We start from the raw sequence: 230686 nt of genomic DNA, 5'->3' as shown, positions 1-230686 counted from the left end.
CCGTACGGGCGGTGGAAAAGCTGCTGGCCTGTGTCAGCAACGCGTCGAGCTGAGCGCCCGTCTGTGCTGGTAGCCGGTCGCGTTCCACCAGTTCGGCGATGTGTTCGCGCAGGTCGGCGACGCGCTTGGCCCGGTCTCTGGTGCGGCGGCTCAGGTCAGCGAGGTCATCGCGCAGATCTTCGGCGGTCTTGCGCTCGACGTCCCCGCGGGCGACCGCCGCGGCGAGGACGGCGCCGAACTCGCTGGTCACCTCCCGGAGGCTGACGGGAATCTGCTGCCCGACGGTCGGAGGCGCGGTGCTGCTTGCGGGTGGCGGCGACGACGGTGCCGCCGGCGTCGGCGATTGTGTCGTGGGCGCGGGCGCCGGGGTGGTGGTCGACGGCGGACCGGCGACCTCGGCCCGGTTGGGTGCGGCGGGGTCGTTGAACGGACCCTCGGCCAGCAGTGCGCCCAGGCCGACCAGCACGGCGAGACCGGCCGCGACCAGCACGGCGAGGGTTCGGCGCGATCGGCGGCGGGCCGGCACAGCGGCAACCGGGACGGGGCGCGCCGCCGAGCGGTCGATCAAGGTGGGAGGGTGCGCCGCCGGCAGGATGCGCAACAGCTCGGTGGGCGGCTCGACCGGTTGTCCGGCGCCGAAGCGGCGAGCCAACTGCGCGGCGCTCGGCCGGTGGGCCGGGTCGGCGGCCAGGCAGGCGACGGTCAGCTCGGCGATGTCGGAGGGCAGGCCGGGCACCCGCAGCGGCGACACCGGAGTGCCGCGCCGGTGCACCTCCAGCGCGTCCTCCCAGCTCTGCACGGGCAGGGGTGCCTGCCCGGTGAGGGTGCGGTAGAGCAGCACGCCGAGGGCGTACACGTCGCTGGCCGGGTCGGGTGGGCCGGCGGTGAGCCGCTCCGGGGCGAAGTAGGCGGGTGTGCCCATCAGCGGCTCGCCGGACTGACCATCGAGCCCGCCAAGCGCGGCGATGCCGAAGTCGAGCACTTTGGCACCGGTGTCGGTGAGCATGACGTTGCCCGGCTTGACGTCGCGGTGCACGACGCCGATGCGGTGCGCGGCGGCGAGCGCGGCGGCGATCTGTCCGGCCACTCGGACCGCCTCCGGCCAGGGCAGCGGCCCGGACCGCAGCCGGTCGGCCAGGTTGTGGCCCTCGACGAGCTCCATCACCAGGTAGGGGACGACTACACCGCTGGCCAGGGTCGCCTCGGCGTAGTCGTACACCTGGGTCACGTGGGGGTGGGTCAGCCGGGCGGCTGCGCGGGCCTCGCGTTGGATGGTGGCCCGCAGTTGCGGGTCGGCGGCGAGCTGCCCGGCGAGCACCTTGATCGCGACCGGCCGGCCGAGCACGTCGTCGTCGGCCCGCCACACCTCGGACATGCCACCGAGCCCGATCCGCTCGTGCAGCACGTAGCGGTCGTGGAGACGGAGGGTAGGCATGAAGGGCGACATGGCTTCACCAGTCTGCCTGGCCGCGCCCTACTCGACCACCCTCCGTGTCCGGAGCCACACTGTTTGTCCCGCACGTACCAAAATGGGTTTCGAGCGGGTCAGGAGCAGCGGGGGGCGACGGGCAGCGGTCGCGGCTGGATGCGGTCGGCGAGCCGGCGCAGGGCGACGGCGGCGGCCTGCCGGGTCGGGGTGAGCAGGGCACGGCGGTCGCGTTCGGCCTGGACCGGGGCGTCCGGTCGGGCCGAGTTGATGTGCCGGTTCATCGCGTCGAGCGCGGTGACGTAGCCGGTGGGAAGTTCCATGGTCAACTCCTCGGGACAGGTCCGGTGGAGTCCCGGACGACGAGTGCGGTGGGTAGCAACACATGACCGGCCGCGGCGTCCGCGGGCGGGTCGAGCAGGAGTTCGGCGGCGATCCGGCCCTTCTCTTCGGCCGGCTGCCGGACGGTGGTGAGGCCGGCCGCAGCGGCCTCGGGGACGTCGTCGAAACCGGTCACCGAGACCGGTGGACGATCACCGGCCGGCCGCGCGGCCAGGGCGTCCAGTACGCCGAGCGCGAGCACGTCGGAGCCGGCCAGCACGGCGGTCGGCGGTGCGGGCTGATCGAACAGCCCGGCGACGGCGGCGATGGCTGCCTGCCGACTGTTTCCGGTGGCGTTGACCAGGGTCAGCTCGGACCAGTCGACACCGACTTCGGCGAAGGCGTCGGCGAAGCCGGTGAGCCTGCCTCGGGTGGTGGGATGCACCGCCTGGTCGACCCCGGCCAGAGTGAGGCGGCCGGCCGGCGCGTCCGGCAGCACGGAGTCGGCGAGCAGCGCCACCCGGCGGTGTCCGAGCCCGGCGACGTGCGCCGCGGCGCTGTGGGCGGCGGCCCGCTCGTCGATGCCGACGAACCGCTCGTCGGGGCCGGCGTCGTCGCGGGAGGCCGTGCTGACGTACGGCAGCCCGCGGTCCCGGATAACGTCCAACGCCCACTCCTCGTCGGCGACGCAGTAGACGCAGAAGCCGTCGACCGCGGCGTTCTCCACCGCCCTGCGGGCGTCGGTCTGCGCCGGTGGCAGCGGCACCAGCAACATGCTCGTGCCGTGCCGCTCGGCGGCCGCGCCGACCCCGGCGAGGAACCGGACCGCGAACGGGTCGGTGAAGGCGTACGAGAGTTGCGAGGTGAACAGCACCCCGATCGAACCGACGTAGCCGCGGCGCAGGGAGCGGGCGGTGGGGTTGGGGCCGGGGTACCCGAGTTGCCGGGCGGCGTCCAGGATTCGCTCGCGCAGGGTGGCGGAGAGCTGGTCGGGGCGGCTGTAGGCGTTGGACACGGTGCTGCGGGAGACGCCGACGGCGTCAGCTACGGCTTGCAGTGTTGGTTTCACCGGCGCCTCTCTGTATCGATCCAGTCTGTATCGATACAGAGACTAGCTCGACCAGTCGGCGTTGGTCAATACGGTGGCTCGACTCGCACAGAGTTGATCGGCCCGATCAGGGCAGGCGGGCGACCCCGCCGTACATGCTCACCTCGACCACCGAGGGACGCGGCTGCGGCTCGCTCTCGGCCCGCCACTCGGCGACCGAGGTGATGCCCGGCTCGACCACGTCGAGGTCGGTGAAGAAGCGTGTGAACTCGTCCCGGGTACGCAGGTTGATCAGACCGTGCGGGCCGCCGCCCTTGGCCGCCGCCTTGGCCTCCGCGGCCACCTCCGGCGGAAGGTATTCGTGGGTGGCGTGCGACGCGGCCAGATAGCTGCCCGCCGGCAGCGCGTCGAGCAACTGGCGTACCAGCGCGTACGGATCGTCGCCGTCGGGCACGAAATGCAGGACCGCCACCAGCATGAGGGCGACCGGCTGCGACAGGTCGATGGTGCGTCTCAGCTCCGGGTGCGCGAGGATCCGCTCCGGGTCACGCAGATCGGCGTCGATGTAGGCGGTGGCGCCCGCCGACGAACTGGTCAGCAACGCGCGGGCGTGGGCCAGCACGATCGGGTCGTTGTCCACGTAGACCACCCGGGTCTCCGGCGCGACGGCCTGGGCGACCTCGTGGGTGTTGTTGGCGGTCGGGATGCCGGTGCCGATGTCGAGGAACTGCCGGATGCCCGCCTCGCCGGCCAGATACCCCACCGCCCGCTGCAGGAAGCGGCGGTTCTCCAGAGCGGACGTGCGGATGGTCGGGAAGGCCGCCGCCATCACGTCGCCGGACTCACGATCGGCCTGGAAGTTGTCCTTACCACCCAGCCAGTAGTTGTAGCGGCGCGCCGGGTGCGCCACCGAGGTGTCGATCCGGTCGCTCGGCGAGCCGGCTCTCGTGCCCGAAGCATCGGTGGTCAAGGCAGCCTCCGCGATGACGTCTGTCCACTGTCGCCGGTCGACCGCCATGCTAATCGCACCGCGACCGTGGCCGTGGCCCTCGGGCGCAGGTCACGCCGGATAGAGGTCGTCCAGCAGTCGGCCGAGAATCTCCGGCGTACGCTCCGGCGGCTCGGCCTCGACACAGAGCCGCTCCATGGCCACCGCGTAGTAGTCCAGGTCGTCGCGCTTGTCGAGGTAGATGGCGCTGGTGAGCTGTTCGATGTAGACGATGTCGGGCAACTCCTGGTCACCGAAGCGCAGGATGGTGAAGGCGCCACCGGCGGCGGCGTGGCCACCGGCGGCGAACGGGATGACCTGGAGCCGGATGTTGGGCGACTTGGTCGCCTCGATGAGTGCGGTGAGCTGGCCGCGCATGACCGTGGGACCGCCGATCGGGCGGCGCAACGCCGCCTCGTCCACCACGGCCCAGAGCTGCGGAGGGCTTTCCCGGCGGAGCAACTGCTGACGCTGCATCCGCAGGGCGACGCGTCGGTCGATCTCGGCCGGACCGGCCGCGCCGTGCCCGAGCAGCACGACCGCCCGGGCGTACTCCCGGGTCTGCAACAGGCCCGGCACGAACTGCACCTCGTAGCTGCGGATCAGCGCGGCCGCGGCTTCCAGCCCCAGGTACGACTGGAACCAGGTCGGCAACACGTCGCCGTAACGGTGCCACCAGCCGGGACTGTTGGCGTCGCGCGCGAGCTTGAGCAGCGCCTCGCGCTCGTGGTCCTCGGTGACGCCGTAGAGGGTCAACAGGTCGGAGACATCGCGCTCCTTGAAGCCGACCCGACCCAACTCCATCCGACTGATCTTGGATTCGGAGGAGCGGATCTCCCAGCCGGCGCCCTCCCGGGTCACCCCGCTGGACTCCCGCAGGCGGCGCAACTGGGCGCCAAGCAGTATGCGCAGCACGGTCGGCCCCGTTGTCGGGCCACCCTCGGCGGGGACCATCGTCACGTGCGGACCTCCGGATACCGACCCACGGTGCCCGGGCACCCGGCCCGGCCGACGTGTAAGCATGCCATGGACCGACAGTGAGGTGAACTCCTCCGGACCGGCGATTCGGTCTCGTCGGCGGGACGATCCCCGCCGCCGAACGCCTAGTTGATCAGATGGTCGAAGTCGCCGTCGCGGGCACCGAGCACGAAGGCCGCGATCTCGTCCACTGTGTAGATCAGTGCCGGCCCCTCCGGATGTCGTGAGTTGCGGACCGCGATGCCCGCTCCCCCGGGCAGTTCGGCGAGTTCGACGCAGTTGCCGCTGGGGTTGCTTCGGCGGCTCTTCTGCCAGCTCAGCGGAGGCAACTGATGGATCGGTACGCCATTGGGTGGCTGTTGCATGAGGGCGTCTTTCTGCTCACGAGCCCGCCGGTGGCCGTGGGAGGAGCGGTGACGGCGAGGGGGTGCGGTATCGACATTGGACTTTCCTGCACGTGCATCTGCTATTGCATCTGCATCGGACGGCGAGCATGATAACGCACATGATCGGTGGCCATCCGTTCACGTTGAGTTACCCCGACAGGGGCAACCATCAGGCAAAACGTGGCCCGACGCGGCGCGCCGCGTTGACCGGAGGCTGGAGGCGGTCGAGGCGATGGGAGGGTTCGTGCCGGATCCGATGAGTGTCGCCTCCGGCATCTGTGCCGCCGGCGCACTGCTCTCCTCCTGGCAACTGCGCAGACGCGCGGTGCGCGCCGAGGCCGAGATCGGGCACCTCCAAGCCGAACTGGCCGCCGAGCGGCACGCCGCGAGTCACGACCCCCTCACCGGTCTGCCCAACCGACGCGCCTTCTACCGCCTGGCGGCCACCCTGCTCACCGACGCGGCCGGCGAGCCGTTGATCGCCGTCGTGCTCGACCTGGACGACTTCAAGCAGATCAACGACCGGTACGGGCACGCCGCCGGCGACCAGGTGCTGATCAGCGTGGCCGATCGCCTCGCCGGCTTCGCCGGGGACAATCTCGTCGCCCGACTCGGCGGCGACGAGTTCGCCGGGCTGCTCTCCACCCCCACCGTCGACCGGCGCTGGATCGAGCACGCCACTCGCCGCCTCAGTGAGACCGTTGCCGCCCCGATTCGGCTCAACGGGTGCAGCGTCCGGGTCACCGCCTCCGTCGGGCTCGCCCCGGTGACCGGCCCGGCCCAGCTCACCGACGCGCTCAGCCGTGCCGACGCCGCCATGTACCAGGCGAAGAGCCTCGGCGGCGCACGATCGCCCCGGCAACTGATCGACAGCGTCCGCCTGGTGGAGCGCTGACCCCTGCCACGACGTGGTCGCCGGTCAGTGCCGCCGGTCGAGGTCGCGCAGCGCCGCGTCGGCGAGGGTGACCAGTCCGACCGGTGACACCAGCCCCCGCACGATCCGTGCCGCGCGACCCCGGTCGGCCGGTTCGGCGTCGGGGTCCAACGCCTGGCGGGTCCAGTCGCTGAGGTCGTCGAGCGCGCGGACCGCGAGGAACCAGGCCAGGCGTGCCGGGTCGAGGTCCGCCGGGCCGTAGCCGGCGAGGGCAGCGCGCTGCTGACCGGCGGTGATCGGCGCGAAGGCCAGCACTCCGCCGACGACGAACATCAGGTCGCACTCGGGCGGGGCGAGCACCGCGTCGTCCCAGTCGATCAGCCACACCTGCCCGTCGGCGCCGAGCAGCAGGTTGCCCAGGTGCGGATCGCCGTGGCAGACGACGACCGGTCCGGTTCGGTCGCGCTGGTCGACGGCGAGACGCTCCACCTCACGGATCAGCGTGCTCACCCGGCCGGCCTCCGCGGACCACACCGCGGCAAGCTCCGCGACCAGCGGACCGGTGGGGTCGACCAGGGCCGGGTCGCGCAGCCGCTCGGCCATCGCGCGGGTCGTGGCCACGATCGAGGGGTACGCCGCCCCGCCCGTCGGCAGCATCCGCCTCAACTCCTCGGCCACCGGCACCGCGTGCACGGCGGCCAGCACTTCGCCGTACGCGCGCCAGTGCGCGTCGGTCATCGGGCCGTCGAGCGCCCGCTGGTCGGAGACCCACGGCACCACCGAGAGGCGGTGGCCGTCGTGGTCGACGCAGAGCCGTCCGTCGTGGGTCCGCAGCGGCGCGGCAATGCCGGGCACTCGCTGTCCGGCCAGGTACGCCGTCACGACCAGGCCGGCCGCGGTGCCGCCACCGCTCAGCTTGACCGCGTACCGGGCACCGTCGGTGTCCTGGGCCAGCCACAGTCGTGCGTGCTCGTCCGCACCGTGGGTCACTCGGTCCATCGTGGACAGGTTCAGCCCGAACTCGACGCGGACCCGGTTGACCACCCGCCGCGACACGTCCTCGATCATGCGGACACCTTGCCACCGGCCGGGCTGCCGACGCACCCGAGAAACCGGCCGCGCCGGTCAGCGCAGCGCCGCGAGGCGCCGGTCAGGTCAGCGTGGCCAGGTGCCGGTCCAGCGCGGCGTACGACTCGGCGGCGCCCTGTGCCATGCCGGAGTCGACCAGGCCGTCGCGTTCCTCGGTGGTGTCGAAGCGGGTGGTGCCGGTGACGGTGGTGCGCCCGTCCCGCTCGGTGAAGACCAGCGTCTCCACCGCCACGTGGCCGGGCATGCCCTCGAACTCGAAGGTCTGCACGATCCGCTCCGGCACGACGATCTCCCGGAACTCACCGCGAAAGGCGTAGTCGTTGCCGTCGTCGGCGTGCTCGACGTAGCGGTAGTGGCCGCCCTCCCGGAAGTCGATCTCGACGTCCAGCGGGTTGCCCCGCCCCCACCAGTGCCTGAGGTGCTCAGCCTGGGTGTGTGCGGCGTAGACCAACTCGCGTGGGGCGTCGAAGGACCGGGTGAGGGTGATCTCCCGGTCGGTCGGCAGGTCGATCGTCAGGTCAGGGAGCTTGCTCATGGTGGGTCTCCTTCAGGTCGCGTAGGTAGTCGTCCAAGGTGTCGTAACGGTCGTCCCAGAGCCGGCGGTACTGGTCGACCCACTCGGCGAGCGTCCGCAGCGGTGCCGAATCCAGCCGGCAGCGACGCCACTGCGCCTCGCGGGTCCGCACGATCAGCCCGGCACGCTCCAACACGGCGAGGTGCTTGGAGATCGCCTGGACACTTATCGGGAACGGTGCCGCCAGTTCGCTGACCGTCGCCTCGCCGGTCGCCAGCCGGGCCAGGATGGCCCGGCGGGTCGGATCGGCGAGCGCGGCGAACACGGCGTCGGCGGGGTCTGTCGTCATCTGTCGCTTTCAACTAATCGGTTTATCAACCTGTGAGTTGAATATACAGGTCAACGCGGTCCCGTCAACGGTTTGAGCCGTATCGGCCGGTCCGCTTCCGAGGTGTTCGGGGACGCTGCCCGGGTAAGTCCACGCGGGTCACCCGTACGACGGCCGGAAGGAACCGACGTGGCGAGCATTCGTGCCCTCGTGCTCAACTGCACCCTCAAGCCGTCGCCGGCGCCATCGAGCTCCGAGCAGCTCGGTCGGGAGGTGCTCGCCGAGTTGGCCGCACAGGGCGTGGACGGCGATCTGGTCCGGGTGGTCGACCACGACGTGCGCTTCGGGGTGTCCACGGATGAGGGCCACGGTGACGGCTGGCCGGCGATCCGCGCCAAGCTGCTGGCGGCCCAGGTGCTCATCATCGCCACGCCGATCTGGCTCGGTCAACCGGCCAGCGTCTGCAAGATGGTCCTCGAACGCCTCGACGCCGAACTCTCCGAGACCGACACCGACGGTCGGCTCCTCACCTACGGCAAGGTGGCCGGCGTCGCCGTCGTCGGCAACGAGGACGGCGCGCACCACACCATCGGCGAGGTGCAGCAGGCACTCAACGAGGTCGGGTTCACCCTCGCCGCCGCCGCGGCGACCTACTGGGTCGGCGAGGCACTGCACAAGGTGGACTACCGCGACGCCGGCCCCAAGCCCGAGACGACCGGCCGCACCACGAAGGCCCTGGCGCTCAACACCGCACACCTGGCCCGGCTGCTCGCCGACCGGCCGTACCCGCCGCCGGACGCGAAGGGTGCCGCGGTCGGCGCGAGCCACGAGCCGGCCTGACCACGTCGATCAGGCCCGCGCCGGTTCCTGACCCAGGACGCCTGCCTGCCTGCCTTGCTGTAGAGCTGCCCCAGCAATGGGGCAACACGCGAACCCTTCGACAGGGCGGCCTGAGAGACCTCGAACAGGGGCAGCCGCAGCGGCGCGCGGTCAGCGCCAGCCGTAGCCGGCGCGCAGCGCCTGCCCGACCCGGTCGAACCGGGGCCGGTCCAGCACGGCGCCCTCACGACGGATGCTGTCCTCGCGCATGGTGAGCACCCGGTCCAGCCGGACCCAGCTCGGCCGGTTGTCCCGGTCCCACTCACCCGGCCCGAGCGCGAACCAGTGCCGCTGCCCGTCCCGCTCGCTCTGACTGGACAGCATCAGCCCGAACAGCGTCCGGCTGTGCCGCCCGACGACCAGGACCGGCCGATCCTTGCCCTGCCGGGGGTCGTCCTCGTACGGCACCCACGTCCAGACGATCTCACCGGGGTCTGCCTGACCGTCGCGCTCCGGTGCGTAGGTCAGCTCCCGACGCTGCAAGGCGCTCACCTGACGACGGCGTGCCACCTGAGCGGGAGCCGGCCCGGTCCGTCGGGGTGACGGGATCACCGCGCCTACCCGGGAGATGCGAGCCGCGACATTCCTCAACAGACCAGCCACGGCGGGCAGCCTACCCGCCGCCGCGCGAGCCGTCGGCGGGGGCGTTGCTGCGGCAGACTGACCCCATGATTGACCTACCCAACGACCTGCCGGTCGTGAATCGGCGCGCGGTGCGGGTGGTGGTCACCGACGGCACCGACCGCGTGTTGCTGTTCCACACCCGCGACCCGGACCATCCCCGGCTGGGCACCTGGTGGGAGCTGCCTGGCGGCGGCATGGACCCCGGGGAGACCTACCTCGACACGGCGGTGCGAGAGCTACGCGAGGAGACCGGCATCGTGGTCACCGCGGACCAGGTGGGCGCGCCGACCTGGCGTCGGCGGGCGAGCTTCGTGCACCGCCAGTTGCGGCACGTCCAGGACGAGGTGGTTGTCGCCGTACGGCTGGAGGGCCCCGGCCCCGACGTGGACGAGACGGACCGGCTCGACTACGAGCGGGAGGACTACTTCGCCTTCCGCTGGTGGCCGCTGCCGGAGGTGGCGGCCAGCCGGGACCGGTTCTACCCGGGGCCACTCCCCCGGCTGATCACCCCCTTCCTCGCCGGCGAGGAGATCGACGAGCCCTTCGAGCTGTGGTCGTGAGCCGGGCTGGCGGGCAGAGTGGGGGCATGACGACCGATCTGCACGGGCCGCTCTCCGCGTACGCCGCACGGCTGCACGCCACGATCGGCGACCGGCACCACGTCGCTTCCCCGCTCGGCGCCTGGCTGCTGCTCGCCGTCTGCGCCACCGCGGCCGACTCCGACCCAACCGCCGAGGATCTGGCTCGCGCTCTGGGCACCGACCTGACCCGCGCGGCCGAAGTCGCCCGCGCGCTACTGGACGCGCCGCATCCGCTGGTCGCGTCCGCCACGGCGCTCTGGCACCGGCCGGGCCAGGGCAGCGCCGGGTCGCCCGAGTGGCGAGCCACGCTGCCCACGACGACCGACGTCGGCGTGCTCCCCGATCAGGCCGGGTTGGACGCGTGGGCGCGCGAGCACACCCACGGCCTGATCGACACCTTCCCCCTGAAGGTCAGCCCGGACGTGGTCTTCGCCCTGGCCAGCGCGCTAGCCACTCAGATCTCCTGGGCGACCCCGTTCGACCTCACCGACGCTCGCGCACTCGGCGCCGGCAGCGGCTGGGCGCGCGGTCTGCGCCGGGCGCTACGCACCCCGAGCCATGGCCACCGGTGCGCCATCGTGTCCGACACGCGGGTCGGTGACGTGATCATGCACGCCGCGCCGGCCCAGGCCGACAACGGCGCGGGCCTGGTGGTGCTCTCGGTGGCGGCCGCACCGCAGGTGCCGCCGGCCGAGGTGCTGGCCGTCGCGTACGACCTCAGCGCCGGCGCGGCCGACGGCGCGCAACCGACCGGCAGCCGCTCACTGTTCGACCTGCCGCTCGGCGAAACTCCGCTCTGGACACTGAGCGAGGAGCGGGTCCGGACCCGGGCCCGCGACGGCCGCGAGGAGCGACACAACGCGACACTCCCCTGCTGGTCGGCCCAGAGCGAGCACGACCTTGCCGCTGCGGCGCTCGGTTTCCCGGCGGCCACGGCCGCGCTGGCGAAGGCGCTGGCCCAGCCGGTGCGGGGCTTCGAGGCGCGACAGACGGCGATGGCCCGCTACGGCCGCTACGGCTTCGAGGCGGCGGCGGTCACCGGAATGTTCGGGGTGGTCAGCCTGCCGCCCGAGGGCGTGGCACGCACCGCCGAGCTGCGCTTCGGCCACCCGTACGCCGTGGTGGCCGTCGCCACCGACACCCGGGCCGAGGGCACCACCGGGCCGTGGCACGGGGTGCCGGTCTTCTCCGCCTGGGTCACCGAGCCCGAGGACCTGCCCGAGGCCGACGCTTCCGACCGGTGATCAGCGCGGCGCGCACCAGCTCGTTCGGGCCTACCCGACGCCGTGGACGGAGTCCTCGCCGCCCTGCACCGCCTTGCGTACCTCGTCATTGGCCGACGTGGGGTCGTAGCCGGCCGCGCGGAGCAGGTCGCTGGCGGCGGTACGCAGCTGGGTCACCACCGCGTCGCCGAATTCGTCGACGCCCTGGGCGCGAGCACGGCCAGCCTTGTGGGCGGCGCCGCGCACGGCCTGACTGGTCCTCTCGGTCGGTCGACCGGAGCGGTGCTCACGGCGCAGCAGGTCGACCGCGTCGGCGAGCTGTCCGACGCTGGCGGGCAGGTCAGGGGGGATCGGCTCGTTGTACTGCAACGCCATCGCCGATCGGCGGGCAACTCCCCGGCTGTGTTCCATCACGCGTTCCACGTACTGGCTCGCGCGGGCGAACCGCTCCACGTCCTGCCGACGCAGCCAGCGGGCGGGGGCGAGGCTGACCACCTCCTCGGCACCGCTCAGTGCCTGGTGCATCCGGTCCAGGGCCGGGCCCATGTCGCGAAGTGAGTCCAGCGCGCGAACCGCCCGCTGCTGATCGCCGGTGGAGAGCGCTGCGGACACCTCCCGCAGCTGACCGGAGAGGCGCTGGTAGATGGGAGCCGCGTCACGATCGAGAATCCGCATCGGGTTCAACGGCACCAGCAACGCGACCACCACCAGGCCCACCGCACCGCCGACCATCGCCTCGACGATCCGAGGCCATTCGAGGTTGTTCTGCGCTGGAGCGAGGGTCGCGAGCAGCACCGCCGTACCGCCAGCCTGGCCGACGGCGGCTCCGCTTCGGCCGAACAGCACGAGCGTGGCGAGGACGGCACACCCGACGACGAATCCGGTCTGCCAGAAGCCGGTGCCCAGAAAGCCCAGCAGGAGGTCGGTGGTGGCGATGCCGAGACCAACTCCGAGCAGCAGTTCGATGGTCCGGTGGGCACGTTGGCCGAGCGCGGCGACGATCGTGCCGACAGCGGCGGAGGGTGCGAAGATCGGCGAGGGGTTCCCCAGCACGTCGTGTCCGATCGACCAGGCCAGGGCTGCGGCGAGTCCCGCCTGCACCGAGATCACCGCGGCGGCTTCCAGTTGACTCAGCCGCAGTCGCCCCGCCCGGCCACCACGACCACGGATCCGGCCGGTGACAGCCTTCACCCGTTCCGCGACACGGCCACGCCGTGGGCGGACGTTGTGCCGGTGACCATCATCGGAATCCACCGAGCACTCGTACCACGCCAGTAACCGGCGAGTCCGGCCAATCCCGACACTCCGGATCCGCGGTGGGCCGCCGAGTCAGAACAGGTACGGATCCGGCGGAACGGGCGCAGGCCCACCGCCGTCGTCGTCGCGCGGCAGTCGCGCCACCATCTCCCGGAACTCTCGGACGGTCATCGCCTCCCGCAGGGTGGCGAACACGGCGCCGGTACCGGCCCGAGCGGTGGCCGGGTCCACCCCGGCGCGCTGTCCCACCCGACGAAGGAAGTCCGCCGGACCGGCATCCGCCGGTGGTGGAGGCGCCGCGGCGCCACCGACCTCCAGATCCACGCCGGTGTCCAGCCCACCCACGCCGGGTTCCGGGCCACCGCCCACATACGGCCCCACGCCGAGGTCCGGGCCAACGGCCCCGGCCGGATCCGGGGTCGGGCCGGTCAGGTAACCGCCCACGTTGTTCGGAAGGTGCCAGGCCAGCGCATCCGGCGGGCCGCCGGTCACGCGCTCGGCCATCGTCTGCAGGACGGCGCGGGCGAGGGCGGCGGCCTGCTCGGTCGGTAGGCCGGACCGCCGGGACACCGCGTCGATGAAGTGCGGGAACCCGTCGCCGCCCGCGCTGTCGGTCACGCCCGGGCGGTTACCCGCGACCGGCTCCGACAAACTGCGCCGCCAGCGCGGAGGACCACCGCCAGCGCCACGGCCGCCACCGGTGCGGCGGTCAGCGCAGCAGGTCCGCCGACCGCAGGTGGTCGAAGATGAGCTGGTCGACCGGGGAGGTGCGGTGCCGGTCGGCGTACCCGAGCCAGGCCATCTCGGCGATCTCGCTGGCCGGGCGCAACTGCCCCCGATATCCGGCCCGGTAGCAGGTCATGCGGACGGTGACGTCGGACGCGTGCCCGTGCGCCTGCGCGGTGAACGTGCCCAGGTGCTCCGCGCCGCGTACGTCCACCTCGACGCTCAACTCCTCGTCGATCTCCCGGTGCAGGGTCTCCAGGTCGGTCTCGCCCGGCTCGCGCTTGCCCCCCGGCAGGTACCAGACGTCCTTGCCCGAGGATCGGGTGCTCAGCACCCGCCCGTCCTCGAGGAGGATCCAGGCCACCTTGTCGATCTCGCGCACGATGCTCCTTCTGGCCGCTGGGACCGGGCACGCTACCACCGGACGCCCGCCGAACGCGGACTCACTCCGCCAGCAGGTCGAGCAGCAGCGCGGCGGTCCAGCTGAACGCCGGCGAGCCCAGCCCGGCGCCGGTGTCCGGGTGGAAGTACTCGTGGCAGCCCGCTCCGGCGACCAGGCCGACCATCGAGCGGCGTAGTCCGGCGGCCAGCTCCGGGTGCCCGTGCGCGAGCAGCCCGCGCCGGACCAGCCAGCCGATGTTCAGCCAACTCGGCCCGCGCCAGTAGCGCAGCGGCTCGAAATCGGGCGCGGTGCGGTCGTGGGTGGGCAACGGCCGGTCCATCCGCCGGGCCACCCCGAACCGGGCCGACCGGGCCTCGACGACCAGCGCGTCGGCGTGCCGCGCCGGCAGGTCGGGCAGGATCAACGGCGTCAGCCCCAGCACGGTACGGGCGCCGACCAGCCGGTCGGTGCGCAGGTCGCGGGGCTGGAACGTGCCGGTGCTCGGGTCGAACAGCCGTCGTAGGAGTGCCTCGGTGACCCGGGCCGCGCGGACCCGGTGCGGCCCGGGGTCGGCGCCGATGAGCGCGGCGATCTCGGCCAGGGCGTGTTCGGCAGCCCCGAACGCCGCGTTGAACAGCGGGCACTCCACCAGGAACGGGTGACCGCCGGCGAGGTCGCGGTCGGAGTAGCCGTGGTCCCGGTAGGCGGTGACGATCGCCAGGTAGCGCGCGTAGTCCAGGTCCGTGGGGCGGTGCGCGGCGTCGGCGTGGGTGGTGTCATGCCGACGGTACGCCCGCATGACGGCCGCCTCGGCTTCGACCGCGGCCATCGGCTCGTCCCAGGCGGGGCTGTTGTCCAACCCGGACTCCCACGGATGCACGATGCAGACCAACCCGTCGCCGGCGACGTCGCGCCGGTCGGCCAGGTAGCGCTGCTGGGCGACCAGGGCGGGATAGAGCCCGCCCAGCGCGGCCAGGCCGGCCGGGCCGGGCGCCCGCCGGTACGCCAGCCACGCGGCGAGCGCGTGCACCGGCGGCTGGACCAGCCCGGAGGTGGCCACCGTCGGTGCGCCCTGGGCGTCCGCCGAACGCCACATCTCCGGCCCCGGGAAGTACGCGCCGACGCGCATCGCCGGGTTGAACACGATGTGCGGCACCCGTCCGTCAGCCCACTGCGCTCGGAAGAGGCTCGCCAGCTCCCGCCAGGCTCGTTCGGGGCGGATCTGGGCCAGGCCGATCGCGATGAACGCGGAGTCCCAGCTCCACTGGTGCGGGTAGAGCGTGCGCGACGGCACGGTGTGGTCGTGTTCCCAGTTGGCGTCGAGCGTGTCGACCGCGAGTCGGCGCAGCCCGGCGACGTCGCCCGGCCCACCGGTGCGGGCCGGGTCGGCGTCGGCGGTCACCCCACCGGCGGTCACGCGGCGGCCTTGCGGGGCAGCGCGTGTCGCAGCACCGTGGCGGCCTGCTGCAGCGCGCGCACCGGGTCGCCGCGCAGCCGGCACTCCAGGGCCAGCCAGCCCTGGTAGTCCAGCTCCAGCAGGGTACGCACCAGTGCGGGCCAGTCCAGGTGCCCGGCGCCGGGTTGGAGCCGGTTGGAGTCGCTGACCTGCACGTGCCCGAGGTACGGCGCGGCGGCGCGCAGCGCGCGGTGCATGTCGTCCTCCTCGATGTTCATGTGGAAGGTGTCAGCGACCACCCGGACCGAGGGCAGCCCGAGCGCGGCGCAGAGCGCGACCGCCTCGTCGAGACGGTTGACCATGTGGTCCTCGTACCGGTTGAGGGGTTCGAGGAAGAGGGTGACCCCCTCGGCCCTGGCGTGCTCGGCCAGCTCGCCGAGGGCGTCGAGGAGGACCTGCCGGTCGCCGGCTGGCGGGCGCGGTGGCTCGAACGGCGGTAGCCGCCGGGAGAACATTCCCCAGGCTGCCGGGGTCATCACGCCGACGCCGCCCAGCTCGGCGATCACCGAGAGCTGCGAGCGCAGGTTGCGGACGGCGTCGGCGGACCGGGCGGGGTCGAAGTCGCCGATGAAATGGTCCATCTCGACGCAGACGGTGGGCATCACCACCCCGGCCGCCCGGGCGCGGCGCAGCTCGGGCAGGCGGCGGGCGAACGCCAGGTCGCCACGGCCGCGCAGCTCGATGCCCTGGTAGCCGAGGGCGGCCGCGAGGGCGTACTTCTGGATCAGGTCGGTGCCCGGCAGGAGTTGTTCCTGGCAGGCCAGCGCGATGGTGGTCATTCAGAACCTCAACACCACTTGGAGGACGTCACCGGCGCCGCTGTCGAGCAGCGCGAGGGCGTCGGCGACCGCGCTGGCGTCGACGATGTGGCTGACCAGCGGCAGCGGGTCGAGGCTGTGCTCAGCCACCAGATCCATGAAGGTCTGCGCCACCCGGTCTCCGGTCCACCGGCCGGCCATGCTCGGCGCGGGGGTGGGCCCGGAGACCTGGGCGGCCACCATCTGGATGCGGTTGTGGTGGAACTCCTCGCCAAGGCCGAGCGCGTCGGCCTGACCTTGGTAGAAACCGGCGGCCACGACCCTGCCGGCATGTGCGGTGGATCGGATCGCCTCGTGCAGTGCCGGGTACGCGCCGGACAGCTCCAGGCAGACGTCCGCGCCCCGGCCTCCGGTGGCCCGGCGCAGCACGGCGGCCGCGGACTCGACACCGACGTCCACGGTGGCGCGGGCGCCGTAGCGGGCGGCGTGCGCCAACCGGTCGGGCATCCGGTCGACGGCCACCACCCGGGCCCCGGAGAGAACGGCGAGTCGGGTGGCGAGCAGCCCGATGACGCCCTGCCCGAAGACACCGACCCAGTCGCCGAGGTGCAGGTCACCGGCGAGCACGGCGGTCAGGGCGATGGCGCCGGGTCGGGCGAACACCGCGGCGAGCGGGTCCAGCCCGGTGGGGAGTGGACGGACCGCGTCGGCGGCCAGCACCGCCTCGGCCCGGTGCCCCCAGATGCCCCAGACGAGCTGCCCCGGGTGCCGGTCGGTGACCTCCGGCGCCACCTCGACGATCTCGCCGACCTCCTCGTAGCCGAAGCCGATCAGCGGGTAGGGCACCGGGGTCTGCCGCGGGACGAACATCCGGGCGACGTCGTCCCAGTCCTTGCTGAGCCGGGGATTGCTGCCCCGGTAGAGGGTCAGCTCGGTGCCGGCGGAGATTCCCGAGTAGCAGGTGCGGACCCGGACCTGGCCGGGGCCGAGCGGATCCGGCGGGCAGGGCTCGAGGCTGATCCGTCGAGGCCCGGCGAGTGAGACAACCCAGTTGCCCATGTGTCACATCCCGGTAGCACTGGGCTCCAGGATAGACACAAAATCGCGATATGTCTTGTTATTGATCAATCGAAGGTGTTGAATCCGGCATGTACCCTTCGAGAGGAGTGCCACCGATGTCAGCACCTCCGAGGCGGATACTCGCCACCACCCTGATCCTGGCACTAGCAGCGTCCACCCTGCTCGCCTGCGGAGACGACGAACCGGACAGCAACAGCAAAAAGATCACCGTCTGGAGCCTGGAGGACGTCGCCGACCGGGTCACCGCCACCAAGGCGATCATCGCCGACTTCACCGCCCAGACCGGGATCCAGGTCGACCTCGTCACCGTCAACGAGGACCAGTTCCCCTCCCTGATCGCCGCCAACGCCGCCGCCGGCGACCTGCCCGACGTGGTCGGGTCGGTCTCCCTGGCCGGCATCCGCACGCTCGCCGGCAACGAGCTGCTGCACGCCTCGGCGAACGCGGAGGTCGTCGACAAGCTGGGCAAGCAGACGTTCTCCCCCCGAGCGCTGGAGCTCACCGCCGACGACGGCAGACAACTCTCCGTGCCCAGCGACGGGTGGGGGCAGCTGCTGGTCTACCGCAAGGACCTGTTCGCCGCCGCCGGACTGGCCGCCCCCGACACGTACGAGCGGATCACCGCCGCCGCCGCGAGACTGAACACCGGCGGCGTCGCCGGGATCACCGCGGCGACCGCCCCCAGCGACGTTTTCACCCAGCAGACCTTCGAGCACCTGGCACTGGCCAACGGCTGCCAGCTCACCGACGACTCCGGAAAGGTGACCCTGGATTCGCCCCAGTGCGTCGAGGCGTTCCGCTTCTACGGCGACCTGATCCGCACCAGCTCGGTGAAGGGCGCACAGGACGTGGACACCACCCGGGCCACCTACTTCGCCGGCAAGGCGGCCATGGTGATCTGGTCGCCGTTCATCCTCGACGAGCTGGCCGGGCTGCGTAACGACGCCAAACCGACCTGCCCACAGTGCCAGGCCGACCCGGGGTTCCTGGCGAAGAACAGCGGGTTCGTCACCGCGATCAAGGGCCCGAACGGCACCGAACCCGCGCAGTACGGCGAGATCAGCTCCTGGGCCGTACTGGACGGCGCGGCGGCCGACCCGGCGAAGTCCTTCGTGGAGTTCATGCTCGGCGACGGCTACCCCCGCTGGTTCGGGATGTCGCCGGAGGGCCGCTTCCCGGTCCGCAAGGGCACCGTCGCCGAGCCGGAGAAGTTCCTCACCGCCTGGAACACCAGCCAGGCCGGGGTGGACGTGAAGAAGCCCCTGGCCGAGGTGTACGGCGACGAGGTGCTCGCGAACCTGCGCCGCAGCCCGGACACCTTCCAACGCTGGGGGCTCACCCAGGGACAGGGCAAGCTGGTCGGCGCCATGCTCGGTGAGCTACCGGTGCCCAAGGCGTTGAACGACGTCTACTCCGGCAAGTCCGACGCCGCAGCCGCCGCCGACCGGGCCAAGAAGGACGTCGAGGCCATCAAGGCGGGCGTCAATTGACCACCACCGCACCCGAGACCGGCCGCTCCCCCACCCGGGAGCGGCCGGCGCGATCCCGCCGACGCGGGCCACTCACCCTGCGCCGCCGTGAGTCCCGCGCCGGGCTCGCACTGGTCGCACCGACCCTGCTCGTCACCATCGCCGTCATCGGCATTCCGATCGTGTGGACCGTGGTGCTGGCCTTCCAGCGGGTCCGGCTCGCCACGCTGCGAAAGACCGGCCTGTTCGGCGAGTTCACGATGGACAACATCGACCGGGTGCTGCACACCCCCGGCTTCGCCGACACACTGTGGGTCACCCTGGTCTACAGCGTCGGTGGCACCGTCGGGTCGATCCTGCTCGGTCTGGTGGCCGCCCTGGTGGTGCGCCGGCCGTTCCGGGGCCGCACCCTGGTCCGGGCCTCCATGCTGCTGCCGTACGTGGCGCCGGTGGTCGCGGTGACGTTCGTCTGGCAGGTGATGCTCGACCCCCAGCTCGGCATCGTCAACGCGTGGGGTCAACGGCTGCTCGGCTGGGACGCCCCGGTGCCGTTCCTGTCCCAGGAGTCGACCGCCCTGACCACGGTGATCGTGTTCGAGGCGTGGCGGTACTTCCCGTTCGCGTTCCTGTTTCTGCTGGCCCGGCTCCAGGCGGTGCCCGCGGAGCTGGAGGAGGCCGCCCGGGTCGACGGCGCCACCCCCACCCAACGCTTCCGGCACATCCTGCTGCCGCAACTGCTGCCGGTGATCGCGCTGCTGGGCGTGCTGCGCTTCATCATGACGTTCAACAAGTTCGACGACGTCTACCTGCTCACCGGCGGAGCCGCCGGCACCGAGGTGGTGAGCGTGCGGGTCTACGAGTTCCTCACCGCCCGTACCGACATCGGCGCGGCCTCCGCCCAGGCAGTCGTGCTGGCCGTGGTGCTCATCGTGTTCGTGCTGATCTACCTGCGCTTCTTCGGACGGAGGGTGGGTTGATGGAGCGGGACCTCGTCGAGACGGTGAGCCTGCGTTGGCTGCGCCGCTTGGTGATCGCCGCGTTCCTGGTGGTCACCGTCTTCCCCTTCTACTACATGCTGGTGCTCTCGGTACGCCCCATCGAGCGGCTACTGCTCGACCCCGGCTCGCTGGTGGTCGGCTTCGGTGAGCTGACCGTGGCCACGTACGCCGAGGTCCTCAAGGCCACCGACGACGGCGGGCAGGGATTCCTCACCTTCATCCGCAACAGTGGCGTGGTCGCGGTCGCGGCGACCGTGCTCACCCTGGTGGTGGCGATCCCCGGCGCGTACGCGGTGGCCCGCCTGCGGTTCTTCGGGCGGCGGCAGGTCGACTTCCTCTTCCTGGCGGTCTATCTGTTCCCGTCGATCGTCATCGCGATCCCGCTGTTCGTGGTGTTCAGCCTCGCCGAACTGCGCGGTTCGTTGTTCGGCCTGGTGCTGGTCTACATCTCGCAGACCCTGCCGGTGTCGGTCTACATGCTGAGGAACTACTTCGAGACCATCCCGGTCAGCCTGGAAGAGTCCGCCGCCATCGACGGCGCTGGTCGACTCGGCATCATCCGGCGGGTCAGCCTGCCCCTCGCCATGCCGTCGATCATGGCGGTCGCGCTCTACGACTTCATGATCGCCTGGAACGAGTTCCTCTTCGCCCTGCTGTTCCTGGTCGACAAACCCAACCGGTGGACGGTGTCGTTGGGGCTGTCCCTGCTCGCCGACGGGGTGGAGGTGCCCAAGACGGTGTTGATGGCCGGGTCGGTCGTCCTCACCCTGCCCATCGTGATCCTCTTCTTCGCCAGCGAGCGGCTGCTCACCGAGGGGCTGACCAGCGGCGCGGAGAAGGGATGAGCGTCTCCCCCAGGTCTCCGGCCGCGCCCTCGGCAGCCCGGTTACGGTGGCCACATGGCCAACCCGACCCGCTGGGCGACCGACACCGGCCCCGAGCACTCACAGTGGTATATCGACCGGTTTCGGAAGCTCGCGGCCGAGGGCGCGGACCTGGCCGGCGAGGCCCGACTGGTGGACGCTCTCGTCGCGCCCGGCTCCCGGATTCTCGACGCCGGCAGCGGCACCGGCCGCGTTGGTGCCGCGCTGGCCCAGCGTGGGCACACCGTGGTCGGGGTGGACGCCGATCCCGCGCTGGTGGCCGCGGCCCGCGCCGACTACCCCGGCCCGACGTGGCTGGTCGCCGACCTCGCCGAGCTGGACCTACCGGCGATGGGTGAGGCCGAGCCGTTCGACGCGGCGGTGCTGGCCGGCAACGTCCTCGCCTTCGTCGCCGTCGGCACCGAACCGGAGGTGCTGCGCCGGGTCGCCGCGCACCTGCGGCCCGACGGCGTGCTGACCGTGGGCTTCGGCACCGAGCGTGGCTACCCGCTGACGGCGTTCGACGCCGACGCGGTGGCCGCCGGGCTGCGGGTGGAGCAGCGCTTCGCCACCTGGGACCTGCGCCCGTGGCGCGACGACGCGCCGTTCGCGGTCAGCGTCCTGCGCCGCCCGGCCGACTGACACCCCTCGGGCGGCGTCACCCTCAGCCCGGGGCGGCAACGGCCCGGGCGGCAGCCGGGTCCAGGGTCGCGCCGGCCGGCACCAGGCTGACCAGGCCGGCCGGCAGTCGCAACGGGCGCACGTCGCGGTAGCCGAGCATCGCGAGGACCTCCCGGTCGGCCAGCACGTACCGTCGGCCCAGGTCGGTGACCACGGAGACCGCGCCGCCGGTCGCGCCGGGCGCCGCGGCGGCCTCGACCACCGCGCCGCGACCCGGCTCCACCACCACATGATCGGCCAGCACCGCGCCGCCGGTCGGCGCGGTCCGCGGCGCGGCCGCCAGGTCCCGCAGCGGTACGCCCCAGCGCACCTCACCAACCCCACCGTCGTCGGCGACCCGGGTGCAGAGCGCCCCCTCGCCGCCGGCCGCGAGCCGGGGCGGGGTCGGCGGCGGGGCGTTCGGGCCGGTCGGAGCGAGGTCGGGCACCGTGGGCAGCGCGGCGAACTGGCCCAAGGTCATCGGCACCGGCTCACCCTGCCCGGTGCGGGCCAGCAACAACCCCGCCTGCAGCTCGGTGATGCCCGCCAGCCCGGCGTCGAGAGCAACCGCGTACTGTCGGCCGCCGCCGGAGTTGCTCACCAGGTAGACCGTGCCGATCGTGGCTCCCGGCACCTGGGTGGCGGACTGACCCAGCTGGGGTAGGTCGAGCGGGGCGAGGTCGGTGCCGGTGGGCAGCGAGTTGAGCAGGGCGGGCGCCACCGGCACCGCCTGCGCCCGCGTGGTGGCGAGCGCCGCCAACACCCTGCTGGGATCGCGGACGAGGTAGCGCCGTTGGTGCCAGACCAGGTGCAGCCCACCGTCGGGGTGACTCAGCAGCAACGCCTCGTCGCCCAGCAGCCGGCCGCCGTCGGGCTCGGTGCCGATCAGCAGCGCGGAGCGGGGTGCCTCTCCGGCGGAAGCCGTTGAGCAGACGGTCCAGGCAGCGGTGGCCAGCCGCCCGGCGGCGGGCAGCGAATCAGGCGCGTCGGCGATGCCCAGCGGCAGCCCGCGCGGCACGCCGTCGATCGTGCGTCGGGACACCAGCACGGTCTTCGACCTGTCCGCGCCCACGATGAGCAGCGCCGAGGCGTAGTTGAGCACCGGGTGCAGCTTCTGCTCGCGATAGACGAACCGGGCGCCGGACTCCTTCTCCACGATCACCGCACCCTGGTCGCGCCACCCTTTGCCGCCACCGGCGAACAGGCCGTAGAGCGCCGAGCCACCGAGCCCGATCGCCGCGACCAGGACGCTGGCCAGACCTGCGCCGGCCAACCGCCGAAACGGCGACTGTGCGGGGTCGGTCTCCCGCATGACCAGGGCGGCAACCGCCCGCTGGACGCTGAACTGGTAGGAGTGCAGCTGGTCCTGCCGCGACGGCATGGTGTCCCTTCCGATGGATCGGCCGCGCACAGGATATGCGTTGCGTCGATGTCCCGTAGCCCTGCGTTGCCGGCACGGGGCAACCGGTACCATCCGGGGACGAATCCGGCGGCGAGAGGGCACCCGTGGGCGCGCGTTTTGAAGAGCTGGCCTGGCGGGAGACCCCGATCGGCGCGATCAGCCTGCGCCGGCGGCGGGACCCGGCGCTCCAGGTCGAGGTGTACGAGGTCAAGCTCGACGACGAGTTCCTGATGTCCAGCCTGTTCCCGGTCGCGGAGATCGAGCTGGCCCGGCTCGGTCTCGCCGAGGTGGCCGGTGACTCGCTGGACGTGGTGGTCGGCGGTCTGGGGCTGGGATACACGGCGTGCGCGGCACTGGGCGACCCCCGGGTGCGTTCGCTGCTGGTGGTGGAGGCGATCGAGGACGTGATCGACTGGCACCGGCAGGGGCTGCTGCCGTTCGCGGCGGGGCTCGCCGAGGATCCGCGGACCCGGTTCGTGCAGGCCGACTTCTTCGCGGCGGTGGCCGGTGACGTCGGCTTCGACGTCGAGGCGCCCGGGCGGCGGTTCGACGCTGTGCTGCTCGACGTCGACCATTCCCCGCGCAACGTCCTGCACCCCAGCCACGCGGCGTTCTACCCGCCGGCCGGGCTGCGCCGGCTGGCCGCCCTGCTACGCCCGGAGGGGGTCTTCGCGCTCTGGTCGGACGACCCGCCGGACACCGAGTTCACCGCGGCGCTCACCGAGGTGTTCGCGAGCGTACGGGCGCACGTCGTGCCGTTCGCCAATCCGCTGACCGGCGGTGAGTCGGCGAACACCGTCTACGTGGCGCGTACCGGCCCCTGATCGACTCCGGCATGCCGCCCGCGCATGGTGTCGGCCGGACGGGGAACGTGTAGCCGGGCCGGCCGTACCAGGCGCGGCCGGTCACGGGAGGTCGACATGCGTGCACTGCTCTGGGTCGTCGGCGTGGTCGCTGGCGTGCTGATTCTGCTGGGGCTGATCCTCGAGGCGGTCCGCTGGCTGATCATCATCGGCCTGATCGCACTGGTGATCGTGATCATCCTGGGCGTGATCAAGGGACGGCAGGCCATGAACCACCAGGCCCGCCGACGGTGAGACCGGCCCCGCTCAGAACCAGTCGGTCCGCATGTCGAGGGTGGTCCGGTCCCGGCTGTGCAGCAGGTCGAACTGCGGACCGGTCCGGGGCAACTCGACGGTGAAGAAGTAGCGCGCGGCCTGCCGCTTGCCGGCGTGGAACGTGTCGCCGGTCCCCTCCGGCGGCAGCGCCAGCACCTGCTCCAGCCACATCCACGCGATCACCACGTGCCCGACCGCTTCCAGGTAGGCACTGGCGTTGGCCAGCGCGAGCACCGGATCACCGTCGGCCCAGAGCCGACCGGTGACCGCGGTGACGCGGTCCACAGCGCCGGCCAGGAGGTCCGCCAGACCAGCCTCGTCTCCCCCGGCCTGCCGAGCCCGCTCGATCGTGTCCCCGATCGTTCGGGTCAGCAGGGCAAGACCCGCACCGCCCTGCATGGTCATCTTGCGCCCCAGCAGATCCAGTGCCTGGATGCCGTGGGTGCCCTCGTGGATCGGGTTGAGCCGGTTGTCCCGGTAGTGCTGCTCCACGTCGTGATCACGGGTGTAGCCGGCACCTCCGAGCACCTGGATCGCCAGGTCGTTGGCGGCGAGGCACCACTGCGACGGCCAACTCTTGGTGATCGGCGTGAGCACGTCCAGCAGCAGGTGCGCGCGCTCGCGGTCGGCGTCGGCAGGGGCGGTCCGCTGTTCGTCGAGCAGCCGCGCGCAGTAGAGCACCAGTGCCAGCGCCCCCTCCACGTAGCTCTTCTGTGCCAGCAGCATCCGTCGTACGTCGGGGTGGTCGATGATCGGCACCTGCCCGGCCGCCGGGTCCTTCGCACCGACTGGACGGCCCTGCGGCCTCTCCCTGGCGTACGCCAGGCTCTTGAGGTAGCCGGTGTAACCCAGCGCGGTGGCGCCGGCCCCGACCCCGATCCGGGCTTCGTTCATCATGTGGAACATCTGCGCCAGACCCTGATGCGGTGCGCCGACGAGGTGGCCGACCGCACCGGCGCGGCCGTCCGGGGTGTGCCCGCCGTCGCCGAAGCTGAGCAGGGTGTTGGTGGTGCCCCGGAAACCCATCTTGTGGTTGAGCCCGGCCAAGACCACGTCGTTGCGATCACCGAGCGACCCGTCCGCGCCGACCAGCACCTTGGGCACGATGAACAACGAGATGCCCTTCACCCCGAGCGGCGCGCCGGGGATCCGTGCCAGTACGAGGTGGACGATGTTCTCGGCCAGCTCGTGGTCGCCGCCGGAGATCCACATTTTGGTGCCGAAGAGCCGGTACGTGCCGTCCGCCTGGGGCTCGGCGCGGGTGGTGATGTCGGCCAGTGAGCTGCCGGCGTGCGGCTCGGACAGGCACATGGTGCCGAAGAAGCGGCCCTCCAGCATGGGCCGGACGTAGGTGTCGACCTGCTCGGCGCTGCCGTGTGCCAGCAGCAGGTTGGCGTTGCCCAGGGTGAGGAACGGGTACGCCGAGGTGGCCACGTTGGCTGCCTGGAACCAGGTGAAGCACGCCGCCGCGACGGCGTGTGGCAGTTGCAGGCCACCGACCGAGGCGTCCAGCCCGGCGGTGAGCAGCCCCGTCTCGGCGAAGCTGTCCAGCGCCGCGCGGACCTGCGGGATCAGCCGCACCCGCTGCCCGTCGAAGGTGGGCTCGGCGAGGTCGGCGGCGCGGTTGTGCGGGGCGAACTGCTCGGTTGCCACCCGTTCGGCGAGGTCCAGGGCGTCGTCGAAGGTCTCCCTGGAGTGCTCGGCGTAGCGGGGACGCTCGACGAGTTGGCACACCTGCAGCCAGTCGTGCAGCAGGAAGTCGAGGTCGCGGCGGGAGAGCAGGGTGGACGGCACGGCACTCCTCAGCGGGCACGGGGGTGGGTCGGGCCAGGACGACGGCCCGGGGTCGCCACGGCCCATCCTGGCGGATCGACACGGCGCGCACCACCGGCCCGGGCCGCGTTCGCCGAGCGGAACTTGTCACACCGGCCGACTATGGTCGCTGCCCGTGACCGAACCCGGAGATGTTCCACCCGAACTCCTCGACCGGCTGCGGCCGATCTGCCTCGGGTTGCCGGAGACCTACGAGGAGCCCGCCTGGGTGGGCACCCGCTGGCGGATCCGCAAGCGGACCGTCGCCCACGTCTACACCGTCGACCCCGACCGTCAGGCAGTCCAGGCGCGAGCCGCCGCACTCGACCAGCCCGCCTGCCTGCTGACCTTCCGGTCTCCACTCGACGAGATCGCCGGGCTCCTCGCTGGCGGGCACCCCTTTTACAAACCGGATTGGGGGCTGAACGTGATGGGCATGGTCCTGGACGGGGACACCGACTGGGAGGAGGTGGGCGAGCTGCTCACCGAGAGCTACTGCGTGCAGGCCCCGAAGCGGCTCGCCGCCCTGGTCGGCCCCCCGGCACCGCCGGACCGCTGAGCGCTGACGTTGCGCGCGACCGGCGGTTTCGCCCGGCACGCTCCGGGGATACCGCGCCGGATCGCCGGAGTCGTCGACCACCGGCTGGAGCCGAGGACGCCGCCGGGCGGGTGAGGAGCGGGTCGATGTCGTCGCTGCCCACCGAGGAGGATCACCGGGTCACACAGGTGCTTCGCGAGGACCGGGTGTGCACGGGCGTGACCTCCCTGCGCGGGCGGGTGTTCCTGAGCTATCCGTCGGCGGACGGTCCCGGCGTGCAGGTGGTCGAGGCGCTGCCGGACGGCGGCCGTGACCCGTACCCCGATGCCGCGTGGAATCAGCCTGACCAGCCACCGGACCGGGCGTTCGTCCACGTCAACGGGTTGCGCGCCGGCCCGGACGGCCGGTTGTGGATCATTGACTCGGGTACGCCGCAGATCGGCGGCCGGCAGGTGCCGGGGGGTGCCAGGCTGATCGCGATCAACCCGGACGGCGGCCACGTGGAGCGGGTCTACCACCTCGACGAGGCGGTGCACCCGAACAGCTACGTCGACGACGCCCGTTTCAACGGCCCCGTGGCGTACCTCAGCGACGCGGGGGCACCCGGCCTCATCGTGCTCGACCTCGATTCGGGTCGGTCCCGACGGGTGCTGGACGGGCATCCGAGCACGGTGGGCGGGCCGTTGGTCGCCGACGGTCGCGCGCTGCGTGACCCGGACGGCGCCGAGGTACGCCTGCACGTCGACCAACTCGAGGTGTCGCCGGACGGTCGCTGGCTCTACTACCAACCGGCCTCCGGCGGGATGTCCCGGATCGCCACCCGTTGGTTGGACGATCCATCGGTCTCCGTTGACGAGATGTCCCGGCGGGTCGAGCGGTGGTGCGACACTCCGAGCACCGGCGGCACGGCCATCGACGCCACCGGCACCATCTACCTCAGCGACGTGGAACGACGGCGCGTGCTCGCCATCGCGCCCGACCGCAGCGTACGAACGCTCGTCGCCGACCCCCGGCTGGCCTGGGTGGACGCGATGTGGCTCGACGCCGATGCCCGGCTCTGGATGCCGGCGGCCCAGCTGCACCTGACCGCCGGGCTCAACGGTGGACATCCGGCCGTCGACTATCCGGTGCGGATCTACCGGATGCCGGTCGAGGCCGGGCCACCTCCACTAGACCACGGCTGAGCATCCGGTCAGTCAGCGCTGGTGTGGACGCGGCCGGCGAGCGGCACTCCCGCATCCTCGATACCCTGCCGTGCATGCACAGAAGCCGGGTGTACGCGCTGCTGATCGACGCTCCCGAGGCGGAGGCCGCCCGGGCGGCGGAGTTCTGGTCGGCGGCGCTCGGCGTCAGCACCCGGCCCGTTCCGGCGGAGCCGCAGTTCGTCGGTCTGCACGAGGCGTTGCCGGGGCTGGTCACCGCGGTTCAGGCGGTCGACGACGCGCCACGCTTCCACCTGGACATCGAGACCGACGACGTGCCAGCCGAGACCGCGCGGTTGCTGGCCCTGGGCGCCACCGAGGTGTCGCAGTGGCTCGAGTGCCGGGTCCTGCGGGCACCCGGTGGTCACCTGCTCTGTGTGCTACCGGTGGAGAGTCCGCCGGAGGTGTTCGCCGCCGAGGCCCGCACCTGGTCGTGACCCACCGGTCTGTCGCAGGTCGGCGCTAGGGTCCTGGCCATGGCTGATTTCGTGCTGGTGGCGGGGGCGTGGCTGGGGTCGTGGGCATGGGACGAGGTGGTGCCGCCCCTGCGGGCGGCCGGCCATGGCACCCACCCACTGACGCTCTCCGGGCTGGCCGAGAAGCGGGGCGTGCCCGCTGGGCAGCAGACCCACGTGCAGGACATTGTCGACGAGATCGAGAGCTGCGACCTGCGTGACGTGGTGCTGGTGGGGCACAGCTACTCGGGCATTCCGGTGGGTCAGGCCGCCGAGCGGATCGGGGAACGATTGACCAGGGTGGTCTTCGTCGACTCGGAGGTGCCGGTCGACGGCGAGTCGTTCGCGTCCGGCTGGTGGCAGGGCCGGGCGGCATTCGAGGCGCTGCTTGCCGACGACGGCTACTGGCCGCCGCTCGGTGCGGCCGAGTTCGACGGTCAGGGTCTCACCGACGAGCAGGTGACACGGCTCGTCGAGGGCGCCACCCCGCACCCGGGCGCCACGCTGACCGAGCCGGCCGTGGTGACCCGTCCACTGGGTGATCTTCCGGCGACGTACGTCAAGTGCCTGCTCGACGGGCCTGAGCCCAACGACACCGTGGCCAAGCTGCTGACCAGCGACCGCTGGCGACTGGTCACGATGGCCACCGGCCACTGGCCGATGTTCTCTCAGCCCACCGAGCTGGCCCGGCTGCTGTTGGCGGAGGCCAGCTGACCGGCGGATCAGGCGACCGGTTCGTCGAGGGTCCTGATGTGGCGCACCGGTGACATGAGCAACCAGAGCACGGCGAGCACGCCACCCAGGCCGGCGATGACGAGGGTGGGCCGCAACCCGATGGTGGTGCCCAACGCGCCACCGACCAGCGCGCCGAGCGGTCGGATGCCGTAGTTGACGGCGCTGTAGGCACCTGCCCGGCGTCCTCGCGCGTCGTCGGGTGTCACGGCGGTGAGGAGGGCGTTCAGGTTCACGTCCATCAGCATCACCCCGACGCTGGAGACCAGCTCGATGGCCGCCAGCATGGCCACCTTCGTCCACGTGGATCCGGACACCAGAGCGGTCAGCGCCAGCGGCGCGGGAAAGAGCACCACGCCGATCATCGCGGTTCGGCCCAGCCCGATGGCGCGCGAGATCCGTGGAGCGAGCGCCGCGCCCGCCAATCCGCCGAGCGCCCCGAACGCGAAGGCGACGCCGATCGCGCCGGCCGACAGGTCGAGTTCGCGGCTGGCGTAGAGCACCAGCAGCGCGCTCGCGATGAAGGTGAAGAAGTTGACCGTGCTGGTGCAGCCGAGGGCGGCACGCAGCACCGGGTGCCGCAGCACCAGCACGAGCCCTTCGCGGACGAGGCCGAGAGTGGACGTCCGACGCGGCGGTGGAGGCGATTCGGTCACCGGGATGCGGCGGAGCATCAGCGCGGAGCCGAGGAAGGACACCGCGTCGACGACGATCGCGACCGGCGCGCTGAGCGCCTGGACCAGCCCACCGCCGACGGCCGGGCCGGCGATGAAGGACAGCGACCGGCTCATGCTCAGCTTGCTGGTCGCGTCCACGTACGCCGATCGCGGCACGAGGGCGACGAAGAACGCCTGACGCGCCATGGCGAACAGCACCGCCCCGAGGCCGGTGAGCAGTGCCACCAGGTAGAGCTGGGTGAGGGTGATCGCGTCGAACAGGTAGGCCACCGGCAGGCTGAGCAGCACCGCGGCGCGGACCAGGTCGGCGATGATGAGGAGTCGCCGCTTGTGGGTGCGCTGGTCCACCCAGGCACCCAGGAAGAGGCCCAGCAGGTTGGGCAGCCAGATCAACGCGGTGAGGACGCTGACCTGCACGGGCGTCGCGGCGAGCAGGGTGACGGCGATCAGCGGTAGGGCCAGCTCGCTGATCCGGTCACCGAACTGGGAGATCGTCTCGCTGAGCCAGAAGGTGCGGAACCGCTGGTCGCGGTGCAGGGCCGGCGGGGGCGCGGTGTCGGTGGTGGTCACGACGCGGCCGGGTCGTCGCCGGGCTCGGGCAGGAGGTAGCGCAGCATCCGGACGAGTTGGGCGCCGGCCGGTGCGGCGTCGTCCTCCTTGCGCCGTACGTAGGGGACGAGCAACTCCTCGATCGCGGTCTCCAGCTGCCGCAGTTCCTCGGGGGTGGCCACGAAGCGGGTGTCGGCCACCCCGGCCAGCCCGCGCCACTCGTCGTCCAGCCGGGGCTCGTCGTGCAGGAGCCACTGCTGTGGCGCCTCGGCGGTCCGGGCGAACATCTCGCCGCGTAGCTGACGGCCTGCGGCCTGCCCCTCGGCGTCGTCGGGCAGCGTGAAGCGGAACCCCCGGGCGGCCGCCTGCCACCAGCGTTCGCGCTTGCTGGTGGTGCCCTGCGCGTCTTCGACCAGACCGAACGTCGCGAGGTGCCGCAGGTGCCAGCTGACCACCGAGGGCGTGGCGTCGACGTGCGGCGAGAGCCCGGTGGCGGTGGCCGGGCCGTGCTGCTGGAGGCGGTCGAGGATGGCCAGCCGCACCGGGTGGGCCAGCGCCCGCAGCGCCTGCGGTTCGGTGATCTCGAAATCCCCGTACGGATTCTTGAGAGACATGTTTCGAAAGTAGTCTCTCACGTCTCGGTCGGCAACCCCCGACCGCGCCGCGGCACCGTGCTGATCAGGCGATGCCGAGCCGGGCCAGCGGCTCGACCAGCTCACGCTCCTCATAGCTGAGGTGCGACAGCAGCGCGTCGGTCAGCAGGTCCACCGCCGCCCGCAGCTCGGCGAGGCCGTCCGGGGATCCGACGTAGGCGACCAGGGCCCGGTCGACACCCTCCAGCACGTCGTGGATGACGTGGTGTTCCTGCTCGAGCCGGTCGACGACCGGACCGAGTCGGGGGTCACGCGCCCGCAGCCGGGGGAAGAACGACTGGTCCTCGATCGTGTGGTGGGTAGTGACGATGCGGCAGTACGACTCGCAGTAGACGCCGAGCGTCCACCGGTTCTGTCGCATCGTCATCGTGTTGATGTGGGACCGGGCCGCACCGGCGTCGATCTCGCCGGCCGCCACCTGCTCGATCAGATCGTGGATCTGGGCCAGCTCGGCGCGCAGTCCGTCGTGAATCTGCACCAGGTGCGCACCGGTGGCCTGCTCGTGCGGGGTGTAGGTGCGGTTCGGATCGGGGACCGGCCCGGTGGGCCGGGTCGACTCGTCCCAGACCTGCTGGTCGCTGCGCCGCACGCCATCGTCGGGGGTGGGCACCACAGCGAAGGCGCCGCCAGTCACGGTTGCGCGGCTCGGCCGCACCGGCGGGGCGGCCTTCGGCTCCGGTGCCCGCTCCGGCTCCGGTGCCCGCTCCGGCGTACGCGCCGGCTCCGCGCCGCGGTCGCGCTCGGCCGTGACCAGCTCACGCACTGCGGGGGCGACCTCGCCGGCGAACCGGCGCAGGTCGTCGGGGTCGTCGCTGGCGAGGATGAAGGCGCTGACGCCCTCGCCCAACGCCAGCTCGGCCAGCTCCTGCACCCACTGCTCGGCCGGCCCGTTGAGTGTGCCCCGCCCACCGGCCGAGAACGTGCCGTTGATGTTGAGGAGCCGACGCACGTCCTGCGGGGCTCGGCCGGCCTGCTGCGCGGCATCGTCGATGATCGCGTTGCCCTTGGCCAGGTCACCCGGCTGGAGGTAACCCAGCGAGGGCAGCCAGCCGTCGGCCCGGCGACCGGTGAGCTGGAGCATCCGAGGCTTGTACGCGCCCAGCCAGATCGGCACCGCGTGTGCCGGAGCCGGCCCGCGCTTGGCGCCCAGCACCCGGTAGAACTCGCCGTCGACCCGCACTCCGCCGCGCGCCTCGGCGTCCCAGAGCTGACGGATGACCTCGATGGCCTCCTCCAGCGCTCGTACGCCCTGCCCGGGGGTCAACCGCCGGCCGCCCATCGCCTCGATGGCCTCCCAGAACGCTCCCGCGCCGAGGCCGAGGCTGACTCGGCCGCCGCTGAGCAGGTCCAGGCTGGCCACGCTGCGGGCGAGCACCGCCGGCGGACGCAGGGGCAGGTTCGTCACGTTCGCCGCCACGTGCACGCGGCTGGTCCGGGCTGCGACGAAGCTCAGCAGCGTCCAGGTGTCGAGGAATGCCGGCTGGTACGGGTGGTCCTGGAAGGTGACCAGGTCCAGGCCGACCTGCTCGGCGAGGACGGCGACGCCGACCGTGCGGTCCGGATCGCCACCGCTGGGGGTGACGAACGATCCGAAGACCAGGTCGTGGCCGTAGTCGCTCATGTGCGAGCCTCCCGTTTCACGCGACGCCTCGGACGATGCGTCATGACCTCAACCTTATGCCATACAGAACATCTTCTGCCAACAAGGTCTGCGTCACTGCGCTATTGTCGGGGCATGACGGATGCCACTCAACGGCCGGACCGGCCCGATCCGCTCGACGACGACCTGGGCTGGATGCTCGGGATCGTCTTTCGTGGCTACGTCCGGGCGGCCGAGCACGCGCTCACCGACTTCCCCGGCGGTCCACGCGGCTACCAGGTGCTCACCGCGGCGGTCAACGGGCCAGCCCGAAACCAGGGTGCGATCGCCGAGGAGCTCGGCATCGACCGCACCGTCCTCACGTACCTGATCGACGACCTGGAGCGGCCCGGGTTCGTCGCCCGTCGGGCGGACCCGGCCGACCGGCGCAACCGGCTGGTCGACGTCACCGACGTCGGCCGCGCCGCCTGGGAGCAACGGCGCCTGGCGCTGCGGCAGGTCGAGTCACACCTGCTGGGGGCGCTCACGTCAACCGAGTCGGCGACGCTGCGGGCACTGCTCCAGCGGGTCGCCTGCTCGGCCCAGGCGGCAGACCCGCTGCGTGACCTCTGCGAGGTGGTGGCGCAGGTGCAGCCGAACCCGGCACCGACGGCGCCCGCTGCGAGCCGGACCGGTGCCGCGGCCGTACGGGGCAGGCGCACCGCCACCCCCCGAGCCGGCCGCCGCCGCAGCACCGACTGACCTCCGGGAGCGGTCGCGACGCGGGAGAAACGCGACGCGGGCCCGCCCGGCTCCGCCCGACATGCGTCGAGTGGTGCCGGACGGACCCGCTGTGCCGCTGTCGCGTCGGATCAGCGCACGTGCACGAACACCGGGTTCGAGTAGAACCACAGGTCGTCCCACGGGCTCTCCAGCCCGTCCGCGAGGGGCTCCGCCTCGTCGGTGCTGGTGCCCCGCACCCGCGCGTAGGTGTCGGCCTCGACGTTGCGCAGGGTGTGCCGGATGACGTAGTCCTCGCCCTGCCGACGCCAGTCACGCGGGCCGAACCGGGCCACCACCTTGGTGGTGGGGTTGGTGTCGGCGTCCAGGTTGGCGCTCGGGCCGGTGATCTGGCCGACGATCAGGTCGACCCGGCGGACCTCGGGGCGGTCGCCGTTGCCGTTCACGCCGCCCAACGGCCGGAACTTGATCTCGATCTCGACATCGGTACGGCTGCGGCGGCTGACCGTGACGGTCTCGCCCACGTTGGCGGTCTTGCCCTGGGACTTGGCGGTGACGTCGAGGTTGCGGATCAGGTCACCGGTGGTGACGAAGATCCGACCGTTGCGCAGACCGTCCATGATGTCGCCGTAGTCCTGGCGGGCGTGCACGTACGTCTTGCTGTACTCACCCGGCCAGAAGTCGGAGCCACCGCGGGTCCAGTGCACGTGCGAGTCCGAGGTCGCGGTGATCCACCAGCGCCGGCCCTCGCCGAGCAGCGAATCCCACAACCCGCCGACCCGCGCGGTCATCTGGTCGAAGCCGCCGTAGGTGGGGTGGTTGCCGTACCCACCCCGCGCGCCACCGTTGAGCGGGCCGGCCTGGTGGCCCGGGGCACCCTCGAAGCCGATGTAGACGTCCGGCGCCGCGTTGTTGCCGTTGCGGAACTCGCGCGGAGTGTCCTGGCCGTAGACGCCGAGGCCGGGCGCCGAGCGCGACGCGTGGTGAGCGATCACCAGCGGCTTGTGCGGCATGTTGCGGGCGACCTTGAGGAACTCCACCATCTTCGCCTCGGTGTCCCGGGCCGGGTCGGTGGGGAACGCGTCGTACTTGGCGAACCGGCTCTCCAGCTCGAAGAGCTGCTTCGCCTCGTCGTCGTGACGCGGAATCATCAGAGTGTGGTGGTCCAGCGACGGCGCGTCGAACTCCATACCCCAGAACTGCAGCACCTCGGGGACCAGCTTGCGCGACCGCAGCAGGTCGGGGTAGGCCTGCTCGATGTTCACCTTCGAGTGGGTCGGTCCACCGTGGTCGGTGCACATGGCCCAGGTCAGACCGAAGTTCTTTGCCATGATGGCGTTGGTGACGATCGGGTAGACCGCGTCCGCGCCCTTGTGGAAGACAATCGGGGACTTCGTGGTGTCGAACTCACCGCTGTACTCGGAGTGGACGTGGTGGTCACCAGCGCGCCACACGCGGTTCTTGGAGCTGCCCCGGTCGCTCGTGTCGTCACCCGGCCGACGGTCCTCGTCGGCCCAGGCCGCGCCGGCGCCGACCAGCGGGCTGGCCGCGGCCAGCGTCGCGCCGACGCCCGCGTACTTGACCAGCTTGCGCCGTGACAGCTGCGCGCGCTCGGTCTCTTCGGGTTGCTTGTCGCTCACGTGAGAGCCTCTCCTCGATCAAGCGAATGCTCTTTCGATCGAGAAGCCTTGGAGAAGGTGGTGAACAGCCGTCGTACGAGGTTCGTGCCCGCGATGAACACCCTGCCCCGCCCGGCCGAAAGACCTGGACGGGGCAGCAGCGGGTCACACCTCGACCGCGCGGAGTGTCCGATCGGGACCGAGCTCGGCCGGTCAGGGCACCGGCCGGATGTCGCGGGCCGTCCGGGCGGCCGACGGGTCGGCGGGCGCGGTGACCACCGGCGGTGCGACATCGACCGCTGGCAGGCCGGCGCGGCCGGTGACCGGAAGGATCAGCTCACTGCGGCCCAGGTCGACCCGGACCGTGGCGTCCTGGTCGTCGGTCTCGGTGAACTCCGGGTCACTTTGACCGAGCACCAGGCCGAGCACGTGCCCGGCGGGCAGCACCGCGTCGTAGGCGTTCAGCGGCACCGTCACGGAGTACCACCGATCCGGTAGCAACGGGGTGCTGAAGCGCAGCGAGCGGTGGTGTGCGGCGTCGCGCCAACCCCGGGTCAGCACCGCGTGGTCGGAGACCTCGGTGATCTCCTCGGTGTCCCGGTAGCAGGCATCGTCGACGTCGGTGGAGGCTCCCCAGCAGGACTCGGTGTCCAGCGTCCGCACCCCTTCCGAGCTGCCGTACCGGAGTCGCTCGGCGGTGCCGTAGTCGACCAGCCGGGCGGTCAGCTCGGTGGTGGGCCGATCCACCCGGATCCGCAGCCGCACCGAAGGGCTGCCGGAAATCCGCAGCGCGGTGGTCAGCGCGCCGGACAGGAAGACCAACCGGCCGCCGGTCGCCGTGCTCGGCTCGGCGACCAACTCGGCCTCGGTCAGTGACTCGTCGACGTACGCACGCTCCTGGCCCGGCCGCGCGCCGCGACCGCCGAGGGTGCCGGTCACGCCGTCGCCGTCGCCGAGGGCGATCCGGACGTCCCGGGTGCCGGGGGCCGGCCAGTCCCGCTGCGTCGTCCAGGTACCCGGAGCGGTCTCCAGGTCGACCCGCGGCTCGTCCATCACCCCGTTGCGCAGACCCTGCAACCAGTAGTCGAACCAGCGGTGCAGGGCGGCGACCCACTCGGCGCGCCGAACGTCGAACGGGTCCTCGTGGCCGGCCTGGTAGAGCCAGAGCTTGCGGGGCACGCCCTCGTCGGCCAGCTCCTGCCACCAGCCGGCGAACTGGTTGGTGGTGACGTTCAGGTCGTTGAGGCCGTGCGCCACGAACACGCTGGCCCGGACCCGGTCGGCCGAGGGCCGGTAGTCGCGCTGCGCCCAGAACCTGTTGTAGTCGCCGGTCTCCTCGGCGCTGTCCGCGCGGAGCCGGGCCAGCACGTCCGCGCAGGCCTCGTCGCCGCGGCCATTGACGTACGAGTGCAGGTAGCCGGGATAGTCGGTGGAACGAAGGACACCCTGGTAACGCATGTAGTCGTACCAGCTGGAGATTGCCGAGATCGGCACGATCGTGGCCAACCCCGGCACACCGGTGGCGGCGACCCCGTTGGCGACCGAGCCATCCCACGACTTGCCGATCATGCCGACCCGCCCGGTGCTCCAGGCAGCGCTCACCGGCCGGCCGTCGGCGGTGAAGGCGCGAGCCCGCCCGTTGAGCCAGTCGATAACCGCCTTGGCGCTGCCCACCTCGGCCGGGCCGCCGACGTCCTCGCAGCCGGTCGAGCGGGCGGTGCCGGCGAGGTCCACGGCGGCGAAGGCGTACCCGCGGGGGACGAAGTAGTTGTCGTAGAAGAGCGGCGCCTTGGCGATCACGCCGGCCGCGTCGTACGTCTTGAGCTCGCTCTCGTTGCCCCGACCACAGCAGAGGTAGTAGGGCGAGGCGTCCATGATGACCGGCACACGGACCCCCGCGGCGGCGGCCTCCCGGGGCCGGACGAGGTCCACGGCCACCCGGTCTCGTACGCCGTCGCCATCGCTGTCGGCGCGGGTCTCGACCCAGACGCTCTCCCTGATCGCGTCGGCGTAGGAGTAGGCAGGGACCGTGTGGTCGCCCACGACGTGCGGCGGAACGGGGCGGTGGCGTGTCGCCGACTCGGCCTGGGCCACGGACACGGGAGAGGCGGCGACCGGGGCTGCGGGTAGCGCCGCCACCAGGATGCCGACCAGGACGCTGGCGACTCGTGCGCGGATGCCGACGGACGACGGAGCAGACGTCATGGGTGTCCTCCCAGGGCGCGACGTGTGGATCACATTCCATCGCATCGATGTCCCTCTTGCCTAGTGCCGATCCCGATGCCGGCCAACGAGCCTACGGCGGGGCGGCCCGGCGGCCTGGTCAGATCCGGGCGCGGGGCAGCCAACCCAGGAATCGGTTCCGGGCCCGGGGCAGCGGCAGCGTGGGCAGGTCCTGGGCGGCGGCGACGAGGCAGGACCCCAGATAGACCGCGAGAGCGGCGCGCGCACCGCCGAACTCGGCGAGCAGTTGACTCTGCTTGGTGGCGCAGGGCCACTCGCGCCCACATCCGGTGCAGGTCCAACTTGGCGCGTTGGGAAGGTGCTCGGGTAGCTTCGCGCGGCGGTAGCGGCCGACGACGCTGTTGTCCGCGCGCACGTCGCGCCGCTGCGGCACGGGGCGTCCGTTGCGATGCGGGACCGGGCGGGCACAGGGCAGGTAACGTCCGACGGTGCCGAGGAGCACGCCCACGCGAATCAGAGCGTCCGGCCCGACGTGGTGGGCCAGCAACGCGGTCATCAGGTAGTGCCCCAGCAGGTCGAACGCCTCCCGGTTCAGGCCGAGGTCACGGCACTGGTCGACGAAGTCCGGTGTGGTCAGAGGCACCCGGTCGTCGAGTGCGCGCCGCAGCACCTCACGCAGACCGGCCCCGAGCCTCTCCAACGCGTCGCCCTCGCCCAGCCCCAGGCTGTCCTCGTCCGCCACCCGGGCCAGCGCCTCTGCCACGGCCAGTCGAACGATGCGGTCAGGATCGCTACTGTCCAAGGTTCACCCCTCCCTAGGCCAGTCACCCGGCGGCGGCCCGGTCGCCCTCCGGCCCCGGGAGATCGTGAATAAGATTTCGCTGTCGACCGCGAGGGTGGCTAGGACAGCAGGCGCAGAACCAGCCGACTCGCTAGTCGGAAAGCGAAGTCGACCTACCGACACATCACTGCGATTCGCAGGACGCCCCACCGATGGTTGTCGTATGGTGACATTCCCATCGACAGATATTGCGTACGTGGCCCCTTGAACGATCAGGCCAGATACGACGCCACTTCGACCGGTCGCTGCCGTCCCGCTCGCGACGTTCCACCGCACCACACCGCCGGCGAGCAATCTGCCGGGTCACCGCCGAGCACCCCGGCACGTCCCGATCTCGCCACCGGTCCCGTTCCACCCACCCGGCGGCACCTTCACCGGACGGAGACAGCGGATGACGTCATCAACAGTGCAGACCAGACACTTCGACAGTTGGGACCCGGTAGCCATCCACGGGTTCCTGTCCACAGCGTATGACCCGAAACTGCGCATCCACAGCAGGAACAAATACCGGTTCACCCATCACAGCGTGGAAACGGGGCCCTTCGCCATGGCGACCGTCCGCCACACCGGGCAACTCGACATGGGAGCGAGCCAACTCGGCGGGCTGGTCATCACACACACCCGCACCGCCCGAATCGAGCGCACCTGCGGCGCATCGGTCAGCCGGTTCGGCCCCGGCGATGTCTACCTCGTCACGAAGCCCGGTGAGCCGTGCAGCGCACGATGGCTGCCCGGCGAGGTGGAGATCTCCGTGCTGGACCTGTCGGTGCTGGAGCAGGTGGCAACCACCGCGCCGACCCGGCGGCCCGGTCGGATCGAATTCACCGACCTGGGTCCGGCCGACGCGCGCCTCGCCCGGCAGTGGCGCCACACCACCAACTTCGTCAGCGACGTCGTGCTGAACAGCCCGGCCGCCAGCGCGCAACCGCTGGTGATCGGCAACGCGGCGCGGATGCTCGCGGCGGCGGCGCTCGCGGTCTTTCCCAACACCGCGTTCACCGAGCCGACCGCCGCGGACCGACACGACGCCAGCACCGCCACCTTGCGACGAGCGATCACCTTCATGGAGGAACACGCCGACCGGGACATCAGCGCGGCCGACATCGCCGGTGCCGCCGGCGTCTCCCTGCGGGCGGTGCAACTCGCGTTCCGCCGTCATCGCGGCACCACCCCGATGGCGTACCTGCGTCGGATCCGGCTCGCTCGGGCACACCACGACCTGGTGCGGGCCGACCCCCGCCAGGAGACTGTCTCGGCGATCGCCAGCCGGTGGGGGTTCGCCAGCCACAGCAGGTTCACCGCCCGGTACCACGCCAGCTACGGCGTGCCGCCGCGCGAGACGCTGCACGCCTGAGGGCCTCGCGCGTGGCGCACGCCTCGGATTTCCCCAACCGGCAATGGAAGCTGGACCTCGCCGAGTGGAACATCGCCAAAGCACTCGCCCCGCTCTGACGCCGCAGCTCGCGCCGGAGGCGCTAGGCCCGGTCGCGCTCGTGGCTGTCGCGGGCGGTCTGCAACTCGGGCACTGAGGCCTCCAGCAGGTCGGCGAGGCCGCGCAACTGCTCGGCGACCCGGGCGCCGAGGGGGGTCAGCGAGTATTCGACGCGCGGTGGGATCGCGGTGAGCACCTCTCGGGTGAGCATCCCGTCGCGTTCGAGGGTCTGCAGGGTCTGGGAGAGCATTCGCTCGCTGACCCCGTCGATGCGGCGACGCAGCGCGTTGAACCGGTAGCGGCCCTCACCGAGCGCCAGCAGGGCGAGCGAGGCCCACTTCGAGGTGACGTCCTCGAAGGCGGCGCGGGAGGTGCAGCCCCGTGCGAAGACATCGCTGACGAGTTCCTGGGTAGGCCCCGCCGGGTGCTGGGACGGCATGTCGCTCACCTCACCAGCCTACCCCACAGTTACCTGCCAGCCGGTGCTGTAGATTCGTAAGTGCCTGCAGATATGCCACTGCACTATCGGAGGTTCCATGCCCACCTATGCCGTTACCGGCGCCACCGGCCGGCTCGGTCGCCTGGTGATCGAGCAACTGCTCGACACCGGCGTACCCGCCGCCGACATCGCCGCCATCGTCCGCAGCCCGGAGAAGGCCGCCGCCCTGGCCGCGCGCGGGGTCGAGATCCGCAAGGCCACCTACGACGACCCTTCGACGCTGCCCGGCGCCGTGGCCGGCGTACGCCGGCTGCTGCTCATCTCCGGCGACACTCCCGGTCAGCGCGTCGCGCAGCACACCGCGGTCATCGACGCGGCCAAGCTCGCCGGGGTCGAGCGCCTGATCTACACCAGCATCCTGAACGCCGACACCACCACGAACCCGCTCGCTCCGGAGCACAAGGCCACCGAGGAAGTCCTCGCCACGTCGGGGTTGGCCTACACCGTGCTGCGCAACAGCTGGTACACCGAGAACTACACCGACCAGCTGCCGCAGTACCTGACGTCCGGCACGATCCTCGGTGCCACCGGGGGCAGCAAGGTCTCCGCGGCGACCCGGGCCGACTACGCTCGGGCCGCCGCGGTGGCGCTGACCCGCGAGGAGGACGGCAACTCCGTCTACGAACTGGGCGGCACCGCGTTCACCTTCGACGAGTTGGCCGATGCGGTCACGGAGGTGACCGGCACCACGGTCGTCCACCAGGACCTGTCCGCCGCGGAGCTGGCCTCGGCGTTGCAGGGCGTCGGGCTCGACGCGGGCACCGCCGGGTTCGTCGCCGCGCTCGACCACTCGATCGCCATCGGTGAGCTGGAGACCGACAGCGACGACCTGAGCCGGCTGATCGGCCGGCCGAGCACCCCGCTACGCGATGCCATCCGGGCCGCGCAGGCCTGACCCGGCCATCGACCACGCTGACACCGGGTGGGCAGCGGGATCCACGTCCCGTCGCCCGCCCGGCGGTCGGCCGTGGCACGCGACTACTCCCCCTCGTCGTCCTCTTCGGTGAGCTCGGCCAACACGTCGGCCGCGTCCCGGTTGCCCCCGTCGGCGAGCCGTCGAAGCTCGCCCACGTCGGCCCGTTCCGCCGCCAACTCGACGAGCTGATCGGCCGCGTCCCGGTCACCCCGGTCGGCGAGACGCCGCAGCTCGTTCATGTCGCCAAGCTCGGTGGCGAGCTCGACCAGCTGGGCCGCCGCGTCGGCGTTGCCGTCCTCCGCGAGCTGGCGTAGCTCCGCCAGGTCACCCCGTTCGCCGGCGAGCTCGACGAGTTGGTCGACCGCGTCCCGGTCACCGTCAGCGGCCCGTTCCCGCAGGCCGGCAAGATCAGAATCTGACATCGCGCACCTCTCACCAGCTCACCCGCGACCATCTCGTCGCTCATCGACGCCCACCGGCCGGTCCCGCTCACCATCGAAAACCTAGACCAGCCGGGGCCGCGCCAGAGGACGGAACAGCCGACACCACCTGGGCGCCGGTCCCGTCAGCCCGCTTCGGACGGCTCGGCGAGCAGCAGACCGGCCAACAGACTGCGCATGGTCCGCCCGAAGAGGTCCGTTCGGGGCGCTGGCGCGGGGGGCTGGCTGAACGCCGCGACCAGGTGCGGGTACGCCGCGAGGTCGGCGCCGGCGAAGCTGAACGCCCCGGAGGCGGCCTCGCTGCGGGCGAAGAGGGTCACCACGCCGTTCATCATCGCGATCGCCTCGAACTTGGCGGTGACAGCGGCGGGCACAGGTTCCAGGATCCGAATGCAGTTGTCGAACCAGGCCAGGCTCTCGGGGCCGATGCCGGACGTCCGGTGAATCACCTCGATCAGCCACGGGTGCGCACGGTGCAGCGCCAACTGCCGGCGGCCCAGCAGCAGCATCGAGTCCAGCCAGCCTCCCTCGGCCTCGGGATACGGCCGCAACTCCCCCACGACCCGATCGGTCATCAGGTCCAGAAGATCGTCGCGCGACGAAAGGTAGCGGTAGAGGGATCCGGCGCCGGTGCCGAGCGCGCCGGCGACAGCGCGCATCGACACCGCGGCAAGCCCTTCGCTGTCCGCCAGGGCGATGGCGGCCACGACTATGGCGTCCCGACTGTGCGTCGGAGCAGGGCCACGGCTGCCGCGTTCGGGCCTGCTCCAGATCGGCTGCCGAGCGGAGTCGCCGTCGCCGGCCCTCGTGGGTGCGTCGCTCACTGATCTACTGTAAACTGCAAACGTCGTTCGCGGTTGTTGTCGTCGCGGAAGGGTGGACGATCATGGAGCGGATCAGCGCACGGGACGGCGCGAGCATCGTGCTGCACTCCACGGGGCACGGGCCCGGCATCGTCGTGGTGCACGGTGGCGGGGTCACCATCGACGTCTACCGCCGACTGGCGACGGCGCTCGCCGACCGGTTCACCGTGCACCTCTACAACCGGCGGGGACGGGCCGACGCACCACCCAGGTCGTTGCCCTACACCTTCGAGCAGGACATCGACGACCTCGCCGTGGTGCTGGAACACACCGGATCCGACAACGTCATCGGCCACAGCTCCGGCGGGTTCATCGCGCTCAAGGCCGCGCTCCGGCTGCCGATCGACCGGCTCGCCCTCTACGACGCCGCGGTCTGCGTCGACGGCGGATTTCCGTCGGCGTGGCTCGCACCCGCCCAAGCAGCACTGCGGGCCGGTGACATCGCCCGGGCCCTCGCCATCACGTCCGCCGGGATCAACCCGCAGATGGCGGCGGGGAAGCTTCCGCTCGGCGTACAGATCGCGATCATCCGCGCGTTCATGCGCACCCGGATCGGCCGGACGATGGGCGAACTGCTGCCGATGACGCTGGACGAGTCGGCGCTGATCCAGGCGCACGACGGCCCAGCCAGCCAGTGGGCCGGGGTGACCGCCGAGGTGCTGCTGACCTGTGGTGCCGACGGCCCGCCCTACTACCTCGATCTGAACGCGGCGTTGGCCCGCGCGCTGCCGCGAGCCCGGACCTTGACGATTCCGCGCAGTGGCCATGACGCCATCAACCGGGCGTACCCCAGAATGGTCGAGCCGCTCGCCGACTTCTTCGCCGCCCCGGTGACGCCGGAGCGGACCAGCCACGCCTGAGCGTTCCCGCCACGCCTGAACGATTCAGCCACGCCTGAGCGGATCGCGCGGGCGCCCACGATCATTGATCTTGGCTAGGCTGGCGGACATGCCCGCCGCCCCCGTGCCCGCCCAGCGAGGTGGGCCGGCGCCGCCCGCGCGGCACCGATCCGGTTGGGCTGACCGCTGCGCCCGGTTCGCCGGGTCGCGCCCGTTCGAGGTCGTCATCGTCGTGGTGATCCTCGCCAACGGCGTCGTCCTCGGCCTGGAGACGTACGACGGCCTGATCCGGGCGGGCACGGCACTGCACTGGCTGGAGCTGTTCTTCCGGGCCGTCTTCGTCGTCGAGATCGGCGTCCGGCTGGCGGCCTACGGCAAGCGTCCGCAGGACTTCTTCCGGCACGGCTGGAACGTCTTCGACTTCGTGGTGATCGCGGCGATCTTCATACCGGGCCTGCACGGCGACCCAGCGCTACTCCGCGTCGTACGGGTCGCCCGCATGGTGCGGTTGGTGCGGTTCTCGCCGGGCCTGCGGACCATCGTCTCCGCGCTGTGGCGCAGCCTGCCGGGCGTCACCGGTTTCCTCGCCCTGGCGGTGGTGACGCTCTACGTGTACGGCATGGCCGGCTGGCTGATCTTCGGCAGCCGGTATCCGGAACAGTACGGCGACATCGGCCGATCCCTGCTGACGTTGTTCGTGCTGCTGTCGCTGGAGACGCTGCCGGACCTCATCGAGCAGGGCATGGAGATCTCGCCGTGGACGCTGCTCTACTACGTCAGCTACGTGATCGTCACCGTCAACCTGCTGCTCAACATCCTCATCGCGGTCATCGTCAACTCGATGGAGGAGGCACGTCGGTTGGAGATGACCGAGAGACTGGCTCCCGACTACGACGAGGACGGCGACGGCGTACCGGACGAGGTGGACCGCATCGCGCTCACCCAGCGGCTGGACGACCTGCGCGCGGTCATCGCCGAGTTGGAGCGGGAGCTGCGGATCGACCGGGACGACGGGCACGGACGGCCCCACCGGGACGGCGCCCGTACCAGACGGTTATCCGACGCTCGCGTGGCGTCCTCCAATTCGGATAGTGTCGACGGCGGTCCCACCCAGTCTGGCTGAAGGGACACCGGCATGACGACCAGTGTCGACACTGCCCAATCCGACACCGATCCCGCCGACAGGCTCGGCACGGTCATCGACGATGTGATCCGCCCGCAGGCCGCGATCGTCGACCGGGAGGGTGCCTTCCCTCGCCAGGGTGTCGACGCCCTCGCCGCGGCTGGCCTGCTCGGCCTGGCCTCCTCGACCGAGGTCGGCGGCGGCGGCCAGGGCATGCGGGCGGTCGCCGAGGTCATCGAGCGGCTGGCCGCCGAGTGTGGGTCCACGGCGATGGTGGTGCTCATGCACTACGCGGCGACCGCCGTCATCGAGGCCCACGGCCCGCGCGAGGTCCGCACGGCCATCGCCACCGGCGGTCATCTCACCACGCTGGCCTTCTCCGAGTACGGCTCGCGCAGCCACTTCTGGTCGCCGACCGGCACCGCGAGCGCCGCCGACGACGGCAGCGTCCGCCTCGACGCCCGCAAGAGCTGGGTCACCTCGGCCGGCGAGGCCGACAGCTACGTCTGGTCGAGCCTCCCGCTGTCCGGCGACGCCGGTCCGATGACGCTGTGGCACGTGCCGGCCGGCAGCGCCGGTCTGAGCGTGACCGGTGACTTCGACGGGCTCGGCCTGCGTGGCAACGGCTCCCGGCCGATGACCGGCGAGGGGATCCGGGTCCCGTCGGCGGCAATGCTCGCGGACGACGGCGCCGGGCTCGACACCGCGCTCGGCGCGGTCCTCCCCTGGTTCCTGGTGCTCAACGGCGCGTTCTGTCTCGGTCTCGCCGACAGCGCGGTCGCCGAGGCCAACCGGCACCTCACCGGGACGACGCTCACGCACACCGGGGCCGCCCTTCGCGACGCGCCGGTCACCCGACGCGACCTCGCCCGCCTGATGATCCGCACCGACGCGCTGCGCGCCTTCCTGGGCGACACCCTCACCGCGCTGGAGACGGGCCGCGACGACGCGATGTTGCGGGTGCTGCAGGTCAAGGCGCTCGCCGGCGAGACGGCCGCCGACGTCACCGATGGCGCGATGCAGCTCTGCGGTGGCAGCGCGTTCCGCAAGGAGCTGGGCCTTGAGCGCCGTTTCCGCGACTCGCGCGCCGCTCGGGTGATGGCGCCGACCACCGACGCCCTGCACGACTTCGTCGGCCGGGTCGCCACCGGGCTGCCGCTGCTCGACGAGGCCAATCGCTGATGTCGGCGCCAACCGTCCTGATGGGCGCAGTCGCGTACGACCCCAAGGTGGTGACCATCTGGGAGGGCTTCCGCGCCTGGCTGCGCGGGCGAGGCCTGGACTTCGACTTCGTCCTCTACTCGCACTACGAGCGACAGGTCGAGGATCTTGTCGCCGGGCGGATCGACGCCGCGTGGAACTCGCCCCTGGCCTGGCTACGGGCCGAGCGGCTGGCGGCTGCCAACGGCACGGCCGTCCGCGCGCTCACGATGCGCGACACCGACCAGGACCTCACCTCGATCGTGGTGGTCCGCGCCGACTCGCCGGTGCGGCAGGTCGCGGACCTCGCGGGGATGGTGGTCGCCGTCGGCGCGGTCGACAGTCCACAGGCGACGCTGATTCCGCTGGGTCACCTCGACGCCGCCGGAGTCGAGGTCGACGTGCGGCGGTTCGACGTCGGTGTCGGCCTGCACGGCGACCACATCGGCGGCGAGCGGGACGCGGCCCGCGCCCTGGTGGCCGGTGAGGTGGACGCCGCCTGCATGATCGATGCCAACCACCTGGCGTTCGTCCAGGAGGGCACGCTGCCACCCGAGGGCACCCGGATCATCGCGCAGACCGCCCGGTACGACCACTGCAACATGACGGTCCGGGAGCCGGAGTCCGCCGGGGTCCAGCTCTTCGGGACGCTGCTGCTCGGCATGTCGTACGCCGATCCGCAGGTGCGCCCGCTGCTCGACCTGGAGGGGCTGACGGCCTGGAAGGACGGCCGCACCTCGGGGTACGACCTTCTCGCCAGGGCGGTCGACGCCGCCGGGTTCTTCTCGCCTGACGGGCGGGTGACGGCCACGGACTATCGGCCGTGAGCACGGCCCCGGCCGCCGACGTCGAGGTCCACCTCGGCGACCTGGGCTTCGGCCGGGGAGCGCATCTACTCGTACAGCGCGCTCTGGCCGGGCTGCCGCCCGGAGGCCGGGTGGCGGTCTCCGGGCGTGACCCGGCGCTGCCCGTGCACCTGCCCGCCTGGTGTCGTGGCCGGGGGCATCGGGTCGAATGGCCGGACCTGGGCGACCGGAGCGACCTGGTGGCCGTCGTCGTCCGGGGTACGGCGGATGACGACCGCTGGTTCGGCGCGGAGCGGGCCGGGCCCGCCCTTCCGTCGGCACTCAGCAGCCGCCCACCGGCGCGGTGGGGGCTCGGCGCCCGGGGGGCGCTGCTCGAAGCCGGTGGTCCCGAGGCCCGGTTCGACCTGGACGACCGCGACCTGGTGTGGGCCGACGTCGCCCCGCACCTGTACGCCCAGGCGGCCGCACGACAGTGGGATCCGCAGACCGCGGTGCCGTGGGACGATCCGTTCGCGCTGCCGGCCGATGTCGAGGCCGCGGTGGTGCAGGTGATGACCTACCTGGTCGAGAACGAGCAGGCCGCGCTCGTCGTACCGGCCCGGTTCGTGGGGCGCATCCACCCGCACTTCCGTGAGGTGGTGCAGCTTCTCGCCGTGCAGATGGCCGACGAGGCGCGGCACATGGAGGTGTTCAACCGGCGTGCGCTGCTGCGGGGCGCCGAGCTGGGCACGTCGTCGGCCGGCGGCCGGCAGTCGCTCTTCACGCTCGTCGCGGAGTCCGACTTCGCGCTGGCCTCGTTCCTGCTCTCCGTGCTCGGCGAGGGCAGCTTCGTCGATCTGCTGTCGTTCCTGCACCAGAATGCCCCGGACCCGGTGACCCGCCGAGTCTGTTGGCTCGCCATGCAGGACGAGCGCCGGCACGTGGTGTTCGGCATGGCGCACCTGGAGCATCAGGCGCAGCTCGACCCGCGGCTGCGGGATCGGCTGCGGGCGGCGATCCACCGCCGCCACGACGCGCTCGCCGACACCGCGGGCCTCAACGCGGACGTCTTCGACGCGCTGGTGGTGCTCGCGGCGGGTGGCTGGCATCCCGACGACGTGTCCACCGGCTTCGACCGGGTGCAGGCTCTGCAACACGCGATGGATCAGGGCCGCCAACGCCGACTGGTACGGCTGGGTTTCCGCCCCGACGAGGCCGCCGCGCTCTCCGCCCTGCACACCCGCAACTTCATGTAGGGAGCTGTACGGTGGAACGGCCATGAACCGGGATTCCAGCGCGATCCGCCAGGAGCTGCTGCGGCTGCGCGAGCAGACCGAGACTCAGGCCACCGCCCTCGACGGCGACCTACGGAGCCTCTTCGAGGCATCCCGGTCGTCCAACGCCGATGACGAACACGACCCCGAGGGCAGCACGATCGCCTTCGAACGCGCACAGCTCACCGCCGTCCTGGACGCGGCCCGCCAACGCCTGGCCGAGCTGGACGTCGCGTTGCGACGGGTCGACGACGGCAGCTACGGCGTGTGCGAGCGGTGCTCCCGTCCGATTCCCACCGAGCGACTCGTCGCCCGCCCGTCGGCGCGTACGTGCGTCGCCTGCGCCAGCCGACGGTGACGGCGCCCGCCGACCGGGCCGGGGACGGGGACCGTCGTCGTGGTCGGTGATCAGCTGGTGCAACAGCCGCCAAGCTGATCGCCGGCCGGGTTGCTGTTGCAGACGCCGGTCGCGGGCAGGTCGAGTTGGACGTCACGAGCGGCCACCCATTCCCCGGCGAGGGCGGCGACGACGGAGCGGACCTGCTCGTAGCCGGTGGCCATGAGGAACGTCGGCGCCCGACCATAGGCCTTCATGCCGACGGCGTAGTAGCCGGTCTCCGGGTGGGCGAGTTCGTCCACGCCGTGCGGCGCAACGGTGCCACAGGAGTGCTCGTTGGGGTCGATCAGCGGGGCCAGAGCGCGGGTGGCGCCCAGGACCGGGTCCAGGTCCAGACGCAGCTCGGCGGCGATGGAATGGTCGGGGCGGAAGCCGGTGGCAGCGACGATCCGGTCGACGGTGATCGACTCGTCGGTGCCGTTGGCGTGCCGCACGACGACGCGTACCCGGCCGTCGACCGGGGCGAGGGTATGCACGGCGAACCCGGTGAGCAGCCGGATCCGTCCGGCGTCGACGTGCGCACGCAGCCGCGCGCCCAGGGCGCCGCGGGCGGGCAGAGTGTCGGCGTCCGCGCCGCCGTAGGTACGCGCCGGCGAGGCTGTCCGGATCGCCCAGGTCACCTCGGTACCCGGTGTGGATCCAGCCAGTTCCGCCAGGGACAGCAGCGTGTTCGCGGCCGAGTGGCCGGCGCCCACGACCAGGGTGTGCCGGCCGTCGAACCGGTCCCGGTCGACACCGAGCACGTCCGGCAGCGCGTGCTCCAGGTACGCCGTCGCGTCCGCCTCACCCCGCGCGGGCAGGCCGGAGGCACCGAGGACGTTCGGCGTACGCCAGGTGCCGGAGGCGTCGATGACGGCTCGGGCGAACAGTTCGTCGCCGTCGGCGAGGCGGAGCAGGAAGGGTGCGGTGTCGCGTCCGGCGGTGCGCAGCCGGTCGAGGCCGAGGCGGCTGATCGCCTCGACGCGCGCCCCGTACCGCACGTGCGGCTTGAGCTGCGGCAGCTCCGCGAGGGGTTGGAGGTAGTCGCCAACCAGCTCCGCGCCGGTCGGCAGGCCCTCCGGGTCGGGGGCCACCCAGCCGGCGTCGTCGAGGAGCCGACGGGCGGCCGGGTCGATGTTGAAACGCCACGGTGAGAAGACGCGCACGTGCCCCCACTGGCGGACAGCGGCGCCCGGGGTGTCGCCGGCTTCGAGGACGGTGAAGGTCAGGCCGCGCTCGTGCAGGTGCGCGGCCGCGGCGAGACCGGTCGGGCCGGCGCCGATGATCACGACGGGAAGGGTGTCCAGGGCGTTCATCCGGTGACTCCTCGATGTGGTGGTCCGCCTGCCGGGCGGGCCTCGTCAGGTGAGGTTGGGGCTGCGGCGTTCCAGCAGGACTACGTCGCGCCACCGGTCGTGGTGGCGACCGACCCGCTCGCGTACGCCGATGACGCGGAACCCGGCCCGTTGGTGCAGCGTCAGGCTGGCGGTGTTCTCCGGGAAGATCCCGGACTGGATCGTCCAGATGCCGGCCGCCTCGGTCGAGGCGATCAGCGCGTCGAGCAGCAACCGGGCGACGCCACGACCCTGGGCGGCCGGGTCCACGTAGACGGAGTGTTCGACCACACCGGCGTACACCGCGCGGGTCGAGGTCGGCGAGACGGCGATCCAGCCGAGGACGCTGCCGTCGCGGTCGGCAGCCACGAAGCGGTGCGCGCTCAGCCGCGCCGCGTCGAACGCCGCCCAGGTTGGCGCGGTGATCTCGAAGCTGGCATTGCCGGCGTCCAGACCGGCCTGGTAGATCTCCAGGACCCGCTCGGCGTCGGCGGCGCCCATCGGGCGCACGGTGTGGTCGGCCATCAGCAGGCTCCGTTTCCGCAGGACGCAGGTACGCGACGCCGCCTGTCTTGACGTCTGTCGAATCAGACAGTTGCACACTGATTAGATAGGTGTCAACCTAGAGAAATGTCTAATCAATCGCCGCCGGACGTGTCCTGCTGCCCCTCGCTGACCGAGCGGCGCATGCCGGCCGAGGCCGCCACGGTGCTCGCGCCCGCGTTCAAGGCCCTCGGCGACCCGGTGCGGCTGCAACTGATGTCGATGATCGCCTCCGCCGAGAGCGGGGAGATCTGCGTCTGCGATCTGACCCCCGCGTTCGACCTGACCGGCCCGACCATCTCGCACCACCTCAGGACGCTGCGTGAAGCGGGGCTCGTCGACGCCGAGCGCCGAGGCACCTGGGTCTACTACCGCGCCCGGCCGGCCATCCTGCGCCAGCTCGCCGCACTGCTCACGGCCGCACCGGCACCCGACGCCTGAGCTTCACCCCCACGCACCCCGTACCCGCCTGCCCCGGAAAGGCGACCGCGTCATGATCGACAAGCCCAGCGTCCTGTTCGTCTGCGTCCACAACGCCGGCCGTTCCCAGATGGCCGCCGGCTGGCTACGCCACCTCGCCGGCAACGCCGTCGAGGTCCGCTCGGCCGGCTCCGCGCCGGCCGAGACGGTCAACCCCGCGGCCGTGCAAGCCATGCGGGAGGTCGGCATCGACATCACCGACCAGACCCCCAAGCTCCTGGAGTACGCGACCACGGAGTCCTCCGACGTCATCGTGACGATGGGCTGCGGTGACGCCTGCCCGGTCTTTCCCGGGAAGCGCTACGAGGACTGGAAGCTGGACGACCCCGCCGGCAAGGGCGTCGAGTCCGTCCGCCCGATCCGCGACGAGATCCGGGGCCGGGTGGAGAAGCTCCTCGCCGAGCTGAACCTCGCCACCTGACCAGGGGGACAGAACACTCGGGTGCGCTCAACGGCTCCCGGCGTAGAGCGCGCGGGCGCCGAGTTCCTCCTCGATGCGGATGAGCTGGTTGTACTTGGCGGTGCGGTCGGAGCGCGACAGCGAGCCGGTCTTGATCTGTCCGCAGCCGACGCCGACGGCCAGGTCAGCGATGGTGGTGTCCTCGGTCTCCCCGGACCGGTGCGACATCACCACCCGGTAGCCCGCCTTGTGGGCGGCGTCCACCGTCGCGAGGGTCTCGGTGAGCGTGCCGATCTGGTTGACCTTGACCAGGATCGCGTTGGCGTAACCGCCGTCGATCCCGTCACGCAGCCGGTCGACATCGGTGCAGAAGACGTCGTCGCCGACCAACTGCACGCGCTCCCCCGCCAGCGCTGTCAGCCGCCGCCAACCGTCGAAGTCATCCTCCGCCATCGGGTCCTCGATCGAGCTGATCGGGTATCGGGCCACCAGGTCGAGCAGGTAGTCGATGTGCTCCTCGACCGTGCGCTTGCGTCCCTCGCCGACGTAGTCGTAGACGCCCGCGCGGAAGAACTCCGAGCTGGCCGGGTCGAGGCAGACCAGCACGTCGGTCCCGGGCTCGTAGCCGGTGTCCTCGATGGCGCGCACCACGAACCGCAGCGCCTCGTCGGCGCCCGTGAAGTTCGGCGCGAAGCCACCCTCGTCACCGACGCTGGTGCTGTGGCCGGCGGCGGCCAGGGACGCCTTGAGGGTGTGGAAGACCTCCGAGCCCATCCGCACCGCCTCGGCGAAGGTCGGCGCTCCGACCGGGGCGATCATGAATTCCTGGAAGTCGAGCGGATTGTCGGCGTGCGCGCCACCATTGATGATGTTCATCATCGGCACCGGCAGCAGGCGGGCGCCGACGCCACCGACGTAGCGGTAGAGCGGCTGCCGGTGGGCCAGGGCCGCCGCCTTCGCGGTCGCCAGGGACACCGCCAGGATCGCGTTGGCGCCCAGCCGACCCTTGTCCTTCGAACCGTCCAGAGCGATCATCGTCTCGTCGATCAGCGCCTGGTCCTCCGCGTCGAGCCCGAGCACCGCGTCGGCGATCTCGCCGTTGACCGCGGCGACGGCCGTACTGACGCCCTTGCCGTGAAAGCGCGTCCGATCTCCGTCGCGCAACTCGACCGCCTCGTTCGCCCCCGTCGAGGCGCCGGACGGAACGGCGGCCCGGCCGACCGACCCGTCGGCGAGAACCACATCCGCCTCCACGGTCGGGTTCCCCCTGCTGTCGAGGATCTGCCGACCACGCACCCGACTGATTGCCGTCATCACACACTCCCTGCTCAGGATGCCTTTTCGCAGCCAGACTGGCAGGAAACGGCGGCCGTGACACCGCGACGATGAACACGTTGACCCGTACCCCAGGGTGCGGGTTTAGGGTCGCAGGATGCGGGTGGGTGAGCTGGCACGACGGACCGGGACCACGGTCCGGGCGCTGCGGTACTACGAATCGGCCGGGCTCGTCGTGCCGCGGCGGCTGGGCAACGGTTACCGGGAGTACGACCCGATCGCCGTGCGGCTGGTGGCACAGATCCGCGAGCTGATGGCGCTCGGCCTCACCGTCGAGGAGACCCGCCCGTTCGTGGAGTCGATCGCCGGTGGCTCCGACGACTCCGACGTGTGCGCGGCGGCGGTGGCCACGTACCGCAGCACCATCACCAACCTGCAGGAACGGATCGGCAAGTTGACCGCCCAGCGGGACGCGCTGGACGCTCGCCTGGACGCGGCCGCGACGCAGGTCGTACCCGGCGGTCCCCCGGTCGACGCCGACCCCGCCGCGCTGATCGGCAGCAGGTTGCCGCCTTTGTCCTTCTACGGCACCGATGGCCGTCCGGTCGACCTCGGCGCGCTCGGCGCCGGGCGGAGCGTCATCTTCGTCTACCCCCTGACCGGACGGCCGGGCGTCGACCTGCCCAACGGGCTGCTGGAGATCCACGGAGCCCGCGGCAGCACCGAGCAGGCCACCTGGTTCCGTGACCACCACGCGGAACTCCGCGCGGCCGGCGCCGCCCGGGTCTACGGCCTGTCCGCGCAGTCGACCGGCTACCAGCGTGAACTCGTGCACCGCCTGCGGCTGCCCTACCCGCTGATCCCCGACCCGAGGCTGACCCTGGCCGACGCACTGCGTCTGCCGACCCGCGCCGCGGGTGACATGACGCTCTACGAGCGGCTGACCCTGATCATCGCCGACGGCGAGGTCGAGCACGTCTTCCACCCGATTCCGGACCCGGCGTCGCACCCCCTGCACGTGATGCGGTGGCTCACCAAGCGACGCCAGGCCCCGGGATCGGTCGCCGCCTAGAAGTCGTCGTCGAACTCGCCGCACTGCTCAGCGTCCATCGCTACTTCTGCAACATGATCGATGCAACGTCCGCCACAACACCCAACGACCAATCGAGCTGACCACATTCGCTCTGACTCGAGCACTCGAGGCAGCCGCCTGAACGCCACGGCTGGTCAGGTGCCCGAGTCCAGTGAGCATCAAGTGTCCGCATCGCGGCGAACAGTTCGTCTGCCCGACTTACCGGTTCATCGATCGGCACGGCGGCACCCTCCCGCGTTCACGACGTTGGCCCCACCTGGGAGCAGCGACCATCTGCCGTGCTCCCCCAGGTGGGGGTGCGGCCGGAACCCAGGAGTTTGCCGAAACCAGGGAACCCTACGGAGATCGACCGATGCCGACCGAGCGAGTGGACTACCGGCGGATCGCCAACGAGATTGCGGGAAAAATCAAATCTGGTGAGCTTGCTCCAGGCGAGAAACTGCCGTCCACCCGTGAGTTGGCCGAGCAGTACGGCGTGCATATCTCCACCATCAACCGGGTCATGACGATCCTCAAAGACCGCGAGTTGGTCGAGGGCCATCCAGGCAAAGGTGTCTACGTCGCAGAAGCCCAGAGCTGAGCGCGCCGCTTCCTTGATCGATTGATAAGAAGTAGCTGAGCACCATCGCGTTTAGACGGAGTGGCTGTTCGTCAACCCCGCACCGCCTCGTCGATCATGGAGTTGTGGTGGGTGACAAGTGCCTGCGCAACACCAAGTCAGGCACCACAACTCCATGATCAGAGAGACCGGACGCCCCTTCCCCGCGATCTTGCACTTCCTGTCGCGACATAAGGAGCATTACGCGCATATCGGCGACCGAAACTGCAAGATCGGCGCGGACGGGGCGTTCCTCATGGGCAACGCGTGGACCGAGGTCGCCGCCTAGAAGTCGTCGTCGAAGGCGACGGTGCCGGTCACCCCCACCTGGTACGCCGACACCCGCCGCTCGAAGAAGTTGGACAGCTCCTGCACGTCCTGCAACTCCATGAAGGCGAACGGATTGCTCGACCCGTAGTGCGGCGCGATGCCGAGCTGGGCGAGGCGGCGGTCGGCGACATGCTGGAGGTACTCCCGCATGTCGGTCAACGTCAGGCCGGGCACGCCGTGGCCCAACAGGTCCTCGGCGAACTGCACCTCACACTCGACAGCCTCGGTGAGCATCTGCCGAACCTGGTCGGCGAGATCGTCGTCGAACAGGTCCGGCTCCTCGCCGCGGACGGTGTCGACGACGTCGAACGCGAACGCCATGTGCATGGACTCGTCCCGGAACACCCAGTTGGTGCCGGAGGCCAACCCGTGCAGCAGGCCACGGGAGCGCAGGAAGTAGACGTACGCGAACGCGCCGTAGAAGAACAGTCCCTCGATGCAGGCGGCGAAGCAGATCAGGTTGAGCAGGAACGTGCGCCGGTCCTCCCGGGACCGCAGCTCCCGCAGGTCGTTCAACGAGTCGATCCAGCGGAAGCAGAATTCGGCCTTGCGCCGGATCGAGGGGATGTTCTCGATCGCGGCGAAGGCGGCGAACCGCTCGCTCTCGTCGGGCACGTACGTGTCGAGCAGGTTGAGATAGAACTGGACGTGCACGGCCTCCTCGAACAGCTGCCGGGACAGGTAGAGGCGACCCTCGGGGCTGTTGACGTGCTGGTAGAGGTTGAGCACCAGATTGTTCGCGACGATCGTGTCGCCGGTGGCGAAGAACGCCACCAGCCGGCTGACCAGGTGCCGCTCGGCCGGCGACAGCTTGTCGAGGTCGGCGAGGTCGGCGTGCAGGTCGACCTCCTCGACCGTCCAGGTGTTGCGGATGGCGTCGCGGAAGCGGTCGAAGAAGTGCGGGTAGCGCATGGGGCGGAGGGTGAGGTCCATCCCGGGGTCGAGCAGCATGTGCGTGGTCCTCGTGTCGGCGGTGTCGGCGGTGTCGGCGGTGGTCACTGGCAGGCCTCGCACGACTCGGGGTTCTCCAGCGAGCAGGCCAGCGCCTCCGCGTCGACGACGACGGGTGCGACAGCGCTGACAGTGGCCTGCTGAATCCGCGTGGCCGGGCGCGAGCGCAGGTAGTAGGTGGACTTCAGCCCGGCCTTCCAGGCGTACAGGTACATCGAGGAGAGCTTGCCGATGGTGGGCGCGGCCAGGAACAGGTTCAGCGACTGAGACTGGTCGATGAACGGGGCGCGGGCGGCGGCCAGGTCGATCAGCGCCCGCTGCGGCAGCTCCCATGCGGTGCGGAACAGCTCCCGGACGCCGGCCGGCAACTCAGCGATGTCCTGCACCGACCCCTCGGCGCGCTTGATCGCCGAGCGGATCCGGTCGGTCCACAGACCGCGGGCCTTCAGCTCGCGTACCAGAGCGGTGTTGACCTGGAGGAACTCCCCCGACAGGGTCTCGCGCTTGAACAGGTTGGACACCTGCGGCTCGATGCACTCGTAGCACCCGGCGATCGAGGCGATGGTCGCGGTCGGCGCGACCGCCACCAGCAGCGAGTTGCGCAGCCCGTACGCCTCGACCCGCTGCCGCAACGCGGCCCAGCGCGCGGTCTGCGTACCCTCGACACCCCACAGGTCCGGCTGCAGCTGGCCCCGCGCGGCCCGGGTCTCCCCGTACGCCGGATGCGCGCCGAAACGGCGGGCCAGGTCGGCGGAGGTCTCCAGCGCGGTCAGGTACAGCTCCTCGCTGATCCGCGTGGACAACTCCCGCGCGACCGGGGAGTCGAACGGCAGCCGCAGTGCGAAGAACACGTCCTGCAGGCCCATCAGGCCGAGCCCGACCGGCCGCCAGCGGGGGTTGCTCGCCGCCGCCTGCGGGGTCGGGTAGTAGTTGATGTCGATGACCCGGTCGAGGAAGGTCACCGCGGTACGGACCGTGGCGCGTAGTCGCTCCCAGTCGATGCCGTCGTCGGTGAGGTGGGCGGCGAGGTTGACCGAACCGAGGTTGCAGACGGCGGTCTCGGCGTCGCTGGACACCTCGACGATTTCGGTGCAGAGGTTGGACAGGTGCACCACGTTGCCCGGTTCGGCGGTCTGGTTGCACAGCCGGTTGGCGGCGTCCTTGAAGGTCATCCACCCGTTGCCGGTCTGGGCGAGGGTCCGCATCATCTTCCCGTACAGCTCCCGTGCCGGGACCTGCCGCACGTAGCGACCCTGCGCCTCGGCCTCCCGGTAGACGGCGTCGAACCGCTCCCCCCACAGGTCGGGTAGCTCGGGCACCTCGTGCGGGTCGAACAGCGACCACATCTCGTCGGCCTCGACCCGGCGCATGAACTCGTCCGGCACCCAGTTGGCCAGGTTCAGGTTGTGGGTGCGCCGGGCGTCCTCGCCGGTGTTGTCCCGCAGTTGCAGGAACTCCTCGATGTCCGGGTGCCACGGCTCCAGGTAGACGCACGCCGCGCCCTTGCGCCGCCCGCCCTGGTTGACCGCGGCGACGCTGGCGTCGAGCGTGCGCAGCCACGGCACGATCCCGTTGGACTGCCCGTTGGTGCCGCGGATCAACGCGCCCCGGGACCGGACCCGGGAGTACGCGATGCCGATGCCGCCGGCGAACTTGGACAGGTTGGCGACCTGGGCGTACCGCTGGTAGATCGAGTCCAACTCGTCGAGCGGCGAGTCAACCAGGTAGCAGGAGGACATCTGGGTGTGTCGGGTCCCGGAGTTGAACAACGTCGGTGAGCTGGGCAGATAAGCCAGGCTGGCCATCAGCCGGTAGAAGCCGATCGCCTCGTCCGGCGTCTGGGACAGCCCACAGGCCACCCGCAACAGCCAGTACTGCGGGGTCTCCAGCACCAGCCGGCTGGTGGGGTGGCGCAGCAGGTACCTGTCGTACACCGTGCGCAGGCCGAAGTACTCGAACCGCCGGTCACCGTCCGGATCGATGGCGTCGTCGAGCATCGCGGCGTGCGCGGCGACGAACGCCGCGGTGTCGTCACCGATGAGCCCCTCGGCGTGGCCGATCCGGATCGCCGCGCTGAACGAGGTGACGCCCTGCCGACGCACCTCCTTGTCGACGTAGCCGGACAGGAGCCGGGCGGCGAGACGCGAGTACTGCGGTTCCTCACCGATCATCTCGGCCGCGGTCTGGATGGACAGCCGGTCCAACTCGGCCGTCGTCGCGCCGTCGTACAGGCCGCTGATCGTGCGGGTGGCGACGCGCATCGGGTCGACGTCGGTCAGGTCGTCGGACCACCGCTCGATCGCCCGGACGATCTTGTTCAACTCCACCGACTCGGTGGTGCCGTTGCGCTTGCGGACCTGCATCGGCGTCCGTCGCAGGGCCGCGTCGCCGCTGGCCGGGACTACCTCGGTGACTGTCACCACTCACTCCTCGCGAGTTCGAGACCTGATGGCCCTCGGACGCGTGGAGACAGACACCGGCGGACGCCACGCCATGCGGACGTGGGTCGGGTGGCGTCAGCCGTCCCACGCGGCCTCGGACCGCCGCCCACCCGGGTGCGGGTGCGCGGCGCGCTGGCAGGTCTTCGGACTCGCGGGCACGACCGGGTTCGCCGGTCTCCTACTGGCCGTCGCTTCCCAGACCGATTGGTGGTCCAGTGCTGATGACGGCGGTCGTTCCCACTCACCGCTGCGGGACAGTCCCGGATTTTCACCGGGTTCCCTGTTGCCTCGACCGCTCCGGATGAGCGGCCGAACCAGCTGCGCTCGACACCATATATAGGGACGCTGCCGTTGTCACACCCCACATGTCGGTCCCGGGCGTGTCGGCGGCCGGGCTGGTGACGACCGTCACCAGCCCCGACGGTCACGCCCGGCCCGGCCGGCGCGAGGCAGCGAACGCCCCCGCCGACGGGGCTCTGCAGCAGGAATGGGACGGCAGAAAGATGCGATGTATCGAGTCAATGGATGTAAGGAATCCTGCTCACACTTCGCCGCGAGTGCATCAGTCCCGAGTGAACATCTTATCTTCCAGTGTCCCAATTGGACCCCGTTGCCGGGGACGCCGGCGGGGCGAGTCAACCCTCGAACCACTGGAAGATTTACCACCGGAACGGCACCTACCAGCACGAGCAAGGCCCCCTTAACCTGCGGGCAACCGATACGGTCATCGAAGGACGGCAAGGTTCCCAATTTCGGATCACGCCCGAAACATTGGATGTCTGGGGTCCAGAGGTGATCGACATCGTTGACGCGTCGAAGCCGCTCTCCGTATACTCCCAGTGATCATCTGATCTTTGGCCACGTCGGGCGAGGAGCGCATGCCGCAGATCACTGCCGTCACCGTCGAGGACGTCCGCTTCCCCACCTCCCTGACCGCTGACGGCTCCGACGCCATGAACAAGGACGGCGACTACTCGGCGGCCTACGTCGTTCTGCACACCGACGGCGTCGACAGCGTGGGCGCGCCACTCGCGGGCCACGGTCTGACCTTCACCATCGGTCGGGGCAACGACATCGTCGCCGCGGCGGCGGTCCATCAGGCGCAGCGCCTCGTGGGCCTGGACGTCGCGACGATGGCAGCGGACATGGGCGCGGTCTACCGCTTCCTCACCTCCGACTCCCAACTGCGTTGGCTCGGGCCGGAGAAGGGCGTCGTCCACCTGTCGCTGGCCGCCGTGCTGAACGCGTCGTGGGACCTGGTCGCCCGGGTCGCCGACAAGCCGCTGTGGCGGCTGCTCGTCGACATGTCCCCCGAGCAGCTCGTCGACATCGCGGACCTGCGCTACCTGTCCGACGCGCTGACCCGGGACGAGGCACTGGCCATCCTGCGCGCCAAAGAGAGCACGAAGGCCGATCGCCTCGCCGAGCTCGACCGCACCGGCTACCCCGCCTACACCACCTCGGCCGGCTGGCTCGGCTACGGCGACGACAAGCTGCGCCGGCTGTGTCAGGAGGCGGTGGACACCGGCTACGGCTACGTCAAGCTCAAGGTGGGCGCCAACCTCGACGACGACATCCGCCGGTGTGGGATCGCCCGGGAGATCCTCGGCCCGCACCGCAACCTGATGATCGACGCCAACCAGGTGTGGGACGTCGGACAGGCCATCGAGTGGGTCAAGGCCCTCGCCCAGTTCGAGCCACTGTGGATCGAGGAGCCGACCAGCCCCGACGACATCCTGGGCCATGCGGCCGTCCGCCGCGCCGTCGCTCCCATCGGAGTCGCCACCGGCGAACACTGCCACAACCGGGTGATGTTCAAGCAGCTGTTCCAGGCCGGCGCCATCGACTTCTGCCAGTTGGACACCGGCAGGCTGGCCAGCATCAACGAGATCGTCGCCGTGCTGCTCCTCGCCGCGAAGTTCGACGTCCCCGTGTGCCCACACGCCGGCGGTGTCGGGCTGTGCGAGATGGTCCAACACGTCTCGGTGCTCGACTACGTCTCGATCTCGGGGGATCTCACCGACCGTGTCACCGAGTTCGTCGACCACCTGCACGAGCACTTCACCGACCCGTGCATCGTCCGCGACGCCGGCTCGGGCAGCGGTTACGTCCTGCCCAGCCAGCCCGGCTACTCCACCCGGATGCGTCCCGAGTCGGTCGCGCTCTACCGCTTCCCCGACGGCCCCTACTGGGCTGCGACGCACCCGACTACCGTGTCATCTCCGGAGCCGTACGTGATCGCGGGTGGGACAGCCGCCCCCGCCGGCCGCTAGGAGGTGTCATGTCGCGCACCGACGAGGTGGTGAACGGCATCAAGCGGATGATCCTCGAAGGACGGTTCAAGCCCGGGGACCGGCTGCCCATCGAGAAGGACCTCGCCGAGTCGCTCGGCGTCTCGCGGGGCTCGCTGCGCGAGGGGATGTCGGCCCTGTCGATCCTCGGCATCGTCAACATTCGCCAGGGTGACGGCACCTACGTCACCAACCTCGACGCGCCGCAACTGCTGGCCCCGATGGGCTTCGTGGTGGACTTCCAGGGCCAGGGCGACCCACGGCACATCCACACCGTCCGGCGGCTGCTGGAGTGCGAGGCCGCCCGGTTAGCGGCGACCAGGATCACCGACGAGGCGCTCGCTCAGGCGGGGGACCTGCTCGACGAGGCGGCCCGGATCGCCGGTCAGTCGCCGCAGGACCACGAGCGGATCATGGAGATCGACATCGCCTTCCACCGGATCATCGCCGTGCACGCCGAGAATCCGGTGCTCGTCGGCCTGATCGAGGCCTTCGCCGGACGCACCCTACGCGGGCGGCTCTGGCGGAGCCTGCACGAGGAGGGCGCGGACCGGCGTACCCATGACGAACATGTCGCGATTCTGCGGGCCCTGCGGGCGCGCGACCCGGAGCGGGCCCGCGTCCGGATGGCCAACCACCTGATCGGGGTGGAGGAGTCGTTGCACGGGCTACCCGACGACGGTGACACGAACGCCGAGCCCGCACGGTTCTAAGCCGCCGTCAGCGCTCGTCCCGTTCCGCGCCGCTGATGCTTCCGGTCATCGCCGCGACCAGGTCGTCGGTGGTGACCTCGTCCGCGCGGAGCCGGGCGGCCCGCCGGCCGAGACGCAGCACCTCGACCCGGTCGGCGATCTCGAGCACCTGAGGCATGTTGTGGCTCACCAGCACCACCGACATGCCAGCGTCGCGGGCACGGCGGACGACGTCGAGCACGCGCTGCGTCTGAACCACGCCGAGCGCTGCGGTGGGCTCGTCCAGGATGACCACGCTGGTGGCCCAGATGATGGCGCGGGCCACCGCGACGCACTGCCGCTGCCCACCGGACAACATCGCGATCGGGGTGGTGACCCGGGGGATCCGGACACCCAGTTCGTCGAGGGCCGCGGCGGCGCCCTGCCGCATGGCCCGCTTGTCGAGCAGCCCCAGCCGACCGAGCGGCCCGGAGCGCAGGAGCTCCCGCCCGAGGTACAGGTTGGCGGCCACGCTGAGGTCGTCGGCGACGGCGAGATCCTGGTAGACGGTCTCCACCCCTGCGCGCCGGGCGTCCAGCGGGGTGGAGAACTGGACGGGACGGCCATCCACCCGGATCTCGCCCTCGTCGGGCGGGTGCACACCGGACAACGTCTTGATCAGAGTGCTCTTTCCGGCGCCGTTGTCGCCGATCAGCGCGACGACCTCACCCCGGTGGACCGTGAAGTCGGCGCCGCGCAGCGCCTCGACGTGCCCGAACCGCTTGACGATGCCACGGGCTTCGAGGACCGGTGGTTCGTCGGTGGTCGGCTGCCGGTCGCTGTCGGCGGTGGCCGTCGGGGTGGTGCCCATCACTGCACCGGGGGGTTGGCGCAACTCGGTTCGAGCACCGCCTTGATCTCCGCGGAGTCGATGTTCTCCTTCGTGACGAACGTGACGCCGGTGTCCGCTGACGCCAGCGGCGCCTTGTCGCGGAGGTGCTTGACCATCTTGTCGACGCCGAAGTAGCCCATCTTGAACGGGTTCTGCACGACCAGCGCCGAGATCTGGCCGCTGCGCACGCCGGCGATCTCGTCCGGGGCGGCGTCCCAACCGATGATGACCACCTTGCCGGACTTGTTCGCCGCCTGGATGGCCTGCGCGGCGCCCAGCACACTCGGCTCGTTGGCCGCGAAGATGCCGGCGAGGTTGGGGTTGGCCGTCAGGATGTTCTCGGTGACGCGTCGCGCCTCGTTGACGTCACTGCGGCTGGGCTGCTGGCCGACCAGCTTCAGGTTGGGGAACTGTGCGAGGCCGGCCTTGAAGCCGTCGACCCGCTCGGTGTTGGTCTGCGATCCGGGCTGGAACTCGACAAGTGCCACCTCGTGGTTGCCGGGGCCGAGTTCGGTGGCGAGCATCTTCGCCGCCTCGGTGGCCGACGCACGGTTGTCGGTGGCGAAGAGCGGCACGCTCGACGGTTGCGGGCTGGTGCCAGAGTCGATCATCGCGACCGGGATGTTGGCGCCCAGCGCCTGGTCGGTCGCCGGCGCCAACGCGCTGGAGTCGGTCGCCGCGTACACGATGCCGTCGACCTTCTTGGTGACGAAGTTCTGGATCAGGTTGACCTGGCCCTCGACGTCGGTTTCGGTGGTCACCCCGTCCCACTGGACGGTGACGTCACCGGCGCGCTGCGCGGCACACTCCGCGCCCGCCTTCACGGTGTTCCAGTAGTCGGCCCCGACGGCCTTCGGGACGACGGCGAGCTTCAACGGACCGCTCGCGTCCTTGGTCGCGCCGTCGCCTCCGTCGCGGACCTCGACTCCGCCGCAGGCGCTGAGAAGAGCGGTCGCCGCGGCTACGGCCAGAATGGCCTGTGCGCGCAGGATGGGCCGTCGCGCCCGTCGGCTGGTGGTGGTGTGCGCCATGGTGCGTGTCCTTCCTCGTTCGGACTCTCGGAATGGCATGTCAACCCCGTGCTTCCAGCCGCCGTCGGCGGTACTGGTCGAAGTACACGGCGGCCCAGATGATCAGGCCGACGATCACCTGCTGGTAGTGGATGCTGATGTCGAGCAGGACGGCGCCGTTGCGGACCAGGGCGATGAGGAAGGCGCCGATGATCGTCCCGACGATCCGGCCCTGGCCTCCGAAGAGGCTGGCTCCACCGATGACCGCGGCGGCGATGACATCGAGCTCCAGCGAGATGCCGTAGTTCGGCTGGCCGGAGTTGACCCGGGACGCGGCGATCATGCCGCCCAGCCCGACCAGCACACCCGCCAGCACGTACACCCCGGTCAGGTGACGCCGCACCCTTATTCCGGAGCGGCGGGCCGCCTCCAGGTTGGAGCCCATCGCGTAGGTGTACTGGCCGAAGCGCGTCTGGGAGAGCAGGAAGGCAACCCCGACGGCGACGAGAACGGTGATCACCACGGCGAACGGGATGCCGAGGATCTCCCCGTTGCCGAGCAGTTGGAAGGATCGGGGCAGGCCGTAGACGCCGACCGCGCCGCTGACGATGAAGACGAGACCGCGGCCCACGGACATCGTTCCGAGCGTCGCGATGAACGGCGGGATCCGGGCCACGGTCACCAGCAGCCCGTTCAGCAGCCCGGCCAGCGCGCCGACACCGATCGCGACGACCGTCGCCGCCCAGAGCGAGAAGCCGAGGTCGCGGACGACCATCGCGCCCACGACGCCGGCGAGCGCGGCGACCGACCCCACGGACAGGTCGATGCCCTTCGTGATGATGACCATCGTCTGCGCCGTGGCGATGATGGCGATCACCGCGGTCTGCGCCCCGATGTTGAAGAGGTTGTCCGCGGTCAGGAAATAGGGACTGGCGACGGTCAACGCGATGAACAGGACGACGAGCGCGGTCGCGGCGGTCAGCTCGGAGACGGCGTGGGAGACCCGTTCCCGGACCCAGTCGCTGAGTTCGCCGCGCTGCGAGCCGGCGGTTGCCTCGACCGTACTCATCGTCGGACCTCGCATGCCCGCACCGCCCGTAGAGATAGGTCGGATGTTTCCCTCGATCAGGCGTTACCTTGCCACGCATCGACATATGTTGCCAAGGTCTTGCGGGCATGTTTTGTCATCGATACGCAGGCCACTGCGGGCATACGTCTGATCAAACTGGCACAACCTGCGACCGATCGATCAGCAGGCGCAGGCGGCGAGGGTTTTCGGCCCGTCAGGCCGCGGGGTTTTCGGCCCGTCAGGCCGCGAGACGCCGCGGGGTCACGACGTCTCCAGCCGGTACGCCCGCCGGGCGGTCCGTCGCCAGATCGCCGCACGCTCGTCGTCGGCGAGCGGGTCCAGCAGGTCGGTGAGGGCCTCGACCCAGCGGGTGTACGAGGTGGCGAGCAGACACACCGGCCAGTCCGAGCCGAACATCAGCCGGTTCGGGCCGAACACGTCGAGCGCATGCTCGATGGCGGGCCGCAGGTCCGCCGTCGTCCAGGACGGGCCGTCCACTTCGGTCACCAGGCCGGAGAGCTTCGCCGTCGTGTTGGGCTCGGCGGCGAGCGCACGCAGGTCACGGGGCCAGTCGCCGAGGCCGTCGTGCCCGAGCGACGGCTTGCCGAGGTGGTCCAGGACGAACCGCATCTGGGGCAGATCGCGGACGAGTCGGGTGGCCGCCGGCAGTTGGTGGTCACGCACCAGCAGGTCGAAGGCGAGGCCGGCGGCGCCGACCGCGGCGATGCCCCGCCGGACGTCCGGACGGTCGAGGTACGCCGGGTCAGATTCGGATTGGACGACATGTCTGATCCCGACCAGCCAGTCTCCGCCGCGTGCGGCCCGGAGCCGGTCGAGGCGATCGCCGACGCTGTCGGCGGTGAGGTCGACCCAGCCGACGACTCCGGCGATGAGGGGATCGTCGGCCGCGATGCCCAGCAGCTCGGGCGTCTCCGTCCGGGCGGCGACGGACTGAACGACGACGGTCTGGGTGACACCGACGGCCCGGGCCACCGGGGCCAGATCGACCGGGGTGAAGTCGTCGTCGATCGCGGCCATGGTGTGCGGATCGATCCAGGGCTGCGGGTGCCGCGCCCGGACCCAGAGGTGATGGTGCGCGTCCACGATGCCCGATCCCGGTGGGGCCTCATTGGTCGTCATCGGACACGTCCCGGCGCGCTCACGTACACCCACACCCCGCCCAGTCATTGGTCAGATGTCCGGGTCGGCCCGGCACTTCGGCCCAATCCGGCAGTTCGACCAGGTTAGCGGTAACAGAACGCCCGTGGGTCCCAGGAAATGCGACTCGGCGTGGTCAAGCATCATATCTTTGGCATCCAGAGATGTCGATTATTGTTTCCTCACCCGTCCGGCTGGTGGGGCCGGGTTGACCGCCTGCGGCGGCACCGATACCGTCGACCCACTATCTGCGGCGACGCGAGGGAAGCCGGTGTGAATCCGGCGCGGTCGCGCCACTGTAAGCGGTTCCTCAGCCTCACGGGGATCCGCGAGCCAGGACGCTCGGTCGTCCGCAGCCTTGCGATGGGGACGCGTCATCCCCGGGGAGGTTCGTGCTCGTATGTCTACTTCCACGTCCAGCCAGCCGTTGGTGCACTCCGCTGGCAGCACGCGTCTCCTGTGGACGGTCCTGGCGACCGTTGCTGTGCTCAGCCTGTTGACCTACCTCGTCGCCTTCGATCAGGGGGCAGTCTCGCGCAGCGGCATGTACCTGCACGAGCTGATGCACGACGGTCGGCACCTGCTGGGTGTCCCGTGCCACTGAAAGCCACCACCGCTCCCCCGTTTCTCACCGTCCTCGTCCGTGGGCTGCTCGCCGGCCTGATCGCCGGCCTGCTCGCCGGGGCGTTCGCCTACGTCGCCGGTGAGCCGCACGTCGAGGCGGCCATCGCCATCGAGGAGGCGGCGGCGACGCACGTCGAGCCCGCTGCCGGTGGGCACAATCACGAGGATGCCCTGGTCAGCCGGACTGGTCAGCGCGGCGGCCTGTTCCTGGCCACCGGCCTGTTCGGCGCCGCGATGGGTGGCCTGCTGGCCACGGCGTACGTGCTGCTGTCCCGTCGGCGGCGGACCCACGACGACGGCCGGGTGGGCCTGCTGCTGGCCGGCGCGGCCCTGCTCGGCGCGGTGATCGTGCCGTTCCTGAAGTATCCGGCGAACCCGCCGGCCGTCGGCGACCCGGCCACCATCAACCAACGCACCGTCACCTACCTGCTGATGGTGGTGCTCGGCCTGGTGGCGGTGTGGGCGGGCTCGCTGGGCTACCGGGCGGTCGGCAGCGAGGCGCCCACGTGGCAACGTGCTGCTGCGGCCGCCGGCGGATTCCTGCTGGTCACCGTGGTGTCCTACGTGGTGATGCCCTCCTTCCAGGAGGTCCCGGACGACTTCCCGGCGACTCTGCTGTGGGACTTCCGGCTGGCCTCGCTCGGCACCCAGGTGGTGCTCTGGACCGGGATCGGCCTGCTGTTCGCGGCGCTGATGCACCACGACCGGCGTCGCCGGGCCGCCGCCGCGCTTCCGAGCACGTGACCCCCACCAGCCTCCGGCTGGTCGCCCACGGTCACACCACCGCGCTGCGCCGGGTCCGGTTCGGCGGCACCAACGACGGCTTGGACGAGGGCGGCCTGCGTGCCGCCCTCGCCCAGGCCCGCACCGAATCGGGCCGGCGAGGGCACCTGCGCGTCGACGATGCCTGCCTGTCCAGTCCGGCGGCAGCCGCCCGACAGACCGCCGAGGCCTTCGGTCTGCGGCCCACCATCGAAGCCGCGTTGGCCGACTGTGACTACGGCGACTGGACCGGACGGTCGTTCGAGGAGATCGCCGCCGAGCAACCGCAGGCGTTGCACGAGTGGTTGTCCGCACCGGACTCCGCCCCCCACGGCGGCGAATCCGTGGCGACGTTACGAGACCGGGTCGGTCGCTGGCTGGACGGGCAACGCGCACCTGGCCGGCGGATCATCGCCGTCGCCCACCCGCTGGTGATCCGGGTCGCGGTGGTCCACGCCCTCGACCTGCCGATCGCGACGTACCGGCAGTTGGACGTGGAGCCGCTGGCGATCATCCGGCTCACCAGCCAGGGTGGGCGATGGCAGTTACGGCTGACCCCACCGCGAGCAGGGTGAGGACACGGCCACTCAGTGGTGCCGGTGCGGCAGGTGCAGCTCGACGGGCTCGGGCGGGAGGTCGTCGACACCGGCGGCGACGGCCTGCTGGTGGCGGCGGCGTGCCGAGGGCAGGGCCAGCGAGGCGAAGACAGCCAGGACGGCGACGCCGGCGCAGACCCAGAAGCCGGCGGTGAAGGCCTCGTCGGTGGGCAGGCCCTGCGGCGTGCTGTGCGAGGTGATGACGGCCGCGACGACCGCCGCGCCGATGCTGCTGCCGATGGTCCGCGCGATGGTGTTGACACCGCTCGCCTCACCGGTCTGCCCGGCCGGCACGCTCTCGATGATGGCGTTGGACATCGCCGCGAACGCCAGTCCGATTCCGGCGCCGGTGAGCACTCCGGAGAGCAGAACCTGCCAGGCCGCGCCGTGGGCGAGGGCGGGCAGCACGAACGCGACGACGACGGCGACCGCGCCGAGGAACATCGGAACCTTGGGGCCGAAGCGACGGTCCAGCAGACCCGCGAGGGGTCCGAAGACCACCATCATCAGGACGGTGGGCAGCAGGAACAGGCCCGCCTGGGACACCGTCTTGCCGAACCCGTAGCCGGTGGCCGCCGGAAGTTGGAGCAGGGTCGGCACGAGCACGAACGTCCCGAACATCGCGAAGCCGAGGATCAGGGCGACGAGGTCCGTGGCCCAGACACCGCGAATGCGCATCAGACGCATGTCGATGAGCGGCTCGCGTACCCGCAGTTCGACCAGGACGAACACGATCAGCGCGACCACACCGAGCACGAACAGGCCGATGGTCTTCGTCTCACCCCAACCCCAGGCTTGTCCCTTGCTCACCGCCAGCAGCAGTGCGACCAGCGCCACCGACAGGATGCCGGCGCCGAGCATGTCGAGCCGTCCGGGCGTGCGGACCCGTGACTCGGGCATCCCGAAGATGGCCCCGAGCAACGCGACGACGACGAGGACCAGCGGCAGCCAGAACAGCCAGTGCCACGACAGGTTCTCCACGATCGGGCCCGCGGCCACGATTCCGACGCCGGCGCCGACACCGAAGATCGCCGACAGCAGGCCGACGGTGACGCCGACCTTTTCCCGGGGAAGTTCGTCGCGGACGATGCCGATCGACAGGGGCAGGATCGCTCCGGCGGCTCCCTGCAGCGCCCGCGCGACGATCAGCACGGTCAGGTTGGGAGCCAGGGCGGCGAGCAGGGTGCCGGCGGCGAGCGCGGCGAGGACGCCGATGAGGACCCTGCGCTTGCCGACCATGTCACCGAGACGGCCGAGAATGGGAGTCAGGACCGAGGCTGCCAACAGGTAGGCGGTGAGCACCCAGCTGATGTCCCCGGTCGAGACTCTCAGGTCCCCTCCGATGGTCGACAGGGCGGGCGCCACCAGCGACTGCAGCACCGCGAACGCCAGGCCGCCCAGCGACAGGTACAGCACCAGGAGGGTGCTGTTGGCCCGCGGGACGGTGCCGGCCGTGGAGTCGACGTGGGTCGGCTCCTGGATGGTGTGGGTCATGAGATCCCCGAAACTAGATGTAAACGTTTGCTGACTTACCAGTATCCGCAGCACCGGGGTCATGTCAACAGTCGTTTACGTCACGTCGGGGCGCAGCGGCTTGCACTTCAGCCACAAGTCAACATATGTTTACTTTAGGAGGGGCGGCCGAACGCCACGGGAGAATCACCCGCCGCCCGAGCCAGAGAGGACGCGTCGTGACAGCAGAACCGCCCGTCCCCGCGAGCAGTGACACTGCCCCACCATCGGGCGAACCGGCCCGCCGTCGGCGCCGCGACGCGAGCGAAACCCGGCAGCTCCTGCTCGACGCCGCCCGCCGGCGCTTCGCCCAGGATGGCTATGCGGCCACCACGGTCCGGGACATCGCCGACGACGCGGGCGTCAACGTCGCGCTCATCAGCCGCTACTTCGCCTCCAAGGAGGGCCTGTTCGAGGAGTGCCTGCGGGCCGCAGGCGACGAGCTGCGCCGAACGACCGGCCAGACGCCCGCCGACCGCGTCCCCGAGGCCATCGCCCGGCACATCGCCGACCTCGGCGCGGCGGGATTGTCCAGCCAGCTCGCGCTGCTGTTGCGGTCGTCCGGGGACGCGCGGGCCGACGAGATCCGGCGCGCCGTCCTGGCCCGTTCCAGCGAACAGTTGGCGGCGGCCCGCGGGTGGCGCCGCGAGGAGCCGGGCAGTGACCAGATCCTGCTCCGCGCCCAGATGGCGCTCGCCGCCGGCATCGGAGTCGCGGTGCTGCGCTCGTCGATCCGGCTGGAGCCGCTGAGCTCCGCCACCGAACAGGACCTGGTCGGCCCCCTGCGGGACCTGGTGGACGCACTGCTGCCACCGCGCTGACCGGGCCCCGGAAGCCCGGGCCAACCAAGCCAGCACGATCGGGTACGGCTGCCACCGACGGCAACAGCCGATCTCGCCCGTGTTGGGCGGGCCGTGAACACGGCCCGCCCAACACTGCTGCACCAGCGCCGGCTCAGTGCTAGCCGGTGACGGTGAACGGTCGGGCCACCGTCGTCGCGGAGGTGGCACCGGTCAGCGTGACGCTGGTCGCGCCCGCCTTCGCCGCACCCGGGACGCTGATCGTCGCGCCCGAGACGACGCCGTCACCATTCGCGCGCACGGTGCTGACCGCGAGGCCGTTGCCGAAGGTGATCGTGACCGCCTCGTTCGGTGCGAACCCGGAACCGTCGATCGTGATCGACGTGGCGCGCGGCCCGGAGAGGGTCGTCAACGCCACCCGCGGCTGGTACGTCCGCGCGACCTGCTGCTCGGTCACCTGGACGGTTGCCGTGGCCGGCGTACGGGAGGACGTTCCCGTCGCGGTGACCGCGTACCGGCCGGGCTGCGCGTCACCCGACGTCGCGACCGAGGCGCGAACCGTTCCCGCCTTGGACGCCGTGACCTTCGTGGTCCGTGCCGGGTTGGTGCCGACGGTGACGGTCACCTGCTCGCCGGCCGCGAACCCGCTGCCGTCGACGGTGATCGCCGCACCGGTGGTGACGGTGCTGGCGGCCGACAGCGCGATCGCCGGCTGGGACCTGCCACCCGCCACGGTCACGGTGAAGGACCCGGTGCTGCTCGACAGCGTGTCCCACGCGGTGACGCGCACCGTGTAGGTGCCCTCCCGCGCGTAGGTGTGCTGCCCGCTCATCGCACCGGACGCACCGATCGTCACGTCGTCCGGTGCCGTGCCGTCACCCCACTGGACGCGGGCGTGGTAGCCCGTCGAACCGGGAACGCCGCCAGTCACCGAGCCGAGGTTCGCCGCGAGATCCTGACCGGCGCTCGCCGTCTGGTCCTTCGGGGCGACGGTGGTGAGTGCCGGGGCCGGCGTGCCGTCGTTGGCGACGGCGAACACGTGGATCCGGCCCGCCGAGCGGGGGTCGCCGGTCTGCGTCGGCAGGGTCACCGACACCAGCGTCTTGCCCGCCGGGATCTGGTACGGCGCGGTGGCGAACAGGAACGGCTGGGCGCCGTCCCGGCTCGTGCCGTACAGCCGGTACGCCGTCTTCGCGACGACGATGTTGCCGTACGACGGGGTGCCGTTGGGGTTGCCGCCCAGCGTCCAGTCACTCAGCTGGATCGGGATGCTGGCCGTGGTGCCGTCGCTGAACGTCGCCGTGCCGGTGGTGCTCTGGTTGCCCTGCGTTCCGGCGCCGACGAAGGAGATGCTCCTGGCGTCGTCCGGAAGGTCGAGCACGATCGTCGCACCGTTACCGGTGGCGTTGTCCGGCTGCCCGGCCGGGATCACCGGCAGCGTGAACTGCAGCGCCGTTCCGGGGACCTGCTGCCGCTGACCCTGGGTCGCGCCGCCCGCCGCCAGGGCCGCCCGCGAGTACGCCCACGACTTGGCGTCGCAGTCCGCCGCGAGAACCCCTTCGTCACCGACGCAGACGGTGTCGAACGCGGCGGTGAGACCGGAGTTCGGGGCGTACCCCACCTCGACGCCGACCGTCGCGGAGCTCTGGCTCTCCCCGTCGGTCACCGTGACGCTCGCCTGGTGGTAGCCCGGCGTGGCGTAGGTGTGCGACCCACCGATGCTGTACACGGCCCGCGAGCTCAGCGTCACGGTGCCCTCGGTGACCGGCGTGCCGTCACCCCAGTCGATCGTGGCCTGGTAACCGCTGGCGGTGCCGCCGGTGACGGTGGCCAGCGGCCCCGAGACCGGTACGCCGGACATCGCGTGCACGCTGCCCGCGGCGGTCACCGTGATGTCGCCTCCCCCGAGGTCGAGGTCGCCCCCGGCGAGCAGCTCGATCTCGGCCACGTTGGTCTGCGCGGCGCCGACGGTCTTCGTCACCGCGAGACGGAACTGCGTGAACCGGCCCGGCTTGTCGATCGTGTAGGGCCGGGTCTGGTTACGCCACGGGAACACCTGGTCCTTGCGCGAGTCCACAGTGGTCCAGGTGATGCCGTCGTTGGAACCCTGCAGCCGCCAGTCGGCCGGATCGCCCGCACTCGCCCCGGACGTGACGGTGTAGTAGGTCGGCTTCTGCTTGCCGCCCCGGAAGGCCCAGTTGATCTGCGGCGTCGCCGAGGTGAAGGTGAGCTGCGTGGTCGACGAGTCGTCGAACAGCTTCGACGCGTCCTGACCGTCGGTCGCGGTCGCGGTGCCGAGACCGGGGCCGGTGGTGTCCTGCAACGGCTCCGGCGCCTTGTCACCCTTGGTCAGCGACGGCGGCGCGTCGTTCTTGCCGCTGCCCCACGACGACGGGTTGGGGCCCATCTGGAAGTCGATGGTGCCGCCCTTGGCGAGCGCGGCCACATCCAGGGACAGGCTGCGCTGCTTCTTGCCGTTGACCTTCACGTCCTGCACGTAGACGTTGCGGTTGCTGTTGTTCGGCGCGTTGACGACGATGTCGCCGCTGCGCCGGTGCACGGTCATCTTGGTGAACTGCGGCGAGCCGATGGCCCACTGGGACGACCCGGCCTGCAGGGGGTAGATGCCCAACGAGCTGAGGATGTACCACGACGACATCTCGCCGTTGTCCTCGTCGCCCAGGTAGCCCTGGCCGATCTCGCTGCCGACGTAGAGGCGGCGCAGGATCTCCCGTACCGCCGCCTGGGTCTTGGCCGGCGCGCCGGCGAAGTTGTACATGTACGGGATGTGGTGCGACGGCTGGTTGCTCATGCCGAGCTGGCCCATCCGCACCGCGCGCGCCTCGATCATCTCGTGGATGATGCCGCCGTACCCGCCGGGGCGGTCGGCGTTCTCCGGGGTGGAGAAGAAGGCGTCGAGCTTGTCCCGCAGCGCCTTCTGCCCGCCGTACAGGTTGGCGAGGCCCTGACCGTCCTGCTGTGCGGTGAACGCGAAGTTCCACCCGTTGGTCTCGGTGTAGACGCCACCCCAGTCCAGCGGGTCACCGGCGAGGAAGTTGCCGGCGGCGTCGCGACCCTGGAAGAGCTTCGTCTTCGGGTCGAAGAGGTGGACGTAGTTCTGGGCCCGCTCCAGGAAGTACCGCGACTCCTCCTTGAGCCGGGCACGCTCCGACTTCGGCGTGGCCGGGTCCTTGGCGAGGGCCGCACCCATGTTGCCGATGCCGTAGTCGTTGATGAAGCCCTCCAGCGCCCACGACACCGACTCCCCGGTGGAGGTCGGTGTGTAGCCGAGGAACAGTGAGGTCTCGATGCCCTTGCGTCCGACCGCACCGCGCCCGGACGCGACGGTCGCGTCCTTGACGGCCGCGTTGTACGCCGCGAGCGGGTCGGGCAGTTTGACCCCGGTGAGGTACGCCTGGGCCAGGGCCACGTTGGCGCTGGTGCCGGTCATCAGGTCGGCGTAGCCGGGGGAAGACCAACGGGCGATCCAGCCGCCGTCGCGGTAGTGCTGGACGAACCCGTCGGAGATCTTGGCGGCGATGTCCGGGTACAGCAGGGCGTAGGCGGGCCACACGGTGCGGTAGGTGTCCCAGAAACCGTTGTTGACGTAGATCTGCCCGTCGACGATCTTCGCGCCGGTCTGCGTGGGGGTCGATGCGCCGGTCGGCGCCGAGACCGGGCTGGCGTACTGCCAGCGGGGTGCGGCGGCGGTGCCGGTGTTCTCCGACTGCGAGTTCGGGTAGAGGTTCAGCCGGTACAGGTTCGAGTACATCGTGACCAGCTGCGCCTCGGTGGCGCCCCGCACCTCGACCCGGCCGAGCCGGTCCTTCCACGCGGCCGTAGCGGCGGCGTGGATCTGGTCGAAGCTCCTACCGGTGACCTCCAGGTCCAGGTTCCGGCGCGCCTGCTCGACGGAGAGGAACGACGTCGCCAGGCGCATCGTCACCTCCCGGCTCGCGGAGACGTCGAAGGTGGCCGACGTCGCGGCGGATGCCGTCGGGGCACGGTCGAAGGCACCGGACACGAACATCCGGCTCCGACCGGCCGACAGGCCGCTGCCGTTGTCGACCCAGCCGGTGAAGGTGCCGTCCGCGCCGATGGTGAACGTGCCGTTGTGGAAGACGAGGCTTCCGGTCGCCTGCCCGGACGGGAAGGTGAATCGCATGATCCCGGCGTGATCGGTGGGCGACATCTCCGCGATCAGGCCGTTCTGCAGCGCGACCCGGTAGAGGTCCGGCTGTGCCGTCTCGTCGTCGTGGCTGAAGGCGAGCGCACGGCTGGCGGGCTCGCCGGTGAAGGATCCGCCGCCGACGACCGGCATGACCGACATCTGGTTGCGGTCACCCATCCACGGGCTGGGCTCGTGGGAGATCGCGAGGCCCTGCAGCATGGGCAGGTTCGCCTCGTTGTTGATCCGGTGGTACTCGTACTCCCACGAGTCGGAGGTCGCGTCGGTCACCGGCGTGAAGAAGTTGAAGCCGTTCGGCACCGAGGTGATCGGCAGGTTGTTGCCGCGCGAGAATCCGGACGTCGAGTTGGTGCCGCGCCGGGTGTCGACGTAGTTGGTCAGCTTCGAGCCGTCGATCGGCACCGGTGCGGCGGTCAGCTCGATGTCGTCGAGCCAGCCCTGGAACCGGGTCTCCCCGGTGGCCTGCGGGTTGTCGTACGCGAGCAGGATGCGGTCGATCGTCTTGCCGCGTGCGACGGTGCCGAGGTCGGCCTGCACCAGGTTCCACTGGTCGGCGTAGAGCACCTTCGAGGCGCCCTGGCCGGGGCCCGTCAGCGGGTAGCCGTGCTGGTCGACGGGCGAGCGCCCACTCAGGTAGCTGCCGTCGGTGAAGTGCAGGTCGACGGCGGCGTAGGTGGACGGGTACCGGGCGTCCCCACTGGTGAACTCGGGGAAGAGCTTGTACGACAGCCGGGTCTTCGGGCCGACCGGGACGTTGACGTCGAACAGCTTGTTGGTCGCGTACGAGCGGCCGTTGCCCTCGGCACCGCCTGCGTAGCGCAGCGCCGACAGTCCGGTGAATCCGACGTCCGGCTTCGTGGTGTAGCCGCCGTTCGGGCCGGCGGTGGCTTCGCTGACCATCGGCGTGGCCGGCGGGCGGACGTTCGAGCCGTCGCTGATGTTCCAGTCGGCGAGCTGCACGATCGAGTCACCGGAGTTCGCCGTGACGTTCAGCCGGTAGTAGCCGTAGGCGTTCGTGTTGGTGAAGCTGTAGGTCTTGGTGGCGAAGCGGCCGCTGAACTTCTCGCCGGCTCGCTTGTCCAGGTCGGTCCACGTGCTGCCGTCGTTGGACCCCTGCACGACGAAGTCCTTGGGGTCCCGGGTCGGTGCGTCGTTGGCCGCCGTCAGCGAGTAGCGCACCACCTTCGCGGGCGTGGCGAGCTGGTAGGTCACCCACCCGCTCGACTCGAACATGAGCCACTTGGTCGACGGGTCGTCGTCCTTGAGGTTCGCGGCGATCTCGTTCGGCGGGTACTCGGCGCTCGCGGTCACGGTGCTGACCTGGCCGAGCAGACTGCCGGGCAGCGTGGTGACCTTACCGCTGAGGTTCGCCTGGACCGGCTTTCCGTTCGCGCCAAGCTCCACAGTGCTGGTGGCGGGTTGCGGGTCGGCCGACTCGAACGAGGAGCTGAAGTTGCCGGGCGTTGCCGAATTGGGAGCGGCCTGGGCCAGGGGCGCGGCGACGAGCAGTCCCAGCGGTAGCAGGGCGGCTGTTGTCGCGGCGATCAGTCGGGGTGACAGGGAACGCGCATGGGGGGAATGCGACATGAAAGACGGAGCCTTTCGACTCGAACCGGTCGAGTACGTCGAAGGTCTGGGTAGGGAAGACCGTGACTGTGGTGGTGATGCTGTCGAACGGGTTGGGGTTCGGGCCCTGACATCGTTGTCATGAGGTTCGTGAACAACGCGAGTCGGGGCAGTGGACTGTCGCTGATAGTTCCGGGCGGACGGCGGCCGTGTCAACGGGTTGATCGCAGCGAAACACGCCCGCCTCCGCCAGCACGGGCTACCGCCTACCGGGCCTCGGCATACGCCGATCAGCGACGTATGCCGAGGCCAGGCCGGGTATCAACAGGAGAGATTGCCTCCGGCGGGCACGCCGAGGATGCCGACGAACTGCTGGTACCTGGCGATGCGGCTCTGCACCTGGGCGGGGTTTCCGCCGTTGCACTCGATCGAGCCGTTGATGCTGCGGATCGTCTGGCCGAACCCGGCACCGTTGACCATCGCATTGTGGGCGGTCATGGTGCCCGGCCCGTTCTGGGTCATCCAGTACCAGATGCCGGTCTTCCAGGCCACCGCGGCGTCGTTCTGCACCAGCCACGGGTTGGTCAGCAGTGGCAGGTTGAGGGCGATACCGGCGGCGTTGTAGTTGAAGTTCCAACTGAGCTGGATCGGCCCCCGCCCGTAGTAGGCGGCCTGCCCCGCGGGGCAGCCGTAGGGCTGACCGGGATCGCAGTAGTGCGGGTAGTTCGCGGTGTTCTGCTCGACGACGTGCACGAGACCACCGGTCTCGTGGTGCACGTTCGCCAGGAAGGCCGCGGCCTCCTGGCGCTGGACGGTGGCGCTGCCGGTCCTCGCGAACGCCGAGTAGGCGCTGAGGGCGGCGACGAGCCCGGAGTAGGTGTAGAAGGAGTTGCGGCCCGGGAACATCTGGTTGAACTGGGCTTCGGTGACCACGAAACCGCCCGGATTGGTGGGCGGCGTGGTGGTGGGCGGCTGGCCGCCACAGGTGTAGGGCTCCCAGTACCAGGTGCTGACGACGGGGTCATAGCCCGGATTGTCATGCTCAGCGATGTAATACAGACCGTTGGTGTATCGCACGATCGCCCCGGTGGCGTACCAGGTCCCGGCGGCCCAGTTCGGGTAGCTGCAGGTTCCCCCGGTGGGCGGCGTGGTCCCTCCCCCGCATGCGCCCAGATCCTCCCAGACACCTGTCGTACCCGGCGGCGCCTCGTTCTGGGTCCACCACTTCGCCCGGTAGTTGCGGCCGTTGTGCGACACCTGGGCGTCTCCCCAGTAGACGGCCGAGGCCTGCCAAGCCGCCGAGCAGGCCGCCGCCGACGCGGCGGTCGACGGGATGACCGCGACCAGTCCGCCGGCGACGATCAGTGCCGCCAGCGCGACCAGCGCGCGCAGTCTCACCATGTGATCACTCCCCTTCTGGGACATCTCTGGCCAACAGGCTGGCCAGCCATAGATGGGAATGACTGTAACATCTTCTGTTCACAATCCTTACTATTGCGGCGCGCAGCGGGCAGGCCAACGTCATCAGCTTCCGTTAGTTTTTCGGATCAGGCGACCATGACCCTCCCCGCTCAAGATGATCGATTGGACACCCGGCGGCCGGTCACCCGCAGCCGGCCATGGCAGACGGCCTCGGCCACCTTCCGGGTTCTTCCGAAGGATTCCGGAAGTTGTTGACGTGCTCGAATTCTCGCTGTAATACTTCGATCCATTACGATCGATGCGTTGGTTTCGTGACGGTTTCGGTCTGACCTCCCCACTCACCCACACCTGTCCGGACTGTGCTGCCCCATGCCGGGGCGCGTCCGGGCCCGCGAGAAGGGGCACCAGATGAGCAGGTTCTCTCCCAGCACGGCTCGGTGGTTGGGGCGGTGGCGCGCGGTACTGGCCATCCTCGCCACCACCGTCGCGACCGGCGGCGTCGTACTCGCCGCCACCTCGACCCCATCGAGCGCCGCCGCCTGCAACGGCTACGTCGGCCTCACCTTCGACGACGGCCCGACCGGCAGCACCAGCGCGCTACTCAACGTCCTGCGCTCCAACGGTGTACGGGCCACGATGTTCAACGTCGGGCAGAACGTCCAGAACAACCGGTCGGCGGCACAGGCGCAGGTGTCCGCCGGCATGTGGGTCGCCAACCACAGCTGGAACCACGCCCACATGACCTCGATGAGCCAGGCGCAGATGCAGTCCGACCTGTCCCAGACCAGCTCGGCGATCCAGTCGGCCACCGGCAGCCGGCCGCAGTTGTTCCGACCGCCGTACGGGGAGACCAACTCCACCCTTCAGTCCGTCGCGTCCTCGCTCGGGATGCGCCAGGTGATCTGGGACGTGGACTCACAGGACTGGAACGGCGCGAGCGTCAGCCAGATCGTGTCCAACGCGAGCCGCCTCCAGGCGGGTCAGGTCATCCTCATGCACGACGGGATCCAGAACACCCGCGACGCCATCGGGCAGATCATGGCCAACCTCACGAGTCGCAACCTCTGCCCCGGCATGATCTCGCCGTCCACCGGCCGCGCGGTCGCGCCCGACGGTTCGACCCCGCCGCCCAGCACCGGCACCCCGCCGCCCGCCACCGGCACCCCGCCGCCCGGCGGAGGCAACTGCACCGCGACGGCGACGACCCCGAACGTCTGGGGCGACCGGTACAACACGTCGGTGACGGTCAGCGGCGCCAGCACGTGGACCGTGGTGGTGGCCATCACCGCACCGCAGCGCGTCACCACCATCTGGAACGGCACCGCCACCTGGGACAGCAGCGGCACCGTCATGACGATGAGGTCCAACGGCAGCGGCAACACCTTCGGCTTCACCACGATGACCAACGGCAACAGCAGCGCTCGTCCGCAGATCCGCTCCTGCACCGCAGGCTGACCCACTCGGACCGACTCGGTGTGCGGCGGGTGCCCGGCTTCCCGGGCGCCCGCCGCGCCTGCCGTGCGGATCAGGTGGCACTAGCCTGCGTTGATGCGACACACCCTCACACCGGGCGACGGCACCCTGCACGGCCACTTCTCCCCCGATTTCGCGCCCGTGCTCACCGTCGAACCCGGCGACACCGTCACCTACCGCACCCTGGACTGCTGGTGGTCGGCCGGCCCGTATCCCGGCGGAACGCACCGGGACCGGCCCCGGGTCCCGCAGCACCAACCCGACCACGGGCACGCCCTGATCGGTCCGGTCGCGGTCCGCGGTGCTCGCGCTGGCCAGACCCTCGCGGTACGCATCGACGCGGTCATCCCCGCCACCTGGGGCACCACCGTGGCCGGCGGCTGGCCCAGCAGCTTCAACCAGCGGTACGGCGTCGAGCAGGACGGCGTGGTGCATTCCTGGGAGTTGGACCCGGTCACGATGACCGGCCGCAACCAGCACGGCCACACGGTCGCGCTGCGGCCCTTCATGGGTGTGCTCGGCATGCCGCCCGCCGAGCCGGGGCGTCACTCGACGATCCCGCCGCGCGCCTGCGGTGGCAACCTGGACTGCAAGGACCTCACCGCCGGCAGCACCCTGCTGCTGCCGATCACGGTCGACGGCGCGCTGTTCTCGGTCGGGGACGGGCATGCCGCACAGGGCGACGGCGAGGTGGGCGGCACCGCCATCGAATGTCCGATGGACGAGGTGACGTTGACCTTCGACGTCCGCGACGACTTCCCGGTCACCGGGCCGGTGGCGCGCATCGCGGACGCCTGGCTGACCCAGGGTGTCGGCGCGTCCCTCGACGACGCCACCTTCATGGCCCTGGACTCGATGCTGACCCTGATGCAGCGGTTGCACGGCCTCAGCCGCCCGGACGCCGTGGCACTGGCCAGCGTCACGGTCGACGTACGGGTGACGCAGATCGTCAACCAGACCGTCGGCGCGCACGCGGTGCTCCGTGACGACGCGCTGCGCTGGCCGGGCCACTGACCTGCCCAGGTTTCGAGGAGCCGATTGTGTCGGGGGTCGCCGTTAGCGTGTGGTCACTGTCGCCGCGCCGGCCACCTCGGGCCGGTTGCTGACCCCTCGGAGGCCCCCCATGTCCCAGGAGACGACCTACCTCGAACTGTCCGAAGTGGACGGTGCGCACAAGTTCTACGAGGTCATCGTCGACAACGCCACACTGACCGTGCGCTTCGGTCGGATCGGCGACCAGGGGCAGGTCAAGGCGAGCGCCTACCCGGACAACGCACGGGCCCGGGCCGCCGCGGCGAAGAAGATCGGGGAGAAGGTCCGCAAGGGCTACTCTCCGGCGGTTCCCGGCGTCCGACAGAAGCGCACCGTCTCCCGGCGGCAGATCGTCAGCACCCGCTCCACCGCCCACACCGCACCGGTGCTCTGGCGCTACGACTCCGGCGCCCCCGCCTTCGGCATCTTCGTCGACGGGCGGCACTGCATGGTCGGCAACGAACACGGTGTGATCACCACCCTCGACCACGACGCCCAGGTGCGCAGCCAGGTCCGTCTGCCCGACGGCGTGAAGTGCATCGTCGCCGACGACGCCTGGATCTACGCCGGCTGCGACGACGGCAACGTCTACGACCTCTCCGGGAAGGTCCCCCGAGTGGCGTACGCGATCGCCCCGGAGATCGACATCTACTGGCTGGACATCCACGACGGCGTCCTGGGTGTGTCGGACGCCGACGGCGGGATCACCGCGGTCGACCATGAGGACGAGTTCCTGTGGCGCAGGCCCGGGCGGGGGCGCTCGGCCTGGATGGTGCGGTGCGACACCGACGCGATCTACCACGGCCACTCGCAGGGGGTGACCGGCTACGAGTGGCGTACCGGCCGCGAACTGTGGCACACCAGGACCGGTTCGGTGCTCTTCGGCTGGCAGGAGCACGGCAGCGTGTTCGCCGGAACTGGCACCCGCGAGGTGGTGCGGCTGTCCAAGGCCGGTCGGCTCGAACGCAGCTACCTGTGCGACGCCCCGGTGTTCTCCTGCGCCACGGCGGAGGGCGGCCGATACGTCTTCGCCGGTGACAGCCAGTCCTCGATCTACTGCTTCGACGCGGCGGGCACCCGGCTGTGGAAACTCGGCACCGGCTGCGGGTCGGCGTACTCCATGCAGTATCACGACGACCGGCTCTACGTCGTCACCACCGGCGGCCATCTCGCCTGCATCGACGCGAGCGAGCCGGCCATCCGTGCGGCCCAGGCCGGGGACGTGCCCGAGGTGCGTGACATCAAGGCCCCTCGTCAGGCACCACGGCCCGTCGAGCCGACGATCGTCGAGGTGACCAGCGACGCGGGCGCAGGCGTGGTCGTGCAGTGCCTCGACGATCGGGGTCGGTTGCGGGTTCAGGTGCTGTCCGACGGCTACCGGCGCGACTGGTCGGTGCAGTTCCCCAAGGGGATCCGCGAGCCGGGCGCCCGCTATCTGGTGACCGAGGTCCGCGAGTCCAGCCGTGGCGGGTTCTACCGGGCGTTCGGCGACATCCGCCGCCTGCGCTGAGCTGCCGCTCGCCGACAAGGCGTACACCACACGCCCGTGCCGTGGTGGGCCGATCCGCCGACGCGGCGGGTCGGCCTGGTTGACATCCTCGCCGCCGTCAGGACGTAGCCTGGGCCCATGATCTTCATTACCGCCAAGTTCCGGATCCTGCCCGAGCACGCCGACCGCTGGCCGCAGATCGCCGACGAGTTCACCCGGGCGACCCGGGCCGAGCCGGGCTGTCTGTGGTTCGACTGGTCCCGCAGCCTGGACGACCCGACCGAGTACGTGCTCGTCGAGGCCTTCCGGGACGACCAGGCTGGTGCGGCTCACGTGCAGTCCGCCCACTTCCGCGCGGCGCAGGAGACCCTGCCTCCGCACCTGGCCGAGACGCCGCGCATCGTAAATGCCACCGTGCCGCAGGAGGACTGGTCGCTGCTGGGCGAGATGGCCGTTCCCGAGAGCCGCTGACCGTTGCCGCGTGGCGCCGCCCCCGCTGGCGGGCGTTGCCGACCCGCCAGCGCGTGGCTTCGACCCGCGGTCAGCGAAGCCGGCGGGCGGTGAACCGGGCCGGCGGGTCGGCGATCACGTCCTGTGCCGCGATCAGCTGGATCTCCCGGGTGCCGGCCGCGAGGGTCGCCTCGAGGACGGCGAAGACCGAGGCGATGGTGCGTTCCAGCGCCGTCGCGGGTGAGCCGGTCGTCCACAGGTGCGCGAGGTACAACGCAGCGGTGACGTCGCCCCCGCCGTTCGGGTTGATCGGCAGCAGCGGGGTGGTCACCGCCCACGCGCCCTCGTCCGAGACGGCCACCACCTCCAGCGACTCCGGCGGCAGGTCGCCGTGCAGCACGCTGGTCACCAGGACGTGCCGCGGCCCGGTCGCGCGCACGACGTCGACCGCGTCGAGCACCTCGGCCAGCGAGTTCGTCGTACGGCCGGCGAGGAAGTCGAGCTCGAAGTGGTTCGGCGTGATGATGTCCGCGCGCGGCACGACGGTGTCCCGCAGGTACTCCGGGATGCCCGGCCGGACGAACATTCCGCGACCGGTGTCGCCCATCACGGGGTCGCAGCAGTACACCGCGGCCGGGTTGGTCGCCTTGACCTTCTCCACCGCGTCGAGGATCACCGCACCCATGGCCGGGTCGCCCTGGTAGCCGGAGAGCACCGCGTCGGCGCTGCCGAGGACCCCACGGTCGGCGATGCCTTCGATCACCTCGGCCACGTCGGTCGCCGCCAGCATCGGCCCACGCCACGCGCCGTACCCGGTGTGGTTGGAGAAGTGCACCGTGAGCACCGGCCAGACCTCGTGGCCGAGCCGCTGCAGGGGGAAGGCTGCCGCCGAGTTGCCAACGTGACCGTAGGCGACCGACGACTGGATGGACAGGATCTTCACCGGCTCATCATGGCCGTTGCGGCAGACGCGGCACACACGGCCCGCCGAATCTGTCGGGTGGCCCACTCGACGCTCACCCGTCGGTGGCGGCACGAGCGGGCGGCCCGGACATCGTCGTCCGGGCCGCCCGAGTGGTCGTACGGTCAGCCGCCGAGGCTCGCCGCTGCCGAGGCGATCGACGAGGCGAAGTAGCTCACCTGGGTGTAGACGCCCGGGTAGTTGGGCCGGGCGCAGCCGTTGCCCCAGCTGACGATGCCGACCTGGATCCAGGCGTTGGCGGCGTCGCGGCGGAACATCGGGCCACCTGAGTCGCCCTGGCAGGTGTCCGTGCCGCCGCTGGCGTAACCGGCGCAGATCTCCTGGGCGGGGATGATGTCGCCGCCGTAGTTGGAGTTGCAGGTGGAGTCGCTGACGAACGGGACGGTCGCCTTGAGCAGGTACCGCTGCTGGCCTCCGCCCTCCCGCGCCGCGCCCCAGCCGGCGATGGTGAAGGTGCCGCTGTCGTACGCGGTGGTGGTGGCGATCTTCAGTGTGCTCAGCCCGGTGACGGGGGTGGCCAGCCGGATCAGCGCCCAGTCGCGGCCGTTTCCGTTGTAGCCGGGTGCCCGGTAGACGTAGTTCGACCGGACGGTGATCCGGCTGGACGACTGGAGGTCGACGGTTCCGAGCGTCGCGGTGATGCTGGTGTTGGTGCCGGTGGCGCCCACGCAGTGCGCGGCGGTGAGCACCAGCCGAGCGCTGTACAGGGCGCCGCCGCAGCCCATCGAGAGCCGCACCATGAACGGGAACTCGCCCTGGGCGGCGCGGGTGCCGCCGACGACGTTCGGCGTCACGGGGTTGTCGGCCGCAGCGGCCGGCGGGGCGAGAGTGAGGCTGGCTGCGGTCACCGCGGCCAACGCGGTGGCCAGGAGGCCAGTGAGGGTACGCCAGCGAACCATGCATTCCTCCGCATCAGGATGGCACGCCTCGTGAGCGCACCTCATTCGAGATAGCGGTCATCATATTGAGAGCCGTGGATGTTGCGGGTCATCCTCTCTGGGTCGTACCACCGGCGCTATGGATCTCGAACGGTTGACAGGATGTCCGGCGCGGCTCTATAACGTTGTACATCTGGTGATGGGTGTCTATACGTCCGCCACTGTTGGCGCGCGAGATCCCACCGACATCCGCCGATGACGCCCACCCCTCGTCACCTGACCACCCGATGCCCACCGCCAACGCGCTTCGGGCCCGGCTGCACCGCCCGCGGCGACTCGTCCCCCGGAGACGGCATGACACGACAGGTCCGCATCCGCCCCGCCCTGCCCCTGCTGCTCATCCTCACCCTGGTCGCCAGCCTGTTCGCCGCACCCAGCGCACCGGCACAGGCGGCCCCGCCCAAGACGCCGCCACTGACCACCCCGTGGACCAGTCAGGCGCTGCTCGGCACACCACTGCCGGAGTATCCGAGGCCGCAGATGACCCGGCCGGACTGGCTCAATCTCAACGGCGAGTGGCAGCTCCGCCAGTCGGTCAGCGACGACGCACCGCAGTTCGGCACCGACCTGCCCGAGCGGGTCAACGTGCCGTTCCCGGTGGAGAGCGCACTGTCCGGCATCCAACGGGCCGCCAACGACAACCGCAACTACCTGTTCTACCGGCGTACCGTCACCGTCCCGCCGAACTGGGCGGGTCGGCGGACCCTGCTGCACTTCGGCGCCGTCGACTGGCAGAGCACCGTCTGGGTCAACGGCGTCCGGGTCGGCGCGCACACCGGTGGCTACGACGCCTTCACCTTCGACGTGACCCCGCAACTCACCGCCGGCGTCAACGAGATCGTGGTGAAGGTCTGGGACCCCACCGACAGCCGGCAGAACGGCAGCCTGCCTGCCATCGGCAAGCAGACCAAGCAACCCGGCGGAATCTTCTACACCCCCAGCTCGGGCATCTGGCAGACGGTGTGGATGGAGCCGGTTCCCACGGCCTCCATCAGCAGCGTCGACGTCTACCCGAACCTGAGCAACAACACCCTGCGGGTGCGGGTCTTCACCCGCGGGGACGTGAGCGGCCACAGCGTGCTCGCCGAGGCGCTGAACGGAGCAACCATCGTCAGCTCGGCCACCGGCGGTTTCACCGACTTCAGCCTGCCCGTCCCCAACGCCCGCCGCTGGTCACCCGACGATCCGTTCCTGTACAACCTGCGGGTGACCCTCCGCAACGCCGGGGGTGCCACCGTCGACCGGACCACGCACTACTTCGGAATGCGTGAGATCACCACCGGCCTGGTGAACGGGGTGCTGCGCCCCAAGCTCAACGGGCAGTTCGTGTTCCAGGTCGGCACCCTCGACCAGGGCTACTGGCCGGACGGGCTGTACACCGCGCCGACCGACGCCGCCCTCGCCTACGACCTGCAGAAGCACAAGGACCTGGGCTTCAACATGGTGCGCAAGCACATCAAGGTCGAACCGCAGCGCTGGTTCTACCACGCGGATCGACTCGGCCTACTTGTCTGGCAGGACATCCCGTCGCTGACCGCGCAGGACATCAACCCGACGGACGCCCAGCAGGCGCAGTTCGAGACCGAGGCACGCGAGATCGTCGACGAGCACCGCAGTTCCCCCGCGGTCGTCGCGTACACCCCCTACAACGAGGGTTGGGGTGAGCGCGCCCTGGCCGACACCCGCAGGGTCGCGCAGAACATCAAGAACCAGGACCCGACCCGTCTGGTCAACCCACACAGCGGCCACAACTGTTGCCAGTCCCTCGGCAATCCCGGCAACGGTGACATCGACGACTGGCACGTCTACCTCGGGCCGGACTCCCCCGTACCGTCGAGCAGCCGGATCGCGGTGCTCGGCGAGTTCGGCGGCCTGGGCCTGCACACCCCGGGTCATGAGCACAGCCCGAACGGCCAGTTCTTCGCCTACGAATGGCAGGCCAGCGCGACGGCGCTCACGGACCGCTACGTGGGGCTGGTGCAGGGCAGCCAGAACCTGATGCTCGGCAAGGGACTCAGCGCCTCGGTCTACACCGAGATCACCGACCTGGAGGGTGAGCTGAACGGCTTTCTCACCTACGACCGGCAGGTGGTCAAGATGGATCAGGCGCGGGTACGCGCCGCCAACACCGCCCTCATCAACGCCTCGAAGAGCATCGGCAGCGCGGCGCCCGTCGCCCTGCCGGTCAACACCCGACGATCCCTGCAGGTGACCACGCCCGGCTACACGAACCGGTACCTGCGCCATCAGGACAGCCTGGCCTTCACGGAGGTGGTCGACGCCGCCAGTTCCAGCCTGCTCAAAGCCGACGCCACGTACACCATCCGGGCCGGCCTGGCCGCCTCCGGCTGCTACTCGTTCGAGTCGGTCAACTTTCCCGGGCAGTACCTACGCCACCAGAACTCCCGGGTCCGCAACTCGCCGGACGACGGCTCGGCGCTCATGCGTGCCGACGCCACCTGGTGCGCACGTGTCGGGCTGACCGGCGCGGGCGTGTCGCTGGAGTCGTACAACTTCCGGGGTAAGTACCTGAGGCACTACAACTCGGAGGTCTGGCTCAGCAACGGCACCGGCGGCGACGGGTACAACACGCCGACGTTGTGGGCCGCCGACAGCACCTGGAACGTCGCCGCACCGTGGGCGCCCTGACCCCTCGGGTGGCAGGGTCGTCCCGGTAGGACGACGCGGGGGTTCCGGCCTGGACCGGAACCCCCGCGCGGCGCCTGGGGGTTGTCGCGCGGGCGGCTCCTGCCCTCAGCGGCAGCCGGCGTTACCCGCCGTCCCGGAGATCGTTTCTCCGGTCATGAGGAAAAGTGGTGAGTTGTTGCGACCGTCCGTGATGGTCGGTTGTTCGGCCCAGCCGCCCCTGATCGTCGGGTTATCGCTGACATCGGGGCACCTCCGTCACCGCGACACCGTGAACTCGGTGAAACGGAGTCGATCAGGTGACGCGCACCGGATGTGGCGCTTGGATGGCCTTCCCGGCTGGGCCGGCTGACGGCAAGGACCGGGCGGCAACTTGCATCTGGCCAGGTTCACCCGTCCACTGCATTCCGCAAAAATGTAGGACAGCAAATAGACACCAACCTATCTTGACTTGTGCAGCCAGTCGGCGCACCGTAAAGCCCAAGTGGCAGATGAGCGCCATTATCGGCCCGACTGACGTGGATCGTTTAATGGGGGCGCTGCCGGTTTCGCGCCGCGTGCATCAGGAGGCGTTCCATGCGGTTGAATCCGTTCACCGGGGCCTATCTCACCGATCCGGCGAGCATGTGGCGGCATATTCTCGACAACCCCGAAGGGGTGCACTACGCCGAGGATCTGGACCTGTGGTTGATCAGCAGACACGCACACGTCCGGCGCGCCCTCGCCGACGCCTCGACGTTCGCCAACGCCCTCACCCTCGTTCCGGTCTACGAGGTGTGCCCCGAGGCGATGAGCGTCATCATGCAGATCGACGCGCCACCCACGACAGCCGCCGCGGATCCACCGGTGCACCCGCGCACCCGCCGAGCCCTCCGGGCGACCTTCGCGAACACCGCCGACCGGGTCGAGGCCGAGTACGGCGCGATCGTCCGGCGCCGGGTCGACCAGTTGGTGTCCCGACTCGTCGCACGGCAGGGCGACCAGGTCGACCTGATCCCGGAGTTCGCCACCGAGCTGCCCCTGCTGGTGGTCCTCGACATCCTCGGGGTGCCCGACACCGACATCGGACGGATCCGGAGCTGGGCGGACGGTCAGATCGCGCTCATCTGGGGGCAGCCGGACCCGGCCGAGCAGGTGCGTCTGGCGCAGGGTCTGCTGGAGTTCTGGCACTACTGCGAGGAGCTTGTCCGGCAGCGGGTGGAGAGTGGTCCGCGCGGCGACGACTTCATCAGTCGCGCTCTGGCCTACCGCGACGACGATGACGCGGTGCTGACGGTGCCCGAGGTGGCGAGCCTGGCCTTCAATCTCCTGGTCGCCGGCCACGAGACCACCGCCGGGCTGCTCGCTCACGCCCTCGACCAGGCGCTTTCCAGCCCTCAGCGATGGTCGGCGATCGCCGCGGACCCGGGGAGCGTTTCCGCGTTCGTTGCCGAGACGCTCCGCTTCGCGCCCGCCATCGACGGCTGGCTCCGGGTGACCCTCCGAGACGTCACCCTGGGCGGGACCACCATTCCGGCAGGGGCGCGCTGCCTGCTGTTGATTGGAGCGGCCAACCGGGACCCCGCGGTCTTCGCCCACCCGGACCGGTTCGACCCGCACCGGTCCGACGCGGCGGATCACCTGTCGTTCGGCCACGGCCCACATTTCTGCATTGGGGCGGGATTGGCGCGGCTTGAGGCCGGGGTTGCCCTCACCCGACTGGCCGCGGCCATTCCCGGCCTACGGCTGACGCCCGAGCAACATCGTTTCTTCAAACCCAATGTTGCGTTCCGCGCGCACCACACGCTGAAGGCGATAATCGATATCACGGCGCCCGTCGTGGTCCCGCCGGCACGAGAGGTGGCGACTGCCGAGGCGCACGTCGCCCGCCAGTGAGCGCCCATCACGCGGGGCCGGCCTGCACGCGATCCTCGGGTGGGCGGGGCAACGCGGCCTGCCCCGAACGCGCCGCGACGCGGTGCCCGCACCACGCCCGGCACGCGCCTTCCACGCTTTGCCGGGCAATCCATGTCGATGAACGTCTTCACACCCAACGCATCCTGGGTTAAGAATTGCCCTCTACGAATGTCACGCGCATCGGCCGCTTTCGATCTGCGGTCCGCTGCTGACTTCCGTTGCCACGAAGGTGAGCGCATGGAGCACACGTCCCCGTCGAGCTCTGCTCACTCTGCGGCCAGTCAGCGCTTCCGTTGGGAACTACGCAATTGCCGCGTCCGCCGGGGTCTGACCCAGCGGGCCCTGGCGGATCTGGTGCGGTTCAGCCGGGAGACGGTCGCGGCGGTCGAGTCGGGCCGCCGATTCGGCAGTCACGAGTTCGCGTTGCGGTGCGACGACGCGCTTCGCACCGGCGGCCGGCTGGCGGCGCTGTGGCCGCAGGTCGCGGCCGAGCAGTTGGCCGCCGACGGTCGCCGAGGCCCCCGCGCGCCGGACCCGGCTCGGATTGCGCCACCGCATCAGCGGGGTCGGCGCGACGCGCGTGACCCGGCCGCCGTCGTGGACGCGATCGATGAGCTGCGCGAGCTGATCGGCCAGGTGCTCAACGGCCAATCCGATCCGGAGGACCCGGAGCGGCCGGCCAGACCCCTCGACGACCAGCGCTAACCTCGCCGACTCGGGCCGCCCCTGCGGCGTCACCGGCTGCTGACTCTGGGTACAGATGCTGGTACGGGCAGTTTGTACCACGGTCAGGTCTGGCCTATGAGCGCGGCTTCCGGCCGAATGGGACTTGCATTTGGCAATGTGCGAATAGACCGTCATCGACGAGTCGCGGGAGTCAATCTTGGCGTCGAGCACGAGGTCCCACGCGGCCCGACCCTACCCGACCCGACGACGCGGTTGGAAGATTGCCGGTCGGATGCGCCTCATCGTCGCGGCGCCGCTCGTCGCCGTGATCGGCTTCGCCGGCCTCGCGCTGACTGAGAGCGCGCGCCAGACAGCCCGCGCCAGCGACCTGGAAGTCCTGGCACGCGTCGGCGCCGAGGCGGGTCACCTGGCCTACCGCCTGCAGCGCGAGCGCATCGCGGCAGCCGACCTGCTCACCTATCCCGCAGCGCAGCAGCAGGACGCCTTCGGCACGGAAATGGCCGCCACCGACGAGGCTGCGGCCCGCTACCGCCAGCAGCGGGATCTGCTGCCCGCCGACACCGACGCCAACCAGGCCCTGCTGCGCCGCATCGACGAGGCGCTGGGCGGCCTGGCCCCGCTGCGCACCCAGGTACGCACGGCAGCGCACGCCTCGGTGTCGGCGATGACCTTCAGTTACCGCATCGCGATCGCCGACCTGATCAACTTCCGGGAGAACGTCTCCCACGGCGTGGTGGACGCCCAACTCGCCGACGGAATCCGGGCCTCGGCGGCGCTGTCGAAGACGGCGGAGGCGATCGGACAGCAGCAGGTTGCCGTGCTGCGCGCGGTCGCGGGCGGCGAGCTGACCCCGGCCATGCAGCAGGACATCACCGCCGCCCGGACCAGCTACACCGAGTCGAGCCTGTCGTTCCTGGCGCTGGCTCCACCCGACTGGAGCATCTGGTGGGAGCAGGCCGGCACCGGCAAGGAGGCGCTCACCCTGCAACGGATGCAGGACGAGGTGTCCCGGGCCCAGCCGGGGTCGACGCTGAAACTGGAGACCGCCGCCTGGGTGTCCACCACACAGACGCGCGCCACCCGCCTGGCTGAGCTGCGAGCGCGGGTCGACGTCGCGGTTCTCGACGACGTCCGGGCCGCGCACGCCGACCAGCGCCGCCGGGCCGTGGCCGAGGCGGCCGGCGTCCTGCTGGCACTGCTACTGACCGCGCTGGTGACCTGGGCCGTCGCCAGGCAGATCACCCGGCGGCTGCGTCGCCTGCGGGATGCGGCCAACGCCGTGGCGTTCGAACAGCTCCCCGCCGTGGTGGCCCAACTCCAGCAGCCGGGCAGCGCCGCGGTCGACCCGCACAAGCTGGCCCGCCAGCAGTCCACCGCCGCCCTCGAACCGTCCAGCGACGACGAGATCGGTGAGCTGGGCCAGGCGTTCAGCGCCGTGCACCAGGCCGCCGTGCGGACCGCCGCCGAGCAGGCCGTCATGCGCGCCAACACCGCCGACATCTTCATCCACCTGAGCCGCCGCGAACAGCGACTCGTCGACGCCGTCCTGGCCCAGGTCGATCTGGTCGAGCGGGACGAGACCGATCCCGACCGGCTGCACCAGCTCTACACGCTGGACAACCTGGCGACCCGAATGGGCCGCATCAACGCCAGCCTGCTGGTGCTCGGCGGCGTCGGCGTCGGTCGCGTACGCCAGCGCGACGTGCCGCTGCAACAGGTGCTCCAGGCGGCGCTGTCCCAGATCGAGCACTACGCGCGGGTCCGGCTCGGCATGATCGACGGGGATGTCGCCGTGGCGGCCAAGACCGTCGACGAGGTCGTGCACCTGCTCGCCGAACTCATGGACAACGCGACGACGTACTCGTCACCGGACAGCGAGACGTGGGTGAGCGGCCGGAGCCTCGGTGACCGCGTCATCGTGCAGATCAGCGACGAGGGCGTGGGGCTGTCCCCGCAGCGGATGCAGCAGCTCAACGAACTGCTGGCCCGCCCACCCGCCATCGACGTGGCCGCCGTGCGGGCGATGGGGCTGGTCGTCGTGGGTCAGCTCGCGGCTCGGCTGGGCGCCAGCGTCCAACTGCGACGCGGTCCCCGCCGCGGCACCCTCGCCGAGGCGACACTGCCCGCGGCGATCATCCGGTCGATGCCACCGGAGGAGTTCCTGCTCGCACCCGGCCGACTGTCGCGGCGGGCGGCGCGTACGGCCAGCCCTCCGCCGCCGTACCAGCCACGCCCCGAGCCCACCGCCGGACGCCCTCCGGCCGAGCGGCTCCTGCCTGCGGCGCCGGTGTTCCGACCCGCTCCCCCACCTCCGGACCGGGGTGACGCGCCCACTGAGGAGCTACTCATCTTCGAACAGGTCAACCACTGGTTCCAGACGGATGTCGTCGACGGCCACGACGGCGGGGAGTGGTCCAGCCCCGCGGACGACGCCTGGCGCACGGCCGCCCAGGCCACCGCCCCCGAGGTCGCCACGACCACCAGGGCCGGCCTGCCCAAACGGCAACCGCAACGGCATCTCGTGCCCGGCGGCGTGACCGTGCCCGAGCAGCAGCAACGCTCCGAGTACCGCGACCCGGCCCAGGTGGCGACGGCGATGGCCGCGTACGCGCGGGGTGTGGCGAACCGGCGGCGCACCCCGATCAACCTCGCCAACAAATGACGCGACAGGAGAGCACGTGAGCGACCAACAGGATCTCGGCTGGCTGCTGGACAGCTTCGCCGCGCGCGCGAGCGAGGTCAGCCATGCGATCGCCATCTCCAGCGACGGCCTGATGGTGGCCGCCACCCGTGACCTGCCGCCGGACCGGGCCGACCAGTTGGCCGCGACGGGCAGCGGGCTTGTCAGCCTGCTGCGCGGCGCGGCGGCCTTCTTCGACGCCGGCGCGGTGATCTCCAACGTCACGCAACTCGAGGGCGGTTTCATGTTCTCGATGGCCTTCAACGACGGCGCGTCGCTGCTGGTGCTCGCCGCACCCGAGTGCGACGTCGGCAAGGTCTCCTACGAGATGACCGAGCTGGCCAACCGCATCGGGGACGCCCTGACACCCGCGGCCCGAGCGGCACTCGCCCGCAGCCGTTGACAGCCCCGGCGCCCCCACGCCGGAGACCCATCCTTTCCCTGGAGAAGAAGACATGCCTCACACCACCCCCTGGCACAGCCGTGCCCTCGGCGCCACGCTGCTCGCGGTCGTGCTGACCGTCGGCACCGCCTGCGGCGATGACGGGCCGGGCCCGAGCGCCAGCGGCTCGATAAAGATCGGCCTGCTCGCGTCGCTGTCCGGGACGTACCAGGCCGTCGGCACGGAGATCCGCGACGGCTTCCAGCTCTACCTGGACACCCACGACGGCAAACTCGGCGGTCGACGGGTCGACCTCGTCGTCGCGGACGAGGGCAACGGCGCACAGACCGCGGTCCCGGCGGCGACCAAACTGCTCAAGCAGGACCGGGTGTCCGCGCTCACCGGCATCGTCGGTGGTGGCTCGGTCGCCGGAGTCACTCCCCTGCTCGACGAGACCAAGGTGCCACTCGTCGGTTCCAACGGCCGACCCGAGCTCAAGGACGTCTCCCGGGTCTGGCACACCTCGTACCTCTCCGACGAGCCGGGTGAGGCGATCGCCCAGCACGTCCGCGACAACGTGCAGGGCTCCGTGTACGCGATCGGCCCGGACTACCAGGGCGGCTGGGACGAGCTGCGTGGTTTCACCGACACCTTCGTGAAGATCGGCGGGAAGCTCGCGAACACCGACGGCAAGACGACCTTCACACCGTTCCCGGCCACCACCAACTTCACTCCGTACTTCGCCCGCATCAAGGCGTCCGGCGCGGCGGCCGTCTACACCTTCTACGCCGGAAGCGCCGCCGTCGACTTCGTGAAGCAGTACGCGCAGTCCGAGATCAAGGACGTCCCGCTGTACGCGGCCGGCTTCCTCACCGAGGGCGGGGTGCTCAACGCGCAGGGCGAGGCCGCCCGGGACATCTACTCGGTCCTCAACTACTCGCCCGACCTCGACAACGCGGAGAACCGGGCCTTCGTCGCGGCGTGGAAGGCCAAGCACGACGGTTCGCCGACGACGTACGCGCTCGCCTCGTACGACGCGGCCGCGGTGCTGGACCGGGCGATCGGCGCCGCCGGGAGCGACCCGACTCCGGAGGCCATCAACACGGCCATCGGCCAGCTCGGCCAGATCGCCAGCCCGCGCGGCACCTGGCAGTTCTCCACCACCACGCACTCCCCCGTGCAGAAGTGGTACCTGCGGCAGGTCCGCCAGGACGGCCGGGCGCTGTCCAACACCGTCGTGGGTGACCTCGCGACCGTCGGCCGATGATGGTGGTGGCGGCCGGCACGAGCCGGATCGACCCGTACGTGATCCCGGCTCTGGACGGAGTCGCCTACGGGCTGCTCGTCTTCGTCGCCGCGTCGGGCCTGGTCTTCTGTTTCGGCGTCGCCAACATCCTCAACCTGGCGCACGGCACGCTCTACGCGATCGGCGGGTACACCGCCGCGGCGCTGTTCGACGGCGGCTGGGCGAGCCTGGCGTTGGCGCTGGCGGTCGGTGTGCTGGCGGCCGCCGCGGCGGGTGCGCTGCTGGCCGGACTGCTCACCCCGGTCGCCACCGGTAACCACCTGACCCAGGCGCTGCTGACGTTCGGAGTGGCACTGGCCGGCGGGAGCCTGCTCGTCGCCGGCTTCGGGCCCGACGATCCGCAGGTGCGGGTGCCCGCTGCCCTGGAGGGGTCGGTGGTGGTCGCCGGCCACCGCTACGCCGCGTACCGGTTGGTCTTCATCGTCGTCGCGGCGGTGATCGCCGCGGCGCTCTACCTGGTGGTGCGGCGGACCAGGGCCGGGATGCTGGTGCGGGCGGCCGTCGACGACGCGGAGATGGTCGCCTGTCTGGGCGTGAGTCCCGCGCGGATCCGCGCCGGCGTGCTCGCCGCCGCCGGCGCGCTGGCCGGCGCGGCCGGGGTGCTGGGCGCGCCCATCATCGGTCCCGGCACGGACACCGCCGACACCGTGCTGCTGTTGTCCCTGGTGGTCGTGGTCCTCGGTGGTCTCGGGTCGATGGCGGGCACTCTGCTGGCCGCGCTCGCGATCGGCGAGATCCAGACGCTGGGAGTGGCGCTGCTGCCGTCCGCCGCGCCATTCCTGCTGTTCGCCGCCATGGCGGCTGTGCTGGCCGTGCGGGCGCGGGGCCTGGCCAGCAGATGGAGGGCGACATGAGGAACGAGGTGATCCGCCGGGCACGAGGCGCTGTCGCGGCGCTCGTCCTGGCCGGTCTGGTCATGGCGCCGTGGGTGGTCGACGACTACACGACGGCGATCCTCGCCCGGACGCTGGCACTGGCGCTGGTCGGGGTGAGCGTGGCCCTGCTCACCGGCGTCGCCGGCATGCCCACCCTCGGCCAGACCGCACCGTACGCGGCGGGCGCCTACGCCTGTGTCGTGATCGGCAGCCGGATCTCCGACGTCGGCGTCGTGCAGCTCGCCGTCGCGGCGGGCGCCGGGGCGGTGCTGGCCGCGCTGACCGTGCCGCTCGTCGTCCATGCCCGGGGAGTGATCGTCCTGATGATCACACTGGCCATCGGTGAACTCGTCGTGACCGTTCTCGGTCGTTGGCGGTCGGTGACCGGTGGCACGGACGGGTTGGCCGGCATGCCCGCGGTCCGCCCGTTCTGGGGGCTCCCGGCCCTGGCCAGCGATCAGGCTCGTTACATGTACACCCTGGTCGTCGTGGCCACGCTCGTCGGCGCGGTGCTGTTACTGCTGCGTACCCGGGCCGGGCTGCTGCTGCGTGCCGGTCGGGACGACGAGACGCGGCTGCGGGCCAGCGGGCACCGCGTGCCGCTGCACGTGTCCGGGGCGCACATCGCCGCCGGGGCGATAGCCGGCGGCGCCGGCTCGCTGCTGGTCGTCGCCCAGCAGTACATCTCCCCCGCCGACTTCGGCTTCGACACGTCCGCGCTGCTGTTGCTCGGTGTCGTCATCGGTGGCACCGCCTCGGTCGGCGGCGCCCTGGTGGGCGCGGCGCTCGTCATCGCCGTTCGGGACTGGCTGTTCGGGGTGCTGCCCGGCCACGCGCCACTGGTGCTGGGAGCGCTGTTCGTGGCGACGGTCTACCTGCTGCCCACCGGCGTGAACAGGGCGCGGGTCCGGCTACGTCCGTCAAGCGCCGCGCCGAGCCACCCGCAGGAGCCACCCGCACGTGACCACGCAGCGGTACCGGAACTACGCGCATGAACCCCCTGCTCAGCGCCGAGGATGTCAGCGTGCGCTACGGCTCGCTCACCGCACTCGCCGGCGTCGACCTGTCCATCCACGACGGCCAGCGGCACGCCCTGATCGGCCCCAACGGAGCCGGCAAGACGACCCTTCTCAACGTGATCGGCGGTGCCACGAAGCCGCAGCGCGGCGCGGTGCGCTTCGCTGGACGGGACATCAGTCGGCTCGGCCCGGCGGCACGGGCCCGCCGAGGCATCAACCGGATACACCAACGACCAGCGGTCTTTCCAACACTCACCGCGACGGAGAACGTCGTGGTGGCCGCGCTGCCACGGGTCATCCCGCGCCGCAGGTGGTGGCCGGGCGGACGCCGGCGCACCGCGCAACACCGGGCAGGCCCGCTGCTGGAGCGGATGGGCCTCGCCGACGTCGCGGCGGTGCCCGCCGGGTACCTCGCACATGGGCAACAACGCCAGTTGGAGATCGCGATGGCCCTTGCCGGTAGCCCCCGCCTGCTGCTGCTCGACGAACCCGCGGCGGGACTGTCCGCCGCCGAGGTTGGCCGGCTGCTCGACCTGCTCCGGGCGCTGCCCAGGGCGATCGCCGTGCTGCTGGTCGAACATCGACTGGACCTGGTGTACGCGCTCTGCGACACGGTCACCGTGCTCCGCGACGGCCAGACGTTGGCCGCCGGTACGCCAGACGAGATCCGCACCTCGCCGCTGGTGCGGCAGGCCTACGCCGACGGGGTGGCCTGATGCTGTGCGTGGAGCGCCTGTGCGCCGGCTACGCCGGGGGGATCGTGCTGCACGAGGTCAGCTTCCAGGTGCAGCCCGGCTGCATCCAGGCCGTGGTGGGCCGCAACGGGGCTGGCAAGAGCACTCTCGTGCACACCATCGCCGGGCTGGTGCGAGCCAGCAGTGGTCGTATCGAGATCGGCGGCGTGCACGTGGCCGGCCGGCAACCGCACCGGATCGCCCAGTCCGGGGTCGGTCTCGTTCCGCAGGGCCGGCGGGTCTTCTCCCGCCTGACCGTGGCCGAGCACCTGGTCCTGGCGGCCGCACCCTGGCGGGCCGCGACCGCCGGTGGCGAGGGCTGGACGGTGGCCCGGATCCTGGAGCTGCTGCCGAGGCTGGCGGAGCGGCTGCGCCACCGTGGCTGCGAGCTCTCCGGCGGCGAGCAGCAAATGCTGGCGATAGCCCGTGCGCTTCTCGGCCAGCCACGGGTGCTGCTGCTCGACGAGCCGTGTGAGGGCCTCTCTCCCGACCTGGCGGCGCGGGTCCGGGGGCTCATCAGCGCCCTCGCGGCCGACGGCCTGACCGTGCTGCTCGTGGAGCAGCAACTCCAGCATGCGATCGAGATCGCGGACCGGGTGGCGGTGCTGGAGTACGGCCGGGTCGTCTACGACCGACCGACCGGAGAGGCCCGCGTCGATCCGGCCCCACTGGCAGCGATGTTGAGCGTCGCCGCCGTCCCGCCGCCCCCGGCGAACCGACCGACCCCTCGGCTCTGGGCCGACACCCCGTAGTCACCCGAACCCTCTCGGAGAGGTGGACACCGATGGCAACCGCTACGAGCGACGGCACGTACACGTTCGACAACGGCGCACCCGACGCCGTTCCCCAGATGCACGCGCTGGAGTCCTTCCTGGATCCGATCACGACGCGCCGCCTGGCCCACCCGGTCCTGCGACCGGGGGCCACCTGCTGGGAGGTCGGGGCGGGTGGCGGCTCGATCGCCCGGCGGATCGCCCGCGCGATCGGCGACGGTGGTCACGTGCTGGCCACGGACATCGACCCCGCGCACCTGGTGGCGAAGGGCAACCTGCACGTACGCCGGCACGACGTCCGCACCGAGCCGCCACCCGGGGACGCGTTCGACCTGATCCACGCTCGGCTGGTGCTGCTGCATCTTCCCGAACGACGGCGGGTCCTCCGCACGCTCACCGGCGCGCTGGCTCCCGGCGGGTGGCTGGTGGTCGAGGAGTTCGACTGCACCACGCCACAGCGGGTGCTGACCGCACCGAACGACGACGCCGCGAAGCTCTTCGCGCAGGTGATGGACGCCATGATGGGTGTCCTGCAGGAGCACGGAGCCGGCCTGGGGTGGGCACAGGACGTGCACACCGAGATGACCCTCGCTGGTCTGACCGATGTGGACACCATCACGCATTCGCAGAGTTGGGCCGGTGGTTCGACCGGGGCGTCGCTCTACGAGACGAACTCCCGCCAGTTGGAGCCGGATCTGCTCGCCGCGGGGCTGTCACCCGACCAACTGCACGCCTTCCGGCGGCTGGTCCGTGACCCCGGCTTCGCCGTCATGTCGTACCACTTCGTCTCCACGCGGGGCCGTCTACCGGGCTGAGAGCAGGTGGATTGACCGCGTGGAGAGCGGTCGCGCCGCCCGTACCTCCTCCGACGCAGCACGCCCCCCGCTGAGCCGGACAGCTCTACGACGGCCTCGACCGCACCGGCCGGGCTCCCCGCCAGGGAGCCCGGCCGGTCCGTGTTCGTGGATCAGTGGTGCCGGCCCTCGGCGACTCGGTAGGTGCGCAGATTCGGGTCGGCCTTGATCTGGGCCTCGGTGTACTTGATCGTGTCCCAGCCCTTGCCCGAGTAGAGCGCGGTCTGGTCGCCGTACCAGGGTGAGTTCGGGTTGGTCGACTGGGAGTAGGTGAGGATCTGGCGTCCTGAGGGCCCGTGCGGGCCCAACTCGACGGCCATCACGAACGACGAGCCGTGGACCACCTTCGGATAGCCGACGCCGGGCACCCGGTTGTTGATGATCATGTTGAAAATGCCGGCCTCGGCGCGTCCGCCGTGGATCGGGATGCGCCGGTCGCCGCGCGGCTCGGTCTGGACGTCGCCGAGACGTGCGTCCAGCGGGATGCCGGCGAGGCGCTGCACGGCGTCGGCGAGCGCGGTACGCACGCCAGGGTTGGCGGTGTCGAGTCGGCGCGGCGTGTGCACCGGGTTGTTGACGGCGAAGGGTTCCGCGAAGCGCAGCCCGTTGGCCAGGACGAACTCGGTGAACAGGTGTGCGCCGCGACTGTTCAGGTCGGCGTGCAGGTCCCAGCGGGCCAGTGTCGTGCAGGCGGCACGCAGGTCGACCGTGGCGCCGTTCGAGGCGGTGCCGGTCGGCTGGGCGGTGCAGAGCGCCACCAGGTCGTCGCGGACCAGTTCACCGCCGTACACCCGGTTGCCGAAGACGGTCCGCCACAGCCGGTCGGCGGTGAACCCGCGGCCGGGCAACCCGTCGGTGCCGGCGAGACGCTGCTGCACCTGGTCGAGGCCGAGACGGGTACGCAGGCTGCGAGGGGTGCGTTCGTCGCCGATGATCCGCGCGTAGCCCTCCAGCGGGGCCTGGGGGTTGGCCAGCCAGTAGCTGTCGTTGGAGTTGGTGACGTAGTCGGCGCGGAAGCGCACCGGCAGGTTCGCCGGGCCGAGGATGCCGGGCACGGCGGCATCCGGGTCGGCGCCGAGCGCGCAGGCCGAGCGGGAGCCGTCCAGGACGGCCTGGCCGCTGCTGGCGTAGAGCGGCTGGAACGGCGCCGGGATGCAGGCGGCGGCGAGGGCGTCGGTCACCCGGGGCACCACGGAGTGGTCGGCATAGAGCGCCTCGCCGCGGGCGTCGGCGGCGATCACGTTGACCCAGGGCAGGAACTGGTATCGGTCGAGCACCCGCTTCAGGTCGCGGACCGTCTCGGCGCGGCCCATCTGCAGCCAGCCGTCGAACGCCCGGTTGTTGGTGGCGTTGACGTCGGTGATCGCGTAAGCCGTGTCGGCGCTCCAGTCGAACGTGCCGGGCACCACCACGACCGGCCCGAAGTGGGTGTCGTGGAAGGTCCGGCTGACCGGCACCATGCCACCGTTCGGGTTGGGCACCTGGACGGTGACCGTGCGGGTGGTCATCTTCCGTGGTCGACCGTCCACGTAGTAGGAGGTGGGGTCGCCGGCGACCAGCGCGAGGCGGTGCCAGACGAACCGGCGAGCGGTGGAGACGGTGTGGCTCCAGGCGAGGGTGCGGTTGTGCCCGATTTCGATGATCGGGTCGCCGATCAGGGCAGCGCCCTCGACGTCGTAGCGACCGGGCACCTTGAGGTGCATCCGGTAGAAGCGTTCCGCGCCGTCCCACGGGAAGTGCGGATTGGCCAACACCATGCCGCCCCGGTTGGCGGTCGCCGCCTCGCCGAGCCCGTACGCGTTGCTGCCCACTCCGGCCGGGGCGCCGTCGCTGGCCGCGAGCACGGCGGCCGCGCCCGGCGCGTCCTGCACGGCGGCCGGGCCGGTAGCGGTGGGCGGGGCGGCGGCGACGATCCCGTCGAGTACGGCGCGCGAGCTGGCCCGGACCATGCTGGCCCAGGTGGTGCGCCAGACGTCCATCTCGGTCAGCGGGCGTACCCATGGCTTGGCCCGGCACGCCGGGTCGGTGAGCCGCGCCGCGCCGGTGCGGCGGAGGTAGGAGTTGTAGCCGGCGACGAAGCCGCGAATCTGGTCACGGACGTCGTTGGACGGGGAGTGCACGCCGTCGCGGCGGCCGTCGAGCAGCCGCTCGACCGTCCGATCCTCGATGATCTTTCTGAAGAACAGGTCGCTGCGGACGTTCGCGTCGGTCGGGCCGGTCGCACCGAAGTAGCGGGAGCGCTCGCCGTTGACCGTGACCACCTTCTCGGCGATGACGCACAGGTTGTCCTCCGCCTGCACGTGTCCGACTCCGAAGCCGAGGTTGGCGTAGCTCGTGGCCGTGATGTGCGGGACGCCGTACGACGCGCGGCGGATCTCGGCCGCGTAGCCCCGGTCACGCTGGTGCGCGCCGGCTGGCGGGCCGCTCAGGCCCGCCAGGATCAAACCCAGGACCACCGCCGCCCCGCCGAGGCGTGTTGATGCTGTCACCGCGTCCTCCCCCCGTCGTCCCCGGGCGCCGCTGCCCGAGGGACATTCACGTTGATCGGCATTCTCGTCGCTGCCGTGCCATCTCGTACACCCCTGCTGTCGACCGCGTGTCGGTGTCGGTGTCGGCGGCGTGTCAGGGCGGTGTCAGGCGACCCGGGCACGCTGTGGGACATGACAGCTGACCTGGTGATCGAGGCCGAGGGCCTCGTCAAGACCTTCGGAAAGACGAGGGCGTTGCAGGGCGTGGACCTCGCCGTGCCCCGGGGGACGGTGCTCGGGGTGCTCGGCCCCAACGGCGCCGGCAAGACCACCGCCGTCCGCATCCTTTCCACCCTGCTGACCCCGGACGGCGGCAGCGCCCGAATCGGCGGTTTCGACGTGGTCCGGGACGCCGAGCGCGTTCGGCAGAGCATCGGCCTCACCGGCCAGTACGCCTCGGTCGACGAGGACCTGACCGGACGGCAGAACCTGGAGCTGTTCGGCACCCTGCTGGAACTGGGGCGGACCGGCGCCCGGCGGCGGGCCGCCGAACTGCTCGACTGGTTCGACCTGACCGACGCCGCGAACCGGCCGGCCAAGACCTACTCCGGCGGCATGCGGCGACGGCTGGACCTGGCCGCCAGCCTCGTCGGCTCCCCCGACGTGATCTTCCTGGACGAGCCGACGACCGGGCTCGACCCGGCCAAGCGCGAGGACATGTGGGACGTGGTCCGCTCGCTTGTCAACAACGGCTCGACGGTGCTGCTCACCACGCAGTACCTGGAGGAGGCCGACGCGCTCGCCGACGCCATCACGGTGATCGACCACGGCCGGGTCATCGCGCACGACACCCCCGAGGGGCTCAAGCGGGTGGTCGGCGGGCAGACCCTGGAGGTCCGGCCGTCCGACCCGGCGCAACTGCCCCGCACCGCGGAGATCCTGACCCAGGTCGGCTCCGGCGGGCAGGCCGACGAGATCCGCAAGGGCGTGCTCGCGGTGCCGGTCACCGACGACGCGGCCCTGACCGAGAGCGTCGCGCGGTTCGCCGCGGCCGGCATCTCGGTCACCGAACTCTCCCTGCATCTGCCGAGCCTCGACGAGGTGTTCTTCACCCTCACCGGGCGTACGGCATCCGAAGACGACACCACCCGCCCCACGGAGGTCGCGGCATGAGCACTCTGATCGACGCCCCACCCACGAGAAGCCGCGAGCTCTCGAACTCCGTGCCGAACCCACGGCCGTTCCGGCTGATCCGGCACTCGTTGGCGCTCGCCAAGCGCAGCCTCATCAAGACCTGGCGTACGCCCGAGGCGCTCATCGACGTCACGCTGCAGCCGGTGCTGTTCCTCATCATCTTCGTGTACGTCTTCGGCGGTGCCGTCGCCGGATCGACCCACGACTACCTGCAGTTCCTGCTGCCCGGCATCCTGGCGCAGACCATCGCCACCGGTGCCATCGCGATCGGCGTCAACCTCAACACCGACATCGCCAAGGGCATCTTCGACCGGTTCCGGTCGTTGCCGATCCCGCGCTCCGCGCCACTGGTCGGCGCGGTCCTCGGCGACGTCGTGCGGTACGTCATCGTCACGGTGTCGACCCTCGCGATCGGCTACGTGATGGGCTTCCGGATCGAAACCGACCCGTTCCGGGCGATCGCCGGGTGTCTGCTCGCGGTGCTGTTCGCGCTCTGCCTGAGCTGGCTGCCGGTGCTCGTGTCGATGAAGGTGCGTACCGCGGGTGCTGTGCAGGGCGTGATGTTCGCGTTGATCATGCCGCTGAGCTTCGCGTCCAACGTGTTCGTCGGCGCCGACACCCTGCCAGGCTGGATGCAGGCCTTCGTGGACGTCAATCCGATGACCCACCTGGTGGCGTCGGTACGCGGGCTGTTCCTCGGCACCCCACTCGGCAACCACGTGTGGTGGACGCTCGCCTGGTGCGCCGGCTTCGTGGCGCTGTTCATGCCGCTGGCGCTGCGCGCGTACCGCAAGAAGATCTGACCTAGGCGAGGAGGTCGTCCATCAGCTCGCGGATCCGGGTGACGGCCGCGGCGACCGACCGCTCACGCCACGCGGCCAGCAACGGCTCACGCTGCTCCTCGTCCCCGAGGGCGGCGTTGAGCCGTTCGCCTTTCCCGGCGGGGAAGAACATCTCGATGTGGGTGCCGATGCGCGTCGCGAGTGCGGACAGCTCGCGGGCGGTGCCGACGTCCTCCCGGCACGCCGCGAGTTCCGCGCCGCCCGAAGCCCACGCCCCGATCACCGGAAGGTCCTTCGAGGCCAGCGCCTCGTCGCGAGCCAGCGACAGCAACGCGGCGGCCTGGACGGCGGCCTCGGTCCCCGGAACCCGCCGCGCCTCGGCCACTCGTAGAAAAAGGACCGCCACCGCGACCCGGAGGATGACGCGCGGCTGCACCGGCGACCCGGTCCACCCGGCGAGGGCGCGGGTCACCTCGTCGGCGTGGGCGAGCGCGTCCTCGTACCGTTCACGCTGCCAGGCCAGTTGGGCCAGGCCGAGACGCGCCTGCGCGACGTCCGTCAGCTCGGCGTGGCCTGGTGTGGCGGTTTCGCCCAGGCGCCGCTCTGCCTCCGAGTCGCCGGCGAGGGCGAGCTGCACGTCCAGCATCACCCGGATCGACCGGGCGTCCTGCGTCGCGCCGAGGAGATCCATGTGGCGGACGCTGCGCGCCAACCAGTCGGTCGAGCGGGCGTCACCGCGCGGGGCGAAGAAGTGCCCGGCGGCCTGCGCCGCCACCGCCATGCCCCAGTGGTCACCGACAACCTCGAAGCGGTGGTACGCCTGCTCGGCGTCGTTGATCGAATCCTCCGACATGCCGCCGTTCTCCCGTACCGCTGCGCGCGCGAACAGGCCGAGTCCCTGCACGTACGGATCCGGATGCGCGATCATCTCGTTCGCGCTCTTCAGGCTCCGCTCCAGATCGGACGTGTCGAAGCCGGGCAACGCCGACGCGAGCGCGGTCAGCCGGCGCGACACCTCGGCGGGCCGCTCGGCCAGGAGCGCCCGCAGTGCCCGCCGGGCGAGCGCGGCGAGCCGCAGCTCGCCACTGATGCCGGAGTTCACGCTGATCACCACGCACGTCCAGGCGAGTCTCTCGGCGTCGGGCAGTGGCCGGCCGCTGGCCCGGCCCCGCAGGATCGCCGACCGCTGTCGCCGCTCCGGGTGATCGACGTTCAGCAGCCCTCGCGCCCACGCGAGGACCTCGAGGTGTAGGCCACGCACGGTCCAGAGGTGGAACAACGCGGTGGTGACGTCGACGGCCGCGGGTTCGTCGTCCTGCCCCAGTGCCCACCGCAGGCCCGCGAGCAGGTTGTCCTGCTCCGCGGCGCAGCGGTCGAGCGCCTCGACCTGGCCGGGGCCGACGAAGCGGCCGGCGAGCGCGGCGGCCTCACCCCGGGCCCATTCGGTCAGGCCCGCCATCGCCGCAGCACGGTCGCCGGCGGCGTCCAGCCGAGCGTCGCCGTATTCGCGGACGGTCTCGAGCATCCGGTAGCGGGGTGGCCCGTCGCCCTCGACCAGGGTCAGCAGGGACTGTTCGACGAGCGTCGCGAGCCCCCGCCGTACGTCCGCCCTCTGCGCGACCGCGGCGGCGAGGTCCGCGGTGAACGGCGCGGGAATGACCGCGATCCGCTGCAGCAGCGCGCGGTCGTCGGGAGCGAGAAGTTCCCGACTCCAGTCGACCATCGCCCACAGGCTCGCGTGGCGGTCCGGCAGACCGCGCAGCGCGTCGTCGAGCAGCGCGAACCGGTCGGTCAGCCCGGCGAGCACATCGTCGATCGGCATGTGCCGCAGTCGTGCGGCGGCCAGTTCGAGCGCCAGCGGCAGATTGTCGAGCCGGTGACAGAGCGCAAGGGCGCGGGTGGTGTCCCAGGTCGGCACCGCTCCACCGGCCCGCGCCCGGGACTCGATCAGCCCGAGCGCGTCCGAGTCGGGCAGCACGGTCAGTCGGTGGACCTGCTCGCCGGCCAGGCCCAGCGGGGCCCGACTCGTCGCGAGCACCGCGACCTCCGGCGAGGTCGCCGCGAGCAGGTCCGCGACGACGGTGGCCACCGCGTCGAGGACGTGCTCGCAGTTGTCCAACACGACCAGTCCGTCGAGATCCGGCGCCACGGCGCGCAGCCGTTCCTCGGGGCTGAGGACCCGCCGTTCGAGGCCCAGGTTGCCCCCGGCCACCGCGGTGTCCGCGCCACCGAGGGCCGCGAGCACCGTGGGCAGCACCTCGTCGGACGAGCGCAGGCCGGCGAGCTCGACCACCCGTACCGCCCGCCCGGCCGCCGCCGTGCGTCGTGCCACCTCGGCGGCCAGGCGGGTCTTGCCGGCGCCGCCGGTCGCCACGATCGTCACCAGGGCCGCTTCGGCGAGCAACTCGCTCACGGCCTCGACGTCACGCTCCCGTCCGACGAGGGCGGTCAGCCGTCGCCGCCACGCGGGCGGCAGGGCGATCCGCGCCGGCTGCCGGGGTGGCGTCGCGACGGCCGGTGCGGTGAGTTCGCCGCGCAGCAAGGACAGATGCGCCTGTGTGATCACGGGTGACGGGTCGGTGCCGTACCGGTCGGCCAGCTCGGCGCGGAGCCGCTCCACCACCTCCAGCGCCTCCGCCTCCCGCCCCTGGGCGGCGAGCACCTGGACGAGCAGGGCGGCGGACGGCTCGTCCGGGGGCGTACGCGCGACGAGCCGGCGCAGGTCGGCCTCGTCGAACGACCCCGCACCGGCGAGTGCCGCCTGCGCGCGCAGGGCGGCGACGTCCGCGAACAGCCGTGTGTCCTCGGTGGTGTCGAGCTCCGGAACCTCGGGGAACAGGGCACGCGCCTGATCGGCCAGGCTGCGGGCGGCGCGGACGTCGCCGCTGCCCAGCACGGTCCGCGCCGCATCGACGAGCGCCCGCGCCTCGACCGCGTCGATGGTGACGTCCTCGGTGGGCAGACGGTATCCGCCCGGCACCGCGACCACCGGCAGCCCGAGACGGCGTACCCGGGACACGAGCGCCTGGACGGCGCCGGTCGCGTCGTCGGGCGGCGCGCCGTCCCAGACGGCGTCCACGAGCAGGCTCGTGGAGATCGCCCGGCCACGTGCGTCGGCGAGCGCGCGGATCACCGCCGCGAGCCGTTCACCCCGTACGGGCTGGCCGTCGACGGCGAGTGGGCCGAGGGTCGTGATCTGCACGGAACCAGCATCCCCCACGCGTGCACGGTCCCGACGACCGCCGGTCCGCCGGGCTGCCCTCGGCCCCGAGGCTGGCTTGACACGCCACTATTTCGTTAGGTTAGCCTAACCTCATGCAGAACGAGTTGGCGTTGGCCAACGGGGAGTACAGCCTGTCCGGCGTCGATCTCCGTCTTGGCTATCACGGTGTGCCGGTGGTGCACGATGCCGTGATCGGCCTTCGCGCGGGTGCCGTGACCGCGCTCGTAGGGCCCAATGGCAGCGGCAAGTCCACCCTGCTGCGGGCCCTGGCCCGGCTGCATCCGATCGAGGCCGGCCTGGTTCACCTCGCCGACGGCGTCGCAGCCGCCAGCCTCCCGTCCAGGGAGTTCGCCCGTCGGGTCACCCTGCTCGCCCAGAGCCGGCCGGTGCCGAGCGGGGTCACCGTCCGTGACGTCGTGGGTTACGGCCGCCACCCGTACCGGGGGCGCTGGCGCGCGGAGGATCCGAACGGACCCGCCGCCATCGCCCGTGCCATGGACGTCACCGGCGTCGCCACGATGGCCGAGCGTCCCGTCGACGAACTCTCCGGAGGCGAGCTGCAGCGGGTGTGGCTGGCCACCTGCCTGGCCCAGGACACCCCGGTGCTACTCCTCGACGAGCCCACCACCTTCCTCGACCTGCGCTACCAGGTGGAGATCCTCGACCTGATGCGTGACCTCGCCGACGACCACGGCGTCGCCGTCGGCGTCGTGCTGCACGACCTCAACCAGGCGGCCGCCGTGGCCGACGAAGTGGTTCTGCTGCAGCAGGGCCGCGTCCGCGCCACCGGCACCCCGACCACCGTCTTCACCGAGGACGCCCTGACCGAGACCTACGGAATTCGCATCGAGGTGACCATCGATCCGGAGAGCGGATTGGTCACCACCCGCCCCGTAGGGCGGCACTCGACCCGCATCCCGGTCTGAACGACCACCCCGATCCGCAGCCAGAGAAAGATCGTGATGACTCGTACCCGTTTCACCGCCCTCATCGCCGTGGTGGCCGCGCTGACGCTCGGCGCCTGCGGCACCACCGAGAACGCCGCGGCCCCCGCGTCCTCCGCGTCGCCGGCCGGCGGCCCGGTCACCGTCACCGACAGCCGCGGCAAGGCCGTCACCCTCAAGGCCCCGGCAACCAAGGTCGTCGGCCTGGAGTGGGGTGAGGTCGAGATGCTGGTCAGCCTGGGTGTCATGCCCGTCGGCGTCGCCGACCCCAAGGGCTACGGCACGTGGGTCACCGCCGCCAAGCTCGACCCGAGCGTCAAGGACGTCGGCACCCGCGGCGAGCCGAGCGTGGACTCGATCGTCGCTCTCCAGCCTGATCTGGTGGTGATGGAGGGCGACGGAAGCGCCAACCTGATCGGCCAGCTGGAGAAGTACGTGCCCGTCGTGGTCGCCAAGGGCAGCGACGCCACCGACAACCTCGGCCGGATGCGCTCGGACCTCAACATGATCGCGAAGGCCGTCGGCAAGACCACCGCGGCGGAGAAGCTGCTCGTGGACTTCGACGCGGCCATCGCCGACGGCAAGAAGAAGATCGCCGACGCTGGCGCCGCCGGCCGGCCGTTCGCCATCGCCGACGGCTGGAAGGAAGGCAGCACCGTCAGCATCCGGATGTTCGGCAAGGGTGCGCTCGTCTCGCAGATCGGCATCCAGCTTGGTCTCACCAACGCCTGGACGGGCAAGACCGACGAGGCGTGGGGCCTCGGCCAGACCGACGTCGAAGGTATGACCGTCCTCAAGGATCCGAACATGCACCTCTTCTACAACGCCTCCGACGGCACCGACGTGTTCGCCGACGGCCTCGCCGCCAACGCGATCTGGAAGTCGCTGCCCTTTGTCAAGCAGGGCAACCTGCACAAGATGCCCGATGGCATCTGGACCTTCGGTGGCCCCCTCTCCGGCAAGCAGTACATCGACGAGTTCCTCAAGACCTACACGGCATGACCCTGCTGACCGCACCCGCGCGCCCGGAGCCGGCCACCCAGCCGGCTCCGGGCGGGCGCCCGAACGCGCCCCGCGTCGTCGGTGTCTTCGTCGCCGCGATCCTCCTGCTGCTCGTGGTGGGCGCGGTACACCTCACCCAGGGCACCTCCACCGTCGGCCCCCTCGACCTGCTGCGGCTCGTCACCGGCACCGACGACGAGGCGGCCCGCGTCCTGATCGCCTCCCGGCTGCCCCGGCTGCTCGCCGGGCTGACCATCGGCGTCGCGCTCGGATTCGCCGGAGCCGCGTTGCAGTCGATCGCCCGCAACCCGCTCGCCTCCCCCGACACCCTCGCGGTCAACGCGGGCGCCCACCTCGCGATCGTCTCGGTCGCCGCGTTCGGCATCTCGCTGCCCGCGCTGCCGGCCGGCGGCCTCGCCTTCTGCGGAGGGCTGGCCGCCGCCGGCCTGGTGATGGCGATGTCCGCGGGCGGACAGGCCGGCACCACCCGGCTCATCCTCGCCGGCTCGGCGACCGCGCTGGCGCTCGGCTCGGTGACCACCCTGCTGCTGCTCCTGTTCGAACAGGCCACCATCGGGCTGTTCGCCTGGGGAAACGGCTCGCTGGTGCAGAGCGACCTGACCGCGCTGACCCAACTCGCGCCGGTCATCGTCGGCGCCACCATCGTCCTGGTCCTGCTCGGGCACCGCCTCGACATCCTCGCCCTCGGCGACGACACCGCCACCGTGCTCGGTCTCGACGTACGGCGTACCCGACTCATCGTCACCGTGCTGGCCGTGCTGTTGTCCGCCGCGGCGGTGACCCTCACCGGCCCGGTCGGCTTCGTCGGCCTGTGCGCCCCGGTGATCGTCCGGCTGCTCGCCCCCCTGGTGCCCGGGGTGCACCGGCACCGCATCCTGCTGCCGTTGTCCGGCATCGCCGGCGTCATCATCGTGCTCGGCTCCGACGTGCTGCTGCGCGCCGTCATGGGTGGACAGGCCGGGGTCGACATCCCCACCGGCGTGGTCACCACCCTGTTCGGCGCGGCGATCCTCATCTGGCTGGCCCGCCGGCACCGCGACGCGGGCCCCACCCGCCGCCCGCCCGGCGGGCACGCCGCCGTCCGCTCCGCCGCCTTCCACCGCACCGTCGTCGCCGTCACCGCCGCGCTGACCGTCTGCGCCGTGGCGGTCGGCATGCTCGCCGGTGACACCTGGGTGCTGCTCGGTGACCTGGTCAACTGGGTCAACGGCACCACCGGACCCGCGTACACGTTCGTGCTGGACCAGCGGTGGCCACGCGTCGCCGCAGCGGTCCTGGCCGGCGCGGCGCTCGCGGTCGCCGGCACCACCGTTCAGGCGGTCTGCCGCAACCCCCTGGCCGAACCCGGCATCCTCGGCATCACCGCCGGCGCCGGGCTCGGCGCCGTCGCGCTGCTCACCTTCGTGCCGCTGGCCGGTGTGTGGGCCGTCTCCGGCGTCGCCGGGCTCGGCGCGATGCTGGCGTTCGCCCTGGTCTACGGCCTGGCCTGGCGCGGCGGTCTGAGCTCGGACCGGCTGGTGCTGATCGGCTTTGGCGCCTGGCAGGGCGGCATCGCGCTGATCACGTACCTGATCGTCGCCTTCGACCCGTGGAACACCGGAAAGGCGTTGACCTGGCTGTCCGGCTCCACCTACGGCCGCACGTCCACCCAGGTGCTGCCGGTGCTGATCGCCCTGCTGGTGCTCACCCCGGCCGTGGTCGCCGCCCGCCGCGAACTCGACCTGATGACGCTGGACGACGACACCCCCCGAGTGCTGGGCGTCCGGCTGGAACGCACCCGGCTGATCGCGCTCGGCGCGGCGGCGCTGCTCACCTCCACCGCGGTCTCGGCCGTCGGGGTCATCGGCTTCGTCGGCCTGGTCGCCCCGCACGCGGCCCGGGCACTCGTCGGCGGACGGCACTCCCGGGTGCTCCCGGTGGCCGCCCTGCTCGGCGCGGCGCTGGTCAGCATCGCCGACACCCTCGGCCGGACGGTCATCGCACCGGCCCAGATCCCCGCCGGCCTGGTCACCGCCATGATCGGCACCCCGTACTTCGTCTGGCTGCTGTGGCGGTCCCGCGCCGTGGCGAACAACCCCCGATAGATGCCGGCCCGAACCCAGAGAGGCACCATGACCGAGACCCTGCCCGTCGCACCGTGGCGCGTGTTCACCGTCACCGTCCGCGCGGTACACCGACTCAGCCCGTCCTTCACCCGGGTGACCTTCACCGGGGCAGACCTCGACCGCTTCGCCGACAACGGTTACGACCAGCGGATCAAGCTGGCGCTGCCGCTGCCCGACCAGCAAGGGGCGCGGCTGCCCGAGGGCGAGGACTGGTACACGGAGTGGCGGGCCCTGCCCGACGAGCAGCGCAACCCGATACGCACCTACACCGTGCGGGCGGTCCGACCGCACCTGGCCGAGGTCGACATCGACCTCGTGCTGCACGGCGACAGCGGCCCGGCGACACGTTGGGCTCGACGGGTGAACGCCGGCGACGGGATCGCCATGGTCGGACCGGATGCCGGCTACGACGGGGACCACGGCGGGGTCGAGTTCCGCCCGCCGACGGGGGCAACCCTGCTGCTGGCTGGGGACGAGACGGCCGTGCCGGCGATCAGCGCCATCTGTGAACGGCTTCCCCAGACGGCCCGGGGCATGGTGTTGCTGGAGGTGCCCGACGCCGACGACGTGCTGCCACTGGTGGCTCCCCCCGGCATCGACGTCCGCTGGCTGCCCCGGGGCGCCGACGGGTACGGCAGCCGGCTGGTGCCCGCCGTCGCCGCCGCTGCGGGGGAACTGCTGGCCCCAGGCACGACGCCTGCCGCCCAGCCGGTCCCGGACGTGGACGTCGACACCGACATCCTGTGGGAGGTGCCCGACGAGGTGGCCGCGGCACCGCTGTACGCGTGGCTGGCCGGGGAAGCCGGCGTCATCCGTAACCTGCGCCGACACCTGGTCGCCGAGCGGGGTCTGGACCGGCGGGCGGTGGCCTTCATGGGCTACTGGCGTCTTGGCCGCGCTGACACCGACTGAGCGCGGACCCTGCCTGCCACCAGCGCCATCGCTGAGCGTCGTCGCACAACGAACGCGGGGTGCAGCGGCGACCGCGCGGTGCGTACAGTTTCGGGTCGGACTTGGGGCGGGCCGGCTGGATCCGGCACGGGATACGGGACGAGACACAGACGCATGACGGTGGACAACATTACCGAAAACGGTCAAGACGGCATTGACCGAGACCGGCTGGAGGCCTGCCTCAGCGTCTTCGAGGCGTTGGAGGAACTGCCATCCGACCACCCCGACGTGGTGCGGGTGCAGCGGGCCACCGCACGGCTCTACAAGGTGATCAAGCAGCGGCGACGCGAGGAGCGGCGAGACGCCATCCTCGCGGCCGACCGGGCGGTGACGGAGGCCACCGCCACCGGCGCCCCGGGGCGGATCGACGACGAGACCCAGGGCATCCCGCTCGCGTCCTCCGCGGCGGGCGAGACGGCCGGGTTCCTGCACAATCCGCGCGGTTGCTACGTCTGTAAGCAGCGCTACCGCGAGGTGGACGCCTTCTACCACCAGCTCTGCCCGTCCTGCGCGGCGCTCAACCGGGAGCGCCGCGACGCCCGTACCGACCTGACCGGCCGGCGCGCGCTGCTCACCGGTGGCCGGGCGAAGATCGGCATGTACATCGCGCTGCGACTGCTGCGCGACGGCGCGCACACGACGGTGACCACGCGCTTCCCGCACGACGCGGTCCGCAGGTTCGCCGCCATGCCCGACAGCGGGGACTGGCTGCACCGCCTCCGCATCGTCGGAATCGACCTGCGCGACCCCGCCCAGGTGATCGCCCTCGCCGACTCGGTCAGCAGCCAGGGTCCCCTCGACATCCTGATCAACAACGCGGCGCAGACCGTCCGCCGCTCCCCCGGGGCGTACGCGCAGCTCATCGCCGCGGAGGCCGCGGCCCTGCCGGACGGTCCGCTGCCGGAGCTGATCACGTTCGCCAAGCCGGACAGCCAGGGCGGCCCGGTCGGCAGCCTGACCGCCGGGCCGCAGTCGACCGCGCTCACGCCGCACGCGCTCACCGCGCTGGCCCTCACCAGCGGCTCCGCCTCGCCGGAACGGATCGCCGCGTCCACGGCCATCGACGCCGGCGGTCTCGTGCCGGACCTCGACTCGGTCAACAGCTGGGTCCAGCGGGTGCAGGAGGTGGACCCGGTCGAGCTGCTCGAAGTGCAGCTCTGCAACGTCACCGCGCCGTTCGTGCTGGTCAGCCGGCTTCGCCCGGCAATGGCCGCAGCGTCGGCCCGTCGCAAGTACGTGGTGAACGTGTCGGCGATGGAGGGCCAGTTCGGCCGCGGTTACAAGGGCCCCGGGCACCCGCACACGAACATGGCCAAGGCCGCGCTGAACATGCTGACCCGCACCAGCGCGCAGGAAATGCTGACCGACGGCATCCTGATGACCAGCGTCGACACGGGCTGGATCACCGACGAACGGCCGCACCCGACGAAGATGCGGCTGGCCGACGAGGGCTTCCACGCCCCACTGGACCTGGTCGACGGTGCCGCCCGGGTGTACGACCCGATCGTCCGGGGCGAGCTGGGTGAGGACCTGTACGGCTGTTTCCTGAAGGACTACGCGCCCTGCGCCTGGTGATCGGCGCTCCTACCCGCACGACGAGTTTCGAGGAGAAGAATCATGACGTCTGACCGTGACCCGTGGCCGACGCTGGACGAGTTGCTGCGCGAGGAGGCCGAGCTGGAGCTTGCGGGCCTGTCCGAGACGGACGCGTACGAGCTGGGGATGCTCGCCGTCGCCGCCGCGAGTGAGCAGCGGCTGCCGGTCTCGATCGGTGTATGGCGGGCTGGACGCCAGCTGTTCCACTGTGGCCTCCCGGGGTCGACGGCGGACAATGACGGGTGGCTGCGCCGAAAGGGGCGCGTGGTGATGCGGTTCGAGCACTCGTCGCTGTACATGGCCCGGTTGTGCCAGGACAAGCAGGTGACGTTGGCAGAGCGGTTCGGTCTGCCAGCCTCCCGCTACGCGGCGGCCGGCGGCGCGGTCCCCCTGCGCGTTCGGGGCACCGGAGTGGTGGGCTGGGTCGGAGTCTCCGGGCTTCCGCAGCTCGATGACCACCGCTTCGTCGTCGACATCCTGCGCAAGCTGCCCCGCTAGTCTCGTCAGCTGCTCGCCGTCGGCTAGCGGCTCAGGACCAGGGCGCGTGCTGTCACGGTCACGGACGCGTCCACGGCGCTGTCGATGCTCACCGCCGCGTCCGTGGTGGCCACGAGGATCGAGGCGCTGCGGGCGGTGCCCTTCAAGGTGATCAGCGTCGGGGACGCCCCGTCGCTGGTGCCGGGCTGGCGCACGGTGACCTCCCCGGCACCCTCGCCGGTCGCGGTCACGGTCACCAGGGCCGCCGCGATCCGTTCGGCCGGCACGTCGCCCGGTCCCCCCGAGACGCCGACCGGTACGTCCACACTGGACTTCGCGGCGGCGCGTACGGGGGCGGTGGCCGGGGTTCGCGGTGGCGCCGGGACGACGAGGCCGGCCACCTCCAACGGTGCCCCCGCGCCGGTCACGTAGCCGACCAGGTCGGCACGGAGTTCGGTACCAGCCTCGTACCTGAGGAAGACCTTCCCCTCGGACACCGGAACGAACAGGAGGCCGCCCCGGGTGCGGTCCCCGCCGGCCGTCGCCGACCAGTAGACGGTCTGATTGAGCCCCGTCGCCGACGTGCCGGCGGACACGAAGCCACCGTGCACACCGACGTCCGCGGAGACCTGCAGCAGGATTGCCGAGACCGGCCCGGCGGTGGCGAGTTGCGGCACGTCGGCCAGCGCGAAGCTGGTCAGCTTCCCATCCTTCTTGGGCACGAGTCGCACCACCTGGGTCGGTACTGCCGGCACGATCCGGCCGACGTCGGACCGCTCCGCCGGCTCGAACGCGCCGACGAGCCGTACCAGCAGGTCTCCGCCGCTCGTGACGCCGGCCCGCAGGGTGCCGTCGTCCGAGAGGCGTCCCACCGCGGTCGCGGACTGCTGCGTCTTCGCCTTCGCCACGTTCAGCACGGTCACCTTCTCGTCCGCCGAGCCGAGGGTGACCTGTCCGGGCCCCGTCGCGGCCAGGATCGACACCTGGACCAGGACGTCGCGGGTGCCGGCCGGCAACGGCGGCATGGGCACGCTCACCTCGGTGCCGTTGGCGAACCCGCCCTGCCTACGGGAGTCGAGCAGCGTCGTCGGCTCCAGCGCGACGAGCCTGGTCGACCCGGCCAGACGCCGGTCAGCGCTGGCGGTGGAGCTTGTCGAGTTGGCGTCGAGGGCGGTGGCGGACGGCACCGCCGCCACGGTGTCCTCAGCGTGGGCATTCGTGGCGAGACGGATGCCCAGCAGCACCCCTGCCGCCGCGACGACCCAGGCCACCACCATGATGAGCCAACGGAGGCTCGGTGACATCGGCCGCCGTTCACCGGCGGCCACCGTGACCCGGACATCTCTCGTCCCCCGCGTACGACCAAGCATGGCTTATCCCCTCTGCTCCGGTGCCCGGCTGACCCGCTGCACGGCCCATCCGGTCGACACCACGGCGCCATCCCATTCTTCGGCAGCACCACCACCGCCGTCACTACCTACCGGTGCGACACCGCAACGCTCCGCGTCTGCGGGACGGACCGCGTCCAGTGCCGCCGCGACCGCCCACCGGTGTGCCTCGTCGCCCATCGCAAGGGTCAGCTGGTCGTCGATGAGCAGCTCGCGGGGGGCGACCCACGGACGATCGCCGCGCATCTGCGCCGCATCCCAGGTCACGTTGAGGTCCAGCCTGGCTCGGGCCAGCGTCGCCCCACCCGGACCGGGGAACTGTCCCGTCACGACTGAGACGGAGCACCAGCGGGGCAGACCGAGTAGGCGGCGCGCGCGGGCCAGCCCACGCCAGTTGTCCGGCCCGCCGGGCACCTCGGCGACCGAGGCGAGCCGTAGCGGGGCATCGCGCACCACAGCGAAAACCACACCACTCGCGGTCGGGCAAAGCCCGACGCCGTACGCGGAGACGTTCTTCATCGCGCCCCTCCGACGAATACGCCGAGCGGCAGCGCGAGCGGGGCGACCGCGGGCCCCGGCGGCGGTGCCAACTCGGTCGGCAGAGCCGACGGTGCCGGCTCTGTCGGCAGAGCCGACGGTGCCGGCTCTGTCGGCATGGCCATCTGCACCTGCTCGAATCCACCTGCCTCGACCAGGTAGCCGCGTCCGGGCAGTGGTCGCGGCGGCGCCTCACGCGGCAGCCGGATCCGCAGCATCTCACCGTCGTCCGGAGCGGGACGAAGGAGCAGTCCGGTCCGCGACATGGTGACCGCTCGCTGCCACGGCTGCATGCCGCGGAACGCGTCCGGCCGGCCCGCCACGATCACGTGCACCCCGGCGGACAGGGTCGGCAGCAGCCGGTCCAGGCCCGGTCCGGCGTCGCCCATCGACTCGATCCCGTCGACCAGCAGCAGCCCCCGCCCGGCTGGCGTCCAGCCGGCCAACTCCGCGACGGAACCGATCACCGCGTTGGCCGCGCTCCCCGTCCACGCGGCCGGGTCGGCCGCCAGCACCACGATGTTCGCGTCGGGCACGCTCGACCTGGCCGCGGCCGCGATCGTCCGCAGGGCCGTGGTTCGACCGCTGCCCGCCGGGCCCGCCACCACGGCGTGCATGCCCGGGCCGAGTGCCAGGGTCGCCACGCTGAGGTCGCGGTAGATCCGACCCACACCGAGCCGCCAGACCTGGCCGACGAGGGTGGACGACGGCAGCACCTCGTCGGCCGGCACCAGCGCCGGCAGCACCGCCACCACGGGCGCGGGCTGCGCGTCCGGGTGCTCGGCGGCGACCCTGGCGACCGCCGCGGCCAACCCGTCCACGGTGCTCTCCCCGTACCGGCCGATCTGGACCTCATGCCGGGTCGACAGGTCGATCGCCCGCAACCCCCGCAGGTCGGGCACGTCCCGGGCCCGAAGCCCAAGCCCGGTGTACGAGTTCGCGTCGGCCATCCGCAGGCACAGTTTCGTGCCGAGCTGAGCCAATGCCCGTCCCGGCAGTCCGCGTTCGTGGGCGGCCGAGACGAGCAACCGGATGCCGAGCGGCGCCCCGTCCCGCAGCACCCTCTCCAGCCGCGCGCCCACGTCGGGGAGCCCGGCCCGCTCGGCGCCCTCCACGAGTGCGTCCCAGCCCGCGATCACGAGCAGGATGTCCGCTCCCACCGCCCCGCTGGCACGTCGATGGACGATCTCCGCGTCGACCTGGTCGAGCACCCGTGCGAGCCGCTCGCTGTCGTCCACTCCGACCACCGCGCTCACGTGCGGCAGCCCGGTCAGCTCGCCGAGGTCACCCCCCACGCCCGCCAACACCAGGATCCGCTGTTGCTGTGGGTTCCGGAACCGGGCGAGCCCGAGGCAGGCGCTGGCGAGCACCGCGCTCGTCGCCGCCACGTCCGCGCCCAACACGAGCGTGCCGCTCTCCTCCGGCGACCACCACCACACATCCGCCCGTTGCTCGTCGGGCAGATCCACCAACCCGAGCGCCACCGCCGGCAACGCGCCGGTGGGTCCGCCGACGCCGCTGAGGGTCCACCCCTCGACCTCCGCCGGTAGCGGCGGCGGGCACGGCACCCTCGGCTGGTCGTAGCCGCCGCGCACGGCCGCCTCCCGTACCGACCCCAACAAGGTTTCAAGATCGGTGGGGCCGCTCTCCGCCGAGCCCGGCGTCGGCTCGGTCTCCTGCCCGCCGACCAACTGGAACGGCAGCACCTCGACGCGCTCCCGCCGTGCCTGCGTGACGGCCGCCGACACCAGCGCCGTCTGCACACCGATGACCTCGCCCGCGCCGAGGCGGACGTAGGCACGCCCCGGGCGGCGACGGTCGATGTCGGCAGCCTGCCGTGTGCCGACCACGTCTCGGGAGTCGGCGTCGTCCTGCACCCGCAGCGCCACCCGCAGGTTGGTGTTCGCCCGGATCTTGGAGTCGACCACGCCCTGCGGGCGCTGCGTCGCGAGCAGCAGGTGGATGCCGAGGCTGCGGCCGCGCTGCGCGACATCAACGAGGGCGGAGAGGAAGCCGGGTAGTTCCACGGCGAGCGTCGCGAACTCGTCGATGACGATCAGCAGCCGCGGCAGCGGCGGGTCCGCCGCCAGCAGGTCGGACAGGTCGCTGACGCCGGCCTCGCGCAGACGCCGCTCCCGATGGCGCAGTTCGGCACGCAGGCAGCGAAGCGCCCGGGCGGCCAGGTGCTCGTCGAGGTCGGTGACCAGACCGACGGTGTGCGGCATCGCGGCGCACGCGTCGAACGCCCCGCCGCCCTTGAAGTCGACCAGCAGGAACGTGAGCGCGTCCGGAGAATAGACACACGCGAGGGATGCGACCAGCGTGCGAAGCAGTTCGCTCTTGCCGGCGCCGGTGGTGCCCACCACCAGGCCGTGCGGGCCGTCGCCGAGCAGGTCCAGGGTCACCGGGCCGCTCTCCGCCACCCCGATGGTCGCCTTCAGCCCGTCGGTGCCGCGCCGCCACCACGCGTCGATCGTCGCGGTGTCCAGTTCCTCGACCGGCCGACTCAGGCCCTGCGGACCCGCCGCCACGGCCCGTAGCAGGTCCACCAGTCGCACCCGGGCGGGGAGCAGCGCGGCCGCCGCAGCCTGCTCCGGGTCGGTCCAGCGGGCCAACGCACGGGCCGTGCGCTCACACACGTCCTGCGCCGCCTGCACCGCGAGCAGGCCGGCCGTGCGTTCGCCGGTCACCGCGTCGGTCAGGTCGGCGGTGCCGTCGTCTCCCATGTCGAGGAACGTCTGGCACACCGACGGCAGCCGGTCGGCGCGCGAGGCGACGACGAGCGCCCGGCCGGTTCCCCGCGCGAGCCTTCCCAAGAGCGCCGCGACCCGACCGTTGAGCAGCGCCTCACCGTCCACGATCACCACGACGTGCGGCCCACCGGTGTTTCCGCGGGGGTCGACGGCGGCGGTGAACGGGGCGAGCACCTGATCGGCCGTGGCCGGGTCGGTGGCGACCCGCAGCCCACCATCGTCGGTGGCCAGGTGGGGCAGCCACTTCAGCCAGTCCCACGCGCGCAACCGGCCGGGCTCCGCGAGCAGGACCAGCGTCAGGTCCGCCGGCCCGTGCCTGGTGACCAGGTCCAGCACGGCCGCCGCCACGGTACGGCGCGCGCCGGTGATCGGGCCTACCGCACCGAAACCGGATCGGTCCCGCAGGTTGACGAAGACCGGCACGTCCACCAGCCGCGCCCGATCGAGAAAGGCCGCACGCAACTCGGGCCGACCGGCCAACTCCTCGGTGCCGCGCCGACCGAGGTCCGGCCGCCACGGCCGCGATCCGACGCCGACACCGACCCGCAACTCGTCGAGGTCGCCGGGGCGTACCTCCCACAGGCATCGACCGTTCGCGGCCCGGCGGCTCAGCGCGGCCAGGCCGGGGTACGCGGTGCGGGCGGCCGCGGCGACGATGGCTCGCGCGGAATCCAGGTCGGCGGCGAACTGCACAGCGGCTGCCGCGTTCTCCGCGACGATCCGGCGGGCGTCCTTCTTGGCCCGGTGCTTGGACTCGATCCAGCGGGCCAGCGCCATCATCGGCGTCATCGCGACCATGACGAGGAAGAACGGGCTGAACACGAAGGCCATCACGATGCCGATGGGCAGCGGCGCGATCAACAGCAGCCAGGACAGCGGCGCCGGTACGGACGCGGGGGCCGGGGCCATGGGCAACGGCACGTAATCGGGCGGCTCGCTGGTGGCCACTCTGGGAGTACGGATGAGCGGCTCCCGCCCACCTCCGCCAGCCGGCGGCCCGGCCCATCGCGACGACACCTCCGGCACCACCGGCGTCAGCTTGATCGCGGTGTCGTGTACACGGAGGAATTCGCCGCCACGGCTCTCCCCGTCGTCGAGGTCACGTCCGTCCACCCGTACCGCGCTGGAGTGCTCGACGGCGCTGACGACGACGCCACCGTCCGGCGAGACCTCGATCTGTGCCGCCGGCCGGGTCACCGGTCCGAGGGCGAGCCCGGCCACGCGGGACCGCCCGAGCACGAACGTGCCCTGGCCCAGCGGCAGCGCCTGGCCCGAGTCCGGTCCGGCGACCCGACTCAGATCCAGCAGCGGGGTGCCGTCGACACCGGCGTACGCCGACCGGACGCCGCCCGTCGGCGAGACGGTCAGCACCGAACCGGACCACAGTGGCGCCTCGGCCAGCCTCGTCTCAGCCGCGACCACTGTGCCGTCGACGTCCACGGTCACCGCTCCGGCGGCAGCCTGAGCGGTGACCGATCCGACGACCATGTCGAGAAGCTCCCCCACGGTGGCATCCGCGGCGGTCACGCCCAGCGTCACGTCGACCGTAGGGAGGGGCCTGCCGGCGGGCGCGCCGGTGGACCGCTGGTCGCGGACGCTCACGGTGAGTGTCATGCACTGGGTTCGTCCCACGACCCGCCGCCGGTTCCCCGCGCGGCGCGCTTTTCACGTGCCCCCCACAATCCGGTGAACCACGTATCGTGAACGCGTGGCGGAGAGTGTCGTGTCAGGACCTGTTCGAGCACAACTGCCGCACAGCACTTTGGCGCGATTCCGCACGGGCGACGCCAGCGCGCTGGGCGAGGTCTACGACCGATACTCCCGCTCGGTGTGGGCGGTGGCCATGACCGTCACGCACGCCGACCACCTTGCCCAGGAGGCCGTGCAGGAGACGTTCATCCGCGCGTGGAACTCGGCGGCCAGTTACGACCCCGACCGTGACCTCGGGCCGTGGCTGTTGACGATCGCCAGGTACACCGCGGTGGACCTGCTCCGTCGCGAGCTGCGCCCGACCCGCGGTGGCCACGAGGCGGAACAGGACGCGGTGGTGGAGCCGCCCGACCTCGACGGCGCCTGGCTGTCCTGGGCCGTCCAGGAGGCGTTGGGGCAGCTCGCCGATCACGAACGCGAGATCATCCGGCTGTCCTTCTTCGACGACCTCACCCACACCCAGATCTCTGAACGGCTGAATCTGCCGCTCGGTACAGTCAAGTCACGCTCGTACCGGGCGCATCGAAGGTTGGCCGAACTGCTGGCCCACGTCCGGGACTCGCCCCCGGCAGAGGACGATGGGAACCAGTCCGCCCCCCGGCAACGAACACCAGTCGGGGGGGCGCGTGGCGAAGGGAGGGATGACGCGTGAGCACCGAACTGAACGCCGACGGGGGCACAGACGGCCAGTTCGTCGATCTGCTTGCGGCACGCCTGGACCGGTTCGTGGCACGGTCCCGGGACGAGGCCGTGACACCCGACGAGACCGAGTCGGCCGCTCCTGCGGTCGTGGGGGCGCTCCTCACCGAGCTGCGTGCCGAGACGACCTGGTCCGGCCCTCCGCCGGGGCTGCGCGAGAGCATCCTCGCTCGCGCGCGCGCCCAACCCGTCGCAGCCGAACTGACCGCAACCGCGCCCGTCGCGGCCGAACAGACCGCAGCCAAGCCGGCCGCAGCCAAGCCGGCCGCAGCCGCGCCGGCCGCAGCCAAGCCGGCCGCGCCTGAACCGGCCGCACCCGAGCCGACGGCAGCCGAGCCGACCGATTCGGCGCCAGCCACGCCGGGACCCGCCACGTTAGAGCCCGAGGGGCTGGCGCCGACGCCGGCCGCGTCCCCGGATCGGCCTGGGCGTGGTGCCGGCTGGTGGCAGCCGGGCCGGTGGCGCTCTCCGTTCGGCCGACTCACCTGGGCTCTGCCGGTGGCGGTTGTGGGCGCTGCCGCTTTCACGGCACTGGTTCTCGGCGTCGACCGGTGGCTCGCCCCCGATCCGCCAAGGGCCGACGTCTTCGTCGCGACCGGCACCGACCTGGCACCCGGCTCGACGGCCGAGGTGTCCGTCGTGGACACGCCGGCGGGGAGTTCCATCGTCATCGAACCGGACGGGTTGCCCGCCGCCGCGCCAGGCTCCTACTACGCGGCGTGGCTCAAGGGGCCGCGCGGAAGCGTGCCGATCGGGTCGTTCCATGAGCGCCGCACGGGGATACCCATCGAGCTGTGGAGCGGCGTGGAGATCGAGGCCTACCCGACCCTGACGGTCACCCTGCAGGCCGAAGGCGCGCCGCCAACCCCATCAGGCATCGTGGTGATGACGGCGTCGCTGCTTCGGTGAATCAACGGTTCGCCCAGGTGGGCGCGGCCGACAGCGGCTCCGGCGGCTGCGGCTGGGGCCCACGCTCGCCGTTGTCCTGCCACTCCCCCAACTCGGCACGGTAGCCGGCATAGGCCGTGTCGTAGGCGTCTTCCGCGGCGAGCGCCTGCCGACACGTCTCAGCTCGTTCCCGGCAGGTGCCGGCGAGCTGGGTCAGCTCGGCAGACACGCGGTCGAGGATGCCCGCCGCCGCGTCCAACTCGTCTGTCACCATGCCGGTGATCTGGCCACCGACCATCGCACCCGCGCCCAACGCCGCGCGCGCCGGCTCGATCAGGGTGGCGGTCATCTGGGCGGCGGTGTCGAGGACGGCGGCGGCGGCCTCATAGTCGTCGGCGGTAGGCATCGCACATTCTCCTGTCGAGATGTGGTGATGGGCCGTGGCGCTTGCGCCGCGGCCCATCACCGATCGTCAGTTGGCAGATCAGGCGCGCGTGATCCCGGTGTTCATGACCTCGTCGAGCTGCAGCGCCTGCGAGTTCATCGCCTGGCTGAGCGAGGCGGCCGACTCGCCCGCGGCCCCCGCCACGGCGTTGAACTGGGTGGCAACCTCGTTCAGCTCCCCGCCGAGCCGGGCCAGGTCGGCACGGAAGGTCTCGAAGATCTCCTGCACCCGTACCGTCGTCTCGTTGACGCGCGCGTCGAGCTCCGTGCCGACCTCCTCGGCCTGGGCCCGGTTGGCGCCGGTCCACTGGACGCCACCGAAGCTCGCGGTCACCGAGCGGGACTCCTGGCTGACCGCGTGGAGCGCGGACTCGACTGAGGCCTGCGCGCTGCTGATCTGCTCCTGCAGGCCGGCGACGGCGCTGTCGGTGGTCGACAGCACGTTGCCGCCGCAGGCGACCAGGTTGTCACCGAGGATCTGGTACGCGCTGGCGTGCTCCTGGATCTGGGCGACGTCACCACCGAGAATTCCGACGTTCATGGCTGTTCCCCTTCCGTGTGTTGGCTACCAGACGACCCGTGTCGCCTCGGTCACTTGCATTCGTGCTGGCGCACCGTGCCGGTTCCCTGAATCACCACTCCGACCCGCTGAAATCCACGGAAAATCCGTCCGGGATGTCCATCGGCTCCGGCACGTCGAATGAGTCCATCTCGAATGAATCCACGTTGAATGAATCCGCGTTGAACGAGTCCGCGTTGAACGAGTCCGCGTCGAAGTCGTAGCTGTCGAGTGTGAAGTCGTCGAACGCGGCGTCGGACCAGTCCAACTCGGGGGCGAGAGCCGCCGAGTCCAGGGCCGGGCCCAGGAGCGACGGGACGCCGGCGTCATCGGCGAACGAGGGCGTGAACTGCTCCCACATGGCGTCGTCGAAGGTGACGTCGGTGCCGGGTGGAGCGCTGAGGCCCACCATCGTGTCGTACGCCCGGTCGAAGTGCGACTGCGGCACTCCGTCCTGGTGAGCGTTCGTGGCCATGGCCAGTTCGGAGGGCATCGGCAGCGACGCGAGCGGCGGCAACCCGTCGTCGGTGTTCGTCGCTGGCCGGTCCCCACCCTCGGCGTCGCCGGGCCAGTCGAACTGCTCTCGTACGTCGAACGCCAGCATCGTGCCCGACGGCGCGGTGCGGGCGTTCAGCACGTCGTCCACCGAGACTCCGGCCATCTCCGCGATGTTGTACAGCGTGGCGATGTCCTGCGTGGGGAACTTCATGCTGAGCAGCGCCCCGGGGCCGAGCGAGAACCCGTCGGAGAAGTCGCTCTGCTCGGCGGCGCGCAGCGCGTCGTTCGTGGCGCGGAATCCGATGGCGCCGAGGTACGGGATGTTCAACCCCACCAACGTGTCGTTGGTGACATCCGGCAGTTCACCACGCAGCAGCGGACCAAAGTTCACCTCACTGCCCACGGAGGAGACGAAGCCGTAGTGACCAAACTGCGCACTGAGCCCTAGCGATCCGCCGACTGTGAAGCCGTCTACCGGGGCGGCGTCGGAGTCGTTCAACGCGTAGCCGCTCTTCCACCCGAGGTAGACCGACTCGGACCCGTCGTAGAGCCCCTGGACCGACCGCCCCCAGCCGAAGCTGTTGAGGATGGTGTCCGTGGTCCGCGAGCCGCCGTCGAGAATGTGGTTCGGCACGAACGCCGGGTTCTCCGACGCCGCCCACACGTACGGTGACTCGTCGACCGCTCGAGGCCGGAACAGCAGCTCGAACAGGTGCGGTTCCGCTGCCGGCGGACGAGGCACCTCGAAGAACGGGTCGCGTAGGTCCAGGTCCACGCGCTGCACTGCTGGCAGGTCGCTCGCCGCGTCGGAGCCGTCGCGGGGTGCAGGCGTTGCCGGGATCAGGCCGATCGGGTCACCGTCGGTCAGCGTGTCGGTGCTGGCGAGGCCGGCAACCCTGATGCCCTCCGAGCCGTCCAGTCGCGACTGCGGCACGCCGTCCGGATTGTCGGGGAAGAAGAGGATGGTCGGGGGTCCAGGGCGGTCCTCGGGGACGACCAGGATCCGTCCCGGCACGGCGGGGAAGCCGCCCGGCACGGCGAAGGCGCCGGGGTCCGAAGGCACCAGCCCGCCCGGGCCGCCGTACACGTCGCCGTCCGGGGTGACGATCTGCGCGCCCGGAGGAATGACGTGGGTGCCGCTCGGCAACGGGATGACCCGACCATCGGGCATCCGCAGTTCCGTACCGCCGCCGGTCCGGGTCGTGGCCTGCGCCAGGATCAGGTCGTCGGCGTGGCCGCCGACCAGCGTGTCGACGCCCGAGCCGCCCGCCAACGTCACCGTCGCCGAGTCCAGCGTCTGCGCCGGCAGGTCCACCACGGTCTCCGCGCTCTCCGCGGACGCCACCGACGTCCCAGACACCGCGGACGCCACCGACGTCCCAGACACCGCGGACGCCGGGGCGACCAGCGGCGCCGCTGCGACCAGCGGTGCCGGGGCGCCCACGGCGAGGTCGAACGAATCGGCCGCCGGTTGACCAGCCGGGCTGGAGGGTTTGAGGGCCTGGATCACCCGGTCGAGCCGCTGCATGACGATGGGCGCGGCCAGTGCGGGGTTCACGCCGTTGAAGACGCCCTCCAGCACGACGCCGACGTCGGCCACCCGTTCGGCGACCACCGCGCCTCGCGATGTCCGGTCGGCGAGCTGCCCAGCCTGCGCGACCGCCTGCAGGGCGAGGGCTGGACGTCCGGCGTCGGCCGCCGCGATGGCGCGGGCCAGATTGCCCACGATCCCGGTGCCGGTGCCCAGCGAGGCGAGTTCCCCCCGGGTCCGCGCGTCGAAGTCGAACAGCCGCGTGCCGCCGGGGTTCGCCAGAGCCAGGGCGCCGGCGGATACGACGGACAGCCCGTTGCCAAGTGCGCTGAGTGGGTCGCCCTGGTCGAGCGCCTGCACCAGGCCGGCTGCCGGGGCGACCAGCCGGGACGCGTCCCGTACCGACACTCCCAGCCGCACCAGGTCGCCGGCGACACCCTGGTCGATGACGCCGAGGCTGCCGAGTAGCTGACCTCCGTTGCCGAGTGTGCTCGCGGCGGCGCCGAAGCCGGCGTTGATGGCTCCGAGAAGGCTGTCGGCCCGGGTCGCCTGGATGATCGACGCGCTGATGTCGAACGCCCGCTTGGCGTTGCGCAGCACCGACAGCGTGTCTCCGACGTCGAGCAGGTCACCGACGGCGGCGCTCTGCCCGACCAGGCTGGCCGCTCCGGCGGCCGTACCCAGCAGGTCCGCGCCAGCGGTGAACGCCGACAGCCCCGCACCGATCGCCCCCAGCCAGTTGCCGTCGATGGCATGCGACACCGCCTCGGCCGCGTTGATCGCCAACGTAGCGACCCCGAGGGCCTGCAGTCCCGGCACGACCAGACTCGCCACCCCAAGGGCGATCTTGCCAATCTGGAAGATCGCCTTGAACGGATTGTCCTTCCAGGCCGACACGATGGCCTTGCCAACCGACTTGACGGTGTCGACGATGCGGGACAGCAGACCCTTCTTCTTTTTCTTCTTCCGGCTGACGTCGGTCAGCACGCCGAGCGCGTCGAAGGTGAAGCGGAACGTGTACTTGCCCACGTCCTGCTTGCGGCTCGCGGGAATGCCCCACTGCCGAAGGAGGATCAGGAACTCGGGGTTGCCCTCGACCGCGTCCTTGGTGCGCATCCGCAGCCTGCCACGGCCGAGCGCCTCCACGACGTTGCCGCCGACGACAGCGGTCAGCTCCCGTTCGGTGAGCGCCGGGCCACCCACCACCGCGAGGGTCCGGAAGGCCGCGACCACCTGCACGATCCGTTCCCGCAGCTGCGGCCCGTCCGCCGCACCGCCCAGGTAGCTGAGCGCACCGACGAACTGGGCCTGGATGCTCGGTGACTGCGCCAGCGTCCGCGGGACCTGGCTGGCCACGAGCGCGAAGAGTCGCTGCTTCGCGGCTTCGGTCAGCGCGATCGGTGTGGTGCTGGTGAGGTCCACGCCGACGCCGCTCATCAGTTGGCCCGCGAGCTCGGCGATTCCGGCGACGTACGCGTCGGTGACGACCCCGGACTCGCGGCCGAACTCGACGGTGAGTGCGATGCCGGCCTCGTTCGGGATCGCGAACGGGTCGGTGTCACCCTCGAATCCGGTGGGGAGCAGGGCGCTCTGCAGCATCCGGTTGCCGCGCAGGTAGGCCACGGCGGATTCGAACCGCGCCTCCGGGGTGGCCGCGTCCACGCCCGGGTCCACCCAACCGACCCGGGCGGCGAAGGCGAGCGTCTGGGCGAGCTGCGTCGTGTCCGGCCGGTCCGTGGTCCGACCCGTCAGGAACGCGGGAAGGAAGTTGGCGATCGCCGCGAATTCCACCTCGGCTGCGGCGAGCATGGCTGCCAGGTCCGTCGGCGCGCTGTTCGCCGTGGCGAAGTCATGGCTGGCCAACACGTCGCCGAGCTGCGGCAGATCCACCGCTCGGGCGAGCCGGTGATCCAGTTCGACGGTGCCGTTGATCCATTGCAGCAGCCGGCCGGGATCGGCCAGAACGTCGGCCACGCTGCGGCCGTCGGCCCAGAAGTCCTGCCAGAAAACCTCGGTGGTACGCGGCTCGACGGCGCGTCGGAAGAACCCGAGGAAGCCGCGGCCCTCGACCTGCTCGACGGCCTGCCGTACCGGTGGACCGACGTGCTCGATACCGAGGGCGAGCGCCAGCACCTGAAGATCGGGGAGGAGCGCGGCCAGTTGTTCGTCGGTGAGGGCCGGACGCTGCCCGCCGAGCTGCGCGGGCAGCAGCAGCGGGGTCAGGCGGGCGAGTGCGGCGTCCAACGCCGTGTTGGCGCCGGCGCCTGGCAGCCCGAGGAGGATGCCCCGCAGGTCGCGGGGACCGGCGAAGCCCAGCAGTGTGGACAGTGCGCCGCCCAGGTCGGCCTCGGTGGCGCCCAGAGTGGTGGCGGTGCCGCGGGGGTCGATGGTGAAACGCTCGGCCAGGTCCGCCTTGCCGTTGATCCCGGTGCCAAGGGTGGCGAAGCCATCCTGGACCAGTGCCAGTTGCAGCGGTGCCTGGCCGGTGAGCTCGGCGATCTTGAGAGCGGCGAGGGTCTGTCGTCGTACCGTTTCGGTGCGGGTCGCCGTGTCCCGCAGTACCTGGCCCAGTGCCCGCGCACCCTGGATGTCGATCTCGACGTATGTCATGGTCGGCTCCCTCCCCCGCATGCCCTCCTGCGAGGGTCGGACAGCGGAGGTTCGCCGTGGTCACCACAACCGGTTCCCTCCAGGTTTTCGGGAACCGCCGCCGGGGTTCCCGACGAAGGCGAGATGCACGGGCCGCCCGGCCCGGTGCGCCCGCGCTTGTCACCCCCGGAGGTTTTGATGTCCACACCGGTCAGCACTGTTACCACTGCCGAGCCGACCGCCGAGGCGAGCCGGTGGGCCGGCACGCCGTTGGCGACCGAACACTGGTTGGAAGGTGTGTCCGGTTTTCCAGCGGGTGGCGTCGGCGGCCGTGCCGTCCCCGCCGATCCGGCCACCGTCGTCGCGACTGCTCGTGGATTCCGGCTGACCCGTGGACACCTGGACGAGGTGCTGGCATTCGCGGAGTTCCTCGCGGGCGAGGCGCTCGACTTTGACGAGCGGGCCGAGATCGAGCAGGACGTGGCGGACTCCTTCGAGGACTCCCCGAAGCGCGCGTTGCTGTCGTTGCGTCAGCTCGCGGGTGGTGTCCGTCGGGTGACGTCCATCAGCCCGGTCCGGCGTGCCCAGCGCCGGCTTCAGGTGCTCACCACGACCTACCTGCTGGAGTTGCGCAGGCAGACCGACGGACATGAGTTGAGCACATTGATGGCCACGGTCAGCCGGCACAACCCGATCGTCCGGTACCGCGCCGGGGCCGGCATCGTCCTGGTCGCCGACGCGATGGCCGCCCGGATGGAGCAGCACCGGCTGGTGCTGAGCCTGACCGGACGCGGGATCGAGGCGTCCCCGGCGCTCGCGGATCAACTCCTCGACCGGGCCGACAAGGCCGGCCGGATGGAGTTCGCCGAGTTCGCCGGGTCCGAGTTGCGGCTGCTACTGCTACGCGAGTGGCTTCGGGAGCTGGGTAACTCCGAGCTGGACCGGACCCGCGAGGACCTGGACCGCGCGGTCGGGTCGGCCCTCGACGTGGACATTGTGGTGCAGCAGCTCGGCTATCGGGCGTCCTTGGACATCGCAGGCCGGACGTTCTGACCGCACGGGACGAGCCAACCGTCAGTGTGCGCGGCGGTTGGCCCGCAGGGCGCCGAGGAGCACGCCCGGCTTGGCCAGCGACAGTGGGTGCGCCCGCATGGAGACGACCTCGTTGAACCGTCGCGCGGTCGCCACGTCCGTGACGGTCGCGGCGATGATCTGCCTGCTGGCCCAGCTGGTGATCCGGTAGCCGTGCGGGTAGGGCCCGTCGACGTGGGGCAGCGCCAGGTCGGCGGAGGTCGACGTCGACCACGCGGCGTCGACCACGACCTTCTGCAGTGCGAGGTACTCGTGCGCGGGCTGGGTCAGATCCGGGTTGGACCGCAGGTACGTCGACAGGCAGGCCGCGTGCAGGCCCGCGGCCGTCATTCCCTGGCCGTACACCGGGTTGAATGACGCGACGGCGTCGCCGACGCTGATGAGCCCGGCCGGGAACCGCTTCAGCGCGTGGAAGTCGCGTCGTCGGCTGTCGGCATGGTGGTAGGTCTGGACGCCGCCGAGCATCTCCTGGCCGGCGACATCGCCGAACTCGGGTGGAAACTGCTCCCGTAGTCGGCGGATGAAATCCTCCGCGGTGTGGCCGGGACGGTTGTCGCCGTATCCGGCCATCATGGCCATCCACCGGCCATCCTCGATGGCGAAGAACGCGGCGCCGGCCACGTCCGAGGCCATCTTCGCGGTGTGCAGCGCCAGGGCGACCGTCAATGCTGGCGTCACCGCTGGCCGTCGGAACTGGGCCGTCGCGTAGTTCAGGTGCACGCTCATCCGTCGCGTGACGGGCCGGTCCCAGTCGGCCTGCTCCAGCCAGGTCGAGAGTCTGCTCGAACGACCCATCGCGTCCACCGTGAGGTCAGCACTCTCGACGCCGGGCACCCCACCGACGTCGTAACGGACGCCGGTGACCGCGGTGCCGTCGAACACGAGACCGGTGGCACGGGCGGTGACCGTCTTGACGTTCGGCAGCCGGAGCACCTGCTGGCGGATCAGGCCCTCCAGGAGTGGTCGGCTGCCGGCCAGGCTGTCGGCGTCGTCGGGGACGACGACCTTCGGCCGCCCGTCGAGGTAGTTCCGTCTGGCCGCGGGCGGCGCCTCGACCGCCCCACGGGCCAGGGCCTGGTCGCGGAACCCCGGGAACAGGCGCTCGAGTTGGAAGAAGCCGCCGGGCAGCAGCGCGTGCAGCTGCGTCCCCTGGGGTACGCCGGGACGCGCGCCGGTCACCTGCGGGTCGTCGCGGTCGATGATGACGACGCTGTCGGCGTAATCGGACAGCACGCGGGCGGCCAGCAGGCCGGCGACACTGCCGCCGACCACGACTGCCGTGCCCATGGTCGGCGACGGCTGGTCGGGAGGGCGCACCGCGTTCAGCTCGGCGAAGACCCGGGATGGGGAGAGGGACATCGTGCTCTCCAAGGGGTACGAATGGTCGTTCGGCGTGACGCCCGCCGATCGTCGCACATCCACCGAACGCCAACTGACAGTGCCCAGCAGGTGACCGCGTGTCGGCTGATGGGGTCGACGCCAACGACGTTCGGGCGGGTCGGTTGGCACACATCGATGCCAACTGCCACGATCTCCGGCATGTCCGTTGCGCGTCGTACTCTGCTCGGGGCCGGCCTGGCCGCCGCGGCCTCCGCCCTCACCGGCTGCGGTGACAACGGCGCGCCGGAGCCCGGTGCGGCCGGTCCCGGCGACGCGGTGACCGCGACCGACGCCGCCGGGAACAGGGTGGGGTTCGGCTCGGCCGGAAACACCAGGCCGCCCTCCGGCGCGCCGAGCACCACCGCGTCGCCGAGCGGCGGTGCCGTGCCGGCAGGCCAGGCCCGCTACGCGCAGGACGTGACCGCACTGCTCCGCAAGCATCTGCCCGCCACACCGCAGACCGTTACGCACAAGGGCTTCCCCGGTGCCGTCGCTGTCGTCCTGGTCGACGGGAAGACGACAGTGCACACCGCTGTCGGGGAGGCGCTGCGCTACGGCGCGGGCCCGAAGCTCCTCACGGCGAGCAAGCGAGTGGCGATGCGCCCCGACTCGATCTTCGACCTCGCCTCGGTCACGAAGGTGTACACGGCCATCCTGCTGCTGCAGCAGGTCGACAAGGGGCGCGTCGAGCTGGGTGCCCCGGTCCGCGACTACCTGCCCGCCTTCACCGGAGCGGGCAAGGAGCAGATCACCGTCGAGATGCTGCTCACCCACACCAGCGGCCTCCCCGTCGGCGCCAAGGTCACCGGCCTTGCCGACAACGCGGCGCGCTGGAACGCCGTGCTCACCACCGGGCTGGTCTCCGGCGCCGTGCCCGGGGACACGTTCCGCTATTCCAGCGTCGGGCTCATGGTCGCCGGCAAGATCGTCGAGAAGGTCACCGGTCAGCGGCTCGACCAGGCGCTCAAGAGCAACCTCACCGGCCCGCTCGGCCTGAAAGACACCGGCTTCAACCCCAACACCTGGCTGTCGAGCAACGCGAAGGCCAGCCGCCTCGCCGCCACCGACGCCCGCTCGTCTCGGGGTCTGCTCCGTGGCACCGTCCACGACGACGTCGCCAACCACCTCGGCGGCATCGCCGGTCACGCCGGCGTCTTCGCGACCGCCGCCGATCTCGCGGCCATCGGGCAGATGCTCCTCAACGGGGGGACCCACCAGGGCAAGCGCATCCTCGCCGCGGCGACCGTGCGCCAGATGCTCACCAACCACAACGCCGGGAAGCCCGCCGTCGACCCCGAGCGGCCCAACCGGACCGCCGCCCACGGCCTCGGGGTCGTCCTCAACCAGACGTGGTTCATGGGCAGGCTGGCATCGAGCCGGACCTTCGGCCACACCGGCTTCGCCGGCCCGTCGCTCCTGGTCGACCCCAATCGCAAACTCGTCCTCGCCCTGCTCACCAACCGCGCGCACCCGAACTGGAGTTGGGCGAACCCCGATCCGGTCCGCGCCGCCGTCGGCGACCTGCTCGCCAGAGAGGTCAACTGACCGAGGGCCCGGCAGGAAGGTGTGGACCGTCGCGCCCCGCCCTGACACGATACTTGCGCTAGTAGTGCAAATACTTCGTCCCTCAAGGTGGAGGACCGATGCACACGTCTCGCCGCAGATTGCTCTCCGTGCTGGCCGGGGTCGCGCTCGCCGTCAGCCTGTCCGTCGCCCCCGTCCCCCGCGCCGCCGAAGCCGCCGCCACACCGACGTACCGTCCCGTGATCTTCGTGCACGGCAGTGCCGGATCGGCCTCGCAATTCCAGTCCCAGGCCAAACGGCTGGCCAGCAACGGCTACCCGATCGACATCATCGAAGCGCACGAGTACGACTCACCGAACATCGCGGCGATCCTGCCCCAGGTCTACGCGGGGCTCGACGCGCGGATCTCCCGCCTGCTGGCGGCGACCGGCACGGACAAGGTCGACCTGCTCGCGCACTCCCTGGGCACCTTCGTCATGCAGGGCTATCTGACCAGTTCACCGGCGCGCGCCGCCCGGGTCGCGCACTATGTCAACCTGGACGGGCGCACCGCGACCTCCCCGCCGGGCGGCGTGCCCACCCTCGCGATCTGGGGTGAGGGCGACCCGGCCCGCGCCATCGTCGGCGCGACAAACGTGTACCTCCCCGACCAGTCCCACACCCAGACCGTGTCGTCGCCGGAGTCGTTCGGCGAGATCTTCGGTTTCCTCCAGGGTCGCGCGCCCCGCACGACGCGGATCGTGCCCCAACTATTCGGTGCGGCGCGGGTCTCTGGCCGCGCGGTGCTCTTCCCGAGCAACGTCGGCGTCACCGACGCGACTCTCGAGGTCTACCCGGTCAACCCCCTGACCGGCGGTCGGCTGTCGCACCGGCCCGCGCATCGGGTGTCCCTGAGTGGCGATGGCTCGTTCGGCCCCTTCGCGGTGCTCGCCACGGCCCGCTACGAGTTCGCGATCGTGCGCCCCGGCGCCGCTACCCACCACTTCTACTTCCAGCCGTTCCTGCGCTCGGATTCGTTCCTACGGCTGGCGACCAGCGTGCCGGGCGAGGGTCTCGGCGCGCTGGTCGACACCAGCGACCGGCACACGGCGCTGACGATCCAACGCCAGAAGGAATGGTGGGGGGACCAGGGCGATGCCGGCGACAACCTCTGGATCAACGGCAGGGATGTCCTGAACGCGGCGAACACGCCACGCCTCAAGAGGACGATCGCCATCTTCGCGTTCGACGACGGCAGCGACGGCGTGACCGATCTGACCGCTCCGTTGCCGGAGTTCTTCAGCCAGACCTTCATCACCGGCATGGACCTGTTCATCCCGGCGACCCCGGCGCATCTCGGCCTCGTGCGGCTGACCGTGGGTCAGCGCGGCGGCGGGTACGACGTGATCACCGTGCCCAACTGGAGATCGAGCGCGCATCGGGTGACGGTCAGCGTCGACGACTTCTGAGCGCCTGCCGCGAGCGTGCTGGGCGGTCTGCGCCCGCAGCGGGTCCGGCCACCTCAACTCGTGATGGTGGCCGGCACCCGCTCCCGTGAGCGGCGCAGGGCGGCGAAGCTGACCACTCCCAGCACCAGCCCGAGGATCGCCAGGACGACGCCCACCCGGGCCGGTGCGAGGTAACCGAGTCCCGCGGTGATGGCGACACTGCCCAGGAGTGCTCCCAGGCTGTTCGCGATGTTCGTGGCCGACTGGTTGAGCGCCGCGCCCATCAGCTGCGCTCCCGGGGCAGCGGTGATCAGACACGCCTGCAGGACCGGGCCGAGATAGAGACTTGTCGCGCCGACCAGGAACGCGCCCACGAACAGGCCGACAGGGGTCGACGCGACGAGGCTGAACACGGCGATGCTGACGATCATCGCGACGAAGCCGATGACCAAGCTCCGTTGCAGGTCGCGGTCTGCGAACCAGCCGCCCAGGGCATTCCCGACGGTCATGCCGAGACCCACCGCGACCAGCGCCCACGGCACCGTCGCGGCCGAGAGACCGGCGACGTCGGTGGTGACCGGTGCGATGTAGGTGTTCACCGCGAAGAACCCGGCGAAACCGACCGCGCCCGTTACGGCGACCAGCCAGACCTGCGGTGTTCGCAGCGCCCGCAACTCGGCGGCCGGCGAGCCGTCGACCGCCGCGGCCACCTCCGGAACGACCGCCAGCACCGCCAGCAGGGTGAGCACGAAGACGCCGGCGATGACCAGGTAGGCGGCGCGCCAGCCGGCCGCCTGCCCGAGCCGTGTGATGAGGGGTACGCCGACCACGTTGCTCACCGTCAGGCCGCTGAGCACGATGGCGAAACCACGGGCCTCGTTGCCGGGGCCCATCAGGGTCGCCGCGAGCAGGCCGGCTGCTCCGAAGTACGCGCCGTGCGGCAGCGCGGCCGCGAACCGAGCCACCAGCACCAGATCGAAGGTCGGGGCGATCGCGGAGGCGACAGTGCCCACGGCGAAGAGGACGAGCAGCCCGAGGACGAGCTTCTTACGGGGCAGGCGCGCGCTCAGCGCGGCGATCAGGGGCGCCCCCACGACCACGCCGAGCGCGTACGCGGTGATCATCCAGCCGGCCCGGGCGACCGCGCCCGACGACGACTGGGCGTACTCCTGTGGGAGCAGGCCGCGGGCGATGTCCGGCAGTAGGCCCATCGCCACGAACTCGGTCAGGCCGATCGCGACTCCACCCAGCGCCAGTGCGACGAGCGCCGCCACCCGTCGACCTCTGCTCATTCCGATCACCGAGAGAATTTAGCAACAGCGTTGCGTAATAGGGTGGCGAGATGACTCGCATCACTGCGGACGTCAACTTCCTGCGCGGCTACAACCAGGCACTGGTCATGGCGGTAGGACGTACCGTCCGAACGTTCGAACGTTCGACCGTGGTCGAGGCCACCGGCCTGACGCCGCAGGCCGTCTCGAAGGTCATCGCCCGCCTGACCGTCGACGGCCTGATCCGCCCCACCGGCGCCCGCCGCCCCGGCGTCGGCAAGCCCGCGGTCGTCTACGAACTCGTCCCCCACAGCCGGTACGCGATCGGCGCCCACGTCGCCCGGCGCACGCTGCGGCTGGTCCTGGTCGATCTCGCCGGCACCGTGCACCATTCGGCGGTCAGCCCGTTACCCGGCGACTTCACCCCGCAGCAGCTGCTCGACGCCCTGGCATCCGGCATCGAGGCGATCACCGGCATCAACGACCTCGGGGGTCGACTCACCGGTGTGGGCATCGGCATGATCGGCCCGCTGGACCACGCCCACGGTCTGGTCCGCGGCGCCCACGGTCTGCGCCACTGGCACGACGTGCCGCTGCGCGAGATCGCCGAGAAACACCTGGGCCTGCCCGTCCACCTCGACAAGGACGTCACCGCCGGGATCACGGCCGAGGCCTGGCGACACGGCGCGACGTTCGGCGACGCGGCTCTCATCATGATCGAGTCCGGCATTGGCGGCGGCTTCTGGCTGGGCGGCACCGCCCACCGGGGCGCACACACCAACGCGGGAGAATTCGGTCACACGGTCGTCGACCTGAACGGGCCCCGCTGCGTCTGCGGCCGTGACGGATGTCTGGAGATCGTGCACAACCACGCCGCCGAGGCCGGGGACGTCGCACGCGCCGCACGTGTCGTGGCAGTGGGCGTGGTCAACCTGCTCCAGACACTCGACCTCGCCCACGTGGTGCTGGCGGGCGCGGATCTCCTGCGGCATTCGAGCACCTACCTGGCGGCAGTCGCCGAGGCCGTTGAGGCGGATGCGCGACGCACGGACTGGCTCACCACGAAGGTGGCCCTGTCCAGTCTCGGCGCGGACGTCATCGCGGCGGGCGCCGCCATGCAGGTCCTCGACCAGCACTACGGCATCCCGGAGCTTGCCCCGATCTGAGGGCCGACCACTCCCCCTGAGCGGCGCAACATCACACGGCTGCCGGTGGCGACAGCGCCATCTTCTGCCAGTTGCGAAACACGAAGCGGTGCACCGACTTCAGCCCGACCCAGAGCGCCGGTTCCAACGCGGCGCGCGCGTACCCACGGACCGTCACTGTCGTGGTCCGGATGACCCGCGTGCCGCCGTTGACCGGCGTCGACTCGAACACGTCTCCGAGGTGGTCGACGAAGCGGTGGAAGTGGAGGTCCGTCGACTCCATGTGAAACGCCAGTCGGGTCGGCGGCTCCCACACCGTGATCCGCTGCCGCACCACACCCTGCTCCGAGACGCATTGCCGGGTGGCACCGACCTCGCCGGGGCCGTCGGGTAGGCGGCACGACGTAGGTCGGGGAGTGCCCAGGTAGAACACCGGGCAGCGCGGCTGCAGCTCAAGTCGCGAGTCACAGAGCGCCGGCCACAACACGCCAGGCGGGTGGGGCATGGTCCATTCTGTCCGCACCATCACGCACACACCGTAAACCGTGCAGGACCGACGGCACATCGGCTGGCTGGTCCTGCCGCGCCGCGCCCGCTATCGCACGAGGGCCTCGGCGTCCGTCCGGGTGCAGCCGCTGGCCGGGCTCTGGCTGTGGGCGATGACCGCGTCGAGCCGGTCTCGCGCCTGCAGGAGTTGGGTGATCTGCTGATCGATACGGACGCGTTGGGCGTTGAGCAGTGCCCGCGACTCCGGGGTGTTGACCTTCGCGTCGACGCAGGGCAGCAGGTCGAGGATGGTCCTGCTGGACAGGCCGGCGGCGTAGAGCATCTGGATCAGGTGCACCCGGTCGACCGCGCCGTCGAGGTAGTGGCGCTGGCCGCCGCTGCTCCGTGCGGTCACGAGAAGCCCCTGCTCCTCGTAATAGCGCAGGGCTCGTACGGACACCCCGGTCTGCGTGGCGAGTTCACCGATCCGCATCGTTCCTCCCCCGCCGGTGACACCGGTCACACGACTTGCCTCTGACGTCAACGTCAGGTTCTAGCGTAGCCCGCGTACGGCTCGTCCTTGAACCCGCCAGGAAGGCGACAACTCATGCAGATCTCCGGTTCGATCGCACTGGTCACCGGCGCCAACCGTGGCATCGGCCGGCACTTCGCCCAGCAGCTGCTGGAACGCGGCGCTGCCAAGGTGTACGCCACGGCTCGCAGACCGGAGGCGATCGACATCCCCGGCGTCGAGAAGCTCCGGTTGGACATCACCGACCCCGGATCCGTCGAGGCAGCGGCGGCGGTCGCGTCCGACGTCACCCTGCTAATCAACAACGCAGGGATCGCCACGTACACGAACCTGGTCACCGGCGATCTGACCAAGATCCGGTCCGAGGTGGACACGCACTTCTACGGCACCCTGAGCATGGTCCGGGCGTTCGCGCCGGTGCTCAGCGCGAATGGCGGCGGGGGGATCCTCAACGTCCTGTCGGCGTTGTCGTGGTTCTCCTACGACGGCGCCAACGCCTACGCGGTGGCGAAGGCGGCCGAATGGAGTCTGACCAACGGGATCCGACTGGAACTGGCCGGCCAGGGCACCCTCGTGACCGGCCTGCACCTGGGCAGCGCGGACACCGACATGATGGCCAACTACGACGGCGACAAGATCGACCCCGCCGACGTCGTACGTGTCGCACTGGACGGCATCGAGGCCGGAAAGATCGAGGTCCTCGCCGACGAGTGGAGCGCGTACATCAAGGCGTCCCTGGCCAACGACCCAAGTGCCTTCTACAGCGTGAGTGGGCGGTAGCGGTCGACGCTCGCGCTGGGCCAGGACCGGCGACTGACCACCGGCTGGATGATCTGAGTTGTGCGGGCGGCGGATCGCTACCCCGATGCTCTTACTCGGGCCTGAGCGTGGCCAACAGGGTCTTTTCGAGGATCTCGCCGACGGACTCTGCGGCCAGCCGCCCGGCGGCGACCTCGTCGGCGGCCGCGTGCAGCAATGTGTAGACGGTGGTGACCAGCCACTCGACCGGCAGGTCCGTGCGGAAGGCGCCCTCCGCCTGGCCGCGGGCAACGAGCCGTTCGACATGGGCCAATGGCTGATCGTGGCGTCGGCGCACTTCGTCGGCGGGCAGGGCGCGCTGCACGGCGGCGTGCAGGCTGCCGAATCTGCTGAGCAGTGGCCAACAGGACCGGATCAGCTGGGCGAACACCTCGGCGGGCGGCCCTGCGTCAGGTGCAGCGGCCTCGATGATGCCGGCGCTCTCGGCGATCGTCTCGGCGAGCACCGTCCTCAGCAGTTGCTCCCTGGACGGGAAATGCGCGTACAGAGTGACCCGGCCCAGACCGGCGGCCTTGGCGATGGTGGTCATGCTGGCGTCCGGGTCACGCGCGAAACACTCGGTGGCGGCGTTGATGATCGCCGCAATGTTGCGTTCCGCGTCGGCCCTCTTGGGCGTCCCGGCCCCTCGGCCTCCGTGGTCCTTGGTGCGCGCCATGGCCAGATCATACAAGTAGTCGAACAGCACTGTTCAACTTCTCACTCCCTGAGGTAGCTTAAAGCGAACACACCTGTACGACTTTCGCCTGGACGGGCGCCGTGATCGCCGCCGCGCCCCTCCAATCACCAGGAACGGAACGCCCGATGCCTCATCCCTCATCTGCGCTGCACAGCTCGCCGAAGCCCGGGACTTCGGCACATTCGCGACGCTGGGCGGCGCTCACGCTGATCAGCGTGGCCCAGTTCATGCTGATACTCGACGTGACCGTGGTGAACGTCGCCCTCCCCGAGATCGGCGCCGATCTGCGACTGGACCGCACCGCGCTCACCTGGGCGATCACCAGCTACACACTGTTCTTCGGCGGGCTGATGCTGCTCGGCGGGCGGCTCGCGGATCTCTTCGGAGCCCGCCGGATGATGCTTGTCGGGCTGACGGTGTTCACCGTCGCCTCGCTGGGCACCGGGCTTGCCCAGAACGAGACGCTGCTGATCGGCGGACGCATCGCACAGGGCATCGGAGCGGCTCTGCTGTCCCCTGCGGCACTGTCGACCGTCACCGCCACCTTCCATGGCCACGAGCGCACCAAGGCGCTCGGCGTGTGGGCGGGGCTCGGCGGCATCGGCTTCGCGGCCGGAGTGCTGGCGGGCGGCGTCCTCACCGCCGGTCCCGGCTGGCGATGGGCCTTCTTCGTCAACGTGCCGGTCGGCGCCGCGGTGCTGGCGTTCCTCCCGGCGACCGTCCCCGCCGGCCCGCGACCGCACCGCGACCAGCGGCGCATCGACATCCTCGGAGCGCTGGCCGTCACCGCCGCCACCGGCTCGCTCATCTACGGGCTGGTCACCGCCGGCGACACCGGCTGGGGCACCGCGGCAACCCTGGTGCCGCTGGCTGCCGCCGCCCTGCTGTACGCGGTGTTCGTCGGCATCGAACGAACGGCACGTAGCCCGCTGATGCACGTGGGGATGCTGGTCCGCCGGCCCGTGGTCGCGGGCGCGTTCCTGATGCTCATGGGCTCCGGACTGCTGATCTCAGTGTTCTTCCTTGGCTCGCTGTACCTGCAGCACCTACGCCACCTCAGCGCACTGGAGACCGGACTGCTGTTTCTGCCCGCCGCACTGGCCACCGGGGTTGGGGCGCACCTGGCCAGCCGCCTGGTCGCCAGCATCGGCACGCGGGCAGTCGCCGCCACCGGCCTCGCGCTGGTCGCAGTCGGCACGGGACTGCTCACGCAGCTCTCTGCAGACGGCACGGTCTACGTCGGGCTGCTGCCCGGCATAGTCATCGCCGCGGCCGGAGTCGGCCCTGTATTCGTCACCGCCGCCACCTCCGCGTTGGCACACGTTGACCACGGAGAGGAGGGACTCGCCTCCGGCGTGCTCAACACCTTCCACGAACTGGGCGGCGCCATCGGCGTCGCGACGGCCTCCACCCTCGCCGCGGCCGGGCTCACCAGCGCACCCTCCATCGACGGATTCACCGACGCCTACACCGCGACGGCAATCGTCGCCACTGCGGCAGCCGTCCTCGTTCCGGCACTGGTCCCCCCAGGCAAGCCGGAGCTGGGCAGCCTCCCGCACGCCCACTGACAACACCGGACAAGGGCCGGGCCGCGGCGACACCAGCCCGCGGCCCGGCACCCGGAATGGAGCACACCCGACGAGTGGAGCCCCTACATCAGGGCGTCCCTGGTCAACGACCCGAGCGTCTTCAACGCCTACGCGGCGCCACCGGTCCACCCCCTTTCGTGACCGTTGGGGTGTCGGTGTGTGATGTCCTCACGGAAAGCTGCGGACATGCGCCCACAGAGGACCATTCGCATTCTGACGTCGCTATCGCTTCTCGGACTCCTTGCTGCCTGCACCCCACCTGACGAGCCACTTGTCGCCCTCGCTGTCCACGATGGTCAGCCGGTCGGCGTGCTGGTCCCGTGCGACAGCACATTCGAGCAGATCGGCGTGTTCGAGAACGACCACCCGGACGACGCGAGCGAGCGACCGTTGATCAAGTGGGGCGTCAACGGCCGACCCACGAGCGAGGTCGTGGAGGTTGTCCTGTTCGGTGAGCCGCCGGATGGTTGGGAGGTCGACGACAGCGCTGACATTCCCGCGGCTGAGGCGGGCATGGATGTGGACGTCGAGCCGCTCACCGAACTCCGGCCGGGGGTCACCTACAGTCTCAGCTCTTATCGCGCGATCTCGGTGGATTTCACCCTCGCGGATCTCCCGCGGATCGGCCCGGACGAGGTGCTGGCGCCGCGCGGGCGGGACTCGACGAAAATCGTGTCGCGCGAGGCCTTCCTGCGCAAGGCACGCGACAGCTGCTGACGCAGCGCGGTCGTCAGGGAGGCCCGCACTCATAAAAGTGGAGTGACGCCGGAACCGTCGATTACAGTTTTTAGCGAGAAAACAGGGAAATGAGATTGATCCGACAGCTCGGCCGCTCCGCAAAGCCGATCAGGCAATCGCGGAGCGATATTTAAGGCAGATTTAATCGTCTCAGTTAGAAGCAATCAGGGGGCCAACTCGTACTCTTCGTTCTCGGAAGAAAGGTGCGCCCCCATTGATGAATCTGCGATCCACCCCTGGACGACGTCGTTCCGTCACCGCGCTGTTGCTGGTGAGTCTGGCGCTCGCCGGCGGGTGCAAGGAGGCTCCGGGCACTCCCGGCGCGTCCAGCCCGTCCAGCGACACCGGTATCGGCTCGTCCGACCCCGAGGTGTCGACGTCCGCCGTCCCGGGCGAGCCGTCGGCCACACCGAGCGCGTCGGCCGCCCCGGTAACCCCGTCCACTCCAGGCAAGCCCAGCACCCCGCCGACCAGTGCCGCCCCGCCCACCGCGGCTGGTGGCTGGATCACCATCGATCCGGCCGGACAGGCCGCCGCGACAAAGGCGTTCTTCGCGCGCAAGCCCAAGACCGTGACCGGCAACCCGGTCAAGGTGCCCGAGTTCAACGTCGGCTGTAAGACCAGCCACCACAACAGCGACGACCCGATCGTGCTGCCCAAGCTGGTCGGCGGCTCGCACAACCACACGTTCTGGGGCAACAGGTCGACCGATGCCAACTCGACGGCCGAATCGCTGCGGGCGTCGAAGGCGACCACCTGCAACTCGCCGGACGACCAGTCCGCCTACTGGGTGCCGACGATGTACCAGAACGGCAAGATCGTGGACCCGACCGAGGTGACCGTCTACTACGGATCTCGCCTCAAGGATCCGAGCAAGACCCAGCCCTTCCCGTTCGGCCTGCGCATGATCACCGGCAACGCCAAGAACCAGGTCGACACCCCGGACAAGCAGGGCAATCACTTCTGGTGCGCCGGTATCGGCGGCGAGATCGGCCGCAGCGCCGACAAGACCTTCCCGGTCTGCGCCAAGACCGCGAACATCGTCCGGCAGATCACCTTCCCGGACTGCTGGGACGGCAAGCACCTGGACAGCCCGGACCACAAGGCGCACATGGCCAACGGTGACCACACCGGGGCCTGCCCGAAGAGCCACCCGGTGCCCGTCCCGTCGGTGTCCTTCGTGATCTCGTATCCGTTGAGCGCGAACACGGACGGCATCACCCTCGCGTCCGGCACGTCCTTCTCCATGCACGCGGACTTCTTCAACGCGTGGAAGGACGAGGCGCTCGCCGCGCGGGTGCGCAACTGCCTCGACCAGGGCGTGAAGTGCAATTCGGCCGGCAACTTCTAGCGTGATCTGCAACCCGGGGTCGGTGTGTACGCACCGGCCCCGGGTTGACGATCACGCCGTACGCATGAGGCTGAGGAAGTCGGCGGCCGCCGACACCCCGGCGGTACGACGGCGGCGGCCGGTCACCCCTCGGTCCAGGGTGGCCGGCCGCCGTCGCGTCGATCAGCTAGAGCCGGGCGGCGCCCGCCTCGGTGGCCTCCTGCACCGCCGAGGTACGACGGGTCTCGGCCCGCTGATCGCCGGCGTCCTCCCGGTCCGGAGCGGCCATCCGGGCGGCCCGGTTGGTGGTGGCAGCGGCCTGGTCGCCGGTCACGCCGCCGCGGATCCGGTTGTTCGCGGCCACCTGGGCGGCCGGGTCGTTGGACGTCACGGTCAACTGGCCGTCGATGATGTTGTCGTCGACGGTGACGCCACCGGTGGTGCTGGTGATGCTGACGTCCCGGCCCCAGTAGCCGCCGGAGGCGCAGCTGTCGAGGCTGCCGTTCGGGCCGAGCTGCACGCCACCCAGGTTGCCGGCGAAGGTGGCCTGGCCGCGGACCGCGCTGCCGCACACCACGCTGCCGGTGGCGCTGTTCAGCACCGACAGCGTGCCGTCGACGAACGAGTCGTGCACGTCGGTGTAGTAGGTGCCGGTGCTGCTGACGTTACGTTCCACCTGGGTGCCGCGGTCGAGCCGCACCTCACCGGCGGCGGCGTTGACGGTCCCGACGATCGTCGACTTTTCCACGAACAGGAAGCTGTCGATGGTCGTGGAGCCCTTCGGCCGTACCGTCACGTTGCCGCTGCGGGCGTCCTTGAGGAATACGCCGTAGCCGCCGGCGGCCAGCACCACCTGGCCGCCGATGGTCGTCTCGGTGGCGTCGAGGTAGCCGTCCGCGGCAACGCGGATCTCGCCGCTGACCCGGCCACCGGCAACCACCAGGTTGCCGCCGGCCGCGACGGTGACGTTGCCGGTGATCGTGGTGCCGGTCAGCGCACAGGACTGGCCGGCCGGCACCAACAGGTCGTTGGGCACGGTCACGGCACCGCCGGTGCCGATGCAGTGGGTGACCAGGTCGGCGTGTGCGGTGGGCGCCACCGCCAACACCGAGGCGGCGACGAAGGCGCTCACGGTGGCGAGCTTGACGACGGTACGTCCGGGCATCGTTGTACTCCCTGTCGATGAGATTCGAGGACTCATGCGCCGACGTCCGATCGGGCCGCGGCCCGGACGATGGCGCCCTGCTGCCGCCGGTTGAGCGTGCCGCCGGTCACGAGCGCGGCGGTGACCGCCTCGACGTGCCGGACGAACTCGGCGTGGCCGGGGTAGTCGGCGTGTTCGTCGATCAGATCGTTGATGGTGCAGCCGTCGCCGGTGTCGACGTTGGTCACGCCGGTGTCGTCGCCGTCGATGATCACCGTGGCCCGGGTGTCCGAGTCGGCGCAGCCGTCGGTGCCGTCGGCCACCACCGTGAACGTCGTCGACTGCTCGGTGGACACGTTGCCCGCGGCGTCGGTCGCCCGGTACCGCAGGGTGTGGGCGCCGACGGTCCGCACGGCGACCGGGCTGGCGTACGCGGTCCAGGCACCGCTGTCGACCGCGTACTCGATCGACGCCACACCCGAGTCGTCGTCGGTCGCGATGACGGTGACGGTCGCGCCGCCGACGTACGCGCCGTCGCTGTTGCGTTCACCGGCGACCGTCGCGGACACCGAGGGTGGGGTGGTGTCCTCGGCGGGCGGCGGGACGACGGTGAAGTGGGACATCTGCTCCGCCGACGTGTTCCCGGCGACGTCGGTCGCCCGGTAGTGCAGCATGTGCATCCCGGCAGTGTTCACGACGATCGGGTTCGTGTACGCGGTGAAGGCGGCCCCGTCCAGCGAGTACTCGATGGTGGCGACACCGGAGCCGGCATCGGTGGCGGCCAGCGTGGCGGTGGCCGTACCGATGTAGTTGCCGTCGCCGTCACGGTCACCGGCCAGGGTCGCCGTCACCACCGGCGCGGTGGTGTCCTCGTCCCCCGGCTCGACGATCCGGAACGACACCGAGCCGACGGCACTGGTGTTGCCGGCCTGGTCGGTGGCACGGAACTGCACTGAGTGGTCGCCGATGGCGGTCACCTGCACCGGTTGCGTGTACGGCTGGAAGCTGGTGTCGTCGACCTGGTACTCGACGGTTTCCACACCGGAGTCGGCGTCGGTGGCCGTGACGGTCACCGTGGCCGCGCCGAGGTAGTTGCCGTCCTGGTCGCGTTCACCGGCCACGGTGCCGGCGACCGTCGGCGGCGTGGTGTCGCCGCCGCCTCCACCGTCGGTGACCACCAACTCGCCGACCATCTGGCTGTGGCCCGGGATCGAGCAGAAGTAGCGGTACCGGCCCGGGGTCAGGTTGACGGTCGCCTGGTGGCGTCCGTCGTTGGCGTCGAACGGACTGGCCAGGATGTTGATCGTGACGTCGTGGTTGTAACCCTCGGTGGAGGTGTCGAAGGTCAGCGTGTGCGGCATCCCGGTGGTGTTGCCGGTGGCCGCGCTGTTCTCCCAGATGATGGTGGTGGCGCCGGCCACCGCCTGGGCGGGTGCGGACTTGTACTGGGTGATGCTGTCGTCGGCGGTCCAGGTCAACACCTGTTCCGCGACGCGCGGGGCGGCGGAGGCCGGCGTCGCGGTCCACGGAATCACCGTGAGCAGGAGCGCCGACAGCGCAGCTGTGAGTCGTCGGGTCATCGTTTCTCCTAGAGTTCCCGCGCGCGGACGTTGCGGAACTCGATCAGGTCGTTGTCACCGTGGTTCTGCAGGCCGATGAAGCCGCGGAGGAACTGCCGCAGGTCGGTCGGCGGATCGCCGGCACGGGAGGACTGCTTGCCAGGTGTGTTGTCGAACTCGTTGATCACCACGCCGTTGCGGATCATCGTGTAGTGCTGCCCGACGACCCGGATCTCGTAGTCGTTCCACTGTTCCTTCGGAGTCACGCCGGCCTGGGCGAGCGGCACGGAGTCGAAGTTGTAGACCGAACCGGTCTTCTGCGGCTCACCGGTCTCGCCGTCGTAGATCTGGATCTCGTGTCCGCAGTAGATCGCCACCCAGGCTTGCGACGTCCGGGCCGATCCGACCGTTCCGCAGCTGCCCGGTGGCCGCTGCTCCAGCGGTATCCGGGGGTCCGGGAAGCGGGTGAAGACGCCGGTGTTGGCCCGATTCGTGCCCGGTGCGATGTCCCGGAACTGCAGCTTCAGCGAGAAGTCGCCGAACTCCTTGGTGTGCCAGAGCATGCCCAGGCCACCGCTGGACCGCAGCGCCCCGTCCGGCTGGATGCTGAACGATCCCGACGGCGCCTGCTGCCAACCGAGCAGCGACTCGGCGGTGCCGTTGAAGAGCGGCTCGTACCCGGTGTGTCCGTCCCGGCCGATCTCGGACGCAGCGGCCAGGCGGGTCAGGGTGCCGGATTCGCGGGCGTTGAGCAGGCCGTCATCCTGCAGCGTGCGCGTCACCGCGCTCACGTGCCGGACGAATCCGTTGTGGTCGGCCCAGGTGCTCTCGTCGTCGATCAGGTCGTTGATGGTGCAACCCTGCCCGACCGTGCGACTGGGCACCCCGGTGTCGGTGTCGCCGAGCCAGACGTTCTGCCGGTCGTCCGGCGCCGCGCAGCCCACCGTGACCGTACTCTGCACCGTCGCCGTCTCACCGTCGGCGTACGTGACGGTCAGCTTCGCCGTGTAGGTGCCGACCTTGGCGTACGTGTGCTGAGGGTTCGCCTCGGTCGACGTGGCGCCGTCGCCGAACTCCCACCGGTGGCTGACGCCGCCGGAGCGGGAGCCGTTGAAGGCGATGGTCAACGGCTTGTTCTGCACGGCGACCGACGTAGCGGCAGGTGCCGGGGTGGGCGCGCCTCCGGTGTAGGTGACCCGGATCAGCTTCTGGTTGGGGTGCAGGCTGAAGAACCCGCCGCCGTAGTCCAGCAGGTAGAGAGCGCCGTCCGGGCCGAACTTGGCGTCCATCCAGCTCTGCAGCCGGGTGTCACCGTTGCCGCTGGGGATGATGGCCCGCAGCGACTCGGCGTACACCGGTGGGGCGGCCTGCGGCACACCGGCCGGGTCGACGGTGACCGCGACCCGGTTGGTCGCGTTCGACTGGTCGCCGATGAACCACTTGCCGTCCCAGTGCTCCGGCCAGGCCACGCCACTGTTGGTGTCGACGAGCTCGCGGTGGTACGTCGGGCCGGACATGATGGCCTGCCCGCCGCCACGCAGGTACGGCTGCGTGTAGGTGGCGTCGGCCGCGACGTACGTCGGGAGGCCGCTGCCGTCGGTCCGCTCGGGGAACACCGGGCCGCCGCCGTCCGGCGAATACCAGATCATGTTGTCCCGGGCCGCGGGGATGTCCACCAGACCGGTGTTGCGGGGCGACTCGTTCTTCAGGTTGTCGCAGTCGTACCAGCCGGTGAGCACGGTCGCGTCGGTGCTGCTGCGATCCCGGTACGGCTGCCGGTTGCCCATGCAGTACGGCCAGCCCTGGTTACCGGCCGAGGTGATGATGGTGGCGGTCTCGTACTTGGCCGGGCCCAGGGTGGGGCTGGGCGATGCGGCGTCCGGGCCGACCCAGCCAGCGGTCAGCCACTGGTGCACCGGGTCGATCTGCAGACGGGCGATGTTGCGTACGCCCATCACGTAGATCTCCGGCCGGGTCTTCTCGGTGCCCGGCGGGAACAGGTTGCCCTCCGGGATGGTGTACGTGCCGTCCGCCTCCGGGTGGATCCGGATGATCTTGCCGGCGAGGTCGTTGGTGTTGCCCGACGTGCGGCGGGCGTCCTGGAACGAGATCCCCTGGTACTCCTGGGTCCAGTTGTTGCCGGAGTAGCCCTGTGACCCCTCGGAGGAGTTGTTGTCGCCGGAGCCGACGTAGAGGTTGCCCTTGGCGTCGAACGCCATGCCGCCACCGGCGTGGCAGCAGCTGTGGATCTGCACCGGGAACTGCAGCAGGTCCTTGCGGGTGGCCTGGTCGATGGTCTGCGCCTGGCGGTCGTAGGTGAACCGCGAGACGGTGCGCTGCCCGACCCGCTGCACCCGGTCGACCGAGTCGTGCGGCATCCAGTAGACGTAGAGCCATCCGTTGTCGGCGAACGCGGGGTCGGGCACGATGCCGAGCAGGCCCTCCTCGTTCTTCACCAGCTCGGAGCCGCTGCCCCGGTTACCCATCACCTCCAGGGTGGTGAGCAGTTTGGCCTGTTTGGTTCGCGGGTCCCACGAGTGGATGGTGCCGCAGCCCAGGCCGACGTTCGGGTTGCTCCAGTCGGCGATCGGGCCGCTCGGGCAGGCCGCCTTGCCGACGTAGAAGACCGTGCCGTCGGGCGCGATGCTGAGGCCGTGCGGCTCGCCGATCTGGTCCAACTGCCCGGTCTGGTTGGCCGCGGTGAGCCGCTCCACCTTGTAGTTCGCGGCGATCGTGGCCTGGCAGTCGCCGCGTACGCGGCCGGTGGTCCAGTTGAGGGCTCCGGTGAGGTGCGTGCGGAACGCCTCCTCGCCGTAGCTGCCCTCGGTGTGGCCCATGCCGGTGTAGAACGACCGGCCGCCGTCGTAGTCCCGGCACCAGGACACCGGGTGGAACGCGCCGTTCGCGGCCGCCCCCGGGTTGTAGTGCCGCTCCTCGACCTGGGCGAGCGTGTGCACGGTGCCGATCGGGTTCGGGTCCCAGTTCTCCCAGCGATCCGACCGGGTGATGGTCATCGGCAGCGACGCCGTGGCCGGGTGTTTCCGGTCCAGGATGTTGACCACCGCGCGGTTCACCGCGGGCGGCTCCGGCGCGGTCGTGGTGCCGGTGAACAGGCGCAGGTCGGCGAGTTGGACCAGCGGTTCACCGCTGTTGGCGGTGATGTTCAGCCGGTAGCGCGAGAACTCCTGCGGCGTGGCGATGTCGAACCGGCGGGTCTGGAACCGGTCACCGAAGACCTGGCCGGTGCGTCGGTCCAGATCGGACCAGTTCTGGCCGTCCGTGGAGCCCTGCAGGGTCCAGTCCCTCGGGTCCCGGCCGGAGGAGTCGTTGGCCGACGTCAGCGCGTACCCGGTGATCCGTTTGGCTGCGCTCAGCTCGTATGCCACCCAGGCCGTCGGGGTGCGGACGAGCCACTTCGTGTTGGCGTCGCCGTCGGTCAGCTTCTCCTTGGTCTCGTTCGGCGGGTTCTCGCCGCTGGCGGTCACCCGGGCCACCGGCTCGGCCACCGGGATCGCGCCCGCCGGCCGGGTGCCGATCAGGCCGGTGAACCAGGCCGAGTCGACCTGGGCACGAGCGGCGTCGGCGATGCCGACGAAACCGCCGCCGGCCTTCATGTAGCTCTGCAGCGCCGACTCCTGGTCACGGTTGAGCGCGGCGCCCGTCGCGGAGAGAAAGACCACGCTGCGGTACGTCGACAGCCCGGCCGTGGTGAAGACGGCCGGGTCCGTGGTGCTCGTGACATCGATGTCATGAGCGGCGCCAAGCTGCTTGATGGTGTCCACTGCGCGAGAAACCGGATCCTGTTGCTCGGCCACCGGCCCGTGGAACACCAGGACCGCGGTCTTCTGCGGCTGCGCGGCGGCTGCCGTTCGTGGTGCGGCTGCCGTTCCCGGCGCGGCTGCTGCCGTCGTCGCCGGGATCAGTGCCGCGAAGGCCGCTATCGCGGCGAGGGCTCGTCGTGATCTTCTGGTCATCCCCGTCCCCACTTTCGGTTGGGTCAGCTTCCGTGCGTGTGGGTGTGGCCCTGGAACCGGTGGATCGCCTCCTCGGCGCCTGGCGGCATGCTGCCGTCGGCGTTGCGCACCAGGAAGATCCCCGCCATACCGCCGTCGGAGTGGGTCTGCACGTGGCAGTGGTACATCCACGCGCCGGGCCCGACGCCCTCCCCGGCCAGCACCTGAAATCCGAACGAGCTGCCCGGGTTGAGGTCCTTGTTGTCGATCACCAGGCTCGGGTCGCTCGGCCCCTCCAGCATCCCGGTGCGGTTGTCCGCCCAGCGGTGCGCGTGCAGGTGGAAGGTGTGGAACAGGTTGCCGTGCCCGATGGCGATCCACTCCACGCGCTCGCCCAGGTTCGCCTCGAACATCGGGGTCGCCGGCGCCATCCGGTTGTTGATCATCATGTCGTGGAACACGACCGTGAACTGCTTCGACGGCAGGATGTCGCCGCGCCGCCGGACGATCAGCGCCCCGTACAGGCCCTTCGCCACCCCGGCGGTGCCGTGGTCGGTGCCCATGGCGTGATCGTGGTAGTGCCAGTAGCCGGCGCTGCCCGGCATGAACCGCCGGCCGGCCGCGGCGAACATCTCCCGCGAGCGCCAGACGTACGTCCGCGTCTCACCGGGATTGTTGAACGAGGCGTTCAACGGGCTGCCGTCGGATTCGGTGCTGTAGTCCACCCCGTGCGGATGGATGGACAGCCGCTGGTTGGTGGTGTTGACCAGGGTGATCTCCAGGGTGTCACCCTCGTAGATCTCCAGAATCGGCCCCGGTACGGTGGCCTGGCCGGGTGCCAGGCCGTAGCCGAACAGGCCGCCGGGCAGCTGCTCGGCGTAGATGGTGACCTTCTTCGTGACGCCGGCGGCAGCCTGTGCGGGGCTGCCTCCGAACGCGGTGCCGATCGTCGGGGCGGACGCGCCCAGCGCCCCGGCGGCGAGCGCCCCGGTGGCGATCAGGGATCTGCGGGACAGGTGGCGGTGGGAGCCACCGGCGTGATCGTCCATGGGTCTCCGTTCCCAACCGGGCGAAGACGCGACGAGGGCAGGGTGCAACGACCGCCGAGCACAGGCGGCGGCAGCACGACTGAGGTGAGGCTCGTCGCGGACTCTGCTCGGAAGACTCAGAACTTTCGATGGATGTCAGCAACTTATGTAATCCATCGACGAAAGTCCAGGTCTTATTGCAAGAAGATTACCTTGACATCACGATGTCTTTCGATTGACATGAACCTGACACGCAGGCCGCCAGCGTGGCAGCCGGGCCAGTTCAGTCTCGGGTAGACCGCTCATCCGCCTCGACGATCAGCGGGCCGCCGCAGAGAACGACGCCGGGCTGCCCCATCAGTGGGGCAGCCCGGCGTCGCGACGTACGGGATGGGTTGGTCAGACGTTGTGGCGGTCGTCGGCCGGCAGGCCGGTGGCCTCCGGCGGCTCGGGCGACTGGTCGGGCTGACCGAGTTGAGCGACATGGGTCGGGTCGAGGACCCGGGACAGGAACGCACGGGTCCGCTCGTGCTTCGGCGCGCCGAGCACCTCCTGCGGCGGCCCCTGCTCGACCACCACGCCGCCGTCCATGAACACGACCCGGTCGGCGACGTCGCGGGCGAACGCCATCTCGTGGGTGACCACCATCATCGTCATGCCGTCCTCGGCCAGCTTGCGCATGACGGTGAGCACGTCCCCGACCAGTTCCGGGTCGAGCGCGGAGGTCGGCTCGTCGAAGAGCATCAGCTTCGGCTCCATCGAGAGCGACCGGGCGATCGCCGCCCGCTGCTGCTGCCCACCGGAGAGTTGCGCCGGGAACGCGTCGGCCTTGTCGGTCAGCCCGACGCGCTCCAGGTTGACCCGCGCGACGCGCTCGGCCTCGGCACGGCTGCGTCGGAGCACCCGACGCTGCGCGATGGTGAGGTTGTTCAGGACGGTCAGGTGCGGAAACAGGTTGAACGACTGGAAGACCATGCCGATGCCACGGCGTGCCGCGTCGATCTCGACGTCCGGGTCGGTCATCTCGACCCCGTTGACCCAGATCTTGCCGGCCGTCGGCTCCTCCAGCAGGTCGACGCAGCGCAGCAACGTCGACTTACCGGACCCGGACGGCCCGATCACGCAGACCACCTCGCCCTGGCCGACCTCGAAGTCGATGCCCTTGAGCACCTCGAGCGGCCCGAAGGACTTGTGCAGGTCGCGGATCTCGACGGCAGGGCGGGATTGGGAGGTCGTCATTCGGGTCACCGAGCCTTGGCGTAGCGGAGTTCGAGGCGTCGTACCACCTGGGACAGGGGCAGGGTGATGATCAGGTAGGCGAGGCCGGCCACCAGCAGCGGCGTGGCGTTCACCCGGTCGTTAAGCATGTCCCGACCGAACTTGGTGATCTCGATGGTCTGCGCCGTGACGCCCAGCACGTAGGCCAACGACGAGTCCTTGGTGAGCAGGATCAGTTCGTTCGTCAGGGGCGGGATCACGATCCGGAACGCCTGGGGGATGACGATCGTGCGCATCGCGGTGAAGTGCGACATGCCGAGGGTGCGTGCCGCCTCCATCTGCCCCTTCGGGACGGCCTGGATGCCAGCCCGGATGGTCTCCGCCATGTAGGCGGCGGCAGTCAACCCGAGACCGATCGCGATCGAACCGAACACGCCGCCGGGAATCTCCCGCTCCGGGAAGGCGATGGGAATGCCGTACCCGACGAGGAACAGCACCAGCAGCGCGGGCAGACCCCGGAACAGCTCGATGTACGCCGTCGCCACCCAGCGGTACGGCGCCACCCGGGACAGCTTCATCAACGCGAGGATGGTGCCGAACACGAGACCGAAGGCGAACGCGCCCAGCGTGTAGAGGACGGTGTTGCGCAGCGCGACGGTGATGATCGTCGGGAACATCGACTTGATGATGTCGACGCGGAAGAACGCGTCCTTCAACCTGTCCCAGTCCGCGGCGAACAGCACCGTGGCGATGATGGCGATGAAGACCAGGTACTGGAGCCCGAGGGACAACCGCTCCCGCTGGCGGCGTCGCAGCTTCACGTTCGCTCGTTGCCTTCCCGGAGATTACCGACGAGGAGGGCGCGCGAGACGCACGCCCTCCTGCTGTGAGCCTCGATCACGCGCTCGGCCGCTTGCCGATCCACTTCTCGTAGATCGTGTCGTAGGTGCCGTCCTGCTTGGCCTTGGCCAGCGCCTCGTTGATCTTCTTGAGCAGTTCCGGGTTGCCGTCCTTCTTGACCGAGAAGCCGTACTGCTCGCCGGTGTCGAACTCGGCGGCCACCTGGAACCCGCCCGGGTTCGCCTTGAGGTACTCGGTCCAGACCGGCAGGTCGTTGACGGCGGCCTCGACCTGGCCGTTGGCGAGGGCCTGCTGCTCGGCGGCGAGATCCTCGAACTCGACGATCTGCAGGTCCTTCTCCTTCTCGAACTTCTTGGCGTAGTCACGGCCCGTGGTGGCAGCCTGCACGCCCACCTTCTTGCCCTTGAGGTCGTCGAGCGACTTGTAGGGCTTGCCGACCTTCACCAGCATCGCCTGGGTGGCGTCGAAGTACGGATCGGAGAAGTTCATCACCTGCTGCCGCTCCGCGGTGATCGTCATGCCGGCAGCTGCCGCGTCGCACTTGCCGGTGTTCAGGTCCTGGCCGGACTTGATCCCCTCGAACGGGGTGTCGATGATCGTCTGCTCGACGCCCAGGTCCTTGGCCACCAGGTCCATGATCTCGACGTCGAAGCCGGTGACCTTGCCGCTGGTGTCCTTCGACTGGAACGGCGGGTACGGCAGGTGGGTGCAGACCGTCAGCTTGCCCGCCTGGACCAGCTTGACCCCGCTCGCCTGGACCTCGCTGTCGTCCTTCTTGGCACATCCCGCGGTCACCGCGAGGGCGGCGACCGCCACGACGAGACCGGCCTGGCGGACGGCGCTTTGGAACCTCACGGCTGTGTCCCTCCGATTCGGCTTCCCAGTCGCAGGAAGCCAGTGGTGCAAAGACTTTGTGACAGGCGACGGTACCTGATTCTGCGAGTCACACCCAGATCCCACCGGGTCGTTGGGACGGATGCAACCGCCACGCCCGTCGGCAAACCCGACACTCAAGCAGCAAGTGCCCATAGCCGCCAACGCCCTCGACGGCCCCGCCTGGCGTGCGGGCCGCCCGGTGGGAGTCTGTGTCCAGAAACACGTCCTGATGGCCGTGGCCTGCGTCGATGCTGATCTGGTCACGTTGGGCCGCGACGACATCGCTTGATCGCCGAGCTCACCGCCACCGGCCCTGGATTGGCGGCGGACACGACCGGATCGTGCAGGAAGAACTCGCGGTCGAGGCTGCTGGGCTCGTCCACAGTAGAGTTAGCTACCAGGCCGCCAGCCGAAACGCGTCTGCTTGTTGATGGACGCCGACGAGCCCCGGCCAATCGCTGGTGGATTGACCGGGGCTCGTCGGTTGGAACCTGTCAGGCGAGATCGAACCGGTCGAGCTCCATGACCTTGGTCCAGGCTGCCACGAAGTCGGCCACGAACTTGGCGCGAGCGTCCTGGCTGGCGTAGACCTCCGCGAGGGCTCGCAGCTGCGAGTTGGAGCCGAAGATGAGGTCGACCGCGGTGGCGGTCCACTTCACCTCGTCGGTGGCCAGGTCGCGGATCTCGTACACGTGCTCGTCGGACTTCGACGCGCTCCACCGGGTGCCCGGGGAGAGCAGGTTGGCGAAGAAGTCGTTGGTGAGCACGCCGGGCCGGTCGGTGAGAACGCCGTGCTGGCTGTCGCCGGTGTTGGCGCCGAGCGAGCGCAGACCGCCGACGAGGACGGTCATCTCGGGCGCGCTCAGGCTGAGCATGTAGGCACGGTCGAGAAGCAGCACCTCCGGCTGGGTCTTCTCGCCAGCACGCAGGTAGTTGCGGAACCCGTCCGCGCGCGGCTCGAGGACCCGGAAGGAATCCGTGTCGGTCTGCTCCACGGTGGCGTCGGTGCGGCCCGCCCGGAACGGCACGGTCACCTCGACGCCGGCGTCGCGCGCCGCCTTCTCGACGGCGGCCGAGCCGGCCAGCACGATCAGGTCGGCGAGCGAGATCGTCGCGCCGCCCGCGGCGTTGAACTCCCGCTGGATGCCCTCGAGAGTGTCCAGGACGGTCGCGAGCTGCTCGGGCTGGTTGACCTCCCAGCTGCGCTGGGGCTCGAGACGGAGCCGGGCACCGTTGGCGCCACCGCGCTTGTCCGTCGACCGGAAGGTCGCGGCGGAAGCCCAGGCGGTGGAGACCAGCTGAGCGGTCGTGAGGCCGGACTCCAGGACCTTCGCCTTGAGGGCGGCAACGTCGGCGTCACCGACGAGCGCGCCGCTGACGGCCGGCACCGGGTCCTGCCACAGCTGGGGCTCGGCGACCCACGGCCCGAGGTAACGGCTGACCGGGCCCATGTCGCGGTGCAGCAGCTTGTACCAGGCCTTCGCGAAGGCAAGCGCGAACTCGTCCGGGTTCTCCAGGAAGCGGCGCGAGATCTTCTCGTAGGCCGGGTCGAAGCGCAGCGACAGGTCCGTCGTGAGCATCGTCGGCTTGTGCTTCTTCGCCGGGTCGAAGGCGTCCGGGATGATCGCCTCGGCGTCCTTGGCGACCCACTGCTTGGCGCCACCGGGGCTCCGGGTGAGCTCCCACTCGTAGCCGAAGAGGATCTCGAAGAAGCGGTTGCTCCACTGCGTCGGCTGGTCGGTCCAGGTCACCTCGAGGCCACTGGTGATCGTGTCGGCGCCCTTGCCGCTGGCGTGGGTGCTCAGCCAGCCGAGGCCCTGCGACTCCAGCGGGGCACCCTCGGGCTCCGCGCCCACGTGGCCGTCGGCCGGGCCAGCGCCGTGGGCCTTGCCGAAGGTGTGGCCGCCGGCGATGAGGGCGACGGTCTCCTCGTCGTTCATCGCCATCCGGGCGAAGGTCTCACGGATGAAGTGCGCCGCCGCCCGGAAGTCCGCGCTGCCGCGGGGCCCCTCGGGGTTGACGTAGATGAGCCCCATCTCCGTCGCGCCGACGCCCTCGGCCATCTGCGCCTCGGAGACGTAGCGCTCGTCACCGAGCCAGGTGTCCTCCGGACCCCAGAAGATCTCCTCGGGCTCCCACACGTCCTCGCGGCCGAAGCCGAAGCCGAAGGTCTTGAACCCCATCGACTCCAGGGCGACGTTGCCGGCGAGCACGAGCAGGTCGGCCCACGAGATCTGCTGGCCGTACTTCTGCTTGACCGGCCACAGCAGTCGGCGGGCCTTGTCGAGGTTCGCGTTGTCCGGCCAGCTGTTGAGCGGGGCGAAACGCTGCCCGCCGTCGCCGGCCCCACCCCGACCGTCCTGGATGCGGTAGGTGCCGGCGGAGTGCCAGCTCATCCGGATCATCAGGCCGCCGTAGTGGCCGAAGTCCGCCGGCCACCAGTCCTGCGAGGTGGTGAGCGCCTCGACGATGTCCCGCTTGAGGGCCTCGACGTCGAGCTTCGCGAACTCCTTGGCGTAGCTGAAGCTCTCCCCCAGCGGGTTGCCCTTGGAGGAGTGGGCGTGCAACACCGAGAGGTCGAGCTGGTTGGGCCACCAGTCCCGGTTGGTACGCGGACGACCGCCGGTCTTCGGCGTCGGGGAGTCGATCGCCGGGTTCTCGCTCTCGCTGCCGTGCGCGGTCACCGAGTCGTGCGCGACCGGGCAACCGGCCGCTGCCTTCTCGTCCACGCCCTGCGCACTGGTGGGGCCGTTGTCCTGGGTGTCGCTCATTTGCTTCCTTCCGAGCTTGCGGATCTCTGGGGCATGCGTTCGGTCGCGCAATCGGGACAGGTGCCCCAATAGACGACCTCCGCCTCGTCGATCACGAACCCGTGGTCGACGGAGGCGGTGAGACAGGGGGCGTGGCCGACGGCGCAGTCGACGTCGGCGATCACGCCACAGGAGCGGCACACGACATGGTGGTGATTGTCGGCGACCCGGGACTCGTAGCGGGCGGTCGCACCGGCAGGCTGGATGCGCCGCACCAGACCAGCGTCGGTGAGTACACGCAGCACGTCGTACACCGCTTGGTGGGAGACCGTGGGATGATCCGCCCGCACCAGCGCGATCACCGCGTCTGTGCCGATATGGGGGCGGTCGCGCAGCGCCGCGAGCACCGCCAATCGGGGCCGGGTCACGCGCAGCGAGGCGGCCCGCAGTTGCGCCTCGAAGTCGGACATCACTTGACGGACACTAGCTCACTATTCTGGAACCGATCAAGTTTTACGAGGGTCCGCGCGTCGTCGTGTCGGACGATTCACCCCAGGTTCACCCGCTGGAGGCGAAACACTCCCGCCCACCATCGGGGCCAAACCGTCACCGCCGACAGTCGGGTGACTACGGTCCGGAAAACCATCCGGAAATTTCGGCGGCCACCCGGTGGCCCTCGGCCCCCACATGGGACACCGACCTGACCCCTCTTAACCTGATCAACTACTGACCAGGATAGATGCTGCCTCGGGTGCGACGGGCCGCCAGAAAGCGGAGGCCGTGGCGCTTCCGGAAATTGTTGACAAGTCGACGACCGGGTCAATACGGTCGCCATCGACGGTGCTCTATCACCGTCGATGGCAGTCACCGCGACCCACTCCTCCGGTCGTCGTGCAGGACGACCGGCCGACCACCACCACGCGCTACGACGCCGTGCCCGTCACTCGGCCTCCGCCAGCCTGCTGGGTCGTACCGCACCGCTGGCCCCCGCCAGCCGCCACGAGGAGGAACAGGTTCATGATCGACAAACACACCCCCACCAGACCGATGAGGCGCGGCCGCCTGCGGTTGCTCCTCGGCGCCGCCTGCGCCGCCGTCCTGGCCGTCGCCGGCACGATGACGGCCACCAACGCGTACGCCGAGGCCGATCGGACGGTCAGCTCGAACACCACCGGCACGCACAACGGCTACTACTTCTCGTTCTGGAAGGACAGCGGCAACGCCAGCATGACGCTGCGCGCCGACGGCCGATACACCAGCAGTTGGGACAGGAGCACCAACAACTGGGTCGGCGGCAAGGGTTGGGCCACCGGCAACCGACGGACGGTCACCTACTCGGGCAGCTACAACCCAGGCAACAACAACACCTACCTCGCCCTGTACGGATGGACCCGCAGCCCACTCATCGAGTACTACGTGGTGGAGAACTTCGGCAGCTACAACCCGAGCAGCGGCGCCACCCGGATGGGCACGGTCACCACTGACGGCGGCACCTACGACATCCTCCGCAGCCAGCGGGTCAACGCCCCGTCGATCGACGGCACCCAGACGTTCTACCAGTACTGGAGCGTCCGCCAGCAGAAGCGCTCGAGTGGCACCATCACCACCGCCAACCACTTCGACGCCTGGGCCCGCGCCGGCTTGAACCTCGGCACCAACCACAGCTACCAGATCATGGCCACCGAGGGCTACCAGAGCGCCGGAAGCTCCGACATCACCGTCCGGGAGGGCGGTGGCGGTGGCGGTAACCCGACCTCCGCACCCACCACCGGCAACCCCGGGACCGGTAACTGCACGGCGACGCTCTCCGCCGGCCAGCAGTGGAGCGACCGGTTCAATCTCAACGTCGCGGTCAGCGGCACCAGCAGTTGGGTGGTCAGCCTCGGCCTCGGCGGCGGCCAGAGCATTCAGAACAGCTGGAACGCCTCCGTCAGCGGCACGAGCGGCACCGTCACCGCCAGACCGAACGGCAACGGCAACAACTTCGGGGTGACGATCATGGCCAACGGCAACTGGACCTGGCCGACGGTCACCTGCCGCACGGGCTGACCCCGACCAACTCCTGACACTGCACGTCTGGCGTGGCGGCCTCGGCCGCCACGCCAGACTCCGTCGGGTCGACCGCTGGCGCCTCCGTCGGCTCCGCGGTCGGCGCCGTCGAACCGCTGGTCGGAGCTGCCGTCGGTTCCGAAGGGGCGCTCGCGGAGGTGGTGGGGTCCGGCGCATCCACACTGCTCACCCCGGACGGCGTGGCTTGTCCTGTCGGTCCTTCGCCTGGTGGACGCGTGGCCGTCGGGGTCGGGGAGCCGGTCGCTCGAACCGGCATGCCCCCGGAACCCTGCCTGGCCGGTTCGCCGCCACCAGCACCCGGGCCGGGGCCCTCGGGCGGCGACACCGACGGCGACACCTCGGGTCGCCCGGACGGGCCCGGCATCATCCCGGTGGGGTCGGCGATCACCAGGACGGCGGCCGCGGCGGCCAACGATCCGAGAAGCACCGCGAGCGCCTTGGGCCCAGGACTGACCGCCCGACCGAGCGCCGACCGCTGGGCAGCGATGCGCTCGGTGCGTACCCCGATCGAGGTCGCCCCGGTGGCCGGGTCGGACGGGTCCGCGAGTGCCTGCGCCGCGGCGGCCATGGCCCCCGCCGTCGGGAAGCGATGGGCGGGATCCTTGGCCATCGCGGTGGCGACCAACCGCTGTACCGCCGGCGGGACGTCCGCGGGCAGCGGCGGCGGCTCCTCTTCGAGGTGCCGTAGAGCCACCGCGAGGGCGTTCTCGCCCTGGTGCGGTGGTGCACCGGCGAGGCAGTGGTAGACGACCGCACCCAGCGCGTAGATGTCGATCGCCGGTGAGGTTTCGTTCTTCGAGACCTGCTCGGGCGCCATGTAGAGGGCGGTGCCGACGACCTGGTTCGTCGCGGTCAGGCTCGCCGCCTCCTGCGTCACGGCAACCCCGAAATCAACGAGTACGACGTGCCCGTCGGGCTCGATGATCAAGTTGTTGGGTTTGACGTCACGGTGGACCACGCCGGCGTCATGGGCTGCCTGCAGGGCGCGAGCGGTCTGCGCGGCGATCGACATCGTCTCGGCCACGTCCAGCCGGCCGACCTCGGCGATCCGCTCCGACAAGGGTTGTCCCTGCACACACTCCATCACGATGTAGGCGAGGTCCGGCTCACCGGAGCGGGACACTTCCCCGTAGTCGTAGACCTGGGCCACACCCGGGTGACGCAGGGCCGCCATCGCGCGCGCCTCGCGGCGGAACCGCTCTGAGAAGCCGGCGTCGCTGACCAGCCGGGCCTGCAGCATCTTGACGGCCACGCGGCGGTCCAGGGTCTCGTCAACCGCCCGCCACACATCACCCATACCGCCGCTGGCGATGCTCTCGACCAGGCGGTAACGGTTTCCGATGACTTGCCCCACACTCGGCATAAAGCTTCCGGTACCCCGGACTCGCCGATCTCAAGCACCGCGTCGGCGAAGAGCCATCGGTGGCCGGCCCCGCCGCTGCTCGACGGGGCCGGCTCGACCGACTGCGGGTTCGGTCAGCTGTTCAGTCTGGCGAGCAGGGCGGATGCCATGCCCTGCTCACCGCGGGCGTTCGGGTGGAAGGGGGCAGCCGAGTTCTGTGGCACCAGTCCCTCGACCCACCGAGTGCCGCTGCCCTTGCAGGCGTCGCGGCCGATCGACGGGGTGTAGACGTCGGCGTAGGTGGCGCCGTTCGCGGTCGCGACGCTGGCCAGCATCGCGTTGAGTGACTTCTCGATGCCCCGCAGGTACGGCACGTCCTGGTAGGCGATCGGCACGACGGGCCAGCAGCCGTAACCGGTGTCCGGCAGGATCGCCGGGTACCCCAGTACCACCACCCGCGCGCCCGGCGCGGCCTGGCGGACGGCCTGCAGCACGGTGGTCACCTTCGGCGTGGCGGCGACGATCCTCGCCTGCAACTGGTCGACGCCGCCGGCGGTGTACCGGTTCTTGCACGGCGATCCGAGCGGGCTGCTGAGGCTCGCCTCCGCGCAGTCGCCGATGATGCCGGAGAAGCCGATGTCGTTGCCGCCGATCTGCACCGTCACCAGCGCGGTGTTCGACGTGACCGCGCTGAGCTGCGGCGGCACCGTGATGCCCAACTGGCCGCTGCCACCGTAGAGGATGTCGTCCGTGGTGGCGCCGGAACAGCTCACGTCGGCGAACGACGACGAGCCGGCGGACGCGGCCACCAGCGACGGGTAGTTGCGGTTGGACCGCAGGCAGTTCAGGTCGACCTGGGTGGGAATCAGCGGACCGGCGGCGTACGAGTCGCCCAGCGCGACATATCGGCCGGCGGGCACAGCGGCGCTGGCGGGCGTGGCGACGGTGAGCAGCACGCCGGCGGTGGCCACAGCGAGTGCGGCCAACCGGCTGGCTGCCCGTAGGCGGGGCAGGCGGGGACGGGTCATGACGCCTCCCAGAGGGGATCACGGTGGTGGTGGTGCCGAGATCCTGTCGCCGCCGACGCCGGACGTCAATATCGATGAGCCTCACTAAATGCTGTTCCGAGGTGTGGGATGGATCGGTGGTGCTCAGACCAACGGCGCATACCACTGAGCGCCGGTGACCCGGACCCGCCTGGACTGCTTGCGGTTCCACTCCACCCGCATGCCGTGCTTGCGAAGCACCGGGAACGCGACCTCGTCCAGTAGCCGTTCCAGGTCGGCCTGGTAGTTGGCCTGCTGTTCGGCCTCCGACAGGCCCGCGTAGGCGACCTCGTCGAAGTCGGCCGGAGGATAGACGCCGTAGCCGAGGTAGACCTCGCCGTCCTCGCTGGCGAGCAGCGACTCCGTGTCCTGCTGGTGGTACCAGAGATAGCCGCGCCAGTGCCGGGAGTCATCCCGCTCGTCGTGGATCTCGGCGCTCGCGCAGGTGCCACAACAGCTGAAGTTCTCCCGGGCCAGCACGCCCAACCCGTTGAGGTCGGCGAAGGCGCGGGTGAGGTTGCCGCGCACCTCGCCCCACTCGCGCTGCTGCTCCCGCCGAACAGCCAATGCCTTCTCGTACGCCGCGAGCAGTTCCTCGTCGGTGGCGCCGCAGCGCTCCTCGTCGTCGTCGAAGAAGTCGACGAACTCGTCGGCGTCGTCCTCACCACGCACGACCCAGGCCCAGAGCTCGTCCTCGATCACGCTGCGGCCCGGCTCGAGGATCCGATCGGTCAGGAACCTGATGCCCTCGGGGCGATCGTTGTACGTCCATCCGTTCACGCCGACGATCGTCACACGGACCTACGACGCTCCTCGCCTAGGGCGGCTAGTTCCCGGCCGGCACCTGGTCCTTGACGTCGTCGTAACTGGCCTTTCCGGGTGCCTCAACGGGCGCGTAGATCACGCGGAGCACGCCCGTCGGAAACGCCTCCGTCGCCAGCACGCGCAGGTGGTAGGCGGTGTCGCCCTCGTCGAACAGCTTGCGGCCCTTGCGCGCCGCCACCGGGTGCACCAGCAGGCGCAACTCGTCGACCAGCCCCGCGGCGAGCAGCTGCTGCACCACCGAGATCGACCCGGGGATGAGGATGCCTCGGACGCCGGCGTCGGCCTTGAGCGCGGTGACGGCACCGACGAGATCACCCGCGATCAGTTCCGAGTTGCGCCAGGGAAATTCCAGCGACTGCCGCGTGACGACGACCTTGCGCACATCCCCGAGTCGCTTGGCCAACCCTGCGTCCTCCCCGCCGGCGGCCTCGCGGTCAGGCCAGGCGCCAGCGAAGCTGTCGTAGGTCTCACGGCCGATCAGCAGCACGTCCGCGGCGTCGTAGTCCTCGGTGACCGCCCGACCCATGTTCTCGTCGAAGTACGGGAAGTGCCAGTCCGGGTCGATCTCGGCCACACCGTCGGCCGAGATGAACAGCGTGGAGATGACCTTTGCCATCGCGGGGATCCCTTTCATTTGCCGTTGAGGTATATACCTCTGGGTCATATTTATACCGCAGAGGTATATGACTCACAGTGACAGGACAGCGCTCCCACGAGCTCAACCTCATGAATACATCAGGTGCAGCGTCATCCCGGCGTCGGCGTGCGCCAGGTTGTGGCAGTGGTTGGCCCACATTCCGGGGTTGTCCGCCCGGAACGCCACCTCCCACACCTCGCCCGGTCGGACGTCGAACGAGTCCAGCCACAACGGACTTCCGACCGCCGGCTTCCCGTCGCGCGACAGCACCAGGACGTGATGGCCGTGCAAATGCCACGGGTGCACGATCTGAGATCGGTTGACGATCGTGAACCTGATGATGTCGCCGAGGCGTACGACCTGCGGCGGGATGTTCGGGTCGGCCGCGCCGTTGACGGTATGGGCGTAACGCGGAAGCAGTTCGTGCAGGTCGAGGCCGCGATCGAGAACGAGGGTGAACCGCTTGTCGATCCGGGACCACGGCGCCGGGGAGGCGACGCCGTAGCTGAGCGGGTCCAGCACCGGCCAGGCGCCCGTCGCGGTCGACACCGCCCCGGTCGTGTAGACCACACGGCCGTCGACGAACAACGCCACCGGCGTCGCGGGCGCGTCGAACACCAGGTCGTAGCGACCCCCTGCCGGGATCAGCACCGAGGTGTCCACGAGCGACGTCGGGCCTCGCAGGTCGAAGCCGTCGATCGCGGCGACCCGGAACGAGGTCCCGGCCAGGGCATAGCGGTGCGTCGTGCTGTCGGTGTTGATCAGCCGTAGCCGCACCGGGGTGCCCGCCTCGACCCGTTCCGTTCTCGGCGCGGGCAGCGGCCGACCCGCCAGCGTGTGCACCGGCACCGTGACGTCGAGGCCGGTCATCGGCCCCGGACGGACCACCAGCACACCGTAGAGACCCATCCGCACGCCGACGTCGGAGACCGAATGCGTGTGGTACCAATACGTACCGGCCTGATCGGCGCGGAACCGGTAGACGAATTCCTGTCCGGGCAGGACCGCCGCCTGCGTCACGCCGGGCACTCCGTCCTGACTGTTCGGCACGTCGTACCCGTGCCAGTGCAGCGTGACGCCTCGTTCGATGTCCCGGTTGCGCAGCGTCACCTCCACGACGTCGCCGACCACGGCGGTCAGCTCCGGTCCGGGTACCTGCGCATCGAACGCCCACGCCGCGACGTCGCGGCCACTCACCCGCACCGTGGCGGTGCCGGCCGTCAGGGTGAACCGCCTGGTGGGTTCGCCGACGGTCCGCGCATCCCGATACGCATGATCATGGGGTACGGCGGGCGCGCCGTCCGGAGCGGCCGTCAGCCCGGTTCCGGCCACCAGCGCCGCGACCGCCACCACGAGGGTCGCCCGGGACACCGTCCGCGACGGGCGCGCGCCGAGGGCACGCCACGAGACCGCCGTCGCCGCGACGACCCCGGCGACCGCGAGCAGCCCCGCTCCCGCCGACGCCGGATAGCCGTGCAGGACCGTCACGAGCAGGGCGCCGCTCGTGGCGTACCCGGCGAAGAGAAGCGGGACCGCGACGGACCGGATGTCGCCCGGGGCCCGCAGCAACCGCGGCCCGGCGACGGCCACCGCCGCGAGTGACAGTGGAGCGGCGATGAGGACCTTCTCCGCCGCGAACCACCAGCCGGCGCGGGCGAGCGCGGTGATCGTGATCGCGCGGGCGAGCGTGGCGAGCAGCGCGAAGGCCGCCAACCCCAGCGCGAGCGGGCGGCGCCGGGCGGCCGACGCGGCACCTCCGCCCAGCCATCCGCCGGCCGCGAGGACCGCGATCACCAGGTCGGCCGCGAGCAGCGAGCCCGTCGTCATACCGGCTCCCCTTCGCGGACGGTCACACCGATGGCGTCGGCCGGCGCCGGGTTGGCCAGCTCTCGCGCCGCCCGAAGGATGCCGACGACGACGTGCACCGCGATGATTCCGTTGACGGCGTGCAGCCCCGCGATGGTCAGGCCGAACGGACTGCTGACGCCCGCGGCGTCGGTGGACCCGTTGGCCAGCATGGCGGTGAGCGCCTGCACCACGACGAGGCCGAACGGCAGGATCGTCAGCCCGATGAGCCGGCCCGGCGCCCTCGCCAGCGCGGCGAACAGAATCGTGAGCAGGGTGAGGACCGGGATGATCACCATCCCGTTGACACTGTGCAGCGCGTACGAATCGTCGTCCGCTGGCTTCGTGAACGCGCCCACGGCGGCGAGGACGAACTGCAGGGCGAACGCGACGAGCAACAGAATGCTGACGATGACGAATGCCTTGCGCATGGTGACCTCCTAGAGGTGAGCCGAAGCCAGGGCTCGGGCGACATGGTCGGTGGCCGTGATCGCCCCGTAGGCGACCAGCCGTACGAGGTCGGCGTCGGCCGGATGGGAGAGCCGCCAGAGAGCGACGTCGCCCACGGTGATCGCGCTCGGTGCGAACGCCGCCAGCAGCGCGATGCGCGTTCCGACGCGATCCCGGCCGGGCACGTCCCGGACCAGGTCGACGGCCCAGTCCGCGGGCCTGGCCGGGAACCGCCCGTCCTCCCAGCGCACGGTGGCCGCGACGGTCTGGCGCGCCACGTCCCCCAGGAGGTCTCCGCCCGGTGCGGCGGCGTCCTTCAACGACGCGTACGCGACGCCGACCGGGCTGTCTCCCGCCCAGCCGGGTGGCGCGGTCGTGCCGGCCGGGAGGAGCGGGAGGCTTCGGCCGGGTTCCTTCGGCTCCCGGGCCGCCCTGGCGTAGAGCCGCCCTCCGACCGACCGCACCAGCGGGGACCGTTGCAGGCCACCGGGGAGCAGATCGGGATCGAGCAGCGCCGACACGATCCGGTTGACGAAGTGGAAGGCGAGCAGTGTGCCGGTTACCTCCGGGCGGTACGGGCTGGCCCAGTCGGCGGCTTCGGGGCTGCGGCTTGCCTGGGCCCAGGCGATGAGCTCGGCGTGCCTCGGTTCAGGTGGTGTCCCACCCCGGGCGACGGCCTCGGCCAGCTTCGGTTCGCCCAACGCGTGTAGCAGCATCACGTGGGCGTCGACGCAGAACTGACAGCGGTTTGCCCGGGAGACCACCGACGCGACGAGTTCGCGCTCGACCCGGGAGGCGTCACCGGCGAGCAGGGCCTCGCGCATCAACGCCCAGGTCGCGGCCAGCACCTCCGGCACCGCCGAGAGCGCCTGGAAGGTGGGCAGCGGCCCGAGGAAGTCGTCCGACAGTTGGCGGTAGACCGCGGCGGTCAGACCGGTCGTGGTCGACGCTCTCGCCGGGGTGAAGAAGCGGTATGTCATGGGCTCGATGCTTGTCTCGACGAACCGGGAAAACGTCGTGCCGCCGCAGGCACTTGGCCGGTAGCCGATACCGCGTCGGCGGTACGCCCTCCTACCGCAGCCGGTGGATGCCCCCTGATGACGGCCCGTTCTACAGTTCGACCATGCGTCGCGACCTGCCGTACGCCCTCAGCGGCCCAGCCCTCGGCGCCCTCCTGCTCGGCAACGCCGCGCTCGCACCGGACGCCGCGCAGGTTGGGGCGATCGACGTCGTCCTGGTCCTCGCCATGGCGGTGGCCGTGGCGGTGTGCCGGCGGTACCCGGTGGTGGCGCTGAGCGTGGTGACCGTAGCCATGCTGGCCCTCCACGTCCGGGTACACCCCGGGGTGTCCGCCGCGTTCCCCGTTCTCGGCGTGGTCTACGTCGCCGCCTGGCGGGGGCACCGGTCGGCCGCCGCCGTGGCCAGCCTCGCCTTCCTCGGTGGGTTCCTGGCCCGCGACATCTCGGTGGCGCCGGCCGGCCAGGCAGGCCAACTGATCGTCGAGCGGACGGCCCTGCTGCTGGGTTGGTTCGTGGCGGCCAACGTCGCCGGGCTCGTCGCGCGGCAGCGCCGGGCATACCTGGAACAGGTCGAGCAGCGGGCGATCGAGGCCGAGCGCACCCGCGAGGAGATGGCGTTGCGTCGCGCCGGGGAGGAACGCCTGCGCATCGCCCGCGACCTGCACGACTCCCTGACCCACAGCATCTCCGTGATCAAGGTGCAGGCCGGGATCGCCGTGCACCTGGCTCGCAAACACGGCGAGGAGCCGTCGGCAACGCTGTTGGCGATCCAGGAGGCCAGCGGTGCCGCGATGCGGGAGCTGCGCACGACGCTCGACGTCCTGCGCTCCCCCGCCGACGAAGACCGCGTCGGGTTGGCCCGGGTGGACGAGCTCGCCGAGCGGACCAGGGCGGCCGGCGTACCGGTGCACGTGACCGTCAGCGGTCCGCCCCGGGACCTGCGCGCCGAGGTCGACGAGGCCGGGTATCGCGTGGTCCAGGAGGCGCTGACCAACGTGGCCCGCCACGCGGGGCTCGCCACCGCGCACATCCACGTCGAGTACACCCCGGAACAGCTCACCGTCTCGGTCACCGACGACGGCCAGGCGTCACCGGCCGGGCTGATGACACCGGGTGTGGGCCTGCGCGGTATGCGCGAGCGGGTGACCGGAGTGGGCGGCACACTGCGAGCCGCGGCTCGCGACGACCACGGGTTCGCGGTACGGGCCACCTTCCCCCTGGACGAATCGGCATGACCGAGCGCTTGCGCGAGGTCCAAGCAGCTCAGTCGCCCGCGGATCGTGCCGTCTCCGACCGGAGGGAGGAGCCGGCATGATCCGCGTGTTGCTCGCCGACGACCAGGCTCTGATGCGAGCCGGATTCCGCGCCCTGCTCGATGCCGAGGACGACCTGGAGGTCGTCGGCGAGGCCACCGACGGCACCTCGGCCGTCCAACTGTCGCGACGTCTGCGCCCGGACGTCGTGCTCATGGACGTGCAGATGCCGGGGCTCGACGGCATCGAGGCCACGAGGCGCATCGCCGCTGATCCCGACCTCACCGCGACGCACGTCCTCATCCTCACCAACTACGGGCTCGACTCCTACGTCTTCGCCGCCCTCCGCGCGGGCGCCAGCGGTTTCCTCCTCAAGGACGCCGACCCCGCCGACCTGCTGCAGGCCATCGCCGTCGTGGCCCGCGGCGACGCACTGCTCGCGCCGGCCGTCACGCGTACGCTGATCAGTGAGTTCGTGTCCGGCCCACCGCCGGCCGAGCCGGCTGCCGGACGCGACGTGCTGACCACCCGCGAGCAGGAAATCGTCGAGTTGGTCGGCAAGGGGCTGAGTAACGACGAGATCGCCCTGCGCATGGTGATCAGTCCGTTGACCGTCAAGACACACGTGAATCGCGCGATGATGAAGCTGCATTGCCGCGACCGCGCCCAGTTGGTCGTGTGGGCGTACGAGTCGGGACTGGTCACTCCGCGCCGCCGCTGACCGTCAGCGAGGTCCGTTGGTCGCTGGACCACCCCGTCGGCACACGACGAAGGTCTGACGCACTAACATTGCCGCCGTCCGCGACGGCTCTGCTGAAACGAGGCGACATGCGCTGGCTCCGGCGGTTGCTGGGCGGTAGGCGGGTCCAGCTCGATCCGGAACGACAGCAGGCGCTCCTGCAGGACGTCCAGCACCGATACGGCGCCCATGCGCAGATCCGGTTCACCGAGCAGGTCGAGACGCTGACGGCGACGCTGGACAGCGACGACGGCCTGGTGGTGGCAGCCCGGGTCGTGGGCCAGGTCGCCGATGAGGCCCACGTGGACCTGCAGGCCCAGGCCCAGGAGATCCTCCGACGGACGGGCCGGCGGCTCCTGGTGCACCGCCGCAACTACCGACCGCTGTGGAGGGAGGCCGGACCCGCCCTGCGGTGGCCGCTGTTCGCGTTGCCGTCCGGCTTCCACCCGTACGCGCAGGTGGCCGCCGCCGTCGCGGTGGTCGGCAGCCGGGCGCACCGGCTCGACCGGGTGACCGACCCGAACCCGCTGCTGACCCGAGTGTTCGAGGTGCTCGACCTCACCACCGCCGGCTGGGAGTACGGCCGGGTGCGGGTGGACACCCATGCCGCCACTCTGGCCGATCAACTGATCACGAGCGCCGGGCAGGTCCTCGCGGCCATCGACGACCCGCCGCGGCTGCCACCTCCGATCCGTGAGTTGATGCGCCGGAACAACACCATCGACGTGCACGACCCGGCCGGCCCTCGGGTAGTGGGTGGGATCAATCTGGGTGCGAAGATGCGCGAGCATTTCCTGGTCTGAGGGCGCCGGGCGGCCGCGACGACAGACGCCGGACGGCCTCGACGACAACTGCGCGCAACCGCTTGCCGGTGTACGGAATGCCGCCTGAGCATGTGCGCATGGGGCCAGGTGTCATTCTCGGGGTCGACGTGGGCACCACGGCTGTCCGGGCGTCCACTTTCGCGTTGGACGGCACCGTGCGGCACGTCGCGACGCGGACGTACCCGCTGCTTCAGCCGGTGCCCGGCTGGCAGGTTCAGGATCCGGACGTGCTCGTGGCGGCCACTCTGGAGGCGATCGCCACCTGTGTCGCCGACACCGCCGGGCCGGAGGTGGTCGCGCTCGCGCTGAGTTCCGCCATGTACGGCCTGATCGGGCTGGACGCGGACATGACGCCGAAGACGCCCCTGCTGACCTGGCGGGACTCACGGTCGTCGGAGGCGGCCCGCGATCTGTGGACCTCCGGCCAGAGCCAGGAGCTGCACCGGTTGACGGGCACCCCCGTGCACCCGAAGAGCCCTCTCTGCAAGCTCCTGTGGTTCGCCCGCCACGAGCCGTATCTCTGCACGACGACGCGGTGGTGGATCGGCCTCAAGGACTATGTGCTCCATCGCCTCACCGGACGGCTGGTGACCGAGCTGTCCTCGGCGTCCGGCACGGGGATGCTCGACGTCCACCGTCGGGTCTGGAGTCCGGCCGTGCTCGACCTCGTCGGAGTGTCGGAGAGCCAACTGCCCCCGGTCCTGGCCACGACGGCGTTGCTGCGGCTGTCGGCGGCGGCCGGACGGGCTGTCGGCCTGCCGGCCGGTACACCCGTGGTCCCGGGTGCGGGCGACGGCCCGTCGGGCAACCTGGGCGCCGCCGCGATCGACAGCGCCGTCGGTGGCCTGACGCTCGGGGCCACCGGGGCCCTGCGTACGGTCGTCGCCGCTCCCCTCACCGACCCGGCGGAATCCCTCTTCTGCGCCGCGTTGACCGAGGACGCCTGGGTTGTCGGCGGATCGGTCGGCAACGGCGCCAACGTCGTACGGTGGGCGGGACGCGCCCTCGCCCCCGACCTGCACCCGACGTCCCGGGACGGCCGTCCCGAACCCGAGCTCCTGCGTCTCGCCGAGCGGGTTCCCCCGGGAAGCGACGGCCTCGTGATGCTGCCCTATCTGCGGGCCGACCGGGCACCGGCAGGGGGGTCGGGCCCACCCGGCGCGTATCTGGGGCTGCGGAGCGAGCACACCCGCGGCCATCTGGTGCGGGCCGCCGTCGAGGGTGTGTGCCTGCAACTCGGCGGTGTCCGAGACCGCCTGGCCGAGCTGACGCCGATCAGCAGCGTACGGCTGACCGGCGGCGCCTTCCGCGCACCGTTGTGGCGCGAGGTGATGGCCGCGGTTCTGGACTGTCCGGCCCAGGTTGCGGGCGAGACCGATGACGCCGCCCTTGGCGCGGCCGCGCTCGGGCTCTTCGCCATCGGCCTCGCAACCGACCTCAAGGGGGCCGTCGCCCTGCTCGATCCCGAGGGGGCCCGAACCGAGCCGATCACGGTCGACCCGAGCCTTGCCACGGCCTATCGCGGTCTGCGCGCGAAGCTGCCCGCGCTCGTCACGGTCGTGGGACGCCTGGGCGAGATCCTCGACGAGGTGGCGGCCGGCCCGGGCGTCGACTGGCGGGTCGGCGCGACGCCGCGGGACACCCTGGGTGGTTGACCGGGCCGGCCTACGCGCTGCCCGGGCGTCAGTGCTCGGGATCCTCCTTGACCTGGGCCACGAGCTGGGTCGGGTTGACGTAGCGCAGTGCGACGACGAGCAGGACGAGCATCATCGAGGTGTAGATGACCGCCATCGCGTCGACCGACTGCTGCGCCCTGATCCCGGACGCGGACATCGAGTAGTAGAGCGCCACGACGAGGGTCTGTGAGTCCGGTCCCGCGGTCAGGAAGGTGAGCTCGAACATGCCGACGGTCCGGACGAGGACGAGGATCGCGGACGCGAGGATGCCCGGCACGAGCAACGGCGTGAGGACCCGGAGGAACACCGTCCGCAGGCCCGCGCCGCACATGCGCGCAGCGCTCTCGATCCGCGGGTCGATCTGCTCGATGAAGGGGGTCATGGTCAGGATGACGAAGGGCACCGAGGGTACGAGATTGGCGAGCACGACCCCGGACATGTGCCCGGCCAGGCCGAACTTGTAGAGGACGGTCGCCAGCGGGATGCCGTACGTGATCGGTGGCATGAGGATGGGCAGCAGGAACACGAGGAAGATCAGCCGCTTGCCGGGGAACGACCGTCGCGCGAGGACATAGGCCGCCGGCACGCCGATCAGCAGCGAGAGGCCCACGACGAGCACGGAGACTTCCAGGGTCACGACGATGACCTGCAGAAGCGCGAACTCGTCCCAGGCCCGGCCGTACCAGCTCGTGGTGTAGCCGTCGGGCAACCAGGTGTCGAACCAGCGCCGGCCGAACGAGCTGACCAACACGGACGCCACGACGCCCAGCAGGTTGAGGAAGAAGAAGATGACGACGCCCCACACGATCCAGGCGGCCGGGCGCGCGGTGATGCGCCGCCGTCGGTCGGTGGTGGCGGGGGGCCGCGCTGGTCGCGCCCGGGTGATCGTTGCCATCAGCCCTTGCCTCCGGTGGAACCTGTGTAGAAACGGCTGCGAGCGGCCAGGACCAGCGCGATGACGACCAGCTCGACGAACCCCATGATCATCGCGATCGCCGACGCGTACGGGTAGTCGTACTGCTCGTACGCCGCCTGGTACGCGGCGAGGGAGATGACCCGCGTCTCACCGGCCGGGTTGCCGACCAGGACGGCCGACGGGAACACGCTGAACGCCAGCACGAACGTCAGGCAGAAGGTCGTGGCCAGGCCCGGCATCAGCAGCGGGAGGGTGATCCGGGTGAACCGGCGACGCCAGTCCGCTCCCAGCGTCGCGGCCGCCCGTTCCAGGGTGGGGTCGATCCCGGAGAGGTAGGAGAGCACCAGCAGGAACGCGAACGGGAAACCGGTGATCACCAGTGAGAAGAACACGCCCCAGTAGTTGTGGGTCAGCCGCACCGGCTCGTCCACGAGGTTCGTGGCGAGCAGGATCCGGTTGAACCAACCGGTCGGGCCGAGGAAGTTCAGCAGCCCCTGGGCAGTGAGGACCGTGCCGAGCGTGATCGGCACGACCAGCAGGGTGGTGACCAGCCGCTTGCCCCGGAACCGGCCGCGCATCCGGTAGGCGATCGGCACGGCGGCGAGGACGTTCAGCAGCGCGGCGGGCAACGCGATCCGCAGGGTGATCCAGATCGTGCCCCGCTCGTAGGAGTCGGAGAAGAACCGGGCGTAGTCGCTGAACGGCCCGCCGTCGGTCGGCTGGAACGACAGCGTCAGCCCGTAGAAGAACGGGTAGAGGAACAGGGCGATGACGAAGACCAGGGCCGGCACCAGCAACCAGAGCTGACGGTCGATGCCCCGCTCGGCGAGACGGTGCTGCCAGTGCGCCATCGGTCTGCCGGGTCCGGCGCCGCTCACCGCGTTGCCCCCGAGGTGTCCGCGAGGCGGTCGGGCCGGGCGTCGGTCTCCCGCGTCGCGTCGGCGGGAAAGACGAGAAGCCGCTGCGGATCCATGGAGAGCTTGACCTGGTCGCCCGGCGCGACCCGCTGCTCGGTACGCAGGTGCAGCAGTTGGCCGGTGTCCGTGCGGGCCTCGGCCGCCAACTCGCGGCCCTGATACTCCACCACCTCGATGGCCGCCGACATGGTGTTGGGCGTCTCGCCGGGGCCATCGACGCGGACGTCCTCGGGGCGTACCGCGACCACCACGTCCGACCGGGCGGGGAGGTCGCCGATGACCTCGCCGAGCAGGCGGTGGCCGGACGACTCGACCGTGGCCCGGGTGCCGTCCACCTGCTCCACCCGCCCCCGCCACAGGTTGCGGTAGCCCATGAAGTCGGCGACGTGCCAGTTTGCCGGCCGGGTGTGCAACTCGCGCGGCGACCCGATCTGCTGCACCCGCCCCTCCCGCAGCACCACCAGCCGGTCGGCCAGGGACAGCGCCTCCTCCTGGTCGTGGGTGACGTAGACGGTGGTGAGCCCCAGCGACTGGTGCAGCCGGCGGATCTCGGTACGCATCTCCAGGCGCAGTTTGGCGTCGAGGTTGCTCAACGGCTCGTCCATCAGCACGAGGGACGGCTCGAACACGACGGCACGGGCGATGGCGACGCGCTGCTGCTGACCACCCGATAGCTGGCCGGGGAGCTTGTCGACGTGGTCCTCGAGGCGCACCAGCCGCACCGCCTCCTCCGTACGCCGGCGGGTCTCCTCCTTCGGCAGCCGCCGCATGCGCAGCCCGAAGGCGATGTTCGCCCGGACGGTCAGGTGGGGGAAGAGGGCGTAGCTCTGGAACACCATGCCGAAGTCGCGGCGCTCCGGTGGCAGCGTGTCAATCCGGCGCTCGTCCTGCCAGATGCTCCCCTGGGTCAGCGGCAGGAGCCCCGCCAGGCAGTTCAACGCGGTCGACTTGCCGCAGCCGGACGGGCCGAGCAGGGCGATGAACTCGCCCGCCTCGATGGTCAGGTCCAGCTCGGTGAGCGCGTCCTGGCCGCCGAACCGACGGGACACACCGTCCAACCGCAGCTGGGAGAAGGCGCTCATCCCTGCTTGACCTTCCCGCCGCCGATCTCGCGGTCCCAGCGGTTGAACGCCGCCACGAGGCTCTTCGCGTCGAGCGGGACCTCGGTCGGGTTGCCGGCGATCAGCGCGTCGTACTCGGGGCGGCCGAACTCCCGGATCGCGTCCTGGCTCTTCTGCGGCGCCGACGAGAGCCCGACGTCCTTCACCGCCGGACCCGGGTAGAAGTAGCCCTCGTCGTACGCCTTCGCCTGCTGCTCGGGGGTGAGCATGAACGCGAGCAGGGCGAGCACTGCGGCCTGCGTGTCGGTCGAGATGCCCTTGGGCAGCACGGCGTAGTGCGCGTCGGTGACCCAGTGGAAACCGTCGAGCGTGGCGATCCTGGCGTCCTTGGGCACGGTGCCCAGCACCCGGGGGTTGATGTCCCAGCCGGTCGTGCTGACGATCAGGTGAGCCGTGCCGTTGGCGAGGTTCTTCATGGTCTCGGCGGTGCCGGACGGGTAGTAGTCGACGTACCGGCCCAACTCCTTGAGGAAGGCCCACGTCTTGTCCCACCCCGCCGTCGGATCCTTGGGGTTCGTGTCGCCCAGGATGTAGGGCAGGCCCATCAGGAACGTCCGGCCAGGGCCGGAGTTGGCCGGCCGGGCGTACTGAAATTTCTTGGGGTTGCCCTTGGCCCAGGCGAGCAGGGCTTCCGCGCTGGTTGGCGGTGTCGGCAGCCGGGACGGCAGGTATTCGAGCAGCGGACCGGACGGGTAGTAGGTGACGGTGACGCCGGCGTTGCCGGCGAGCTGCTGCATCGCGGCGGCCGGTTGCAGGTAGTTGCGCATGCCGCCGAGGCGGTCCTGGAACTTCGGCAACACGTCGAGCCAGAGGCCCTGCTCGATCCCCGCGGCCAGACCGTCGACGCCGGTCAGCACGAGACCGATGTCCACCCGGTCCGCGCCCTGCTGAGCCTTGATCTTGCCGGCCAGCTCGGGCGCCGGCGCCTTCGAATAGGTCACCCGGGAGATCACCCCGGAGTTCTTGGAGACGAACTCGTCGATCATCCCCTGCGTCAGCTGCAGGTTGCCGGCGACGTCGAGAACGTTGAGCGTCACGGCCCGACCAGGACGCTCCGGCACCTCGCCCGTGGTGTCGCCCGAGGACTTGCCGGGACTGTCCGGCGCCCCACACCCGACGGCGCCCACGAAGAGCGACGATGCCGTGACCATGAGAGCGCCGCGCCGCGTCATACCCATGAGTCGTTCCCTTCATCGACTACCCGGACCGGCCAGGTAGGTCCACGCTGCGCTCAGGCGGGGTCGCCCTACCTGCGCCGTCCGTGAAGCATTGAGACAGCCGGCGCGGCCTCACGGCAATGGGTTGCCATGTATTGCCTCGCGCGAATGTGTCTAGGCGAACGGATTGTTGCGTGGGCGTTGCCGGGTACTCACCGACGTCATAGCATGATCACGGCGCGCAGCCGGGGGGAGCACCAGATGCCCGACCACACCAGGCCGCCCGACAAGAGGGTCACGATCTACGACGTCGCGCTCGAAGCCGCCGTCTCACCGTCCACGGTGTCCCGCGCCTTCTCCCGACCGAGCCGCGTCAATTCCGAGACCGCCGAACGGATCCGGCAGGTCGCCGAGCGGCTGGGCTACCGGACCAACCCCTTGGCGCGCGCGCTCACCACGGCCCGCACGCACATGATCGCGCTGGTCATCGCCGACATCACCAACCCGGTGTACGCCGAGATCGTTCGCGGTGCACAGGAGGCGGCGATCGGCGACGAATACACCACCGTGCTGATCGACGCCCAGGAGTCCGACCAGGTGGAACGGGCGGCCATCGAACGCACGATGTCGACCGTCGACGGCATCGTGCTGGCCAGCAGCCGGATGTCCGACTCGGCCATCCGGATGTTCGCCAAGCAGCGGCCGGTGGTGGTCCTCAACCGCGCCATCGCGGACGTGCCCTGCGTCGTGACGGACAACCCCCGTGGGGCCCGGAGGGCCGCCGAGCACCTCGGCGAGCTGGGACACGACCACATCACGTACGTCGCAGGTCCGGAGGCGTCCTGGCCGAACGGCATCCGCTGGCGGTCGCTGCTCGAAGCGGGCATGGAGCTGGAGATCAAGGTGCGCCAGATCGGCCCGTTCAGCCCGACCATCGAGGGCGGCGAGCGAGCCGCCGAGGAGTTGTGCGCTCGTCCGGCGACGGCGGTCCTCGCCTTCAACGACCAGATGGCGATTGGCCTCATCCGTGGTCTCACCCGCAAGGGCGTCAACGTTCCGGGCGACGTCAGCATCGTGGGCTTCGACAACATCCTCGCCGCCGACATCGTCACGCCGGGGCTGACCACGGTCGCGGCGCCGTTCTACGCGGCGGGCTCGGCCGCGGCCCGGCACCTGCTCACGATGATCGAGGGGGCCCCTGGGCACACCGGCCGGCCGATGGTCCTGCCGGTGCGGCTCGTGGTCCGCCAGTCGACGGCCCCGCGCAACCTGAGCCCGGGTCGGTCCCGCCCCCCATGGGTACGGCAGAGGCCCGCGACCCAGCCGGCGGCGCACCTGTCGTGAGGCCGGAAGGCCCGCGACAAGAAACGACAACTCGTTGCCGAGGCTTGGCGGCGCCGGACAGGATCGGCGCACCCGCCCATCCATCTACGTCACTGCGTTCGCGAGACGGCCGATCGGCGTCTCGAGCGGACGAAGGAGGAGAAGGCAATGAACCGAGGTTCGGTGCCCAGGCTGCGGCGAAGTCTCATCGTGCTGGGCACGGCGCTCGCCATGGTCGCGTCCACCCTCGCGGTCGCCACGACACCCGTTGCCGCCGCCCCGCCGCCGGACGACTACAGCGGCTCAGACCTGTGGCTGCGGTACGTGCCGGTCAGCGACGCGAAGCTGCTCCGCGACTACCGTCGAACGGCCACGGCGATCGTGGTCGAGAACGCCGACGCCGACAAGGTCCACCGGCACACGGCAGACCTCGCCATGGCGCCCGGCTCCACCGAGAAGCTGGCCGAGACCACGCTCGGAGCCGCCCGGGACGAGTTGGTGCGCGGTCTGGGCGGGCTCCTCGGTCAGGCGCCACCCGTGACGACGGTGAACGGCGGCAAGATCCCGGACGGCTCGGTCGTGGTGGGCACGCCGGCAAGCTCACCGCTGGTGCGCCACACCGTCTCGACCCGCGAGCTGGCCGACGTCGGCAACGAGGGTTACCTCGTGCGCTCCCTGTCCCGTGGAAAGGACCGGTTCACCGTCATCGCCGGCAACACCGACCTCGGCGCGCTCTACGGGACCTACGCGTTCCTACGGCTGATGCAGACGCAGAAGCCCGTCGACCACCTCCGCATCTCGGAGACACCGAAGATCAAGCACCGGTTGTTGAACAACTGGGAGACCGAGCGCCTCTACGCCGGCAACAACGCCTCCGGACTGGGCGGGTTGAACGGGGAGAACGGGGCGATCTTCAACTTCGCCGCCACCGGAGCGAGCGCCGGCAGGAATCTGCCCGTCATCCTCGACCGCTACATCGTCGTGGCACGCGCGTTGGCGTCGCTCGGCATCAACGGCATCACCATCAACAACGTCAACGCCGACAACGCGTACCTGACGAGCGCTCGCATCGCGCAGGAGGCCGCTCTCGCCGACGCCCTGCGTCCGTACGGCATCAAGCTGGGCCTCTCGATCCGTTACACCGCGCCGACGGACAGCCGATTCGCTCCGGACACGCTGACCAACAGCCAACTCGACCCCTACGGCGCCGACTTCCGGGGCTGGTGGAACCGCAGAGCCCAACTGATCAAGACCGCCATTCCGGACTTCATGGGCTTCACCGTGAAGGCCAACTCGGAGGGTCAGCCCGGGCCCCAGGACTTCGGGTACGACCACGGTGATGGCGCCAACGCCATCGGCGCCGCGGTCGCACCGCTCGGGATGACCGTCCACTGGCGGACGTTCGTCTACAACGCCGAGGTCGACAACGATCGACTCAAGCGGGCCTACCTGGAGTTCGGGCCGATCGACGACGAGGCCCAGCCCGACGGCACCAGGGGACGCTTCGCCGACAACGTGTTCCTGCAGACCAAGAACGGACCTTTGGATTTCCAGGCCCGGGAGCCCATCCACCCGATGTTCGGCCGGATGGAGAACACCAACCAGGCCCTGGAACTCCAGATCACTCAGGAGTACACGGGCCAGAACTGGATGCTGAGCTACCTCGGCCCGATGTACGAGGAGATCCTCAAGACCGACACGTACGCGACCGACGAGAACGGCAAGCTGCTGAAGAAGCGCCTGGTTGGTGACATCGTCGACGGGAGCGCCCAGCACCATCCGGACACCGCCATCGTCGGCGTCGCCAACCTCGGCAACGCCGACAACCTGACCGGGCACCACTTCTCTCAGGCGAACCTCTTCGCCTTCGGCCGCCAGGCCTGGGACTGGAAGCTCAACTCGGCGGAGATCGCGACCGACTGGACCCGGATGACCTGGGGCAATGACAGGCGTGTCGTCGACACCATCCGGAAGATGATGATGGGCTCGTGGGAGGCGCTGGTCAGCTACCAGACGCCGCTGGGCATCGGCCACCAGTTCGCCGAGGGCGCCCAGTACCGCCCCGACCCCGCCGACTGGGCAGGGCGCGACGACTGGAGCCCGGTCTACTACAACAAGGCCGACACCGTCGGCCTCGGCTTCGACCGCTCCCCCACCGGCAGCAACCTGGCCGCCCAGTACTTCCCGCGGCTCCAGCAGCGTTACGGGGACATCGACTCGGTCCCGGAGAACCTGCTGATGTGGTTCCACCATGTGCCGTGGGGCCATCGGATGGACAGCGGCCGGACCTTCTGGGACGAGCTGGTCTACCGCTACCAGATGGGCGTCCAGTACGTGACCTGGATGCGGGAGACCTGGGACGCCCTCCAGCCCGACATCGACGCGCGACGGTTCGCGGAGGTCCGCGCCAAGCTGGCCGTCCACGAGGCGGACGCCGCCGACTGGCGGGACACCTCGGTGCACTACTGGAAGGAGTTCAGCGGGCGGGACATCCCGGTCGACGACGCGCCGCTCTCGGCGAAGATCGTGGTGAACGGGAAGGAGTTCGGCGGCTTCAACCTGTCCGACGACTCGTACACCATCCCGGTCCCGGCCGGGGCGTCGCCGACCATCACGAAGGTGCGGACGGCCGACCGGAAGGCACGCTACGAGATCGTCTCCCAAGCCGCCGGTGTGCCCGGGCAGGCGGTCGTCAAGGTGACGACGGAGAGCTTCTTCGGCCCGCTCGTGAAGAACTACGTCTTCAACCTGGTGCCCGACACCACGCTGACGGCCCTGCGCGTCGATGGCAAGCGCCTGGCGTCTTTCTCACCGACGGTGCTCCGCTACAACGCCCTCGTGCCGGCCGGCACCGCGACCGTGCCGACGGTCACCGCCCGTGCCGCCGATCCCGCCGCCTCGGTCGCCGTCGAGCAGGCGACCAGCGCCACCGGACAGGCGCGGGTCACTGTCACGAACGGCGAGGCATCGTCGGTCTACACGGTGGACCTCAACACCACCATCACCGGCAGCGACGAGTTCGGCTCGACCCAACTCGGATCCCAGTGGCAGTGGGTACGGCCGGACGAGAGCAGGTGGCGGCTGGCCGACGGATCGTTGGTCATCACCGCCCAGCAGGGTGACCTGCAGGGCAACGCCAACACCGCGAAGAACCTGGCCCTTCAGGATGTCAACGGCGACTGGACGGCCGAATCCAGGATCGCCTTCTCCCGACCACTCGCCAACAACAACGAGCAGGGCGGCGTTCTCGCGTACGCCGACGACAACAACTACGTGAAGCTCGCCTGGGAGATGGGCAACGCAACCGCCGCCAACAAGGTCCGGCTCGTCCTCCTCCGCGAGCAGAACGGCGCGGCATCGACGCTGGAGATCACCGGCGCCGACGCCCAGCGGATCGTCGGGCCCGACGGCGCCATCTGGCTCCGACTGACCAAGATCGGGGACAGCTACCGCGCCTACTACTCGGCCGACGGAAGCGTCTACCGCTACATCGGCTCCACGACGTTGACGACCGAGCCGACGAAGGCCGGGCTGATGGCCTTCAACCGGGCCGGCACCTCCACCGACCTCGACGTCGCCTTCGACCACTTCCGGATCGAGAGCCGAGGGGAGCGCATCCGCTAGTGGTAACGCGTCCGGGTCCGTCCCGGTTGGGACAGGCCCGGACGCGTTCACCCGGTGCGGGATCCGGTGCCGTCAGGCCCCGATCGCGATGGCGAAGATGTGCATGGTCGGGACGTTGGCCGCGGGCCGTGCGCTGATGTTGGGCAACTCGACCCGGGCCACGGCCTTGCTCTGCAACGCGACACCCACGTAGTAGATGCAGGCAGCAGTGGCGTGGCGCTGGTTGTTCGGCCGGTTCTGGTACGCGGACACGATCGCCGCCGTGCCTCCGGAGTGCGGCCCGCCGTACCAGTCGGGCGAGCTCAGCGTGAACGTCTGGCGGGTGCCGTCGGCGTAGACCACCGTGCCGGTCCCCGACACGGTGCCGTAGGTGCCGGTCAGGAGGAAGCCGAGCCTCCTGCCGGTGCCGGTCACGCTGATCGACTGCCCCGAGGCGATGGCGTTGTCGGCGGCGCCCGGGCTGACGTTGGGCCAGCGGAAGTTGACCCCGTCGCGGCTCACCGTGCTGCCGGGGCTGGCGCCGGCCTGTGCCAGGGCCTGCGCGGAGAGCGTGGCCCCGTTGCCGTCGAAGTTTCCGGCGTTGGTGTTGCTGTCGTTGGTGAGGCCGGCGTTGGTGAAGCTCTGCTCCAGCGTCGGTGTGGTGGCGCCGGAACTGGTGACCCGGTAGGTGCGTCCGGCCTGCACGGTGACCTCGATCAGGTCGGACTCGATCCGGGTGGTCCGGGGAGCCGTACCGTCGGCGGTGTCGACCACCGTGACGGTGCCGGTCAGGATCCGGGACCGCAGGCGGACGGTGCCGGTGCGATCCGGACGCAGGAGGATCTCGGTGGCCAGCCCGCTGGCCCACGTGATGCCGACCGTGTGCCCACCCCGACCTCGCAGGCCGGCGACCCGACCGCTCGGCCAGGCTGGCGGCAGCGCGGGCAGGATGTGCAGCTCGCCGGTGTGGCTCTGCAGCAGCATCTCGGCGATGCCGGCGGTCGCACCGAAGTTGCCGTCGATCTGGAAGGGCGGGTGCAGGTCGAACATGTTGGGCGCGAGCCGGGCGGTGGTGGCGAGGTAGCGGATCAGGTCGTGGGCCCGTTTTCCCTCCTCCATCCGCGCCCAGAAGTTGATTTTCCAGGCGAGCGACCAGCCCGTTCCGTCGTCGCCACGCAGCGCCAGGGTCTGTCGGGCCGCCTCGAAGAGCTGTGGGGTGCCGCGCTTGGTGATCTGGTTGCTGGGGGCCAGCCCGTACAGGTGTGAGATGTGCCGGTGGTTGGGCTCGGTCTCGACCCAGTCGTAGAGCCACTCCTGGATGTTGCCGCGTGAACCGATCTTCATGGGCGCGAGCCGGTCCCGAGTGGCGCGAACCTGTGCCCGGAAGGTGCTGTCCACGTTGAGGATCTCGCTCGCGCGGGCGCACGCGTCGAAGAGGTCCCGCAGGATCTGGTTGTCCATCGTCGGGCCGGCGCACACGCTGGCGTTCGAGTGGTGGCTGAGCTCCGGTGAGTTCGACGGGTTGGTCACCAGGTACCCGAGGGTCGGCTCGGTCACCAGGCTGTCCAGGAAGAACTGCGCGGCGCCCTTCATCGCCGGATAGTTGGTGCGCAGGAACTCGACGTCGCCGTTGAACAGGTAGTGGTCCCAGATCAACGTGGAGAGCCAGGCGCCGCCGGTCTGCCACATGCCCCAGAAGGCGCCGTCCACCACCGAGGTGGCGCGCCACGCGTCGGTGTTGTGGTGGGTGACCCAGCCCCCGGCGCCGTACTGCAGTTGCGCGGTGCGCACGCCGGTGACCGACAGGTCCCGGACCATGTCGAAGACCGGGTTGTGGCACTCGGCCAGGTTTGTCGTGTTGGCCGGCCAGTAGTTCATCGGCAGGTTGGCGTTGATCGTGTACTTCGAGTCCCACGCCGGGGTCAGCGAGTCGTTCCAGATGCCCTGGAGGTTGGCCGGTTGGGTGCCCGGTCGCGAGGAGGAGATCAGCAGGTACCGGCCGTACTGGAACAACAGCGTGGAGAACTGCGGGTCGTCGACGCTGTTGTGCTGGGCGATCCGGACGTCGGTCGTCTGGTCGGCGGCGGAGGTGCGGCCCAGGTCGAGGCTGACCCGGCCGAACAGCGCCTGGTAGTCGGCCACGTGCCGGCTGCGCAGCTGGTCGTAGCTGCTGGCCCGCGCGGCGGAGAGGCGCTGTCGGGCGATGCCCTGGTAGTCGCCGCCGACGTTGCGGTAGTTGACGTAGCTGGAGCCGATGGAGATCAGCAGGGTCACGCTGGTGGCGTTGGTGACCCGCAGGGTGCCGCCGGAGCTGGACACGCTGCCGCCGCTGACGGTCGCGTTGGCCAGGGCGAGGAAGCGGACCGCGCCGGTGACGCCCTCCATGTTTCCGGAGATGCCGTCGAGGCCGATCGTCGTGCCGTCCGGGCTGGACACGGTGGTGCGTTGCGGGCTGTCGAAGGTGGCGGTGAAGCTGATCGAACCGCTCCGGTCGGCGGTCAGCCGCATCGCGATGACCTGATCGGGTGCGCTGGCGAACACCTCCCGCTGGTGGCGAACGCCGTTCAGCACGTACGTCACCGAGGTGGTCGCGGTAGTGAGGTCGAGCGTCCGGTCGTACTGTGACGCTCCGCTGGTGGACCCGAAGGCGAGCCGGAGGTTGCCGACGGTCTGGTAGGCCAGCTGACCGCCGGGGTTGCCCATCATGTTCTGGTTGACGAGATCCTGGGCCTGGGTCCACTGGCTGGCGTTGACCAGCCGCCGGATCTCCGGCAGTGCCGCCAAGCCTCTGGGGTTGCTGGGGTCGTGGGGGCCGCCGGCCCAGACGGTGTCCTCGTTGAGCTGCAGTCGTTCCGTGTCGACGTTGCCGAAGACCATGGCACCCAGCCGGCCGTTGCCGATCGGCAGCGCCCGTAACCAGTCGGTGCCGGCGGACTCGTCGTACCAGAGCGCGAGATCCCCTGCGGCCAGCACCTGCGGCGGCGCCGCCGAGTCTGCTCGGGCCGCGGCCGTCCAGGGCAGCGGCAGGAGAGCGCCGGCTGCGCCTATCTTGAGGGCTTGCCGTCTGGTCAGGTCTGACATCGGTCCTCCAAACGGTGACCGATCCGGCCACCCCGAAGCGTGACAACTACGGAACCTGACCGGGGGATCCGCATGATGGGCCAACCGGGACCCTTGCTGCGCAGACCGGTGCTGGACCCTGAGACGGTCAGACATCTGATGTGTTTCGGGAAGGTTACTCCGGAGCCATAAAATAGGCAATGATCGATCGATACGTGGGCGTCGCCCTACCCGGCCCTGGTGACAAGGCAAATCGCCAGGGAGTCAGCAGTGGACCGCCGCGGCCCGCCGGGGTGGGGCGCCGCAGACGGGCCACCGCTGGCCGCCCCGGATGCTCATACATCAGATGTACGACACCGATCAGGCGTCTCCTCAGGCGCGGTACTGGTCGTGGCGGGCGAACAGGTCGGTCCACTCCTCTTCGGACAGCGTCCGGCCGGCCGCGGCGATCTCGGCGAGCTCGCGGAAGTAGGCCTCGCGCGGGATGCCCGGTGCGAACAGGATCAGCATCACGGCCTCTGCGTCGCTGTCGTTGCGGAACCCGTGCACACCACCCTCGGGTACGTGCAGGAAGTCGCCGGGCCGCCCGTCGATCCAGCCCGACCCGCCGTAGAGCCGCACCGTCCCGGACACCACGTAGAAGGACTCGGAGAAGGTCCGGTGGAAGTGTGCGTCGGCCCCGCCGGCCCTGGCCGGCATCCGCCACTCGAAGAGGCCGAAGCGGCCCTGGGTGGCGGTGCCCGGCGCAACGAACCGACCGACCGTGCCGGACCTCATCACCATCCGCTCCTGCGCGGCTTCCGGATAGTGCAGGGCGCTGACCGCGCCGAACTCCGCCGTGTACGTCATGACGATCCTCCACAAGTTTGCTTGTCACTAACTTAGCACTAAGCTACTTGCCGTCAAGCTATTGTGTTCGCCATGACCCACGATGCCGTCGACGCGATCCTCGACCAGTGGCGCGACGAGCGCCCCGACCTCGACGATCTGCTGCCCATGGAGGTCTTCGGCCGCGTCTACCGCGTCGCGGCCGCCATCGGCGACCGGACGGAGCGGGCGTACCAGCGCCTCGGCATCGGACGAGGCGAGTTCGACGTGCTGGCCACGCTGCGCCGCAGCGGCGAGCCGTTCAACCTCTCCCCCAAGCAGCTCTCCGACACCCTCATGCTCACCACGGGCGGCATGACCGGGCGGCTCGACAAGTTGGAGAAGGCCGGGTTCATCACGCGTACATCCGATCCCAGCGATCGCCGCTCGCTTCGCGCGCAGCTCACCCCCGCCGGCCGCGACCTCGTCGACGAGGCAGTCACAGCGGGGCTAGCGGTGCAACGCGAGGCGCTCGGAAAGCTCGACCCCACCGACGCCCGCCGCCTGGCCGACCTACTGCGCGAACTCGCCCGCGCAGTCGATCGCTGACACGGCGCAGCGCAACTGGGTCCGGAGCTGAGCGGTCGACGACCCGGCCGTCACGATTCACGGCGAAGGTAGGCGTCCAGCGCGCCAGCGCCGCTGAGCATGGCACGACTCCTGGCCGAGAGGCGGGCACGCCAGTCGCTCAGCATGGACTCGAGCGGCGCGATTCCTCCAGCCGACCGGACCTGGGCGATCAGCGGGGCGATCTGCTCCAGCAGGTAGCCGCCTCGCCTGAGCTGGTGCGCGAGCAGAGCGTCGCGTACGTCGGCCGCGCGGTAGAGCCGGTAGCCAGTCTGCGGGTCACGGTCCGGCTGGACCACGCCAGCTCGTTCCCATTTGCGAAGGGTGGCCGGGCCAACGCCGAGCCTCTTCGACAGTGGACCGACGAACAGGTCTCCCCGTTGCGGTGGCGAGGGCTCCAGGTCGCCAAGCGCGGCTTCGACGGCCTCGAGGGTGCGACGGTCCTCGACGAGCTGAGTGTGACTCTCGTCGATCAGCCGCAGCCCGTCCTCGGTCGCGCCCCGGTTGACCGCCTGCATGATCGCCGTGGCCGTCCGGTGCCCGTGTCCGGGCACGAGCGCGAGGAACGCGTGCAGTGCCTGCGCGTGCCGCGGTGTGTAGGTGCGGTAGCCGTGCGAGGTCCGTTCAGCGGTCGGGAGGATGCCGGCCTCCTCGTAGTTCCTGACCGCCTGCGTCGACAGACCGTGCGCTCGCGCCAGGTCAACCGGCCTGAGTCGTCCACGGTCTTGAAGGTTTCGCCCCACAGCCCTGCCAATACCGCTCGAAAGTCTCAACGGTCGGCGTCGACGATACCGTTGGGGGCGGCGATTACCAGCTCGCCGCCGGGCTGGTCGGCGGTTACGACGAGCGATCGTCACCCGGCCGGGTCGCTCTGGTCCCGACCGCCCGTAGGTGTGCCAGGCCCTGCGCCCAGGACTGGATCAGGGTGGTTTCGTGGTAGGCGATGCCGTGATCGACGCAGAACTGGCGGATCAACGGTTGGGCGTTGCGCAGGTTCGGCCGGGGCATGCTGGGGAAGAGGTGGTGCTCGATCTGGTAGTTGAGCCCACCGAGCAAACCGTCGATGAGCCGCCCGCCACGTACGTTGCGGGAGGTGAGGACCTGTCGGCGTAGGTAGTCGAGGTCGTCGGCCTCGTTCAGGATGGGCATCCCCTTGTGGTTCGGGGCGAAGGAGCTGCCCAGGTACAGACCGAACAGAGCCTTGTTGACCAGGATGAACACGATCGCCTGCGGAACGCTCAGGACCAGGAAGACGGCGGTGAGGTAGCCGGCGAGGTGCAGGACGAGCAGGACCGCCTCCGCTGCTCGGTGCCTCAGTCCGCCGCGGATGACGATCGCCTTGACGCTGGCGGCGTGCAGATGCAGACCCTCCACCATCAGCAGGGGGAAGAACAGCGCCGCCTGGTGCCGGACGAACAGCGCCCGCAGGCCACGCTGCGCCGCGGCCTGACCCGGGGTGAAGGACAGCGGCACCACCACGATGTCGGGATCTCGGCCTTCGGTGTTCGGGTGTGCGTGGTGGCGGTTGTGCTTGTCGACCCACCAGCCGTAGCTGATCCCGGTCAGCAGGTTTCCACAGACCAGGCCAACCACGTCGTTCGCCCGGCGGGTGCGGAAGATCTGTCGATGTCCCGCGTCATGACCGAGGAACGCCAGTTGCGCGAAGAGCACCGCGACGGCGGCGGCGGTAGCCGCCTGCCACCACGACGGCCCGAGCCGAACGAAGATCACGCCCACGACCCCGAGGCAACCCAGCACCACCGTCACCCGCGCCGCGTAGTAGCGCGGTCGTCGGTCGAGCAGGCCCGCGCCTCGGACCAGGCGGGACAGGTCGGCGTATTCGCTGCCCCGGTCACTGCGGGCGCCAAGATCCGTATTGCTCACCCTCGCCACTCCTTGTAAGCCCGCCCATCAGCGCGCTCGCTCCGCCGTCAGCCAAGGCCCGAGAGGCGCGCGATCCGATCGTCGTAGCACCGAGATCGAACGCGAACCGCCGCTGATGGTTCCAGTCTTCCTCACGGCCGGGTCCCCGCAGGAGAAAACGGCGGCTCACATCCTGACCAGGAAGGCCTCAGACGGTCATGCGGTTGCTGGCCGGTAGTCCATGCCTTCGGGGTAGGGCAACAGAACGGCGGCATACCTCTCATCGGCGGTGATGTCGATGTCCTGATCGACCTCGAAGCCGATGACGGCACGGTGGAAGGGCACGTCGGCGTGTACGGCGACGGCCACGTCGGCGAGCCACCGGTCGAGCGGCGCGCGCCACGTCAGTGATTCGACGCCGCTACGTTCATCGAAGGGGTATCCGCCGATCCGCTCGTCGAGCCGGCCCAGCGCACCGAGTGGTAGGTAGAGCTCGAGGCTGTCGATCCCCTCGTACCGGTAGGAGAAGCCACCACAGACCATTCGGTCGCCCGACGGCAGGGTCAGCGTCCCGCGCAGGTGCCCACCCATCTCGAACGCGGCCGCACCAGGCTCGACGTCGAGCAGTTCAGGCCCCACGCGGCACTCGCGGACACCGGCGGCCCGCCACAGAGACCGCACGGCTCGGTCGAGCCGGGCGTCGTCGGTTGCGCCGAGGACGAGCATGACCTCGTAGAACCCGCCCGTCCAGTTCTCGGCGTCGCTCATGTCGTCCGCGGTTGCCATCGCTACAAGATCCACCAATCGACGACTCACGTCATCTCGGTTTCCCACCATCGTGGGCCAGTACGACGCCGGCGGCCACCCATCGCCGCGGCTCGGCAACTGCGCCCAGCGGGCGCGGGTCGTCACCAGGCGGTCGTCACCGGGCGGTCGTGTCCAGCGCCGTCCGGAGCTGCGCCAGGAAGTCGCCGAGCTCCGCCGCCCCGGCCCCGTCGAGCACGCGACGCATGAGCGCCGAGCCCACCGCGACACCGTCGGCGTAACCACAGGCCTCGGCCGCCTGCCGTGGACCGGAGATCCCGAAGCCGAGAACCACGGGCAGGTCGGTGGCCTGCCGCAGCGACGTCACCAGTTGCCGGCCGGCCTGCCCCAGTTGCGACTGCTCGCCCGTGGTCGCCATGACACTGACGGCGTAGATGAAGCCTCGGCTGCGCTTGGCGATCTCGGTGCGCCGCAGTGGCGCGGTCGCCGGGGATGCGAGCAGCACCAGGTCCAGCGTGGTATCCGCCGCCGCAGTGGCGACCGGCTCCATCTCGTCGACCGGCATGTCCGGCACGATCAGGCCGCCCACCCCGGCGTCGGCGAGCGCGGCGCAGAACCGATCGGCGCCGGCGTGCAGGACCAGGTTGGCGTAGGTGAACGCGACCAGCGGCACGGGCAGTCCGAGCCGGGAGACCTCGTCGAGGATCTGTCGGGTGGTGACGCCCCGGCTCAACGCCTGGTACGACGACTGCTGCACGACCGGCCCGTCCAGGGTGGGATCGGAGAACGGGAGGCCGATCTCGATGGCGTCGGCGCCCGCGTCCACGGCGGCCCGCAGCAGGTCGGTCCACTTCTCGGTGACACCACCGGTCACGTACGGCACGAGCAGCTTGCGGCCGGCGGCCTTGGCCGCGCGGGCCCGGTTTTCCACTGCGTTCACGACAGCTCCATCAGGGTCGCCATGTCCTTGTCGCCCCGGCCGGAGAGCGTCAGCATCACCGTCGAGCCCGGAGGGATCGTGCCGTCGCCGGCAGCGCGGATCACCCAGGCGACCGCGTGGGCGGATTCCAGCGCGCAGAGGATGCCCTCGGTGCGGGCCAGCCGGTGGGTCGCGGCCAGCACCTCGGTGTCGTCCACCGTCACGTAGGTGGCCCGGCCCGAATCGGCCAGGTACGCGTGCTCCGGGCCGACACCCGGGTAGTCCAGGCCGGCGGCGATCGAGTGGGCCTCGCTGATCTGCCCGTGCTCGTCCTGCAGGACCTTGGATCGGAAGCCGTGCAGCACGCCGGTCGTGCCGGCGCTGATCGCGGCGCCACCGGCCGCCTCGACGCCGATCAGGCGGGCCGGCGTGTCGACGAAGCCGGCGAACGTGCCGGCCGCGTTGGACCCGCCGCCGACGCAGGCAACGACGTAGTCGGGCGTGCCGGTGACGAGGTCGGCCGCGCACTGCACGCGGGCCTCGTCACCGATCACCCGCTGGAACTGGCGAACCATCCAGGGGTACGGGTGCGGGCCCATCGCCGAGCCGAGGCAGTAGTAGGTGTCGTCGACGGAGGTGACCCAGTGGCGCAGAGCCTCGCTGCAGGCGTCCTTGAGGGTGCGGCTGCCGGAGGTCACCGGTATCACCTCGGCCCCGAGCATCTTCATCCGGAAGACGTTGAGTTGCTGCCGTTCGGTGTCCTTCTCGCCCATCAGGACGGTGGTCGCCATGCCGAGCAGAGCCCCGGCGGTGGCGGTGGCCACGCCGTGCTGGCCCGCACCGGTCTCGGCGATCAGCCGCCGCTTGCCCATCCGCCGCGCCAGCAGCGCCTGACCCAGCACGTTGTTGATTTTGTGGGAGCCGGTGTGGGTGAGGTCCTCGCGCTTGAGCAGCAGGTTGACGCCCAGCTCCGCGGAGAGTCGCGCCGTGGGGGTCAGTGGCGTCGGGCGGCCGACGTAGACGGAGAGCAGGTGGTTCAGCTCGGCCCGGAACAGCGGGTCGTCCCACGCCTCGGCGAAGGCTCGCTCGACCTCCTCGCAGGCCGGGACCAGCGATTCGGGAACGAAGCGCCCGCCGTACTCGCCGAACCTGCCGAGCCCCGAGGGTCGGCGAGAGTCGACCGGGCCGGGCTGGTGGACGGTGCGCAGTAGCTGATCCACGGCAATCCTCTCACAGTTCTATAACAGTAAGGCCTTTATAGCAGGGCGCCGGGTCGAGTTCTAGATCTCTGGAGAAATAGTTCTAGAACAGTTTGCCTCGACCGCACGGCCAGCACGACGAGCTGTAGGCAGGTCCCGCGCCGAGGTGCCAGCGGTCACGACAGTCCGGTGCCGTCGCCCATCGCATAGCTGACCTGATCGCCGCTGACCTCACGGGTATTCATGATCACGACGCTGTTCCCGGCGAGGATGGCAAGGTCGACGACCAGCGTGCGCCGGTCGGCGTCCCGGGTGATCCGCTCGCTACGCATGGCCGGCTCACCGGCAGGCAGTCCGAGCAGGTCGGCGATGCGCTCGGGCATCAGCACCGGCGAGATCCTCTCCTCGGCCTGTACGGCCACCGCGTCCGCCCGCTCGGCGAGCACGGCGTACAACTCCTGCTCCTCGAAGTCGACGTCCTTGAGCAGCCCGGCGAAGGGCTGCGGAAGGTAGGACAGCTGGTGGATCAGCGGTCTGCCCCGGACGACCCGGATCCGCTCCAGCTTGAGCACCTCGCCGTCCGTGGGGATCCCCAACCGCGTGACGAGGTCGTCGGGCACGGAGATGATCTCGTGGCTGAGCACCCGGGTCAGCACCTCGATGCCGTGCGCGCGCAAGTCGTCGGCCAGGCTGCGCAGATTGCCCATCGAGTACGGGACCGGCAGCGCCCGGACGTAGGTGCCCTTGCCGGGAAGCTGCTCGACCACTCCCCGACCGCAGAGCTCGTCCAGCGCCTGCCGCAGCGTCATGAGGCTGACGCCGTACTCCTCGCTCAGGTGGCGCTGACCGGGTAGCGCGTCGCCGGGAGCGAACTCTCCACTGCTGATCCGCCTGATCAGGTCGTCGCGGATGACCATGTACTTCGGAGTCCTACCCGGAATGTCGCGCATGCTCTGCCCAGCCCTGAGAGTCGGAACGGAGCGGGTCGCGCCGCCCGATGAGTGCGGAGCTCCACGTCCTTCTTCTGGGTGCCAGCGTATGGCTGACCTCCGTCCCGACCTACGCACGGGTGTCGCGGCGCAGACGGATTGCCGTGCGGCGGAGTCAGGCGCCGACCTCCGGCGGCGTGCCGCGGGGTACGCCACTCCGCCAGCCGCGCCGACCCGCCGGTCCGTCCGGCCGGATGTTCGGCATGATCGCGCTCGATCCAGGATGTAGTGGCCTCGCCTTCTCAGGAGGCCACTACATCCATGTTCGAGCGCGATCGTGGGGACACGCTGCGCGCCGGCGCCGACGCCCGGCCTGGTTCTGCGCGCCAGTTGACGCCGGGTCTCATGAGGGGCGACTCGCGACACCGTCGAGGTGCAAGGTCTGCGACTCGTCGCGATGACTGCCGGACGTGCCGACATGCTTCGCGGAAATCGTCGCGCCGTTCTTCAGCACGCCATAGAACGCCATGGCGTGGCCGCGGCCGACGCCGTACTCCTCCTTGAGCCAGTCCACCACGATCGCTGCCCTGGTCTGCGGACCAAAGCCGCGACTCTCGGCCTCGTCGAGCAACTGCTGCGGGGTCTTGCCGGCCTTCGCTTCGATGGCATCCAGGTACGCCTGGTAAGACATGTCGGTCCTCTCGGGGGGTGATTCGGCAGGTTTTCGAGGCGAGTCTCGCCGATCATCTCGCCCGGATCAGCATCGCTCGCGCGACGCACGGATCAACGTTCACTGCTCGCCGGCCGAGTTCGGCAGCACCACCGCCTGAGCGGCGATGACCCGTTCTCCGTTGAAGGTCAGCGCCGGGGAGCCGTACAGCCGGTAGCCCTGGTCGAGTAGGCCGCTGATACGGGCGCAGAAGTCGGCATCGTCGGGTCCGGTAATAAGCCGGTAGCGGAGGGGTTCAGGGGATTCTGACACCAGCACATTGTGCACTCGGCTATGCCTGAGCCCAGCGCGCCGGGTCATCCATTCCAAGATCACGGGCTACCGTCGCCGTGGTCGCCCGCACATTGGCCGGTGGAAACTGCCGCTTCAGCGAGCCGAAAGCGATCCAACCGTTTGCCGTAACCCCTCTCCCGTACACTCGGCGCATGTCGAATCACCTGTGTCCTGGGAGCCGATAGACTGATGAGGGCACCTTCCGCCGCCACCGTCATCTTCGATTTCGACGGCGTACTGCTGCGCGGGGACGCATTCGGGCTTTTCATGCGACGCATTGTTTTCGCGGGCGCTCGATTGCCGGTCGCCGTCATCCTGGCTGTTCTCCTCGCACCCATGGTCGCCATTCCCGCCTACCGTCCACGGGCGGCGTGGTGGATGAGCCGAATCGGTCTGTTGGGCCGCAGCGCGGACCAGTTGCGGGCGGAGCTTGGGCGTTTCGGCGCGGACCTCGGCGCGGAGCCCGCGCGGATCATCGCGCCCGGCCTGGAGATGATCCGCACCCACCTCGACGCGGGCGATCGGGTCGTCGTGGTCACCGGGTGCGAGCACACCCTGGCGCGCGCGGTGCTCGACGCGATCGGCCTCGCCGAGGTCGAGCTCGTGGCCTCGCACATCCGTGGGCCGAAGCTGATTGTGCACAACTACGGGGCGACCAAGGTGGTGCAGCTCGCCGCCCAGGGAGTGACGCCGCCCTGGCGGGTGGCCTACAGCGACTCGCTGTCGGATCTTCCCGTCCTTGCCGCCGCGGAGCGGGCCGTGCTGGTCAACGCGAACGCGCGCCAGGTCGCGAGGGCACGACGGCTGCTCGGTGCCCGGCTGACCACGGTGACCTGGAAGGGTGGCCGCCTCTCCCGGGAGGACAAGGCATCGGGACCGGTCAGCTGACCGCGGCGTCCCCGGTCGGCGTCACGACACCGCTACCAGTGTCCGGAGGGCCCTCCGGGCAGGTCGGCGGCCGGTCGCCGCTCTCGAACTTCTGCCTGGCGGCCTGCGCGTACATGTGCACGTAGTCCTGACCGGAGAGGGCTTGGAGTCGTCGCATGATCTCATCGGTCAGGGCACGCGAGGCGACGCCGGACGGGAGGTCCCGGAAGGGGGTCAGGTCGATCGGCGTACCGACGGCCATCCTGGCCCTCATGACCTTCGGGATCAGCTTGCCCGGAGGCTGGATCTCGTAGGTGTTCAGCATGGCGATCGGGATGACCGGTACGCCGGTGGCGAGCGCGATCCGGGCCGCCCCGGTCTTGCCCCGGTAGAGCCGGTTGTCCGGTGGCCGCGTCCCCTCCGGGTACATGCAGACCAGGCCACCCTGCTCCAGCACCTCCTGCGCGGTGCCGAGCGTCGAGGCCGCCTTGCGTCCGCCGGCCCGGTCGACCGGGATGTTTCCCATCCCGCCGATCACCATTCGCCGCAGCCGGCCCTTGAGCCCGGTGCCGGTGAAGTATTCGAGCTTCGCGATGTAGACGACCTTGCGACGCATGACCGCCGAGAGGAACACGGAATCCGAGAAGGAGGGGTGATTTCCGACCAGCAGGGCAGCGCCGTTCTCCGGCAGGTTCTCGCGGCCCGCCACCTCGGGACGGAAGATCAGCTTCACGGTTGAACCGATCGTGTACTTCAATGCCCAGTAGAACATTCCCGCCTCCCATCACACCGGTCGCGCCGATCCAACATCGATGATCAGCTTACCGGCCGGGGCAGCGCGTCGGTCTCTTCGGCGACGCCAGAATGATCGTTATCGTCCGCTGCGGCCGGCGCTCTCCGGTCGGCGGGCACCACCCTGGACGCGAATACGACGCCGACGAGCAACAGCCCGATCGGCACTATCAACGCCGGTCGTAGCGCCGTCACGAAACTGTCATTGTAGACGGTGTGCGCCGCCCGGCCGGCGGCCTCGACCGCGTCCGGTGACGCTCCGCTGCGACGAACCGCGTCCAGTACCTCGCTCACCGTCTGATCCGGACCGGACGCCGACGCCTGCCGAAAGGCATTCACGAACGGTTCGCCGACACCGGCCGGCAGGGTCGGCGCCAGCGCGGCGGCCTCCTCCGGCATTCGCCGGACAAGCTGACCCTGGAGCAGGGCGATGGGCACGGCGGCGGCGAAGACCGAGGCGAGTTGGCGGGCGGTCATCATCAGCGCGGCGGCGGCCCCCGCCTGCGGTGGTCGCACGTCGTGCATCGCGATGGAGTTCATCGGGGCGAACGTGCAGCCGGCGCCGACGCCGGCCACGACGAGGCCGGGGACGAAGTGCTGCCAGGGCGTCGTGGTGCTCGAGACCCACACCACCAGTGCCATCCCGGCGGCGTAGAGGCTGAGCCCGGTCATCAGCACGTACCGGGCGCTGAGCCGGTCGCTGAGCTTGCCGGCGAAGGGAGCGACGAACGCCATGCTGAGGAACATCGGGGTCATGACGAGCCCGACCTTCAGCGGGCTGTAGCCCAGGGCGGCCTGTACGTACAGCGACAGCGGTACGGAGGTGCCGACGATGCCGATCGACAGGATCGTGGTCACGATGATCATGAGCCGGAAGTTGGTCAGCTCGAACAGCTCGAACGGCACCAACGGCGTACGGTCCTGGCGCTTCTTCTGCAGCACGACGAAGGCCACCGCCAGGACGACGCTCAGCACCAGCAACAGCGGAATGCTGAGCGGCCCCCAGATCACCCCCCACTCGAACCGGTCGCCCTCCACCAGGCCGAACGTGAGGCAGACCAGGGCGGCTGTGCTGAGGATGACGGCCTGCAGATGCAGCGGTTGCCGCCGGCCGCGTTTCAGCGGCGGCACCGCCGCCAGGCAGAGCGCGATCATGATCACGCCTACCGGGAGGTTCAGGAAGAAGACGTAACGCCAGCTCAGGAAGCTGGTGAGGGTGCCGCCGATCACCGGTCCGAGGATCGAGGCCAGTGCCGAGACCGCCGTCCACAGGCCCATTGCCCCGCCGCGACGCTGCGGCGGGAAGGTGGCCACGATGATCGACATGGACTGCGGATATACCAGGGCGGCACCGAGGCCCTGGACCGCCCGGGCGGCGATGAGCTGACCCTCGCTCTGCGCGAACCCGCACGCCGCCGAGGCGAGCGTGAACAGCAACGAACCCATGACGAACAGCCGGCGGGGTCCGTACAGGTCTCCCAGCCGGCCGGTCACGATGACCAGCACGGCCACCACGATGAGGTAGGCGTTGGCCGCCCACGCCACGGTGGTCAACGAGGCGTTGAGATCGCGGACCACGCTCGGCATGGCGATGTTGATGATCGTCATGTCGAGCGAGGTCATGAACGATGCGAGCGACACCGCCAGGAGGATGTAACGGGGATTCCCCCGGAGCGCGGTCAACTGCTTCGGTCCTCCAGAACAGCCATGGCCGCAGCGAGCGGCTCCATGAACTCCTCGTGGACGGTGATGTAGGAGATCCCGTACCGCTCGCGGCGCTGCACCAGTTGGTCGGCGATCTCCTCCGGCGTACCGATCAGGCCCGCCGGAGCCTCCAGGACCTGCTCCAGGGTGAGGTACGGGGTCCGGGTCTGCTGGGCGAACGCGGCCGCGGCCTGCCGGTCCTCGGCCAGCACCACCGCGGGGATCATGAGGTTGACCTCGATGTCGTCGAACCGGTCACCGGCCTGCTTGCGCAGGTACTGCGACCGCTCCTCGACCGTCTCGGCGGGAAGCGCCCGCCACTTCTCCGGCGTGTCGACCCGGACCACCGGGCTGAGGCCGACGATGTCGGCGTGTCGAGCGGCGATGCCGAGCACCTTGTCGCCGCTGCCCCCGATCATCAGACGGGGCGCCGCCGCGCAGTCCGACCACTGTGACCGGTCGGCGAACGAGGCCGTCAGCCGCTGGACCACGGTGTCGAGTTGCCGTACCCGCCGACCGGGTGACTCGAAGGGGATCTCCGCCTCGTCGAACTCGGCCTTCGCATAGCCGGTGCCGACGCCGACCTCCAGGCGCCCCCCGGTGAGCCGGTGCGTCGTGGCGATCTCCCGCTCCAACAGGCGTGGGTTCCAGAAGGCGGCGTTCAGGACGAACGTACCGAACAGCACGCGCTCGGTGACCGACGCGGCCGCGACGATGGACGGGAACGGCGCGGGCATGTGGAGATGGTCGGGAATGAGAATGACGTCGTAGCCCAACTCCTCGGCCCGGCGGCACTTCTTCGCCCACTCCTCGGCGCCGCAGTTGTGGTGCAGGCTCACCCCGAACCGGAAGGGCCTCACGCCCATAGCAGTCCTCCATTCACTTCGAGCACGTGTCCGTTCACGTACGAGCTCTCGTCCGAGGCGAGGAAGACCGCCGCGCTGGCGACCTCGTCCTCATGCCCGGCTCGGCCCATGGCGATGCGTTTGGTGTACATCTCCCAGAGCGCGACGTTCGGCCGCAGAGCCTCGCTCATCCCGCTGTCGATCAGCCCCGGCGAGATGCAGTTGACCTTGATGCCCTTCGGGCCGAGTTCGATGGCGCTGGTCCGGGTGAGCGACTCGACGCCGGCCTTGGCCGCGCTGTACGCCGCCGTGCCGACGGCCACGCGGGTGGCCAGGCCGGACGAGATGTTGATGATGCAACCGCCGCCGTTGCCGGCCATCACCGGGACCACCGCGCGGGTGCAGAGGAAGACCCCGGTGAGACTGACGGTGAGGGTCTCCGTCCACGCCTCCGGCGCCAGCCGCTCGACCCGCCCGTCGTGCCGTACGGCGGCGTTCGCGACCAGGACGTCGATGCCACCCATGCGCTCCGCGGCGGTCGCGACGAGTTGCTCGACCGACGCGGGATCGCTGACCTCGACCGGCACGTGGAACGACCGGTCGGGGGCGTCCCGATGCAGTTCCTCCCAACCCTTGCCGGTACGGGAGGCACAGGTCACTGTCGCGCCCTCAGCCAGGAAGTGCCGGGCGATGGCCCGGCCCAGCCCACGGTTCCCGCCGGTGATGACGGCGTTCTTGCCTTTCAGACGCATCCGATCTCCGCAGCCTTCCGAACGGTCAGTACCAGGTGAGGACGGCCGCGCCGGCGGTCATCCCCGCGCCCACCGCGGCGAGCAGCAGCTTCTCGCCACGCTGGAAGGGACGCTCCTGGTTGGCCTGCACCAGCGTGACGGGCAGGGATGCGACGCCGGAGTTGCCGAATCTGCTCACCGTCGTCGGCACCCGGTCCGGATCGATGCCGAGCTTCTTGCCGAGCCCGGCGAGCAGACGCCCGTTCGCCTGGTGGAACACGAACCGGTCGATGTCGTGCAGGCCCACGCCAGCCTTCTCCAGCGCCGAGTCGATCACCTTCGGCAGCGTCTGCAGGACGAACGCCGCGACCGCCCGCCCGTCCATCCGGGTGAACTGGCCGCCCTCGGCGTACCGTTCCGGCGTCAGCGGCAGCCGGCTGCCGCCCGCGTAGATGCCGATGTTCTCCCAGCGCGCGCCATCGGTGAGCAGGCTGGTGCTGCGGATCCCGTAGCCGTCCGGCACCGAGCCGAGGAGCAGCGCCGCGGCGCCGTCGCCGAAGAGCGCGACGGTGCGTCGATCGGTTCGGTCCACGATGGAGGACACCTTGTCGGCGCCGATCGCCAGTGCGACCTGTCCGCCGTCGTCGCGCATCAGCGCGTTCGCCAGGGCCATGTGGAAGATCACCCCAGCGCAGGCGACGCCGACGTCGAAGGCCGGCAGCGCGGGCAGGCCCAGCTTCGCCTGCACCACGGCGGCGGTCGCCGGGGACGGCTGGTCCGGCGAGTTGGTGCTGAGGAACAACCAGGCAAGCCGTTCCTGTACGGAGGGGTCGGCGACCAGGGGCGCCGCGGCGAGGACCGCCAGGTCCGAGGTGGTCTGCTCGGGCTCTGCGTACCGGCGCTCGTTGATGCCGGTCAGGTTGGTGATCCACTCGTGGGTGGCGCCGCTCCACGCACAGATGTCGTCGTTCGTCACAACGCGATCGGGGACGTAGGACCCCATATCGATGATGCCAATCGCCATCCGACCCGTCCTTCGTCTCGCGGCGGTAGAGGTGCCGATGATTGCACGGGTCAGACCGTTCGACAGGGGTGTGGACACCGCCCGAAGGCATGGGTTTAGCGGGGTTTTAGCGACCGTCCCGGTCCCGCCGGACCCTCGGCAAACCTGCCGCTGACGCGGCCACAACGGCTCGCTAAAGACCCACTTCAGCGTTCTCCCGAGCGAGCACCGGTGGCTCTACAGTGGCGCCTCGCCAGCAACCTGTCGTGCCGGCGCAGAAGGAGGTCGCCCGATCATGCCGCCCCGATGCCTGCTGATCGTCAACCCGCAGGCCACGCGGATGAACCCCTCTGCCCGCGACGAGCTCACCGACATCCTCGCCGGACTGAAGCTGGACGTCGTGGACACCACGCGGCGTGGCCACGCGGCGGAGCTGGCCCGTGCGGCGCGCCGCGAGGGGTACGACGTCGTGCTCACCGCGTCCGGCGACGGTGCGGCGAACGAGACGGTCAACGGCCTGCTCGCCGACGGTGTGGCTGACGACGTACCGGTCTTCGCCCCGCTGCCCGCCGGTGGCACGAACGTCTTCGCCCGTTCGATCGGCCTGCCCAACCGCATCAACGACGCGGCCCGTCTGGTGCGCGACGCGGTGACCGCGGGTGGAAGTCGGCGGCTGGGCCTCGGCATCGTCGGGGACCGCTGGTTCGCCTTCGTGTGCTCCTTCGGACTCGACGCGGAGATCGTGCGTGAGGCCGAGCGGCTGCGCTTCGGCGCTGGCGTCCGCCCGCCGCGGATGCCCGCCGCGGCCTACATCACCCTGCTCCTGCGGCAGCGCTACCGGACCGACCGCCGGCATCCGGCGTTGACCTTCGACGGGACGGGCGGGGCGCACGGCGAGTCCATCTTCATGGCGTTCGTCTGCAACTCCGCACCGTGGACCTTCCTCGGGGACCGGCCGGTGGCGCCCTCCCCCAGGGCCTCGTTCGACCGGGGGCTCGACGTGCTCGGCCTGACGTCACTCGGCACGCTGCCGACACTGCGGGTGGTGCGGCAGATGATGACCGCCCGGGCGTCGCTGACCGGCCCGGACGTCGTCAGCGCCGAGGACCAGCACGACCTGACGGTGCGGTCCAGCCGTCCGATCGCCGTCCAGGTGGACGGCGACTTCCTGGGGATGCGGACGGAGGCGACGTTCCGGTCCGTACCGGCCGCCCTGCCGATCCCGCTGCTAACCGGTCGCTAACACGGCCGCAGCCGCTGCGTTGCGCCAGTACACCGAAGGGTGTCGATCCGCTCTAACGTCCACCGGGAGTTCGAGTTGAAGGAGAGTGCCTGATGCCGTACGCAGAAGGTCGGGTCTACTACGACGCCGACAGCCACGTGATGGAGCGGGAAGGCTGGCTCACCGAGTACGCCGAGCCCTCCGCACGCGAGCTTCTCCGCTCCTTTGGCGCGGACAAGGTGCAGCGGGCGCGCCGCGCCGAGACCGACATCCGGCACCGCTACGACGACCAGGAACGCCGTGCGCAGGCCGAGCAGACTCTCATGACCATGAAGGGCTGGGAGAGCTTCGGCGGCACCGACGCCGGCGAACGCAGCCGCGCCCTGGACCTGCTCGGATTCTCGGCGCAGTTGGTCTTCAGCACGGTCGCGAGTGAACAGTTCTGGTACTACGAACACCCCGAGCTGATGTACGGGGGCACCCGCGCCCTGAACCGCGCGATCGTCGACTGGTGTTCGGTCGACCGGCGGCTGCTGCCCGTCGGATTCGTACCCCTCGCCGATCCGGAGCGCAGCGTTGCCGAGCTGGAGGCCGCGATCGAGCTCGGCTGCGACGGAGTCATCGTGCCCTCCGTCGCACCGCCGGAGTTCTCTCCGGCGCACCCCGCGTACGACCGCTTCTGGGCCACCCTCCAGGACGCCGACATGCCGTTCTTCCTGCACGTCTGTACGGGCGGCGCTCTGGTGCCGGACGCGTACCGCAACAACGGGCGGACCCCGCCGGCCGACTTCCTCGGCGGCGGCGAGAACATCCGGTCCAAGGACTACATGGGGATGCAGGTCCCGCCGCAGACGTTCCTGACGATGCTCGTGCTCGACGGTGTCTTCGACCGCTTCCCGACGTTGCGCTGCGGCTGCATCGAGCAGGGCGGCCTGTGGGTGGCGCCCTGGATGAAGCAGTTGGACATCGCGCAGATGGCGTTCGGCCGGACCGAGCCCGACCTGCGCGCGTTGTCGATGCGCCCGTCGGACTTCGTCCGCCGCCAGGTGAAGTTCACGGCGTTCTTCGTCGAGCCACTGGACTGGCTCATCGAGCAGGCCGGCCCGGACCTGTTCATGTTCGGCACGGACTTCCCGCATACCGAGGGCGGCACGGACCCGCTCGGCGCGGCGGAGAAGTTCCTCGCCGGCTCCGACGAGAAGGTCAAGGACCGCTTCTTCGCCGGCAACTTCGCCGAGCTGATGGGCTCCCGGGTGGCGAAGGTCCGCCCGTGAGCGGCGCGGTCACCGGTGTGCCGAACACGGTCGTGGAGGCGGCGAAGGCCGCGCGCGGCACCAAGGTGGTGCGCCTGGACTCGCTGACCGCGCTGCGCGGCATCCTCGCCGCGATGGCGTTCATGGTCCACTACACGGCGCTGCAACTCGTCGCGGTCGAGGGCGGTGGGATCGAGTTCGTGGCCCACGCCATCCCGGAGTGGGTCGCCGTGATCTCGTACGGCGGGATGAACGCGTTCTTCCTGATGAGCGGCATCGTGCTCACCTGGGTCGTCCGCAACGGCGACACCGCCCGGGTCTTCTGGCGGCGTCGGGTGTCGCGGATCTACCCGATCTACGCGACCACCACCGCCGTGGCGGCCCTGGTGCTCGTGGTGCTGGGCATGCCGCCCGGCTGGAAGAACGTGCTGTCGAACATGTTCATGGTCCAGGGCTGGGTGCCGCAGCAGAGCGTCATCTACGGGCTCAACCCGGTGTCGTGGTCGTTGAGCGCAGAGGCCTTCTTCTACCTCATCTTCCCGGTGCTCTTCGCCGCCCTGGTGCCGCTCGGCGACCGGGCCCTGCGTCGGGTCATCGTCGTAGCCACCCTGCTCGCCTGCGCACTGCCGTTCCTCGTGGGCAACATGTTCCTGGTCAAGGATGCCGGCCCGCCGTTCTTCAACACCGCACCGAGCGGCGGAGACTTCGCGTACTGGTTCACCATGGTGCTGCCGCTGCACCGCGCCCTGGACTTCACGGTCGGCGTGGCGGTGGGTCTGCTCCTGCGTCGCGGCACCTGGCGCGGCCCCGGCATCGGGGGCTGTCTCGCCATCCTCGCGGCAGTCTTCTCGGTGACGCTGCTGCTCCCCGAACGGATCCAGCGGGTAGGCGCGCTGCTGATACCGGTCGCGATACTGCTCGCCGCCCTGGCCACCGCCGATGCGAAGGGCCGCCGCTCGGTCCTGCACGCGAAGCCGCTGGTCTGGTTCGGCGAGATCTCCTACAGCTTCTATCTGACGCACCTGCTGGTGTTCCTGCCGCTCGGCCCGGTCGTGAAGGATCTCCTGGTGGGGGCCGGCGTGATCGGCTCCACCGCGGAGCGTCCGCCGCTGCCGGTCGAGCTGGCAGTCATCGTCTGTCTCTTCGCGCTCTGCACCGCGGTCGCGTGGCTGCTCTACCGGTTCGTCGAGTTGCCCGCGGCACGACTCCTGCGGCCGAAACCACCGACGGTGAAGGAGTCCGTCCGCAAGCCCGGGCCGGCAAGGCACAACGATCCCGAGGTGCTGGCGGAGCCGCTGGTCGAGGCTGATCCGACCGCCGAGACGGTGTCGATGGTTGAGGAGAAGCCCGTCGCTGACGCGGTGCCGGCCCAGCCGTCGAGCAGCGGACGCTGAGAGGAAGGGGCGGCGGCGGAACGAAGACCGCCGCCGCCCTCCCCCACTCAGCGCTTCTGGTACGCGTCCACGTACTCCTGCCCGGACAGTTCCGAGATCGCCACCATGATCTTGTCCGTCACCGTGCGCCAGTCGGCCGGGTCCTGCGAGTCGCGGTACTCGTCGAACGTCATCGGCGTGCCGAACCGGACCGTCACCGGACGCCGTCGGGGCACGCGGACACCGACAGGTTGCATCACCTCGGTGCCGATGATCCCGATCGGTACGACCGGGGCGCCGGTGGCCAGCGACAGCCGTGCCACACCCGTCTTGCCCCGGTACAGCCGGCCGTCGAGTGAGCGGGTGCCCTCGGGGTAGATGGCGAATGCCCGGCCGGCCCGGAGCACTCCCATCGCCGCCTCCAGGGACGACGACGTGGCGTCGCGGGGTCCGCCGCGCTGGACTCCCACGAACCCGAGTTCGCTGAAGAACCACCCAGCCATCCGGCCACCGAGCGACGGCGTGCGCAGGTACTCGATCTTGACGAGGTAGCGGACCGACCGTGGGGTCGCGATCGGGATGAGCCAGTTCTCGGCGAAGGACAGATGGTTCGCGGCGAGGATGACCGGCCCTCGCCGGGGTACGTTCTCCGCGCCCTCGATCACCGGTCGGTACAGGGCGCGGGCAACGGGTGAGACGATTGGCCTCAGAACCTCGTTGAGCAAGAGATGCCTCCGTCGTGATCAGTCAGCGGCTGGCCCACTGCCGAGGCAGCGGATGGAGAAGTACGAAGGCCACGCCTGCGCCGTGCGGGCAGCGGCCGAGAGCAACTCCCTGGCCGGCTGCTCGGCGAGGTCGACGCGCTCCCCGAGCCGCGCGAGCAGACGCTGCAGCGACAACAACAGCCAGCCGCCGTCGGCGAACGCGCCGCCGAACGTCGCACGGTTGGCCAACCACGTCGCCACACAGGCCGACGCCGCGTGCAGCAGACAGTGCGTGATCGCCGCGCGCATGGCCGGCAGCGACCGGGCGTCCCAGTGCGTGACGGAGGCGTACGTCTCCTCGTGGACCCGAGACAGGTGCGCCACGGTCGCCAGCAGTTCGTCGGCCACCGACGGGCGGTCCGGGCGGGCACAGGCCGTCTCGACACGTCGTACCAACCGTGGCCAGCCTTGGATCAGCTCGTCGCGTCCTTCGTTGGTGAGCCGCAGATCGGCGCCGGCGGGTTGCCAGATCGGTGCGTCCGTACTCCAGGAGAAGAGGGTGTCGAACAGGTCGTCGAGCTGATCGGCGGCAGGCTGCTCGTGGCGGCGCGCGGCGACGAAGGGCATCTGCCCGGCGATGCCGTGCAGGTTGACGTGGGTGGTTCCCTCGAAGATCGCCGCGATCGCGTGGTCGCGCTGAAGCTTCTGGAAGACGCCGTGGGCGACCCCCTCACGCAGGTAGCTGCGGGCGCCGAGGACCGTGGCCATGCTGAGCACCGTCTCGTCGCCGATGACGGGCACGAGGTACTTCGCCACCGACGACCAGAGGCTGAGGCGGTCCGGTGCCACGGTCAGGGCGCGGGCCGCGCCGACCGCGACGCATTCGGCGATCAGTAGATCGACGTGACCACGGACCAGGTGGTCGTGGATGACCGGCAGGTCCGCGATCGGCGCCCCGTACAGGCGCCGCTCGTGGCTGTAGGTCAGGGCGAGTCGCAGCGCCGAGTCCATCGTGCCGAGCGACATCGCCGGGATCGCGGCGCGGGTGATCTGAAGGGCCTTCAACACCTGGACCACCGCGATGCCCTGGTTGCCGATGGCGGCGGCGGCCGGGATGAACGACCCCTCGAATTCGATCCCGCTCAGGTCGTGCCCCCGCAGCCCGACGGTCCGGACGAAGGGCATCTCCCGGAAACTGTCGCGGCTCAGCTCCTCCTTGTCGACCAGCAGCAGCGAGAAGCTGCGAGGGCCGGTGCGGGCGCAGGTCGTCAGAAACCGGGCCCGGGTCGCGTTGCCGACCGGCCACTTCTGCCCGGTCAGGACGAAGCCTCCCGGCACGGGCTCGGCGGCCACGGAGGAGGCGAGAAGGTCGCTGCCATGGTCGGCCTCGGAGACGGCGAACGCGCTCAGGGCGCCGCCGACGATCTCCTTGGCCAGTCGTCCGCGCTGCTCCTCATCGCCCCACAACCACACCGGGTTGGCACCGAGCAGCGCGGACCCGTACATGACGGCGAAGGCCAGCGAACGCCGGGAGACGGTCCTGGCGACGAAGAGCAACTCGTCGAGAGAGCGCAGCCGACCGCCGAGGGCGGTGGGCACCAGGAACTCCGCGAAGCCCCAGTCCCGTAGGACGTCGACCGCGCCATCCGGAAGGGCGTCGCGCTCCTCGGCCTCGACGATCTGTTCGAACGAGAACGGCGTGCCACCCGCCATCGGGTCACCGAGCAGCAGGTCGAGCTCGGCGGCGATGTCGAGGGCGGCGTATCGGTGTGCCACGACGGACCCCCGCATTGATCAGTGACCAAGGCGATCAGGCTAGCCGCGCGGGCGGGGCTTCGCGATGACGGATCAACGGCGGGATAGGGCCGTGCAGGTTCGCGCTAAGCAGCGTATTAGCCGACTCCGTTACGTTGGGGACGCCGCTTGAAAGGGCGACGGTGCGTCGCTCGCTCATGCGCGAGCTCTTCACCGCCCGCGGGTTGACGACGTCGTACGCCGACCTCGGTCCGGTCGCCGCCGGCCGCCTCAGGCGGGTTCGCGCGGAGGCCGGGGTCGGCTCTGTCGGTGCTGATTGATGGGAGTGGCAGTGATCGACTTTGGAAACAGTGACTCGGCGGCCGAGCTGACGGTCTGGCTCACCGAACGCGTCGCGTTCTACCTTGACCGTGGCCCGGAGACCATCCGACCCGACGTGGACCTGGCCGAGTACGGCGTCGATTCGGTGTACGCCCTCAGCGTGGTGAGCGACATCGAGGACCGGATCCAACAGGAGGTCGACCTCGGCGCCGCCCGGCTGTACCCCACCATCGACGCGCTGGTGGGCTACCTGTTGACGCTGACCGCCCGCCGTGACGAGACAGCGGATCCCGTGGCTTCCGCCGGAGCGTGACGACCGTGCAGCTCGTTGCAATGGGCGACAGCCTCACGCTGGGGCGTGGGGATCCGGATCCGGCTGGAGGCTGGATCGGCTGGTCACGGCGGCTGGCGGGCCTTCTCGGAATCGCTGCCGACGAGGTGGTGAACACCGGTTCCGAGGGTGCCACCACGGCCGAGGTCGCGGCCGGCCAACTGGCTGCGGTACGCCAACTGCGACCGGATCTCGTCGTCATCAACTGCGGAATGAACGACGCTGTTCAGGGCACCCCACTGAGCACGGTGCGGACCGCCCTGACGGATCTGTTCACCTGGGGTACGAAGGCCGGAGCGCTCGTGCTGATGCCGGCGCTGCCGACGCCGTCGGCGAAGCTACCGGTCTCCACGTTCCGACGGCGGCGGATGGAGCGCTGGATCGCCGAGTTCGACGACCTGCTCCGTGCGGATGCGGCCCGTGGCCTGGTTGTCCGCGTCGAAGTGGCGCCGGCCGAGGCCGAGAGTATGTGGAGCGACGACGGAATCCATCTCAACACCGCCGGGCACGTGCGAGTCGCCACCGTGCTCGCGGACACCGCCCGCCGGATGTCACCGACCGTGGCCGCGGCCGGCGGGGACACCGCGTCATGACGGACGCGCCACGGGTCGTGGGAACACCGGCCCGGATCCCGGCCGGCGGCCGGTTGCTGCTGACGCCGGGGCCGGTGGCCGTCGCGCCGTCGGTGCGCCAGGCCGTCGCCCGTACCGACCTGGGGCATCGGGAGGTAGTGACCCGGCGCTGCCTGGCCGAGGTACGACGAAAGCTCGCGTCGCTGTGCGGCGGCGCGGACCAGTACACGTCGGTGCTGCTGACCGGTTCGGGGACGGCCGCGCTAGAGGCGGTGCTCTGCTCGGTCACACCGGCGGACGCCGAGCTGCTGGTGGTGTCGAACGGCCGCTTCGGGGACCGGCTGGAGCAGATCGCGGCGGTGCACAAGCTGCGGTGCGCCACCCTGCGCCTACCGGTCGGCCGGGCAGTCGATCCCGTGGCGGTGCAGCAGGCGCTCGACGCCCGCCCGACGGTCACCCATGTCGCCATGGTGCAGCACGAGACCAGCCTGGGTGTGCTGAATCCGGTGCCGGCGATCGCCCGGATCGTACGAGCTGCCGGTCCCGAGTTCATCGTGGACGGCATCAGCAGCATCGGGGCGGAGCAACTCGACCTCGCCCACGACCCGGTGGACTGGCTGGTCGGTTCGGCGAACAAGTGCATCGAGGCATTGGCGGGCCTCAGCTTCGTCTGCGCCCGGCCGGAGCGCTTCGAGTCTCTCGCCGCGATCGGCCCGCGCAGCTTCTATCTTGATCTGCACCAGCACTACCTGGCTCAGCAGCGTAACGACGCGCCGCTGTTCACGCCGGCCGTGCAGTTGCTCCTCGCTCTGGACGAGGCTCTGGCGCTCGCTCTCGACGAGGGCGTCCCTGCGCGTTCGGCCCGCTATGCCGCCCACTCGGAGCAGGTCCGGGACGGTCTGTCCCGACGGGGCCTACGGCTGTTGGTGCCCGTGCCGGACCGGTCGAGTTCGGTCACCGCGTTCGAGGTGCCGCCGCCGTTGACCGCGGCCAGGCTCTGTGACGCGATGTCGGCCGCCGGGGTGGTCATCTACCCGGCATCGTCGGTGACCCAGGAAGTGGCGATCGTCGCGACGATGGGGCAGTTGACGACCGAGGACGTCAAGCGCTTCTTCCTGGTGCTGGACGAGACGCTGGCCGCGCTCTCGCCGTCCGGGGTGTGTCGCGACGCCAGTCGTCTCGAGGCCGGCGTGCACTGAGCCGGGCACCTGGTTCCAACCCGCCCCACAATGGGAGATTCGGCGAATTCGCCCAATCAACCCGCGCCGACGGCGACTGGGATCCGACCCTGCCGCACGATCAGGCCAACCAGCGGGAACACAGTGGACAGCACCATGCCTGACCGTTACCTCAAGCTCAATACGTACCATGATCCCACTATTTGGATGCCGCATTGATCACGCTTTGCATCGTTTGTTCTCGATGGATTCTGGCTCTCTAGGACTCGTGTATGGTGTCGGGTGGCGCTCACGCGAACCAATGGCGAATGGGAGGTTACGGTCAGGTTACGCAATTTTTCGTCCACCACTTACAGTGGGCGGACGATTGGTGCTGCCTAGCGGCCGAAACCCTCGGTCCCGCGAGAGGAATGCAAGGTGAGATTCGGCATCCTTGGCCCGGTCATTGTCACCGACGACGGTTGCAATCGGACACCACGAGCCTTGAAACTGCGGTCACTGCTCGCGCTTCTCGTGACGCAGGGTGACCAAATTGTCTCGACGCAACGCCTGATTGAGGAATTGTGGGGTGGCGCGCCACCCAGGACGGCAAGCACCGGGCTTCAGGTCTACATCTCCAAGCTCCGCCGGCACCTGGGCGACGGGGTCAACCCCCGGATCGTGGTGAGTCACCCGTCGGGATACCAGCTCTCGCTCGCCGGGCACAGCTGTGACCTCACGATTTTCCAGAACCACCTCGCCGCGGCCGACCGCGCCGAGGCCGACGGCATGCCTGCAGTCGAGGTCATGGAATTGTCCAGGGCACTGGAGATCTGCCGGGGTCCGGTCCTGGCCGACGTACGCGGCTCGGGTCTGCTCGAGAACGTGGCGCGGCAGTACGACGAGAGCCGGATCATCGCGTACGAGCGCCGGATCGACCTCGACCTCCGCCTGGGCTACCGCCGCAACCTCGTCGGCGAACTCTACGGCGTGGTCGCCGAACATCCCACCTGGGAGAACCTCCACGAGCATCTCATGCTGGCGCTCTACCGTGCCGGCCGGATCGCGGAAGCCCTGAGGGTTTACCGACAACTGCACCGGCGACTGGTCGAGGAGCTCGGAATGGAACCCGGGCCGCGACTCAAACGGTTGCACCAAATGGTGTTGTCCCGCGATCCAAATCTGGACCCGGCGACATCTCTCGCAAGCTGAACCGCTTTTCGGGGAATGTTTCACAGTGAGGGGAACTGCATGGGAGTGGTCGACGATTTCCGGCGTACGGTGTTGGAGAAGGACGTCCCTGCGATTCTTGCGACCCTTTCGCCCGACATCACCTTCCACAGCCCGGTCATGCCGAAGCCCTACCGGAGCAGGGCGGCCGTGGCACCGCTGCTCACTGCCCTGGCGGAGGTGTTCGAGGACTTCGCCTACACCGCGGAGTTCGACGGGCACAGCACCGAGGCAGTTCGCCCGGACGTCGGCTCGCCCCGGCACGCGCTCCAGTTCACCGCGACGGTCGACGGCAAGTCGATCACGGGGATGGACGTCCTCGCCACCGGGGACGACGGGTTGATCAGCGAGGTGACCGTGCTGGTGCGACCGCTGACCGCCGCGCATTCCCTCGCCCGGTTGGTCGGTCGCCGGATGGCGGAGGCCTGACCGAATGCAGGCCGAAACGGTCCATGCCGGACAGTCCTGCTCGTCGGATGGCTTCGCACACGTTCTGCGCGCCCGAGCCCGCGAGTCGGCAGAGGCCCTGGCCTTTCGCTTCGTGCTCGACGGCGGGCGCGCAGAGGAGATCACCTACGGCGAGTTGAATCGGCGCGCCCGCGCGGTGGCGATCAAGATCCTCGACATCACCAACGGGCGACCCGAGCGTGCCCTGCTGCTCTACCCGCCCGGGCTGGACTATCTCACCGCGTTGTTCGCCTGCCTCTACTCCGGCGCGGTGGCCATACCGGCATTTCCGCCCGGTGCGACGCGACAACCACGCACCATGTCACGGCTGATGGCCATCATCGAGGACGCCGGAGCCAGCCTCGTCCTGACCACGTCGCACGGCGCGCCCACGATCGCCGACTGGTTGACCAGCACGTCCGTGGACCCGACGCCGCGCGTCGTCGCGACCGATCTGGCGGGCTACGCCGAGCACGACGTCTCGCCGACGACGTCCGCCGACTCCCTCGCGGTCCTTCAGTACACCTCGGGGTCCACCTCGCTGCCGCGGGGCGTGATGCTGAACCACGGCCACCTGATCTCGAACACCGCGGACATCACCCGCAGCTTCGGTCTGCACGATGGAGCGTCGGCGACCTTCTGGCTGCCCCCTTACCACGACATGGGGCTGATCGGAGGTCTGCTGACCCCCGTAGCCAGCGGAATCCCCGCGACGTTCATGTCCCCGATCAGCTTCCTGCGGCGCCCGATGTCCTGGTTGCAGGTGGTGTCCCGATACCGCACCACACACACCGGCGGGCCGAACTTCGCCTACGACCTCTGCGTCAAGCGGGTGAAGGAGGCCGACCTGGTCGGCCTCGACCTCTCCTCGGTCGAGCTGAGCTTCACCGGTGCGGAGCCGATCCGGCTGGACACGATCGAGCGCTTCCTCAAGATCTTCGAGCCGCACGGCCTGCGGCCGGAAGCCATCTACCCCTGCTACGGGCTCGCCGAGGCGACGTTGCTGGTGACCGGCGGCGCCCGCCTGGGCGGGTGGCGTTCGGTATCGGTCGCCCGCGAGGCTCTTGAGCTGGAGCGGGTTGCTCGACCGGCGATGGCCGGAGAACCCTCCAGGAACATCGTCGGGTGTGGCGCGCCCGGACCGGACACGCGCATCAGGATCGTCGACCCCACCAGCGGCGAGCCGGTCCTACCCGGCGCGGTCGGCGAGATCTGGATCGACTCACCGAGCGTTGCCGCCGGCTACTGGCGTCGCCCCACCGAATCCGGCGACACCTTCGGCGCCACGACGACCACCGGCGAGGGACCCTACCTGCGTACCGGCGACCTTGGCTTCGTCGCGGACGGCGATCTCTTCGTTGCCGGCCGGACAAAGGACCTCATCGTCCTGAACGGTCGCAACTACCATCCCATCGACATCGAGCAGATCTGCGAGATCGACGTTGCCGGGATCCGGCGCGACTGTGGCGCCGCATTCGCGGTGGAGGACGACGCCGGCGCCGTCGAACGACTCGTGGTGGTCTATGAGATCGATCCCGGCATGACCGCCGCGCAACACCAGGCGATCCTCGATGGCATTCGCGGCTCCGTCACACGGGAGTCGAGCGTGGCACCGTACGCCATCGTGCTCATCAAACCGCGCACCATGCCGAAAACCTCCAGCGGCAAGGTTCAACGCTGGCTCGCCCGCCGCCAGTACCTGTCGGGTGATCTGGCGGAAGTGGCCCGATGGCAGGCGTCCGACCGAGCGACCTGAGCAGTCCGGATTCGCCACCCCGACGGCGGGCGTCCACCGCTGGTCGTACTCGTCGTCACCCAGACAGCCACTCAGCCGTTGCTGGGACAGGAGAACCCTCATTCCGCGGAGGGTGCCGAAATCATCGGAAAGGTCGGCGCGCGGATCCACGGTTCGGACAACTGGTGGACAAGGTCCAGGTCATCGGAGAGGATCTATTCCGTGAATACCCGCTCCACCGTGACCCGGCAAACCGCCGAAAATGCGAGCCCCGAACAGACCTCCGACGACCCGACTCCGGGCGAACGGGGCCGGTGGCGCTGGGCCCGGCACGAATGGACCTTGGCAACACTGGCGAGCCTGCTGCTGGCGGCGGCGCTGACCTGGCCGACGCTTCGGCATCCGGCGAGCACGATCCCCGGCGACCTCGGCGACCCGACGTTGCAGGCGTGGCAGGTCGCCTGGTCTGGGCACGCTCTTCTGAGCAATCCGCTGGACCTCTGGCACTCCAACACGTTCTTCCCCGAGAAGTACACGTACGCCTACAGCGACACCCTGCTCGGATACGCCCCGATCGGGATGCTCGGTTCCGGCTTCGAGGCCGCCGTGATCCGATACAACGTGCTGTACGTGTTGCTGCACGCGCTGGCGTCCCTCGGGGCGTACGCGCTGGCGCGGCAGCTCGGAGCGAACCGGTGGGGCGGGGCGGTCGCCGGGATCGCGTGGGCGTACGCGCCCTGGCGGTTGGCGCACTCCGGTCACCTGAACATCCTGTCCAGCGCGGGAATCGCGCTGTCCCTGGCGATGCTGGCCCGTGGTCATGGCTGGTCACTGCGCCATGGGTACCGGCCAGAGCGACGACGGCCCGGTTGGGCGTTGGCCGGGTGGCTTGTCGCCGCCTGGCAGGTCACCCTCGGCTTCGGCATCGGGCTGCCGCTGGTGTATTTCCTGCTGGCCGCGGTGCTGGTGGCGGCCGGCTGCTACGGCTGGGCCTGGTGGCGGAAGCGGGAACGCCCGCCGTTCGGCCGGCGGCTGCTGCTCGCGGATCTGGCCGGTGGGGCCGTGTTCGGCGCGGTGACCCTGCTGCTCGGCCTGGTCTACCTGCGCGTCGTCGATCTCAACCCGCAGGCCGAGCGGACACTGGACTGGACGAAGATGTTCTCGCCGCCGCTGATCGGGTTCGTCACCGCGCCAGCGGACTCGTGGTTGTGGGGCGAGCCGCACGCGGCCGCACGCGAACAGCTGTCCTGGCCCCCGGAGATGGCGCTGCTGCCGGGGATGACGCTGATCGGGCTGGCCGCCGCGGGGCTGTTCTTCTCCGTGTTCCGGCTGCGGCACCAGGTCGCGCTGGGGCTGGGCGCGCTCGGCACGGTGCTGCTGGGCCTGGGCGCCACCCTCGGTGGCGACGGCGATCCCGGCTATCTGACTCTGTCCCTGCACCTGCCGGGCTGGGACGCGCTGCGTACACCGGGCCGGATGATGCACTGGACCAGCCTGCTGCTGGCGGTGCTGGCCGCCGGAGCGGTGACGGCGCTGGCCGAATCGTCGGGCCAGGCCTCGACCCGCCGCTGGACGCGGTTCGTCATGCCGCTGGTCCTGCTGGTGCCGCTGGCCCTGGTCACTCTGGAAGGCGTCAACCGGACACCCCACCCGACCGTGCCGCAGCCACCGGCCGCGATGCGAACCGCGCAGGAACCGATGCTGGTGCTGCCCGCCGGCGGTGTGGGCGACCTGACGTACATGTTGTGGACGACCGACGGGTTCCCACGGGTGACCAACGGGCTGGCCGGTTTCGAGCCGGTCAGCCAGGCGCAGACCCGGACGGCGGTGGCCTCGTTCCCCGACCCGGGCAGCGTCGCGTACCTGCGTGGGATCGGCGTGCGGTCGGTGTTATTCGTGCCGAGCCGCGCGGCGGGGACGCCGTGGGAGGGTATCGATGCCCGGCCCATCGACGGACTGGGCATCACCCGAGAGGATCTCGATGGCACGCTGGTCTACCACCTCTGACCAGGGGTGCGCCGGGCGCGCCGGCGGCGGATGCCCGCGTACGGGCCGGGCGGGGTGAAGGGAGTGCGCCTGTCCGTCGTGGTGCCGTGCTTCAACGAGGAAGCGTCGGTGGAGCGGTTGCACGAGACCGTGAGCCTGGCGCTCGCCGAGCTGCCCGACGTGGACGTCGAGGTGGTGTACGTCGATGACGGCAGTCAGGACGGCACCCTCGCGGCGCTGCGCCGCCTCGCCGCCGCCGACCCCGCCGTCTGCTACACGTCGCTGAGCCGCAACTTCGGCAAGGAGGCGGCGATGCTCGCCGGTCTGCAGCGGGCCACCGGCGACGCGGTCGTCATCATGGACGCCGACCTGCAGCACCCTCCGCGGATGCTGCCCGAGATGGTGGCGCTGTACCGGCAGGGCTTCGACCAGGTGATCGCCCGCCGGGACCGGCGCGGTGACCGGTTCGTGCGAATGGTCGCTTCGCGGTCCTTCTACCGCATGATCAACTGGTGGATCGACGTGCGCCTGCTGGACGGGGCGGGCGACTTTCGGCTGCTGTCCCGGCTCGCGGTGGACGCGATACTGGCGATGCCGGAATACAACCGCTTCTCCAAGGGACTGTTCTCCTGGATCGGCTTCCGGACGGTGGTGGTGGCCCATCACAACGAGACCCGGCAGACGGGGCGGAGCCGTTGGAGTTTCAGCAAGCTCTTCAACTACGCGTTCGACGGCCTGCTGTCGTTCAACAACCGACCACTGCGCCTGGCGATCTACGGAGGCATGTTCCTCACCCTTATCGCGCTGGCCTACATGACCTGGGTGGTCGCGGACGCCGTCGAGAAGGGCATCGACGTTCCCGGCTATACCACCATCATCGTCAGCGTGATCGGGCTCGGCGGCATCCAGATGACGATCCTGGGAGTCATCGGGGAATACATCGGCCGGATCTACTACGAGACCAAGCGCCGACCGCACTATCTGGTGCAGGAGACCGAGCACCTGGTCGCGGAGACCAGCGATGCGTCCCGGATGCCGACCCGGCCCGCGGCCAGGTCGACCGACCGGGGCCAGCAGGCGGTACCAACCCGGGAGGATCCACCCCGACGTCCCCCCGGCGCCCGGCCGCCGGGAGATTCATGAGCGGCGACGAGAAGATCGACTTCAAGAGGACACTCGACGGCTACCAAGCGCGACGAGGCCAGTTCCGGGTCGTCGACGTACCCGATCTGCAGTACCTCATGGTCGACGGCCACGGCGACCCGAATACCTCGACCGCCTTCACCGAGGCGATCGAGGCGCTCTACCCCGTCGCGTACAAGCTGAAGTTCGCCAGCAAGCGGAGCCTCCTGCGGGACTACGTCGTCCCCCCGATGGAGGGCTTGTGGTGGGCCGAGGACATGGCCGCGTTCACCACTGCCCGGGACAAGTCGCAGTGGGATTGGACGCTGATGCTCATGGTCCCGGACTGGATCGACCAGGTCATGTTCACCGCCGCCGTCGAGCAGACCGGGGCGAAAAACCGACCAGCGCGCCTGGACGACGTCCGCCTCCAGACCCTGACCGAGGGGCGGTGCGTGCAGACGCTGCACGTCGGCTCCTTCGACGAAGAGGCCGACGTGCTCGCACGACTGCATCAAGAGTTCATCCCGGGACACGGCCTTCGCCTGACCGGCACCCACCACGAGATCTATCTCAGCGACTTTCGGAAGGTCGCACCCGACAAGCGGCGCACCATCCTCCGGCAACCAATCACCAGCGAGAGCTGAAAGTGGATGGCCGGCTCCCACGAGGGCAGCGGCTCGAACACCTGGACGGGCATACTTCGCTGGTGTTCGACTTCGGGATCGCGGGGTATCAGCCGCGTTGGTTGAACGGGATAGATCAAGTCGCCGAACAGCATGGACGACGACTGGCCAGGCTTGTCGGGCGCGAGCTGACGGGCCCATGGGTTGTGTGGGACGCAGAGGCCGACGAGTGGTTCGCCGACTGCCCGGTAATGCTCGACTTCGCCGGCGAGCGTCTGGAAGTCAACCACCAGAAGTTCGATGACCTGTCGATTACGTGGGATTCGGTGGACGTGACCCGGCCACCGGTGTGGCCGACATCGGACGACTTCCGGCTCGTCTGGCGCGACGACGTTCCCGGCGTGCTGGCTGCCCGGCGCGGGCAGCGGCTGGAGGCGGTCGAGCTTCTCGAATGGGCTGGCGGAGACCTGGCGGACGGCGCCGTCGCTGTTGCCCTGGGCTTTCCGGACGGCTGGCTGACCCTTTACAACGCCTTGGACGAGAACGGACTCGCGTTCGGGCAGCTTCAGCCTGAGTACCGCCGACACCGGCTGTGCAAGGGCTTGTAGCCGCTACAAGTCGACGATCTCCACCGCAGGGGCGAAATGGCGGACCGCCGCATCGAGGCTCGCCCGGTGCAGCGACCAGAAGGTCGCCGGCCGGCTGTCCGCCAACACGGACGGCGGCACGTGCCGGACGACCCCCTGGTTCATCCGCTGCACGCCACGCGAACGTGCCGAGCCGGGCAGCGGCGGCAGGCCGGGGCGCCGCAGCAGGCCGACGTACGGAACCGTTGTCCCGCCGGCCCGTTGCGTCCACAGCACGACAGCTTCGATGTCGGACCACGGCACCACCGCAGTCCGCGAGGACGGCCACGGGGGCGGGTGGCCGAGAGTGACCCCGGCCGCGTCGACGCGCAGCGCGACACGCCGGCCCAGCACAGTGATGAGCCGCAGCAGCAGAAATGCGCCACCCATCACGACAGCGACGACCCCGGCGACAGGTGCGTCGCGGTGAATCAGAACGCCGACGGCGACAAAGACCACGCTGACAGGCACCAGCAGCAGGTCGCGGCGAGTGAAGCCGAACCGCGCCTCGTACACCTCACCTGGCGCGATCCCGCTGCCCTCGGCGGCCTTTTCGCGGGACGACGGTGCCGCGGGCCGCCGCGTAACAGACACATACGCGAAGGCGCCGAACCAACCGGCGACCACGAAGCTGACCACGCCGTCCCACGGGAACGGCAACTCGGTAAGAACCAGCCGGTGAAGCACCAGATAGACAACGATGATCACCCCGAGGGCGGCGCCAAGTGCCCACCAGCGACGCCGCGGGCGCACCACCATGTGCCACCACATCAGAACCAACGGGCCGCCCGGAGCCAACGAGGCCGGACGCATCCACAGCTCGGGGTTGCTGCCCCGCACTGCGCCGAGCGTCGCGAGGAGGGCGAGCATGAGGGCCGTCGCGAGGGGCGGCCCGACAATCGCCCAGCGGAAGCGCATCGGCTTCGGTTCGTCCGGCACGGCGGGAAGAGTACGTGAGCCCGTCCAGACCCCTGTCGCGTTGGGTAGGTAGGTGACGGAATGGCGGTCCCACGAACGCGCATCCGACGCCCCGAGCAACCGTTGGTAGGAGCAGAAGCAGGTGTTCACCGCGTGTGCCGTCCGGCCCCGCCAGGGTGCCAGGAGACCGGGGAATGGGGAACCGAGATGGCTGATCAGGGCCGCTTGGCGACGTTGATGGTGATGGCTGTGCTGCTCAGCGGATGCGGTCGGCAGGGCAATTCGGAGCCCGCTGACCCAAGGCCGCCACTATCGGGCACCACGGCGGCCGTGGTGCCGTTGGCGCCGGAGGCGCTGATCGGGTCCTGGACGCTCATTGACGTTGCCGACCCCGGCGCGGGCAAGATCCTGCACCTCGCACATGGCGAGCTGCACCTGGTCGGCACCCACTGCGGCACCCTGGGCGGGACCTGGCGGGCCAACAGCGAAGGTGTTTTTCTCGCCGACATTTGGCAGGCTTTCGCTGCCGCGGTCGAAGGCATCCCTGGCTGCGAGAAGGCTAGTCAGGAAACTCCCGAGTGGCTGCGGCGCGTGACGGCGTACCAGTTCGACGGCAAGGGGCTACCCGTCCTTCTGGACGGAGGGAGGCAGACGGTTGCCCGGCTGATTCCCGGGGCGACACCGACCCCCGAGCCGAACCTGGCCGACTCGGTGCTGGAACCGCCGCTGGTGACCGACGAGGCTCGGCGAGCCCTGGCACCCGCTGTCGCACTACCGGTGACGCTTGTACCCATGGATCAACGCCGGCTGGTGGGTCGCTGGGTGCCCCTCAGCGGGCACAAGGCGGCGTACGTGGAGTTCACCGCAGACGGTGAGTGGCGCGGGTCCGACGGGTGCAACGACGAGAGCGGTCGGTGGATCAGCGGTGCCGGCGGCACCCTGCTCCCACTGGGAGAGGGGTCACGCTGGCGTTCTGCACCGACAGCGTGCCGGTCGGCCAATGGCTCGCGACGGCCAGGCGGGCCGGCCTCGACGGTGATGCCCTGGTGCTCCTTGACGCCCAGGGCGACGAGACCGGCCGGTTGACGCCCACGAACTGAGTCGGATTGATCAGACCCACGACGGCAGACCCGCTGGCAACTACAGGGCAGCCGTGGTCTTCCCGAGGATGCTGGCGAGCGCGTCGTAGTCGACGTCCTGCCCCTCTTTGATGTCGACGGTCTTGCGTTCGCCGTTGCCCATTGACCGGAGGAATCCCTTGACCTCCGGGATGTCCGTCGCGTTGAAGACCATGAACGAGATCTTGGACTTGGCTACCGCGATGACGGCGGCGAACTGGCCGTTCTTGAGGTAGTGCGGCTTGCCGTACTGAAGCTGTTCCTCTACGTCTGGGATGGTTTCGCCGATCATCGCACGCAGCTTTTCGCAGACGTCGATCTGCCACGGCTGCGTCTTGTTGATGTACTGGGTGACATCGTCGTTCACGGTCTTCTCCTTCATCACTGTTCGCTAAAGAGCACGGGCCGATAGAACGTGTCGTAGCCGAGGGTCGAGTGTCGCAGCGCTCCCACCCTCAACTGCTCTCACCCGAGGAGCTTGTCCCCGGTGGGGGCGTAGGTCAGCACGACCACGCCCGAGTCGAATGCCTGCGCGCCGACAAACCGGAGGACCGCCGGTTCGCTCGACTCCTCAAGGAGGCGCACGCCACCGCCCATCACTACGGGGTAGGTGACGAGGCGCAGTTCGTCGACGAGTTCGTTGCGCAGCAGCCACCTGACCAGTGCGACGCTACCGTAGATCAAGATGTCACCGTCCACCTCGGCCTTCAGCTTGGTGACCGTCTCGGCGACGTTCGCACTGATGACGGTGGTGTTGTTCCACTCGCCCCGGTCCAGCGTCGTCGAGACGACGTACTTGGGCATGCTGTTCATCTTGTCGGCGAAGCCGGCCTCGTCAGTCATGGTCGGCCAGGACGCGGCGAACCCCTCATAGGTGACCCGGCCGAGCAGCAGCGCATCGGCGGCCCGCAGTTGCGCCAGCCCGGTCCGCATGGAGTCCTCGCTGACGAACTGGAAGGTGAACCGCTGCGGGTCGTCGACGACCCCGTCGGCACTGGTGAAGATGGACAGGACGACGCGCCCCATGTGTCTCCCAAGTGGCTTCGGTGGACTCAGGTCGAGCTTGCGGGACGGGGACGCGACGGGCATCGGTGGTGGGCACGCATTCCGCCACTCACTGGACTACGCACCAGTGATCCAGAGTCGGGCATGATGGCGCGATGGCCGTCACGCATCCCGTCGGAGCGTCGAAGCGGGAGCTCGAGGTGCTCGTCATGCTCGGCGCGCGTCTGTCCAACGCGGACATCGCCGGCAGGCTCCACATCTCCGTTCGGACCGTGGAGAACCACGTCTCCTCGCTACTGCGCAAGTACGGCGTAACCGACCGGAGGGCGCTCGGCGAGCTCGCCGTACAGGTGCAGGCGGGGGCACCGGTACCGGGGCGGCTGGCCGGCCTTCCATCGGCGCTCACCACGTTCGTCGGCAGAAGCGCGGAACGCGAGCACCTGACGGAGACGCTGCGCGGCGCCCGACTCGTGACCGTGGTGGGACCAGGCGGGATGGGGAAGACCCGGCTGGCGGGCCAGATCGCTGGAGCGGCGGGGCCCTCCTTCCCCGCCGGTGGAGCGTTCGTCGACCTCGTCCCGGCACGCGGCGGGTACGTCGCACAGGCGGTGGCCAGCGCGCTCGGGGTCAGCGAACGCCCCCAGCAGTCGCTGGAGGACGCAGTGGTGGAGCGGCTCGGGGAGAGTCGATCGCTGCTGGTGCTGGACAACTGCGAGCATGTGATCGACGTGGTGGCACCGTTCGCGGAGCGGGTGCTGGCCGCCTGCCCCGGCACCCACATCCTCGCCACCAGCAGGGAACGCCTCGGCGTACGAGGTGAGCGCGCCGTACCGCTGGGCCCACTGCCGTTGGAGTCCGACGCCGAACGGCTCTTCATGGACCGCGCTACCGCCGCGGACCCCGGGTTCCGGGCGGACCCCGTGGTGGTCGCCAAGCTGTGCGCGCGACTGGACGGTATGCCGCTGGCGATCGAGTTGGCCGCCGCCCGCAGTGCCACCCTGGGCGAGGACGGGTTGATGGCCGCGCTCGATGACCAGTTACGGCTGGTGGTTGGCGGTAGGGGTGTGGACGAGCGGCACCGCTCGTTGCGCGCGGTCATCGGCTGGAGCCACGACCTGCTCGATGACGAGGAGAAGGCACTGTTCCGGCGGCTCGCCGTCTTCGCCGGGGCGTTCGACCTCACCGCCGTCGTCGGGGTGAGCCCTGCCGGGAGCACCCGCGGTGCGGTTGCCGACGTGCTTGGCAGGCTGGCGGACAAGAGCCTGGTCAGCGTGCACCGTCGGGGTGGGGTGGCCCGGTGGCGGCTGCTGCAGACGGTGCGCGCGTTCGCCATCGAACAGCTTGACGGTTCGGGTGAGCGGCCGGAGGTCCAGGACCGGCACCTGCGCTGGGCGGCGGAGGTCGCCTCGGAGCTGGAGACGAGGCTGGACGGCGACGAGTGGTACGAAGAGTTCGACGGCGTGGCCGACGATCTGAGAGCCGCCCTCGCCGTCGCTCCCGAAGGCCCAGGTGAGCTGCCGCATCGGCTGGCTCGGGCACTGGCACACCTCGCCTACACACGGCGATTCCTGATGGAATCACTCGGTCACTACCGGACCGCAGCCGTTCGCGCCCCCGCGCCTGGCGATGCCGCGGCGGACCTACGCGCGGCCTCCGCCGTCTCCCATGCGATCGGCGACGACGGTCAGCAGCCCTTCGACCTGCTACTCGCCGCCGCGCGACAAGCCCGGGAGGCCGGGGACCGTGGGGCCACCGCCACCGCGCTGGCGCAGGCGGTCACCACCGCGCGGCGACACCCAGCAGGGTTCGCCGCCGAGGTTCCGCACGACCGCCTGCGTGACCTCCTCGACAAGGCCGTGTCGGCGGCCGACGGGTCGAGTGACGCCGTGGTGGCGGCCCGCCTCGCCGAGGCGGTGGCCTGGGCCGCGACCTCCGACAGGTACGAGGCCGACCCGGCGCTCGCCGCGGCCGCCGTGGCAGCCGCAAGGGCCACCGGCGATCCGGTGCTGATCAGCGCGGCTCTGGACACCGTGGCCACCGCCGACATCGTGGCCGGGCGGGGCGCGGACCTTCGCCGGATCATGGACGAACGGTTGACCCTGCTACCCGCGATGTCCCGGCACGACCCGAACGCCGCCCCGGAGATCGTCGACACGTACCTGATGGCCCACCTGGCTGCCCTCGGCGTCGGTGACCTACCTGCCGCCCTGTCGGTCGGCCAGCGGACCATGGACGACGACCTCGCCGGCAGCTCCTACTACTCGGCCGCCCTCCTGATCACGCCCCTCGTGCTCAGCGGACGCTTCGACGAGGCGCTGCGGATGGCAGGCACCGCGTGGGAGGGTTGGCGGCGGGCTGGCCGTCCGCGCACCGGCACGATGTCGCCACCGATGGCCGCGGTCGCCCTCGTCCTTGGGCTGCGCGGCGACGACGAGGGGTACGCGCTGTGGCGTTCCCGCGCGATCGAGGTCATCGGGGAGCTACCCCCGCACTCCACGTTCGTGTCGATGGTCGACGCGCGGCTCGCCGTACACGCCGGGCGGGTCGAGGACGCTGCGGCGCTTGTCCGCCTGACGTTCAACGGCGTCCGCAGCTGGTCTCCGCCCTACTCGCGGGCGGTGGGCGCCGAGCTGGCCGTCGTCGCCGAACTTCCCGACGCGGCGGACCTGCTGTCGGCCGCCGAGCGGCACGAGAGCGCGTGGGCCGCGGCCTGCACCGCCCGCGCCCGGGGCCGCCTGTACGGCGACGCCGCCGCCCTCACCGCATCCGTGGCGGGGTGGGAGCGCATCGGCGCCCGGTTCGAACGAGCCTGCACGCTCCTGTTGCTACCCGACCGGGCCGCCGAGGGCCGACGAGACCTCGCCGCGCTCGGTGTCGGCCCGGGCTGATGGAGTCCGTAAGGACGTAAGTCATGGGTGTTTCGGCGTCTACGAATGCGCCGGCGAAGACCTTGCTATTGATCTTCACTAAGCATCGACTATGGACAGAGTTGGAATTAGCCCGCCATATTGCCCGAGTCGGATTCGTGACGCAGGAGTGACGATGCCCTTACTGGGCAACGACTTTGCGTGCTAGCCTGCCTCAGCTCTTGCAGGTGAAGCCCCAATTCGGCACCGATTGCCTCGGGTAATTGTTGGAGGGCACATGGACAGACTGCAGGCTCTTGCGGTTTTACGTGAGGTCGCGGTCGAGGTGTTGGTGGTCGAGCCCGAGGCGGTGACCGAGGACGCGGACTTTCGCAAGGATCTCGATGCGGAAAGCCTCGACCTCGTGGAGCTGCTGATGGCGTTGGAGGACCGGCTCGGGATCCGACTGCCGGAGGACGGGCTGCGCGAGATCAACACTGTCGGGCAGGCGCTCGACATGGTGCTCGACGGCGGGGCCGGTGCTGCCGCCGAGGGCGCCGGGGCGGTGGAGGCGGCCGAGCGAAAGACGCCCGCCTGATGGAGGGCGGCGATTCCGTCCGGCACCGGGTTGCCGTCACCGGGCTGAGTGCCAGGACGCCGGCCGGCGACACCGTCGACGCGCTGTGGCCGGTGCTGCGGTCCGGGCGCTCCGTCATCGGCCCGATCCGCAGCTTCGACGCCTCGGGTCTGGCGACCCGCTTCGCGGGCGAGATCCAGGGCTTCGACCCGACCGCCTACCTCAGTCCGAAGATGGTCCGGCAGACCGATCGTGTCTGCCAGCTCGCCATCGCGGCGGCGCTGGACGCGTACACCGACGCCGACCCCCGGCAGCTCGACCCGGACCGGTGCGCGGTCGTGGTCGGCACCGGCATGGGCGGGTCCGAGAGCTTCTACACGCAGGTCCGCGCGTTCATCGAGAACGGGCCGGACCGGATCAGCCCTTGGGCGATCCCGATGATCATGCCGAACGCGGCGGCATCACTCATCGCGCGGCAGCTCCGCTGGCGGGGGCCGAACTTCTGCATCTCGACGGCCTGCACTGCCGGTGCGAATGCGATCGGCGAAGGCGTCCGGCTCATCCGCGACGGCAGCGCCGACGTCGTCCTCGCCGGTGGCGCGGAGGCGGCGGTCAACCCCATCGTCGTCGCAGGGTTCGCCCGGATGCACGCGCTGAGCACCCGCAACGCCGAGCCCGAGACCGCCTCGCGCCCGTTCGACGGCGAACGGGACGGCTTCGTGCTCGCCGAGGGCTCGGCGTTCGTGCTCCTGGAACGCCTCGACCGGGCGGTGGCCCGGGGTGCCCGCATTCACGGCGAGGTCGCCGGCTACGGGTTCAACAGCGACGCATACCACTCCACGATGCCGCACCCGGAAGGGCGTGGCGCCGTCGACTGCATGCGCCTGGCGCTGCGTGACGCGGACGTCGACCCGGCCGACGTCGGCCACATCAATGCGCACGGCACCTCGACGATGCTCAACGATGCTGCCGAGGCGCAGGCCATCCACACCGTGTTCGGTGGCGCCGCACCGCCGACCACCTCGACGAAGGGCTCGCTGGGGCACCTGGTCGGGGCCGCCGGCGCGGTCGAGGTCGTCGCGTCGTTGCTCGCTCTGCGGCACGGCGAGATCCCGCCCACCGCCAACCTGCGCACCCGCGGGTCCGACATTCCCATCGACGTCGTCGCCGGCGTCCCGCGCACCGGCCGTCCCGGCCCCATCCTGACGAACTCCTTCGGTTTCGGCGGGCACAACGCCTCGCTGGTGCTCGCCTCCGTCGACAGCGGCGGCGCCACCGTCAGGTCCAACTGAAGCGATCGAAACGTCCAACTGAGACAAGGTGGTCGAGGGTGAACATCCAGGCCGCCCCGGCGGGGACCGGCAGCGTCATCGACAGCATCGGCGTCGCACTGCCCGACCGGGTCCTGACTACCCGTGAGGTGCTCGACGGCTGCCGGAGCCGGCTGGCGCTGCCGCTGGAGCAGACCACCGGCATCGTGTCGCGGCGCGTCGCCGGCGACGACGAGTACGCCCTCGACCTGGCCACGCGGGCCGCCGAGGACTGCATCTCCCGCTCGTCGATCGGGTTTCGCGACGTCGACCTGCTCATCAGCGCCAGCATCTCGCGGGTCGACAGCCCGGATCGGTCGACCTATGAGCCGGCGGCGGCCACCCAGCTGCGGCACCGCCTCGGCTGCGAACGGGCGTGGGCGTTCGACGTGACGAACGCGTGCGCCGGCCAGTTCACCGGCATCTACTTTGCCGACGCGCTCATCCGGGCCGGCGAGATCGATACCGCGCTGATCGTCAGCGGGGAGTACATCTCCCATCTGATGCGCACCGCCCAACTGGAGATCGCCGACGAGCTTGACGCCCGCGTCGCCTGCCTGACGCTCGGCGACGCCGGTGCGGCCGTCCTGCTGACTCGGGCCAGCGACGAGACGGAGGGCTTCGCGCACATCGGCATCCGCACCGTCGGGCGGTACCACACCCTGTGTGTGGCCGGGCCGACCGATCAGCCGCACGGCGGCGTGATCATGAAGACCGACATGATGGGTCTGGCCGCCGCCGGCATCCGGGAGATGGTGGCGCACACCCAGCAGGCCCTCGACGTGATGGGCCTGTCGCCGATGGACTTCGACCGGTTCATTCCGCACCAGACGTCGACGCTGGCGATCCAGGCCGCCGTCCGCCGCACCAACAAGGTCTTCGGCAGCGTGGTCCTGGACGAACGGGACGTCATCAACAACCTGCCGAGGCGCGGCAACACCGCGACCACGACGCACACAGTCGCGTTACGCGACGCGAGCGTCGACGGGCGGATCCGGACCGGCGAGCGGGTGCTGTTCGAGGTTGCCGCGTCCGGCGTCAACGTCGGCACCGCCGCGTACCGGCTGGACGGGCTACCCGACCGGCTCGCCACCGGAACCCGGTCACAGCGGACCGCGCCCCCGCGCCGCCGCCCGGCACCATGGCGGCACCCGGTGCGCGCCGTCGCGATCGGCCTCGCCGAACCCGGAGCCGGCGCCGGCTTGACGACGCTCGAGCTCATCGGCGCCGCCACCGACGACTGCCTGCGCCGGGCGGGTGCCCGCGCCTCCGACGTCGACCTGCTCATCCACGCAGGCGTGTACCGCACCGGCATGATCGCCGAGCCGGCGATCGCGGCGATCGTCGCGGGCGAGCTCGGCTTCGACGGCAGCACCGCTGCCACCAACGAGATACTCGCGTTTGACGTCACCAACGGTGCACTGGGCATGCTCGACGGCTGCCGGATCGCGGCGGAACTCATCCGGGCCGGCGCGGCCGGCACCGCTGTGGTGGTCGCCTCCGAGGTCGAGCAACGCGAACCTGGCGCTGCCGGCCCTGCGGTGGCCCGGTGCGGGTCGGCGGTGCTGCTGCGCCTCGACCCGGACCAGAGCACCGGCTTCCTGGGTTTCCACAGCCGTTCCGTCGCGCGGCCCTCCCCCGACCGGGGCGCCTGGGCGATGCAGGGCGGCGGGCACAGCTTCATTCGCGCCACCGACCGCAGCGAGCCCGCCGCCGCGTACGCCGAGCACGTGCCCGCGGTCGTCGCCGAGCTGCTGGACCGGATGGAGGTCCGGGCCGAGGCGATCCGCGCGGTGGTGCCGCCATGGTTGCCACCGCCGGTCGAGCGCCGGCTGCGAGGCACTTGGCCGGTGCTCGGTGCGCGGCTGGCCACACTGCCGCCGGCGTCGGACGGCACGGACCTGTTCACCTCGGCCATGCCGGTCGGCCTGCGCGCCGTGTCCGCCGGGGGCGGCGTCTCGCCGGGCGATCTGGTGGTGGTCGTCGGCGCGAGCACCGGCATGGAGATCGGCGCCGCGCTGTATCGCCTCTGAAGGGAGCGCGTATGTGTGGGATCGCGGGCATCCTCGATCTCGACGCCGCTGTCGAGCCGCACCGGCTGGCCCGGATGGCGCACTCGCTGGCGCATCGCGGCCCCGATGGCGACGGCTACTTCGTCGCCCCGGGGATCGGGCTGGCGTACCGGCGGCTCGCGATCGTCGACGTGGCCGGTGGGCAGCAGCCACTGAGCGACGAGCGTGGCGACATCCAGGTCGTCTTCAACGGCGAGATCTACAACCATCGCGCCCTGCGGGCCCGGCTCGTCGAGAGCGGCCACACCTTCGCCAGCGGCAGCGACGGCGCGGTGATCGCCCACCTCTACGAGGAGCATGGCCTCGGCTTCGTCGATCACCTCGACGGGGACTTCGCCATCGCGTTGTGGGACGGCCGCCGTCGCCGGCTGGTGCTTGCCCGGGACCCGGTCGGTGTCAAGCCGTTGTACTACCAGGTCGCTGGCGGCCGGCTCCAGTTCGCCAGCGAGGTGAAGGCTCTGTTCGCGTCCGGGCTGTGCGCGGCGCGCGTCGACCCGCAGGGGCTCCGCGACGTCTTCGGCTACGGCCAGCCGACCGCGCCCGGCACCTTCTGGGCCGGCGTCCACGACCTGCCGCCCGGGCATCTGCTGGTGGCCGACGATGACGCGGTCAGCCTGCGTCGGTACTTCACGCCGCTCGCCGGAGACCCGCACGACCTGCTGAGCGGGCGGGCGGCCGTCGAGCAGTTCCGCTCGGCGCTGGTCGAGGCGGTCCGCAAACGGCTGCCGGACGAGGTGGGCTTCGGTGCGACGCTGAGCGGCGGCTTGGACAGCACCGCCGTCGTCGCGACGATCTCAGCCCTCCTCGGCACCCCGATTCAGACCGCCAGCATCCGGCTGCCCGGCTCGGACCTCGACGAGGGCCGCTACTCCCGGCTCGCCGCGAAGGCGCTGCGGGTCGACAACGTCGAGATCGAGTTCAGCGGCGCCGAGGCGTGCGAGCACCTGGCGAAGACGCTGTGGCACCTGGAGGCGCCGCAGTGGTTCGGCGTCGCCACGCCGTTCATGAAGGTGACCCGGATCGCGGCCGAGCAGGGCGCCAAGGTCGCGCTGACCGGCGACGGCGCCGACGAACTGCTCGGCGGCTACTCCTGGTACGTCCTGCAGCGGCTGGAGGAGCGGCTCGGCCGGCTGACCCGGGCGGGCCTGGATCCGCTGCGCCGGCTGATCCTGGGCCGGGTGCTGGCCCACAATGGCGCCCCCACCGGCGCGGCCGCCCACATGGCCGGCGTGCCGGGGCAGCTCGCGGACGCCGGGGGTCGCTTCGGCGGTGGGGCTCCCGGCTGGTTCTACCTGTGGTCCGCGATGGATGCGGTCGCGCCCGCGCTGTTGCGCCCGTCCAGTGGCACCCTCGCCCCGTCGCCACTGCCGGCCCCGCCGGTGCACACGGCGCTGCACCGCTCGTTGCACTACGAGTACCAGACCCGCCTGCCCAGCTGGGTGTTGATGCTCAGCGACCGGTTGTCCATGGCCAACGGCGTCGAGGTGCGCGTGCCGTTCATGGACCGGGCGCTGCTGGACCTGTCGGCGCGCCTTGATCCTCGGGTGCTCATGCGCGGCACCAGCGAGAAGCACATCCTCAAGGAGGCCCTTCGCGACGTGCTCCCGGCACCGATCCGGCGCCGCCGCAAGAAGCCGTTCTTCACGCCCATCACGCCGTGGTATCTCACCGGCCCGGGCGAGGAGCTGGCGGCGACCTATCTCGGGCCGGCGGCGGTGCGCGCCGGCGGGCTTTTCGACCCGACTCAGGTGACCGCGCTGCACCAGGCGGCGCTGCGGGGAGCCGGACGCACGTGGGAAGGCACGGTCGCCGAGTGGGCCAGCATGGCCGTCCTCACCACGCATCTGCTGCTGGAGGTGTTCCACGACGCGGCCGCCGCACCCGCACCGGCCTCGCTCCCGGCGCCGCTCGCCAGCGCCCTGCAACGCGCCGAGCGGCGATGACGACCACCGAGCGGCACCGCTGGCCCGGCATCGAATCGCGCACCATCCTGGTCACCGGGGCGACCGGCTTCATCGGCGTCCGGCTCGCAAGGCGGCTGGCCGACACGGGCTGCACCCTCGTCGCGATGGTCCGGCCGACCTCGGATCGCAGGGTCCTGGCCGGCATCCCTGGGCTACGCTTCGCCGTCGCGGACCTCGACACCGGCGAGGGCGTGCAAGCCGCCGTCGCCGGCGTCGACACCGTCGTGCACCTGGCGGGCCAGGTGAAGGCCCGCCGCCCGAGCGCCTTCCGGCGCGGGAACACCGACTCCACCGGCCGGCTGGTCGCGGCCGTCGCCGACGCCGACCCGGTCCCCCGGCTGGTGCTGTGCTCGTCCCTGGCCGCCGCCGGGCCGTCGGATCCCGGCCGGCCACGTGACGAGTCCACGCCGGTCGCGCCCGTTTCGGAGTACGGCCGCAGCAAGCTCGCCGCCGAGGAGATCGCCCGCGCCGCTCGTGTTCCCACCGTGGTCCTCCGCCCGACCATCGTGTACGGCCCGGGCGACCACGACTTCCTGCCGTCCTTCCTGCCGATGGCCCGCATGGGCACCCACCTGCGCCCCACCCGCCCGGAACGCGAGTACTCCTTCGTCCACGTGGACGACCTGTGCGCCGCCCTGATCGCGGCCGTCGTCCGCGGCGAGACGCTGCCCCCGGACGGCGGGGACGCCGGTGTGTACCTCATCAGCGACGGCCAGGTGTACGGCTGGAGCGACTTCTGCCGCGAGCTCGCCACCGCGATCGGCCGCCCCCGCCCGCGCTTCATTCCGGTGCCGGGCACGCTCGTCCACGCGACCGGCTGGCTGTGCGACCTGAGCCCGGTCCGCCGGGGCCCGGCGCTGACGATGAACCGGGACCGCGCTCACGAGATCCGGCAGTTGGCCTGGACGTGCGCCACCGACCGCGCACGGGCGGATCTCGGCTTCACCCCCGCATACCGCTTACCGGACGGCCTCGCCAGCGCGGTGGCGTGGTACCGCGGCAAGGGCCTGCTCCCCTGACGGCATCGAGCAGGCGAGAACCCGGTATTCCCCGGCGATTCGCTGTGGTGGTGGCCACGAAACCGCTGCTGTGGCGTCTTTTTGGCGATGGTGCGACGTAGCGTTGAGGGCTGCCCAGGGCGGGTCCGCATGCCGCACGCCTGGTTGACGCTGACCCGCGAGGTGAAGATGGTGCACGCCCGGTGACCGTGACGACTGTTCCTCAGCCAGGCGCGCTTCCGCCGCTCGTCACCGCACCGGCGGCCGCCGCGGTGTTCCGCTCCTCCGCGGCTCCGGCCCGCCGCACGCTTGTCGACATTCTTGACGAGACCGTGCGCGCACACCCTGCGGCCGATGCTCTCGACGATGGTGGCGCGGCCCTGACGTACCGCGAACTGGCCGACGAGGTCGAGGCCGTACGGATGTCGCTCGCGCGGCACGGGATCGGCCGCGGCGACCGGGTGGGCGTACGGATCTCGTCGGGTACGGCCGAGTTGTACCTGGCGATCCTCGGTGTACTCGCGGCGGGCGCGGCCTACGTTCCGGTCGACGCGGACGATCCCGAGGAACGCGCCGAGCTCGTCTTCGCCGAGGCGGGCGTCGCCGCGGTGCTCGGTGACGGGCTGACGGTGTCGCTCCGGCGTACCCCTGCGGGCGGGACCGGCCGGCCCGGCCCGGACGACGACGCCTGGATCATCTTCACCTCCGGCTCGACGGGTACCCCGAAGGGCGTCGCGGTCAGCCACGGCGCGGCGGCGGCTTTCGTGGACGCCGAGGCGCAGTTGTTTCTCGCCGGCGGGGCCAGTGAGGCGATCGGCCCGCAGGACCGGGTCCTGGCCGGGCTGTCGGTGGCATTCGACGCGTCGTGCGAGGAGATGTGGCTGGCGTGGCGGCACGGCGCCTGTCTGGTGCCGGCTGAGCGGTCGCTCGTCCGCAGCGGCGTCGACCTCGGTCCGTGGCTGGCCGAGCAACGCATCTCCGTGGTGTCGACCGTGCCGACGCTCGCTGCGCTGTGGCCGGTCGAGGCGCTGGAGGAGGTCCGGCTGTTGATCTTCGGTGGGGAGGCCTGCCCGCCGGAGCTCGCGCAGCGCCTGGCCGTCGAGGGTCGCGAGGTCTGGAACACCTACGGGCCGACCGAGGCGACCGTGGTCGCCTGCGCGGCGCGGATGACAGGCGTTGGGCCGGTACGCATCGGGTTGCCGCTGGCCGGCTGGGAGCTCGCGGTGGTCGACGGCTCCGGCGTTCCGGTCGGGATGGGCGAGACCGGCGAGCTGGTGATCGGTGGGGTGGGACTCGCCCGCTACCTGGATCCGGGCAAGGACGCCGAGAAGTTCGCGATGCTGCCGGCGCTCGGCTGGCAGCGGGCCTACCGCAGCGGGGACATCGTCCGGGCGGACCCCGAGGGGCTCGTGTTCGTCGGTCGCGGCGACGAGCAGGTCAAGCTCGGCGGACGCCGGATCGAGCTGGGTGAGATCGACGCCGCGCTGCAGGCTTTGCCGGGAGTCGCCGGTGCCGCCGCCGCGGTGCAACGGACCGCCGCGGGTAACCAACTGCTCGTGGGGTACGTGGTCCCGCACGACGGCGTCGCGTTCGACACCGCGACGGCGGCGCTGCGGATCCGTGAGCAGTTGCCGGCCGCGCTCGTTCCGATGCTGGCCGTGGTGGACGCGCTGCCCACCCGGACGTCCGGGAAGGTGGACCGGGCCGCGCTGCCCTGGCCACTGGCCAACGCCGAGGACGCGGCGGGTGAGCTGACCGAGACCGAGGACTGGCTCGCCGGCGGCTGGGCGGATGTTCTGGGCGTACGTCCCACCGAGGCGGACGCGGACTTCTTCAACCACGGCGGCGGCAGCCTGAACGCGGCGCAACTGGTGGCGTGGATCCGACGCCGGCACCCCCAGGTGTCGGTGGCCGACATCTACCTTCACCCGAGACTGTCGCAGCTCGCGGCCGTGCTCGACGCGCTGGACAGCACGGCGGCGATCCGCCGGGAGGTCCGGCCGACGCCGCGACGCGCCGGCCTGATCCAGGCCCTGCTGATGGTGCCGATGCTCGCGCTGGTCGGGCTCCGATGGTGGACCGTCCTGGCCGCCGTCGGCAACGTCCTCGCCCTGTTCGGTTCGGCACCCTGGGCGCCGGCCGTGTCCTGGTGGTGGGTGGTGTTGGGCTGGGCGGCGCTGTTCAGCCCGCTCGGCCGGATCGCCCTGGCCGCCGGAGGAGCGCGACTGCTGCTGCGCGGGGTACGCCCCGGCAGCTACCCGCGTGGGGGCAGCGTGCACCTGCGGCTGTGGGCCGCCGAACGGCTCGCCGAACTGACCGGTGCCACCAGCGTCGCCGGAGCATCCTGGATGATCACCTACGCCAGGGCGCTCGGTGCGCAGATCGGCGACGACGTCGACCTGCACTCCGCGCCGCCGGTCACCGGTCTGCTCAAGCTCGGCCGTGGCGCGGCGATCGAGCCGGAGGTCGACCTGTCCGGCCACTGGGTCGACGGCGATGTCGTCCGCATCGGCAAGGTACGCGTCGGCGCCGGAGCCCGGGTCGGATCCCGCAGCACCCTGATGCCGGGCGCTCGGATCGGCAAGGGCGCGCGCATCGCCGCGGGCTCGACCGTGGCCGGCGCCGTACCGGCGAACCAACGGTGGGCCGGGTCGCCGGCCGCACCCGCTGCGGCCAAGGATTCGGCCGGGTGGCCCGGGCAGCGTCCGCCGCGATCGCGGATGGGGGCTCGCCTCTGGCCGGTCGCGTATGGAATGACCGCCCAACTGCTGGGGCTGTTGCCGGTCGTCGCCGCGTTGCCGGCGCTGGCGCTGCTCGGCTGGACGCTCGTCGTCCGACCGACGGTCGGCGCGGTGTTGGCCGCCGTCGCGGTGGCGACCGTCGCCTATGTCGTGGGTTACGCGCTGCTGGTGCTCGGGGCGGTCCGGGCTCTCAGCATCGGCCTGCGCGCCGGGTACCACCCGGTGCAGGGGCGGGTGGCGTGGCAGGTCTGGACGACCGAGCGGCTGATGGGAATGGCCCGGGTCGGACTGTTCCCGCTCTACGCCAGCCTCTTCACACCGGTGTGGTTGCGGCTGCTGGGGGCCAGGGTGGGACGTGGGGTGGAGGCCTCGACGGTGCTCGCACTGCCCTCGATGACCACGGTTGCCGACGGGGCCTTCCTCGCCGACGACACCATGGTCGCGACGTACGAGCTGAGTCACGGGTGGTTGCGCGTCGCTCCGGCCCGCATTGGCAAGCAGGCGTTCCTCGGCAACTCGGGGATGGCGGCACCCGGCAGGTCGGTGCCCAAACGTGGGCTTGTCGGCGTGCTGTCGTCGGCGCCGCGCAAGGCGAAGAAGGACTCGTCGTGGCTCGGCGCGCCGCCGATGCCCCTGCGCCGTACCGTGGAAGCGGCGGACACCAGCCGCACCTTCGACCCGCCGGTCCGGCTGAAGCTGGCCCGGGCCGCGATCGAGCTGTGTCGGATCGTCCCGGTGATGTTCGCCGCCGCCTTGGCGGTCGGCGTCCTGGCTGTGCTCGCGGCCGTGTGGCGGACCGCCGGGTGGGGTGCCGCCGCGCTCGTCTCCGGGCCGGTGCTGCTGGCTGCGGCGCTCGTCGCGGCCGCCATCGCGACCGCTGCCAAGTGGCTGCTGGTGGGACGGTTCCGGGCCACCGAACGCGCGCTGTGGACCTCCTTCGTGTGGCGCAACGAGCTGGCCGACACGTTCGTCGAGGTCCTCGCCGCGCCGTGGCTGGTCCGTTTCGCGACCGGCACCCCGTTGCTCACGGCGTGGCTGCGCACGCTCGGTGCGAAGATCGGCCGGGGCGTCTGGCTGGAGACGTACTGGCTGCCGGAGTACGACCTGGTGCGCCTCGGCGACGGGGCCACGGTGAACCGCGGTTGCGTGGTGCAGACCCACCTGTTCCATGATCGTGTAATGAGCATGGATGAGGTGACACTCGGCGCGGGAGCAGCGCTCGGTCCGCACGGCATCGTCCTGCCCGGCGCGAGCATCGGCGCGCGGACCACCGTCGGGCCCGGTTCGCTGGTGACCCGTGGCGACGCCGTTCCATCCGACAGCCGGTGGCGGGGCAACCCGATCGCGACCTGGCCGGCACCCAACGCGCGACCAGCATGACCGGCGACTCGTACCTTCCGGAGCACGGCAACGACGGCTACCGGGTGCTGCACTACGACCTCGACCTCGACTACCGGGTCGTGTCGAACCGGCTGGCCGGCCGGGCGGACATCACCGCGGTGGCCGAACAGCCGCTGTCGCGGTTCACCCTCGACCTCGGTCAGTTCCGCATTCAGGACGTCCGGGTGGACGGGCGCCCGGCAAAATACAGCCACCGGCCGGACAAGCTGCAGATCAAGCCCGAGCGACCGATCGGCGTCGGGGACACCTTTCGGGTGGACATCCGGTACGCGGGCAAGCCGGTCCCCATCTCCGGCCGTTGGGGCAACCTCGGCTGGGAAGAGCTCACCGACGGGGTGCTCGTGGCCAGCCAGCCGAACGGATCACCGTCGTGGTTCCCGTGCGACGACCAGCCCGGCGCCAAGGCCACCTTCCGGGTGGCGGTCACGACCACCTCCCCGTACGCCGTCCTGGTGACCGGTGATCCCGTTCTCCGGCGGCGTGGTGCGGGCAGCACGACCTGGGTGTACGAGCGGCACGAGCCGACCTCGCCGTACCTGATGAGCGTCCAGATCGGACGCTACGAGCTGGTGGACCTGGCCGTCGGCGGGGTGGTGCAGCGCGCCGCGATCCCGCCCGCACTGCGCAGGCACGTCGCCCACGACTTCGGTCGGCACGGCGAGATCATGACGGCGCTGCAGCGGCTCTTCGGGCCGTACCCGTTCCGGGAGTACGTCGTCGTGGTCGCCGACGACGAGCTCGACGATCCGGTCGAGGCGCAGGGCATGGCCGTCTTCGGGAGGAACCACGTCGACGGGCGGCGCACGCACGAGCGGCTCGTCGTGCACGAACTGGCCCACCAGTGGTTCGGCAACAGCCTCACGGTCGCGGACTGGCGGCACATCTGGCTCAACGAGGGCTTCGCCACGTACGCCGAGTGGTTGTGGTCCGGCATCTGCGGCGATGAGCCGGCGGATGCTCTGGCCGCGCACTGGTACGCGTGGATCGCGGCCCGCCCGAGGGACGTCACCGTCGCGGATCCCGGCGTCGACCGGATGTTCGACCCGCTGGTCTACAAGCGTGGCGCCCTCACGGTGCATGCCGTGCGGAAGAGGATCGGCGACGAGTCGTTCTTCGCGCTCCTGCGGACCTGGGTCGCCGAGCACCGGCATGCGACCGTGACGACCGAGCAGTTCCGGTCGCACGCCCAGCGTTTCGCCCGCGAGCCCCTGGACGGCCTGTTCGCCGCCTGGCTCGACAGCCCGGCGCTGCCCCCGCTACCTCGCTGAACCGCCCGGCGCCGCGCCCGCTCGGCGGTGGGCAATCGCGGCTGGAACACCGAGTCAATAAAGAATCACGATTGCGCGAGGCCACATTCCGCCCAGAGCCGCAAGACATTGAGATTCGCATCTCTGCCGACTGAGTTCCTGGCCGCCGACGAGAACCAACCCTATGCTTGCCGCCGGATTACACTGCGGCTCGTCCGGGCCGAGGGAGAGCACCAGTACAAGGATTTGCGAATGCGCCGGAATTCTGCTCTGAACAACGGCACTGCTGACTCGCGTCGATCCGCGGTCGCCGAGGAACAGGAGTTTCTCGACTCGGCCACGGCCCGACGCGACAGGCTGGCCGACCACCTGCGGGCCGAGCTTTCGGCGGAGGCCCTGGACGCGGTGGAACAGGCCCGGCAACGCATGCTCCGCCAGCAGTACGAGGAGCTACGGCGAGCACGGGAGGGCCTGGTCTTCGGCCGCCTCGACGGCCTTGACGGCACCGTGCGACACGTGGGCCGTGTCGGTCTCCGCAACGACGACGAGGACAGCGAGCCACTGCTGGTGGACTGGCGCGCTCCCGCGGCTCGGCCGTTCTACACCGCGACGGCTGTCGACCCCCAGGGTCAGGCGCGGCGCCGGCACATCCGCACGACGGGATCGGCTGTCGTCGGTGTGGACGACGAGCCACTGGACGGGACCATGACGGCGGAGCTCGTCGGTGAAGGCGCTCTGCTGGCCGCCCTCGACCAGCGGCGCACCGGTCGCATGTCGACGGCGATCTCCACGCTGCAACGCGAACAGGACGACATCATCCGGGCTGAGGCGACCGGCCCGCTGATCGTTCAGGGCGGTCCCGGCACCGGCAAGACGGTGGTCGCTCTGCACCGCGTCGCCTATCTGCTGTTCACCCACCGGCAGATGGCCGACCAGGCGGTCCTGGTCCTCGGCCCCTCGCCGCGGTTCCTCCAGTACATCGCCCAGGTGCTGCCCGCGCTCGGTGAGACCGCCGTCGTCTCGGCGACCTGCGACACTCTGCTGACCAATATTCGGGTGGGCCGCGACGAGAGCCGGTCTGTCGCCGAGATCAAGGGCCGCGCACTCTGGCAACCCGCGCTCGAAAACTACGTCACGTCGCTGCTCCCCCGGCCCCGCGACCTGAAGCTGCGCTGGGAGGGCGAGTTCCACGTCATCTCCGCGTCAGCAGTGGCTCAGGCGCTCGCCTCGGCCGTGCAGGGACGCCCCTACCAGCACGCCCGGACGGTGTTCGCCGAGCAACTGCACCATCTCCTCGCCGAAGCCGTCGTCGAGCAGCGCAAGGCGCTGATGGACGAGATGGAGGAGGGCTTCGAGGACATCCTCGCCCGCGTCGACAGCAGCATGAAGCAGGACCACCATTTCGGCAGCGCCTCCTCCGGCAGTGATGTCGACGGACTGCTCTCCGAGGACGAGATCTCCGATCTTCGTTCTCGCATCGCCGAGAACGCCACCATCGCCCGGTTCATCGAGGCATGGTGGCACACCCTCGATGCCGAAACCCTGCTACGTAGGTTCCTGACCGACCGCACCCTGCTGGCCCAGTTCGCCCCGCGACTCTCCCCGGAGGAGATCACCGCCGTCTCGGCCGAGCCTGCCCCGTGGGCATCGAGTGACATCCCTCTGCTCGATGCTCTCGCCGACCTGCTGGGCGAGGGCGAAGCCCCGCAACCGCAGGGCGAGTTCGTCGCCGACCACGCTCGCCGGCAACGCGGCTGGGTGTACGGCCACATCGTCATCGACGAGGCGCAAGAGCTGTCCGAGATGCAGTGGCAGATGGTCCTACGGCGCTGTCCCAGTCGCTCCATCACCGCGGTCGGCGACATCGACCAGGCGGAGGCGGCGCACCGGCACACCAGCTGGGCACAAGCGGTGCGGGCTGCCTTCGGAGACCGCTGGACCGCCGCGGAGCTGACCATCTGCTATCGGACCCCCCGGGAGGTCATGGACCTCACCGAACCGGTCCTGAAGGAAGCTGGCAGCCACAACGCGCCGCCACGGGCGGTACGCTCCGCCGGCATCGCCCCCTGGGAGCTCACGATCACGCCCGCCGAGCTTGCCGACGCCGCCGCCCAAGCCCTGCGACAGTTGCAGCGACGGTGGCAGGGCGGCATGGTCGGCGTCATCGCCCCCACCGACCGCATCGCCGAACTCCTACCGGTGCTGAACGACGTGCCGGTGCTCAGCGCGACACAGTCCAAGGGACTGGAGTGGGACGCGACGCTGCTGATCGACCCTCAGGGCATCGCCGCCGAACCGCGCGGCTGGAACGGCCTCTACGTCGCGCTCACCCGATGCACCCAGGAACTCGGACAGCTGATCCTCACGCACTGACCACACCGGACCGGCCTGACCCTCGGTAGCCGAGGTTGAACGACTAACTCAAGCAATGCTCAAGATCGGGCTCAGCCGGGCCGTCGATGCGAAGTATTCACATACACTCACCGCTCCGAGCTCGCTCACAGCCCGCACGCGCTCACCGTGGGCGACCTCAGCATGTCCATCCGATGGGTCGGTCCGGCCCGCTCGTGGGCCGGCCACGGCATCAACCACAGGCCGCAAACAGAAGGAGGGAAGCATGCAACGCAGACGACTGCGCATCGCGCTTCTCACGCTGCCCGCCCTGGTGGCGAGCGTCCTCACCGTGCCAGCACCCGTGGGCGCGGATCCCGCGGCGCCCACAGCCACGGCGGGTTCGGGGCGTTCCCCACTAGAGGTCCAGGAATCGGTACGCCTCGTACGCATCCAACTGACCGGCGCCGACATGTTGGACAAGGTCGTCGCCGCCGGCTTCGACCTCGAACACGGCCTCAGGCGCGTGCCCAGCGGCATCGAGGGTGAGGCGGTGGTGACCGCCGCGCAGACCGCCGAACTCCAGGCGATGGGCGTTCAGATCCTCGGCGACGACGAAGGCTTCGCCTGGAGTGAAGAGGCCGACGGCGGCCTCCAGGCCCTCCGTACGCAGGCTGACCAGCCGCACGGCCACGAGGCGACGGTACGGGTCGTCCGCGCCGACTGGTTCACCACGAAGGGCCAGGGATTCCTGTACGTCGAGGCGCGGACCACCGAAGGGCAGCAGGCCGACCCGATCGTCACGATGCAGCTCGAGAACGACTCAGGCCGGCGCACCTCGTTCGGCTTCGCCCGGACGATGAGCCGGTTCGTCGACTCCGGGCAGTACATGTTCCACCGGAACCTGTTCAAGCTCGACGCGCGCCCGAACCAGATCCGGGTCACGAGCTCGACCGGCGGCGTCGCCACCGGCGACGTCTCCGACTGGCTTGAGGACGCTCCGCCGCCGCTGACGGAGAACCGGGGCTACAAGTCGGACTTCGTCGACGGCTACCGGAACCCGCAGCAGCTCTACAGCCGCGCCAAGGAGATCGCCCGGCAGTACCCGGACATCGCGGAGATCGTCTACCTGCCGAACCAGACGAACGGCTACCAGCGCAAGGCGCAGGCCACGATCGGCGGCACCGGGCAGTCCGCGGTCGTCGTCAGCTCGGCGGCGTGGGGCCACGAGGGTGGCAACGACATCACCGTCGATTTCGTGGAGCGGCCGGAGGCGAACCTCCCGCTCAGCGTCGAGGTGGCGGGCAAGGCGATCCGCGTCCTCCTCGCGAAGGACGCCTCCGCCGGGGTCGCGAGTACGGCTACCGAGGTGGCGGCGGCGCTGGAGGCTCAGTCCCAGGGCCTCATCGACCGGGCGCACCCGTACCGGACCAACGCGGGCACCGGCATCGTCGCGCCGACGTCCGGCCCGGTCGCGCTGACCGACTCCCTCGACCAGAAGCGCGTCGGCGCACCGGAGGGCGAGGTGCCGCGTGGGCCGGTCACGATCCCCGTCCTGCGGATCGGCAAGCACCGCGACGGCAGGAACCCCGGCGTACTCATCCAGGCGCAGGACCACGCCCGCGAGTGGGTGCCGGCGACGACCTCACTGGAGTCGGCCGAGCGTCTGGTGCACAACTACAAGACGGACAAGGAAACCAAGAAGATCGTCGAGGGCACCGACGTCTTCTTCATCCTGTCCAACAACCCCGACGGGGCGAACTACAGCTTCTACAACTTCGCCTCGCAGCGCCGGAACATGACCAACCACTGCCCGGACGAGAACGCCGATCCGGCCCGGCGTAACTCCTGGGGCGTCGACCTGAACCGGAACTACCGGGTCGGGTCGGGTCACGACGGCTACTCGGGTGCGTCGACCAGTTGCGTCAGCGACACCTACCAGGGGCCGGCAGAGCTGTCCGAACCTGAGTCGAAGAACATCATCTGGCTGGTCGAGAAGTACTCGAACATCAAGTTCATGATGTCGGTGCACTCCAACGGCGGCCAGCTGTTCTGGCAGCCCGGCGCCTACATCGCGGACGGGCGGATCACCACGCCGCGCCCGCCGCTGGGTGACGAGGCGTTCTACTGGCAGTCGGCCGACAGGATCCTGTCGCAGGTGAAGGCGCACCGGGAGACCGTCGTCACGCCGGAGAACGTCGGCGGCTCATCGGACGTCCTCTACTCCTCCGCCGGTAACGTGCGCGAGGACCTGTACCACACCTATGGGATCTACGCCTTCGGCTGGGAGGTCGGCGGCTCGGTCTACAACCCGGCCACCGGCGACTGGCAGGGCGGCTCGTTCCAGCCGGTATGGGAGGGCGATCCGAACCTCGTCAGCGGCCACGCCGAGACGATGGAGTACGCCAACGGCATCATGGAGATGTTCCGAGTCGCAGCGGACTGGGGCAAGGACAAGAAGGACCCGACGTCCAAGCTCGTACCTGGCGGCGGGAAGTACTCCAAGCCCGTCGACGTGCGCTTCGAGACGAACGAGCCGGCCACCATCTACTACACGACGGACGGCAGCCGGCCCACCCTCCAGTCGCCCCGCTACGAGGCGACCGAGTTCCGGGAGCCGGGCGAGGTGTTCCACGTGAGCGAGACGACGACGTTCCACTGGTTCTCGGTCGACGCGGCGGGCAACATCGAGCAGAACTACGACCCGACGAAGAACGACAGGCGCAACAACTACCGCAAGGCCACGATCACGATCCGCACGAAGTAGGCGCCCAGCTGGCCCGGATGGATCGCGGGTCAGCCAGGTAACAGCGGTTGGAACAGATTAGGTCCGCCGGTACAGGTTCCCCTTGAGGACCTGTACCGGCGGACCTCTTTACGGATCTGTCCTGGAGCCCGACGCTCGGCCGGTGGCGTCAACGCGGACGGCGGCGGGCGTGCTTGTCCCCGAGAGTGGTGGGCAGGAAGAGGATGTCCTGCTGGTTGAGGTTCACCCCGGGCGGAACGATCTCGTCGATCCGGTCCAGCACGTCGTCGCTGAGTTCGACGCCGGCGCCGGAGAGCAGGTCGGTGAGCTGCGCCGGG

General features: G+C 70.5%; 193 protein-coding genes, 1 pseudogene and 2 riboswitches (2 of these 196 only partly in view). Of the genes and pseudogenes, 99 read left to right on the top strand and 95 right to left on the bottom strand.

Annotated features, from left to right (window positions below; translation table 11 throughout):
* The 6 genes from HNR20_RS28520 to HNR20_RS28495 form a co-directional block, all read right to left on the bottom strand.
* On the bottom strand, positions 1–1435 hold the 5' portion of the coding sequence (locus tag HNR20_RS28520; RefSeq protein ID WP_229687263.1) for a serine/threonine-protein kinase. 8 nt of this gene lie to the left of the window's left edge; 1435 of the gene's 1443 nt are visible here — the first part of the coding sequence; the start codon lies at positions 1433–1435; its stop codon lies beyond the left edge, outside the window.
* Positions 1436–1545: 110 nt separating this feature from the next.
* Entirely contained in the window at positions 1546–1749 is a 204-nt protein-coding gene (locus HNR20_RS28515; RefSeq protein ID WP_229687264.1) for a hypothetical protein, read from the bottom strand.
* Between the two features lie 2 nt (positions 1750–1751).
* Positions 1752–2816, bottom strand: a complete 1065-nt coding sequence (locus HNR20_RS28510; RefSeq protein WP_184186130.1) for a LacI family DNA-binding transcriptional regulator — start codon at positions 2814–2816, stop codon at positions 1752–1754.
* A 106-nt stretch (positions 2817–2922) separates the two neighbouring features.
* Complete coding sequence (locus HNR20_RS28505; protein ID WP_184186128.1) at positions 2923–3765, bottom strand: SAM-dependent methyltransferase; 843 nt, start codon at positions 3763–3765, stop codon at positions 2923–2925.
* A 90-nt stretch (positions 3766–3855) separates the two neighbouring features.
* Complete coding sequence (locus tag HNR20_RS28500) at positions 3856–4737, bottom strand: Sco1979 family transcriptional regulator (protein WP_221311108.1); 882 nt, start codon at positions 4735–4737, stop codon at positions 3856–3858.
* A gap of 149 nt (positions 4738–4886) precedes the next feature.
* Entirely contained in the window at positions 4887–5126 is a 240-nt protein-coding gene (locus HNR20_RS28495) for a DUF397 domain-containing protein (protein WP_074309213.1), read from the bottom strand.
* A 265-nt stretch (positions 5127–5391) separates the two neighbouring features.
* Here HNR20_RS28495 and HNR20_RS28490 point away from each other — a divergent pair, with 265 nt between their 5' ends.
* The gene (locus HNR20_RS28490) at positions 5392–6042 is read left to right on the top strand and encodes a GGDEF domain-containing protein (protein WP_184186122.1); all 651 of its coding nucleotides are present in this window, start codon (positions 5392–5394) and stop codon (positions 6040–6042) included.
* A 24-nt stretch (positions 6043–6066) separates the two neighbouring features.
* Here HNR20_RS28490 and HNR20_RS28485 read toward each other — a convergent pair whose 3' ends face one another.
* The 3 genes from HNR20_RS28485 to HNR20_RS28475 form a co-directional block, all read right to left on the bottom strand.
* Positions 6067–7089, bottom strand: a complete 1023-nt coding sequence (locus HNR20_RS28485; protein WP_184186119.1) for a phosphotransferase enzyme family protein — start codon at positions 7087–7089, stop codon at positions 6067–6069.
* Positions 7090–7171: 82 nt separating this feature from the next.
* Entirely contained in the window at positions 7172–7645 is a 474-nt protein-coding gene (locus HNR20_RS28480; protein WP_184186116.1) for an SRPBCC family protein, read from the bottom strand.
* A complete protein-coding gene (locus HNR20_RS28475) occupies positions 7629–7973 on the bottom strand; it encodes an ArsR/SmtB family transcription factor (RefSeq protein ID WP_184186115.1) in 345 nt (114 codons plus the stop codon). Before HNR20_RS28475 ends, HNR20_RS28480 begins: the two co-directional genes overlap by 17 nt.
* Before the next feature lie 168 nt (positions 7974–8141).
* On the opposite strand from HNR20_RS28475, the gene HNR20_RS28470 reads away from it, so the two are divergent.
* A complete protein-coding gene (locus tag HNR20_RS28470) occupies positions 8142–8792 on the top strand; it encodes a flavodoxin family protein (protein ID WP_184186113.1) in 651 nt (216 codons plus the stop codon).
* Between the two features lie 150 nt (positions 8793–8942).
* Here the strand turns inward: HNR20_RS28470 and HNR20_RS28465 are convergent, their stop codons facing one another.
* Positions 8943–9434: a type II toxin-antitoxin system PemK/MazF family toxin gene (locus HNR20_RS28465; protein WP_030336385.1), complete on the bottom strand. Its 492-nt coding sequence runs from the start codon at positions 9432–9434 to the stop codon at positions 8943–8945.
* 65 nt (positions 9435–9499) lie between these two features.
* Here HNR20_RS28465 and HNR20_RS28460 point away from each other — a divergent pair, with 65 nt between their 5' ends.
* Both HNR20_RS28460 and HNR20_RS28455 read left to right on the top strand, forming a co-directional pair.
* Complete coding sequence (locus tag HNR20_RS28460) at positions 9500–10015, top strand: NUDIX hydrolase (protein WP_184186111.1); 516 nt, start codon at positions 9500–9502, stop codon at positions 10013–10015.
* 26 nt (positions 10016–10041) lie between these two features.
* Positions 10042–11280, top strand: a complete 1239-nt coding sequence (locus tag HNR20_RS28455) for a serpin family protein (protein WP_184186109.1) — start codon at positions 10042–10044, stop codon at positions 11278–11280.
* A gap of 30 nt (positions 11281–11310) precedes the next feature.
* Here HNR20_RS28455 and HNR20_RS28450 read toward each other — a convergent pair whose 3' ends face one another.
* The 6 genes from HNR20_RS28450 to HNR20_RS28425 form a co-directional block, all read right to left on the bottom strand.
* Complete coding sequence (locus HNR20_RS28450) at positions 11311–12513, bottom strand: FUSC family protein (protein ID WP_229687265.1); 1203 nt, start codon at positions 12511–12513, stop codon at positions 11311–11313.
* Positions 12514–12588: 75 nt separating this feature from the next.
* Positions 12589–13134: a DUF2267 domain-containing protein gene (locus HNR20_RS28445; RefSeq protein ID WP_184186107.1), complete on the bottom strand. Its 546-nt coding sequence runs from the start codon at positions 13132–13134 to the stop codon at positions 12589–12591.
* 91 nt (positions 13135–13225) lie between these two features.
* Positions 13226–13624, bottom strand: coding sequence for an NUDIX hydrolase (locus HNR20_RS28440; RefSeq protein WP_184186105.1), 399 nt, complete (start codon positions 13622–13624; stop codon positions 13226–13228).
* Positions 13625–13685: 61 nt separating this feature from the next.
* Positions 13686–15041, bottom strand: coding sequence for an MGH1-like glycoside hydrolase domain-containing protein (locus HNR20_RS28435; protein ID WP_373291073.1), 1356 nt, complete (start codon positions 15039–15041; stop codon positions 13686–13688).
* Positions 15038–15859: a sugar phosphate isomerase/epimerase family protein gene (locus tag HNR20_RS28430; RefSeq protein ID WP_184186102.1), complete on the bottom strand. Its 822-nt coding sequence runs from the start codon at positions 15857–15859 to the stop codon at positions 15038–15040. The genes HNR20_RS28435 and HNR20_RS28430 overlap by 4 nt, the downstream gene beginning before the upstream one ends.
* Complete coding sequence (locus tag HNR20_RS28425; protein WP_184186100.1) at positions 15860–16897, bottom strand: zinc-dependent alcohol dehydrogenase; 1038 nt, start codon at positions 16895–16897, stop codon at positions 15860–15862.
* Positions 16898–17013: 116 nt separating this feature from the next.
* On the opposite strand from HNR20_RS28425, the gene HNR20_RS28420 reads away from it, so the two are divergent.
* The 4 genes from HNR20_RS28420 to HNR20_RS28405 are packed head-to-tail and all read left to right on the top strand — an operon-like array spanning position 17014 to position 20890.
* Complete coding sequence (locus HNR20_RS28420; protein WP_184186098.1) at positions 17014–18408, top strand: ABC transporter substrate-binding protein; 1395 nt, start codon at positions 17014–17016, stop codon at positions 18406–18408.
* Positions 18405–19364, top strand: coding sequence for a carbohydrate ABC transporter permease (locus tag HNR20_RS28415; RefSeq protein WP_184186096.1), 960 nt, complete (start codon positions 18405–18407; stop codon positions 19362–19364). The genes HNR20_RS28420 and HNR20_RS28415 overlap by 4 nt, the downstream gene beginning before the upstream one ends.
* Positions 19364–20230, top strand: a complete 867-nt coding sequence (locus HNR20_RS28410) for a carbohydrate ABC transporter permease (protein WP_184186094.1) — start codon at positions 19364–19366, stop codon at positions 20228–20230. The genes HNR20_RS28415 and HNR20_RS28410 overlap by 1 nt, the downstream gene beginning before the upstream one ends.
* Positions 20231–20284: 54 nt before the next feature.
* Entirely contained in the window at positions 20285–20890 is a 606-nt protein-coding gene (locus HNR20_RS28405) for a class I SAM-dependent methyltransferase (RefSeq protein WP_184186092.1), read from the top strand.
* 22 nt (positions 20891–20912) lie between these two features.
* Here the strand turns inward: HNR20_RS28405 and eccB are convergent, their stop codons facing one another.
* On the bottom strand, positions 20913–22289 hold the full coding sequence (gene eccB / locus HNR20_RS28400; RefSeq protein ID WP_184186090.1) for a type VII secretion protein EccB: 1377 nt from the start codon (positions 22287–22289) through the stop codon (positions 20913–20915).
* A 125-nt stretch (positions 22290–22414) separates the two neighbouring features.
* Between eccB and HNR20_RS28395 the strand changes: the two genes are divergently transcribed.
* Both HNR20_RS28395 and HNR20_RS28390 read left to right on the top strand, forming a co-directional pair.
* Positions 22415–23134 carry a polyamine aminopropyltransferase gene (locus HNR20_RS28395; protein WP_184186087.1) on the top strand — a complete coding sequence of 240 codons (720 nt, stop codon included), beginning with the start codon at positions 22415–22417 and terminating at the stop codon, positions 23132–23134.
* 96 nt (positions 23135–23230) lie between these two features.
* On the top strand, positions 23231–23407 hold the full coding sequence (locus HNR20_RS28390; protein WP_184186083.1) for a hypothetical protein: 177 nt from the start codon (positions 23231–23233) through the stop codon (positions 23405–23407).
* A 12-nt stretch (positions 23408–23419) separates the two neighbouring features.
* On the opposite strand, the gene HNR20_RS28385 is transcribed toward HNR20_RS28390, so the two are convergent.
* Entirely contained in the window at positions 23420–25222 is a 1803-nt protein-coding gene (locus HNR20_RS28385) for an acyl-CoA dehydrogenase (RefSeq protein WP_184186081.1), read from the bottom strand.
* A gap of 154 nt (positions 25223–25376) precedes the next feature.
* Here HNR20_RS28385 and HNR20_RS28380 point away from each other — a divergent pair, with 154 nt between their 5' ends.
* From HNR20_RS28380 to HNR20_RS28365, 4 genes are all read left to right on the top strand, one after another.
* On the top strand, positions 25377–25799 hold the full coding sequence (locus HNR20_RS28380) for an MmcQ/YjbR family DNA-binding protein (RefSeq protein ID WP_184186078.1): 423 nt from the start codon (positions 25377–25379) through the stop codon (positions 25797–25799).
* A 125-nt stretch (positions 25800–25924) separates the two neighbouring features.
* Positions 25925–26962 (top strand): L-dopachrome tautomerase-related protein, encoded by a 1038-nt coding sequence (locus HNR20_RS28375; protein ID WP_184186076.1) that lies wholly within the window; start codon positions 25925–25927, stop codon positions 26960–26962.
* A gap of 74 nt (positions 26963–27036) precedes the next feature.
* Positions 27037–27417, top strand: a complete 381-nt coding sequence (locus tag HNR20_RS28370; protein WP_184186073.1) for a VOC family protein — start codon at positions 27037–27039, stop codon at positions 27415–27417.
* A gap of 39 nt (positions 27418–27456) precedes the next feature.
* Positions 27457–28149: an alpha/beta fold hydrolase gene (locus tag HNR20_RS28365; protein WP_184186070.1), complete on the top strand. Its 693-nt coding sequence runs from the start codon at positions 27457–27459 to the stop codon at positions 28147–28149.
* An 8-nt stretch (positions 28150–28157) separates the two neighbouring features.
* Here the strand turns inward: HNR20_RS28365 and HNR20_RS28360 are convergent, their stop codons facing one another.
* The 3 genes from HNR20_RS28360 to HNR20_RS28350 all read right to left on the bottom strand — a co-directional run bounded on the left by HNR20_RS28360 (position 28158) and on the right by HNR20_RS28350 (position 31667).
* The gene (locus HNR20_RS28360) at positions 28158–29414 is read right to left on the bottom strand and encodes an MFS transporter (protein WP_184186067.1); all 1257 of its coding nucleotides are present in this window, start codon (positions 29412–29414) and stop codon (positions 28158–28160) included.
* Entirely contained in the window at positions 29411–30007 is a 597-nt protein-coding gene (locus HNR20_RS28355; RefSeq protein ID WP_184186064.1) for an ArsR/SmtB family transcription factor, read from the bottom strand. The genes HNR20_RS28360 and HNR20_RS28355 overlap by 4 nt, the downstream gene beginning before the upstream one ends.
* Positions 30008–30071: 64 nt before the next feature.
* Complete coding sequence (locus HNR20_RS28350; protein ID WP_184186061.1) at positions 30072–31667, bottom strand: LLM class flavin-dependent oxidoreductase; 1596 nt, start codon at positions 31665–31667, stop codon at positions 30072–30074.
* A gap of 114 nt (positions 31668–31781) precedes the next feature.
* Here HNR20_RS28350 and HNR20_RS28345 point away from each other — a divergent pair, with 114 nt between their 5' ends.
* Complete coding sequence (locus HNR20_RS28345; RefSeq protein WP_184186058.1) at positions 31782–32387, top strand: MarR family winged helix-turn-helix transcriptional regulator; 606 nt, start codon at positions 31782–31784, stop codon at positions 32385–32387.
* Positions 32388–32497: 110 nt separating this feature from the next.
* Here the strand turns inward: HNR20_RS28345 and HNR20_RS28340 are convergent, their stop codons facing one another.
* The 3 genes from HNR20_RS28340 to HNR20_RS32510 form a co-directional block, all read right to left on the bottom strand.
* Complete coding sequence (locus HNR20_RS28340) at positions 32498–34006, bottom strand: CehA/McbA family metallohydrolase domain-containing protein (protein ID WP_184186055.1); 1509 nt, start codon at positions 34004–34006, stop codon at positions 32498–32500.
* A gap of 192 nt (positions 34007–34198) precedes the next feature.
* Positions 34199–36190, bottom strand: coding sequence for a Xaa-Pro dipeptidyl-peptidase (locus HNR20_RS28335; protein WP_184186052.1), 1992 nt, complete (start codon positions 36188–36190; stop codon positions 34199–34201).
* A 118-nt stretch (positions 36191–36308) separates the two neighbouring features.
* Positions 36309–36971: a hypothetical protein gene (locus HNR20_RS32510; RefSeq protein ID WP_229687266.1), complete on the bottom strand. Its 663-nt coding sequence runs from the start codon at positions 36969–36971 to the stop codon at positions 36309–36311.
* 565 nt (positions 36972–37536) lie between these two features.
* On the opposite strand from HNR20_RS32510, the gene HNR20_RS32805 reads away from it, so the two are divergent.
* A complete protein-coding gene (locus HNR20_RS32805; RefSeq protein WP_184186049.1) occupies positions 37537–38364 on the top strand; it encodes a helix-turn-helix transcriptional regulator in 828 nt (275 codons plus the stop codon).
* A 121-nt stretch (positions 38365–38485) separates the two neighbouring features.
* Here HNR20_RS32805 and HNR20_RS28320 read toward each other — a convergent pair whose 3' ends face one another.
* Positions 38486–38881: a winged helix-turn-helix transcriptional regulator gene (locus tag HNR20_RS28320; RefSeq protein ID WP_184189177.1), complete on the bottom strand. Its 396-nt coding sequence runs from the start codon at positions 38879–38881 to the stop codon at positions 38486–38488.
* 97 nt (positions 38882–38978) lie between these two features.
* Here HNR20_RS28320 and HNR20_RS28315 point away from each other — a divergent pair, with 97 nt between their 5' ends.
* Positions 38979–39836, top strand: coding sequence for an SDR family oxidoreductase (locus tag HNR20_RS28315; RefSeq protein ID WP_184186046.1), 858 nt, complete (start codon positions 38979–38981; stop codon positions 39834–39836).
* Positions 39837–39919: 83 nt separating this feature from the next.
* On the opposite strand, the gene HNR20_RS28310 is transcribed toward HNR20_RS28315, so the two are convergent.
* Together HNR20_RS28310 and HNR20_RS28305 are read right to left on the bottom strand one after the other, a co-directional pair.
* Positions 39920–40279 carry a hypothetical protein gene (locus tag HNR20_RS28310; protein WP_184186043.1) on the bottom strand — a complete coding sequence of 120 codons (360 nt, stop codon included), beginning with the start codon at positions 40277–40279 and terminating at the stop codon, positions 39920–39922.
* A 143-nt stretch (positions 40280–40422) separates the two neighbouring features.
* The gene (locus HNR20_RS28305) at positions 40423–41121 is read right to left on the bottom strand and encodes a TetR/AcrR family transcriptional regulator (protein WP_184186041.1); all 699 of its coding nucleotides are present in this window, start codon (positions 41119–41121) and stop codon (positions 40423–40425) included.
* A 62-nt stretch (positions 41122–41183) separates the two neighbouring features.
* Between HNR20_RS28305 and HNR20_RS28300 the strand changes: the two genes are divergently transcribed.
* The 6 genes from HNR20_RS28300 (at position 41184) to HNR20_RS28275 (ending at position 46739) form a co-directional block, all read left to right on the top strand.
* Complete coding sequence (locus HNR20_RS28300; RefSeq protein ID WP_184186037.1) at positions 41184–42020, top strand: alpha/beta fold hydrolase; 837 nt, start codon at positions 41184–41186, stop codon at positions 42018–42020.
* Positions 42021–42108: 88 nt separating this feature from the next.
* Complete coding sequence (locus HNR20_RS28295; RefSeq protein ID WP_184186034.1) at positions 42109–43122, top strand: ion transporter; 1014 nt, start codon at positions 42109–42111, stop codon at positions 43120–43122.
* A 12-nt stretch (positions 43123–43134) separates the two neighbouring features.
* The gene (locus tag HNR20_RS28290; RefSeq protein ID WP_184186031.1) at positions 43135–44304 is read left to right on the top strand and encodes an acyl-CoA dehydrogenase family protein; all 1170 of its coding nucleotides are present in this window, start codon (positions 43135–43137) and stop codon (positions 44302–44304) included.
* Positions 44304–45149, top strand: a complete 846-nt coding sequence (locus HNR20_RS28285; protein WP_184186028.1) for a phosphate/phosphite/phosphonate ABC transporter substrate-binding protein — start codon at positions 44304–44306, stop codon at positions 45147–45149. Before HNR20_RS28290 ends, HNR20_RS28285 begins: the two co-directional genes overlap by 1 nt.
* Positions 45146–46363, top strand: coding sequence for a ferritin-like domain-containing protein (locus HNR20_RS28280; RefSeq protein WP_184186026.1), 1218 nt, complete (start codon positions 45146–45148; stop codon positions 46361–46363). The genes HNR20_RS28285 and HNR20_RS28280 overlap by 4 nt, the downstream gene beginning before the upstream one ends.
* A 22-nt stretch (positions 46364–46385) precedes the next feature.
* Positions 46386–46739, top strand: a complete 354-nt coding sequence (locus tag HNR20_RS28275; RefSeq protein WP_184186024.1) for a TraR/DksA family transcriptional regulator — start codon at positions 46386–46388, stop codon at positions 46737–46739.
* A gap of 50 nt (positions 46740–46789) precedes the next feature.
* Here HNR20_RS28275 and HNR20_RS28270 read toward each other — a convergent pair whose 3' ends face one another.
* A complete protein-coding gene (locus HNR20_RS28270) occupies positions 46790–48073 on the bottom strand; it encodes an FAD-dependent oxidoreductase (protein WP_184186022.1) in 1284 nt (427 codons plus the stop codon).
* 45 nt (positions 48074–48118) lie between these two features.
* The gene (locus HNR20_RS28265; protein WP_184186020.1) at positions 48119–48616 is read right to left on the bottom strand and encodes a GNAT family N-acetyltransferase; all 498 of its coding nucleotides are present in this window, start codon (positions 48614–48616) and stop codon (positions 48119–48121) included.
* Positions 48617–48721: 105 nt separating this feature from the next.
* Between HNR20_RS28265 and HNR20_RS28260 the strand changes: the two genes are divergently transcribed.
* Together HNR20_RS28260 and HNR20_RS28255 are read left to right on the top strand one after the other, a co-directional pair.
* Positions 48722–49075 (top strand): ArsR/SmtB family transcription factor, encoded by a 354-nt coding sequence (locus HNR20_RS28260; protein WP_184186018.1) that lies wholly within the window; start codon positions 48722–48724, stop codon positions 49073–49075.
* A 52-nt stretch (positions 49076–49127) separates the two neighbouring features.
* On the top strand, positions 49128–49535 hold the full coding sequence (locus HNR20_RS28255) for an arsenate reductase ArsC (RefSeq protein ID WP_184186016.1): 408 nt from the start codon (positions 49128–49130) through the stop codon (positions 49533–49535).
* Positions 49536–49562: 27 nt separating this feature from the next.
* Here HNR20_RS28255 and eno read toward each other — a convergent pair whose 3' ends face one another.
* Complete coding sequence (gene eno / locus HNR20_RS28250; RefSeq protein WP_184186014.1) at positions 49563–50828, bottom strand: phosphopyruvate hydratase; 1266 nt, start codon at positions 50826–50828, stop codon at positions 49563–49565.
* Positions 50829–50946: 118 nt separating this feature from the next.
* Between eno and HNR20_RS28245 the strand changes: the two genes are divergently transcribed.
* Both HNR20_RS28245 and HNR20_RS28240 read left to right on the top strand, forming a co-directional pair.
* Entirely contained in the window at positions 50947–51861 is a 915-nt protein-coding gene (locus HNR20_RS28245; protein ID WP_184186012.1) for a MerR family transcriptional regulator, read from the top strand.
* A gap of 373 nt (positions 51862–52234) precedes the next feature.
* Positions 52235–52462: a GntR family transcriptional regulator gene (locus HNR20_RS28240; RefSeq protein WP_184186009.1), complete on the top strand. Its 228-nt coding sequence runs from the start codon at positions 52235–52237 to the stop codon at positions 52460–52462.
* A gap of 303 nt (positions 52463–52765) precedes the next feature.
* Here the strand turns inward: HNR20_RS28240 and HNR20_RS28235 are convergent, their stop codons facing one another.
* Together HNR20_RS28235 and HNR20_RS28230 are read right to left on the bottom strand one after the other, a co-directional pair.
* On the bottom strand, positions 52766–53761 hold the full coding sequence (locus HNR20_RS28235) for a ribonucleotide-diphosphate reductase subunit beta (protein WP_184189174.1): 996 nt from the start codon (positions 53759–53761) through the stop codon (positions 52766–52768).
* 44 nt (positions 53762–53805) lie between these two features.
* Positions 53806–56124, bottom strand: coding sequence for a ribonucleoside-diphosphate reductase subunit alpha (locus tag HNR20_RS28230; protein WP_229687327.1), 2319 nt, complete (start codon positions 56122–56124; stop codon positions 53806–53808).
* Positions 56125–56319: 195 nt separating this feature from the next.
* Positions 56320–56536: riboswitch (cobalamin riboswitch) on the bottom strand.
* 544 nt (positions 56537–57080) lie between these two features.
* On the opposite strand from HNR20_RS28230, the gene HNR20_RS28225 reads away from it, so the two are divergent.
* Positions 57081–58475 (top strand): enolase C-terminal domain-like protein, encoded by a 1395-nt coding sequence (locus HNR20_RS28225; RefSeq protein WP_184186002.1) that lies wholly within the window; start codon positions 57081–57083, stop codon positions 58473–58475.
* A gap of 8 nt (positions 58476–58483) precedes the next feature.
* Positions 58484–59206 carry a FadR/GntR family transcriptional regulator gene (locus tag HNR20_RS28220; RefSeq protein WP_184186000.1) on the top strand — a complete coding sequence of 241 codons (723 nt, stop codon included), beginning with the start codon at positions 58484–58486 and terminating at the stop codon, positions 59204–59206.
* A gap of 7 nt (positions 59207–59213) precedes the next feature.
* Here the strand turns inward: HNR20_RS28220 and HNR20_RS28215 are convergent, their stop codons facing one another.
* The 4 genes from HNR20_RS28215 to HNR20_RS28200 all read right to left on the bottom strand — a co-directional run bounded on the left by HNR20_RS28215 (position 59214) and on the right by HNR20_RS28200 (position 63275).
* Positions 59214–60035, bottom strand: a complete 822-nt coding sequence (locus tag HNR20_RS28215) for an ATP-binding cassette domain-containing protein (RefSeq protein WP_184185996.1) — start codon at positions 60033–60035, stop codon at positions 59214–59216.
* Positions 60035–61087, bottom strand: a complete 1053-nt coding sequence (locus HNR20_RS28210; RefSeq protein ID WP_184185993.1) for an ABC transporter substrate-binding protein — start codon at positions 61085–61087, stop codon at positions 60035–60037. Before HNR20_RS28210 ends, HNR20_RS28215 begins: the two co-directional genes overlap by 1 nt.
* Positions 61088–61127: 40 nt before the next feature.
* On the bottom strand, positions 61128–62135 hold the full coding sequence (locus HNR20_RS28205) for an ABC transporter permease (RefSeq protein ID WP_184185990.1): 1008 nt from the start codon (positions 62133–62135) through the stop codon (positions 61128–61130).
* A gap of 261 nt (positions 62136–62396) precedes the next feature.
* Positions 62397–63275: an amidohydrolase family protein gene (locus HNR20_RS28200; RefSeq protein ID WP_184185987.1), complete on the bottom strand. Its 879-nt coding sequence runs from the start codon at positions 63273–63275 to the stop codon at positions 62397–62399.
* A 238-nt stretch (positions 63276–63513) separates the two neighbouring features.
* A riboswitch (cobalamin riboswitch) is annotated at positions 63514–63658 on the top strand.
* 35 nt (positions 63659–63693) lie between these two features.
* On the opposite strand from HNR20_RS28200, the gene HNR20_RS28195 reads away from it, so the two are divergent.
* Genes HNR20_RS28195 through HNR20_RS28185 form a run of 3 tightly spaced genes read left to right on the top strand, consistent with a single transcriptional unit; the run spans position 63694 to position 65254 of the window.
* Positions 63694–63897, top strand: coding sequence for a CbtB domain-containing protein (locus tag HNR20_RS28195; RefSeq protein WP_184185984.1), 204 nt, complete (start codon positions 63694–63696; stop codon positions 63895–63897).
* Entirely contained in the window at positions 63888–64661 is a 774-nt protein-coding gene (locus tag HNR20_RS28190; RefSeq protein WP_184185981.1) for a CbtA family protein, read from the top strand. The genes HNR20_RS28195 and HNR20_RS28190 overlap by 10 nt, the downstream gene beginning before the upstream one ends.
* Complete coding sequence (locus HNR20_RS28185; protein WP_184185978.1) at positions 64658–65254, top strand: histidine phosphatase family protein; 597 nt, start codon at positions 64658–64660, stop codon at positions 65252–65254. Before HNR20_RS28190 ends, HNR20_RS28185 begins: the two co-directional genes overlap by 4 nt.
* 12 nt (positions 65255–65266) lie before the next feature.
* Here the strand turns inward: HNR20_RS28185 and HNR20_RS28180 are convergent, their stop codons facing one another.
* A complete protein-coding gene (locus HNR20_RS28180) occupies positions 65267–66832 on the bottom strand; it encodes an MFS transporter (protein WP_229687267.1) in 1566 nt (521 codons plus the stop codon).
* A 134-nt stretch (positions 66833–66966) separates the two neighbouring features.
* On the opposite strand from HNR20_RS28180, the gene HNR20_RS28175 reads away from it, so the two are divergent.
* Positions 66967–67608: a TetR/AcrR family transcriptional regulator gene (locus HNR20_RS28175; protein ID WP_229687268.1), complete on the top strand. Its 642-nt coding sequence runs from the start codon at positions 66967–66969 to the stop codon at positions 67606–67608.
* Positions 67609–67747: 139 nt separating this feature from the next.
* On the opposite strand, the gene HNR20_RS28170 is transcribed toward HNR20_RS28175, so the two are convergent.
* Together HNR20_RS28170 and HNR20_RS28165 are read right to left on the bottom strand one after the other, a co-directional pair.
* A complete protein-coding gene (locus tag HNR20_RS28170; protein WP_184185972.1) occupies positions 67748–73363 on the bottom strand; it encodes a GH92 family glycosyl hydrolase in 5616 nt (1871 codons plus the stop codon).
* 300 nt (positions 73364–73663) lie between these two features.
* Positions 73664–74743, bottom strand: a complete 1080-nt coding sequence (locus tag HNR20_RS28165) for a glycoside hydrolase family 19 protein (RefSeq protein WP_184185969.1) — start codon at positions 74741–74743, stop codon at positions 73664–73666.
* A gap of 429 nt (positions 74744–75172) precedes the next feature.
* Between HNR20_RS28165 and HNR20_RS28160 the strand changes: the two genes are divergently transcribed.
* The 4 genes from HNR20_RS28160 (at position 75173) to HNR20_RS28145 (ending at position 79229) form a co-directional block, all read left to right on the top strand.
* Complete coding sequence (locus HNR20_RS28160; protein WP_184185966.1) at positions 75173–76219, top strand: polysaccharide deacetylase family protein; 1047 nt, start codon at positions 75173–75175, stop codon at positions 76217–76219.
* A gap of 93 nt (positions 76220–76312) precedes the next feature.
* A complete protein-coding gene (locus HNR20_RS28155) occupies positions 76313–77251 on the top strand; it encodes an acetamidase/formamidase family protein (RefSeq protein ID WP_184185963.1) in 939 nt (312 codons plus the stop codon).
* Positions 77252–77360: 109 nt separating this feature from the next.
* A complete protein-coding gene (locus HNR20_RS28150; RefSeq protein ID WP_184185960.1) occupies positions 77361–78779 on the top strand; it encodes a WGR domain-containing protein in 1419 nt (472 codons plus the stop codon).
* A gap of 117 nt (positions 78780–78896) precedes the next feature.
* Complete coding sequence (locus HNR20_RS28145) at positions 78897–79229, top strand: putative quinol monooxygenase (protein ID WP_184185957.1); 333 nt, start codon at positions 78897–78899, stop codon at positions 79227–79229.
* A 70-nt stretch (positions 79230–79299) separates the two neighbouring features.
* On the opposite strand, the gene pdxY is transcribed toward HNR20_RS28145, so the two are convergent.
* Positions 79300–80151 carry a pyridoxal kinase PdxY gene (pdxY, locus tag HNR20_RS28140; RefSeq protein ID WP_184185954.1) on the bottom strand — a complete coding sequence of 284 codons (852 nt, stop codon included), beginning with the start codon at positions 80149–80151 and terminating at the stop codon, positions 79300–79302.
* A gap of 143 nt (positions 80152–80294) precedes the next feature.
* Positions 80295–81089, bottom strand: coding sequence for a S1 family peptidase (locus tag HNR20_RS28135; RefSeq protein ID WP_184185951.1), 795 nt, complete (start codon positions 81087–81089; stop codon positions 80295–80297).
* A 333-nt stretch (positions 81090–81422) separates the two neighbouring features.
* Here HNR20_RS28135 and HNR20_RS28130 point away from each other — a divergent pair, with 333 nt between their 5' ends.
* The 11 genes from HNR20_RS28130 (at position 81423) to HNR20_RS28080 (ending at position 94941) form a co-directional block, all read left to right on the top strand.
* Entirely contained in the window at positions 81423–83777 is a 2355-nt protein-coding gene (locus tag HNR20_RS28130) for an AbfB domain-containing protein (RefSeq protein WP_184185948.1), read from the top strand.
* A gap of 573 nt (positions 83778–84350) precedes the next feature.
* Complete coding sequence (locus HNR20_RS28125; RefSeq protein ID WP_184185945.1) at positions 84351–85649, top strand: cytochrome P450; 1299 nt, start codon at positions 84351–84353, stop codon at positions 85647–85649.
* Positions 85650–85907: 258 nt separating this feature from the next.
* Positions 85908–86375 (top strand): helix-turn-helix transcriptional regulator, encoded by a 468-nt coding sequence (locus tag HNR20_RS28120; protein ID WP_184185942.1) that lies wholly within the window; start codon positions 85908–85910, stop codon positions 86373–86375.
* Between the two features lie 253 nt (positions 86376–86628).
* On the top strand, positions 86629–89019 hold the full coding sequence (locus HNR20_RS28115; RefSeq protein ID WP_184185939.1) for a sensor histidine kinase: 2391 nt from the start codon (positions 86629–86631) through the stop codon (positions 89017–89019).
* 16 nt (positions 89020–89035) lie between these two features.
* Complete coding sequence (locus HNR20_RS28110; protein WP_184185936.1) at positions 89036–89440, top strand: roadblock/LC7 domain-containing protein; 405 nt, start codon at positions 89036–89038, stop codon at positions 89438–89440.
* A 52-nt stretch (positions 89441–89492) separates the two neighbouring features.
* Positions 89493–90686: an ABC transporter substrate-binding protein gene (locus HNR20_RS28105; protein WP_184185933.1), complete on the top strand. Its 1194-nt coding sequence runs from the start codon at positions 89493–89495 to the stop codon at positions 90684–90686.
* Positions 90683–91579, top strand: a complete 897-nt coding sequence (locus HNR20_RS28100) for a branched-chain amino acid ABC transporter permease (RefSeq protein ID WP_184185930.1) — start codon at positions 90683–90685, stop codon at positions 91577–91579. Before HNR20_RS28105 ends, HNR20_RS28100 begins: the two co-directional genes overlap by 4 nt.
* On the top strand, positions 91576–92595 hold the full coding sequence (locus HNR20_RS28095; protein ID WP_184185927.1) for a branched-chain amino acid ABC transporter permease: 1020 nt from the start codon (positions 91576–91578) through the stop codon (positions 92593–92595). The genes HNR20_RS28100 and HNR20_RS28095 overlap by 4 nt, the downstream gene beginning before the upstream one ends.
* Positions 92592–93335: an ABC transporter ATP-binding protein gene (locus HNR20_RS28090; RefSeq protein ID WP_184185924.1), complete on the top strand. Its 744-nt coding sequence runs from the start codon at positions 92592–92594 to the stop codon at positions 93333–93335. The genes HNR20_RS28095 and HNR20_RS28090 overlap by 4 nt, the downstream gene beginning before the upstream one ends.
* Positions 93335–94105, top strand: a complete 771-nt coding sequence (locus HNR20_RS28085; protein WP_184185921.1) for an ABC transporter ATP-binding protein — start codon at positions 93335–93337, stop codon at positions 94103–94105. The genes HNR20_RS28090 and HNR20_RS28085 overlap by 1 nt, the downstream gene beginning before the upstream one ends.
* Positions 94106–94137: 32 nt before the next feature.
* Positions 94138–94941 (top strand): class I SAM-dependent methyltransferase, encoded by an 804-nt coding sequence (locus HNR20_RS28080; protein ID WP_184185918.1) that lies wholly within the window; start codon positions 94138–94140, stop codon positions 94939–94941.
* 152 nt (positions 94942–95093) lie between these two features.
* Here HNR20_RS28080 and HNR20_RS28075 read toward each other — a convergent pair whose 3' ends face one another.
* Complete coding sequence (locus HNR20_RS28075; protein WP_184185915.1) at positions 95094–97469, bottom strand: acylase; 2376 nt, start codon at positions 97467–97469, stop codon at positions 95094–95096.
* A gap of 270 nt (positions 97470–97739) precedes the next feature.
* Between HNR20_RS28075 and HNR20_RS28070 the strand changes: the two are divergent.
* Positions 97740–98621 (top strand): annotated as a pseudogene (locus tag HNR20_RS28070) (ATP-binding cassette domain-containing protein); the annotation flags it as partial.
* On the top strand, positions 98618–99445 hold the full coding sequence (locus HNR20_RS28065; RefSeq protein ID WP_184185909.1) for an ABC transporter permease: 828 nt from the start codon (positions 98618–98620) through the stop codon (positions 99443–99445). The pseudogene HNR20_RS28070 and the gene HNR20_RS28065, both read left to right, overlap by 4 nt.
* Before the next feature lies 1 nt (position 99446).
* On the opposite strand, the gene HNR20_RS28060 is transcribed toward HNR20_RS28065, so the two are convergent.
* Positions 99447–102626, bottom strand: coding sequence for an ATP-binding protein (locus tag HNR20_RS28060; protein ID WP_184185906.1), 3180 nt, complete (start codon positions 102624–102626; stop codon positions 99447–99449).
* 113 nt (positions 102627–102739) lie between these two features.
* Between HNR20_RS28060 and HNR20_RS28055 the strand changes: the two genes are divergently transcribed.
* From HNR20_RS28055 to HNR20_RS28030, 6 genes are all read left to right on the top strand, one after another.
* Positions 102740–103573 carry an ABC transporter ATP-binding protein gene (locus HNR20_RS28055; RefSeq protein ID WP_184185903.1) on the top strand — a complete coding sequence of 278 codons (834 nt, stop codon included), beginning with the start codon at positions 102740–102742 and terminating at the stop codon, positions 103571–103573.
* A 36-nt stretch (positions 103574–103609) separates the two neighbouring features.
* Positions 103610–104593 (top strand): ABC transporter substrate-binding protein, encoded by a 984-nt coding sequence (locus HNR20_RS28050; RefSeq protein ID WP_184185900.1) that lies wholly within the window; start codon positions 103610–103612, stop codon positions 104591–104593.
* Positions 104590–106698, top strand: coding sequence for an iron ABC transporter permease (locus HNR20_RS28045; protein ID WP_184185897.1), 2109 nt, complete (start codon positions 104590–104592; stop codon positions 106696–106698). The genes HNR20_RS28050 and HNR20_RS28045 overlap by 4 nt, the downstream gene beginning before the upstream one ends.
* A 27-nt stretch (positions 106699–106725) precedes the next feature.
* On the top strand, positions 106726–107631 hold the full coding sequence (locus HNR20_RS28040; protein WP_184185895.1) for a siderophore-interacting protein: 906 nt from the start codon (positions 106726–106728) through the stop codon (positions 107629–107631).
* A gap of 153 nt (positions 107632–107784) precedes the next feature.
* On the top strand, positions 107785–109245 hold the full coding sequence (locus tag HNR20_RS28035; RefSeq protein ID WP_184185892.1) for an SDR family NAD(P)-dependent oxidoreductase: 1461 nt from the start codon (positions 107785–107787) through the stop codon (positions 109243–109245).
* A 42-nt stretch (positions 109246–109287) separates the two neighbouring features.
* On the top strand, positions 109288–109764 hold the full coding sequence (locus tag HNR20_RS28030) for a heme-degrading domain-containing protein (RefSeq protein ID WP_184185889.1): 477 nt from the start codon (positions 109288–109290) through the stop codon (positions 109762–109764).
* Between the two features lie 23 nt (positions 109765–109787).
* On the opposite strand, the gene HNR20_RS28025 is transcribed toward HNR20_RS28030, so the two are convergent.
* The 3 genes from HNR20_RS28025 to HNR20_RS28015 all read right to left on the bottom strand — a co-directional run bounded on the left by HNR20_RS28025 (position 109788) and on the right by HNR20_RS28015 (position 116035).
* Positions 109788–111047 (bottom strand): hypothetical protein, encoded by a 1260-nt coding sequence (locus tag HNR20_RS28025; protein ID WP_184185886.1) that lies wholly within the window; start codon positions 111045–111047, stop codon positions 109788–109790.
* 69 nt (positions 111048–111116) lie between these two features.
* Entirely contained in the window at positions 111117–111650 is a 534-nt protein-coding gene (locus tag HNR20_RS28020; RefSeq protein WP_184185883.1) for a hypothetical protein, read from the bottom strand.
* Positions 111647–116035: an FtsK/SpoIIIE domain-containing protein gene (locus HNR20_RS28015; RefSeq protein WP_184185881.1), complete on the bottom strand. Its 4389-nt coding sequence runs from the start codon at positions 116033–116035 to the stop codon at positions 111647–111649. Before HNR20_RS28015 ends, HNR20_RS28020 begins: the two co-directional genes overlap by 4 nt.
* Before the next feature lie 109 nt (positions 116036–116144).
* Here HNR20_RS28015 and HNR20_RS28010 point away from each other — a divergent pair, with 109 nt between their 5' ends.
* Positions 116145–116783: an RNA polymerase sigma factor gene (locus tag HNR20_RS28010; RefSeq protein WP_184185878.1), complete on the top strand. Its 639-nt coding sequence runs from the start codon at positions 116145–116147 to the stop codon at positions 116781–116783.
* Positions 116780–117739, top strand: coding sequence for an anti-sigma factor (locus HNR20_RS28005; protein ID WP_184185875.1), 960 nt, complete (start codon positions 116780–116782; stop codon positions 117737–117739). Before HNR20_RS28010 ends, HNR20_RS28005 begins: the two co-directional genes overlap by 4 nt.
* Position 117740: 1 nt before the next feature.
* Here HNR20_RS28005 and HNR20_RS28000 read toward each other — a convergent pair whose 3' ends face one another.
* The 3 genes from HNR20_RS28000 to HNR20_RS27990 form a co-directional block, all read right to left on the bottom strand.
* Positions 117741–118124, bottom strand: coding sequence for a hypothetical protein (locus tag HNR20_RS28000; protein WP_184185872.1), 384 nt, complete (start codon positions 118122–118124; stop codon positions 117741–117743).
* A gap of 78 nt (positions 118125–118202) precedes the next feature.
* Positions 118203–118703, bottom strand: a complete 501-nt coding sequence (locus HNR20_RS27995; protein ID WP_184185869.1) for a hypothetical protein — start codon at positions 118701–118703, stop codon at positions 118203–118205.
* 91 nt (positions 118704–118794) lie between these two features.
* Positions 118795–123360 (bottom strand): hypothetical protein, encoded by a 4566-nt coding sequence (locus HNR20_RS27990; protein ID WP_184185866.1) that lies wholly within the window; start codon positions 123358–123360, stop codon positions 118795–118797.
* A 177-nt stretch (positions 123361–123537) separates the two neighbouring features.
* Here HNR20_RS27990 and HNR20_RS27985 point away from each other — a divergent pair, with 177 nt between their 5' ends.
* Positions 123538–124392, top strand: coding sequence for a hypothetical protein (locus tag HNR20_RS27985; protein ID WP_184185863.1), 855 nt, complete (start codon positions 123538–123540; stop codon positions 124390–124392).
* Between the two features lie 21 nt (positions 124393–124413).
* On the opposite strand, the gene HNR20_RS27980 is transcribed toward HNR20_RS27985, so the two are convergent.
* Positions 124414–125790, bottom strand: a complete 1377-nt coding sequence (locus HNR20_RS27980) for an FAD-dependent oxidoreductase (RefSeq protein ID WP_184185860.1) — start codon at positions 125788–125790, stop codon at positions 124414–124416.
* A gap of 180 nt (positions 125791–125970) precedes the next feature.
* On the opposite strand from HNR20_RS27980, the gene HNR20_RS27975 reads away from it, so the two are divergent.
* Both HNR20_RS27975 and HNR20_RS27970 read left to right on the top strand, forming a co-directional pair.
* Positions 125971–127356, top strand: a complete 1386-nt coding sequence (locus tag HNR20_RS27975) for a serine hydrolase domain-containing protein (protein WP_184185857.1) — start codon at positions 125971–125973, stop codon at positions 127354–127356.
* Positions 127357–127454: 98 nt separating this feature from the next.
* Positions 127455–128783, top strand: a complete 1329-nt coding sequence (locus HNR20_RS27970; protein ID WP_184185854.1) for an alpha/beta hydrolase — start codon at positions 127455–127457, stop codon at positions 128781–128783.
* Between the two features lie 53 nt (positions 128784–128836).
* On the opposite strand, the gene HNR20_RS27965 is transcribed toward HNR20_RS27970, so the two are convergent.
* The gene (locus tag HNR20_RS27965; RefSeq protein ID WP_221309947.1) at positions 128837–130054 is read right to left on the bottom strand and encodes an MFS transporter; all 1218 of its coding nucleotides are present in this window, start codon (positions 130052–130054) and stop codon (positions 128837–128839) included.
* A 50-nt stretch (positions 130055–130104) separates the two neighbouring features.
* Here HNR20_RS27965 and HNR20_RS27960 point away from each other — a divergent pair, with 50 nt between their 5' ends.
* Positions 130105–131199 carry an ROK family transcriptional regulator gene (locus tag HNR20_RS27960; RefSeq protein WP_184185848.1) on the top strand — a complete coding sequence of 365 codons (1095 nt, stop codon included), beginning with the start codon at positions 130105–130107 and terminating at the stop codon, positions 131197–131199.
* A 31-nt stretch (positions 131200–131230) separates the two neighbouring features.
* On the opposite strand, the gene HNR20_RS27955 is transcribed toward HNR20_RS27960, so the two are convergent.
* Both HNR20_RS27955 and HNR20_RS27950 read right to left on the bottom strand, forming a co-directional pair.
* A complete protein-coding gene (locus HNR20_RS27955; protein WP_189062308.1) occupies positions 131231–131707 on the bottom strand; it encodes an SRPBCC family protein in 477 nt (158 codons plus the stop codon).
* A gap of 66 nt (positions 131708–131773) precedes the next feature.
* On the bottom strand, positions 131774–132157 hold the full coding sequence (locus tag HNR20_RS27950; protein WP_184185842.1) for a MerR family transcriptional regulator: 384 nt from the start codon (positions 132155–132157) through the stop codon (positions 131774–131776).
* A gap of 114 nt (positions 132158–132271) precedes the next feature.
* Between HNR20_RS27950 and HNR20_RS27945 the strand changes: the two genes are divergently transcribed.
* On the top strand, positions 132272–132976 hold the full coding sequence (locus tag HNR20_RS27945) for an SDR family oxidoreductase (protein ID WP_184185839.1): 705 nt from the start codon (positions 132272–132274) through the stop codon (positions 132974–132976).
* Positions 132977–133067: 91 nt separating this feature from the next.
* Here HNR20_RS27945 and HNR20_RS27940 read toward each other — a convergent pair whose 3' ends face one another.
* Positions 133068–133670 (bottom strand): TetR/AcrR family transcriptional regulator, encoded by a 603-nt coding sequence (locus tag HNR20_RS27940; RefSeq protein ID WP_184185836.1) that lies wholly within the window; start codon positions 133668–133670, stop codon positions 133068–133070.
* A gap of 236 nt (positions 133671–133906) precedes the next feature.
* Between HNR20_RS27940 and HNR20_RS27935 the strand changes: the two genes are divergently transcribed.
* The 3 genes from HNR20_RS27935 (at position 133907) to HNR20_RS27925 (ending at position 137369) form a co-directional block, all read left to right on the top strand.
* Positions 133907–135259 carry an MFS transporter gene (locus HNR20_RS27935; RefSeq protein ID WP_229687269.1) on the top strand — a complete coding sequence of 451 codons (1353 nt, stop codon included), beginning with the start codon at positions 133907–133909 and terminating at the stop codon, positions 135257–135259.
* Positions 135260–135466: 207 nt separating this feature from the next.
* Positions 135467–135997 carry a hypothetical protein gene (locus HNR20_RS27930; RefSeq protein WP_184185830.1) on the top strand — a complete coding sequence of 177 codons (531 nt, stop codon included), beginning with the start codon at positions 135467–135469 and terminating at the stop codon, positions 135995–135997.
* A 238-nt stretch (positions 135998–136235) separates the two neighbouring features.
* A complete protein-coding gene (locus HNR20_RS27925) occupies positions 136236–137369 on the top strand; it encodes a DUF1996 domain-containing protein (RefSeq protein WP_184185827.1) in 1134 nt (377 codons plus the stop codon).
* Between the two features lie 166 nt (positions 137370–137535).
* Here HNR20_RS27925 and HNR20_RS27920 read toward each other — a convergent pair whose 3' ends face one another.
* The 9 genes from HNR20_RS27920 to HNR20_RS27880 form a co-directional block, all read right to left on the bottom strand.
* Positions 137536–138513 carry a hypothetical protein gene (locus HNR20_RS27920; protein ID WP_184185824.1) on the bottom strand — a complete coding sequence of 326 codons (978 nt, stop codon included), beginning with the start codon at positions 138511–138513 and terminating at the stop codon, positions 137536–137538.
* A 32-nt stretch (positions 138514–138545) separates the two neighbouring features.
* The gene (locus tag HNR20_RS27915) at positions 138546–140072 is read right to left on the bottom strand and encodes an OmpL47-type beta-barrel domain-containing protein (RefSeq protein ID WP_184185821.1); all 1527 of its coding nucleotides are present in this window, start codon (positions 140070–140072) and stop codon (positions 138546–138548) included.
* Between the two features lie 8 nt (positions 140073–140080).
* Entirely contained in the window at positions 140081–144025 is a 3945-nt protein-coding gene (locus tag HNR20_RS27910) for a ThuA domain-containing protein (protein WP_184185818.1), read from the bottom strand.
* A gap of 23 nt (positions 144026–144048) precedes the next feature.
* The gene (locus HNR20_RS27905; protein ID WP_184185815.1) at positions 144049–145053 is read right to left on the bottom strand and encodes a multicopper oxidase domain-containing protein; all 1005 of its coding nucleotides are present in this window, start codon (positions 145051–145053) and stop codon (positions 144049–144051) included.
* Positions 145054–145431: 378 nt separating this feature from the next.
* A complete protein-coding gene (locus HNR20_RS27900; RefSeq protein WP_184185812.1) occupies positions 145432–146271 on the bottom strand; it encodes an amino acid ABC transporter ATP-binding protein in 840 nt (279 codons plus the stop codon).
* Positions 146272–146276: 5 nt separating this feature from the next.
* A complete protein-coding gene (locus HNR20_RS27895) occupies positions 146277–147071 on the bottom strand; it encodes an amino acid ABC transporter permease (protein ID WP_184185809.1) in 795 nt (264 codons plus the stop codon).
* A gap of 76 nt (positions 147072–147147) precedes the next feature.
* A complete protein-coding gene (locus HNR20_RS27890) occupies positions 147148–147966 on the bottom strand; it encodes a basic amino acid ABC transporter substrate-binding protein (RefSeq protein ID WP_184185806.1) in 819 nt (272 codons plus the stop codon).
* Positions 147967–148481: 515 nt separating this feature from the next.
* Positions 148482–150758, bottom strand: a complete 2277-nt coding sequence (katG, locus tag HNR20_RS27885) for a catalase/peroxidase HPI (protein WP_184185803.1) — start codon at positions 150756–150758, stop codon at positions 148482–148484.
* Entirely contained in the window at positions 150755–151210 is a 456-nt protein-coding gene (locus tag HNR20_RS27880) for a Fur family transcriptional regulator (RefSeq protein ID WP_308425467.1), read from the bottom strand. Before HNR20_RS27880 ends, katG begins: the two co-directional genes overlap by 4 nt.
* A 544-nt stretch (positions 151211–151754) precedes the next feature.
* Between HNR20_RS27880 and HNR20_RS27875 the strand changes: the two genes are divergently transcribed.
* Positions 151755–152786 (top strand): glycoside hydrolase family 11 protein, encoded by a 1032-nt coding sequence (locus HNR20_RS27875; protein ID WP_184185797.1) that lies wholly within the window; start codon positions 151755–151757, stop codon positions 152784–152786.
* Here HNR20_RS27875 and HNR20_RS32800 read toward each other — a convergent pair.
* The 7 genes from HNR20_RS32800 to HNR20_RS27840 form a co-directional block, all read right to left on the bottom strand.
* Complete coding sequence (locus tag HNR20_RS32800; RefSeq protein ID WP_375791642.1) at positions 152767–154161, bottom strand: serine/threonine-protein kinase; 1395 nt, start codon at positions 154159–154161, stop codon at positions 152767–152769. The genes HNR20_RS27875 and HNR20_RS32800 overlap by 20 nt on opposite strands.
* Before the next feature lie 122 nt (positions 154162–154283).
* On the bottom strand, positions 154284–155177 hold the full coding sequence (locus HNR20_RS27865; RefSeq protein WP_184185794.1) for an SGNH/GDSL hydrolase family protein: 894 nt from the start codon (positions 155175–155177) through the stop codon (positions 154284–154286).
* A gap of 123 nt (positions 155178–155300) precedes the next feature.
* Positions 155301–155975, bottom strand: a complete 675-nt coding sequence (locus HNR20_RS27860) for a DUF6891 domain-containing protein (protein ID WP_184185791.1) — start codon at positions 155973–155975, stop codon at positions 155301–155303.
* 46 nt (positions 155976–156021) lie between these two features.
* On the bottom strand, positions 156022–156636 hold the full coding sequence (locus HNR20_RS27855; protein ID WP_184185788.1) for a dihydrofolate reductase family protein: 615 nt from the start codon (positions 156634–156636) through the stop codon (positions 156022–156024).
* A gap of 108 nt (positions 156637–156744) precedes the next feature.
* Positions 156745–158484, bottom strand: a complete 1740-nt coding sequence (locus tag HNR20_RS27850) for a multicopper oxidase family protein (RefSeq protein WP_184185785.1) — start codon at positions 158482–158484, stop codon at positions 156745–156747.
* On the bottom strand, positions 158481–158933 hold the full coding sequence (locus tag HNR20_RS27845; RefSeq protein WP_184185782.1) for a DUF6220 domain-containing protein: 453 nt from the start codon (positions 158931–158933) through the stop codon (positions 158481–158483). Before HNR20_RS27845 ends, HNR20_RS27850 begins: the two co-directional genes overlap by 4 nt.
* 9 nt (positions 158934–158942) lie before the next feature.
* Positions 158943–159932, bottom strand: coding sequence for a carboxymuconolactone decarboxylase family protein (locus HNR20_RS27840; protein WP_184185779.1), 990 nt, complete (start codon positions 159930–159932; stop codon positions 158943–158945).
* 143 nt (positions 159933–160075) lie between these two features.
* On the opposite strand from HNR20_RS27840, the gene HNR20_RS27835 reads away from it, so the two are divergent.
* The 4 genes from HNR20_RS27835 to HNR20_RS27820 all read left to right on the top strand — a co-directional run bounded on the left by HNR20_RS27835 (position 160076) and on the right by HNR20_RS27820 (position 164442).
* Positions 160076–161206 carry a sensor histidine kinase gene (locus tag HNR20_RS27835; protein WP_184185776.1) on the top strand — a complete coding sequence of 377 codons (1131 nt, stop codon included), beginning with the start codon at positions 160076–160078 and terminating at the stop codon, positions 161204–161206.
* A gap of 76 nt (positions 161207–161282) precedes the next feature.
* The gene (locus HNR20_RS27830) at positions 161283–161945 is read left to right on the top strand and encodes a response regulator (protein WP_184185773.1); all 663 of its coding nucleotides are present in this window, start codon (positions 161283–161285) and stop codon (positions 161943–161945) included.
* Between the two features lie 107 nt (positions 161946–162052).
* Complete coding sequence (locus HNR20_RS27825; protein WP_184185770.1) at positions 162053–162766, top strand: hypothetical protein; 714 nt, start codon at positions 162053–162055, stop codon at positions 162764–162766.
* 98 nt (positions 162767–162864) lie between these two features.
* Complete coding sequence (locus HNR20_RS27820; protein ID WP_184185767.1) at positions 162865–164442, top strand: gluconokinase; 1578 nt, start codon at positions 162865–162867, stop codon at positions 164440–164442.
* A gap of 28 nt (positions 164443–164470) precedes the next feature.
* Here HNR20_RS27820 and HNR20_RS27815 read toward each other — a convergent pair whose 3' ends face one another.
* The 4 genes from HNR20_RS27815 to HNR20_RS27800 are packed head-to-tail and all read right to left on the bottom strand — an operon-like array spanning position 164471 to position 168595.
* Positions 164471–165358, bottom strand: a complete 888-nt coding sequence (locus tag HNR20_RS27815; protein ID WP_184185764.1) for an ABC transporter permease — start codon at positions 165356–165358, stop codon at positions 164471–164473.
* Positions 165358–166230, bottom strand: coding sequence for an ABC transporter permease (locus HNR20_RS27810; protein ID WP_184185762.1), 873 nt, complete (start codon positions 166228–166230; stop codon positions 165358–165360). The genes HNR20_RS27815 and HNR20_RS27810 overlap by 1 nt, the downstream gene beginning before the upstream one ends.
* A 23-nt stretch (positions 166231–166253) precedes the next feature.
* Entirely contained in the window at positions 166254–167378 is a 1125-nt protein-coding gene (locus HNR20_RS27805; RefSeq protein WP_184185759.1) for an ABC transporter ATP-binding protein, read from the bottom strand.
* On the bottom strand, positions 167375–168595 hold the full coding sequence (locus HNR20_RS27800; RefSeq protein WP_184185756.1) for an extracellular solute-binding protein: 1221 nt from the start codon (positions 168593–168595) through the stop codon (positions 167375–167377). The genes HNR20_RS27805 and HNR20_RS27800 overlap by 4 nt, the downstream gene beginning before the upstream one ends.
* A gap of 240 nt (positions 168596–168835) precedes the next feature.
* Here HNR20_RS27800 and HNR20_RS27795 point away from each other — a divergent pair, with 240 nt between their 5' ends.
* Together HNR20_RS27795 and HNR20_RS27790 are read left to right on the top strand one after the other, a co-directional pair.
* Positions 168836–169918: a LacI family DNA-binding transcriptional regulator gene (locus HNR20_RS27795; protein ID WP_184185753.1), complete on the top strand. Its 1083-nt coding sequence runs from the start codon at positions 168836–168838 to the stop codon at positions 169916–169918.
* A gap of 147 nt (positions 169919–170065) precedes the next feature.
* The gene (locus tag HNR20_RS27790) at positions 170066–173521 is read left to right on the top strand and encodes an alpha-glucuronidase family glycosyl hydrolase (protein ID WP_184185750.1); all 3456 of its coding nucleotides are present in this window, start codon (positions 170066–170068) and stop codon (positions 173519–173521) included.
* A 72-nt stretch (positions 173522–173593) separates the two neighbouring features.
* Here the strand turns inward: HNR20_RS27790 and HNR20_RS27785 are convergent, their stop codons facing one another.
* Positions 173594–176581, bottom strand: coding sequence for a glycoside hydrolase family 95 protein (locus tag HNR20_RS27785; RefSeq protein ID WP_184185747.1), 2988 nt, complete (start codon positions 176579–176581; stop codon positions 173594–173596).
* Between the two features lie 351 nt (positions 176582–176932).
* The gene (locus HNR20_RS27780) at positions 176933–177409 is read right to left on the bottom strand and encodes a cupin domain-containing protein (protein ID WP_184185744.1); all 477 of its coding nucleotides are present in this window, start codon (positions 177407–177409) and stop codon (positions 176933–176935) included.
* Between the two features lie 72 nt (positions 177410–177481).
* Here HNR20_RS27780 and HNR20_RS27775 point away from each other — a divergent pair, with 72 nt between their 5' ends.
* Complete coding sequence (locus tag HNR20_RS27775) at positions 177482–177976, top strand: MarR family winged helix-turn-helix transcriptional regulator (RefSeq protein WP_184185741.1); 495 nt, start codon at positions 177482–177484, stop codon at positions 177974–177976.
* A gap of 50 nt (positions 177977–178026) precedes the next feature.
* On the opposite strand, the gene HNR20_RS27770 is transcribed toward HNR20_RS27775, so the two are convergent.
* The 8 genes from HNR20_RS27770 to HNR20_RS27735 all read right to left on the bottom strand — a co-directional run bounded on the left by HNR20_RS27770 (position 178027) and on the right by HNR20_RS27735 (position 184666).
* Positions 178027–178737, bottom strand: a complete 711-nt coding sequence (locus HNR20_RS27770; RefSeq protein ID WP_184185739.1) for a TioE family transcriptional regulator — start codon at positions 178735–178737, stop codon at positions 178027–178029.
* Between the two features lie 94 nt (positions 178738–178831).
* Positions 178832–179878 carry a fatty acid desaturase family protein gene (locus HNR20_RS27765; protein WP_184185737.1) on the bottom strand — a complete coding sequence of 349 codons (1047 nt, stop codon included), beginning with the start codon at positions 179876–179878 and terminating at the stop codon, positions 178832–178834.
* A gap of 195 nt (positions 179879–180073) precedes the next feature.
* Entirely contained in the window at positions 180074–180643 is a 570-nt protein-coding gene (locus HNR20_RS27760; RefSeq protein WP_184185735.1) for a hypothetical protein, read from the bottom strand.
* A gap of 136 nt (positions 180644–180779) precedes the next feature.
* Positions 180780–181562: a tryptophan synthase subunit alpha gene (trpA, locus tag HNR20_RS27755; RefSeq protein ID WP_184185733.1), complete on the bottom strand. Its 783-nt coding sequence runs from the start codon at positions 181560–181562 to the stop codon at positions 180780–180782.
* The gene (gene trpB / locus HNR20_RS27750) at positions 181559–182761 is read right to left on the bottom strand and encodes a tryptophan synthase subunit beta (RefSeq protein WP_373291075.1); all 1203 of its coding nucleotides are present in this window, start codon (positions 182759–182761) and stop codon (positions 181559–181561) included. The genes trpA and trpB overlap by 4 nt, the downstream gene beginning before the upstream one ends.
* Positions 182762–182916: 155 nt before the next feature.
* Positions 182917–183690 carry a GntR family transcriptional regulator gene (locus HNR20_RS27745; RefSeq protein WP_184185731.1) on the bottom strand — a complete coding sequence of 258 codons (774 nt, stop codon included), beginning with the start codon at positions 183688–183690 and terminating at the stop codon, positions 182917–182919.
* Positions 183691–184072: 382 nt separating this feature from the next.
* Positions 184073–184360 (bottom strand): DUF4287 domain-containing protein, encoded by a 288-nt coding sequence (locus HNR20_RS27740; RefSeq protein WP_184185728.1) that lies wholly within the window; start codon positions 184358–184360, stop codon positions 184073–184075.
* A 99-nt stretch (positions 184361–184459) separates the two neighbouring features.
* On the bottom strand, positions 184460–184666 hold the full coding sequence (locus HNR20_RS27735) for a DUF1737 domain-containing protein (protein ID WP_229687270.1): 207 nt from the start codon (positions 184664–184666) through the stop codon (positions 184460–184462).
* A gap of 195 nt (positions 184667–184861) precedes the next feature.
* Here HNR20_RS27735 and HNR20_RS27730 point away from each other — a divergent pair, with 195 nt between their 5' ends.
* Positions 184862–185560: a haloacid dehalogenase-like hydrolase gene (locus HNR20_RS27730; protein WP_184185725.1), complete on the top strand. Its 699-nt coding sequence runs from the start codon at positions 184862–184864 to the stop codon at positions 185558–185560.
* On the opposite strand, the gene HNR20_RS27725 is transcribed toward HNR20_RS27730, so the two are convergent.
* The 5 genes from HNR20_RS27725 to HNR20_RS27705 are packed head-to-tail and all read right to left on the bottom strand — an operon-like array spanning position 185553 to position 190635.
* A complete protein-coding gene (locus tag HNR20_RS27725; RefSeq protein ID WP_184185722.1) occupies positions 185553–186311 on the bottom strand; it encodes a lysophospholipid acyltransferase family protein in 759 nt (252 codons plus the stop codon). The genes HNR20_RS27730 and HNR20_RS27725 overlap by 8 nt on opposite strands.
* 44 nt (positions 186312–186355) lie before the next feature.
* Positions 186356–187972 (bottom strand): MFS transporter, encoded by a 1617-nt coding sequence (locus HNR20_RS27720; RefSeq protein WP_184185719.1) that lies wholly within the window; start codon positions 187970–187972, stop codon positions 186356–186358.
* A gap of 38 nt (positions 187973–188010) precedes the next feature.
* Positions 188011–188901, bottom strand: a complete 891-nt coding sequence (locus HNR20_RS27715) for a TIGR03621 family F420-dependent LLM class oxidoreductase (protein ID WP_184185715.1) — start codon at positions 188899–188901, stop codon at positions 188011–188013.
* Entirely contained in the window at positions 188892–189632 is a 741-nt protein-coding gene (locus HNR20_RS27710) for an SDR family NAD(P)-dependent oxidoreductase (RefSeq protein WP_184185712.1), read from the bottom strand. Before HNR20_RS27710 ends, HNR20_RS27715 begins: the two co-directional genes overlap by 10 nt.
* Before the next feature lie 25 nt (positions 189633–189657).
* Entirely contained in the window at positions 189658–190635 is a 978-nt protein-coding gene (locus HNR20_RS27705; RefSeq protein WP_184185709.1) for a 3-oxoacyl-ACP synthase III family protein, read from the bottom strand.
* Positions 190636–190909: 274 nt separating this feature from the next.
* On the opposite strand from HNR20_RS27705, the gene HNR20_RS27700 reads away from it, so the two are divergent.
* The 3 genes from HNR20_RS27700 (at position 190910) to HNR20_RS27690 (ending at position 194483) form a co-directional block, all read left to right on the top strand.
* Positions 190910–191857, top strand: coding sequence for a diacylglycerol/lipid kinase family protein (locus tag HNR20_RS27700; RefSeq protein WP_184185706.1), 948 nt, complete (start codon positions 190910–190912; stop codon positions 191855–191857).
* Positions 191858–191949: 92 nt separating this feature from the next.
* A complete protein-coding gene (locus HNR20_RS27695; RefSeq protein ID WP_184185704.1) occupies positions 191950–193110 on the top strand; it encodes an amidohydrolase family protein in 1161 nt (386 codons plus the stop codon).
* On the top strand, positions 193107–194483 hold the full coding sequence (locus HNR20_RS27690; RefSeq protein WP_184185701.1) for an acyltransferase family protein: 1377 nt from the start codon (positions 193107–193109) through the stop codon (positions 194481–194483). The genes HNR20_RS27695 and HNR20_RS27690 overlap by 4 nt, the downstream gene beginning before the upstream one ends.
* A gap of 47 nt (positions 194484–194530) precedes the next feature.
* Here HNR20_RS27690 and HNR20_RS27685 read toward each other — a convergent pair whose 3' ends face one another.
* Together HNR20_RS27685 and HNR20_RS27680 are read right to left on the bottom strand one after the other, a co-directional pair.
* Complete coding sequence (locus HNR20_RS27685) at positions 194531–195187, bottom strand: lysophospholipid acyltransferase family protein (protein ID WP_184185698.1); 657 nt, start codon at positions 195185–195187, stop codon at positions 194531–194533.
* 18 nt (positions 195188–195205) lie between these two features.
* Entirely contained in the window at positions 195206–196942 is a 1737-nt protein-coding gene (locus HNR20_RS27680; RefSeq protein WP_184185694.1) for an acyl-CoA dehydrogenase family protein, read from the bottom strand.
* Positions 196943–197252: 310 nt separating this feature from the next.
* Here HNR20_RS27680 and HNR20_RS27675 point away from each other — a divergent pair, with 310 nt between their 5' ends.
* The 10 genes from HNR20_RS27675 (at position 197253) to HNR20_RS27630 (ending at position 207056) form a co-directional block, all read left to right on the top strand.
* On the top strand, positions 197253–197555 hold the full coding sequence (locus HNR20_RS27675) for an acyl carrier protein (RefSeq protein ID WP_221309943.1): 303 nt from the start codon (positions 197253–197255) through the stop codon (positions 197553–197555).
* A 5-nt stretch (positions 197556–197560) separates the two neighbouring features.
* Entirely contained in the window at positions 197561–198166 is a 606-nt protein-coding gene (locus tag HNR20_RS27670) for an SGNH/GDSL hydrolase family protein (protein ID WP_184185689.1), read from the top strand.
* The gene (locus HNR20_RS27665; RefSeq protein ID WP_184185686.1) at positions 198163–199344 is read left to right on the top strand and encodes a pyridoxal-phosphate-dependent aminotransferase family protein; all 1182 of its coding nucleotides are present in this window, start codon (positions 198163–198165) and stop codon (positions 199342–199344) included. Before HNR20_RS27670 ends, HNR20_RS27665 begins: the two co-directional genes overlap by 4 nt.
* A 462-nt stretch (positions 199345–199806) precedes the next feature.
* Positions 199807–200514 (top strand): AfsR/SARP family transcriptional regulator, encoded by a 708-nt coding sequence (locus tag HNR20_RS27660; RefSeq protein ID WP_184185683.1) that lies wholly within the window; start codon positions 199807–199809, stop codon positions 200512–200514.
* Between the two features lie 39 nt (positions 200515–200553).
* Positions 200554–200961: a nuclear transport factor 2 family protein gene (locus HNR20_RS27655; RefSeq protein ID WP_184185680.1), complete on the top strand. Its 408-nt coding sequence runs from the start codon at positions 200554–200556 to the stop codon at positions 200959–200961.
* A 4-nt stretch (positions 200962–200965) separates the two neighbouring features.
* Positions 200966–202735 (top strand): fatty acyl-AMP ligase, encoded by a 1770-nt coding sequence (locus HNR20_RS27650; protein WP_184185677.1) that lies wholly within the window; start codon positions 200966–200968, stop codon positions 202733–202735.
* A 219-nt stretch (positions 202736–202954) separates the two neighbouring features.
* Positions 202955–204721, top strand: a complete 1767-nt coding sequence (locus tag HNR20_RS27645; protein WP_311736887.1) for a putative glycosyltransferase family protein — start codon at positions 202955–202957, stop codon at positions 204719–204721.
* Between the two features lie 30 nt (positions 204722–204751).
* Positions 204752–205843 carry a glycosyltransferase family 2 protein gene (locus HNR20_RS27640; protein WP_221311089.1) on the top strand — a complete coding sequence of 364 codons (1092 nt, stop codon included), beginning with the start codon at positions 204752–204754 and terminating at the stop codon, positions 205841–205843.
* Positions 205840–206469 carry a GyrI-like domain-containing protein gene (locus HNR20_RS27635; protein WP_184185671.1) on the top strand — a complete coding sequence of 210 codons (630 nt, stop codon included), beginning with the start codon at positions 205840–205842 and terminating at the stop codon, positions 206467–206469. Before HNR20_RS27640 ends, HNR20_RS27635 begins: the two co-directional genes overlap by 4 nt.
* Positions 206470–206531: 62 nt before the next feature.
* Positions 206532–207056 (top strand): hypothetical protein, encoded by a 525-nt coding sequence (locus HNR20_RS27630; protein ID WP_184185668.1) that lies wholly within the window; start codon positions 206532–206534, stop codon positions 207054–207056.
* A 3-nt stretch (positions 207057–207059) separates the two neighbouring features.
* Here the strand turns inward: HNR20_RS27630 and HNR20_RS27625 are convergent, their stop codons facing one another.
* Positions 207060–208013 carry a hypothetical protein gene (locus HNR20_RS27625; RefSeq protein ID WP_184185667.1) on the bottom strand — a complete coding sequence of 318 codons (954 nt, stop codon included), beginning with the start codon at positions 208011–208013 and terminating at the stop codon, positions 207060–207062.
* Between the two features lie 186 nt (positions 208014–208199).
* Here HNR20_RS27625 and HNR20_RS27620 point away from each other — a divergent pair, with 186 nt between their 5' ends.
* On the top strand, positions 208200–209078 hold the full coding sequence (locus HNR20_RS27620; RefSeq protein ID WP_184185664.1) for a hypothetical protein: 879 nt from the start codon (positions 208200–208202) through the stop codon (positions 209076–209078).
* Positions 209079–209132: 54 nt separating this feature from the next.
* Here HNR20_RS27620 and HNR20_RS27615 read toward each other — a convergent pair whose 3' ends face one another.
* The gene (locus tag HNR20_RS27615) at positions 209133–209477 is read right to left on the bottom strand and encodes a DUF1801 domain-containing protein (RefSeq protein ID WP_184185662.1); all 345 of its coding nucleotides are present in this window, start codon (positions 209475–209477) and stop codon (positions 209133–209135) included.
* Between the two features lie 98 nt (positions 209478–209575).
* Positions 209576–210136 (bottom strand): dihydrofolate reductase family protein, encoded by a 561-nt coding sequence (locus HNR20_RS27610; protein ID WP_184185659.1) that lies wholly within the window; start codon positions 210134–210136, stop codon positions 209576–209578.
* Between the two features lie 134 nt (positions 210137–210270).
* Here HNR20_RS27610 and HNR20_RS27605 point away from each other — a divergent pair, with 134 nt between their 5' ends.
* The 10 genes from HNR20_RS27605 to HNR20_RS27560 all read left to right on the top strand — a co-directional run bounded on the left by HNR20_RS27605 (position 210271) and on the right by HNR20_RS27560 (position 230369).
* On the top strand, positions 210271–213003 hold the full coding sequence (locus HNR20_RS27605; RefSeq protein WP_184185656.1) for an ATP-binding protein: 2733 nt from the start codon (positions 210271–210273) through the stop codon (positions 213001–213003).
* A gap of 256 nt (positions 213004–213259) precedes the next feature.
* A complete protein-coding gene (locus tag HNR20_RS27600) occupies positions 213260–213559 on the top strand; it encodes an acyl carrier protein (RefSeq protein ID WP_184185654.1) in 300 nt (99 codons plus the stop codon).
* Entirely contained in the window at positions 213559–214830 is a 1272-nt protein-coding gene (locus HNR20_RS27595) for a beta-ketoacyl-[acyl-carrier-protein] synthase family protein (protein WP_184185652.1), read from the top strand. The genes HNR20_RS27600 and HNR20_RS27595 overlap by 1 nt, the downstream gene beginning before the upstream one ends.
* 38 nt (positions 214831–214868) lie before the next feature.
* The gene (locus tag HNR20_RS27590; RefSeq protein WP_184185650.1) at positions 214869–216881 is read left to right on the top strand and encodes a 3-oxoacyl-[acyl-carrier-protein] synthase III C-terminal domain-containing protein; all 2013 of its coding nucleotides are present in this window, start codon (positions 214869–214871) and stop codon (positions 216879–216881) included.
* Positions 216882–216892: 11 nt separating this feature from the next.
* Positions 216893–218863, top strand: a complete 1971-nt coding sequence (gene asnB, locus HNR20_RS27585; protein ID WP_184185648.1) for an asparagine synthase (glutamine-hydrolyzing) — start codon at positions 216893–216895, stop codon at positions 218861–218863.
* Positions 218860–219903, top strand: coding sequence for an NAD-dependent epimerase/dehydratase family protein (locus HNR20_RS27580; RefSeq protein WP_184185646.1), 1044 nt, complete (start codon positions 218860–218862; stop codon positions 219901–219903). Before asnB ends, HNR20_RS27580 begins: the two co-directional genes overlap by 4 nt.
* Before the next feature lie 188 nt (positions 219904–220091).
* Positions 220092–224003: a Pls/PosA family non-ribosomal peptide synthetase gene (locus tag HNR20_RS27575; RefSeq protein ID WP_373291091.1), complete on the top strand. Its 3912-nt coding sequence runs from the start codon at positions 220092–220094 to the stop codon at positions 224001–224003.
* Positions 224000–225292 carry a M1 family metallopeptidase gene (locus HNR20_RS27570; RefSeq protein WP_184189158.1) on the top strand — a complete coding sequence of 431 codons (1293 nt, stop codon included), beginning with the start codon at positions 224000–224002 and terminating at the stop codon, positions 225290–225292. The genes HNR20_RS27575 and HNR20_RS27570 overlap by 4 nt, the downstream gene beginning before the upstream one ends.
* Before the next feature lie 231 nt (positions 225293–225523).
* Positions 225524–227644, top strand: coding sequence for a HelD family protein (locus HNR20_RS27565; protein WP_184185639.1), 2121 nt, complete (start codon positions 225524–225526; stop codon positions 227642–227644).
* A gap of 244 nt (positions 227645–227888) precedes the next feature.
* The gene (locus HNR20_RS27560; protein ID WP_184185636.1) at positions 227889–230369 is read left to right on the top strand and encodes a M14 family metallopeptidase; all 2481 of its coding nucleotides are present in this window, start codon (positions 227889–227891) and stop codon (positions 230367–230369) included.
* Between the two features lie 148 nt (positions 230370–230517).
* Here the strand turns inward: HNR20_RS27560 and HNR20_RS27555 are convergent, their stop codons facing one another.
* Positions 230518–230686, bottom strand: partial view of an aldo/keto reductase gene (locus HNR20_RS27555; RefSeq protein WP_184185633.1) — the 3' end only. The gene runs 851 nt beyond the window's last position; the window shows 169 of its 1020 coding nt (coding positions 852–1020); its start codon lies beyond the right edge, outside the window — the gene reads right to left on this strand; the stop codon is at positions 230518–230520.

The sequence above is a fragment of the Micromonospora parathelypteridis genome (genome assembly GCF_014201145.1).
In the GTDB taxonomy this organism is placed as follows: domain Bacteria; phylum Actinomycetota; class Actinomycetes; order Mycobacteriales; family Micromonosporaceae; genus Micromonospora; species Micromonospora parathelypteridis.
The sequence above is the reverse complement of the archived record's forward strand: the minus strand, read 5'-3'. Positions and strand labels throughout refer to the sequence as shown.

Bases quoted from the DNA above. Each gene is read 5' to 3' on its own strand.
- HNR20_RS28515 (WP_229687264.1), bottom strand. From the start codon at position 1,749: ATGGAACTTCCCACCGGCTACGTCACCGCGCTCGACGCGATGAACCGG.
- HNR20_RS28500 (WP_221311108.1), bottom strand. From the start codon at position 4,737: ATGGTCCCCGCCGAGGGTGGCCCGACAACGGGGCCGACCGTGCTGCGC.
- HNR20_RS28495 (WP_074309213.1), bottom strand. From the start codon at position 5,126: ATGCAACAGCCACCCAATGGCGTACCGATCCATCAGTTGCCTCCGCTG.
- HNR20_RS28485 (WP_184186119.1), bottom strand. From the start codon at position 7,089: ATGATCGAGGACGTGTCGCGGCGGGTGGTCAACCGGGTCCGCGTCGAG.
- HNR20_RS28480 (WP_184186116.1), bottom strand. From the start codon at position 7,645: ATGAGCAAGCTCCCTGACCTGACGATCGACCTGCCGACCGACCGGGAG.
- HNR20_RS28475 (WP_184186115.1), bottom strand. From the start codon at position 7,973: ATGACGACAGACCCCGCCGACGCCGTGTTCGCCGCGCTCGCCGATCCG.
- HNR20_RS28460 (WP_184186111.1), top strand. From the start codon at position 9,500: ATGATTGACCTACCCAACGACCTGCCGGTCGTGAATCGGCGCGCGGTG.
- HNR20_RS28455 (WP_184186109.1), top strand. From the start codon at position 10,042: ATGACGACCGATCTGCACGGGCCGCTCTCCGCGTACGCCGCACGGCTG.
- HNR20_RS28430 (WP_184186102.1), bottom strand. From the start codon at position 15,859: ATGACCACCATCGCGCTGGCCTGCCAGGAACAACTCCTGCCGGGCACC.
- HNR20_RS28425 (WP_184186100.1), bottom strand. From the start codon at position 16,897: ATGGGCAACTGGGTTGTCTCACTCGCCGGGCCTCGACGGATCAGCCTC.
- HNR20_RS28420 (WP_184186098.1), top strand. From the start codon at position 17,014: ATGTCAGCACCTCCGAGGCGGATACTCGCCACCACCCTGATCCTGGCA.
- HNR20_RS28410 (WP_184186094.1), top strand. From the start codon at position 19,364: ATGGAGCGGGACCTCGTCGAGACGGTGAGCCTGCGTTGGCTGCGCCGC.
- HNR20_RS28405 (WP_184186092.1), top strand. From the start codon at position 20,285: ATGGCCAACCCGACCCGCTGGGCGACCGACACCGGCCCCGAGCACTCA.
- eccB (WP_184186090.1), bottom strand. From the start codon at position 22,289: ATGCCGTCGCGGCAGGACCAGCTGCACTCCTACCAGTTCAGCGTCCAG.
- HNR20_RS28390 (WP_184186083.1), top strand. From the start codon at position 23,231: ATGCGTGCACTGCTCTGGGTCGTCGGCGTGGTCGCTGGCGTGCTGATT.
- HNR20_RS28375 (WP_184186076.1), top strand. From the start codon at position 25,925: ATGTCGTCGCTGCCCACCGAGGAGGATCACCGGGTCACACAGGTGCTT.
- HNR20_RS28370 (WP_184186073.1), top strand. From the start codon at position 27,037: ATGCACAGAAGCCGGGTGTACGCGCTGCTGATCGACGCTCCCGAGGCG.
- HNR20_RS28365 (WP_184186070.1), top strand. From the start codon at position 27,457: ATGGCTGATTTCGTGCTGGTGGCGGGGGCGTGGCTGGGGTCGTGGGCA.
- HNR20_RS28355 (WP_184186064.1), bottom strand. From the start codon at position 30,007: ATGTCTCTCAAGAATCCGTACGGGGATTTCGAGATCACCGAACCGCAG.
- HNR20_RS28350 (WP_184186061.1), bottom strand. From the start codon at position 31,667: ATGAGCGACTACGGCCACGACCTGGTCTTCGGATCGTTCGTCACCCCC.
- HNR20_RS28345 (WP_184186058.1), top strand. From the start codon at position 31,782: ATGACGGATGCCACTCAACGGCCGGACCGGCCCGATCCGCTCGACGAC.
- HNR20_RS28335 (WP_184186052.1), bottom strand. From the start codon at position 36,190: ATGACGTCTGCTCCGTCGTCCGTCGGCATCCGCGCACGAGTCGCCAGC.
- HNR20_RS28320 (WP_184189177.1), bottom strand. From the start codon at position 38,881: ATGCCGTCCCAGCACCCGGCGGGGCCTACCCAGGAACTCGTCAGCGAT.
- HNR20_RS28315 (WP_184186046.1), top strand. From the start codon at position 38,979: ATGCCCACCTATGCCGTTACCGGCGCCACCGGCCGGCTCGGTCGCCTG.
- HNR20_RS28310 (WP_184186043.1), bottom strand. From the start codon at position 40,279: ATGTCAGATTCTGATCTTGCCGGCCTGCGGGAACGGGCCGCTGACGGT.
- HNR20_RS28300 (WP_184186037.1), top strand. From the start codon at position 41,184: ATGGAGCGGATCAGCGCACGGGACGGCGCGAGCATCGTGCTGCACTCC.
- HNR20_RS28295 (WP_184186034.1), top strand. From the start codon at position 42,109: ATGCCCGCCGCCCCCGTGCCCGCCCAGCGAGGTGGGCCGGCGCCGCCC.
- HNR20_RS28290 (WP_184186031.1), top strand. From the start codon at position 43,135: ATGACGACCAGTGTCGACACTGCCCAATCCGACACCGATCCCGCCGAC.
- HNR20_RS28285 (WP_184186028.1), top strand. From the start codon at position 44,304: ATGTCGGCGCCAACCGTCCTGATGGGCGCAGTCGCGTACGACCCCAAG.
- HNR20_RS28275 (WP_184186024.1), top strand. From the start codon at position 46,386: ATGAACCGGGATTCCAGCGCGATCCGCCAGGAGCTGCTGCGGCTGCGC.
- HNR20_RS28270 (WP_184186022.1), bottom strand. From the start codon at position 48,073: ATGAACGCCCTGGACACCCTTCCCGTCGTGATCATCGGCGCCGGCCCG.
- HNR20_RS28265 (WP_184186020.1), bottom strand. From the start codon at position 48,616: ATGGCCGACCACACCGTGCGCCCGATGGGCGCCGCCGACGCCGAGCGG.
- HNR20_RS28260 (WP_184186018.1), top strand. From the start codon at position 48,722: ATGTCTAATCAATCGCCGCCGGACGTGTCCTGCTGCCCCTCGCTGACC.
- HNR20_RS28255 (WP_184186016.1), top strand. From the start codon at position 49,128: ATGATCGACAAGCCCAGCGTCCTGTTCGTCTGCGTCCACAACGCCGGC.
- eno (WP_184186014.1), bottom strand. From the start codon at position 50,828: ATGACGGCAATCAGTCGGGTGCGTGGTCGGCAGATCCTCGACAGCAGG.
- HNR20_RS28245 (WP_184186012.1), top strand. From the start codon at position 50,947: ATGCGGGTGGGTGAGCTGGCACGACGGACCGGGACCACGGTCCGGGCG.
- HNR20_RS28240 (WP_184186009.1), top strand. From the start codon at position 52,235: ATGCCGACCGAGCGAGTGGACTACCGGCGGATCGCCAACGAGATTGCG.
- HNR20_RS28235 (WP_184189174.1), bottom strand. From the start codon at position 53,761: ATGCTGCTCGACCCCGGGATGGACCTCACCCTCCGCCCCATGCGCTAC.
- HNR20_RS28230 (WP_229687327.1), bottom strand. From the start codon at position 56,124: ATGCAGGTCCGCAAGCGCAACGGCACCACCGAGTCGGTGGAGTTGAAC.
- HNR20_RS28225 (WP_184186002.1), top strand. From the start codon at position 57,081: ATGCCGCAGATCACTGCCGTCACCGTCGAGGACGTCCGCTTCCCCACC.
- HNR20_RS28220 (WP_184186000.1), top strand. From the start codon at position 58,484: ATGTCGCGCACCGACGAGGTGGTGAACGGCATCAAGCGGATGATCCTC.
- HNR20_RS28215 (WP_184185996.1), bottom strand. From the start codon at position 60,035: ATGGGCACCACCCCGACGGCCACCGCCGACAGCGACCGGCAGCCGACC.
- HNR20_RS28210 (WP_184185993.1), bottom strand. From the start codon at position 61,087: ATGGCGCACACCACCACCAGCCGACGGGCGCGACGGCCCATCCTGCGC.
- HNR20_RS28205 (WP_184185990.1), bottom strand. From the start codon at position 62,135: ATGAGTACGGTCGAGGCAACCGCCGGCTCGCAGCGCGGCGAACTCAGC.
- HNR20_RS28200 (WP_184185987.1), bottom strand. From the start codon at position 63,275: ATGACGACCAATGAGGCCCCACCGGGATCGGGCATCGTGGACGCGCAC.
- HNR20_RS28195 (WP_184185984.1), top strand. From the start codon at position 63,694: ATGTCTACTTCCACGTCCAGCCAGCCGTTGGTGCACTCCGCTGGCAGC.
- HNR20_RS28180 (WP_229687267.1), bottom strand. From the start codon at position 66,832: ATGACCCCGGTGCTGCGGATACTGGTAAGTCAGCAAACGTTTACATCT.
- HNR20_RS28170 (WP_184185972.1), bottom strand. From the start codon at position 73,363: ATGTCGCATTCCCCCCATGCGCGTTCCCTGTCACCCCGACTGATCGCC.
- HNR20_RS28165 (WP_184185969.1), bottom strand. From the start codon at position 74,743: ATGGTGAGACTGCGCGCGCTGGTCGCGCTGGCGGCACTGATCGTCGCC.
- HNR20_RS28160 (WP_184185966.1), top strand. From the start codon at position 75,173: ATGAGCAGGTTCTCTCCCAGCACGGCTCGGTGGTTGGGGCGGTGGCGC.
- HNR20_RS28155 (WP_184185963.1), top strand. From the start codon at position 76,313: ATGCGACACACCCTCACACCGGGCGACGGCACCCTGCACGGCCACTTC.
- HNR20_RS28150 (WP_184185960.1), top strand. From the start codon at position 77,361: ATGTCCCAGGAGACGACCTACCTCGAACTGTCCGAAGTGGACGGTGCG.
- HNR20_RS28145 (WP_184185957.1), top strand. From the start codon at position 78,897: ATGATCTTCATTACCGCCAAGTTCCGGATCCTGCCCGAGCACGCCGAC.
- HNR20_RS28135 (WP_184185951.1), bottom strand. From the start codon at position 81,089: ATGGTTCGCTGGCGTACCCTCACTGGCCTCCTGGCCACCGCGTTGGCC.
- HNR20_RS28130 (WP_184185948.1), top strand. From the start codon at position 81,423: ATGACACGACAGGTCCGCATCCGCCCCGCCCTGCCCCTGCTGCTCATC.
- HNR20_RS28125 (WP_184185945.1), top strand. From the start codon at position 84,351: ATGCGGTTGAATCCGTTCACCGGGGCCTATCTCACCGATCCGGCGAGC.
- HNR20_RS28120 (WP_184185942.1), top strand. From the start codon at position 85,908: ATGGAGCACACGTCCCCGTCGAGCTCTGCTCACTCTGCGGCCAGTCAG.
- HNR20_RS28115 (WP_184185939.1), top strand. From the start codon at position 86,629: ATGCGCCTCATCGTCGCGGCGCCGCTCGTCGCCGTGATCGGCTTCGCC.
- HNR20_RS28105 (WP_184185933.1), top strand. From the start codon at position 89,493: ATGCCTCACACCACCCCCTGGCACAGCCGTGCCCTCGGCGCCACGCTG.
- HNR20_RS28100 (WP_184185930.1), top strand. From the start codon at position 90,683: ATGATGGTGGTGGCGGCCGGCACGAGCCGGATCGACCCGTACGTGATC.
- HNR20_RS28095 (WP_184185927.1), top strand. From the start codon at position 91,576: ATGAGGAACGAGGTGATCCGCCGGGCACGAGGCGCTGTCGCGGCGCTC.
- HNR20_RS28090 (WP_184185924.1), top strand. From the start codon at position 92,592: ATGAACCCCCTGCTCAGCGCCGAGGATGTCAGCGTGCGCTACGGCTCG.
- HNR20_RS28085 (WP_184185921.1), top strand. From the start codon at position 93,335: ATGCTGTGCGTGGAGCGCCTGTGCGCCGGCTACGCCGGGGGGATCGTG.
- HNR20_RS28080 (WP_184185918.1), top strand. From the start codon at position 94,138: ATGGCAACCGCTACGAGCGACGGCACGTACACGTTCGACAACGGCGCA.
- HNR20_RS28065 (WP_184185909.1), top strand. From the start codon at position 98,618: ATGAGCACTCTGATCGACGCCCCACCCACGAGAAGCCGCGAGCTCTCG.
- HNR20_RS28055 (WP_184185903.1), top strand. From the start codon at position 102,740: ATGCAGAACGAGTTGGCGTTGGCCAACGGGGAGTACAGCCTGTCCGGC.
- HNR20_RS28050 (WP_184185900.1), top strand. From the start codon at position 103,610: ATGACTCGTACCCGTTTCACCGCCCTCATCGCCGTGGTGGCCGCGCTG.
- HNR20_RS28045 (WP_184185897.1), top strand. From the start codon at position 104,590: ATGACCCTGCTGACCGCACCCGCGCGCCCGGAGCCGGCCACCCAGCCG.
- HNR20_RS28040 (WP_184185895.1), top strand. From the start codon at position 106,726: ATGACCGAGACCCTGCCCGTCGCACCGTGGCGCGTGTTCACCGTCACC.
- HNR20_RS28035 (WP_184185892.1), top strand. From the start codon at position 107,785: ATGACGGTGGACAACATTACCGAAAACGGTCAAGACGGCATTGACCGA.
- HNR20_RS28030 (WP_184185889.1), top strand. From the start codon at position 109,288: ATGACGTCTGACCGTGACCCGTGGCCGACGCTGGACGAGTTGCTGCGC.
- HNR20_RS28025 (WP_184185886.1), bottom strand. From the start codon at position 111,047: ATGTCACCGAGCCTCCGTTGGCTCATCATGGTGGTGGCCTGGGTCGTC.
- HNR20_RS28020 (WP_184185883.1), bottom strand. From the start codon at position 111,650: ATGAAGAACGTCTCCGCGTACGGCGTCGGGCTTTGCCCGACCGCGAGT.
- HNR20_RS28015 (WP_184185881.1), bottom strand. From the start codon at position 116,035: ATGACACTCACCGTGAGCGTCCGCGACCAGCGGTCCACCGGCGCGCCC.
- HNR20_RS28000 (WP_184185872.1), bottom strand. From the start codon at position 118,124: ATGCCTACCGCCGACGACTATGAGGCCGCCGCCGCCGTCCTCGACACC.
- HNR20_RS27995 (WP_184185869.1), bottom strand. From the start codon at position 118,703: ATGAACGTCGGAATTCTCGGTGGTGACGTCGCCCAGATCCAGGAGCAC.
- HNR20_RS27990 (WP_184185866.1), bottom strand. From the start codon at position 123,360: ATGACATACGTCGAGATCGACATCCAGGGTGCGCGGGCACTGGGCCAG.
- HNR20_RS27985 (WP_184185863.1), top strand. From the start codon at position 123,538: ATGTCCACACCGGTCAGCACTGTTACCACTGCCGAGCCGACCGCCGAG.
- HNR20_RS27980 (WP_184185860.1), bottom strand. From the start codon at position 125,790: ATGTCCCTCTCCCCATCCCGGGTCTTCGCCGAGCTGAACGCGGTGCGC.
- HNR20_RS27975 (WP_184185857.1), top strand. From the start codon at position 125,971: ATGTCCGTTGCGCGTCGTACTCTGCTCGGGGCCGGCCTGGCCGCCGCG.
- HNR20_RS27970 (WP_184185854.1), top strand. From the start codon at position 127,455: ATGCACACGTCTCGCCGCAGATTGCTCTCCGTGCTGGCCGGGGTCGCG.
- HNR20_RS27965 (WP_221309947.1), bottom strand. From the start codon at position 130,054: ATGAGCAGAGGTCGACGGGTGGCGGCGCTCGTCGCACTGGCGCTGGGT.
- HNR20_RS27960 (WP_184185848.1), top strand. From the start codon at position 130,105: ATGACTCGCATCACTGCGGACGTCAACTTCCTGCGCGGCTACAACCAG.
- HNR20_RS27950 (WP_184185842.1), bottom strand. From the start codon at position 132,157: ATGCGGATCGGTGAACTCGCCACGCAGACCGGGGTGTCCGTACGAGCC.
- HNR20_RS27945 (WP_184185839.1), top strand. From the start codon at position 132,272: ATGCAGATCTCCGGTTCGATCGCACTGGTCACCGGCGCCAACCGTGGC.
- HNR20_RS27940 (WP_184185836.1), bottom strand. From the start codon at position 133,670: ATGGCGCGCACCAAGGACCACGGAGGCCGAGGGGCCGGGACGCCCAAG.
- HNR20_RS27930 (WP_184185830.1), top strand. From the start codon at position 135,467: ATGCGCCCACAGAGGACCATTCGCATTCTGACGTCGCTATCGCTTCTC.
- HNR20_RS27925 (WP_184185827.1), top strand. From the start codon at position 136,236: ATGAATCTGCGATCCACCCCTGGACGACGTCGTTCCGTCACCGCGCTG.
- HNR20_RS27920 (WP_184185824.1), bottom strand. From the start codon at position 138,513: ATGCCCGGACGTACCGTCGTCAAGCTCGCCACCGTGAGCGCCTTCGTC.
- HNR20_RS27915 (WP_184185821.1), bottom strand. From the start codon at position 140,072: ATGACCCGACGACTCACAGCTGCGCTGTCGGCGCTCCTGCTCACGGTG.
- HNR20_RS27910 (WP_184185818.1), bottom strand. From the start codon at position 144,025: ATGACCAGAAGATCACGACGAGCCCTCGCCGCGATAGCGGCCTTCGCG.
- HNR20_RS27905 (WP_184185815.1), bottom strand. From the start codon at position 145,053: ATGGACGATCACGCCGGTGGCTCCCACCGCCACCTGTCCCGCAGATCC.
- HNR20_RS27900 (WP_184185812.1), bottom strand. From the start codon at position 146,271: ATGACGACCTCCCAATCCCGCCCTGCCGTCGAGATCCGCGACCTGCAC.
- katG (WP_184185803.1), bottom strand. From the start codon at position 150,758: ATGAGCGACACCCAGGACAACGGCCCCACCAGTGCGCAGGGCGTGGAC.
- HNR20_RS27875 (WP_184185797.1), top strand. From the start codon at position 151,755: ATGATCGACAAACACACCCCCACCAGACCGATGAGGCGCGGCCGCCTG.
- HNR20_RS27865 (WP_184185794.1), bottom strand. From the start codon at position 155,177: ATGACCCGTCCCCGCCTGCCCCGCCTACGGGCAGCCAGCCGGTTGGCC.
- HNR20_RS27855 (WP_184185788.1), bottom strand. From the start codon at position 156,636: ATGGCAAAGGTCATCTCCACGCTGTTCATCTCGGCCGACGGTGTGGCC.
- HNR20_RS27850 (WP_184185785.1), bottom strand. From the start codon at position 158,484: ATGACGACGGGCTCGCTGCTCGCGGCCGACCTGGTGATCGCGGTCCTC.
- HNR20_RS27845 (WP_184185782.1), bottom strand. From the start codon at position 158,933: ATGCGCAAGGCATTCGTCATCGTCAGCATTCTGTTGCTCGTCGCGTTC.
- HNR20_RS27840 (WP_184185779.1), bottom strand. From the start codon at position 159,932: ATGACATACCGCTTCTTCACCCCGGCGAGAGCGTCGACCACGACCGGT.
- HNR20_RS27835 (WP_184185776.1), top strand. From the start codon at position 160,076: ATGCGTCGCGACCTGCCGTACGCCCTCAGCGGCCCAGCCCTCGGCGCC.
- HNR20_RS27830 (WP_184185773.1), top strand. From the start codon at position 161,283: ATGATCCGCGTGTTGCTCGCCGACGACCAGGCTCTGATGCGAGCCGGA.
- HNR20_RS27825 (WP_184185770.1), top strand. From the start codon at position 162,053: ATGCGCTGGCTCCGGCGGTTGCTGGGCGGTAGGCGGGTCCAGCTCGAT.
- HNR20_RS27820 (WP_184185767.1), top strand. From the start codon at position 162,865: ATGGGGCCAGGTGTCATTCTCGGGGTCGACGTGGGCACCACGGCTGTC.
- HNR20_RS27815 (WP_184185764.1), bottom strand. From the start codon at position 165,358: ATGGCAACGATCACCCGGGCGCGACCAGCGCGGCCCCCCGCCACCACC.
- HNR20_RS27810 (WP_184185762.1), bottom strand. From the start codon at position 166,230: ATGGCGCACTGGCAGCACCGTCTCGCCGAGCGGGGCATCGACCGTCAG.
- HNR20_RS27805 (WP_184185759.1), bottom strand. From the start codon at position 167,378: ATGAGCGCCTTCTCCCAGCTGCGGTTGGACGGTGTGTCCCGTCGGTTC.
- HNR20_RS27800 (WP_184185756.1), bottom strand. From the start codon at position 168,595: ATGGGTATGACGCGGCGCGGCGCTCTCATGGTCACGGCATCGTCGCTC.
- HNR20_RS27795 (WP_184185753.1), top strand. From the start codon at position 168,836: ATGCCCGACCACACCAGGCCGCCCGACAAGAGGGTCACGATCTACGAC.
- HNR20_RS27790 (WP_184185750.1), top strand. From the start codon at position 170,066: ATGAACCGAGGTTCGGTGCCCAGGCTGCGGCGAAGTCTCATCGTGCTG.
- HNR20_RS27785 (WP_184185747.1), bottom strand. From the start codon at position 176,581: ATGTCAGACCTGACCAGACGGCAAGCCCTCAAGATAGGCGCAGCCGGC.
- HNR20_RS27780 (WP_184185744.1), bottom strand. From the start codon at position 177,409: ATGACGTACACGGCGGAGTTCGGCGCGGTCAGCGCCCTGCACTATCCG.
- HNR20_RS27775 (WP_184185741.1), top strand. From the start codon at position 177,482: ATGACCCACGATGCCGTCGACGCGATCCTCGACCAGTGGCGCGACGAG.
- HNR20_RS27760 (WP_184185735.1), bottom strand. From the start codon at position 180,643: ATGGCAACCGCGGACGACATGAGCGACGCCGAGAACTGGACGGGCGGG.
- HNR20_RS27745 (WP_184185731.1), bottom strand. From the start codon at position 183,690: ATGCGCGACATTCCGGGTAGGACTCCGAAGTACATGGTCATCCGCGAC.
- HNR20_RS27740 (WP_184185728.1), bottom strand. From the start codon at position 184,360: ATGTCTTACCAGGCGTACCTGGATGCCATCGAAGCGAAGGCCGGCAAG.
- HNR20_RS27730 (WP_184185725.1), top strand. From the start codon at position 184,862: ATGAGGGCACCTTCCGCCGCCACCGTCATCTTCGATTTCGACGGCGTA.
- HNR20_RS27725 (WP_184185722.1), bottom strand. From the start codon at position 186,311: ATGTTCTACTGGGCATTGAAGTACACGATCGGTTCAACCGTGAAGCTG.
- HNR20_RS27715 (WP_184185715.1), bottom strand. From the start codon at position 188,901: ATGGGCGTGAGGCCCTTCCGGTTCGGGGTGAGCCTGCACCACAACTGC.
- HNR20_RS27710 (WP_184185712.1), bottom strand. From the start codon at position 189,632: ATGCGTCTGAAAGGCAAGAACGCCGTCATCACCGGCGGGAACCGTGGG.
- HNR20_RS27705 (WP_184185709.1), bottom strand. From the start codon at position 190,635: ATGGCGATTGGCATCATCGATATGGGGTCCTACGTCCCCGATCGCGTT.
- HNR20_RS27700 (WP_184185706.1), top strand. From the start codon at position 190,910: ATGCCGCCCCGATGCCTGCTGATCGTCAACCCGCAGGCCACGCGGATG.
- HNR20_RS27695 (WP_184185704.1), top strand. From the start codon at position 191,950: ATGCCGTACGCAGAAGGTCGGGTCTACTACGACGCCGACAGCCACGTG.
- HNR20_RS27665 (WP_184185686.1), top strand. From the start codon at position 198,163: ATGACGGACGCGCCACGGGTCGTGGGAACACCGGCCCGGATCCCGGCC.
- HNR20_RS27655 (WP_184185680.1), top strand. From the start codon at position 200,554: ATGGGAGTGGTCGACGATTTCCGGCGTACGGTGTTGGAGAAGGACGTC.
- HNR20_RS27650 (WP_184185677.1), top strand. From the start codon at position 200,966: ATGCAGGCCGAAACGGTCCATGCCGGACAGTCCTGCTCGTCGGATGGC.
- HNR20_RS27640 (WP_221311089.1), top strand. From the start codon at position 204,752: ATGCCCGCGTACGGGCCGGGCGGGGTGAAGGGAGTGCGCCTGTCCGTC.
- HNR20_RS27635 (WP_184185671.1), top strand. From the start codon at position 205,840: ATGAGCGGCGACGAGAAGATCGACTTCAAGAGGACACTCGACGGCTAC.
- HNR20_RS27620 (WP_184185664.1), top strand. From the start codon at position 208,200: ATGGCTGATCAGGGCCGCTTGGCGACGTTGATGGTGATGGCTGTGCTG.
- HNR20_RS27610 (WP_184185659.1), bottom strand. From the start codon at position 210,136: ATGGGGCGCGTCGTCCTGTCCATCTTCACCAGTGCCGACGGGGTCGTC.
- HNR20_RS27605 (WP_184185656.1), top strand. From the start codon at position 210,271: ATGGCCGTCACGCATCCCGTCGGAGCGTCGAAGCGGGAGCTCGAGGTG.
- HNR20_RS27600 (WP_184185654.1), top strand. From the start codon at position 213,260: ATGGACAGACTGCAGGCTCTTGCGGTTTTACGTGAGGTCGCGGTCGAG.
- HNR20_RS27595 (WP_184185652.1), top strand. From the start codon at position 213,559: ATGGAGGGCGGCGATTCCGTCCGGCACCGGGTTGCCGTCACCGGGCTG.
- asnB (WP_184185648.1), top strand. From the start codon at position 216,893: ATGTGTGGGATCGCGGGCATCCTCGATCTCGACGCCGCTGTCGAGCCG.
- HNR20_RS27580 (WP_184185646.1), top strand. From the start codon at position 218,860: ATGACGACCACCGAGCGGCACCGCTGGCCCGGCATCGAATCGCGCACC.
- HNR20_RS27570 (WP_184189158.1), top strand. From the start codon at position 224,000: ATGACCGGCGACTCGTACCTTCCGGAGCACGGCAACGACGGCTACCGG.
- HNR20_RS27565 (WP_184185639.1), top strand. From the start codon at position 225,524: ATGCGCCGGAATTCTGCTCTGAACAACGGCACTGCTGACTCGCGTCGA.
- HNR20_RS27560 (WP_184185636.1), top strand. From the start codon at position 227,889: ATGCAACGCAGACGACTGCGCATCGCGCTTCTCACGCTGCCCGCCCTG.